Here is a 202850-nt window from a genome sequence, read left to right as displayed (position 1 = left end):
CCGGTGGGAGCCGTGAGCCGCGAGGCGTGAGCGGAGCGAACGCCTCGATGTGGGCGACCGGTGACCGGTGGGAGCCGTGAGCCGCGAGGCGTGAGCGGAGCGAACGCCTCGATGTGGGCGACCGGTGACCGGTGGGAGCCGTGAGCCGCGAGGCGTGAGCGGAGCGAACGCCTCGATGTGGGCGACCGGTGGCCGGTGGGAGCCGTGAGCCGCGGGCGCGACCGAAGGGAGAGCCGCCCGAGCGACTTCAAGACCCCCACATCCGACGCTAAAGGGTTAGGCGGGAGGTCCGCCACTACTTCGCCAAGTGAGCCATTGGCTCACGGGGGATCACCAATGACAGCGATCGACGACGACTTCGAGACCATTCGCATCGAGACGCCGGGCGAGTACGTCGGCCAGCTCGTCCTGGACCGCCCGGAGGACATGAACACCGTCAGCGCCCAGATGCTGGAGGAACTCGACGAGGCGGTCGACGTCCTCGAGGACCACGAGGAGGTGCGAACCATCTACATCACGGGCGAGGGCGAGAAGGCCTTCTCCGCGGGGGCGGACGTCTCCTCCAACGGCGCGATGTCCAACCGCGAGGGCGTCGAGCACTCCCGGTACGGCCAGCGCGTGTTCGGGAAGTTCCGCCAGAGCGACCTGCCGGTCGTGGCCGGCATCGACGGCTACGCGCTGGGCGGCGGCCTCGAACTGTCGATGTGCGCCGACCTGCGCGTCGCCAGCGAGTCCTCGGAGATGGGGCTGCCCGAGCACAACCTGGGCCTGCTGCCGGGCTGGGGCGGCACCCAGCGCCTCCAGCGCCTGATCGGCGAGAGCGCGGCCAAGTACGTCGTCTTCACCGCCGAGCGCATCTCGGCCGAGCGGATGCACGAACTCGGCTTCGTCCACGAGGTCTACGAGGACGACGAGTTCGAGGAGAAGGCCCTCGAGTTCGCGCAGAACGTCGCCGGCGGCCCGCCGATCGCCCAGAAGTACACCAAACGCGCCATGCGCGAGGGCTGGGACAGCATGGAGGCCGGCCTCGAACTCGAAGCGTCCGGGTTCGGCCACCTGCTCGACACCGAGGACCTCAGCGAGGGGATCACCGCCTTCGTCACCGACCAGGAGCCCGAGTTCGAGGGCAAGTAGCGAGCGATCCCTACGCCGACTCGTCTTCGAAGACCAGTTCTGCGATCACGTGGCGCTGTTTCTCGTCGTCGTCACCGTCGTACTTGTACAGTACGTCGTCGTCCTCGTCGGCCGTGGCCTGGTGTGAGCCGTCGCAGAAGGGGTACTCGCCGGACAGGCCGCACATGCAGATGGCGATGTCGCCCTTCTCGCCGATGTCGTTCTCGTCGACGATCTCCGGCCCGGTCGCCTCGTGCGTGATTTCGCGTGCCATGCGATAGCAATGGTCCCGGGCGGGAAAAGGCCTCCGCGGGGCGAATGGTCAGAAATGGTAAGTCGGGGGTGGCCCTTGAACCCGATAGCGATGGATACGTGGCAACGCCGGACGGGGTACTACGTGCTCGCGCTCGGCGGGATCATGCTGGGGTACGCGCTGCTGTATCACTGGGCGATGGCCACCTTCGAGGGGATCGATCGGGGCTTCCTCCGCTCGGTCCAGATCGTCGTCGAGACCTTCACCACGACCGGGTTCGGTTCGGACTCCTCGTCGTGGGACTCCTGGCAGTCTCTCTTGCTCGTCATCGTCATGGACCTCACTGGTGTCGTCCTCATCTTTCTCGCCCTGCCGGTCCTGCTGTTTCCCCTGTTCGAGGAGACGATCTCGACGACGCCCCCGACAGAGGTCGAGGAGGTCGAAGACCACGTCCTCATCTGTTCGTACTCGGCGCGGATCCGGATGCTCATCGACGAACTCGACGTGCTCGACGTGCCGTACGTGGTCGTCGAACCGGACCGGGACCGCGCGGTGGAACTGATCGAGTCGAACGTCGAAGTCGTCCACGGCGATCCCGAGTCGACGGCGACGCTCGAAGGGGCACACCTCGAGTCCGCCCGGGCGCTGGTCGCCGACGTCGACGACTCCACGAACGCGAGCATCGTCCTCACCGCCAAGGCTACCGATCCCTCTGTCCCCTGTCTCACCTTCGTCGAGGACCCGGACATCGCGTCCTACCACCGCTACGCGGGGGCGGACCACGTCTTCTCGCCGCGGCATCTCATCGGCGAGAGCCTCGCGAACAAGGTGACGACCGGCATCAGCACGGAGGTCGGCGACGCCGTCGAGATCGGCGAGGACTTCGAGATCGTCGAACTCCCGGTGCTCGCGGGCAGCGAACTGGTCGGCGAGACGATCGCGGAGAGCGGCATCCGCGAGCGGACCGGCGCCAACGTGATCGGCGCCTGGTTCCGCGGCGAGTTCGTCAGCCCGCCGTCACCGGACGCCCGGATCGACGAGCAGACCATCCTGCTGGTCGCCGGTCACGAGCGCCAGCTCGGCATCCTGAAGGAGATGACGCTCTCGGAGAAACGCCGCCGCAAACGGGGCGAGGTCATCGTCTGCGGCCACGGCGAAGTCGGGTCGACGGTCAGAGAGCGGATGGTCGAGGACGGCGTCCCCTGCACGACGGTCGACGTCGACGAGGGCGAGCACGTCGACATCGTTGGCGACGTGACCGAGAAGTCGGTCCTGCGGGACGCGGGTATCGACGACGCCAGCACGATCATCCTCGCGCTGGCCTCGGACACGATGACCATCTTCGCGACGCTCGTGGTCCGGGACCTCAACCCGGAGATCGAGATCATCGCCCGCGCGGACGAGACCGAAAGCGTGCGAAAGCTCTACCAGGCCGGTGCCGACTACGTGCTCGCGCTGGCGACCGTCAGCGGCCGGATGCTGGCATCGACGATCTTCGAAGAGGACGTCATCTCCTACGACAAACAGGTGGAGGTCGTCAGGTTCGAGGCGAGATCGCTCGCCGGTCGAACCCTCACCGGCGCGGACATCAGAGCCGAGACGGGCTGTACGGTAATCGCGGTGGAGCGCGAGGGGGAGGTCATCACGGACCTCGATCCCGACTTCCGGATCGAGCCGGGCGACGACGTGATCGTCGCCGGTCCCGACGAGAACATCACCGCCTTCGCCGCCCGCTACGACTAGACGTTCCCCGTCCAGTCGGGTCGCTCGACGCTCGTCTCACCGACGTCCGTAAAGGAGACGTGGACGCCGAAGCCGGAGGAGAACCCGCCGTTACCGCCCGACGTGGCCCTGTAGTGGGCCTCGTGGATCAGCCCGTCCGAGTCGACCAGTAGCGTGCCCTCGACGTCGCTCGAGACGTCGGTGTCACCGGCGAACGCGCCGCCGGAGTCGGTATCGTTGCCGACGTTCAGGACCGCGCCCGGGGTCGTCGAGGCGTTCACCAGTTCGTACCGGACGAGTTCGGTGCCGTCGCGCGTGACGACGCCGGTCGCGTTGTACGTCGCCGGACCGATGATCGAGGCCAGGATCGTGCGACCGGTGAAGCTCTCGGGCGTCCCCTCGGTGAAGCCGGCGTCGACCGACGTCTCGGAGGTGCCGTACTCGACGCCGGCGTCGCCCTCGACCCGGTAGGCCTGCACGTCAGGCGAGAGGTACGACTCGAAGGAGTCACCCGACTCGCCCGTGACGGTGGTCAACGTCTCGTTACTCGCCGCCTCGTGGGCGATGGTGAACGTCGGCCCGACGCGCTCGGACATGAAGCTGATACTGACGTTGCCCTCGAGGGTAACGTTCGACCCCGACAGCGTCGCCTCGTGTTCGTCGAGCAACGTCGAGACGTTCTCGATGCCCGACGGACTCGCGCCGGCGGGATAGGCGAAGGAACTGACCGTCGCCGTCTCCGACTCGACCGCCTGGTCGTCGGAATCGGCCGCCGTCTCCGTCCCCGGCCCGCCGAAGGGGCCGGCCGAACACCCCGCCAGGGCGACGAGCGCCGCCACCGCCACCGCCGTGAGAACTCGCGTTCGCATGTTCCCCTATCGACAATCAGGTTTTGTAAACGTATCGCTCACGTTATCTTTGACGATACCCACCGTTGGTGTATTCCTCGTCGGCGGAAAAGGAAGGGAGGACGGCACCGCGGACGAGCCGGTTCCTGGCCGACGCCGGTCACTGACGGAGTCGCGGGCGAGCGCGAACGAAAATCGCCGTGCCGACGAGCCAGGCCGCGAGGGCTGCGGCGCCGACGATCTCGGGCAGGGCAATTCCCGGGCGCACGAACTCGCCGGTGAGGCCCCAGACGGTCCAGACCGCTGCGTTCAGGCCGCCGAGGCCGATCGTCGCGCCCCCGCGAGTCCGGTCGCCGGCGAGCAGGTTGCCCGCACCGTAGGTCCACATCGCGAGCGAGAGCGCGACGAAGAAGGCGACGGCGACGACGAAGTGCACGGGTCGCGGCGTCGGGAACACGCCGATCAGGACCATCGAAGCCGCCGTGAGGCCGAACAGGCCGATTCCGGTCAGTTCGACGCGGTTCCGGGCCGCCCGCAACAGCGCGTACCCGAAGCCGAGCGAGACGAGGCCGCCGCCGATCAGCCCGCCGTTGAACGTCAGCCGGGTCAGCTCCGTCGCGACGGGGCCGCTCGCCGCACCCAGTTCCGACAGCGCGTGTTCGGTCCAGGCGAACCGCGGCGAGGCGACCGTCGCGAAGAGGACACCGCACATCGACAGCACCGGCGCCACGAGGCCCGCCCAGACGCTCAGCCGGTCGACCGTGTCGGTCATGGATCGGTGGTTCCGGCGGCCCCCACTCAACGGGTTCGGTTTCGTTCGGGCCGTGAGCTGTCGGGACCCGGCGCCATGACGCGCCTTTTTTCTACGCGCAGGTCCGAGCGTCGGGTATGCGCGGGTACGACCGTCGGGCGTTCCTCGCCGCGGGCGCAGCGGCGGTGACGGCCCTGAGCGGTTGCACGCAGGTCCCGGGGACGGGCGGTGGGCCAGAGTCCGGAACCGGGACGGGCGGGAGCGAGGATGCACCGACGGAACTGGAGACGCTCGACGTGGGCGGCTCCAGCGGCGAGACGGTCCCGGTCGTCTCCGAGGGGACGGTGACGCTGCTCGATTTCTTCGCGACCTACTGCGCCCCCTGCAAGCCACAGATGGACGAACTCCGCACCGTCCGGTCGTCGCTGCCGGACGTCCACATGCTGTCGATCACCTGGGAAACCGAGCCCGAGACGGTGCGATCGTTCTGGCGGGAGTACGACGGGACGTGGCCCGTCGCGATGGAACCGGACATGGAGACGGGGCCGGCCTTCGGGGTCGACGGCCTCCCGACGATGCTCGTGCTGGACGCCGAGGGGGTCGAGACCTGGCGACACCGAGCGCGTCCCGGCTCCGAGATCGCGAAGGCCGACCGGATCGAAGCGGAACTGGAGGCGGCCCGGCAGTGACGGAGCTGGGGGCGCTCCGACTCGGCTACGCGTTCACCCTCGGCGTCGGTACCTTCTTCGCACCCTGTGCGTTCCCCCTGTTACCGGGATACGTCGCCTACTACCTCGGCACGTCCGGCGACGAGAGTGCATCGGGATCGCTCCCGTCCCGGCTCGGCCGCGCGGCCGTCGTCGGACTGCTCGCGAGCCTCGGGTTCGCGCTGGTGTACGGGACGCTCGGACTGCTGCTGGCGACGGTCGGGCCCGCGGCGCTCGCGAACGTCGCGACCCTCGAACTGGTCGTCGGAGTGGCGCTGGTGGTCGTCGGCGGCGCGATGGCGCTGGGCCGGCTCCGCGCCTCGACGCTGCACGTCCCGCTCCCCGAGCGCCGGCGCTCGGCGTTCGGCTACCTGCTGTTCGGCGTCGTCTACGCCGCGGCCGCGGCCGGTTGTACCGCGCCGCTGTTCCTGGGCGTGGCCGGCGCAGCGGTGACGGCGGGCCCCGTCGCGACGGTCGCGACGCTCGGCGCGTACGCCGCGGGCATGAGCGTCCTGATGATCGGCGTCACGACGGCGACGGCCCTCGGACGGGACACCTTGCTCCGACGGCTCGCCGCGGAGACCGATCGGATCACGCGCCTCGCGGGCGTCGTCGTCATGCTGGCCGGGCTGTATCAGCTCTATTACTTCCTGTTCGTCTTCGACGGGCTGGCGACGCTCGGACTTGCGTAGAAACGGAACTCTCGGGACGTTCAGTGCTGGTCGGTTTCCGAGTCGAACAGCCCCCTGATCGGCACCTCGTTATCGGTCGCGAAGGTCAGCGGGGCGGCGTCCGTCTCCCGGGTCCGCTCGGTCGGTGGTTCGAGGCGTGTCGTCTCCGGCTGCGTGGATGTACTCATTGGTTGGATTTCCGCGGCGCGTTCTGCGAACGATACCGTGACGCGTCAGTCGAGAAGCGAACAGCGTACGCGTACGAGCGGTATCATCGTGACAGCTACACGTAGTCGCCGGTATGTAATGAATGTTCCTGTTGAACTCGGCGAGTGAGAACCGATTGCTCAGTCCGGTCGGTCGGTCGCCGCCAGCGCGGCCTCGAAGTGGCCCGGGCCGATCTCGACCTCGTCGGCGCGCTCGGTGGCCTCGGCGGGGCCGTGTTCGCCGGCGAACGCCCGGATGGCGCGCATCGACGCGTCCCGGACCAGCGCGTCCAGTTCCGCCCCGGAGAAGCCCTCGGTCTCGGCGGCCAGATCGTCGAGGGCCACGTCGTCGGTCAGCGGCTTGCCGCGGGTGTGGACCGCCAGGATCTCCCGCCGCGCGGCCTCGTCGGGAGTCGGAACCGCAACGTGCTCCTCGAGTCGGCCGGGCCGCAAGAGGGCGGGATCGAGCGCCTCCCGGCGGTTGGTCGCCGCGAGGACGACCAGGTTGGGGTTCTCGGCCAGTCCGTCGAGTTCGGTCAGCAGTTGCGAGACGACACGCTCGGTCGCCTCGTTCGTCTCGCCGCGCCGCCCCGCGATGGCGTCGATCTCGTCGAAGAAGACGATCGAGGGGGCGGCCTGTCGGGCCCTGTCGAACACCTCCCGCACCGCCTTCTCGCTCTCGCCGACGTACTTGTCGAGCAGTTCCGGCCCCGCGACGTGGACGAAGTTCACGTCGCTCTCGCCGGCCAGCGCTCGCGCGAGCAGTGTCTTCCCGGTCCCCGGCGGCCCGTACAGCAACACGCCCGACGGGGGATCCGTCTCGGTCGCCTCGAACAGTTCGGTGTAGGAGAGCGGCCACTCGACGGCCTCGATCAGCCGGTCTTTCACCTCGTCGAGTCCGCCCACGTCCTCGAAGGAGACGCCCGGCGATTCGGCGACGTACTCCCGCATGGCCGAGGGATCGACGGCGGCCAGCGCCGCCTCGAAGTCCTCACGGGTGACCTCGGGTTCCTCGCGAGTGCGTCGCAACGCCGACATCGCGGCCTCGGTCACCAGCGATCCGAGGTCCGCGCCGACGAAACCGTGGGTGCGGGCCGCCATCCGGTCGAGGTCCACGTCCTCGGAGAGTGGCATCCCCCGCGTGTGGACGTCGAGGATCTCGCGTCGGCCCGTCTCGTCGGGGACGCCGATCTCGATCTCGCGGTCGAAGCGCCCGCCCCGCCGTAGCGCGGGGTCGAGGGTGTCGACGCGGTTGGTCGCGCCGATGACGACGACGCGGCCGCGGTCCTCCAGCCCGTCGAGCAGGGTCAGGAGCTGGGCGACCACGCGATTTTCCATGTCGGCGTCGTCGTCGCGCTGGCCGGCGATGGAGTCGATCTCGTCGACGAAGAGGATCGCCGGCGCGTTCGCTTCGGCCTCCTCGAAGGCCTCCCGGAGCCGCTCCTCGCTCTCGCCCTTGTACTTCGAGACGACTTCCGGGCCGGAGATGGTCTGGAAGTGCGCGTCGACCTCGTTCGCTACGGCGCGGGCGATGAGCGTCTTGCCCGTGCCCGGCGGCCCGTAAAGCAGGACGCCCCGGGGCGGGTCGACGCCGAGCCGGCGGAACAGGTCCGGCTCCGACAGCGGGAGTTCGATCATCTCCCGGACGACGTCCAGTTCCTCGTCGAGCCCGCCGATGTCCTCGTAGGTCGTTCCGAGGTCCCCGCCGGCGGTCTCGCCCGCCTCGCTTGCCGGCTCGACCGACCGGTCGCGCCCGCCCTCTGCGCCCGCCCGTCCGTCGTCGAGGTCGAGGTCGATCCCGTGCAGGACGGTGACGTCGGTGGCTTCGACGACCCGGACGGGGCCCTCGGGGTCGGTCAGCGAGACGACCACGACGCCGACGCCGTCGACGTGGACCCGTTCGCCCTCGCGGATCGGGCGGTCCAGCAGTCCGTCGGCGACGAGCGTCTCCGCGTCCGCGTCGTCGGGCAGCGACTTCGTCGGGCGGACGGAGACGAGGTTCGCGTCGGTGAGCGACGTCGTCGCCACGGTGACGGTCTCGCCGACGTTGACGCCGGCGTTCGCGCGGGTGTCGGCGTCGATGCGGACCACGTCGCCGTCCTCGTCGGTGGGCCAGACCTTCGCGACCGTCTCGCGCTCGCCGCGGACCACGACGGGGTCGCCGCTGAGCACGCCCAGCCGTCGCCGCGCCGGTTCGGGGAGCCGCGCCACCCCGCGGCCGGCGTCGCGCTTGTCGGCGCCGGCGACCGTGAGCTCGACGCCGTGCTCGCCACTCATGGGCGGCCGTAGTCGCCCCACCGCCTTCAGGGTTCCCCGGAGAAACGCATATGTCGCCGGACGTTCGATTCGACACATGGTCGTGCAAACGCAGCGCGACGAGGTCACCTGGTACAAGTGCGAGGAGTGCGGGCTCATGTTCGACGACGAGTCGGACGCCCGCCAGCACGAGGCCGACTGCGACGGGGAGGGGCCCTCCTACATCCAGTGAGCGGCCATGGGGCACGCTTTCTCGCGCGCCACCGGGACGTAAGCCGTTTGTCCGTCCGTCGTCTACACCTGTTCAGTGACCGACAGCGACGATAACGAGGGGGCAGAGTCCGGCGAGGGGGACACGACGCCGACTGACGAGGACGCGGCGACCGACGTGGAGGACACCGCGGTCGAGGACGGACCGCTCGACGCCGAGGCGTTCGCCGACGTGGTCCAGGACGTGGGCCGGCCGGTCGTCACCGCCAGCCGCGTCGCCCAGGCGCTCGACTGGACACAGGACGAAGCCAGCGCCGCGCTGGATCGACTCGCCGAGGAGCGCGCCGTCGACCGCCTGGACGTCTCGGCCGACCCGGTCGTCTGGTACCCGACCGACTGGTCGCGGCTCGTCGAGCGCGAGCGGGTGATCCTCTTCCCCGCGCGCCGACAGATCGTCGTCGACCACCCGACGCAGTTCACCCGGGCGCAGCTCTCGCAGTTCGCCCACCTCGTCGACACGACCCACCGCGGCGGCTACCTCTACGAGATCCGCCGCGAGGACGTCTGGGGCGCCCCCTACGAGGAGTTCGAGGCACTGCTGGGGACCGTCAGAGACGTGCTGCCCGAGCGCTCGCCGGAACTGGAGGAGTGGATCGAGGACCAGTGGAAGCGCGCCCACCGCTTCACCCTCCGGACCCACGAGGAGGGCTACGTGGTCCTCGAAGCGGCCTCCGACTCGCTGATGGGCAACGTCGCCCGGGAGAAACTCGACGACGGGCAGTTGCGGGCGGCCATCTCCGACACCGAGAGCTGGGTCGCCGAGGAGCGCGTGGCCGAGGTCAAGCGAATTCTCTACGAGGCGGGCTACCCCGTCCAGGACGAACGCGACCTCGACACCGGGGAGGCCCTCGATCTGGAGCTGAATCTCGACCTCAGAGACTACCAGCACGAGTGGGTGAGCCAGTTCATGGAGACCAAGTCCGGCGTGCTGGTGGGGCCACCGGGAGCCGGGAAGACCGTCGCGGCGCTGGGCATCCTCGAACGCGTCGGCGGCGAGACGCTGATCCTCGTCCCCAGCCGGGAACTCGCCGGCCAGTGGCGCGAGGAGATCCTCGCGCGGACGACCCTCACCGAGGACCAGGTCGGCGAGTACCACGGCGGCGAGAAGACCGTCGCGCCTGTGACCATCGCCACCTACCAGACCGCCGGCATGGACCGCCACCGGCAGCTATTCGACAGCCGCGAGTGGGGGCTGGTGATCTACGACGAGGTCCACCACATCCCCGCTGCGGTCCACCGCCGGAGCGCCGACCTGCAGACCAAACACCGCCTCGGGCTCTCCTCGACGCCCGTCCGCGAGGACGACAAGGAAGAGGAGATCTACACACTGATCGGCCCGCCCATCGGGACCGACTGGGACGCCCTGTTCGAGGCCGGCTTCGTCGCCGAACCGGAGGTCGAGATCCGGTACGTCCCCTGGGTCGACGACGACGCCCGGAACCAGTACGTCGGCTCGGAGGGCCACGAACGCCGGCAACTGGCGGCCTCGAACCCGGCCAAACGCGAGGAGGTCCGCCACATCCTCTCGCGTCACCCCGACAAGAAGGCCCTCGTCTTCGCCGACTACCTCGATCAGGGTCGGGAGCTCTCGGCCGACCTCGACGTCCCCTTCGTCAACGGCGAGATGCCCCACAGCCGCCGCGAGCGACTCCTCTCGGAGTTCCGCCGCGGCGACCGCGACACGCTGATCGTCTCCCGGGTCGGCGACGAGGGGATCGACCTCCCCGACGCGGAACTCGCCGTCGTCGCGTCGGGCCTCGGGGGGTCGCGCCGCCAGGGTGCCCAGCGCGCCGGTCGGACCATGCGGCCCGAAGGCCGGTCGCTGGTCTACGTTCTGGCGACGCGGGGCAGCAGAGAGGAAGACTTCGCCCAGCGGCGGATGCGCCACCTCTCTTCGAAGGGCGTCCGCGTCTCCGAGGCCGAAGCCGAGGCCGTCACCGACGAGTGACGGCGCCGGCGCTGACGAGGCGTCGCGTTTCGCGTGAGAGAACGATCGCTCACCCCGTCGGTCGGGTCGGCGGGTTGACGAACAGCGCGTCCAGAAGCGCCAGTCCGCCGACGCTCGACGCGCCGAGCAGGGCCGTCCGCATCGGGATCCCCAGGAAATGAGCCAGCACCACGCTCAGCAGGAACACCGCCGGAATGAGCGCGAGCACGAGGTCGTACCGTGTCAGCGTCCGCGGTGTCCGTGGTTGCTGGCCGGCACGAGCGGTCGTGATTTCGTCACTCCGGGTCATCGGTGTCACCTCCGTCACGCGTAACTACGCCGGAATTCCACTAAAATGTTACTCCGGTCCCATTCGCCAAACGAATTACAAACGGTATCGGCGGTTCAAACGATCCACTGTGAATAATACGAGAATGTGATCGAGCCGGCCCGCCGCTCACAGTCGTCGTGATTCGCAAGACACAGGAACCGTGACCGTCCACACCCGCCGATGGACGAAACCGACGGGCGACCCGCGGAGGGACAGCGGGTACAGACGCGCCTCGACGGGCAGACAGTCGCGGGAACGGTCGAGTCGGTCACGTACACGCCCAGGAAGGGACACCTGATCGCGAGAGTCTCGCTGGACGACCGCGCGCCGAGCGGCCAGTCGGCGGTCGCCGTCGCCGTCGAGGACCTCGAAACGGTCGACTAGTCGCTGGTCCACTCGGCGTCGGCCAGTGTCCGCTGGACGGCCTCCTGCCCGACAGCGGCGGCGAGCGTCTCGAACCCGGCGCGCTCGGCCCGGTCGTCGGCGTTGGCGACCAGTCGCGAGACGATGAACTCCGGCGTCGACTTCCCGACCGTGCCGAAGCGAGGCTGGTAGTCGACGGAGAGATCCAGGTCGGGGTCCAGCCCCTCCGCGAAGATGCCGTCGGTCCGGGCGGTGTCGGGGAGCGGTTCCAGGTCGTCGGCGAGGTGGGTGACGAACACGCCGAGCGCCCCCTCGTCGACGGTGAGCGTGACCAGGCCGTGGAGCAGGTCGGCGGCGCTGCCGGGTTCCGTGATCGCCTCGAACTCGTCGACGAGCATCAGCGTCCGGCCGCCGTCGGTCAGCGGCGGGACGACGGTCTGCAGCGTCGACTCGAGGACGCCGGCGTTGAAGCTGGCGTGGCGGCGGTGGAAGACGACCACGTCGACGACGTCGACCTCGGCGGCTTCAGCCGGGACGGGCAACCCCATCTGCGCGAGCAACTGGACCTGACAGAGCGTCTCCAGCAGCGTGGTCTTCCCCCCGCTGTTGGCCCCCGTGAGGACGGTCACGCGATCGCCGGTCGGCGGCGAGTCAGCAGTCGAAAAGTCGAGGTCGTGGTCGCCCACGGCGTAATCGACGGGCTGGACCGATCGGCTCGTGGCGGCGAGTTTCAGGTTCCGCGCCCCGGCGACGGCGATGGTCTCGCGGTCCTCGACGAAGACGGGCCGCGTGAGGTCGTAGGCGTCGGCGAAGCGAGCCAGCGAGACGTAGAAGGCGACGTCGTCCACGGCATCGACGGCGGCGTCGATCTCCTCGCGAGCGTCCTCCACGGCGCCCTCCAGGTCTGCGGTGATCTCGGCTTCCCGCTCCTCCATCGCCGTCCGGCGGTCGTCGGCCAGCGTCCGCAGCGTCTCGCCGACAAAGCCCGCCGCGTCGGTGGCCTCGTCGGGCAGCGACTCGCGGACCGCGGCCGTCGAGACGCCGGTCTCGTCGGTGACGTGCCGGCGGAAGGCCGCGCGGAACTCGTCGGCCCCGCGGGCGTTCCCCTGGACAGTTTCGACGACCTGACTCTGGTTGGCGGCGAGTTCGTCGACGGCGGCGTACTGGTCGCGCAGCTCGTCCAGTCGGTCGTCCGCGCCGCGGTCGACGCCGCCGTCGCCCAGCGCCGCGAGCGCGTCGGCCGCCTCGGCGAGCGCGTCCCGGTCGAGGTCGGCCACCCGGTCGAAGACGCCGCCGGTGACCCCCAGATCGAGGAGTTCGACGGCCGTCCGGACCGCGGATCGCTGCCCGCCCTCCACGCTGTCGTGCGCCTCGAAGGCGTCGACCACGGCCGCTCGATCGGACTCGGAGAGGCCCGTCCAGGCGTCGACGGCCGACAGGACGGTGTCCATGCGGTCGTCGATCGATTCGCGGTCGCGCAGCGGGGTCAGCACCCGGATGCGGTCCTCGGCGTGGCGGGTGACGGCGAACTCGCTCGCCAGGTCGAGGATGGTCTTGTACACCTCGCGCGTGTCGCGGGTGGCGAGGACGGCCATGCCCTCGCCGCCGCTTGCCCGTCGGAGGATGCGGGTCGCCCGACCACGGCTCAATCCGGCCGCCATCAGCGCCCGGCTGTCGGCGTTCTCGATGGCCTCGATGGCCGCCGCCTCGCCGATGCCCTCGACGAGCAGGTCCCGCGTCTTGGGCCCGACTCCCCAGTAGTCCTCGAGTCGCATACCGTCGGGCAGGCCCGGCCCGCTCTTAGTGGTTCGGAACTACGCTTGAGTGACCAGACGGGACGTCAGATAGTCACTCTGGGGCCGACCGACTTGCGTACAGATACATCGGGACACCGGCGACGATACTACCCAGGAACAAGAACCCGAAATAGTAGACAGCGAACATGGAACCCCACGGGACCCCGCGCAAGATCCACCTCCCGGCGGCGATACCGAACGGAAGCATGAGTGCGATCGCGACCAGCCGCCTCTCGTTCTGGTTCGTCGCGATACCGAGCGGTGAGAGGAAGGCGATAGTGAACGGAACGAGGACCAACGGCCGCCAGAGGACGAACGTGAGATCGATAATCGGCTCGTTCGGCCGAGCGGTTTTCACGTCGATCAGTCTGAGACAGACCGTGAGGAGGACAGACGCGATGGCGACGGCGATCGAGAACGCGAAGGGGATCGATCGCTCGTCTGTGAGCTCCCGATACAGGCCGAAGGCGGCCGCCGCCGTCGCGTAAACGGCCCCGATCCCGATCCACAGCGTGGCATGTTGCGGTGGGTTCGGGTGGACGACTCCGACGAGACCCACAGCGATCCCGAACGCGAAAACCGCGACCGTAACCGGTCTGTCGGACATGATATCGAGTTCACAATTCCGATAAAAGTGCTTTGTGGAGGGTCCCTGACGAAGCTTCTCCCCTCCTTGCGCCGCCGTGTGGAGCGTAGTATGAAACGGCGCCGAACGCCCCCCAACTTACTCCAGCAGTTCCCGCGTCTTCCGGTGGCGGAAGCGGAACATCGGCTCCAGGCCGACGACCGCCAGCGGCGACACGGCGCGGCCGATACCGCCCGGGGGAAGGGCGTACTCCACGTTGTCGCGGACCACCGTCCCGTCGCCGTCGGCGAAAAACGAGTGCGTGTGTTCCCACTCGGCGAAGGGCCCGTCTTCCATCGTGTCGCGGAACATCGCCGTTCCGTCCCCCTCCTCCCGGTCGACGATGACCGACGTCCAGCGCTGGCGCGGGCCGACCTCGAAGGGGCGGACCGACGACTCGATGCGGGCGCCCGCTTCCAGGATGTCCGGATCTGGGTCGCCGTCCGGCCCGGTGACGGACTCGACCTCGAGGTGCATCCAGTTCGGCGTGAGCGCTTCCAGCCCGGAGATCCGGGAGTGAAACTCCCAGACCTCGTCCAGTGGCGCGTCGACGCGGACGGATCGCTTGTACTGAGACACGGCGGTTCTAGGGCGGTGTGCAGTAAAACTCCGGCGCTCGCGGACAGCGTCGTCCCGGGGAAAACCCGAGAGCTATGGGAAGACGCCGGCCTCGTCGGCGGCGCGGGCGACCCGACGGATCGCGGTGACGTACGCCGCGGTCCGGTAGTTCGGCGCGTCCGTGGTCTCGTAGGTCTCGGTGAGCGTGTCGAAGGCGTTCGTGATCACGCGTTCGAGTTCCTCGTTGACACGCTGTTCCGTCCAGGCGAACCGCTGACGGTTCTGCACCCACTCGAAGTAGGAGACGGTGACGCCGCCGGCGTTCGCGAGGATGTCCGGAAACACGGCGACGTCCCGGTCGGTCAGCACGTCGTCGGCCCGGGGAGTCAGCGGTCCGTTCGCGGCCTCGACGACGATGTCCGCGCTGATCCGCTCGGCCAGTTCCCCGTCGATGGCGTTCTCGAGCGCCGCCGGGACGAGCAGGTCGACGTCCATCGTCAGCAGGTCCTCGTTGCCGAACTCCTCGACCGCGCCGGAAAAGCCCGACAGCGTGCCCGTGTCGACCTTGTGCTCCTTGGCGGCCGCCACGTCCAGGCCGTCGGGGTTGTGGATCGCGCCCCCCGAGTCCGAGAGCGCGACCACGTTCGCGCCGAGTTCCTCGTCGATCAGCCGGGCCGCGACAGAGCCGGCGTTCCCGAATCCCTGGACGGCCACCGTCGCGTCCGCGATGTCCTTCCCGAGGTATTCGAAGGCTTCCCGGGCGGTGAGCATCACGGAGCGGCCGGTGGCCTCGACGCGGCCCGCGCTTCCGCCGCTCGATGGCGCCTTGCCCGTGACCGTCCCCGGTGCGGTGGTGTTCTCGAGGGTCTCGTAGGTGTCCTTGATCCAGTTCATCTCCCGCTGGCCGGTGTTGACGTCCGGGGCGGGAATGTCCCGGTCCGGGCCGATCAGGGGGCGAAGCTCCGTGGCGTACGCACGGGTGAGTCGCTCGAGTTCGGCCGCCGAGTACTCGCGCGGGTCGACGACGATGCCGCCCTTGCCGCCGCCGTAGGGAATGTCGACGGTGGCGCACTTGTACACCATCCACCCGGAGAGGGCCTTCACCTCGTCGCGACTGACGTTCGGGTGATACCTGATTCCCCCTTTGTAGGGGCCGCGGTCGCCGTTGAACTGCGACCGGTAGGCGGTGAACAGTTCGATCGAACCGTCGTCCATCTCGACCGAGAGCGTGGTCTCGAGGACGCGTTCGGGCCGTTTCAGCCGTTCGAGCACGTCGGCGCCGACGTCGACGTATCCGGCGGCGTCGTCGATCTGCGCCTGGAGGCTCTCGAAGGGATTTACTTCCCCAGTCATGACCGTTCGGTCGGTCGTTCCGGTCTTAAGGCTAGTGGTGCAAGTGCAACCGGGCCGTTCTCCCGTCCGGAATCACCTCGTCCATCACCGCTTTCCCGCCGCCCGGGCGCGGTCGAGGACCTGTTCGGCCTGGGCGATCAGCGGGGCGTCGATCATCTCGTCGTCGACCCGGAACACGCCGCGGTCGTCGGCGTCGGCCGCCGCGGCGGCCTCGACGACGCGCTCGGCCCACGCGATCCGGTCGTCGCTCGGCGTGAACGCGTCGTTGATGATCGGGACCTGTGCTGGGTGGATCGCCATCTTCCCGTCGAAGCCGAGCTGGACGGTGAAGTCGGCCGCCGATTCGAGGCCCTCGGGGTCGTCGATGTCGACGTAAATCGTGTCGAGCGCGTCGACCCCGGCGGCCGCCGCCGCGAGCACAACGTGTTCGCGTGCGTGGAGCACCTCGATCCCCTCCTCGGTCCGGGTCGCGCCCACGTCGGCCGCCAGGTCTTCCGCGCCGATGGCGACGGCGTCCACCGGATCGGCCGCGGCGATCTCCTCGGCGTTGAGGACGCCCGCCGCCGACTCGATCAGCGCGATCACGGGCACGTCCAGCCCTCTCTCGGCAAGCAGGTCGGCGACCCGCCTGACACCCGCAGCGTCGCCGACTTTGGGGGCCATCACCGCGTCGATCGGCGGATCGTCCGCCAGGGCCGTCGCCACGTCGTCGGCCTCGACGGTCCCCGGCGGATTGACGCGCACCCACAGTTCGCAGTCTGGCTCCAGGTCGGAATCGGCGAGTGCCGCCGCGACGGTCTCGCGGGCGGCGGGTTTGCTGTCGGGGGCCACGGCGTCTTCGAGGTCGAAGACGACGGCGTCGGCCCCCGAGTTCGGTGCCTTCCGCAGCAGGTCGGGCTGATCGCCCGGGGAGAACAGGACGCTTCTGCGAGCCATATCCCCGGGTGTTCGCCCAGCGGTAAGTCCGTTCGGGGTCCGGCGGGGACACCGTTAATGGCCGGGCCCGCGACGTGGCGGGCATGTCCGGACTGTACTACGAGGAGTTCGAGGTCGGCGAGACCATCCGCCACGACAAGCGGCGGACCATCTCCGAGAGCGACAACCAGCGCTTCTGCGACATGACGATGAACCAGCAGCCCCTCCACCTCGACGGTGCGTTCGCGGCCGAGACCGACTTCGGCGAGCGCATCGTCAACGGCCTCTACACGATGAGCCTCGGCGTCGGACTCACGATCCCCGACACCACCGACGGCACCATCGTCGCGAACCTCTCCTACGACGACGTCGAACACCCCGCGCCGGTCTACCACGGCGACACGATCCGAGCCGAGTCGACGGTGACCGACAAGCGCGAGACGAGCGACGGCGAGCGCGGCGTCGTCACCATGGCCGTCGACGTCTACGTCGTGGGCGAGGACGAACGGCTCGTCTGCTCGTTCGAACGGACCGTCCTCTCGCTGAAGCGGCCCGAGTAACCGTCTCGATCGGGCCCCTGGGCGCCGTAACCAGCCGTTTCGGCCCACTCTCCCCGGGTCGAAACGGTCCGTTACGCGACGGTGGGTTCCACCCAAAGTTGATTTACTAGGTCGGTTATTAAACAGATAAGATGGTAAACAAAGCGGCGCTGTCGGTGCTCGGCGTCATCGTACTCGTCTCCATGGGCGTAGGCGTGCTCATCGGGATGCAGATAGGCGGCGGCGGCGCCGACATGGCTGGCGCGACGAGTCCGACCGCGGACGGCGGGGAGCAGGGCCAGAACGGCGGCGGCTCAGCCGACGATCCGACGACGGTTCCCGGCGGTGAAGTCGAGACGGTGCGGCCGCCGTCAGAGCGAACGACGATCGCCCCACGGCGGTTCTCGGCCGGTGAGATCCGCAACGAGATCAAGTCGCTGATCAACGAGCGGCGCGAGTCCCGGGGACTGTCCGCGTTGCGAGTCGACGGAAACGTCGTCGACCGGCTCGACGCGATGGCACACGGCCACAGCAACGAGATGGCCGACGAGGGGCGCGTCACCCACAACGTCGGCGGGAACACGAGCCGCCTCCGCTACGAGAACGCGGACCTGTTCGACACCTGCCAGTTCGAGTCCGACCCCGGTACGTACGTGGTCGACGCGCGGTACAACCGACTCGAACTGATCGGTCACGTCGTCGCGGGCCGGACCCACGACGGGAAGTTCCTCGACGACGAGTCCGACGTCGCGGCCGCCATCGTCTCGGACTGGCTTTCGGGGACCAGTCGCGATCGGCTCTTTTACGAGAACGCAGGCCGGATCGGCGCCGGCATCGAAGTGACGAGCAGCGGGGACGTCTACGCCACCGTGAACCTCTGCTGAGGCCCGCCGGTTCCCCGCCGCGTCACCGACCTTTTCTCTCCGTCGCCGACCGCGTCTCGTCCAGTCGATACCGCTTCTTCGCCGCGCCGTCACTGTAATCGGGGAGGGGATGACCGCCCGGCCGGCAAGACTTGCGACAGTGTTATGTGTGACCAATACACATACAGTAGCGACGAACGATGTCCGGACCCGACTGGCTGCGATCGGCCGACGAACGGATCCTCCACCAGCTCAGCGACCGGCGGCCGGACTACCTCGCGCTGGTCGCGAACCGGCTCGGGATGCACCTGGGCTACGTCGAGCGGCGCTGCGCCGTCCTCGTCGAACACGGGTTGATCGAGCCGGTCAGCGGCGAAGTCGTCTACCGGACGACCGAACGGGGTGAGCGAGTCCTCGCAGAGGGCACGGAGGGCGCGGACGCCGCGACTGGCGACTAGTCGCTCCTCCTGCGGGCTCGTCGGTCTCGTCACTGGTGACCTGCAACGAACCGAAAAGAGCCGTCTGCGTTACTCCTGTGCGCTGAACCACTGCGACGCCAGCCAGTCGTCGTACTCCGAATCCTCGACGACGTCCACGCTCCCGAGCATGCCGGAGTGACCGGTCCCGCAGTACTCCGCGCAGTAGAGCTGGTACTCGCCCGTCTCGGTGGCTTTCGTCGTGATGTAGTTGGACTGACCGGGCAGCGCGTCCGTCTTGAGGCCCAGTCCAGGGACGTGGAACGCGTGCAGCCAGTCGCGAGCCGTGACGTTCATGCGGACGTTCTGTTCCGCCGGCATGACCATCGTGGTCGTGGTATCGACGGTCGCGTCGTCGATGCTCGCGCCCTCGACGGCGGCGCCGGTCACGGTCACGTCCTGGAAGGTGACGTCGTTGCCCGTCTGGTTCTCGGCGCCGGTCACGGTCCCGTTGACGAGGGTCGCACTGTCCAGTGCGCCCCCGGAGGCACTGGTGACGGTGCCGCCGGTCACCTCGATTCCCTCTCCGGTGGTATTCTGGACGCTCGTCCCCGTGATGGTGACGTTCGAGAGCGTCACGTCGGTCGCGCTGGCGTCGTCGACGCTGACGTTCCGGTAGACGAACTGCCAGTTGTACTTCTGCCCGTACACTTCGATCTCTTCGGGTGCGCCCCCGTCGAGTTCGGCCTGCGAGGAGGCGCTGACGTAGGGGTTGCCGAGCACCTGGTAGGAGGCGACGCCGACGAACAGCAGGATGATCGCCGTCGCGACGGTCCAGGTGATCTCGAGTCGGCGGTTCTCCTGGGTCGGCTGGGCCTCGTCCGATTTCCGGAACTTCCAGACGGTGTAGATCAGGATCCCCTCGACGAGGACCGTGATCGGAACCGCCACGTAGATCAGGTTGTTGTTCAGCCCCCAGATCGCTGCCTCGGTCGTCGACGAGTCCGTCGACTGGGCGGCCGCGGGCTCGACCGCCATCAGCACCAGCGCGGCACCGAAAAGCGCCAACGCCCCGACGCGCTTGCGGTTTATCATTACGCGGGGGTTAGAATCTGGGCCATAAATAGCTGCTGTCTTCGCTCGGGAACGGCCCGCGTGTGCTGGTTTCCGACCCCTTAGGTCGGGAGCCGAATTCGTTCGGTCCGACCCAAAGCGGGGGGCATAAGTGCGGTCACGCCAAGGTTTCCGCTAGTGAGAGGAACAGCCGCGTTCCAGCGCCGTTCTCGCCCCCGTTTCGCCACGCTGTTGGCCGGATCGGCCGTCGGCGTCTACCTGCTGGTGGTCGTCGGCGCGACGGCGGCCATCGCCGACGCCGCCAGCGCCTGTTCGGCGTGGCCGGTGTGTCACCGTCCACCGACGCTATCCGAGCCCGCGCTCCTCGTGGCCTGGGGCCATCGACTCGCCGCGCTCCTCGTCGGGCTGCTCGTCGTCGCGACCACCGTGATCGGACTGCAGAGCGCGAGCGTCTCCCGCCGCGTCAAGGCGACGCTCGCGCTGGCGCTCGTACTCTTTCCCGTCCAGATCGCTCTGGGTGCGCAGGTGGCCGCGACCGGCGCCGCCGCGCCGTTCCCGACGACGCACCTGCTGGCCGGCATGGGCATCTTCGGGGCGCTGACGCTCGGTCTCGCCTGGCACCTCGAACCCCGAGACGCCGAGGAACCGGCCGCAGGGTCGGTCGATCCGACCCCGGCACCGGAGCCCGATCCGGAGGTCACCGAGCAGCCACCGATGCCATCGTCCCCGCTCGCGCGTGCGAGACACGTCGCGGGGGCCTACTTCCGGTTGATGAAACCCCGGCTGATGTGGTTGCTCTGTCTCGTCGCCTCGGCGGGGATGGCCCTCGCGGCCGGTCCCGCCCTGACCGTGCGCACGGTCGTATTGACGCTGAGCGGGGGCGTCCTCGCCATCGGCGCGAGCGGCACCTTCAACCACGTCATCGAGCGCGACAAGGACAAGAGAATGGATCGGACGAGCGACCGACCGGTCGCGACCCACCAGTTGCCCGTCCGGAACGCCGTCGCGTTCGGCCTGCTGCTCGCGGCCGCCTCCGTGGCCGTGTTCCTGCAGATCAACCCGCTCGCCGCCGCGCTCGGCCTCGCGGCCATCCTGTTCTACAGCGTGATCTACACGGTCGTGCTCAAGCCCAACACGGTCCAGAACACCGTGATCGGCGGCGCGGCCGGTGCGCTCCCGGCCCTGATCGGCTGGACCGCAGTGACGGGGCGGATCGGACTGCCAGCGCTCGCACTGGCCGGCCTCATCTTCGTCTGGACGCCCGCGCACTTCTACAACCTCGCGCTCGCGTACAAGGACGACTACGCCCGCGGCGGGTTCCCGATGATGCCCGTCGTCCGCGGTGAGGCGACCACGCGCAAACACATCATGCTGTGGCTGGGGACGACGCTGCTGGCCGCGGCCGGCCTCGCTGCCCTGACGGACCTGGGCTGGCTCTACGCCGCCACGACGACGGCGCTCGGCGCGGTCTTCCTCTGGGCCGTCGTCCGGCTCCACCGCGAGCGCGACGAGTCCGCGGCCTTCCGGGCGTTCCACGCGTCGAACGCCTACCTCGGGGCCGTCCTCCTGGCCATCGTGGTCGACGCGATCGTCGTATGAGTACCGACACACGGCGGTCGAGATGGGGCGATCGCCTCCGACCGGACACCGAGACGGTCCTGATCGCCGCCATGGTCGTCAACGCGGAACTGCTCCTGCTCGGCCTCTACTGGCTGGTCGGCGACACCACGCTGACGAGCATCTGGTCGCTCCAGTACTGGCTCTACCCGATGGTGTGGATCAACGTCGGGCTCCTGGCGATCGTCAAAACGACTCCCAGAGCCGCCGACGCTCGCGACCGCTGGCTCGCGACCGGACTCGCCGTCGGCTACTTCGGCATCCTCGCGTACGCTGGCGGGCTGGTCGGCCCGGCGGCCGGGATCGGGGAGTCGAGCCTGCGGCTGTCGATCCTCGGCCTGCCGCCGGGGTGGGGCCCCGCGCTGCTCTACAGCGGCGAGCGGATCGCGTTCGCGCTCATGCCGTTCAAACTGGTCGGGTACGCCGCGCTCACCTACCTCGTGTACGCGACGGTACTCGACGCGGCTGGCTCGGCGGTGACCGGTGTCCTGGGCCTGCTCTCCTGTGTCAGCTGTTCGTGGCCAGTGCTGGCCTCGCTCGCGACCGGCGTCCTCGGGAGCGGGAGCGCCGTCGCCACCGCGGTCTACAGCCAGTCATACGCGCTCTCGACGGTCGTATTCGTCGTCACGGTCGGCCTGCTGTACTGGCGGCCGTTCGGGCGGTGACGAACGCTTTTTCGGGCCGGGCCCGTACCGGCGCGCATGACCGAAGTCGAGATCGAGTACTGCGTCCCCTGCGGCTTCCTGGATCGCGCCGAAGACGTCCAGCACGTCCTGTTGACGACCTTCGGTGAGCAACTCGACGCCGTGACGCTCCGGACGGGTTCGAACGGCGTCTTCAGGGTCACCGTCGACGGCGAGCAGGTGTACGAAAAACAGGCGGACGCCTTCGACGTGGACGAGATCGTGCGCCGAGTGCGCGAGCACGTCTGAGCGTCGCGGATCGAATCCCTTAGGGCCGTACCGGTCCCCGGTCCGACAATGACAGCAGCCGTCGTCGCCGAGGACGTCCGCCGGAGCTACGGCGACACCACCGCCGTGGACGGCGTCTCGCTCGCCGTCGACGAGGGCGAGGTGTTCGCCCTCGTCGGCCCGAACGGCGCCGGAAAGACGACGCTCGTTCGCGCCCTGCTCGGCACGACCGACGCCGAGGGCGAGGTTCGCGTGTTCGGCGAATCGCCCCGCCAGGTCGAGCGCTCCCGGATCGGGTCGCTCCCCCAGTCGTTCGACCCGCCCGCACGGCTCACCGCCCGCGAGTTGCTCGACTACTTCGGCGGCCTCTACGACGCGGGCCGATCGGTCGAATCGGTCCTCGAGGACGTGGGGCTCGCCGGGGCCGCCGACACCTGGTACGAGAACCTCTCGGGCGGCCAAAAGCGCCGGGTCTGCGTCGGGACCGCGCTGGTCAACGACCCCGACCTGCTCGTCCTCGACGAGCCGACGACCGGCATCGACCCCGCAGGCCGGCGCGCCATCTGGCGACTGCTCGAAGATCTCGCCGCCGGCGGCACGACCGTCCTCCTCACCACCCACTACATGGCCGAGGCCGAGCGGCTGGCCGACCGCGTCGGGCTGCTCGCCGACGGCGAACTCATCGCCTGCGATTCGCCCGCCGCGCTGATCGACGCCCACGGCGGCGACAGTCGACTGGTGATCGACACCGACGCCGACCCGGCCGTGACGAACGACCTCGGCTACCCGGCCGAACTCGCAGAGGGACAGCTGACGGTCTACGACGTCCCGCCCGAGGAGATCGGAGGCGTCGTCGCCGTCCTCGACGCGGCGGGTGCGACCTACGACGCGATCACCTGGACCGAACCCGACCTCGAAGACGTCTACCTCGACCTGACCGGAGAGGCGGTGACCGCGAGCGGCGACACCGTGGCGGCCGGGGAGACGCCGCTCGCGGACGGCGGGCGGGTGCCGGACGATTTCGGAGACAGGATGGGTGATTCGCGATGACGGCGCCGGGTCGGATCCGTGCGGCGTTCGTCGCCGCCTGGCTCTCCTTCCTCCGGCGGCGGACGGCCGTCTTCTTCACCTTCTTCTTCCCGGTGATCATCGTCCTGATCTTCGGGGCGCTGGTCCAGACCCAGCCGACGGGCGGCGGGCTTTTCACCGAGCCGGCGGCCTACTACGTCCCGGGCTATCTGGCCGTCGTCGTGCTGTTCACACCACTTTCACGGGTCGGGAGCGAGGTCGCGCGCCACCGCGAGGGCGGCCAGTTCGAGAAACTGGCGACGACGCCGCTTTCCCGCTGGGAGTGGCTGCTGGCCCAGACGCTCGTCAACGTCGCCATCATCGGCCTGGCCGGGTTGCTCCTGCTCGGCCTCGTCGTCCTCGTGACCGGGGCCGAGATCGCGTTCTCCCCGCTGCTGATCCCCTTCGTCGCGCTCGGTGTGGCGCTGTTCTGCGGGGTCGGTGCACTCATCGGCAGCCTCGCGAGCTCCCAGGACGGCGTCATCGCGGCGAGCAACGGGATCGCCCTGCCCCTGCTCTTCCTCTCGGAGACGTTCGTTCCCCCGTCGCTGCTGCCCGAGTGGTTCCGGCCCGCCATCCTGCTGTCGCCACTGACGTACTTCTCGCGGGGCGTCCGCGCGGCGACCTACGGCCCGGGGATCGAACCGCTCGCCGGGCTACCGACCGCACCGCTGCCGTACCTCGGGATTCTGGCGGCGCTGACCGTGGTGTTCTTCGCTATCGGTGCAGCGGCGCTCCCGCGGACGGACTGAGGATCGACGCGGGACGATCAGTCCTCGTTCTCGTCCGCGTCCGTCCCCGACCGCAGCGCTGGCACCGCCAGCAGAAGCAGAACGCCGGCCTCCTCACGCGGGACGCCGTCGTAGAGCAAGTTCAACATGACGTAGGTCACGACGCCGAGGAAGAGCGAGAGCGACCAGGACGCGGCGGCGATGCGGCCGACGCGGGCGTGAACCGTGCTCCGGAGTTCCCGCGGACTGTGGGTCAGGCCGAGCACGACGGCGTGGATCACGACCGGCACCGCGAGCACGGAAAGCAGGATGTGGATCGCGAGCATGACGAGGTAGACCGGTTTCACGATCCCGGCGTAGGCGCCCAGGAAGTGCGACTCGCGGATGATCAGCGTGCGTTCGTACCCGCCACCGACCTTCGTCAGGTAGAGGACGAGGAAGACGAGGATCAGGGAGAAGGCGGTCAGCATCGCCGCGCGGTGTTTGCGCACCTCGTCGCGCCGGATGAACCGCCAACCGGCGAGCAAGGTGAGCAGTGCCGTGGTGTTGACGACGGCGATGGCGTGGGCCAGCAGCAGGACGGTGTCCCGTCCCAGGTCCGGATAGATCGGGACGAGGCCGGCGAACGTGCCGAGCACGAGCGCGTAGCCGACGATCGATAGCACCGCCGTCACCGTTCGCGGCCGGTCCTTCGCGCGCCGCCTGAGGTCCCCAGCGACTGCCATACCGGAGAATCCGGCCTGCCGCCCCATGAGTGCGTCGCAATCGAACGGGTGCAGGAGGACGGCCGCCAGCCCGCGTGCCGTAACGACAAGAGTGAAAGTCACCAACGTGTTACGAGGTGGCATGAGCGAAGCACCGGAACAGCGGACGATCAGGTGTCTGGTCGGCAAGGTCGGGCTGGACGGCCACGATCGCGGCGCACACGTCATCACGCGGGCCTTCCGCGACGCCGGGTTCGAGGTCATCTACTCCGGACTGCACAAGGCGCCAGACGAGATCGTGCAGGCGACGGTCCAGGAAGACGTCGACGTGCTTGGCATCTCGATCCTCTCCGGCGCGCACAGCACCCTGGTTCCCAAAATCGTCGCGGGACTCGAAGAGTACGGCGCCCTCGAGGACACCATGATCCTCGTGGGCGGGATCATTCCCGAGGAGGACCGCGACGAACTGCTCGAACTCGGGGTCGCGAAGATCTTCGGCCCCGGCGCGTCCATGGACGAGATCGTCGACTTCGTCCGCGAGAACGCGCCCGATCGACGATGAAATCGCTCGTCGACGACCTGCTCGACGGCGACCACCGCGCGCTGGCGCGGACGATCAGTCTCATCGAGGACCGCACGCCCGGCTACCGCGACCTCGTCTCCCAGTTGCACGAACACACGGGCCACGCGGACGTGATCGGGATCACCGGCAGCCCCGGCGCGGGCAAGTCCACCCTCGTGGACAAGATGGCCGAGGCCTACCGCGACCGCGGGCTGACGGTCGGCGTCATCGCCATCGACCCGTCCTCGCCGTTCACCGGCGGCGCGGTCCTCGGGGATCGCATCCGGATGGCCTCGAACACGGGCGACATGGACGTGTTCTTCCGGTCGATGTCGGCCCGCGGGACCCTCGGCGGCCTCTCGACGGCCACGACGGACGCCGTGAAAGCGCTGGACGCCTTCGGGAAGGACAAGATCATCATCGAGACGGTCGGCGCGGGGCAAAACGAGGTGGACATCGTCCGGACGGCCGACACGGTGACCGTCCTGGTCCCGCCGGCCAGCGGCGACGACGTGCAGATGCTCAAGGCCGGCATCCTCGAGATCGCCGATCTGTTCGTCGTCAACAAGGCCGACCTGGACGGGGCAAACAGGACGGTGCAGGAACTCCGCGAGATGATCGAGATGCGCCGGGACGAACTCGCCGTCGCCACCGGCCACCACGGCGCGGTCGAGAAGACGGGCGACGACGCCGCGGCCGAACTGGAGGCCGGGGAGGCCGACGATGCGGACGACCCCTCGTGGACGCCGCCGATCGTCGAGACGGTCGCCAAGCGCGGCGACGGGCTGGAAGAACTCCTCTCGGTCCTCGAGGACCACCGGGAGTACCTCGTCGAGTCGGGGCAACTGGAGGCGAAGGCCCGCGAGCGCTACGCCGCGGAGATCAGGACGCTGCTGCGCGAGGACGCTGCCGACCTGCTGTCCGAGGAGATCGACGCTCGCGGCGGGATCGAGGCGTTCGTCGACCAGGTGGTCGACCGCGAGACCGACCCCTACGAGGTCGTAGACGACCTCCTCGCACCGATCGAGGAGTGCGTGCGCGAGCAGCGATAACGCGTTCCCAGAGTCCGGGAGATGCCCGCGTCCTTATGGCGGATTCGGCCGTAAATTTCGACCACGAGCCAGACGGTGAGTCGCCGTGCTCGCACGCGACCCGTCGGAGAGATTACGACAGATGTGTGATAATCATGTACAGTCGGCGGCGGGGTCGGACGAAACCGATGGGTACCTGCGGCGGACGGTCCTCGGGGGAATGGGTGCCGTCGGCGTGGCGGCACTGGCGGGCTGTTCGGGGATTCGGGAGGGAGACGGCGACGGAACGGCGGACGTGCCGGCGGCGGTGACGCTGACCGCGGACGACGGTTGCGAGGTCTGCGGGATGGTGATTCCGAACCATCCCGGGCCGTCGGCGGAGATATTCTACCCGGACGAACGACCCGAGGGACACGACAACCCGGCGCGCTTCGACAGCACCTGGGAGGCGTTCCAGTACGACTTCGAGAAGCAGGAGGAGGGCTGGGAGCGGTCGGTCGTGTACGTCACGGACTACTCGTCGGTCGACTATCAGGTGTCGACGGGGGACGGGCAACCGGTGATATCGACCCATCCCGAGGCCTCGGCGTTCGCGCGGGCCGCGACGGTGACGTTCGTCGCCGACTCGGAAGTCGAGGGAGCGATGGGCAGGGACCTGATCGCGTTCGGCGACGAGGCCGACGCCTCGTCGTTTCGCGACGAGTACGGTGGCCAGCTCGTCACCGTCGAGGAGGTAACGTCGCGGCTGATCCAGCAGCTCGGGCGATGATCGACGTCAGATACGTCCTCGCCGCACTGGCGTTCGTCGTGCTCCTGACCGCGACCGGATTCGCGGTCGACCCCGACGCCGGTCGGGACGTCGAACCGGTGTCGTTCGACGAGACGCTCACGATGGGCATGACCGGCGTCGACGTGCAGGAGGCGCGGGCCCGGAACCTCTCGATTCCGCAGGGAGAGGTGTTTTTCTCCCGGTACGAGTACGTCGTCGGCTACTACGGCATCGACAGCGTGGTGGCACACCTCCAGGACTCGCGGACGACCCAGCAGTTCGGCGAACCGGCGGGCGTCCTCGTCTCGGACTACGTGGGGAACGACCCGGCGCTGAACGAACAGGACTTCCTGATCGAGCGAAACAGCATCGCGGGCGGCTGGGTGTCTGCCCGGGAGGCGTGGTTCGTCGTCGACAGCCGTGCCCGGACGCCCGGCGGGCCGGCCGTCGTCCCGTTCAGCGAGCGGGCGGCGGCCCAGTCGTTCGCCGACCGGTACGACGGGCGCGTGCTGGACTGGGAGGCGGTCCGGGACCGGCGGGTCGACCGGCCGTCGCCGACGACGCGGATGGACCGGATCACGGAAAACCGGAGCGAGTGGGCCGACCGGCAGGTCTCGACGACCGAGTCGCTCCGTGAGCGCCCCGTCTCCGTCGTCGTGGGCGAGGACGCTCCCACGCTCGCGGCGGCCGTCGAGCGCGCTCCCGCGAACACCACCGTCCGCCTGCCGCCGGGCACCTACGACGGCAACGTCACCGTCGACAAACCGCTGACGCTGGCAGGGGCCGGGCCGGAGACCCACGTCCGCGGTCGCTTCTCGGGGACCGTCATCACGGCCACGGCCCCGCGCGTGGCCGTCACCGACCTCCGGATCAGCGGCACCGGGTCGACAGGGGCCAGGTCCCTCGCGAACGTCTCCGGCGGCGAGTGGGACCAGTTCATCCGCGTGGCCTACGGCCGTGGTGACGCGGCGATCCAGTTCGAGAACGGCACGGGGTCGCTCGTGGCGGGCGTCGAGATCCGGACGCGCGCGAACGGCGTCCTCGTCCGCGGGGGTCGCGGACTCGTCGTTCGGGACTCGCGGATCGTCGGCCCCGGGGAATGGGAGGACGGGTTCATGGGCGTGCTGGCGATGTTCGACCCCGTCGTCGTCCAGAACGTGACCTTCGAGGGGGGCCGCGACGCGGTGTACACCCACCGGGCCCACGGCGTCGTCGTCAGGGACTCGCGGATGACCGACCTCCGGTACGGCGTCCACGAGATGTACACGTCTCGCGCGCTGGTCCGGAACAATTCGATCCGGGGCACGCGGACCGGCGTGATCGTGATGACGCGCCCCCACCTGAACGTGCTCCGCGGAAACGACGTCCGCGAGAGCGACGCGGGCCTGATCGTCGCCGGCAGCGCGTCCTTCGTCACCGACAACGTGCTCACCGACAACGGCGTCGGGATCGGGATCGGCGCGCCCCGGTCGTACCTCTCCCGCAACGTCGTCGCCGACAACGGGATCGGGATCAGGGACGACCTCCTCCTCCCGTCGTTGACGGTCACCGAAAACGACGTGGTCGGGAACGGCCGGCAGGTCGACGCCGACATGGGCCCGTTCCGCGTCTACACCGCGGCCGGCCGCGGGAACTACTGGGGGCGGCTGCCGGGGGTCGCGGAGGACGGGACCATCGACGCCGCGTACCGCCCGACCGGTGCCGTCGACGCGACAGTCCTCTCCGCCGAAGGCGGTCTGACCCTCCGGGAGTCACCGGCGGTGGCCCTGCTGCGGTCCGTGCAGGACCGACTGCCGGGGCTCCGGACCAGCGGCGTCCTCGACACCGCACCGCTCGCCGAACCAGTTCGGCCGAACACGCTCGAACGCGTCAACGGGAGCGAGCCATGACGGAGCCGGCGCTCGCCGTCGAGGACCTGACGGTCGCCTTCGGCGACGTGACCGCCGTGGACTCGGTCTCGTTCACCGCCGCGCCCGAGACCGTCACGTGTCTCGTCGGGCCAAACGGGTCGGGGAAGACGACCCTGATCAGGGCCGTCGCGGACCTGGTCGCGTCCGACGGCGGCACCGTCGAGCACGCCGAGAGCACGTCGCGCTCGGTCGGGTACCTCCCACAGGCCCCGGCGTTCAGGCCCCAGTTCACGGTCGCGGAGACGCTGCAGTTCTACGCCGACCTGACCGGCGGCGAGGTCGACGTCGAGGCGACCGTCGACCGGGTCGGCCTCGGCGGCGTCCCGGACCGCCGGATCGACGCGCTCTCGGGCGGCATGACGCGGCTCCTGGGTATCGCACAGGCGACCGTCGGCGATCCCCCGCTGGTGTTACTCGACGAGCCATCGAGCGGTCTGGACCCGATGATGACGCGCCACGTCGGGGACGTGATCACGGACCTCGCCGTGGACGGGTCGGCGGTCCTGGTGACGAGCCACGACCTGACCACCGTCGACCGGATCGCGGATCAGGTCCTCGTGCTGGACCGCGGCCGCGTGGTCGCCGCGGACAGTCCGGCGGCCCTGCGGCAGGAGACCGGGACGGACAGCCTGGAATCGGCGCTGACGGAACTCGTCGCGGTCGAGTCGGGGACCGTCCTGACGCGGACCGGCACGGAGGGCGACACATGAGCGGAGCGCGCGACGCGCTGGTCGTCGCCCAGCGGGAGTTCGCGACGCTGCTCCGGACGCCGACCGTGCTCGTCCTGGCGCTTGGGTTCCTGACGGTCGTGGTCGGCTTCACCGTCGCGTCGGGGGCCGGCGGGTACCTCCCCCTGATTCTCGACCTGATCGCGCCGGTCGAGCTGCTCGTCCCCCTGCTGGCCTTCGCGTTCGGATATCGCGCGATCAGGTCCGACGCCGACCGCGGCGAACTGGAGACCATCCAGACCTACCCGGTGAGCCGCGTCGCCTTCGTCGGCGGCGTCTTCCTCGGCCGGCTGGCCGGGCTCCTCCCGGTCGTCCTCGTGACCCTCGGGATCGCCGGCGGCGTGGTCGCGTTCAGCCCCGGCGAACAGGTCTCGGTCATCGTCAGCCACGGGACCATCGACGGCCCCGCGCTGTTCCTGCGGTTCGTGACGCTGACGGCGGTCTTCACCGCGGTCGCGCTGGCCGTCGCCGTCGCGGTCTCCGCGGTCGCCCGGTCGGCCCGCGAGGCCCTGGCCGTCGCCGTCGCGCTCGTCATCGCCCTCGTGCTGGGCTTCGACGCCACGCTCGTCGCGGGGCTGTCCGGCGGGCTGATCGACCCGGGGTCGCTCGACACGCTGACGGCGCTGAGTCCCAACAGCGCCTACCGCGGCCTCGTCTACACGCTGGCGGTGGGCGACGTCTACACGCGGAGTGCGCCGACCCCGTCGCTGGTGGCCGGCGCGACCGGCCTGACGCTGTGGCTGGTCGGCGCGCTGGGCATCGCGGTGGCACGCGTCTGGGAGAACTGACACCCGGCGGTGGGGCAGTTATAAACGCCTGTCGACCGTCGATACGGGTATGAAATTGCGCACCGTCGCGGCTGCGGTCGCGGGCGGCATCGGGCTGACGGCTGCCGTGAATCGGTCCCTCTCGCGCAGCGCGGGCGCGCTCGAGCCGCCCCTCGACCTCGAACCCAGAACCTACCGCTGGCGCGGCTTCGAGATCGGCTACACCGAGGCCGGGGACCCCGAGGACCCCGACCTCCTGCTCCTCCACGGGATCAACGCCTCCGGATCCAGCCACGAGTTCCGCGCCATCGTCGACGACCTCGCCGAAGACCACCACGTCGTCGCACCCGACCTGCCCGGGTTCGGGCTGTCCGATCGACCGCCGCTGCTCTACTCGGGATCGCTGTACACCACCTTCGTCGAGGACGCCGCGGCGGACCTGACCGACGACCCCATCGTCGTCGCGTCGTCGCTCGCGGGCGCCTACGCCGCCGTGGCTGCCGAGTCGACCCCCGTCTCGGAGCTGATCCTGGTCTGTCCCACCGCGACGACCTTCCAGGGACGCCGCCCGCTGGTCAGGTCGGTCGTCCGGAGCCCGCTGGTCGGCACCGCGATCTACAACCTGGCGACGAGCAAGCGCGCGATCCGACACTTCACCACGGATCACGGCTACTACGACGCCGACAACGTCACGGACGATCTGGTCGACTACCTGTGGCGGACCGCCCATCAGCCCGGCGCGCGGTTCGCGCCGGCTTCCTTCTTCGGCGGCTTCCTCGACATCGACGTCGACCTCGGGGACGTCCTTCGCGACCTCGACGTGCCCGTGACGCTGATCTGGGGTCGCCAGGCCAGCGTGACGCCGCTCGAAGGGGGCGAGGCGCTGGCGAAGCACGCGAACGTGCGTTTACTCGTGTTCGATCAGTCCGACGTCCAGCCCCACGTCGAGCACCCCAAGCAGTTCGCCCACCGGGTGGTCAGGGGCGAGGAACCGGGCGAGGCGACGAGTATCGAGATCGAAGTGCCGGACGAAGCGGAGGAGTAGTCTCGCCTAGCGCCGCTCGAAGACGAGCAGGCGATCGCCGCTCGTCACGGTCTCGTCGACGTCGATGCCGACGACCTGGCCGGTCTCGACGTCCTCTGGGTCGACGCCCCGGACCTGGCCGGTGACGGAGACGGGGCCGAAGTCGACGACCGCGGTGACGTAGGGCGCGTCGTCGGCGAACTGCGGCGTCGGGACGGCGACGATCGTGTAGGTCACGATCTCGCCGGATTCGGGCAGGGGTTCCTCGGAGAGTTCCTGCGAGCCACACTGCGGGCAGGCGAGTCGGGGCGGGAGCGATCCGTGGCCTTCGTCGCACTCGACGTAGAAGCCCTCGCCGTCGGCGACGGCGTCCAGCAGGTCGTCGAAGCCGTCGTCGCGGACCTCGTCGCTCATCGGCCCACCTCCTCTAAGACGTGGACGGTAGCACTCGCGACGGTGCCACCCGCGTTGTGGGCGACGGCCGTGCTCGCGTCCGAGACGGCGTCGGAGCGGGGATGGCGCCCCTCCAGCAGTTTCGTGATCGAGATGAGCTGGGCGACGCCAGTCGCGCCGACGGGGTGGCCCTTGGCCTTCAGCCCGCCCGAGAGGTTGACCGGGAGGTCGCCGTGCCGCGTCGTCTCGCCGCGGCCGGCGGCCCCGATGGCGTCGCCGGGCTCGTAGCAGCCGAGGCCTTCGAGGGCGAGGACCTCCGCGATGGTGAAGCAGTCGTGGACCTCGAGGAACTCCACGTCGGCGGCCTCGATGCCGGCGTCGGCGTAGGCCTCCGTCGCCGCGTCCTCGGTGGCGGGCGTCCGCGAGAGGTACTGACGGTCGTGCAGGGCCATCTTGTCGCCGCCCTGCCCGGTGCCGGTGATCGCCACCTGAGCGTCCAGACCGTGTTCTTCGGCGTACTCCTCGCTGGTGACGACGGCTGCGGTGGCGCCGTCGGTGATCGGACAGGAGTCGTACAGCCCCAGGGGGTCGGCGATGGTCGGGGCGTCGAGGGCGTCCTCGGTGGTGATCTCCTGTTGCATCTGTGCGTACTCGTTGGGGAGGGCGTGTTCGTGGTTCTTGACCGCGATCTCGGCGAGGTCTTCGCGGGACCCGCCGAACTCCTCGAAGTAGGCGCGGGCCATCAGCGCGTACGCGCCGGGGAAGGTAATGCCGGCGCGGATCTCGTAGAGGTCGTCGGCGGCGATGGAGAGCGCGTCGGTGGCGGCGGCCGTCCCGATATTGGTCATCCGTTCGGAGCCGCCGACGAGGACGACGTCGGCTTCGCCGTTACGGACTCGCAGGACGGCGTCGCGGAGGGCCGCCCCGCTGGACGCGCAAGCGGATTCGTAGCGCGTCGCCGGGACGTCGAGACCGACGGCCTCGGCCATCAGCGGGGCCTGGTGGCCCTGGTGTTCGGCCAGTTCGCCCATGAAATTCCCGTAGAAGAGTGCCTCGACGTCGTCGGGGTCGATCCCGGCGTCGTCGAGCGCGGCCAGTCCCGCGTCGGCGAACATCTCGCGCCCGGTTCGCTCCGGGCGCTTGCCGAAGTGGGTAAGGCCGACGCCGGCTACGCGTGGGTCAGACATTACAACCGCTTACGGCATGTTCGACATTTAGGCTTGCCGGTGTGTGCACTACCTGCACGGTCTCGCCCGAGAAATCAACGTCGAGACGTCGAGAAATATTCCGGTGCGGTTCAGAGACCCGACAGGATCGACTCCGGAACCGGTCGCGTCTCCATCACCATCGGGTCCGCGTCGACCGCGATCTCGGCGACCTCCTCGGCGCGCTCGTAGTTGATCACCGAGACGGTGTCCTCGCCCTTGACCGCGACGAAGGCGTGTTCGCCGTCCGGGGCGTTCTGCACCCAGTAGGGGTTCGAGCCGACCCGGATCGTGTTCAGCAGTTGCAGATCCGACAGCCGGACCACGAACACGGCGTGAGAAGTGGTGCCCGCGATGCAGAGGTACTCCCCGTCCGGGCGCATGTCGATCCCGTGGTGGGCCGACTGGAGCGGGTAGTCGTCCTCGTCCTCGGGAACGGCGTCGGTCTGTGGGAGATGCTTGGTCCGGGTGATCCGGTCCTCGACGACGTCGTACTCGTGGAACCCGTGGAGATAGGAGATCTGGACGTAGATCTTGCGGGCGTCGGGGCCGAAGACGAAGGGTCGGACGCCCTCCTCGAAGTCGACGATCCGGCGGACCGAGAGGTCCGACGCGTCCATGAACGTCAGTCGGTGATCGCCGTCGAACCAGTCCGGCGCGAGCATGTTCCCGAGGCTGCCGTTGACCAGCGTCGTCCCCGCCATCCCGGGGACGTCGTGGAGGTGGTTGCCGTGCGGGAAGTCGGTCACCTCGGCCTTCTCGACCTTCTCGCCGGTCTCGGTGTCGATCTTCCAGACCTTGTCGGCCAGCGTGTCCGCGGTGAACACGTACCGGCCGTCGTCGGAGATCGTCTGGTGGTCGGCCCGGAAGCCGGCCATCTCGGCGCGCCAGCCCAGTTCGCCGGTCTCCAGGTCGAGTTCGACCACGTCGGCCATGTGGCCCCGGGCGACGTAGACGGTTCGGCCGTCCGGTGAGACGTCGAGGTCCTGCACGTAGTTGGTCCCCCCGCCGAACTCGTTGACGAACGGGTACGCGATGGCCTTGATCGGATCCGTGATCGACGGGCTGTCGCCGTCCGGAATCACGTTCACGGTGCCGACCTGCTCGTAGGTCTCGGCGTCGTGCACCGTGAGCGTGCCGTCGACGCGACAGCCAGTGAACACCACGTCCCGCTCGCCTGACTCGTCCGCTCCGGCGACCGACGGGACGAGACTCGCGCCGAGTGCGAGTCCCGTCGCCCGCAGGACGCTCCTGCGGGACGATCCCGTGTCACACGCGGTCTCCTCGTCACCCCCGGTCGGTCGCCGTTCGGTTCGGTCGCCTGTCCCTCTCGGTTCGCTCGCCGCTGTCGTGTCGTGCATTCTGATCTCCCCCTCCCGCGGACGCCGACTCCCCCGTCAGGCGCGCGGGCCGTGGCTGGTTCCCAGCCACCTACGTGTAGATGCCAAGAGGGGAATGAACGTTTGCGCGAATATGCGCAGGTGTTTTTAAGCGCGGTCGACAGTCACGGCGCTTCCCCCGTGGCGGCTCCCGCGACGCGCTCGAGGACCGAGAAGTAGTCGTCGGCGATCGACGCCCAGCTGTACTCCCGCGCGATCTCGCGGAGCGATTCGGTCTCGCGTCCGTGAGCGCGTTCGATCGCGGCCGCGACCGATCCGGGATCGGCCTCGCAGTACTCGACGGCGTCGCCGAGCCGCGACTCGGCTCGGCCGGCGAGCTGAACGGTCGGGAGCCCCGCCGCGCCGTACTCCAGCACTTTCAGCGTGTTCGGGTCGTCGACCAGACTGACGCCCACGTCCGCCGCGTGGAGGTACCCCGAGACGTCCTCGTGGGGCACGGTGCCGGGGAAGGCGACGTCGCCGGACGCCGCAGCGCGCTCGACGTAGTCGGCCTCGGAGCCCGAGCCGAGGACGAGCAGCGACCAGTCGTCCAGCCGGCCCACGGCGTCGACGAGTTCGCGGACGTGGTAGATCGGTTCCAGCCCGCCGACGTAGACGGCCAGGTTCTCGCGCAGGTCGTACTCCGCGAGCCGTTCGCGTGCGCGGTCAAGTATCTGCTCGTCAGTGGCGGCGAAGCGCTCGAACTCGACGCCGAGGTCGGTCCGGGTCGCGGCCGGCGCGAACCGCTCTACGCGGTCCGCTTCCTCGGGGTAGACGTAGAGCGTGTGCGCTGACCGACGGAAGGCCAGGTGTTCGAGCTGTTTCACGGCCGCCGCGAGGGGCCAGGAATTTGTCTCCGCGAACTGCCGGATGGGGTCGACGTGGTCGACCACCAGTGGAATGCCGCGGGCGACCGACGCCGCGGCGCCGACGATGGCGCCAGCGCGGGTGGTGCCGACGACGGCGTCGTAGTCGGCGTCGCCGGTGACCAGTTCCCACAGCGTGGCCGGCGAGCCCGCTCGCAACGTCACGTCCACGTCACGCTCGCGCAGGTGGGCGGCGATGCGCGCCCGTCCCACGCTGATGTTCTCGGGTTTGTCGGGGGTGAGCCAGAGCACTCGCATCATCGGTCGCTCACCACTTGGTCGCGCCGTAGCAGTAGCCACAGCCGACGGCGGCGGTGAAGACGAACAGCATCAAAAACTGAACCGCCTTCTCGACCGACGGCCCAGTGACCAGATCCCGGGCGCGCTGGGGAACGAACTCGCCCAGCAACTGGCCGAGGAAGTCGTACTCCTCGCCGGTCGAGGCGGGCACGAGCACCTCCATGCCGCGCTTCGAGTAGCCCTGCCAGAACGCCCGGTCGAGCAGCCAGCGGGGGTCGGTCCGGTACTCGAAGACCTTGTGCGCGACGCGCGCGTCGGGGTTGTAGTAGACGCCGGCGTCGTAGGACTCCCGGAGCCGCGCGCAGAGTTCCGTCTCGCCGCCCTGGAGGTTCTCGTCGCCCTTCCGGCCGCCGATCTCCGAGTCGAACCCGCCCAGTTCGAGAAAGACGTCGCGGCGAAAGGAGATGTTCGACCCGAAGGTGTTGCGGACCTCGCCGGGGCCGTCGGCGAACCCGCGCTGGGTGACGCCGACGAGGAAGTAGAACTCCTCGGGGAGGAAGGTCGGGCGACCGGCGACCCACTCGGGCACCATCTTCCCACCGGCGGCGAGGGCGTCCCGGTGGTCGTAGGCCTCGACGAGTTCGGCGACCCAGTCCGGATCGGCGACGGCGTCGTCGTCGATGAAGGCGACCACGTCGCCGGTCGCGACCTCGGCCCCGTTGTTGCGGCTCTCCAGCAGGCCGACGTTCTCGTCGTTGCAGTGGGTGACGACGTCGTCGCGACCGCCGAAGTCGTCCTCGAAGCGCTCGAAGACGGCCGTCGAGCCGTCGCTGACCAGCACCAGTTCCGTGTCGTCGTGGCTCTGTGCGAGGACGCTCTCGGCGGCCTCGGTGAACGCGTCGTAGCGTTCGAGCGTATGGGTACAGAGCACGACCGAGACGCGCATACAGTCGGCTGTGCGCCCCCGGGGCAAATGGGTTTCTCTTCACCCGCCGTCTTCGGCCTCGGCGGTCGGCCAGCTGTCCAGCTCTCTGGTCTCGTTGCCGCCCGTCCAGAGGACCCGGACCTCGGTGTTCGTGGTCACCCGTCTGCCGAACGGACCGTCGGCGCCGAGCTGGATCGTCGAGCCGCGGCTGACCTCGGCCGTCTCGCTCGTGTTCGCCACAGTCGCCCAGGTTACGTTCGCGCCGCTACTCGTCAGCAGTAGCTCGCCCGCCGGTATCGGGTCGCCCTCGGAGAAGGTGACGATCAGTACCGAATCATCCGAGAAGTGCTGGAAGGTGAAGTTCGCCCGCGTCTCGTTGTCCGCGCTCTCGGACGGAGCGTACAACACGCCGAGGCCCAGTCCGGCCGCGAGGACGATGGCGAGGACGACCAGCGCCCCGGCCGCGACGCTATCCGTGATCGAGAAGGCGCGTGCGTCCCCTTCGAGGGACCGTCCCTGGTCGTCGTCGGTCATAGTGAGTGGCGCCGGGCCGACGTGAATACGCGCCGGCAGTTCCAGGACCTTCCCAGCGGACCCCTGTGAGTGTTGCGCCAGTGTCGAGCTTCGAATCGAAGCCACCGAAGGGCAAAACCGCCGGACTGCGGTGCCGTCGGAGATCGATTCGACCGTTCGGGGACGGGCCGGGATGGAGACGATTTGACAAAGCTTATCCCCCAGTTCCTTTTTACCCCGCTCAATGAGTCAACGCCGGGGGTACTTCGAGGATTACGATTTCGACTCGGTTCTCGGGGACGTCCAGCAGTGGTATCACATCCCGATACTCGTCGTGATGCTCGGGTTCATGCTCTGGGTCCGGGTCCAGAACTGGAGCAACTTCGTCCGCGACGGGTCGGTCATCTTCTCGGGGAACGACGCCTGGTACCACTACCGCCAGGTCTCCTACGTGGTAGACAACTTCCCGGGGACGATGCCGTTCGACCCGTTCACCTACTTCCCGTACGGGACGGCGTCGGGCCAGTTCGGGACGCTGTTCGATCAGTTGATCGCGACGGCGGCCCTGATCGTCGGCCTCGGGAACCCGAGCGAACAGACGGTCGCGATGACGCTGTTGATCGCGCCCGCCGTCGTCGGCACGCTCGTGGCCATCCCGGTCTACTTCGCCGGGAAGCGCCTCGGTGGCCGCTTCGGCGGCCTCGTCAGCGTGTTGATCCTCGCGCTCTCCACGGGGAGTTTCCTCAGCCGGAGTCTGGTCGGCTTCTCCGACCACCACGTCGCGGAAGTGCTGTTCCAGATGCTCGCCGTCCTCGGCGTCATGGTCGCGCTGTCGGTCGCCGAGGAAGAGATGCCCGTCTGGGAACTCGTGGTCAACCGCGAGTGGGAGGCGCTCCGGCGCCCGTTCGGCTGGGCGGCACTGGCCGGCGTGGCCATGGCCCTGTACGTCTGGGTCTGGCCGCCCGGCGTCCTCTTCGTCGGTATCTTCGGCATCTTCCTGCTCGTCCAGCTCAACGTCGACTACCTCAGCGGTCGGAGCCCCGAACACGTCGCCTTCGTCGGCGTCGTGGCGCTCGTCGTCGCCGGCCTCCTCTCGTTCGTTCCCTTTAGCACCCTCGAGATCACCGCCGTCGACTTCACGCTCGTCCAGCCGTTGCTGGCGTTCACCGTGGCCGCAAGCGCCGTGTTCATGGCCTGGCTCGCACGCAAGGTCGACGACTCCGACCTCGACCCCCGCGCGTACCCGCTGATCGTGTTCGGGACGCTCGGCGCGGTCGGCCTCCTCTCCGCACTCCTGACCCCGGAGCTGTTCGGCTACGTGGTCGACAACACCCAGCGGTTCATCGGCCTCGGCGGCGGTGCGCAGGCCCAGACCGTCGGCGAAGCCCAGTCGATGAGCCTCGGACAGCTACTTCCGATGTTGCTCGGCAACTACGGGCTGGCCTGGTTCGGTGCGTTCGCTGCCATTCTCGTGATCCTGGCGCGGCAGATCCGCGGAACCGAGCGACGGGCCGAGACGCTCTTCGTCGTCGTCTGGACGGTCATCCTGCTGCTGGCGACGCTGACGCAGGTCCGCTTTGGCTACTACCTCACGCTGCCCGTCGTCGTCCTGAACGCGTATCTGATCGCGCTGGTCGCGAAGTACGTCTCCTCGGGGGCCAGCCTGCAGGAGATCGAGACGTTCCAGGTCCTGACGGTCCTCGCGGTGCTCCTCCTGATCGTCGCGCCGATGGCCGTCCCCATCACGCAGGGGTCGAGCACCGCGATGGCGACCGGAAACCAGACGGCACCGGGATCCGGCACGGTCGGCTGGGCCGACAGCCTCGAGTGGATGGAGTCCAACACGCCCGCGCCGGGCACCTACGGCGGCGCGGACAACGAGATGCAGCTCAACGGCACCTTCCCGCGCCAGGACGACTACGACTACCCCGAGGGCGCCTACGGCGTCATGTCCTGGTGGGACTACGGTCACTGGATCACCCAGCGGTCCGGTCGCATCCCGAACGCGAACCCGTTCCAGCAGGGCGCCACCGACGCGGCGGACTTCCTGCTCGCGCCGAACGAGGAGCGGGCCGAGGAAGTGATCGGGAACGTCAGCGAGGACGACGCGGAGACGCGCTACGTCGTCGTGGACTGGAAGATGGTCAACACCTACTCGCGGCTCTCCCGCGGGAAGTTCTTCGCGCCGACGGTGTTCAACGACACGACCAGCCAGTCCGACTACTACGAGCCCGTCGGGCGACAGACCCAGCGCGGGCTCACGCTCGGGTACAACCTGAAGAGCCAGCGCTACTACGAGAGCATGGTCAACCGGCTGTGGCACTACCACGGGAGCGCGAAAGAGCCCAGCCCGGTCGCGATCAACTACGACGAGCGCCCGCGCGGTGACGGCACGTCACTGAAGGTCGTCCCCGCCGGGGATCAGGAGCCCTACCGCTGGTTCAACTCCGTCGACCAGGCCCGCGAGTACGTCGAAGAGGACGGCACCGCGCAGGTCGGTGGCGTCGGCCCGCACCCGCCGGAAGCGGTCTCCGCACTGGAACACTATCGGCTGGTCCAGCGCTCCAACACGTCGGCGCTCCAGCTCGGCAGTCCGTACGTCCGCGGGTTCCAGCAGGAACGCAACGTCCTCGCGGGCGGAACGAGGGATCTCAGGAACTCCACGGGGCAGGACATCCTGAACCTCCAGCGGCTCCTGTTCGGACAGAACGCCGCCACGCCGCCGTGGACGAAGGTGTTCGAGCGGGTCCCCGGTGCGACGATCGAGGGGACCGGCCCCGCGAACCAGACGGTGTACGCCAGCGTCTCGATGCAGATGGGATCCGGGAACGCGACGTTCCAGTACACCCAGCAGGCCCAGACCGGCGCGGACGGTGAGTTCACCATGACCGTCCCCTACTCGACGACCGGATACGACCAGTACGGGCCCGAGAACGGGTACACCGACACGGCCGTCGAGGCCGAGGGCGCCTACAGCATCAGTACCGGCCAGCAGTTCGACGGCAGCGAGGTCTACACCCACAACACGACCGCAGAGGTCACGGAGGGGCAGGTCGTCGGCGAGGACGACTCGCCGGTGACGGTCGAACTGGAGCGCACGACCCTCAGGGAGGTCCAGCAGCCGGACGGCAACGAGACGAGCGGGAACGAAACCAGCGGGAACGAGACGAGCGGTGACGGTACCAGCGGTGACGGGAGCACCGACGGCAATCAGACAGACGGCTCGACGAACACGACCGACGGCCAGTCCGCCCTCGCGGAACCGGCGAGCGACACCGGCGTCCTCGCTCCCTGAGGGTCGCGAGTCGATTCGGGACGCAGACTGTAGTAGAACTCTTCCTGCAGGCGCTCGCCGATTACCGAGTACCGGCTCGGCCGTGGCGATTCACTCCCAGTGTTCGCGGTCGGCGGCGGGGTCCCCGCCGAGGCCCGTGTCGATCCAGGCCGCGGCGACCAGCGCCACGAGCGCGACGATACCGACGTGCTGAAGTGGCATTCCCCCGACGACGCCCGACAGCTGGGCGAACATCGGCCCGAACTCGAGCGCCGGGAACGCGAGGATGGGGGCGGCCCCGGCCACCGCGAGCCCGGAGACGAAGACCGCGATATCCCGTCCGGTCGCTGGCATGTCACCTACTCGTCGAACCGCCGGCATAAATTTACCGCGTCCGTTTCGAAAATTGAAAATCGAGGAGCGACCGGGGACCATGGAGTCCGCATCGTCAGATACATTTGCGGTTCTAGCGACATGTCCGAACGGTAGAGTCATGGAACGAGTACGACGCTGGCTCGACCGGCTCAGCTTTCTGGGTGTGTCAAGCGGTGTCTTCGCCTGGGGGTTCCTCCAGGGGAACGCCGTCCTGGGCACCGTCCGGTTCGAGTTCGCATTCGTCGTCCTGGTCGTGGTCCTCCTCCAGGCCGTGATCTCCAGCCTCATGTTCGCCGGGTTCGTCGGGGTGTCGGGGATCGCGTTCCTCCACGCGCTCCTCCGGCGGTCCGGTCCCCAGCCCGTATACTCGGGCGACTCCGTGACGGCCATCGTCCCCGTCTACGGGGACGCCACCGTGCTCGACCGGAGCGTCGAGAGCCTGCTCGCGAGCGAGTACGAGGACCTCGAAGTACTGATCGTCTGCGAGGAAGACGATCGGCCGAGCATCGACCGCGCGAAAGCCCTCTCGACGCGTGACCGCGTCAGCTACCTGGTCAACACCCGTGACCCCGGGTCCAAGGCGGGCGCGATCAACGACGCGGTCGCGGCAACCGACAGCGAGCACGTCGCCGTCTTCGACGCCGACGAGGAAGTCGATCCGGCGTTCGTTCCGAAGGCGGTCGCGCGCCTGGACGAGTGCGACGTGGTCCAGGGCCGAACGGTCCCCCAGCCCGAGGGGTTCGTCGAGGAACTGGCGTACTACGAGTCGGTCCTCCTCAGTTACGTCTCCCGGCGGCTGCTGTACGTCTTCACCGACTTCCGGATGGCCGCCAGCCGCGCGGTCGTGATGCGCCGGTCGGCCATCGAGACCACCGGCGGCTACGACGCGGACATGCTGACCGAAGACTTCGACTTCGCCTACCGCTGTTACAAGGACCGCCTCGACGTCGAAGAGCAACTGGGCCACCCATCGAAGATCGAGGCCGCGCACTCGCTGCGGGACTGGTGGGGCCAGCGCAAGCGCTGGATGACCGGCTACGCGCAGGTGCTCCACAAGTTAGTGGCGACCGTTCGGCCGATCCGCGACGTCCGAAACCTGACCTCGGCGGCCATCTGTACGGGGACGGTCGTCGGGAGCCTCCTCCTGTTGACCGTCCTCTCGAAGTTCGTGGTCCTCTTCCTGGTCGGGATGGAGGCGATGTTCGTCTTTCCCCTCCTCGTGGTGATCGGGGTGACGGCTGCCGTCCGGGTCCACGACTGGCGGTCCGGGGCCGTCGACCGACTCGGCTGGGCCTGGCTGGTCGTCCCGGTGATCGTCCCGCTCTATAGCCTGACGGCCATCAAGGCGGTCGTCGAGTACTGTTACGGCTGGGACGGCGACTGGTACAGCGTCGAGAAAGGGGCCTGAGGCGAGCAGTTTTTGTCGCTGCCGGGTTCACCACCCGACGATGATCAGAGCATTCGACGGGGTCGAGCCGACCATCGCCGACTCCGCGTACGTGGACCCGGCGGCGACGGTGATCGGCGACGTGACCCTCGAAGCGGAGGCCAGCGTCTGGCCCGGGACGGTCCTCCGGGGCGACCACGGTGCGATCGTCCTCCGTGAGGGTGCGAACGTCCAGGACAACGCGACGCTCCACGAAGGCGTCGAGATCGGGCCGTACGCGACTGTGGGGCACAACGCCATCGTCCACGCCGCCACCGTCGGCGAGCGCGCGATGGTCGGGATGGGTGCGATCGTCCTCGACCGGGCGACCATCGGCGCGGAGAGCCTCGTCGGCGCGAACAGCCTCGTCACCGAGGACACCGAGGTTCCCGAGTCGGTCCTCGTGGCGGGCCAGCCCGCCGAGGTCGTCAAGGAGATCGAGGACTCCGTCTGGAAGTACGCGGGCGATCAGTACGTCCAGATGGCGCGGGAACACGCCGAGACCGACGAACCGATCGCCGAGGCCCATCTCCCGGACGAGGACTGAGGACGCGGGCGAGGGCCGACCCGCCGATCACTCGACCGGTCCGACGGACTCGTCGAGCCAGTTCGCGAACTCTGGAGACACCGCCGAGTCGTCGAAGCGCTCGATGGCGGGCACGTCGTGGGGGTGTAACTCGGCGATCCGGTCCCGGGCGTCCCCGTAGCCGGATTCGGTGGTCTTCACCAGCAGGATCTCCTCGTCGTCGTCGTGGACCTCGCCCTCCCACCGGTAGATCGACTTGCAGGGAAACCGGTTCACGCAGGCCGCGAGGCGTTCGTCGACGAGCGTGGCCGCGATGTCGGCGGCGGCGTCCGTCGGCGCCGTCACGTACACTGTCGGCATGCGTCGTCCGACGGCCGGGAGGGAAAAATTCCTTCCGCCCGGTGCTCAGAGTTCGACGGCCCCGACCCAGCGGTCCTCGCCGTCGCGCGGACACCACTCGCGGTGGTTCCGGCTACAGTTGTGGTCGAGCCACCACCCGCAGGTGCAGCGGTCGTCGTAGCTGGTGTCGGGGAGCTGTCGCCGGCAGAGTTTGCAGCGAGTGGCCATGCTAGCACGTACCACTCCAACGGGCGAAAGCGTGCCGGTCGGCGAGAGAAAACCGCAGGAAAGACGCACGCTCCGGTGGCGGCCCAGGCCTCACTCCTCGAATGGGTTGTAGTTGCCGTTGATGTCCCACTCGTGGAGACAGTGGGGGTTCCCGACGGCTTTCTCGCCGTCCTCGGAGACGATCTGCCAGGTGTCTGCCTCCTCGTCCCAGACGTCGTGGCGCCCGCAGCGCTCACAGACCCGTTCGCTCGGCGGGATGACTGCTGCCATGTGTGATAGGATAGCAGTCACCCGTTATGAAGCTCTCGACTGCCGCCGAAGGGGCCGAGGACCGGCGGGAGACGTTCGTCCTCGCCTCCAGGGCCTGACCCGCTCAGAAGTCGGGCAGGTCCTCGGGCGGTTCGTAGTCGGTTTCCCAGTCGACGTACTCCTCTTTCAGGACGTCGCAGACGATCTGGCCGAGTTCCGTGAGGGCAGCGTTGATTCCGGAGACCGTCCCCCAGGAGTCGAGGTCGGGGTGGAGGTCCCGAGTCTTCCAGTCCTCCGGGAGCCCGGGCGCGTGGTAGCCCACGCGGTCGGCGTGGCCGTCCCAGAAGAAATCGAAGCGCTCGATGAGGTCGAGGTCGGTCGCGATGGCGTACTCGGACTCGTCAAGGTCGGTGTGGGCCGCCCACTCATCGAAGGCCTGTTCCCAGGCACCGTCCCGGAGGAAGCCCTCGATCTCGTCCCGGCGGAAGTCGGCGTCGCCGATCACCTCCGCGTCCTCGTACTCGTTTGGATCCATCTCCTGCAGTTCGGGCGGCTCCGGGGTATCGACGTCCAGTCCCATACCTGGGGAAAGGGCGGCGCTCCGGAAAAGCACACCCCTCGGCGCTACGGGGTCCGGAACACCCGCACCGTGTCGCGGTCGGTCGGCTCACAGAGCAACTGGGCGAGGCCCAGGTCCGTGAACACCTCCTTCCACGCCCGGAAGTAGAGCGGGAAGTCGTCGTCGACCTTCGCGACGGACTGATCTTCGCGGCCGCGTCGCGGACTGTTGCCTTCGTTTTCCGCCGTGACGAGCAGATCGCTCGTGATCCGCGTCAGATCCTCGAACACCCACTCGTTCTCGGGCGGAATGTGTTGCAGCGTCTCGACGGAGTAGACCACGTCGAATTCGTCGGCCGCGAACTCGGGAACGAGGTCCTCGATCGCACCGGTGTGGAAGGTGCCGGTCTCGGCGAGCGTCGGGTAGTGCTCGCGCATGACCGCGAAGGAGTCGTCGTTGATGTCGATCCCGGTGAGATTCTCGAATCCCTCGCGGCGCAGGTGCGCGAGGTGTCGGCCGGAGCTACAGCCGATCTCGAGGATCTCGGCCCCCTCCTCGGCGTAGTAGGAGAGGACGCTCGCGAGCGTCTCACTCACCTCGTTGGGGCCGATCTCGGCGTAGTAGGCCGGTGAGTACTGACCGGAGCGTTCGGCCCAGCTCCGATGGGTTTCGTCCGGGTCCATACCCACACTGACGTGTCGAGGACCGTAAGGCCATCCGATCCGTCCTCAGCGGTCGTCGTTCTCGTCGCTCTCGACGGCGGCCTGCTGGAGTTCGCGCCCGCGGTCGCTCGATACTGTGAGGTCGGGGACGCTACGGGGTTCGAAGTCCTCGTCGATGGCGACGTAGACGAGGTGGGACTCGGTGGTCAGCTCGGTCTCCGGACCCCGGAGGTCCTCGCGGAAGGCCCGGACGCGGACGCGCATGCTCGTGTCGCCGACGTCGTAGACGTAGCTCTCGATCAGGGCGTTCTCGCCGACCGGGATGGGGCCCCGGAAGTTGGTCTGTTCCATCCGGGCGGTGAGGACGTCGCTGCCGGCGAAGCGGATGGCCGACATCGCGCCCACCTCGTCCATCCACTTGAGCACGTTCCCGCCGTGGGTGGTGTTCAGGTTGTTGGCGTGGTTGGGCTGGATCATCTTGCGGTTCTCCATGTAGGTGTCCATCAGGTCCGGCATTGCCCCGGCCTTTCCGGGCGGTCGAAAAGAGTCTGCCGGACCGCCGGGTCGCTGGCGTCCCGACAATCGTAAGACGGGTGACCCTCTATGACGCCGCAATGACCGAACGGTCGGCACCGACGCCGTCGGATCCGTCGGCCCCGTCGGGGGAGGGGCGCGTGACGGTGCTGGGGACCGCGCACGTCTCGGAGGACAGCGTCCGCGAGGTCGAAGAGACCATCGCCGAGGAACGACCGGACGTCGTCGCCGTGGAACTCGACGACGGCCGCTACCGCCAGTTGAAGGGCGAGACGCCCGACGACCTCGACCCGAGCGACCTGCTCGGAGGCAACACCGTCTTCCAGTTCCTGGCCTACTGGATGCTCTCGTACGTCCAGGCGCGACTGGGCGACCAGTTCGACGTCGACCCCGGCGCGGACATGATGGCCGCCGTCGAGACGGCCGAGGAACACGGCCTCGGCATCGCCTTAGTGGACCGGGACATCCAGACGACGATCCAGCGGTTCTGGGCGCGGCTCACCGGCCTCGAGAAACTCCAGTTGCTGGGCGGACTCCTGGCCGGCGTCGCCGATCCGGTCGTGGCCGGCCTCACCGTCGGGTTCTCGCTGGGCTTCTTCCTGGCCATCCCGATCGAACTGCTCGTCGGCCCGCTGCTGCTCGGCGGCGTCGGGTTCGTCCCCGGGGCCGTGGTCGGCATCCTCGACGGCCTCGCACTCGCGTTCGCGCTCGGCCTCGGTATCGGGCTGCCGCTCTCGTTGCTGCTATCGACCTCCGGCGGCGAGACCGATCCCGAGGACCTCGACATGTCTGAGCTGACCGACACCGACGTGGTGTCGGCGATGATGGAGGAGTTCCGCCGGTTCTCGCCCGGCGGGGCCGAGGCGCTGATCGACGAACGCGACGCCTACATCGCCCACAACCTCGTGCAGTTGCGCGAGGCCGGCTACTCCGTGGTCGCCGTCGTCGGCGCCGGCCACCGGGAAGGCATCGAGGAGTACCTCCGACGTCCCGAGACCCTCCCGCCGATGGAGTCGCTCGTCGGCGTCGAGTCAGGGCGGCGCTTCTCCGTCTTCAAACTCTTCGGCTACCTGTTCACGCTGGGCTTTCTGGCCATCTTCGTCCTGCTCGTGATGGCAGTCGTCACGGGCGTCGAAGGGGCGTCGAGCGGGCTGTTGGTCCGCGTGTTCGGGGCGTGGTTCCTCGTCAACGGGATCGCCGCCTTCGCGCTGGCGAAACTCGCCGGCGCCCACTGGCAGAGCGCGGGCGTCGGCGGGTTGGTGGCCTGGCTGACGAGCCTCAATCCGCTGCTGGCCCCCGGCTGGTTCGCGGGCTACGTCGAACTCCGTCACACGTCGGTCAACGTCGGCGACATCAACAAGCTGAACGAGATTCTCGACGACGAGCAGGCGCCCATCAGGGACCTGTTCGCGCGGATGCACGCCGTCCCGCTGTTCCGGCTCATCCTCATCGTCGCGATGACCAACATCGGGAGCATGATCGCGAGCGCCTTCTTCGGCGTCGTGCTCCTGCCGATCTTCTTCGCCGAGATCGGGGGGACCGAGGACGTCGTCCGCCTGATGAGCCAGAGCGCCGAGAACAGCGCGCGCCTGCTGTGGGGGCTCGTGACGTGAATCTCCGCTTTTCCACCCGGGAGCTGTTCGACCTCGGCGCGGCCTGGGTCGCGCTGAGCGTCGCCTTCACCATCCTCCTCGTGCGCCCCATCTGGGCCTTCGAGGTGCCGGTCGTCGTCCAGCAGTTCGGACTGAGCCTCCTGACCGTCGGCGTGGCCTTCCTCTTGCACGAACTCGCCCACAAGGTCGCAGCGATCCGATTCGGCAAGGTCGCGGAGTTCAGGGCCGACTACGGGATGCTCTTCGTGGCGATCATGGGCGCGATGATCGGGTTCCTGTTCGCCGCGCCCGGCGCGGTGTACCACCAGGGTCGATCGACCGTCCGCGAGAACGGCCTGATCGCGCTCGCTGGCCCGGTGACGAATCTCGTCCTCGCCGCCGTGTTCGCGCCGCTGGCCGTCCTCGGAAGCGGGTTCCCCGGCGCCGTGGGCCAACTCGGCGTGACGATCAACCTCTTCCTCGCCGCGTTCAACATGATCCCGTGGGGCCCGCTGGACGGCAAGACGGTGATTGGCTGGAGCAAACCTGTGTTCGTCGCGGTGTTCGTCCCCTCGGCGGCGCTGGCGGTGTGGGCCTTCCTGAACCTCGGGCTGTTCTGACCGCGGACCCCGACCGACGGCCTTTTGCGCGCCCCGCGCGCGTTCTCGCGTATGACCGAGGACGACGACGGGATGACCTACGCCGAGGCGGGGGTGGACATCGACGCCAGCGAGGCGGCGACGGCCGCCCTGATCGGCGCGACCGAGGGGTTCGAGGGCGACTTCGCCGGCCTGCTCGACATCGGCGACCGCTATCTGGCGCTGGCGGCCGACGGCGTCGGCACGAAACTCCTCGTCGCCGAAGCCATCGACGACTACTCGACCATCGGCATCGACTGCATCGCGATGAACGTCAACGACCTCGTCGCCGCGGGCGTGCGCCCCGTCGCCTTCGTCGACTACCTCGCCGTCGCGGAACCCGACGACGAGACCAGCGAGCAGATCGGCGACGGCCTGGCCGAGGGCGCCGACCGCGCGAACGTCGAACTCGTCGGCGGTGAGACGGCCGTCATGCCCGAAGTCGTCAAGGGCCTCGACATCGCCGGTACCTGCGCCGGCCTCGCCGAGAAGGGCGCGTTGTTCCCCGGCGAAGCCGAAGCCGGCGACGCGCTCGTCGGCTTCCCGTCCAGCGGGATCCACTCGAACGGCCTGACGCTGGCCCGGAAGGCGGCCACCCGCGACCACGAGTACACCGACCCCTTCCCGCCGAACCCCGATCGCTCCATCGCCGAGGAACTGCTGGAGCCGACCCGGATCTACACGGACCTGCTCGACCCGCTCCGGGAACACGACACCCACGCCGCGGCCCACGTCACGGGCGGCGGCTGGACGAACCTCGCGCGGATGGGCGCCTTCCGCTACGAGATCACGGATCCGTTCGAGGCCCAGCCCGTCTTCGCGTTCGTCCAAGAGGAAGGGAACGTCGACGACGAGGAGATGCATCGGACGTTCAACATGGGCACTGGTTTCGTGGCGGCGCTCGACTCCGAGGACGCCGAGGCGCTGGTCGCGGAGACGGACGGGCGGATCATCGGCGAGGTGCAGGAGGGCGAGGAAGCGGTCGCGATCCGCGGGCTGGAGTTTTAGGGCCGCACTCGGACGGTAAGGACGGCTTTTCTGTATTGGGTCGAAGTAGGCCGGTTCGACCGTCGGAGTAAGTGCACCGTGGGGCGATTCGAAGCGCCTATACCTTCGCTTCACCGTGTCCCGACAGAGTACCGAGGCTCCTCGATCATGACTGAAGATCTCTCAGACGACGGTGCAGCCTTCCTCGCGATGGCTCGCGAGTTCCCGCTTCGCACGTGTCTCTTTACGTTTGGCTTACCGGCGTTCGCACTCCTGCAACTGCTCAACGGGCTCTACTACGACGGCGTCCTGCCCTACGTCGCGCTGCTGGCCGCGATGGCCGTGGCACTGTCCGTCGTCCTGACTCGCTATCAGCTCGCGACCTATCGGCGAAAGCAACTCGTGGACGCGATTTCGCGGGACGCCTGAGGCTGGCGCCCCTCCAGCACGGGTCCGTCCGCTCCCTCAAGAGATGTGCGCAGCCACGTCTGCGTCGGTGATGATCCCGACCATCTCAGCGTCTTCGATGACGATGACGGCCTCGTGGTGGTCGAGGTGGGTGTCGACCTCGTCGACCGTGGCGTCTTTCGTGACGGTGGTGATCGACTCGCGCATCACCTCGGCCACCGGGAGTTCCCCGGGGTCGTCCTCGTCGGAGTGGCGGATGTCGCTGTGGGAGACGATGCCAACGGGGTAGTCGTCCCGGATCACGGGCAGTTGCGAGTACCCTTCCTGGTTCATCACTTCGATGGCGGTCATCACGCTGTCGTCGGGCTCGACCCCGTAGACCGGGCTGTGCATCAGGTCCCCCGCCCGGAGGATGCTCCCCTCGGCCTCCTCCAGGGCCTCGACGATCCGGCGCAGCGTCGAGAGCCGCGGGTCGACGTCGCCGCCCTCGATCCGGGCGATCAGTGGCTGGGAGACGTCCGCCCGCTCTGCCAGCTCGCTCTGGGTCAGCTCCAGCTCGTTCCGACGCTCCCGGAGATCCTCAGGGGTCGGTAGCTCCATACGATCCGATTACCGTAGGTAATACAAAAAGGTTCCCCAGTCGTCAGGCGCCGGCGGAGGCGTCGGCCTCCTCCTCGTCTTCGAACTCGATGGTCTCGACGACCGAGAGGGGGACGTCGCGGAGGGCGCCGCCGACTTCGCTCTTGGCGATGCGCTGGGCGTGTTCGGTGCTCTCGGCGTTGAACACCTTCATCTCGAGGACGAGGCCGACGAGCGCGGTCTCGGCGGCGATAAAGGCGGAGTCGAACGGCTCGCCACAGGCGGGACAGCCCGTCGCGCCGACGTCGACCTCGACGTAGTCCATGTCTTGATCGTTGAGTCGCTTGCCCGCTTCGCTGACGGCCACGCCGATCGCGTCGTCGATGCCTTCGACGTCCCGGACCAACCAGGCGGCTTCCATCACTACGAGGTAGTTCATACCGAGTGGTCTGGTTTCCACCCTCTCGTCTCTTTTGATTCGCCCGCGTCGACTGCGCACGTCACTCCAATAATGGCCATAAGTTATGACACCGTCCGGCGTCGATTATCTCCCCGTTACCGTTCGGACCCGGTCGACCCACCATCGAGTCGTCGCTATTCCAACCGAATTCGAACCGGCAGACGGCGGCCGCATTATCCCCGAATATAGACCATTATGTAAAATGCAATTCAATTATCTTTATATACAGCGGTCGATGGAGACTGTTCGAAGACAATGGAAACCCGCTTGCACAGTGGTCTGCTGTTCGCGCTGTACCAGCTGAGTTTGATGGTCGGCATCGCGCTCATGCCGGTCGCGCTCGTGGTCCGTCGCTTTGGCTTCACGCTGCCGATCGACCGCCCGATCGACCGACTCCGCGCGGCCTACGAGCGAACCCGATCGGAGGAGTAACCCACACCGCGATCGCCGCCCGATCGCGCGACCGACCGACTGCATCGATTTTTCCAATTCCGAACCGACGAGCGGCGGTGCGCTCCGGACGATTTAACTCAGCGACGCGGTAACCGGGAGTCGATGGAGTTCGCCGCCTTCGCCGAGCGCGCCGCCGAGATCGAGGCGACCGCGGCCGACCTGGAGATCGTCTCCCTCGTCCGTGACCTGTTCGCGGACGCCGACGACGACCTCGACACCGTCGCCCGGTTCGTCCAGGGACGGGTGTTCCCCGCTCACGAGTCGACGACGCTCGACGTCGGCCCGAACCTCTGTTACGAGGCCATCGCCCGCGCGGCGGGGCACAACGTCGCCGCCGACGACGTCGAGGACCGCGTCGCGGGCGTGGGCGACGTCGGCGACGTGGCCGCGGACTACGACTTCGGCGGCCAGCAGGGCCTCGGCGCGTTCGCCGGCGACGGCCCGGACGGCCTCACGGTCGGCGAGGTCGAATCGGAACTACGGGCCCTCGCCGCGGCGGCGGGGTCGGGCAGTCGGGACCGGAAGCTCGACCTCCTCTTCGGCCTGTTCAATCGCTGTAGTCCACCGGAAGCCAGATACCTAGCGCGGATCGTGCTCTCGGAGATGCGCATCGGCGTCGGCGAGGGCACCGTCCGCGACGCCGTCGCCGAGGCCTTCGACGTGCCGGTCGCGGCCGTCGAGCGCGCCCTCCAGGTGACCAACGACTACGGCCTCGTCGCGACCGTCGCCCGGGACGAGGGGGAGGCGGGCCTCGGCGACCTGAACCTCGAAGTCGGGCGGCCCGTCCAGGCGATGCTCGCCCAGGCCGGTACGGTCGCGGACGCGATCGAGGCCTGGGAGACCGTCGCCGTCGAGACCAAGTACGACGGCGCCCGCGTCCAGGTCCACTACGACGGCGACGAGGTGGCCCTGTTCTCCCGGAACATGGAGGACGTGACCGACCCGCTACCGGAGGTGGTCGACTTCGTCGACGAGCACCTCTCGGTCCCGGCGATCCTCGACGGCGAGGTCGTGGCCGTCGACGACGACGGCGAGCCGCTCCCCTTCCAGGAGGTGTTGCGCCGGTTCCGCCGCAAGCACGACGTCGCGAAGGCACGCGAAGACGTCGAAGTCCGGCTGTGGGCGTTCGACTGCCTGCACGCAGACGGCGAGGACCTGCTGGACGCACCGCTGCGCGATCGCCACGACCGCCTGTCTTCGATCCTGGACGCGCGCGTGGCGACCGTGGCCACTGCCGCTGACCCCGACGGGATCGCCGATATCGAGACCCGGGCCCTGGAGGCGGGCCACGAGGGCATCATGCTGAAAGATCCCGACTCGACGTATTCGCCGGGCCGGCGCGGGAAGGAGTGGCTCAAGCGCAAACCCGACGTGGAGACCCTGGATCTGGTCGTGACCGGCGCCGAGTGGGGCGAGGGCCGACGGGCGGAGTTCCTCGGCACCTTCGAGCTCTCCGTCCGGGCCGGCCCCGACGACTTCGAGACCATCGGGAAGGTCGCGACGGGGATCACGGACGAGGAACTGGCCGAGTTGACGGAGCTGCTGGAACCGCGCATCCGGGTCGAGGACGGGAAAGCGGTCGATCTGGAACCGGGCGTCGTCTTCGAGGTCGGCTACGAGGAGATCCAGACCTCGCCGACCTACTCCTCGGGCTACGCGCTGCGATTCCCCCGCTACCTCGGCGTCCGCGAGGACAAGGACGTGGCGGACGCCGACACGCTGGAGCGTGTCGAGCGGTTGGCCGACGGCAGTTGAGGGGGCTCGACCCGCGACACGCAGCCGTCAGGGAGTCGTCGTGTCACGGGGAATATGTTCTTAACCCGGGCCCGAGAACAGCCAGTCGATGCGTCGAGCGTTCGCGTCGTTGTTCACGCTGGGGCTGTTGGGAACCTTCCTGCTGACGGTCGTGCTGGGGATGATGCTCGCGTTCGGGACCATCGACCTCGGCGTGGCCGTCGCGGTCGTGATCCTGATCAACCTGGCGACGCTGTTTTTCGGCCCCTGGGTCAACGACTTCATCTACGGGTGGCTGTACGATCTCGAGTGGATCGACCCGTCGGCCCTGCGCGACCGGAGTCCTGAGTCGGCTCGGGTGATCGACGAGGTCACCGACGAGTACGGCTACGAACCGCCGCGCGTCGGGATCATCCCCGATCGCAACCCGACGGCGTTCACCTACGGCTCGACCAGATCGCGGAGCCGGATCGTCCTCACGGAGGGCTCGTTCGAGTTCCTCGACGACGACGAACTGTCAAGCGTCGTGGCCCACGAACTCGGCCACGTCACCAGCCGGGACTTCATCATCATGACGGTGGCCAACACCATCGTCCAGTTGCTCTACCTGATCGCGATCCACGCCCAGCGCATCGCGGCCAGCGGTCGGGCCAGCAGCAACAAGAAGGGCAACGTCGCCGGCGTCCTCTGGGCGGTCGCGGTCCTCTCCTACGTCCTCTGGTTCGTCGGCGAGTACGCCGTGCTGTTCCTGTCCCGGGTCCGGGAGTACGCCGCAGACGAGTTCGGGGCCGAGTGGACCGACCCGGACGACCTGGCGATGGGGCTGGTCAAGATCGCCTACGGGATCGTCGTCAGCGAAGACGACCCCGACCTCGAGCAGGCCACGCGCAACATCGGGATCATGAACGTTTCCGAGAGCAAGGACAAAGGCGTCCTCTACTACAACACCCGCGACAGCGAGGACTTCGATCCCCTGATGAAGGCCTTCCTCTTCGACCTGCACAACCCCTGGCCGAAACTGCTCGAACTCAACTCGACGCACCCGCTGACCGGCAAGCGCGTGCGCCGGCTCTCGGCCATGGAGGGAGCGACCCGGTTCGACTTCGACGAACTGGAACGGCGCGTGACCGTCGACAAACGGCGGCTCTACGTCGAGTTCCTCCGTGACGTGGCCGTCCTCGCGCTTCCGGTCGTGTTCGCGGTGGGCTTCCCGCTCGCCTATCTGACGGCCGTCGTCCTCGGCTCGCTGGCGTTCGACCTCGCCGTCCTCGGTGGCGGATGGCTCGTCGCCATCGGCCTCGGGATGGTCGCCAAGACGCTGTACAAGTTCCCGCGGGGCGACCCCGAGGAGACGACCGTGATGGAGTTGCTCTCGGACGTGTACGCCTCGCCGGTCAACGGTCGGCTGGCGCGACTCGACGGCGAACTGATCGGTCGCGGCCAGGCCGGCTACCGCTTCTCCGAGGACCTGATGTTCAAAGACGAGACGGGCATGATGTACCTGAAGTACGAGAGCTGGTTGCCGTTCCTGGGCAACTTCCTGTTCTCGCTCCGTCGGGTCCCCGAGTTGATCGGCGAGCGCGTGACCGTCCAGGGGTGGTTCCTCCGCGGGACGAGCCCGTGGATGGGACTGAAGCGGCTGGAGACCGACGACGAGACCATCAGGGGGTTCATCCATCTCGGGAGCGTCGTCGCCGGCGGCGTGCTGGCACTCGTCGGCGTCGCGGTGCTCGTCCTGTTCGGCCCGTTCTGAGACCGACACCTGTTTTCCCCGACCGGCCGAACCCTGGCACATGACCGTCGAACTCGGCGACTGCCGCGTCGACTGGCTGGGCTACGCCACCGTCCGGATCGAAGGCCCCGACGGGACCGTCGTCTACCTCGATCCCGGCCGGTACGGGGTGCTGGACGACTACGAGGCGGGGGACGCACAGCTCGTCTGCGTCAGCCACGTCCACCACTACGACACCGACGGCATCGAGCGCGTGGCCAGCGACGACGTCACCGTCCTCGTCCACGAAGCCGTCCACCACAGCGAGACCGACCGCGACGTGACGCCGGTCCGTGACCTGCCCTACGAGACTCGCCGGGTCGACGACGAACTCGACGACCTGCTCGGCGAGGTCATCGTCCGGACCACGGCGGCGTACAACCACCCCGACGGCCCGCACACGTACGAAGACGGCACGCCGATCCACCCCGAAGGCACCGGCTGCGGGTTCCACCTCCAGCTGGGAGACACCCGGATCTTCTGGACGGGCGACACCGACGTGCTCGACGGGATGGCCGAACTACCCGTCGACCTGCTGCTGGCCCCGATCGGCGGGACCTACACGATGGACCGGGAGGCTGCGGCCGACCTCGCCGAGGCGATGGATCCCGAACTCGTCCTTCCGATCCACTACGACACGTTCGCGGCAATCGAGACCGACGCCGAGGCGTTCGCTGCCGATCTGGAGGGTCGGGGCGTCCCGGTCGCCCTCGACGAGTGAGTGGCGGCCTCAGACGCCGAGCCACTCGTCGTTCCGGATCTCGTAGCCGTTCTCGCGACAGAACTTCGCCGCCTCGCGGCGGACCCCCCGGGAACCCGGGAGCTTCTCCTTCTCGCGAATCCGCTCGAGGATCCAGTCGCCGATTACCCGGACGCCCTCGTCGTCGTCGTCCGCGTCGATGGCGGCGAGTTCCCGCAGCGTCTTCTGGTAGGCGTCCCACTGGGAGCCGCCGAGTTTCTCGCGCGGGAGCGACTCGCTCGCCTCGACGATCCGCTTCATCGTCGCGGCCACGTTCGGCCGCTCGACCCGCTCGCGCACCGCTGTGGGGGACTCGAACGTCTCCACGTCGCTCTCCGGGAACAGTTCCGCGATCGCGTAGGTCCCGTCGGCCGCATCGAGTTCGCGGTCGCCGAGCGTCGCGACCAGTTCGTCGCCGGTCGCCGGGAACTCGACCGCTTCCAGTTCCGTCTCGAAGTACGCGAGCTCCGACGGATCGACGGGCGGTTCCGGTTCGTCCCGTCGTTCCAGTTCCTCTTTGATAGCGCGGACACGCTGGCGTCGGTTGGCGTCGTCGGCCTGGTCGTCCCGGCCCTGTTTGTCGTCTGCCATGGCACAGACTAGCCCGTCGGTGCGGAAAACGCTGTGCCTGTTCGGCAACCGATCGACAGATAAGAGGTCTGAAACGGCCGTTTCCCTCAGATGACGTCCATCTCGGTCAGCCGCTCCGGGAGGTAGGTGTCGGTCACGAAGTCGAGGCCTCGCGCGGCCAGACTCTGCTGTTCTGCCTTCTTCTCGATGTCGAGTTGCAGTTCGATCTGTTCTTTCCAGTAGTCGGTCTGGAACCGCGGGTCCTCCAGTTCGGATTCGAGGGCGTTCACGTCCGAATCCGAGAGCGGGTCCGTCGGGAGGTCGAACTCCACGATGTCGGCGGGCTGGATGCCGATGTACTGGGCCTCCGGCGTCGCCAGGTACTCCGAGAGGTGGGCGGACTTGATCGACCCGTAGGCGACGGAGCCGTAGATGCGGTACGACCAGGGGTCGCCGTCAGTGAAGACCGTGACCGGGAGGCCGAGTTCGTCGTGGAGGCGCTTGGTCAGCCGCCGGGTCGCCCGCGCCGGCTGGCCCTTCAGGTGGACGACGATGCAGTTGTACTCCTCGTCGAACCCGTTCTCGACGAGTCGATCGCGCATGCCACCGGTCTCCACGCAGAGGACGAAGTCCGCGTCGTTCTCCAAAAAGTCGATGGTGTCGGGGTTGTTCGGGATCTGGTAGCCCCCTTCGCCGACGTCCTCCTGACAGTGGATCTCGCGCTCGCCGCGGCGGGTCTGCTCGCGGATCAGGAGCGGTCCCATCACGGTGGCCCCGGACTCCTCCGGGCGCATGTGGAACTCCTCGCGGCGCACGTCGGAGACGATCTCGAGGTCCTCGATCAGCTGGTTGGACTCGTCCTGGTCGTTGAACTGGGCCTCCTCGTGGTCGAAGGACTCGCTGAGGTAGTACAGTTCACGCAGGGTGGACGAGCGGTCCTGTTCGAGCTGCTGTGAGAGGAAGTCGATGACGTAGGTGGCCTTCAGCAGCTTCTGGGCGCCGCTGACGGTCTTGGCCGTCCGCGTGCTCTCTCTGTCGCCGTACACCCAGACGTCCTTGTCCTCGTCGTACTCGATGTTGGACTTCGTCCGGGTCGGGATCGACATGGTCGGCACCTGCCCGTCGGCGAACTGGTCGTAGAAGTCCGCCGCCAGGTCGATCAGCTGTTCGCGCGCGTCGCCCTCCGTCGCCGTCTCGGTGTCTGTGTCGGTGCTCATGATTTCACCCGTTGATCGTCAGTTTCTCGTCCTCGACGCCCTCGACCTGCAGGTCGAAGCTGGCGTCGCCGTTGACGCTGTACTCGATGCTCGCCTCGTCGCCGGCCGTGACCTCCGGGGCCCACTTGACGAAGTACTCGCCGTCCATCTCGACGACGTTCGCCCCCTCGACCTCGCCGGGGTCCTCGGAGACGATGTCGGTGATCTCGAGGCTCGCGTTGGTCCCGTCGTTGTTCTCGACGACCAGCTGGACCGTGTCGCCCTCGTACCGCCGATCGACGAGGACGTTGTTCATGATCCGGGCCAGCGAGTCGTCGATGTTCAGCTCGCCCTCCTCGGTGACCTCCTCGAGCTTCTCGGCCATCGCGGGGAGGATCGTCGCCAGCTTGTCCTGCTTGCGCCGGCGCTTCTCCATCGACCGGCGCTTCTTGAGGTAGGACTTCAGGTCGCGGGCGGCCTCGCGGATGGCCCGCTCGACCTCGTCTTCGATCTCGGGGACGTTCGCCACCGCGTCCTTCGACTCGCTCGTGAAGGGGACGTTGGTCGAGGCGACGTGGACCATGAGGACCGCCGGCCCGTTCGGGATGCCGCTCCCGCCGGGCTGATCCAGTTTGTAGTTGCGCCAGTTGATCGTCTTCACCACGTCCGTGATCGAACAGGCACCGCGCTGGTAGACCAGCGGGACGCGATTGGCGAAGCGCATCACCTGGGCGCTCGATCCCTCGTCGAGGTCGCCCCCGTAGGCGATGCCTGCCTCGACGATGAACGGGTCGCCGCCGTGGACGGAGGCGTCCCGGGTCGAGGCCGCGTAGAAGTCCGCGTCGAACTCCTTCTTGAGCCCCTCCAGGACCAGGTCGTCGCTGATCGGCGAGAGACAGTCCGTCGGCGGCGCGATGATGTCCGTCTCGCGCATCGCCTCGTGGAGTTCGCTCGCCGTGTCCCGGTCCTCGTCGATGGCCGCGACCTTGGGCGGGTCGTCGGGGACGGTCAGCATCCGACCCCAGAGCGCCTCGACGACGTTCTCTCGCGCCGTGTCGCCGAAGGTCGCCTCGTCGTACTCCTCGGTCGCGTCGGCCGACCGGGCGACGAACTCCTCGATCCGGTCGCGAGTCAACCGATCCCGCGGGTTCTCCTCGTCTTCGAACTTCGCGGCGAGGCGTTCGGCCAGCCCCTGGACGTGGGCGTCGTCCTTCCGGTCGGTCGTCGCGTTCTCGACGAGGGCGTAGATGTCGGCGGTGCGCTCGTCGGTGACGGCGTCCCAGGCGGCGGCGACGGCCTTCTCCCTGACCGTGTCGCCGAAGGTGACGTCGTGGTCGTCCTCGGCGTTGTCAGCGAAGCTGTCGACGACGTCGATCAGGACGTGGTGGGCCACGCGTTCCCGTTCTTCGAGCGCGGCCTCGACCGACTCGGCGAACTCCGCGGTCGCTTCCTTGCCCTTGTTCGCGACGGCCTCGGTGACGGCCGCGGCCACGTCCGCGTCCTCGTGGTCCTTCGGCGGGCTCCAGGTCATCTCGCGGCCGAAGTGCCGGTCGCGGAAGTTGTCGATCACCTTGTCGGCGGTCTTCCCGCCGACGCGGGTGAACTCCCCCTGCAGGAAGCCGGAGACTGAGTAGGAGTCGGTCGCAGAGAGCATCTTCTGGAGGGTCCCCAGTTCGACGCCGTGCGGGTGGGGCCGGATCTCCTCGGTCTCGGCGGGGAGCTGGTCGGTCGCGCGCTCGAACTTGAAGTGCTCCTGGGGCTCGCGGAGTTCGAGGCGGGCGTGGGGGTTGACGACCGCCGTGTGCTTGACGTAGTCGTGGAGCTGGTTGCGGGCGCGCATGTTCGCCTCCATCTCCAGTTCGATCCGCGTCCCGTGGGGGCGGTCCCAGGAGGTGGTGTCCTCGGCCTCGATCTCCGGTTCGTTCGAGTCGGTGTCGATGGTCAGCTCGAAGTACTTCGCGTCGGCGCTGCCCTTGGGCCGGCTCGTGATCTTCGCCGGCTTGCCGCTCGTGAGCTGTGAGTAGAGGACGGCCGCGGAGATCCCGATCCCCTGCTGGCCGCGGTTCTGCTCGCGGGCGTGGAACCGGGAGCCGTAGAGGAGTTTCCCGAAGATCTTGGGGATCTGCTCCTTCGTGATGCCCGGCCCGTTGTCCTCGATGATGAGACGGTAGTAGTCGTCGTTCTCCTGGATCTCGACGTAGACGTCGGGGAGGATGCCGGCCTCCTCGGTCGCGTCGAGCGCGTTGTCGACGGCCTCCTTGACGGCCGTCACCAGCGCCCGGGCGCCCGAGTCGAACCCGAGCATCTGTCGGTTCTTCTCGAAGAACTCGGCGATGGAGATGGATCGCTGGGCCTCCGCCAGCTCCTCTGCGATCCCCTCCCCCTCGGCGATTGTCGACTGGTACGAGGTCATTCTCTGCAACCATCTACCCCCGGAGGGGTTAAATGTTGCACGCCAGCCCGGTGAAAGTGAAATCGGGGCTGGGAACGGTTGTCACGGTCGGGTAGGACGGGCCTGCTCGACCGGTCGGTCAGAGGTGTCCGTGAGCTGTGAGAACCGCAAGACGGCACTGGTGCCGTTTCGAGGAGAGTTCGCACGCGAGCGCACGCGTGCGGGAGTTTTATCAGTGCCGGATTCCTACGTCACGATAGATTTCATGTCTAACGAGTCTGAGTACGGAGCCAGGCAAATTCAGGTTCTCGAAGGGTTGGAGGCCGTGCGAAAGCGGCCGGCGATGTACATCGGGTCGACGGACTCACGTGGACTGCACCACCTCGTCTACGAGGTGGTCGACAACGCGATCGATGAGGCCCTGGCGGGTCACTGCGACACCATCGGCGTCACGATTCACGACGACGGCTCCGTCAGCGTCAGCGACGACGGGCGCGGGATCCCCGTCGACACCCACGACGAACACGATCGGCCGGCCCTGGAGGTCATCATGACCGTCCTCCACGCCGGCGGGAAGTTCGACAACAAGTCCTACCAGGTCTCCGGCGGCCTCCACGGCGTAGGGGTCTCCGTCGTCAACGCGCTCTCGAAGCGCCTCGAAGCCGAGGTCAGACGCGACGGCGCGGTCTGGAAGCAAGAGTTCGACCAGGGCGAACCGGTTGGCGAACTCGAGAAAGTGCGAGAACTGGAGGAAGGAGAGGACACCGGGACCACGATTCGCTTCTGGCCGGACGGCGAGATCTTCGAGACCGACGAGTTCGAATTCTCCACGCTCGAAGCGCGCCTCCGGGAACTGGCCTTTCTCAACTCCGGCGTCGAGATCACGCTCGAGGACGAACGCGACGGCGAGTCGACGACGTTTCGCTACGAGGGCGGCATCCGCGAGTTCGTCGAGTACCTCAACGAGACCAAGGCGCCCCTCCACGAGGACGTCATCTACTTCGACACCGAGGGGGACATCGACGAGGGCGCCGTCCAGGTCGAGGTCGCGATGCAGGCGACCGACGAGCTACAGGGCTCGATCCACGCCTTCGCCAACAACATCAATACACGCGAGGGCGGGACGCACCTGACGGGGTTCAAGACCTCGCTCACACGGGTCGTCAACGACTACGCCAACGACCACGGCCTCCTCGGGGATCTGGACGAGAACCTGAAAGGCGAGGACATCCGCGAGGGGCTGACGGCGGTCATCTCCGTCAAACACCCCGATCCGCAGTTCGAGGGCCAGACGAAGACGAAACTCGGCAACAGCGAGGTCCGCGGGATCGTCGAGAGCGCGGTCCACGAGCAGTTGACGACCGTCTTCGAGGAGCACCCGGACACCGCACAGGCGATCATCCGGAAGGCCGTCGAGGCCGCGAAGGCTCGGAAGGCCGCGAAGAAGGCCGAAGAGCTGACCCGCCGGAAGAACGCGCTGGACTCGACGGCGCTGCCCGGCAAACTGGCCGACTGCCAGACCAAAGACCCCAGCGAGTCGGAGCTGTTCATCGTGGAGGGCGACTCCGCGGGCGGGTCGGCCAAACAGGGACGCAACCCGGAGTTCCAGGCCATCCTCCCGCTGGGTGGGAAGATCCTGAACGTCGAGAAACACCGGCTGGACCGGATCCTCGAGAACGACGAGATCCGGAACATGATCACGGCCATCGGGACGGGCATCGGCGACGAGTTCGACCTCGACGACGCCCGCTACGAGCGGATCATCTTCATGTGCGACGCGGACGTCGACGGCGCGCACATCCGGACGCTCCTGTTGACGCTGTTCTACCGCCACATGCGCCCGCTGGTCGAGGCGGGCTACGTCTACGCGGCGCAACCGCCGCTCTACCGGATCCGGTACCGGGGCGAGACCTACGACGCGATGACCGAGGCCGAACGCGACCGGATCGTGACCGAGAAGTGCGACGGCAATCCGACGCAGGTCCAGCGGTTCAAGGGGCTCGGTGAGATGAACCCCAAACAGCTGTGGGCGACGACCATGGACCCGGAACACCGCCACCTCAAGCAGATCACCATCGAGGACGCCGCCGCGGCGGACAAGATGTTCAACGTCCTGATGGGGGACGCGGTGGAACCGCGCAAGCAGTTCATCAAGGAGCACGCGCCCGAGGCCGAGTGGGTGGACATCTGACATGAGTTCCGAACTGCCAGACGCCCCGGACGACGCGACGGCGGCCCCCGCGGCCAACGTCGAGCGCGTCCGGGTCGAAGACGAGATGGAGCAGAGCTACATCGACTACGCGATGAGCGTCATCGCCGGCCGGGCCCTGCCGGACGTCCGTGACGGGCTCAAGCCCGTCCACCGGCGCATCCTCTACGCGATGCACGAGATGGGCGTCACCAGCGGGTCCAGTCACCGCAAGTCCTCCTCGGTGGTCGGGGAGACGATGGGTGACTACCACCCGCACGGCGACCAAGCCATCTACGACACGCTCGTGAAGATGGCCCAGACGTTCTCCATGCGCGAACCGCTGATCGACGGCCAGGGGAACTTCGGGTCGATGGACGGCGACCCCGCCGCGGCCATGCGGTACACCGAGGCGCGGATGAGCCCCATCGCCGAGGAGTTGCTGGAGGACATCGAGAAGGACACGGTCGACTTCCAGTCCAACTACGACGACCGTCTGAACGAACCGACGGTCATGCCCGCCGCCTTCCCGAACCTGCTGGTCAACGGTTCGACGGGCATCGCGGTCGGGATGAGTACGAAGATCCCGCCGCACAACCTCGAAGAGGTGATCGACGCGACGATCCACCTGATCGACAACCCCGAATGCGACGTCGAAGACCTGATCCACCTGGAAGAGAGCCCGGGGCCGATCAAGGGGCCGGACTTCCCGACGGGCGCGAACATCGTCGGCCGCAACGACATCCATAAGGCGTACAAGACGGGGCGGGGCCGCCTCACCGTCCGCGCCGAATACGAGGTCGACCACGAGGAGGGTCGCATCGTCATCAGCGAACTGCCCTTCCAGGAGAACAAGGCCCGCGTCGTCGAGCGCATCGCGGAGAACGTCAACGAGGGGAAGATCGAGGGGATCAGCGACCTGCGCGACGAGTCCGACCGCGACGGCGTCCGGGTCGTGGTCGACCTCAAGCGCGGCGCGAACGCAGACGTGGTCGAGAACCAGTTGCTCGAACACCACCTCGAATCGACCTTCGGCGTCATCAACCTCGCCCTCGTCGACGGCGAACCGCGCGTCCTGACGCTCAAGCAGACCCTCGCCGAGTACGTCGACCACCGGAAGGAGGTCGTCAGGCGGCGCAGTCAGTTCGAACTCGACGAGGCCGAGGACCGCGCGCACATCCTCGAAGGCCGGCTGACGGCCGTCGAGAACGCCGACGACGTGATCGACCTCGTCCGGGACGCCGACAACCGCGAGGACGCCAAGGAGGCCCTCAGAGACGAGTACGACTTCTCCGAGGCCCAGGCCGACCACATCGTCCGGATCCAGATCGGGAGCCTCACCTCCGAGGAGGTCGACGAGATAGAGACCGAGTACGAGGAGGTCCAGGCACGCATCGAGCGCCTCGAGGAGATCCTGGGCGACCAGCAGGAACTGCTCGACGTCATCAAGGACGAACTCCAGGAGATCAAAGCGGAGTACGGCGACGAGCGCCGGACCCGGATCGTCCAGGACGACGGCGAGGTGACCCACGAGGACCTCATCCCCGAGCAGGACTGCGTGGTCGTCATCACCGACGACGACTACATCAAGCGCATGCCCGTCGAGAAGTTCGAGACACAGGGCCGCGGCGGGAAGGGCATCATCGGCGCGGACCCCAAGGAGGGCGACCGCGTCAACGAGGTCTTCCGGGCCAACAGCCACGACTACCTGCTCTGTTTCACCAACCAGGGCCGGGTCTACCGTCTCAAGACCTACCAGGTCCCGGAGATGAGCCGGACGGCCCGGGGCAACCACATCCGGAACGTCATCGGCGGGCTCTCAGACGGCGAGGAGATCACGGCGGTCGTCGACACGGACGCGTTCAGTGACGACCAGTGTCTGACGATGGCCACCCGGGACGGCTACGTCAAGCGGACCTGCACGACGGAGTTCGAGAACATCCGGTCGACGGGGATCATCGCCGCCTCGCTCGAGGACGGCGACGAACTCGTCGACGTGGAGGTGACCGACGGCGAGCAGGACCTGGTCATCGCGACCGAACGGGGCATGACGATCCGCTTCCAGGAGAGCGACGTCCGACAGATGGGCCGCAACGCCCGCGGCGTCGGCGCGATCAAGCTCCAGGACGGCGACCGCGTGGTCGGCCTGGTCGCGACGGACGACGACGACGAGCGCGCCCTGCTGACCGTGACCGAACACGGCTACGGGAAGCGGACGCCGCTCACCGAGTACCGGTGTCAGTCACGCTACGGCAAGGGCCTCATCGACATCAAGACCGACGGCCGTAACGGGCCGGTGACCGACGTGAAGGCCGTCAGCGAGGCCGACCACCTCATCATCATGAGCGAACTCGGCCAGATCATGCGCATCCGGGCCGCCGACATCTCCACCGTCGGCCGGAACACGAAGGGCGTCACGATCATGGAACTGGAAGGCGACGACAGCGTCGCCAGCGTGACGGTCGTGCCGGACCTGGAGTAACGGAAGCGATCCCCGAACGGCATTTTCCTCGCCGCCGGCATCGAACCGTCGGGAGGCGGGTGCTACCGCAGTCGAGAACGGGCAGTCGAGGACTGCTCAGTCGTCGGCGGGCGCGGCCGCGGCCAGTTCGTCCGGCGACAGTCGCGCGTGCCGGACGATCTCCTCGAAGTAGTCGTCCGGGAGTTTCTCGCCGTCGGTGATCCCGCGGGCCTCGTCCTGGCCGAACCGGGTCCCGACGAACCACTCTGCGACCAGGGCGCGCCGGCCGTCGTCGGCCTCGTCGATGGCGGTCTGGGCGCGTTCGATCAACAGTCCGGCCGTCACCACGTCGAAGACGTAGTCGGCCAGTCGCTTGGCCTCGTGCTGGGCGTAGTCCTCGCCTTCGCCCGCCAGCGAGACCATCGCCTCCTGCATGGCGGTGAACTCCTCCTGAACGGTCCCGGCCAGGTCTTCGAGGTGGGGGTGCTCGGCGGCGTCGAGGTGGTCGGAGATCAGCGGGAACAGGGTCTCGTGGGCGGCCTCGCGGTTCAGCACGCGCAACACGTCCAGCGAGAGGATGTTGGAGGTCCCCTCCCAGATGGGGAGGACCTGCGAGTCCCGGAGCAGTCGCTCGGTGGTGAACCCGTTGACGTAGCCGTTGCCGCCCAGGATCTCGCAGGCGTAGGAGGCCGTGTCGACGGCCATCCGGCCGGTCTTGTACTTCGCGATGGGGACGAGCAGGCGCATCAGTTTGAACGCGCGCTCCTCTTCGGGCGTGCGCTCGTCGGCGTCGAGTCCCGTCCCGTCCGCGCGCTGTTCGGCGTCCATGTAGTCCGCGTAGTGGCGGGTCGCCTCGAAGGTGAAGGCGAGCGCGGCCTCGTAGTCGGTCTGCATGTCCACGAGGTCCCGGCGCATCAGGGGGTACTCCTGGATGGTCTCGCCGAACGCGTCGCGCGTCGCGGCCTGAACCTTCGACTCCAGCAGGGACCGCCCCATCCCACCGACCGAGCCGGTGGCGTTGGTCAGCCGCTCGAAGTTCATCATCTCGGCCATCAGCTTGAACCCGTTCTCGGGTTCGCCGACGAGGTACGCCTCCGCCCCACGGAACTCGACCTCGCCGGTCGGGACCGAGATGGTCCCGAGTTTGTCCTTCAGCCGGCGGTAGAGCTGATCGTTGAGTTCACCGGAAGACAGTTCGTCTTCCGAGGTCCCGCTCGCGTCGCTCGCGGGACCCCCATTTCGCTTCGTGTGCGGGACGAGAAACAGCGAGAGCCCGGCCGTCCCATCGGGAGCGTCGGGTCTGCGGGCGAGGGCGAGGGTCCCCTCGGCGTCGATGTTCGAGCAGAACCACTTCTCGCCGTGCAGTTCGTAGATCCCCTCCTCCTCGGTGGGTTCGGCGGTCGTCTCGTTGGCCCCGACGTCGGAGCCGCCCTGCTTCTCGGTGAGGAACATCGCGCCCTCGATGTGGTCGTCGTAGTCGCGGCTCGTCAGTTTCCGAAAGTAGTCCTCGAGAAGGTCGGCATTGGGGTGGTCGTCGTCGACGTACTTCTCGAGGACTATTGCCGCGCCGGTGGTCATCGACACGGGACAGACGAACCCGCCGTCGGCGAACGAGAGGATGGTCTGCTGGGTGAGGACGTGCTGGAACCCGAGCGGTTCGTCCCGGCCCGGCGGCGGGTGGAAAATGTCGTGGGTGACGCCGCGGTCGTAGACGAGTTCGTCGTTCTCGTGCTGGAGCGGGTGGTACTCGACGTGATTTTGCACCTCGCCGTCCCGGTCGTAGGTCCGGAGGTCGTGGCCCTCGCGGTCGATGATCTCGGCGTTGTCCGTGATCTCGTGGCCGGTCAACTCGCCCAGGTCGGAGAGCTTCGGTTCCGCCCACTCGAACTCCGCGTCGGGGTAGGCCCGTTCGACCTCGGCCCTGAGCGCGGGATCGATGGCCCAGTAGTTCACGTGTCGCCCCGCGTCCAGGCGACCGTAGTCGATCGGTGTGTCCACCATGGCACGGTATTTGTGCACGTCCCACATAAAGGCACAGCCCACGCGTTGTGGGTTTATCCGTCCAGACTGGTGGGGAGACGGGATCGAGCGTCGACAACTCCTTTCGGGTTGTTGCGCGTCCGAAATACTATTGCGGGGGCGTGCGCCACGTTACGAGACCGCATGGCAGATCAGACGGAACTCTCGACCGACGCCCTCGACGTCGCGGTCAGCGACGACGGCCTGGTGGTCCGGGCGACCATCGATCGCCCCGAGCAGCGCAATTCCCTCAACGAACCGGTGATACGCGGCCTCTCGAACGCCATCGAGTACGCAGACGAGAGCGAGGCGCGCGTGCTCGTCCTCCGCGGAGCGGGCGGTACCTTCTGCTCGGGCGGCGACCTCTCGGAGATGGCCGGCGTCCTCGGCGAGGGCTCGGAGGCCTACCGCGAGCAGTTCGCCTCGCTCTCGGCGATCGTCGAGTCCATGGTTGGGGCGAGCGCGCTGACCGTCGCCGCGGTCGAGGGGTACTGTCTGGCCGGGGGCCTGGGACTGGCCGCAGCCTGCGAGTTCGTGGTCGCGAGCGAGTCCGCCGAGTTCGGCACCCCCGAGGTCGACGTCGGCCTGTTTCCCGCGCAGGCGATGGCGCCGATCATGCGCGCCGCCGACCAGAAGGCGGGCCTGAAGCTGCTGTTCACCGGCGAGCACGTCGACGCCGACGACGCTGCGGAGATGGGACTCGTGACCGACGTGGTCCCCGACGGTGAGTTCGACGACCGACTCGACGACCTCGTGGACACGCTCGCCAACAACAGCCCGATGCTCATCGACGTGGGCAAAGAGGCCTACTACAGCCAGCGCGACATGGGCTTCGAGGAGTCGCTGTCCTACCTCAAGGAGGTCATCACCGTCATCGCCATGAGCGACGCGACGGAGGAGGGGATCAACTCCTTCCTGATGGACGAACGCCCCGACTGGGAGGTGCGCGAATGACCGACACGAACCGGGAGAGCGTCAAGGGCAACGACCCGGAGAAGGTAATCATCTCCGCGGCGCTGACCGGCGCGCTGACGACGCGCGACCAGTGCGAGGCGATCCCCTACACGGCCGAGGAGATCGCCGCGGAGGCCGCCGCCGCGCGGGAGGCGGGCGCGGCCGTCGCGCACATCCACGCGCGAACGGACAACGGTTCACCGACCTACTCGACGGAACGCTACCAGGAGATCAAGGACGCGGTCCAGGAGCGCACTGATATCGTCGTGAACTTCTCGACGGGGGCGATCCACGAACCGGTCGAGAGCCGCACCGAGTACGTCCGCGAGACCGAGCCCGAGATGGCCGCCCTGAACATGGGCTCTATGAACTACGCGAAGTACTCCGAATCGCGCGGCGACTTCGTCTTCGACATGGTGTTCGAGAACTCCTTCGCGGAGATCCGCGAGTTCCTGACGACGATGCAGGACGCCGGCGTCAAGCCCGAACTGGAGTGTTTCGACACGGGCCACATCGGCAACACCCGGCCCCTGCTCACCGAGGGCGACCTCGAACCGCCGCTGCACTTCAGCCTCATCATGGGCGTGCTCGGCGGGATTCCGGCGACCGCAGAGAACCTGGCCCACCAGGTCCGCCAGCTCCCCGACGACGCCACCTGGCAGGTCATCGGCATCGGCGAAGACCAGTGGCGCCTCGTCGGCGCGGCGCTCTCGATGGGCGGCAACGTCCGCGTCGGGCTGGAGGACAACTTCTACGTCAGCGAGGGCGAGATGGCCGAGAGCAACGCCGACCTCGTCGCCAAGGCCGCGCGGATGGCCCGCGACGTCGGCCGCGAGCCCGCGACGCCCGACGAGGCCCGCGAGATCATGGCGATCGAGTGACGACGGCGGCTCGCCCGAGTCCCTGCAGCGCGGTCACCGGTCTCGCCCGCGGTCGGGGGTCTCCGAATCGGACTCTGGCCCCTTCCGGATCTGGCGCACCAGGTTCAGGTGCATGAGATGCAGATGCATCCCGATCCCGAACAGCAGGAGTCCCATCCCGACGAAGATCGCGGGCATGAGGATCGCCTCGACGGCGGTCCCGGCGGAGTCGAGGTTCGCCGGCAACAGCACGGCCGCGGCCACGAGGAAGGTCCCGACGATGACGCCCAGTCCGGCCTTCAGGAAGCGAGTGTAGCGACCCACCTGTTGCAACCGGTCCTCGATCTCACGCGTCTCGGCCGATTCGTCGTCTGAAGACATCGATCTTTGAACCTGGATCCGCAGGCGAAGTGCCCTCGTAGGCGAGGCGCTCGATCGTGGAAAACCGTGTGCCTGCTCTCGCAAGTCACAGCCGACTCCCTGCCACCGTCCCCGATCGGTCCCTCGTGGATCCGTCGACGACGGTCTCGTTCGGCAGGCTGAACAGGGGCCGGGGAGAATTCCCGTCGATGACCGACGCTGGCGACGGGCCGAGAGGTGGGGAGGCGACGACGGCGGCCGGCCCGCCCCGCCTCGGCCCCCGGCTCGTCCTCGCCGTCGGATTCCTGTTCGGACTCGTCTACCTGGCCTTCGTCCTCGCCGTCGGGCCCTGGCAGGTGGGCATCGACTTCGAGGTGTACTACGTGGCCGCGAAAGCGGCGCTGGCGGGGGAGAACTTCTACGCCGTCGCGCCCGAGCGCGTCCCGTCGTTCACCTACGTCTACCCGCCGCTCTCGATCCTCCTGTTCTTCCCCTACGCCGTCTTCGGCTCGTGGGTTCCGGGATTCGCGATCCACACCCTCGGAACGGTGCTGGCCGGACTCGCGACCGCCTGGCTCCTGGTGCGGTACGTCGAGCGCGCCGGTGACGACCGACTCCAGTGGCTCGATCGGGCGCTCGTCGCGGGGTTCGTCGTCGCCTCGATCCACGCGATGCCGTCGCTGGTGTTCGGGCAGGTCAACCACCACGTCGCGCTGGCGCTGACGGCCGGCTTCGTGGCGCTGGATCGTAACCGCGAGTCCGTCGCTGGCGGCGCGTTCGCCGCGGCGGCATTCTTCAAGGTGTTCCCCGCTGCCGTCGGCGTCTGGCTGCTCCGACGGCGTGCCTGGCGCGCGATCGCCGCGGCGATCACCACCGGACTCGGCCTCCTGGCGCTGGGCCTCGTCGCGTTCGGACCGGAACTGACCGCGGAGTACCTGCACGTGGCGCTCCTCGATCGACTCGACCACGGGCAGTTCCTCGGCGGACTCGACCCTACCGCGACCTACCTGACGCTCCGGCGGCCGCTCTCCGTGCTCTTCCCGCAGGGACCGTCGCTGCTGTGGGCCGCTGGCGCACTCGCGGTCCTCGCGCCGCCGGTCGCGTACTGCTATCGAGCGATCGACGGACGGCTGGACCGCCTCGTCGCGATCCAGGCGACGCTGCTCGCCATCTTGCTCTTCTTCCCGTCCTACCCGATCTACGTCGTGATCCTCCTCTTCCCGCTGGTCCCGCTGCTCTACCTGCTCCCCGCGGGCGGCCCCCGTCGGCTGGTCGTCGGTGGGGCACTGCTGGCGAACGCGTCGGTTCGGCTAGACGACGTCGCGCAGATTCTGGGCGCCCTGCCCCTGGATCCGGATCTCGGCGCGAGCGTGGTCTCGGCGGTCGAACCCCTCTTCACCGTCGCGACGCCACCGCTGGTGGGCCTCCTGCTGGTGCTCGCGGGATGTGTCTGGTATCGGTACGAGACGGACGTGGCGTCGGGGGGCGACTAACCGGACCAGCCGCCGCGGATGTCGCTGTTCACGTTCCCACGCCACTGGTCGAAGCCGGACTCACAGGCCGGATTCGACTTCAGGTGGTCCATGAAGCCCGCGCCCGGAGAGGCCAGTTGCATCTCACAGAACGGACAGACGTTCGGGTCGTTCCACGTCGTCGGCACTGGCGTGCCAGTCTGATCCCCCATACGTTCGTCGAGGATAGACCATTATTTAATGGTTGCTGTTATATATTTATATCTGATTAAGGACCATAATAGTCACGAGCGGAGCGAGCGCGCCGAGTTCGTGACGACCAGCAGGCTGGACGCGGTCATGGCGACGGCGGCCAGTAGGGGGTTCAGCAGGCCGGCGACGGCGATGGGGATCGCGACTGCGTTGTAGAGGAACGCCCAGCCGAGGTTCTGGCGGATCCGCCCGTGCGTCCCGTTCGCGATCTCGAACAGCGCGGTCACGTTCCGGAGGTCGTCGTCCAGCAGGACGGCGTCGGCGGCGTCGGCGGCGAGGTCCGTGCCGCTCCCGAGCGCGATACCGAGGTCCGCCGCCGCCAGCGCCGGGCCGTCGTTGCTCCCGTCGCCGACCATCGCGACGGTGCCGCGCCCGCGCAGTCGCTCGACGGTCTCGGCTTTGGCCTCCGGCGGGACGCCGGCGAACACCTCGTCGGCGTCGATGCGGTCCTCGATGCGCTCGACCGCGCCGCCATCGTCGCCGGTCAGCACGACGACCTCGTGGTCCGCCGAGAGGGCCGCGACGACCTCGGCGGCCTCCGGACGCTCGCGCTCGCCCAGCAGGAGCAGGCCCCGCGCCTGTCCGTCCCAGCCGACGAACACCGGGCGCGTGCCGTCTTCGACTGCCTCCTGGGCCCGGCCGTCGAGATCGTCCGGGATCGCGAGCTCTCGCTCTCGCAGGAGATCCGCCCGGCCGACCACGACGCGATCGCCGTCGACGCTGGCGCTGACGCCGGTCGCGTGGCGCTCGAAGTCGGTCGCGTCCGGGGGATCCGCGACCGCCTCGGTGATCGCGTCGGCGACGGGATGGTTCGCCCGGGACTCCGCGGCCGCGGCGCGGCGACGGACCGCCGCGGGATCGTCACCGACCGTCTCGACGACGGACATCGACCCGGTCGTGAGCGTCCCGGTCTTGTCGAAGACGACCACGTCGACCGCGGGGACGGCCTCGAAGACGGCCTCCGAGACGACGACGATGCCCGCGTCGGCGGCCTCGCGGACCCCGGCGGCGACCGCGAGCGGCGTCGCCAGCCCCAGCGCACACGGGCAGGAGACGATCAGAACTGTGAGCCCGATCAGCAGGGCCGAGACGCCGCTCCCGCCGGTCAGGAGAACCGCCGCGGCTGCCAGCGTTCCGAGCGCGATCACCGTCGGGACGAACACCGTCGCCAGTCGGTCGGCGAGTCGCTGCATCCCCGGCCGGGCGCTCTGGATCGACCAGAGCAACTCGACGATGCGGTCGAGGGTACTCTCGGCGTCGGCCGCGACCGCGACGGTCAGCGGCGCGTCGGTGACGACGCTCCCCCCGATCACCTCGTCACCCGTCCGCTTGTCCACCGGCATCGGTTCGCCGCTGAGCAGGGACTCGTCGACGGCGGCCGATCCCTCGACGACCTCACCGTCGGTGGGAACCCGCTCGCCAGCCTTTACCAGCAGGCGATCTCCGGCCGACAGTTCCTCGACGGGGACGGTTTCGACTCCCTCGGCGGTCAGCCGGCGCGCCTCGGTCACTCTGGATTCTGTCAGCTCGGAGAGCAGCCCGACCGCGCGGTCCTTGACCCGACCCTCGTAGTAGTTGCCGAGCGAGACCACGAGGACGATGGCCACGGAGACGTCGAAGTAGAGGTGGGTCCGGCCGACCAGCATCGCGACGGTGCTGTAACTGTAGGCGGCCGTGGCCGCGAGCGCGACCAGCAAGTCCATGTTCGGGTGGCCGGCCCGGAGACTGACGTACGCGCCCCGCAGGATCGGCCACCCCGTGTAGAAGAGGACGATCGACGTCATGAGCCAGACGTTCCCGAACAGGTAGAGACCGACGAGACTGGTCAGGTCGATAAAGGGCGCGTCGTATCCGAAGTAAGTCGGGTAGAGAAACAGGGCGTACCAGCCCATCACCATCATGCCGAAGAAGCCGCCGATCGCCAGCGCCCAGGCGGACTCGTCGACCGCGCTCTCGGCTTCGACCTCGCGGTCGCGTGCGGTGTACCCGTAACCGGAGACGGCGTCGGCGAGATCGTCCGGCCGGGTCTCGTCGGGATCGTACACCAGCCGCATCGTGTCCGTGGCGTAGCTGGCGGCGGCGTCGTGGACGCCCGGCTGCTCGACGGCGCGTGACTCGACGAACGCCTCGCAGGTGCCACAGTGCATCCCGTCGACGGCGAGGTAGTCGGTCTCGGCGTCGTCGGGGACCGAGACGTCGTCGGTCGCGCGTCGCTCGTCGAGTTCGTCCTCTGTCGTCTCCACGTCCTCGAGCGCGCTGGCGACCGAGAGACAGCCCCGACAGCAGTACGCGCCGCCGTCGCCGTCGGTGATCGGGGGATCCGGCGTCGGTCGGTCACAGAGGGTACAGTCGGTCATGCGAGGGGCTGGTAGAACGGCACCGGCAACATCGGGACCCGGACCCCGAGCAACACGAGGCCGTGCGAGAGGGGGATGTACCCGAGCAGGACAAAGGCTCCGCCCAGCAGCCGGTGGAGCGTCCGCCGGTGGCCGTCACCGAGCGTGCCGAGCACCGTCCCGTAGGCGAAGAGGGTCGGGACGGTCCCCAGCCCGAGGACGCCGAGGCTGAGCGCGGCCCGGAGGGGATCACCCAGCGCGAACGCGTACACGTACGCGGGATAGAGGATCGGACAGGGGAGGATCCCGTGAACGGCGCCGAGGCCGACGATTTTCGGCCCGCCGACCAGCCGATCGACCCGCGCGGTGAGCCACCCGCTGATCCGCTGGAACCCCCGTGCGACGACGGCGGGCGTGAACCGGTCGAGGTGGCCGGTGCCGCCGAGCAGGTATCTGATCCCCGTCGCGACGATGACCGCGCCGACGGTCAGCCCGGCGGCGATCCGGACGGAATTCGCGATCGACGGGAGCCCGTCGACCGAAGCGAACACCAGTCCGCCGGCTGCGGCCGCGAGCGCGCCGACGACGGCGTAGCTGACGGTGCGCCCGAGGTTGAACAGCAGGTGTTGCCGGACGGCGACTGGGGTGAGGCGATGGGTCCGGTCGGTCCCAGTCCGTGCGTCCACGCGGTCGGCGTACAGCGTCACCAGCGGCCCGCACATCCCGAGACAGTGCGCGCCCCCCAGGAGGCCGATGACGGCGAACACCAGCAGGTCGACGTTCGACCCGACCGCCTCGACGCCGGTCAACTGGAGGAGCGCCGCCGTCATCGTCGATCAGCCCGGTCCATCACCCGTGTGCGGCCCCTGCCCCGTCGTCGTCCGGGGCGATGGGGGAGAAAAGCAGGTAGAGACTCGTCGTGATCAGGGCGACGTTCGTCACCGTGACTGCCGCGGCCACGTAGTACGTGCGCGTGAAGCCGAAGGTCAGGACCGGCACGAGGGCGAGCAGTCCGATGGCCACCAGCCGCCGGGGCGAGAGCGCGTCGATTACCTGTTTCATACCGGGCGTTCGGGGTGTCGTGATAAATCAGCCCGGCTCGATTTTCACCCGCTGGGAATGCCCGGTGTTGTATAAAACGAACATGTGCGAATGTTCGTTCATGCCGACGGTAGAATCAGCGACGGACGACGAGACGGGCGTCGGCGAAGACGCGTACGCCGACGGAACGCTCGTTCGCGACGCCGAAGTGCAGCGACCGCTCTCCCAGGGGGAGTTCGATCCGAAGGGGACGCTCTCGCTGCTCTTCGTGTACTTCCTCATCCTCGTCTTCATGTGGACGTACATGTACTTCGTCGAGTTCCTCGCCAACGGGCCGACGGTGGTGGGGTGATCGCGGATGCACGTCCACGACTACGAGAAACTGTGGCTGGGGGCGTCCCTGCTCCTGATCGTCGGGTTCATCTCGACCATCGTCTACGGCGCGGTGGGCGCCGGCGTCGTCATGGTCAACGACGAGGGCGGGCAGGTGAACCCGAGCGAGCTCGGGAACACGACCGGGTTCGACGACCCCGGGGTCACGAAGGTCGGCCCCGGCGAGTACGAGGTCCACATCGTCGCCATGCAGTTCGCGTTCCGGCCCGGAACGGTCGAGTTGCCCGCCAATAGCACGGTCACCTTCTACGTGACGTCGCGGGACGTGGTCCACGGGTTCCAGGTCGTGGGCACGAACGCCAACACGATGGTCATCCCCGGCGAAGTGTCGAAGCTCACCGTCGAATTCGACGACCCGGGTGAGTACGGCATCGTCTGTCACGAGTACTGTGGCTCCGGCCACCACGGCATGGCGTCCGAGTTGCTCGTCAAAGAACCGTCGAACTTCACGATGCAGGACGACACGCAAACACAGACCGGTGGAAACGGGACGACCAACGCGACCGCGACCGCGACGGGAGGTGAGTCCGCGTGAGCACGCCCGGTGGGACCGTCGGCGAGACCGCCGATTCGTCCGGGGAGATGCTCCCGGACAACTCCTTTCTGATCCAGTACCCCCACGTCTCGCGGGTCGTCAGATCCCTGTTTTTGACGGCCTTCGTGGCGTTCGGTGTGGGAGCGTTGATGGGACTGTTCCAGGCGCTCCACCGGACGAACGTCCTCAGACTCTTCGACTCGACGGACTACTACACCCTGTTGACCCTCCACGGCGTCTTGTTGGCCATCGTGTTCACCATCTTCTTCCTCGCCGGCGTGTTCGCGTGGGCGAACACGCGGAGTCTGGATCGACCACCGGTGAGCAAGCCGTTCACCTGGTTCTGGGTCGCCGCGATGTCTCTCGGGACCACGATGGCGGGCGTCTCGATCCTCGGCGGACTGATCCCGGCCTCCGACATCAGCGCGGACGTCCTGTTTACCTTCTACGCACCACTGCAGGCACACCCCCTGTTCTACATCGGGCTCGCGCTCTTTATCGTCGGGACGTGGCTCGCCGGCATCGACTGGTTCCGCCAGTTCCTGGCCTGGCGTAGCGAGAACCCCGGCGAGCGGATCCCCCTGCAGTCCTTCATGGTCCTGACGACGATGCTCATGTGGTTCATCGCCACAATGGGCGTCGCCGTCGAAGTCGTCGTCTTCCTGATCCCGTGGTCGCTCGGGCTCATGCCCGCACCGAACCCGCTACTCACGCGGACGCTGTTCTGGTTCTTCGGCCACCCCGTCGTCTACTTCTGGCTGATGCCGGCGTACTTGCTGTGGTACACGGTCCTCCCGAAGATCTCCGGCGGGCGGCTGTTCAGCGACCCGCTCGCACGCGTCGTCTTCGTGCTCTTCCTGTTGCTCTCGACGCCGGTCGGGATCCACCACCAGTACGTCGATCCCGGCATCGCGGAAGGGTTCAAGTTCATCGCGATGACGAACACGATGTTCCTGCTGTTGCCGAGCCTGCTGACGGCCTTCACGGTCGTCGCGAGCATCGAACACGGCGCACGCCAGCGCGGCGGCACGGGCTACTTCGGCTGGCTCAAGGCCCTGCCGTGGCGCGATCCGGCGTTCACCGGGATGGCACTCGCGGGCCTGATGTTCGCCGCCGGCGGATTCAGCGGGATGGTCAACGCCGGGATGAACATCAACTACCTCGTCCACAACACCATCTGGGTGCCCGGCCACTTCCACCTCACCGTCGGGACGGCCGTCGCGCTGACGTTCATGGCGGGCTCCTACTGGCTCGTCCCCCGGATCACGGGTCGGGAACTGTACAGCCGCCCGATCGGGCTGTTCCAGGTCGTCCTCTGGTTCATCGGCATGGTGTTCATGTCCGCTGCGATGCACCGGGGCGGACTCGCGGGCATCCCCCGCCGGACCGCCGAACCCCAGTACTCGCAGATCGCCTTCGAGACCGTCGCCGGGTCGGTCGGCAATCTCCGCCTGCAGATGGCCTTCGGCGGCGTCCTGCTGTTCGTCTCGGCGCTGTTGTTCCTCGTGAACGTCGGCCTCACCGCGATGAACAACAAGCCCGCACGCGGCCTCGACGCGGCGCTGCCGCCGGCCCTGTCCGGCCCCGAACAGTCGCCGACGATCCTCGACAACCTCAAACTCTGGGCGCTGATCGCCGTCGTGCTGGTGATCCTGGCGTACTCGCTGCCGCTGTACAGCATCGTCCAGGGCGCCGGTCTCTACCCAGCAGGCCACGAAGCGTCGCCGGCAGTCATCGCGCCCTTGCTGGAGGTGATCGCATGAGCCGCCTCTCACCCGCGGCCCTGCTGATCGTCGGCGCGTTCTTCGTGCCGCTGTTCGTCGAACTCCCGGTCGTGCTGGCGTTCGTCGGCGTCGACCTGCCGATGGGCGTCTCCCTCGGGATGGGCGTGGTCGCCTTCGCGCTCGTCCTGGCGTGGTCCGAGTTGAGCGAGAGCCCCGACGCGTCGACCGACGCGTAACCGGATCGAGGGCCGTCGTCGGTTCGGAGGGCGGCGTGACTGGTGGACGCGGCCAGTTCAGAACAGTACCGTGCCGTGGTGACGATCGGGGTCGTCGCGCCGCTTGTTCCGGAAGGCGGAGAGCCGGGCCAGGAGTTGCTCGCGGAGGTCGCCCGCCGGGAGGAGTTCGTCGACCTGCATCTTCGCGGCCTGGGCCCGGAGGTCGACGAACTCGTCGAACTGCGCTTTGGCGCTGTCGATGAACGCCTCGCGCGTCTCGCCCTCCATGTCCTCCAGTTGGCCGCCGAAGAGCGCGTGGACGGCCGCGTCGGGACCCATCACCGAGATCTCGGCGCTCGGGAGCGCGAGCGTCGCGTCGGGCCCGAACGATGGCCCGCACATCGCGTAGATCCCCGCGCCGTAGGCCTTGCGCGTGATCACGCAGAATTTTGGCACCTGCGCGTTCGACGTGGCGTAGATGAACTTCCGGCCGCGCTGGAGGATCCCCTCGCGCTCGACCTTCGAGCCGACCATGAAGCCGGGGGTGTCACAGAGGTAGACCAGCGGGATCTCGTAGGCGTCGCAGATCCAGACGAACTCCGCGGCCTTCTCCGCCGAGTCGGGGAAGATCGCGCCGCTGACGTGGTTGGGCTGGTTGGCGACGATCCCCACTGGCCGGCCGCCCATCCGGGCGAAGCCGGTCACGATCTCGGGGGCGAAGCGGGGTTTGGTCTCGAACCAGGAGTCGCGGTCGACGATCCGGTCGATCACCTCGTGGACGTCGTAGGCCGCGTTGGGTTCCTCGGGGATCACCGCGTCCAGCCCCTTCGGGTTCTTGACGGGGGGCTTCGGCTCGCGGGTCGGATTGGGCGCGTCGTAGCGTTGCGGGAGGTAGGAGAGCAGGGCTTTGACCGCGGCGACGGCGCTCTCCTCGTCCGGGACGACGAGGTCTGCGCTCCCGGACTGGGTGGCGTGGACGTCCGGGCCGCCCAGTTCCGCCATGTCGACGGCCTCGCCGGTCATCGCCTCGACGATCCGCGGGGAGGCGATGGCCATCCCGGAGATGTCCTCGACCATGATCAGGAAGTCACAGAAGACGGGGGTGTAGGCCGAGCCGGCGATGTCCGGGCCGTAGAGGACGCCGATCTGTGGGATCTGCCCCGAGTGGAGACACTGATTGTAGAACATCTTCCCCCCGCGGTAGCGGTCCATGTGCGTGTCGCCTTTCTCCCGTTCCTCGGCGTTCAGCCGCGCCCCGGTCGAGTCGATCAGGCGGACGATGGGTGCGCCGGCCTCGGCGGCGCGCTCCGAGAGGCGGATCTCCTTCTCGACGCCCATCTGGCCGAGCGACCCGGCCTTCACGGAATAATCGTTGGCGGTGAAGAACACCTCGCGGCCGTCGATGGTCCCCACGCCGGTCAGGAGCCCGTCCGCGGGCAGTTCGTCGTCGTCGGTGAACCGGGCGAATGTGCCGTCCTCGTACGTGATCTCGTCGAACAGCAGGTCGAGCCTGTCGCGAACGAAGGCCTTGCCGAGGTCGTCGAGTTTCTCGTGGCCTCGCTCGGGCCCGCCGGAGAGGATCGCCTCGATCTGGTCGCGCAGGCGCTGTTCGCGCTCGGTGACGATGTCGCCGCCACCGTTCCACTCGGACTCGTCGGTGGCGACCGAATCGCCGTCCGGCGCCACGACCTCGACGGGACGACCCAGGTGTTCGGCCACCGCCGTGGCGATCACCCGCGCTGTGTCCTCGTCGGTCTCGCCGTCGACCGTGATCTCCATCCGGATCACACCCCGTCGGCCGCCGTGGTTCCCGAGAAACTCACTCCCTGTTTAGAATTGACACACATGTGTACCGGGTACTCTCCGCCGACGGTCAAATATGTATGGGTTTCTCACTCACGGTCGGTGTTCAAGGAAGTCGCAACAACCGACATCACGGTCGTCGTGAAAGCACAGCGCCCATGCACGGACCGCCCCGGAGAGGGTCACGATGATCGGCGGCTGGGGAACCACCGCGCTCACTGCTGTCGTCATTCTGGTCGCGTCCCTCGTCCACGGAATCGCCGGGTTCGGGTTCGCACAGGTGTCGATGGGGATTTTGCCCCTGTTCCGGAGTCCCTCGAGCGCCTCCATCGTCTTCACCGTCACCGCCGTCGTGAGCAACGGCCGCGTGTGGTGGAGCGTCCGCGAGGCCTTCGACTGGCGGCGCTGGCTCGTCCCCGTCAGCGGACTCGTCGTCGGGATGCCGCTGGGGATCTACGTGTTCAGCCGGTTCGACGAGACGCAACTGCGCCTCACCATCGGCCTCGTGCTGGTCCTGGCCGTCATCGTGGTGGGTTCGACCCAGCAGCTCGACGCGGTCACCGACTGGATCGAAGCCAGAGACTACCGGCCGGGGAAGGTCGTCGGCGCGTCCGCGGGACTGTTCGCCGGTATCTTCGGCGGAGCCGTGGCGGTCCCGGGACCGCCCATGATCGTCTACGGCGCCTTCATGTCGGCGAGCGGGTTCTGGAGCGGCGAGGAGATGAAGGCCGTCTTCACCGCCTTCTTCGGAACGCTCATGCTGTACCGTCTGGGAGCGCTCTCGTACACGGGAGCGGTGACGACCCCGCTCCTCGTGGAGGCCCTCGTCGCGATTCCGATGGTGTTTCTCGGCGCCTGGATCGGGGTCTACATCTTCGACCACATCCCCGAGGACATCTTCCAGTGGCTCGTCCTCCTGCTGTTGACCGTGAACGCTATCGTCCTCCTGTTCACGGCGGCCCCCGAACTGTAGCGTGGGGTCAGGCGGCGCAGTTGTTCGGCCCGAGTTCGAGTTCGGTGGCCTCCTGCTCCGTTCCGACGTCCTCCGTCCCGGTGTTGATCGCGATGACGTCCTCGTAGTTCGGGGGTTTCTCCGGGGCGTCGTCTCTCAACCGGTCGACGAACGCCTCGCGGTCGAGCTGGAGCAACGCCAGTTCCTCGCCGAGATCGCCCAGGCGAGCCGATATCGACTGTCCCGGCGACCCGTTCTCGTACCGCCCGTCGCTGGTCACGGCGACGTGCCCCGGAAGGACCGTCAGGTCCGCCGGCAGTTCCAGGATCGTCTCGTGCAGGGTCTCGTACAGGAGTTCCGCACCGTGTGCTGCGTCCGCCTCGCCGAACTGGAGTTCGGTTCGCCCGACCGAGTCGACGAACAGCGTGTCACCGGTCACAAGCAGTTCGTCACCGACGCGGTAGTTGAGCATCTCGGAGGTGTGCCCCGGCGCGTGGAGCGCCTCGACGGTCACGTCCCCGACCTCGATCACCTCGCCGTCCGACAGTGGCGTGAACTCGTACTCGACGCCACGGTCTTCGGCGTGGTCGCCGAGGTAGTACTCGACACCGACCGCGTCGGCGAGTTTGCTCCCACCCGAGATGTGATCGGCGTGGACGTGCGTGTCGAGGACGCCGTCGATCACCAGCCCGGCGTCCTGTGCGGCGACTTTGAACTGGTCGGTCTGCCGGGTGGCATCGACCACGACGGCCGTGCCAGACGACCGCGACCCGACGACGTACCCGAGACATCCCTTCGCCCGACGCTGAACCTGTCGCACGACGAGATCCTCGTCGTCCGTCGGGATCGGGACGACCTCGTAGACTTTGCTCCAGGCTTCCATGCCCCCGGAGACGACCGAGACGTCCTCGAAGCCGTTCTCGGCGAGTTCGAGTCCGAAGGGCGTCGACGTCAGCCCCTTCCCGCAGATGGCGACGATCGATCGCCCGTCGGCCAGTTTCGACACGTCGTCCAGTTGCTGCTGGTCGAGCCCCTCGCTGGGATCGTACGGGACGTTCTCGGCGCCACGGACGTGCCAGGCGTCGTAGCTGTCGGTCGGTCTCGTGTCGACGAGCGTGAACTGTTCGTCCGCGTCGATTCGATCCGCGAGTCGTTCGACGGTGATAGATTCGACCATGGGTTGACCGGTATCTGTCGGGGGTCGTCCGAGGCGGTCGTGGCGCGAGTGACGTCCTACGATAGCGCCGGGATCAAAGGTTGTGGCGTGTTACTCTCGCGCCCGCACGAATCGCGTGCCGGGTCCACGAGCGGAGAGCCATTCGAGACGTGTTGTTCCGTACACACGAATGTTTTTACACTTGCTTCGAAAACCGTTCGAGTGACTCATGGCAGATACAGACGAACTGCGTCAGCAGATGATCGACGCGTTCGGGGGGGCCGAATATCCGATCTCGAGTCCGATGGACCTCGTTCCCGCCCTGCCCGACGGTCCGTCGACGACGTTCGAGTCCGGGAACTTCTCGATGACGGCCATGGAACTGAACACGAAGCTCTCGGGTGGTGACTTCCCGTACGACAGCGCCGAGGGGTTCGTCGACGACATCGTGGACGAACTCGAAGCGCAGGACCTGGTCTGAGCGGCGCTGGGGGATTCAGACCCGTCCCGTTCGATCAGCCAGCCACGAGCATGATCGCCCCCACGGTGGCGAAGACGCCGGCGGCCAGCAGCCCGTAGTTCGCCAGCGGATTCCGCGCCCGGACGACGCGGAGGGAGATGGTCCGCCGCGAGAGCGGCCAGAACGGCGTGATCCCCATCGGCGTGAGCACGTCGCCGAGCAGGTGCGCGACGATACCGAGCGTCCCGAACCCGAAGCCGGCGACGGCGAGTTCCGCGTCGGTCGGCGTCGCCGGCCGCCCGCCGAGCACCCAGCCGACTGCGCCCAGCGCGACGCCGACGAGGAGGGCGAACCAGACGGTGTGGATCACCCCTCGGTGGGAGATCAGCGGCAACTCGTGGTCCACGTCGGGCAGCGAGGCGAGCGCGAGCATCACGGCTTCGCCGAGGAGGGCCAGTTCCGGTCGCCCGGCGAGGACGAGCCCGACCCCCACGGGAAGGAAGACCAGCAGGGAGACGCCGACGTGGCCTGCCTTGTACACGGGCCGGGATTGTGCGCCACCGGATATGAACGTTCGCCCGACGACGGAAGTGTCGAGGCCCCGCCCGATCCCGGATCGACGCCGCATCGGCCGCGCCGAAGACTGAAGCCGGTGGCCCGCCAGTGACGGAGGGATGGCAGAAGACATCGAGGCGATGACGCGATTCGAGGTCCCGGCCGTCGAGGACCTGCCCGAGGACCTCCGCGAGCGTATCGAGGAAGAGACCGAGCGCGCCGGCTTCACGCCGAACGTCTTCCTGGCGCTCGGGTACCGGCCCCAGCAGGCGAAGGCGTTCGTCGACTACCACGACGCCCTGCTCGAGGAGACGGCCCTGGAGCGCGAGGAGATCGAGATGCTGATCGTCACCGTCTCCGGCGTCAACGACTGTCTGTACTGCATCGTCGCCCACGGCGCGCTCTGTCGGATCTACGCCGACGCACCGATGCTGGCCGAACAGCTGGCGTCGAACCACCGCACCGCGGACGTCAACGACGCCCACCGCGCGATGCTCGACTTCGCCGTCAAACTCACCGACGAGCCCGCGAAAATCGAAGACGAGGACCTGGAGCGACTCCGCGACCACGGGTTCAGTCAGGAGGCGATCTGGGACATCGGGAACGTCGTCTCCTTCTACAACCTCTCGAACCGGATGGCCCACCTGGCCGACATGCGACCCAACGAGGAGTTCTACACGCTCGGGCGCTGACTCGGGCCAGCGAAACCGACTTCCACCGCCCGTCCGGAGGAGGGGTATGCGCGGACTCGACGACACCGACCGGGAGATCCTCGATCTCCTGCTCGACGACGGCCGACGGCCGTACAGCGACATCGCCGACGCGGTCGACCTCTCGCCGCCGGCGGTCTCCGATCGGATCGAGCGACTCGAAGAGATCGGCGTCGTCCGGCGGTTCACCGTCGACGTGGACCGCTCGGTCCTCCGCGAGGGCGTGCCGGTCCTCGTCGACGTACGGGCCACGCCCGGCCGCGGGAGCGACGTGGCCGACGCGCTGGCGGACGCGGACCCAGTCGAGAACGTCTACGCGACCGCGGACGAACGCGTCGTCGCCACCGCCACGGTCCCTGACGGTGACGTGAGCGGCCTGCTCGCCGACACCGTCGCGGCTGGAGCCGTCGACGGGTACGATGTAGATCTGCTCGAGAGCACGGCCCGCACGCCGTCACTGACCGACGCAGAGTTCGCCCCCGAGTGCGCCGAGTGTGGCAACACGGTCGACAGCGAAGGCGAGAGCGAAGTCCTCGACGGCACCCGCTATCACTTCTGCTGTGGCTCCTGCGAGTCGCGGTTCGTCGAGCACTACGAGCAACTGCGGGAGGGCGCGACCGACTGAACGCGGACGGCGGGCGGCACCGGTATCGAATCTGAGTATCTGTCGAGTTCTGCTTTCGAATCCGAAGTTCTGCGGCCTGCGGAGTTCGGTGAAACAAGGGCAAACCGCTTGAACGTGTGGGCCCTATACTACTCTACTATGACCGAGCGTCGCACGCGGCTGGAGCTGACGGGGATGAGCTGCGCCAACTGCGCGGGGACGATCGAGGACTCGCTGGCGGCCCTCGACGGCGTCCGGGAGATCGACGCGAACTTCGCCACCGACGAGGGGTCGGTGACCTACGATCCCGAGACGACCTCGCTCGCCGAGATCTACGGGGCCGTCGAAGACGCCGGCTACGGGGTGGTCCGCGAGTCGATCACCATCCCGATCACGGACATGTCGTGTGCGAACTGCGCGGAGACCAACGAGACGGCGCTGGAGAGCCGTCCGGGAGTGATCGAGGCCGACGTCAACTACGCGACCGACGAGGCGAGCGTGACGTACAACCCCGCCGACACCGATCGCGCGACGCTGTACGACGCCATCGAGGAGGCGGGCTACACGCCGGTCCGGCCCGACGAGGGCGGCGAGGAGGGTGGAGACAGTGCAGGCCAGTCCGACCGGGACCGGCAGGACCTCGCCCGGGAGGCCGAAATCGACCGGCAGAAGCGGCTCGTCCTGTTCGGCGCGGCGCTGTCGCTGCCGCTGATCGCGATGATGGCCGTCGAGTTGCTGGCCCCCGAATCGATGCCGGAGTCGGTGCTGGGGATCGGCACGGGCTGGATCGCCTTCCTGCTCGCGACGCCGGTGCAGGTCGTCCTCGGGCGAGAGTTCTACGAGAACAGCTACACGGCGCTGGTGAAGAACCGGTCGGCCAACATGGACGTGCTGATCGCGCTCGGGTCGTCGACGGCGTACGTCTACTCGCTCACGGTCCTGCTCAGTCTGGTCGCCTCCGAAGGGCTGTACTTCGACACCGCGGCGCTGATCCTGACCTTCATCACCCTGGGTAACTACCTGGAGGCCCGCTCGAAGGGGCAGGCCGGCGAGGCCATCCGCCAGTTGCTCGAACTCCAGGCCGACACCGCGACGCTGGTCGACGAGGCGGGCAACGAGCGCGAGGTGCCCGTCGAGGAGATCGAGGTCGGCGACCGGATGAAGGTCCGACCGGGCGAGAAGATCCCGACTGACGGGGCGGTCGTCGACGGCTCCAGCGCGGTCGACGAGTCGATGGTGACCGGCGAATCCGTGCCCGTCGAGAAAAGCGAGGGCGACGACGTGGTCGGGTCGACGGTCAACCAGAACGGCGTGCTCGTGGTCGAGGCCACGAAGGTCGGCTCGGAGACGGCGATCCAGCAGATCGTCTCGATGGTGAAAGACGCCCAGAGCCGCCAGCCCGACATCCAGAACGTCGCCGACCGCATCAGCGCGTACTTCGTCCCCGCGGTCATCCTGAACGCGCTGTTCTGGGCGGGCGTCTGGTACGCGTTCCCCGAGGTGCTGGCAGGGATCGTCGATGCCCTCCCGCTGTGGGGGCTGGTCGCCGGCGGGCCCGTGGCGGCCGGCGGTGCGATCTCGGTCTTCGAGTTCGCGGTGATCGTCTTCGCCAGCGCCGTCCTGATCGCCTGCCCCTGCGCACTGGGGCTGGCCACGCCCGCGGCGACGATGGTCGGGACCTCCATCGGCGCGCGCAACGGCGTCCTCTTCAAGGGCGGCGACGTGCTGGAGCGCGTCCGCGACGTCGAGACCGTCGTCTTCGACAAGACCGGGACGCTCACCGAAGGCGAGATGCAGTTGACCGACGTCGAAGTCGTCGGATCGGCGGCACCCGACGGCGGCACGGCGGCGGATGGTGGCGAACTCCGGCCCGAGGTCGACGAGTCGTTCGTCCTCTCCGCCGCAGCGAGCGCCGAGCGCGCGAGCGAACACCCGCTGGCCGAAGCCATCGTCGACGGCGCCCGCGAGCGCGACCTCGACCCCGCCGACCCCGAGGAGTTCGAGAACGTCCCCGGACAGGGCGTCCGGGCGGGGACGGAGTACGGCGAGGTGCTCGTGGGGAACCGCCGCCTGCTGGAGAACGAGGGCGTCGACCCCTCGGCGGCGACCGACGCCATGGAACGGCTCGAGACGGAGGGCAAGACGGCGATGCTGGTTGCCGTCGACGGCGAGCTCGTCGGCGTCGTCGCGACGGCCGACACCGTCAAGGAATCGGCGAAGGCAGCCGTCTCGGCCCTGCGAGAGCGCGGGCTGACCGTCCACATGATCACCGGCGACAACCAGCGGACCGCCGAGGCCGTGGCCGAGACGGTCGGCATCGACCCGGCCAACGTCCGCGCGGGCGTCCTGCCCGAGGACAAGGCCGACGCAATCGATGCGATCCAGGCCGACGGCGACCGGGCGATGATGGTCGGCGACGGCGTCAACGACGCGCCGGCCCTGGCCGCGGCGTTCGTCGGTTGCGCCATCGGGAGCGGCACTGACGTGGCCATCGAGGCCGCCGACGTGACCCTGATGCGCTCCGATCCGGCGGACGTGCTCAAGGCCATCCGCGTCTCCGAGGGCACGCTGTCGAAGATCAAACAGAACCTGTTCTGGGCGCTGGGGTACAACACGGCGATGATCCCGCTGGCCTCACTGGGCCTGCTCCAGCCCGTCCTCGCTGCCGGGGCGATGGCGTTCTCGAGCGTCTCCGTACTGGCCAACAGCCTCGCGTTCCGCGAGTACACGCCCGACGAGGACTACCGGCTGTTCGGTCGGTTCCGGTAGAACGAGTCGACCCGTCCGGTTTCACCGCTCGATTTCTCCCCGATCCGAATGCAGCTCAGATCCCGAAGATCGGGACGAACCGGAAAGTGAGATAGGCGCCCAGCGTCGCGATGGCCGGCACGACGTTCTGCATCAGGACGACTCGCGCGGTCGTCGCGGGGTTGAACAGGTCCGAGGCCTGCGGGATCTTGTCCGGGTCCTCCTCGCCGATCGGGGGCAGTTCCTCGCCGGGTTCGTCCGCGGCCAGCGCGTCGATCGTGACGGGCGGGGCCTTCTCTTTGCGAACCGCCTCTGGGACGGTCACGGGACGTGTCGCACGCCCCCAGCCGAGCCCGACGATCGACATGGTCGCGATGATGACGAAGCTCGCGGGGATCCCGAGCATCGAGAGGAAGACGACGAGCGCGGAACTGACCGATGCGACGACGATCGCCGCCGTCAGCGGCAGTTCCGTGATGTCGCTGCCCATCGTGTCCAGGGTCCGGCGCGCGATCGTGAACGCCCCGATCGTGACGGCGATCCCGCCGAGGATGATCGCCGGGTCCATCGCCAGTTCGCCGCTGCCGACAAGCGGCGCGACGGCGTTCGCGATATTCGAGGTCCCGGAGCTGAACGCCATCAGACAGCCGATCGCGACGACGGTGATCGTCCCGACGAGTTCCCGGCGGTTGGTCGTCTCGTGGACGCGCGGGATCGGGATCGGGCCCGAGCGGTCGACGTCCAGTAGCGGGCCCGTGCTGCGTTCCATCGCCACCATCCGGTTGAATCGCGCGTAGAAGTACCGGCCGATGATCAGCGACACCCAGAAGCCGACGATCGGCGAGACGACCCACCAGATGACGATCTCGCCCATGACGGCCAGATCGAGCACGTTGCCCGCGAGTCCGAGCCCGGCGATCGCGCCCACGGCTGTCATCGACGTCGACGCCGGGACGCCGAAGATGTTGCCCACCAGCAGCGCGATGCCGATGAAAAAGAGCACCGCGATGGACGATTCGAGGGTGAACACCCCGGGATCGACGACCAGTTCGGTGCCGAGTTTCGTCACGACGTTGCGGCCGATGGTCCAGGCGCCGACGAAGAAAAAGAGACCCATCAGCCCCGCGGCGACCGGTTTCGAGATGGCTTTCGCGCCCACGGCCGGCCCGAACGCCGGCCCGGTCGTCGAGCCGCCGATGTTGTACGCCACGAACATCGCTACCACGACGCCGACGACGAGGAGTACCTCGGCCATCACTCGTCCCCCTTCGAATCGTCCCCGGTGCGTTCGGCCTCCTCCGCGTCCGCATCGTCGTCGCCGTTCGCTTCTCCGTCCGGTTCCACGTCCTGGTCCTCGAGCTGTTCCTCCAGCGTCTCTTCGACGGTCTCCTCCACCGTCTCTTCGACCGTCTCCTCGACGGTTTCGCCGACTTTCTCTTCGACCGTCTCGTCGACCGCCTCCTCCACCGATTCCTCGACCGTTTCGCCCACCTTTTCCTCGACCGTCTCGCCCACCTTCTCCTCGACCGTTTCACCGACCGTCTCTTCGACGGTCTCCTCGACCGTTTCCTCGACGGTTTCGCCGACGGTCTCTTCGACCGTCTCCTCGACCGTCTCACCGACTTTCTCCTCCACGGACTCGCCGACGGCCTCCTCCATCGTCTCTTCGACCGTCTCGCTGACCTTCTCGTCGACGGTCTTCTCGACCGTCTCCCCGACCGTCTTCTCGACCGTTTCGCCGACCTTCGCCTCGACGGTCTCGTCGACGGTCTTCTCGACGGTTTCACCGACCGTCTTCTCGACCGTTTCGCCGACCTTCGCCTCGACGGTTTCGTCCACGGTCTTCTCGACGGTTTCACCGACCGTCTTCTCGACCGTCTCGTCGACGGTTTCCTCGACGGTCTCCTTGACGGCCGTGGTCATCCAGTCGGGGTCGAACCGAGCCATCTTCCAGCCGACGTGGATGATGTAGGAGATCAGGACGCCGAACCCGAACGCCAGCCCGACGTTGTTCCCGGCGACCACGATCAGGCCCACCGAGATGGCGATCAACAGACCGTACGTGAGGTCGACGATCGAGTCGACGCGATTCGGGTTCACTGGTCCACCTCGATGGAGTCGGTGCGTTCGTTCGCGCGAGTGCTTCGCTGTGCGTCAGATGGGAGAGAAACCACGTATACGGTAGTAGAATGGCGCTCGGCTCAAGTACCTTGGTAAATTCGTGCGAGCGTCTGCCGCTGAAGTGACTGGTAACTACCTGTGTACAAGACCAGTCAGGCAGGGCCCTCAATCAGTTTCGCCCCGTACGCTGAACCGTGTCAGATCCGAAGAACACCCACGCTGTCGATGCCATCGCCGCTGTGAACAAGGGCCACTCGGTGGAGCGGGAGGTCACCGACGTGTTCTCGGCGCTCGATTCGCCTCGTCGGGTTCGCCTGCTCTCCGTCCTGTGGGAGGCAGACGGGCAGCTCTCGCTGCCGACGGCCGTAGAGCGGACCGTCGCCCGGGAGCGCGCAGGCGAGCGGACGAACGGATCGGACCGGTCGAACGAACGGGTCCGCGTCTCGTTCAGACACGTCCACCTCCAGAAGCTCTCGGCCGCGGGATTGATCGCCGTCGACGACGCCGAGGAGCGAATCCGGTTGACCGTCGAGTCCGAACACCTCCGGGCAGTCCTGGACAGCGCGGCCCGGTTGACCCAGTCCGTCTGAGCCGCGGCCGCTCGATCGCCCGCCAGGGCCCGTGTTCGCGCTGAAAAAATCGCCTCGAGACGTCAGGGAGCGGCCAGTGTCGAGCCCGAACAGAAGGTCAATCGATTTATACGAGCGGGCGTACAGGTATTCAGCATGACACGGCGATCGAAGCGGCGAGCGTTTCTCCGGACGGCGGTCGCGGCGACGGCGGTCGGCGTCGCGGGCTGTTCCGACGACGGAGCGGGGAACGGGGACGGCGATCCGGACGAGGACGACGAACCCCAGCAGACCGAGACGGCGACGGACGAGGGGACGAACGAGACGACCGAACCGCAACAGACGGTCGAGGAGCCCGACGCGCCGGAGGAAGTGCAGAACCCGCAGGAAGCCGTCGACGACTGGCTCTCGAACACCAAGAACTACGACGGCACGATCCAGGATGCGACGGGGACGCCGGACATCACGGTGGACGTCGGCGCCGACGACACCAGCGGCGGGAACTTCGCGTTCGCCCCGGCGGCGATCCGGGTCACCGAAGGGACGGCCGTCCAGTGGCAGTGGGTCGACGGCAGCAGCGCCCACAACGTGCGCGAGCGCGACCAGCTATTCGACAGCGGCTCGCCGGTCGCGTCCTCGGGCAAGACCTACCAGGTGACCTTCGAGGAACCGGGCGTCTACCTCTACCGGTGTACGAACCACGGCGGCGCGCTGGGAATGCGCGGGGCGGTCATCGTAGAGGAACAGCAGACGCTGAGCGGCTACACGTCGGTCGACGACTGGCTCGACGGCTACGAGGAGTACAGCGGCCGACTGGACGACATGCGGGGGCAGGGGTCGGTCGACGTCACCGTCGGCGCGCCGAGCCCCAACGGCACGAACCACTCGTTCGACCCCGTGGCGATCCTCGTCGATCGCGGGACGCAGGTCGTGTTCGACTGGACCGGTCGCGGCGGCGCACACGACGTGTCCTGGGAGGACGGCAACTTCGAGGACAGCGTGTCGGTCCGGGACGCCAGCCACACCTACATCGTCACGCTGGACGAACCCGGCGTCTACCGCTACTACTGCCGGACCGACCGCCCCAACAACGGGCGCGGCGCCATCGTCGTCCGCTAATCAGGTCCGCTCGACGAACGCGACGATCTCCTCCGCGATCGCCTCGCCCCTGTCTTCCTGCAGGAAGTGCGCCCCGCCCTCGATCCAGATGTCCGGTTGCTCGTCCGCCGTCGGGAACAGGTCTCGGAGGTAATCACGCGATCCGTGCGTGATCGGGTCCGAGTCCGAGAAGAGCACGAACACGGGTTTCTCCCAGTCGCTGAACGTCTCCTTGGCCTCGGCCATGATCTGGCCGCCGTCCATATCCGGCTCGGTGGGGACCCGGCTCGGGAGGATCCGCGCGCCGGCCATGTGGTCCTCGTCCGGGAACGGTGCACGATAGGCCTCGACCACCTCGTCGGAGACGTCGGAGAGACAGCCGCCATCCACCAGCTGGCCGATGTCGAAGTTCGGGTCGTTCGCTGCCATGTCCTTGAAATCGTGCCACACCTCCGGCATCGACTGCGTTCCGTCCATCAGTCCGGTGTTCATCGGCACCAGCCGCGCGAACCGGTCCGGGTTGTTCGCCGCCACCGGCAACCCGAGCAGGCCGCCCCAGTCCTGGCAGACGAGGGTCACGTCCCGCAGGTCGAGTTCCTCGACGAACCGCTCGACGGTGTCGTACATCGCCCCGTAGGTGTACGCATCCTGGTCGGTCCACTTGTCCGAGCGACCGAACCCGATCAGGTCGGGGACGACGACGCGCCCGACCGACGAGAGCTCGGGGATCATCTTCCGGTAGAGGTACGACCAGGTGGGTTCCCCGTGGAGACAGAGGATCGTCTCGTCGCCGTCGCCCTCGACGTCGACGTAGGCCATCTCCGGGCCACCCACGTCACCAGAACGGTTCGCGTTCTGGTTGCCCGGTGAGGTTTCCTCACCGACGTCGACGTAGTTTGTCTCGTAATCGTAGCCGGGCAAGTCCTCGAACCGTTCCTCGGGAGCGCGTACCAGACCCATGTTCTTTTCCACTCCCCCACGATTCATAGTTATTTTCCTTCCAGTGGTAACGACTCGTGGCGAAATCGGCACCGACGTTCACCCGTCGCCGGCCTTAACCTCCTGACGTGCGGACGGACTGTCATGGACGTCGAATTCGTCTGTTACGCCACGATCAGGGATAGCGTGGGCGAGAAGCGACTCCGGCGGGAGTACGACGAGGGGACGACGGTCGGCGAGGCGCTCTCGGCGCTGGCCGACGAGTACGACAGCCTCGGTCCCTTACTGTTCGACGGGGACGGGGATCTGCGACCGCACATCAACGTCCTCGTCGACGAGGAAAACGTCAGGAACGGCGACGGTGCGGCGACGCGGCTCTCGGACGGTGCGACGGTGAGTCTCACTCCCGGCGTCTCTGGCGGCCGGCGTTGACCGACGGTCGCAAAAAATTGGTTCGCTCCACTGTGGTTCGTCCCTCGCGGGACGCCCTGTTCCCGGGTTACACCAGCCCGCGGAGTCCGCCCGGTGTCGGCATCTCGGACCCGCGGTCGCTGTCGTCTCCGTCCCGGTCTTCCTGCCCGGAGCCGGACCGTTCCGTTCGTGCCATACTGCGTTCGAAGGTCGCCCGTGATCCACCAAAAAGTTTGTTCCCGATTTTCATCCGATGGAATATACTCCACAACTGATTGTTCCTTCGTAGGAACCTATTCGAGGGCGTGCCGGGAGCCCCGCGAGCGAACGAAGTGAGCGAGTGGGACGTCGGCACGCCCGCGACCGGAGGGAGCGGGCGTGCCGGGATTCGAACCGGAGCCAGACGGTCGGCCTCACTACGTTCGGCCGCTGCGACTGGCAGGGCTCGAATCCCGGTTCCGGTTCACTCGGCGCTACGCGCCTCGTTGCACGGGCGTGCCGGGATTCGAACCCGGGATCGAGAGGTTAGGAACCTCTCGCCCTGTCCGCTAGGCCACACGCCCTGCACGCACTTGCGCAGGTCGCGGAAAAATCGTTTCTCTTCGCTCCCAACGGTTATGTCGGTTCGAGCGCAGGAGAGTCTATGGAGAAAGTCGCAGTAGATGACGTCGAGATTCAGAACAACCCGCTGGGAGTCCACTCGGTCCGCAAACCCGTCTCGGACGCGCTCGGGACGACCGACTTCGCCTTCAACTACTTCGAACTTCAGCCCGGCGAATCCTTCTCCGGCGGGATGCACCGTCACCACGATCAGGAAGAGGTGTTCTACGTCCTCGAGGGGACGGCGACGTTCGAGACGCTCGAGGAGACGGTCGACGTCCCCGCCGACGGCGCCATCCGGTTCGAGAAGGGCGAGTACCAGACCGGCGGGAACGAGACCGACGAACTGGTCCGCGGCCTCGCCATCGGCGCGCCCGACTCCAAACACGACTGGGACGAACTCGATGCCCTGGTCTACTGCAGCGAGTGCGGCGAGGAGACCGACCACGGGATGGGCTTTACCGACGACGGCCGGTTCTCGTTCACCTGCCGCGAGTGCGGGGCCGATCCGCAGGCCTGAGTCTCCCGACCGTTCCGCAGTGCCACCGCTACACGGGTGAATCGATCGTCGGCAGTGAGCCGGAAGAAGTGTCCTGTCGGCCTAGTTGCTCGAGGATTCGCTGCTCTTCTCGGTCGTGGAGTCGACTTCCGAGTCGACCTCGGAGCCGACCGAAGCGTCGGTGTCCGTCGTCGCGTCGGCGTCGGTCGACGTGGTGTCGGTGCCGCCCTCTTTCATCTCTTCAAGTTCTTCTTCGATCTCTTCGCGGCCCTTCTGGAACTCGCCGATCGCCTGTCCCGACGAGCGGGCGAGTTCGGGGATCTTGTTCGCGCCGAACAGCAGGATCGCGATGAGCAGGATCACGAGCAGCTCCGGCCCACCGGGAACCCCGGGAACGATTAACGGGAATAGTCCGGTCATCTGTATCTGAGCATAACCCGAGGCCTATTATAGGCTTTTTGCTCAAAACCAGTCCCCGACAACGGCGACACGGGCGTTCTCGCGCCGGGTCGATGGCACAACAGTAATCCCGCGCCCGCCCGAACGACTCATCGTCATGGTAGACGTAGGCGACGACGCCCCCGACTTCACCGCACCGCTCGCGAACGGCGACATCGAGTCCTTCACCCTCTCGGAGAACCTCGGCGACGCCCCGCTGGTCCTGGCCTTCTTCCCCGGCGCGTTCACGAGCGTCTGCTCCCACGAGATGACCGAGTTCCGCGACCGCATGGCCGACTTCGAGGAGATCGACGCGACGGTCTACGGGATCAGCGTCGACTCCCCGTTCGCGCTCAACGAGTTCCGCGACAAGCTCGACCTGAACTTCGGCCTCATCAGCGACGCCGACAAGAAGCTCATCGAGCAGTACGACATCGGCATGGACTTCGCCGAACTCGGCGTCCACGACGTCGCCAAGCGCGCGGTCTTCGTCGTGAACGGCGACGGCGAGGTCACCTACGCGTGGGTCAGCGACGACCCCGGCGTCGAACCGGACTACGACGCCGTCGAGTCCGCGGCCGCAGAGGCCTGAGACCGCGCCGCGACCCGACCACCACCGAGTCCTTTTTTACGTCGAGCGCGACCGGGTGACCATGAGCGACGCAACCGGCGAGAGCGACCCGGGTCAGGGCGGCGACGGGCGGGTGTACGATCCCGACGCGGAGCACGCCTTCCCCGACGAGCGATTGAACGAGGCACTCGCGTACGTCGACGACGACGAGGAGGTACAGGCCTACCTGGAGGCACAGAACGTCAACCCCGTCGCACGCAAGCGGTACAACGACCACGGAAAGAAACACGTCGAGATCGTCCGCAACCGGGCGCTCTGTCTCTACGACCTCCTCAAGGGGGAGGGCGTCGAGTTCAACGGCGCGCGGGATCAGGGCCTCGACGAGGCCGACGAGCCGGTCATCGTCTGCCTGGCCGCGACCCTGCACGACATCGGGCACGTCGTCCACCGCGACGAGCACCCCTACTACTCCATCCCGCTCGCAGCGGACCTGCTGGACCGGATCCTCGCCGATCTCGGGTACGACGTGGCCGACGCGGTCCGCATGAAGGGCGAAACCCTGCACGCGATCCTCTGTCACCACGTCGAGGAGGACCCGCTGACCCTGGAGGCCGGGGTCGTCCGCGTCGCCGACGCGCTGGACATGGAGCAGGGCCGCTCGCGCATCCCCTACGAACGGGGCGGTCGCGGCATCAACACCGTCTCCAGCCAAGCGATCAAGGAGGTCACGCTCCACCCCGGCGAGGACAACGCCGTCCTCATCGAGATCGAGATGACCAACGCCGCCGGCGTCTACCAGGTCGACAACCTCCTGAAGGCGAAGGTCAGGGGATCGGGGCTGGAAGACCGGCTCCGCATCGTCGCGATCAACGAACGCGAGGACGAAGACCGGATCGTCGAACGGATCGAGCTGTAGCCCCGTCTACCCGTCAGTCCTCGTCGAGCAACGCCGCGTCACCGTGGCGTTCGCGAAGCCGGCGGAACGCCTCGCGCTGCTCGCGGATCCGCGGCGTGTCCGTCTCGTAGGCGTTCGCGAACAGTTGCTCTGGGTCGGGTTCGTACGACGAGACAGCGTCGATGCAGTCTGCGACCGTGTCCTGGACGGACGCCTCGATGGCCTCAACGCCTTCGTCGTCCAGGAGCCCGCGCTCGCGGAGGAAGGTCTCCAGTCGCGGGATCGGGTCGCGCTCCTTCCAGGCCGCGACCTCCTCGTCGTCGCGATAGACCGAGGGGTCGTCGGCCGTCGTGTGCGCGCCGAAGCGATACATCACCGCCTCGACGAGCGTCGGTCGACACTGCTCGCCCTCGGGCTCCTTGGCCTTCCGGACCGCCTGCCGGGTCACCTCGTAGACGGCCAGGGGGTCCATCCCGTCGACCTGGATGCCGTCGATGCCGTAGGCGTCGGCTTTCCCCGCGATCGTTGGGCTCGCCGTCTGGCGCTGTCGTGGGTGCGAGATCGCGTACTGGTTGTTGTTACAGAAGAAGATCGCGGGCACGTCGAACACGCCGGCGAAGTTCAGCGCCTCGTGGAAGTCGCCCTCGCTCGTCGCGCCGTCGCCGAAGTGACACATCACGGCGTGATCGTCGCCTTTCAGTTTCGCGGCCCAGGCCATCCCGGTCGCGTGGGGCAGGTGGCTCGCGATGGAGATGTTCAGCGGGAAGACGTTCTTCTCGGCCAGCCACTCGTTGCCCCGCTCGTGGCCCATCCAGTAGAGCAGGTACTCCGGTGCCAGTCCCCGGGCGATCACGGCCCCGTGCTCGCGGTACTGGTAGCTGATCCAGTCGTCGTCGGCCAGCGCGTGGGTCGACCCGATCTGCGCCGCCTCCTGGCCCGCGAGCGAGGGATAGGTGCCGATCTGCCCCTGGCGCTGGAGACTGATCGCCCGCTCGTCGAAGTGGCGGGCGAGCCGGAGCTGGCGGTACATCTCGACCAGCCGCTCGTCGCTGATGTCGGGCACCGACGCGTCCTCGCGGACGTGACCGTCCTCGTCGAGCACCTGTACCCGGTCGGCGGGGACGTCGCCGGGTTTCCCCTGATCCGTCACAGTGTCGCCAGGGACGGACAGCCGAGACATAATGGTATCGCCTGGCGAGGTGAATACCACCCCGACACAACCGTTTAGTACTGCGGCGCGTATCTGTGGGTATGGGTAACACGCCCACCCAGCAGCCCTACGAAGGCGACTCCCCGAGCGGGGAGGATTCGCCCGCAGGCGCGTCGCTGCGGGAGACGGTGGTCGGGTACGTTCGCGGCGCTCTCGCCGGCCTGCGCCGCCGCGTTTCGGTGTTCCCGTCGCTCGAACTCGGGTCGGCCTTTTCAGTCTCGGAAGCGGACGTCGCCGAGTCGCGCCGCCTCCGGACACCCGACGCCGACGAGTCCGACGGCCAGGGCCAGTCGCTCGCCTCGATCCCAGACCGCGACCTGCCGCTGGTCGAGCCCGCGCGCGACACCGGGCAGGAGAACGCCCCAGACCTCGAAGCCACAGAGGACGAAGACGGCCGACTCGCTATCTACTACCCCGACAGCGCCGATGCGCGGATCACCTCGGACACCTGGGAAACCGTCGAACCCTGATCGCCGACCGTTCTCCGTGTCCCTCACGACGAGTCAGTCGGTGGGGTTCAAGTCGTGGGCGCTCGCTGGGGCAAACGGTGACTGTCCGTGTCCGACCTGCCGGATGATTTCGACTGCACGATCACGAACTGGGAGTACATCTACGGCCTCTGCCGCGACGTCAGCGATCAGGTCAAAGCCGCCGAGTTCGAGCCCGACGTGGTCGTCGCGCTGGCCCGCGGCGGCTGGTTCGCCGGCCGCTGCCTGTGTGATTTCCTGGGCCTCGACGACCTGACGAGCCTCAAAATGGAACACTACGTCGGCGCGGCCGAGAAGACCGACGAACCGCAGGTCCGCTACCCCATGCCAGAGGGCTCCGTCGCGGGCAAAGACGTCCTCATCGTCGACGATATCGCCGACACCGGCGGCTCCATCAGCCGCGCCCACGAGTACGTGACCGAGCGCGACTGCGACGAGGTCCGTACCGCCACCCTCCAGTTGCTCGGCACCAGCTCTTTCGAACCCGACTTCGTCGGCGAGCGCCTGGCCGAGTGGACCTGGGTCGTCTACCCATGGAACTTCGTCGAGGACATGATCGACCTCGTGAGCGACGTCATGGCCCAGGCCGACGGCGACGTCCACACCGAGACCGAGATCCGTCGGCTGCTCCGGTCGGTCCACGGCATCGAACGCATCGAGATGGAGATCGCTCAGCCAGACCGCTTCGAGGAAGTGATGGCCGAGATGGAACGCCGCGAGGTGGTCGCGGCCGCGGACGACGGCTGGCGACTGACAGAGTGACCGCTACTCGATCTTTTCCGTCACCCGGATGTCGATCCCGTCGTCGCTCCAGATGCTCACCGTGACGTTCGTGAGGTTGATCTGGACCGAGACGTCGAGGTCGGTCGTGTCCTCGAACAGCATGTCGATCGCGTCCGGGTTGATCGTATCGTAGAGCGTCAGTTCGTCCATACTCAGCGAGGAGTGCTCGTGGTCCTGCACCGCCTCTCGCACCGCCTCGCTCAGCGGCACGTTCTCCTCGACCGGGTAGTACCGGCGACGCTCTGGGTGGTCGTCCATTGTCGTCTCGTCCGTACGATATTGTCACTCAAGTGTCTTCGTGAACGGCGTCCTGAAGGTCTCAGAGCCCTATCAATCGGTTTTTCGTGTAGGATTACGAGGCCCACTCGATATTGCCCCGAAGCGCTCACAATCGTTCGCGAAACGAGGCGTTCACAGTCGTTCGTGCCTCGGATTGCGGCGACCGGGAGTGCGCGACTACCGTCGCGCACGCCGACCGACTTCGTCGGTCGGAATTTGAACCGGAGGAAGACATTCCTGCTCGCCTCGCAAGGCTCGGCTGTGCGGGCTGTGACTTCCAGGGTTCAAATCGCCTCCTGGCGCATTCGTCGCTCGCGGTTTGCGAGCGCCCGCTCACGGCTCGTAAACTCGCCGTTCGCGAACCGAGGCGCTCACAGTCGTTCGCGCCTCGCAATGCGGCGACCGGGATTTGAACCCGGGCCATGAGCTTGGAAGGCTCAGGTCCTACCACTAGACCATCGCCGCAGGTCGTTCACTTCGTTCACTCGTGCGCCTGGCCTCACCTCGCTTCGCTCGGTGAGACATCGCCGCACGTGTTCCGAATGCCGCCCCGACCGGGGTCACCAGTGATCCAGGCTGGGTCGCCACGGCGCGAGGTAGCAGGTTGGCGTACCGTGCGCCGATTTATGTCCCTTTCCCTTCGCCGTCGGCCACCACGGCGTAACAGTTCCCGCTGGAGACGAACACCTCGACCGGCGCCAGCCCGCTCGCGTCCAGATCCGCGCGGAACTCCGCTGGGCTGTAGATGTGATAGAAGCGGGGGACGCGCTCACCGCCCGGGAGCGTCCAGTCGACGGTCGTATCGAACCCCTCCTCGGCGTCGAACCGATCGTGGGCCGTGCTCCAGGCGCTGACCAGCGCGCGACCGTCCGGGTCGAGCACGCGGGCGAGTTCGTCCAGACTCGCGACCCGGAGGTCCCGCTCGGGGAGGTGGTGCAGCGTGGCGACGTAGACGGCCACGTCCACGGCGTCGGCGCGGATCGGCAGGGACGCGGCGTCGGCCTGAACGAGCCGGACGGCTCCCTCGGCGTCGGTGCCGGCCACCCGGTCCCGGGCTTCCTCGAGCAGGCCCCGGCTCACGTCGACTGCCAGCACGCGGTCGGCGAGGCCGGCGAGCGGTTCGGCGTGGCGACCGTTCCCACAGCCCAGGTCGAGGCCGACGGCGCAGTGCTCGCCGTCGGCGAGGAAGGACTCGACCTCCGGCCAGGCGTACTCGCGGGTGGCGGAGAAGTGGGCGGCGATCCGGTCGTAGGTGTCCCGGACGGTCGCGCGGCCGGGCTCGTCGTCCATGCCGGCGGTTCCGGCCCGGCGGGCAAGTCTGTTGCGCTAGTCGAAGGTGAACTCGACCTGGGTGGCTTCGACGCCGGGCGGATAGACGGCGTCGACCTCGCCACCGTCGTACTCGAAGGTCCGGTCCTCGTCCGTGTCCTGGTGTGGTATCAGTACGACGGTCTCCTCGCCCTCGACTTCCTGGTCCAGTTCGATCGTCACGTCCTTCGAGGTCCCGGCGGGGAGGTAGCCGCTGACGCCGATGATGTCGCCCTCCGGGGAGTTCTCGCGGACGACGATGAAGCCGCCCTCGGAGAGCGACGCGGACTCGACGGTGACCTCGTCGGTGCCACCGAACTGGCCCTGCATGTTCATCGACGCGACCGGCGAGGACAACAGGAGGAAGATGAGGTAGGCCACGGTCATCAGGATCGCTGCGTGTTTGACGCCGTCGCGGACCGATCCCTCGCCGAGCTGGCCGCCGATGAGCCCCGAGAAGAAGGCCTGCATCAGGCCGATGTGGAAGAAGATGAGGGTGTATGCGGCCTTGTCGACGCTACCGAAGCGGGCGAACTGACTCGCGTCGACGCCGAGCCGGTTGTCCGAGGGCGGCGTCGGCACGCTGTTGGGCAGGCTCGGCACCAGCACCTCCTCGACGGCGATGATGATCACCAGGAAGACCAGGAAGGCCACGTAGATGACGACCAGGTAGGTCAGCATCTGCCGGCGGCGCTGGCGTTTCATCCGCAGGTCCGCCCGCGCCTGCGTCCCCGCGATGCGCAACACGGCACCGATCGACCCGCTCGCCCGCATCGCGTTCGTCAGGAGCGTCACGGCCCGGGTGACCGGGATGGTCCGGACGCGCTGCCCGAAGCGGACCAGCGCCGCCTCGACGTTCGCCCCGAGGTTGATGTCCGCCCAGATGCGCTCGATCTCGTCGGTCAGCGCACCCAGGTCGCTCCCGCGGACGCGGTTGAAGCTCTCGACCACCGACATCCCGGCCTCGTTGAGGCTGGCCAGGCGTTCGAGCAGTTCCGGCGAGGCCGCCTCGATCCGGGTGAGTCTGCGCTTGTAGACGAACCGGACGATCGCGTAGCTCCCGAGGACGAAGAGGAGCGCCTGGACGAGCAGGTCGTCGAGGACGCGCACGTTGACCCCGACGCCGGTGAGCGCCGCGGGCAGTCTGAACAGCGTGACGACGAGCGCCAGCGGGATCGTCACGTACAAGAGCGTCGTCGGGTCGCGGAGGACCGTCTGGAAGGGCGAACTGGCGACGCGCCGGTAGCGCTGGAGCCGGTCGTAGACGGCCAGTCGCTCGAAGTTGTCGCCGATGGCCCGGGCCTGTCCGCCGTCCGCCGCGGTCACGTTCGCGTCGGTCGCCCCGCCGCTGACGAGCGAGGACGCGTCGGGGACCGAGGTCCCGTCGCTGCCGATCCCCAGGAGTTCCAGGCGCTGGTTCAGGAACACCATGAACCCGAGGTTCGCCAGCGGGATGGCCAGGTAGCCGAGCAACTGGAGGATCCAGAGCGTGTCGGTCGTCGTCAGCCCGAACACGAGCAGGATGGTGATCAGGAAGAGGGTCCCGGCGACCAGTACGGTCACGTAGGCCTCGGCGATTGTCGCCAGCAGTTCGAGTAGTTCCTCCTGGCGCTCTTCTGCCTCCTCCTGGTAGCGCTCGTACTGGTCGCGGAGGAACTGCGGGAGGCTCTGCCCGCTCTGGAGGACGCTCGAGAGGTTCTCGCTGAAGGTCTTGAACTCCTCGCTGGGCGTCCGCTGGGAGGTCCGGCGGATGGCGTTTATCATGTCGGTGCCGAACAGGTCCATCTGCCGGACGGCGACGGACATCTCGCGGGCGCTCTCGCCGTAGATCCCCTTGTTGTCCGCGAGGGTTCGCATGACGACCGGGAACGGCATCCCGCCCCGGGAGAGCGCGTAGAGGAAGGCGACGGTCCGGGCCAGGCTCTCGTTGATCCGTCGGCGGCGGGCCTCGGCCCGGCTGGCGAGCTGTTGCCACCGCATGACGTACGCGAGGACGCCCGAAATGAGTCCCGCGACGAGGCCGCCGGTCACGGCGACGGCCAGGAACACGTCCGGCGGCAGTTCAAGCGACCAGGTCGACGGCTGACCCAGGACGGCCGTCATCGTGTTCGGCAGGCCGGCCACGAGCCCCCCGATGGCCGGGATCGCGACGACGAACCCGGCGACGCCGTAGCCCCCGACGATGCCGCCCAGGACCGCGAACAGGACCGCGTAGAGGTACGACTTCGCCGCGTACGCCCGGTAGGTCTCGGGCACGTACGCGGCCTGGAGCAGTTCCTCGCGGTCGAGTCGGTCCTCGTCGACGAACCGGCCGAACGTGCCGCGTGCGATCCGGGTCAGGCGTCGGTTCACGCGGGTGCTCGACCCCGCCGCGAGCAGGAGGCTTCCGAGTGCCAGGGCGAAAAGCGCCGGGAGAAGGGCCAGTACGGAGACCATGTCAGGTCTCCACTTCGACGCCGGCGTCCTCGATCCGGTCGAGGACCTCGTCGGCGTCCGCGTAGTACTTGTTCACCATGGCCGTGAACCGCCGGTAGTCGTGGACGCCCTCCTCGCGGAGGTACCGGAGGAACTTCTTGCGGTTGCGGAGTTCGCGGAGCAACTCCGACTGGCTCCAGCCGCGCTCGTCGCGGATCTCCTCGAGCAGGTCGCTCCCGCTGTTGGTGAAGGTGTCCTCGGTCGCTTTCCAGTTGTAGGTGTTCGAGTAGTCGAGTTCGCCGGTCCGCTGGTCGATCCCCTCGATCTCGGCGAGGGTACGCATCCGCCGGACGCGCTCGCCGCCGGTCCGGGTCAGCACCTGCACGCAGAGCACGTCCAGCGACTGGACCATCGGACGCGGGACGTTGATCGGCTCGTTCTCGAGCCGGTTGATCACCGTCTGGACGCTGTCGGCGTGCATCGTCGAGAACGTCGTGTGCCCGGTGTTCATCGCCTGGAACAGGGTGATCGCTTCCTCGCCCCGGACCTCGCCGACGATGATGTATTCCGGCCTGTGGCGGAGCGCCGACCGCAGCAGGTCGTACATCGTGATGTCGTCGTCGTCCAGGCGCTCGCGGGTCACCGACGAGAGCCAGTTGTCGTGATACAGCGACAGTTCGCGCGTGTCCTCGATCGTCAGCACCTTCGAGCGCGGCGGGACGAACATCGAGACGGCGTTCATCGAGGTGGTCTTCCCGGCGGCGGTCCCGCCCGCGAACAACAGCGACCGGTTGTTCTCGATGGCCAGCCAGAGGAAGGCGAGCATGTCGAGGTTCGCCGTCCCGTACTCCAGCAGGTCGATGGGCGTGAACGGCTCGTCGGCGTACTTCCGGATGGTGAAGGCCGACCCCCGCGGCGTCACCTCCTCGCCGAGCGCGAGTTCGATCCGGGAGCCGTCTGGCAGCGTCGCGGAGACGACGGGGTCGGAGACGCTGACGTGGCGGCCCGAACGCTGGGCCAGCTGGATGACGAAGTTCGAGAGCTCCTCGCGCTCGAAGGTGACGTTCGATTCGACGTCGGTGTAGTCGTCGTGGTAGACGAAGATGGGGAGTTCGGGGCCGTCGCAGGAGATGTCCTCGACGTGGGGGTCGTGCATGATCGGGTCGATCCGCCCGTAGCCGTGAAAGCGGCGGTGCAGGTAGTAGAACAGCCGGTAATAGGTCTCGAGACCGACGTCGACGCCGTACCCCTCGAGGCGATTCTTCAGCTCCTCGCGCAGCGCCAGTTCGGGGTCGTCGGCCACCTCGTCCCGGTAGAGCAGCGGTTCGCGGATGTCCTCGGCCAGCCGGTCGAGCAGGTCCGCCTCCAGTTCGTCGAGGCGGGGTTCGACGACGTGGTAGCGGTGTTTGTCGTCGTCGTGGTCGTAGTTGATCGAGACGAACGAGAAGGGGACGTTGAGCCAGTAGCGGTCGAGTTCCTCGTAGTCGGCGAGGCCGTCGAAGGAGATGAGCCGGTCGTGTTTGTCCGGATCGTAGTTCTGGACCGGCAGCGTGGTTCCCCGGAGCAGGTCGGCGGTGTAGGAGAGCCAGCGGCGGACCTCTTCGACCCGACTGTCTCCGACGTCGTCGCCCGCGCTCGCGTGCTGTCCTGCCATAGATCGTCCCCGTCGCGTCCGTCGGTCGCGTTACTTGCGGTAACGGACCCACTTACTTAAATGCGCCACCCGTTTCCGCACGTTTAGTCACGACCGCTGATAGGTGGCGTCCGCCTGGACGTCGCTCACTCGCCGCTCGCTGGCGAGTCGTCTCCAACCGCGTCCGCCCCGTCCGCAGCGGTCGGGGTCGTCGGGTCACCTGTTTCCGCGGGCGGGGCGCCACTCGCTCCCTCGGGTGGGTCGTCGACGCGGTCCACCCGGAGCAGGGTGTACGCGAAGGCGAACTGGAAGACGACGCCGACGGGTACCAGGAGGCCCGGGAAACTGTCGGTCGCCACGCCCTCGATGGGCAGCCCACCGAACTGCAGCAGGGCGCTCGCGGCGGTGTGGAAGAGGGCGGCGACCAGCAGGAGACCGCCCATGACCCGGACCGGGTCGAGCCGCGACGTCTCGAATCGGTCCTCGAACGCGTACATTCCCAGACTCAACAGGACGGCGAGGCCGATCACGGCCGCACCGACCGTCCAGGCGGCGAAGGGGAGGGGACCCGGGGCCTCGCTGTAGAAGCCGATGGCCTCCCACGGGAACATGACGAGCGGGTTCGGGCCCGGCACTTCGATCCCGAACAGCACGCGGATCAGCAGGAAGGGGAAGTGAAATTCGATCAGCGATCCGCCCTGGATCTCCCCGAGCGAGACGGAGATCGACCAGGGGAGGAGCGCGCTCAGCCACGCGGCGAGGACGGCGAGTTCCTCTGCGTACGCCGACTTGACCCAGACCATACCAGTCCCCCGGGGCGAACTGTCAAAAATCCCCACGCCGGAACCGCCCCGTCGGTCGTAACAGGCGTTACGTTCATTGGTGCCGACGCCGTAGACGCAACTACCGAATGAGGCGCGATTACTTCACGCTCGAACTGCGCGAGGCCGGGGACGATCCAGCCGAGCAGCCGACGGTCCGAATCGAGTACGACGGCCCGTCGGACGAGCTCGAGACGCGCCTTACACCCGGAACGGACCTCGATCTCGCCTTCCGCTTCCAGACCGACGTCGAGGCGCCAGACGCCGACGGCGTACTCGCGGTCACCGAGCGCCTGACCGGCGAGTTCGTCCTCGAAGTCAACGCCGATGCCGACGCCGTCCTCGGGCTGGTCGACGCCGCGCGAGCCTACGACACGGCCGAGAGCGAGTCGCGCGGCTGCTACGCCCTCGAGATCGATATCGCGGGCGGCGACACCTACACGACCGAGGAACGGACGCTGCTCGTCTACGACGGCGACGGGAGCCTCCTCCGGAACCGCTCTCTGATTCCCTCCGGCGTCGAGCTCTGAGCCGGGCGGACCGCCGCCCTCTAAGTGGCTGTCGCTTCTTCGTCGGTGTATGACACTGTTCGGAACCGCGGGGATCCGCGGCCCCGTCGCCGACGCCGTGACGCCGGAGCTGGCGCTCGCGGTGGGTCGCGCCGCGGCGGCCGACGGCACCGAGTTCGTCCTCGGACGAGACGGCAGGGAGACGAGCGACGGCATCGCCACGGCCGTCCAGGCGGGCCTCGAGAGCGGCGGCGCGACCGTCCGCGACGTCGGCGCCGTCCCGACGCCCGCACTCGCCTACGCCTCGCAGGACCGACGCGGCGTGATGGTCACCGCCAGCCACAACCCGCCCGCCGACAACGGCCTCAAACTGTTCGTCGACGGGCAGGAGTACGACGGTGACGCCGAGCGACGGATCGACGAGCGCGTCGAGTCCGGCACGGCACCGGCGCCGTGGGACGAGTGGGGCGGCGCGTCGACGCTCGACGTCCTGGACCGGTACCGTGACGCCGTGGTGGACTACGCCGAGGGATTCGGCGCGTCGCCGGCGGACCTGACCGTCGCCGTGGACTGCGGTAACGGGATGGCGAGCGTCGCGACGCCGCAGGTGCTCCGGGCGCTCGGCGCGGACGTCCGCGCGCTGAACGCCACCGTCGACGGCCACTTCCCCGGCCGGGAGAGCAAGCCGACGCCGGAGAGCCTGGCCGACCTGCGCGCGTTCGTCGCGGACGGCGACGCCGACGTCGGCATCGGACACGACGGCGACGCAGACCGGATCGTCGTCGTCGACGCCGACGGCGACGTGGTCCACGAGGACACCGTACTCGCCGTCCTCGCCGAACGGTACGTTCGCGAGAGCGAGGCGAGCGACCCGGTCGTCGTCACGACGCCGAACGCCTCCGCGCGCATCGACGAGCGCGTCACAGCGGTCGGTGGCCGCGTCGAGCGAACGGCTCTCGGACAGCTCCACGAGGGACTCGCCGCGGTCCGCGAGGCCGGCGACGAGGAGACCGAGGCGGCCTTCGCGGCCGAGCCGTGGAAACACCTCCACACGGGCTTCGGCGACTGGATCGACGGCGTGGTCAGCGCCGCTGTCCTGACCCGATTGCTCGCGGCGTCGGGACTCGCCGGCCTCGTCGAACCCATCACCGAACGCCCCTACCGGAAGGACGACGTGGCCTGTCCCGACGAGCGAAAGCCCGCCGTCATGGTGACCCTGGAAGAGCGTCTCCCCGAAAAGTTCCCGGAGGCGACCGTCGAGACGGAGTACGGCGTCCGGCTGTCTTTCCCGGACGCGTCCTGGCTGCTCGTTCGGCCCAGCGGGACGGAGCCGTACATACGGCTCTACGCCGAGAGCGACGACGTCGACGAGTTGATGGCCGACGCTATCGCGACGGTCGAGGAGACGGTCTAGACGCCGGCGCGTTCGAGGGCGTCCCGCACTGCCTCGCGGTCGGGACCGCCACCGAGATCGAACCGGTAGCCGTCCCGCAACAGCCCGTCCGGCCGAACGACGAGCCGATCCGCGTCGAGGTCGTACGACGCCACCTCGTCCCACTCGATGAAGGTGCCGTCGACGGCAACGCCCGCGTCCGTCAGAACGACACGTTGCCGGTCGGTCCGGAGCGCGGCGAAGGAGAGCGCGCCCAGCATGACCGACCCGAGCACGGCGGCGATCGAGCCCCGATCCAGCACCACCAGCACGGCCAGCAGGCCCGCCACTGCCCCCAGGCCGACCGCCAGGGCGCCGTACGTCAACCGTCGCTCGCGCTGACTGGGTCGCGCCTCGAACCGCAACAGCACGGTCGAGCGCTCGATGCGGGCGATGGTCGTCCGATGCGTCCCCATCTCGACCAGCGCCATCGCCGGGCCGACGGCCAGGACCCCGAGCGTCGCCGGCCGCACGAACAGCGTCTGGAGGCCGATCCCGGGATTGTGGGCGAGAAGTGCGATCAACCAGACCAGCGAGGCGAGCGGCGGGAGGATCAGCGACACGGACAGCGGGGTGCTCGTCGCGATGCGTTCCGGGTCGATGCGCCCGCTCAGCGCGTACCCCAGGGCGCCGGCGACGACGCCGGTCAGCGCGAACGGGGGCCACGGGTCGGCGACCCCCGCGAAACCGGTCAGCGCGGCGACCAGGGTGCCGCCGCTGAGGGCGAGATAGGTCCCCGCGATCGACCGGGAGACGTCGGGCGAACCACGCATGTCCCCGAGTCGTCACTAGACCGTGATAAATCATCGGACCGTTCCGGCGCGGGGAAGCGTATTTGACGGGGCGCTCCGTGGCTTCCCCGCATGGAGGAGTTACTCGAGCGCGCACGCACCGCCCTGGAGCAGGCGCACGTCCCCTACTCGGAGTACCGGGTGGGGGCGGCGCTCCGGACCGCGGACGGCACGGTCTTCACCGGCTGCAATATCGAGAACGCCAACTACAGCAACAGTCTCCACGCCGAGGAGGTCGCGGTCGGGGAAGCCGTCAAGCGCGGCCACCGCGAGTTCGACAGACTCGCGGTCTCCTCGGGCGAGCGCGACGGCGTGACCCCCTGCGGAATGTGTCGCCAGACCCTCACCGAGTTCTGCGACGACGACCTGGTCGTCGTCTGCGACGAGGGCGACGCCGCACCCGAATACCGGCTGGGCGACCTGCTCCCGAACGCAATCAGCGCCGAGACCCTGGGGAAATGAGCGACGACGACGGCGGGTCGACCGACCGCGCGGCCAGCGAGGACCCGAACGACGGCGAGCAGTACCACCTCGAGGTTACCGCCGAGGACGTGGCCGACACCGTGCTCCTCCCGGGCAACCCCGAACGCGTCCCCAAGGTCACCGACGCGTGGGACGACGCCGCGGTCGTCGCCGAGCACCGCGAGTACCGGACTGCGACCGGTTCCTACGAGGGAACTCCGATTTCGGTGACCTCGACCGGCATCGGCAGTCCGTCGGCGGCCATCGCCGTCGAGGAACTCGCCCGGGTCGGCGCGGAGACGCTGATCCGGGTCGGGTCCTGCGGCGCCATCCGCGAGGAGGCGGCCGTAGGGGACCTCGTCATCACACGCGGCGCGGTCCGTCAGGAGGGGACCAGCGACGAGTACGTCCGCGAGGATTACCCGGCGGTCGCCGACCACGCGGTCGTCGCCGCGCTCGTGGCCGCCGCGGAGCGACTGGACTACGACTACCACGTCGGCCTGAGCTGCTCGACCGACTCCTTCTACGCCGGCCAGGGCCGCCCCGGCTTCGAGGACTTTTCGGCCCGCGGGAGCGACGAGCTGGTCGAGGAGTTGCGGGCGGCGAACGTCCTGAACTTCGAGATGGAGGCCAGCGCCATCCTGACGCTGGCGAACCTCTACGGCCTGCGGGCCGGCGCGGTCTGTACGGTCTACGCCAACCGCGTTACCGGCGAGTTCCGGACCGAAGGGGAGCGAAAAGCGGCGAAGACGGCCAGTCTCGCGACGCACCTGCTGGCGAAGATGGACGAGCGGGTCGCCGAGTCGGGCGCCGAGGAGTGGCACGCGGGGCTGGGGCTGGAGTAGCCAAAACGAGCATCCGCCGAGCGGCGAAGCCGCGAGGCGGTTCACCGAACGCGAGCCAGTGGCTCGCGTTCGGGAAGTTTTTGTACTAAATTTTTGCGAGTAGTGCGGGACCGGAGGTCCCGCATACCGTGCGAACGGGCGGCTTCGGCGCCCGTGAGCAAAGGGGGTCGCCGGAGGCGAATCCCCTCGAAGTAAAAATTTAGTCTTACATGTCGGGCCACGCCTTCGCGGCGCGGCCGGGGCCGGTGATGGAGGCGATCCAGCGGGCGGCGATGGCCTTCTTCAGGTTCCGGGCGAGGAACCCGCCGAAGGTCTCCATCGGGACGAACTGCACGTCGTGGGCGACGGCGTCCTCCCCGACGGAGATGGCGGTGCCCTTGCTCTTGAACGTCCAGTCCTCGAGGGGCTGGCCGCGCATCGCGCGGGCGATGTTCTCGCCGACGTGGTCGGCCGCCTCCCAGGCCGCTTCCGCGGTCGGCGGCGCGGGGTTCTCGCCGGGCTGGTCGATGAGGGCGCAGTCGCCGATGGCGAAGACGCGGTCGTCCTCCGTCTGGAAGTTCATCTCCGTGTTGATCCGGTGGTTGCGCTCGTCCTTCTCGATGTCCACGTCGCGGACGGCGTCGCGGCCGGTGATCCCGCCCGTCCACAGCAGGACGTCGTAGTCGAGTTCCGCCTCGTCGCCGATGTAGACCGTCTCCTCGTCGACCTCGCCGATGAACTCGCCGGTCATGATGTTCACGTCGAGCGCTTCCAGGCGCTTGCGCAGGGCGCCCTGCACCTCGGGATCGTTGCCCGGGAAGATCTCGTCGAGGCCCTCCACGAGGTGGATGTCGATGGGGGCGCGGTGATCGTCGCGGAACTCGGCGATCTCGCCGGCGCTCTGGATGCCCGAGAGACCCGCGCCGCCGACGACGACCTGTGCGGGGTCGGACTGGGAGGCCTCGCGGGCGGCCTCCTTGAGGTCGTCGTGGATGCCGAGCGCGTCGTCGAGGCTCTTCAGCGTGTGGGCGTGTTCCTGGAGGCCGTCGATGCCGAAGAAGGCGGTTCGGGAGCCGATCCCGACGAGGAGGTAGTCGTAGTCGACCTCGGAGCCGTCGTCGAGTTCGACGGTCCGGTCGTCGGTGTCGACGTCCGCGACTTCGTGCTGGAGGAAGCGCGTGCTCGGGGACTTGATGTCTTCGACGGGGATCGTGATCTTCTCCTGAATACTGGGGTCGCGGATACAGCGGTGGGACTCGTGGAGAACGAGGTGGTAGTCGACGTCCGAGATCCAGGTGATGTCCGCGTCCGATCCGACTTCCGATTCGAGACTCTTGATCGCGCCTGCCCCGGCGTAACCGGAGCCGAGCACGACGACGTCGTCGGTCATACCCGGACCTGCGGAGTCACCCGATACAAAGGCTTTGAAATCCCCATCCCGCTGTCGTCAGGTTTATCCGATCGCCTCCCTCCCTGGAGAGGGTATCCGCGGAGCAGCGGCTTCGAGACCGGTGGTTTCGAACGGGCGTCGAAAAGTACGTCCGCGGGACGAACGGTTCGTCGGAACCGAACGAGCGGCCGATCGCGGGGGTTACTTCTCGACTTCGCCGACGGGCGCCTTCATGTCGTCGATGGTGAGGATGAGGACGTTGCTCGTGTCGTCTTTCCCCTCGATGGTGCCGATGATGCGGAGCTTCGAGAGCGGCGTCGGGCCGACGGTCATCGTGTCCCCCTCGTGGAACGCCGAGATGGAGCCCTGGAGCTTGATCTCGGCGCGGCACTCCTCGGGGTGGTGGACGCTCGTCAGGTCGATCTCTTCGACGTTCGCGCTGGGCACGGCCTCCCCGTTGTGTTCGAGGGGGACGTCGGCGGCCTCGTCCATGTTCTGGACCTGGAGGGCCTCGTAGGCGTTCGAGGTCGGCTTGTAGCCACCTTTGGGGCCGGGTACGCCCTCGACCAGCTGGAGAGCCTTCAGGCTCTGCATCTGGTTGCGGATGGTGCCGGGGTTCCGGTCGACCTGTTCGGCGATGTCCTCACCCTTGACGGCGGACTCGGACTGGCGGTGGAGGTTCACCAGCTCCTGGAGGATGTTCTGCTGACTCGGTGTGAGTTCGATTGATGACATTACTGGTCGTTCGTCGTAGCTTTCCATAAAGCCGGCGGGTGTCGGTCCCCATAGAGACACGTTCGCGTCCCGAATCGCGCGATCGACGCAATATTCGCGTAACGTCCACGCAGATACTCCTCGAAACGATACGCATTTGACGAGCGACTGAGACGTCCAGGTATGGAGACGCAACGCGTACTGGTGACGGGGGGCGCCGGGTTCATCGGGTCGAACCTGGCCAACCACCTCGCCGCCGACAACGAGGTTATCGCCCTCGACGACTGTTACCTCGGGACGCCCGAAAACCTCGACGAAGGGGTCGAGTTCGTCGACGCGAGCGTCCTCGAGGACGACCTGCCGGTGGACGTGGACGTCGTCTTCCACCTGGCCGCCCTCTCCTCGCTGAACATGCACGAGGAAGACCCCCAGAAGGGCGCCCGCGTCAACGTCGAGGGGTTCGTCAACACCGTCGAGCAGGCCCGGGAGGCCGGCTGCGAGACGGTCGTCTACGCGACGACCTCGTCGATCTACGGCAGCCGGACCGAGCCCTCGCCCGAGGACATGCCCGTGGCCGTCAACACCGGCTACGAGGCCTCGAAGCTCGCCCGCGAGCGCTACGGCGAGTACTTCGCCAACTACCACGACATGAACGTCGCCGGCCTGCGCTTCTTCTCGGTCTATCAGGGCTACGGCGGCGCGGAAGAGCACAAGGGCGAGTACGCCAACGTCATCGCCCAGTTCGCCGACGACATCGCCAGCGGCGAGGCGCCCGTCCTCTACGGCGACGGTGAGCAGACCCGCGACTTCACGCACGTCGATGACATCGTCCGCGGCATCGAGGCGACCGCCGATAACGAGTTGACCGGTGTCTACAACCTCGGCACGGGCGACGCCTACAGCTTCAACACCGTCGTCGAGATGCTCAACGACGAACTCGGGACCGACGTCGACCCCGAGTACGTCGAGAACCCCATTCCCGAGGACGTCTACGTCCACGACACCTGCGCGGACATCTCGAAGATGCGGGCCGCGACCGGCTGGGAGCCCGAGATCGACTTCGAGGAGGGCATCGAGCGGGTCTGCGCCCAGTACCAGTAGTAAAGTAGGTTCGCGAGAGTTTCCTGTGGCATGGAGCGAGACGTGCGGATCATCGGCGTGCCGATGGACCTCGGGGCCGACCGGCGCGGCGTCGACATGGGTCCCTCGGCCATCCGTTACGCCGGGCTGGCAGACGCCGTCGAAGCCCTGGGCACGAACTGCACCGACGCCGGCGACGTACAGGTGCCCCGGCCAGAAGAGATGGACCCCGATGCGGGCGCCCCTGCTGACGGCGACGCGAAGTTCCTCGCCGAGACCGAGGCCGTCTGCACGAAACTCGCCCACGAGATCGGCGAGACCGTCGCCGCCGGCGAATTCCCCCTGATTCTGGGCGGTGACCACTCCATCGCCATCGGCACCGCAAACGGGATCTCCCACTCGCGGGAGACCGGCATCGTCTGGTTCGACGCCCACGGCGACTTCAACACCCCGGCGACCACGCCCAGCGGGAACGTCCACGGGATGAGCCTCGCCGCCCTCCTCGGGAAGGGCGAGTTCGCCGATTCGGGCTGGGCGCTCGCCCCGAACGTCCCCGAGGAGAACGTCGCGCTCGTCGGCCTCCGAAGCGTCGACGAGGGCGAGCGAGAGAACATCCGCGAGAGCGACGTGACCGCCTACACGATGACCGACATCGACGACCGCGGCGTGACCGACGTCGTCGAGGAGGCCCTCCAGATCGCCTCGGACGGCACCGACGGCGTCCACGTCAGCCTCGATCTGGACTGGCTCGATCCCACGGAGGCCCCCGGCGTCGGGACCCCCGAACGCGGCGGGGTCTCCTACCGGGAGGCCCACGCGTCGATGGAACTCGTGGCCGAGTGCCTCGCCGACAGCGACCGGCTGACGAGTCTCGAACTCGTCGAGGTCAACCCGATCCTCGACCAGCACAACCAGACCGCGGAGCTGGCCGTCGAACTCGCCGCGAGCGCGCTCGGGAAGGTCATCCTCTAAATTTTACGTCGTCGGGTTGCGCGCAGGGCGCGCAACCACTCCTCGCAAAATTTAGTTCAAAACGTCCTTCTCGCTCCCTCCGGTCGCGAGAAGTGAACCGCGCGCCACAGGCGCGCGGATGCAAGTTTCCCAAACCCGGGACAACCCCTTCCGCTGGGTAAAGTTCCTTGTCGTGAAGTATCGAAGCGTTCTGCATGGACTTCGCGGACAGGCGGCTCATCGACCTCAGCGTCGGCCTCGAACCGGGCGTCGCCAGCGAACCGTTCCCGCCGAGCATCGACTACATGAACCACGAGGAAGGCGGTGCGCAACTCGCCGCCAATCTCCAGGCGATGGGCCACGACGTCGACGTCGAGGAGTTCCCGGACGGCCAGGGCCTCGCCTTGGAGGAGGTTTCGGCCATCACCCACGCCGGGACGCACCTCGACGCGCCGTGGCACTACGGCCCGGACTGTGGCGGCGAGTCGTCGAAGACGATCGACGAGATCCCCCTGGAGTGGTGCTGCGGGAACGCCGTGATCCTCGACGTCACCGACCTCGACGCCGGCGAGGAGATCACCCCGGAGGTGATCGAGGATCGCCTCGACGATTTGGGCCACGACCTCTCGGCCGGCGAACTGGTCTTCCTGGAAACAGGCGCGGACGACCTGTGGGGCGATCCAGACTACCTGACCGAGTTTCCGGGCATGGGCGCCGCGGCGACGAAACACCTCGTCGAGCGCGGAGTGAAAGTGATCGGCACCGACGCTTACGGGTTCGACAAACCGTTCGACGAGATGGGCCGGCGTCCTGCCGAACCGTGTGAGGCAGGGCTCGGGTGACGACCGGAGGGAGTCAGCCGGCGCTACGTCGAGAGCCGGGACGAGGCGGAACTCTGGCCCGCTCACTTCGCCGGCCGCGAGGTCGAGTACTGCCAGATCGAGAAGATGGCGAACCCCGACGACCTCCCCCGCCGGACGGACGTCCCCGTCGTCACCTTCCCGGTGAAGATCGAAAACGCGAGCGCCGGGTGGGTCCGGCCCGTGGCGATGATCGAGGAGTAGGGCAGCGACGGGTCAGACGCGGTCGGCGTCGGCTTCCGCGTCCGACGGGCCCGACGGATCGGTCCAGTGGGCCAGCACGGTCATCGTCGCGATCTGGGGGACGACGACGAGCACCGTCGCGAGTCCGCCGCCGAAGAAGGCGAACTGCCGCGAGAGACCGAACACACCGAGCAGAACGAGAAACAGCGCGAGCGAGATACCGTAGCCCCGCATGCGCTGCCAGCTATTCCGGATCGCGACCGGGAGCGACGCACCCCGCACGAGCAGTGGAAACGCGACGAACAGGCGCACCGCGACGAAGAGAGTCAGGACGAAGACCGGCAAGAGGAGGACGGGAGCCGTCCGGACGAGCGCGTAGAGCAGGAGCAGGGCCAGGCCGAATCCGGCCACGTAGCCGACCGCGCGTACCGCCGCACCCGCATCGAGCGAGCGAAGACCCGGCCGGAGCCCGCCCTCGTACATCCCGGCGACGGCGACCGCGCCCGCCAGTGCGGTCGTGCCCGTCGTCACGGCGGCGAACACTGTCCGCTCGGCGAGCCAGTGGAGTTTGAGTCCCCACAGAGCGGACAGCGGCGTCGTCACGCGTCGCTGTTCGACCGGCACGATCGGAAAGGCCAGGTCGACGCCGCTGCCCGTCACCGACCGGGTCTTCGTCACCGGAACCGGATCGGCGAGCATGGCCTGCTCTACCCCCACGATCACGAAACCAGCGGCGAGGAAGGGAATGAGCAGGGTGGGGCGACTGAGAAAGACGCTGGTTCCGTAGCTCAGTGCCTGCGTAACGCCACCTCCACCTGTCTCGTCACGTGCCGACATACCGGGAACGCGGTACGGCACGTCAGGTACCTCCGTAAGCGGTGATAGAGCGCCCGTCAGTGAGGTAGAACCGACCGTCACCGACAGCCGGCTGGGAGACCTGCGCGTCCCGTTGGATCTGCCAGAGCGGGTCCCCCGTCGCGGCGTCGAACGCGCGGAGACTGTGGTTGTCGGGTTGCAAGACGACGTCGCCAGCGACGGCCGGCCCGTCTTCGTCCTCGCTGATGCCCGAGAGCGAGGCGTCCCACAGACGGTCGCCGGTAGCAGCATCGAGCGCGATGAGCCCGTCAGTTTCGTCGTCGAGCAGTCCGGACCCCACGGCGTAGACGGCATCGGACGTCACAGACGGTGGTGTCACGTATCGGCCGTACTCGCCCACCGGCTGGCCCCTCGTCCAGCGTTCGTCACCGCCGTCAGGATCGAAGGCCGTCACCCCCGTCTCATGAGCGAGATACACCGACCCGTTCGCGACGGTCGGCTGTCGTTCCTGCCGGACCGCGGGCGTCGGCGCGGTCCACCGCTGGGTTCCATCGGCGACCGCGTATTCCGAGAGACTCCCGTCGTAGGCGACGGTAAACAGACGACCATCGACGACAGCGGGGCGAGCGGCGAGTGCGTCGAACGTCGTCCGCCACTGTATCGATCCGGAACTGGCCTCGACGGCAACGATGCCGTCGTCGACCGTGAACACGCGTTCAGCCGCCGCGACGGGCGGTGACTGCCAGCCGCCGCCGAAACCCATCGACGTGAGGATCGACTCGTCCGGCTGTTGCCCCGTCGACCAGCGTTGTGACAGCGCGCCACCATCGACCACCGGCAAGTCTGGACCCCCATCGATTCCGACTGCCCGGAGCCCGTCCTCCGATGCGGCGACGAGACTCGGCGTCACGTACGCCCGGGCGGAGGCGACTGCCGGGGTGGACAGGAATTCGGTGGCGTTGTTTTCAGACCCGATTCGAAACACGCGGTCGCCGGACTCGACGTCGAACGCGGTGAGCGACTGCCGGGCCACGAACACCCGACCGTCGTGCAGGATCGGCGCGGGCGTCGTGAAGCCCAGACTCTCGAACTCGTGCGTCCACAGCTCGGTTGGTTGCTCCCGCGGCACGCTCGCGTCGGGGGCGTGGGCGGTCCCCGCGGCGTCGTGGCGGTACATCGGCCAGTCGGAACCATCGAAATCGTCGTCACCGGCGGCGACGAGCGCCCCGGCACCGATCCCGAGGGCACCGAGTCCCGACAGCAGGGCGCGTCTGGAGAGTGGAGGGCGGTGTGGCACGCGGAGCGATTTCGCCGCCACCGTAGACAACCTTACGGTTCAGTGAAGGGTTCGCTCGTCCTAATCGTCCGCCGCCACGGCCGGTTCGCCGTGTTCGATTTCGGTGCCCAGCAGGTCGAGGAACTCGGCGAGCCACTCGACGTGGTCGCTCCAGTCCTGCGCCGTGACGAGGTTCCGGTCCCGGGTCACCTCGTCGACCCACGAACAGCCCGCTGCCTCGGCCTCGGCGCGCACGGCCGGATAGGTCGTCATCTCGTAGCCGTCGAGCACGTCGGCGGCCGCGAGGATCTGCGGGCCGTGACAGAGCGACGCCACGGGCTTGTCTTCCTCGAAGAAGTGTTGAACCGTCTCGATCACCGCGTCGTAGGTGCGCAGGTACTCCGGCGCCCGTCCGCCGGGGACCACCAGCGCGTCGTAGTCGGCCGGGTCGATCTCGGCCATCGTCTCGGTCACCTGGAAGTCGTGGCCTCGCTCCTCCAGGTAGGTCTGGTCGCCCCGGAAGTCGTGAATCGCCGTCTTGCAGGCGTCACCCGCCGCCTTCTCCGGGCAGACCGCTTCCACCTCGTGGCCCACGGCCTGGAGGGCCTGGAAGGGCACCATCGTCTCGTAGTCCTCCCCGAAGTCGCCGACGATCATGAGAATCTGCTTGCCAGTCATGGTGTCTCTGTGTTCGTTCAGAACACGTTCTATGATACCGTTACCCACGAGTATAAAGGTAGTCGCGCGAGGGCGAGGGGTTCGTCGACTGCCCCGCCAGCGAAGCTTAAATACCGGCCGCGCCTATGGGGGTCGAGACCGCGGGGCGTGACACGGCCCCGCAGTCGGCGACTCACCAGCCCATGACGACAAAAACCGACGACAGCGCGAGTTCCGCCACGGACGACTTCGAATCCGCACTCCAGACGCTCGTCCTGGAGTCATTCGCGGCCGGGGAGACGGTCGCCGGGACGTGGACCGTCACCTCGTCCTCCTCGGTCGTCCCGAGCTGGCGGGTGACCATCGAGAAGACCGACGAGGCGACGCTCTCGCGGGACTCGACCGTGTTCCTCGACGAGTAGCGTCGGGCGAGCAACTGGTACGGATCGGGTCCGAAGCGGTTCGCGAACCGCCGCGACAGCGACTCTCGGATACGCAAGTGGTGCCATCGGGTACCGACGTTTAAGCCGCCGACCGTCAATGGCCGACCAGTGCTCGGATCCAGGGGGTCGACGGGACTCCCGAGTGACCCGGGCGCGGAGTATCCGATGCCGACAACAGAACCCAACAGCAACCCGGGCCGCGAGGGCGCGCTCTCGACGACGACCGTCTGCGGCCTGCTCTCGAACGAGCGGCGGTTGCGGACCTTGCAGCACCTCTCGCGCGCCGTCGGCGCCGTCGCGATCCCCGACCTCGCCGATCACCTCGCCCTCGCGGAGGGCGAGCACACGAGAGAACACGTCGAACGGGTCTGTACCAGCCTCGTTCACGTTCACGTCCCGAAACTGACCGACGCCGGCGTCGTCGAGTACGACTCGGACGAGGAGACGCTTCAGTTACTGCCGGCCGCCGACGTCGTCGCCCCGTATCTGGACCTGGCGGCCCGCGAAACGAGGTCGCCGCGGAGCGACGGCTCGAAATCGAAGAGCCGATCGTAAACGTCGTTTCGGCGGTTTCTTTTGCGATTTCGCGGTCTACGGGCCGGGTCCGTCACAGTGAGGGGAGTAGTCGCGTCGCGGATCACCGTGAAATGTACACCCGGAACACTACCGGGCGAGTTTCTACTAGTAGGCTCAGTGAATGTGACATTCTACCAAAAGGACTCTATCCTATGCCGTGAAATCGGTGGCGCACACGGGTCTATGCATTCAACGAATTTGTCGTGTAATGATTGCAGAAACACCTATGCATATCAATTTGTATTCGATTAGCAGATGGCAAAGATTTTTCAAAATGTTGATATTGGGATCGTCATTTCCACTCCGAAGTGGATCAGTGATCATCCGATCTCAGAATTATTGCTGTGATCCAGCTCCCGGCTGTTGCGGCGAAAAGGATCACTGTGACCGTAAGTAATCCGTCCAGCTTCGGCCGTGTTTTCGGTACGCCAGGATACAAGCCAAAGAAGTATAAAGATGTTATCACGAGAGAGAATAGAAATACAGCTGTGACCATAGTCGCATAGGGATGCTTGTAGAAGACGGTTCGTGGATCCATTATTCGTTAGCAGTCCTCATCAGTGTCAAGTTGAGGAAACGGCATTAATGGTTCCCCTCAGAGTGACTCGTCAGTCAATCGTGGGTCCGAATCGATATGTTTCAATAGAACTTCGTTAGTCGGTAACCACCTACCGGTTCGGCTCTGTGCGTTGCGATATCCCTGCTAGTTCTCCACTCCTCCTGATTATACCCCCCAAAAGAATGCGATACCGACTGTCGTGACGACAGTCAGTATCAATTGTAATGGCGCTCCGACGCGTGCGAAATCCGTGAATTTGTATCCGCCTGGGCCGTAGACCATGAGGTTGGTCTGGTAGCCGACGGGGGTCAGGAGCGGGGTGCTGGCGGCGAAGGTCACGGCCATTACGAACGCGAAGGGATTGGCGCCGAGTTGGCTGGCGACCTCGACCCCGATTGGCAACAGCAATACGACGCTGGCGGAGTTGCTGACCATCTCCGTGATGACCGCGGTCCCAAGGTAGAACAGCCCCAGAACCGCGATCACGGGAAGGAGCTCACTGACGGAAACGACGAGGTCGGCGATGAGGTCCGCCGTGCCCGAGGCCTCGACTGCGATACCAAGCGGGATGACACCCGCCACCATGAAGATCACTTCCCAGTCGATGGCTTCGTATGCGTCCTCGGGCGTGAGGATGCCCGTGAAGAACATCGCCGCGACGCCCGTCAGCGCACTCGTCATCAGCCCGAGGACGTCGAGTGCTGCGAGTCCGAGGGCGCCGGCGAGGATTCCCAGCGCGATGGGGATCTTCGAACGGTCGAAATCCTCCCATCTGTCCTCACCCCCGATAGCGACGTTCGTGTCCCGCGCGATGCGATCGAGTACCTGGTCGGGCGCCTGGACGAGGATGACGTCGCCGGCCTGCAACCGGACCTCTCGGAGGCGCTGGCGGATCACCTCGTCGCCGCGCCGGATCGCCAGCACTGTCACGTCGTAGTCGCGCTCGAAGTCTGCAACTCCGCTGCGCCGACTCGACCAGGGGCCGGGCAATAGCACGACTTCGGTGAGTTCGATCGCCTCGTCGGAGGCCTCCTCGGCCGTCTCGTCGCCGTCCTCCGCCGTGTCTTCGCTCGAGGCCTCGTCCTCGGCGAGAGAGTCGCTGCGTTCCGCGTCGAGCGACTCCCAGCCGTGACGCCGTGGCGAGAAGCCAGGCGGGAGGGACGCATCGTCCTCCGTGGCCGCTTCCATGACCTCCGGTAACAGCTGCACGTGGTCTTGCTCGATGACCTCCTGGAGGGTTTCCTGGTCGGCCCTGACAGAGAGGACGTCGCCAGCCTGGATCCGTTCCGATCCGAGTCCCCGGGCGATCGTCCGGTTGCCACGAACGATCTGGAACACGTCGAGGTCCAGATCTTCCTCGCTCAATTCACCGACCCGGGAACCGACGAGCGGCGAGTCCTCCATGACGACGACGTCGGTGAGGTAGTCGGTCATGCCGAACGCGTCGGTGGGCGACTCAGTCGGCTCGATCCGTGCTGGAGTGAGGTATCGACCGACGGTGAGCAGGTACACGATCCCCACGAGCAAGACGATGGCGCCCAGGTGTGTGAACTCGAGCAGCGCGAAGGGCTGTGCGTCGGGACCGCCTACCTGGACCCACACCTCGCTCGCCAGGAGGTTCGTTATCGTCCCGACGACGGTGAGCATGCCGCCGAGCATCGAGGCGAACGACAGTGGTATCAGTAGCTTCGAGGGGGACGTCTTCGTTTGCCGAGCGAGATTCATTATCGCCGGTATCAACACGGCGACGACCGAGACGTTGCTGACGACTCCGCCCGGCGGCCCGGAGAGAGTGACCGTAGCGAGCAACTGTTTGAACTCGTTGTCCCCGGCGAAGGCGATCAGTTTCCGCGTGAGTATCTGGATGACGCCGGTCCGTCGGACGCCCTCGCTCAGAACGAACATCGCCAGCACCGTGAGCGTCGCCGGATTCGAGAACCCCGAGACGCCCTCCGCTGGTGACACGCCGGTCCACTCGCCGAGGAGGACGAGTGCGACCACGAGACCGACCGCGGTGGCGTCGATCGGTACCGGCTGGGTGACGAAGAGGACGAAGACGATGGCGATGATCGCCAGTACGACGGCCACGTCGGGCGAGACTGGCAGCTGCACGGGGAGTTGCTGTAGAGGGAGACTATTGTTCCATAACAAAAGAAAAAAGAGAGGACTCATCTATTTTCTCTCCTCCGGGAGTTGTTCGACTGATCACATAGAATTTGTGCTATATGCAGCACGGATACCCAAACCTGATAGATGTGAGTCCTTCCGCCGGACCTCGTCTCTGGAGCGTCGTCGTCAATGATTTCAGAATTCCGATGAAAAAGAGGGGCCAATACGGAAGAACTTGCCTCAACGATAGACGGTGCTTGAAGTGACTTATATCATTTATACGTGTTACCAGTAGCACACTCAAAATGTACACCCGGAACACTAACGACCGGCCTCATCCGGGGCGGTGTGCCCTGTCGGCCGGGAAACCCTCGTGCCGGGTGGGGGACGCGATAGCGTCCCCAAATACGCGAGGCGGCTTGCGGCCGCCACTCGTGTGTCGCGTGCCCGGGTTCTCCGCGTGGTCATCGCGCCCAGATGGGTGTGCTCGGGCGGGGACTAAAGGCACGCACTCGGCGGTAGGCGACCCACCGGCAAAGGGCTGTCGCGCTAGAACAGGTAGTCGTCCTGGCGCAACTGGACGTACCGGCCGGAGCCGAGGCTCAGTTTCCGGAGCTTGTACTCGCCGACGAGTTTGATCCCGTTGAGGCCGGCGGTCAGCGCCTGCGAGGGCGAGTACGACCCGCGGTCCATCATGCCGTCCACGAGCCTGAACGTATTGTCCCAGTCGGCCGGCTCCCAGCCCCGCACCATGTCCGCCAGGGCGACGTTGCGGCGGACCTCCTCGCCGATGGCGCGCTTCCACTGGCGGTTGTACTTGTCCAGTCGGCCCTGCCCGGCGAGTCGGCCGGCGATCTTCCCGGTCCGGACGGCGACGTGGTCGCCACCTTCGTGGAACGCAGAGGTCGCGCCCATCGCGCCGCCGACGACGGCGACGCCCGCCTCAGTCGGGGACTCGATCGGACGGGTCGAGGAGATGGGGTAGGCCTCGGTGCCGCCGCGCTTGCCGCGGTCCTCGACCAGCGGGAAGTCCTCGTCGACGTCGTACTCGGGGTACTCCCGTTCGAGCAGGCGGCGGACGTACACCCGGCCCGGCGGGATCTGCTCGTCGTCGTCTTCGAGCAGCGCGTAGTCCCCGCGGTTCTCGACGTCCGCGAGGTCCATCCCGATGGGCATGGTGAGCCCGATCCGTGCGACGTTGTTGTCGTTCGGGAAGATCCAGGGATACGCGGTGTGGCCGGGCATCACGCCCCACCAGAACTTCAGGAGGCCCTCTTCGAACAGTTCCTCCGGAATCCTGCGATGTTCCTGGTAGGCGATGTGGTTCGCGGTGTTCGGGTTCAGGTACTCCTCGACGCTGTGGTCGTGGGGGAGGAACTGGTCCACGGCGTCGGTCGTGACCGTCCGCTGGGGACCGTCCGCGAGGATCAGGTACCGCGCCTCGACGGTCTCGCCGTCGGCGAGTTCGAGCCGGTGGGAGTGGCCGCCGGTCATGTCGCTCTCGACGTCGGTGACAGAGCTGCCGATCCGGAAGGTCGCGCCGACGTCTTCGGCGCGTTCGCGGAGCCAGTCGTCGAAGCGCGCGCGGTGGAAGGCGAAACCGAAGTCCGGATAGGAGGCGTCGATGCCCGTGTCCCGGATGGTGACGGACTCGGTCGGGCCGATGAACGACGCGCCGTCGAGTTCGCTGAGGATCACCTCGTCGGGGATCTCCTCCGGTCGGAAGTCCATGATGTCGACCCAGTAGTCGAGCATCCCCGCGGCGTCGGTCGAGTCCGGACCGACGCCCTCGCGATCCGCTCGCGGCACCCCCTTCTCGAAGACGACCGCATCGGCGCCCCGCGCCGCGGCCTCGTAGGCCGCCGACGAACCGGCGGGGCCGCCGCCGACGATAGCCACGTCCACCTGTTGCATACCCGGTAGCCTGCGCCGAGGGGAGTTAAATGCCGTTCATTCGACACCGCGGCGGGCCGCGATCGGCACCGGAAACTAGTCGGTCGGTGAGACGGACCGTCCGACGGCGAGCTCAGGAAGGAGACTGCGGAGGCTCGTCGGACCGCTCCTCGCCACCGGTCCCGTCCGCGAGCGCGAATTCGAGCCGTCCCTCGAGGACGTGAGTCTCCTCGCGCGGACCCGTCTCGGCGAGTTCCGCGGTACTCTCGACGACGAGTGTCCGCGCCGATTCGGGCCACCGGGTAACGATTAGGTTGATGGTAACTGTCTCGTCGGCCAACTCGCCGAATTCGTGGACTTCCAGTACCGCTGCGGTCCCGTCCTGGGTTCGAGACAACGAGACCGACGGATGCGGCTCGCGGTCGCCCATGAACGGCCCTTCGAGCGCGAGCGTCGGCCACGGTCTGCTCCCCTCCGTGCCGGGCGTCGCGAACCGCTGTGTGAGCGATCGCAACTCCGTTCCGTCCCGGTGCCAGATCGACGTGGCGAATTCGCTCGGGACGTCGAGTGACGGGGGCGTGACACCCACGTCGGCGAGGTCCGACCCGTCAGCCCGGAAGGCGAGGTACTGGATGTCGTCACGAGGATTCTCGTCGGTTTTCTCCGTCGGATTCGAGTGCTCGGTACGCGGGTGGATCACCCCACACCCCGGAGTCAGGGCCGTTCCGGCGGTCAGTGCGGACGCGAGGAACGCGCGGCGGCGCATACGTGCTGTTGTGGCGATGACAGTAAAAGCGTTCAGAATCGGAGATCACAGACCCCGTCTGCCCGACGACGCACCACACGCTTTTGCCGACAGGCCACGGCCCAGTCGATATGGACAGTCGACACCGCACGGGTGATCGGCCGTGAGTTCGGAACTGCTGGTGCTCGGCGAGAAGTTCAACGGGCTCGATCCGGCCGACCTCGCCGCGATCCTCCGCGAGCGACTGCCCGACTGGCGGATCACGGAAGGGACCACCGCTGCCCGGGCGGAGGACCTCGCGGCGAGCGCGACCGTGATGGTCGGGCCGGACGTCGACCCCGCCCTGATCGAGGCGGCCGACGAACTGGAACTGTTCGCCTGCGCCTACGCCGGGTACGATCACCTGCCACTCTCCGTGCTCGCAGAGAACGACGTGGCGGTGACGAGCGCCTCCGGCGTGCACGTCCCGAACGTCTCCGAACAGGTCATCGGGTTCGTCCTCACGTTCGCCCGCGGTCTCCACGACGCGTGGCGGCGCCAGCAGCGTCGCGAGTGGCGCGTGGCCGACCCCGGCGAACTGGCCGGGAGCACGGTCGCGGTAGTCGGCCTCGGCGAGATCGGTACCGGCATCGTTGACCGGCTGGACCCCTTCGGCGTCGAGACCGTCGGCGTCCGCCACTCGCCCGCCAAGGGCGGCCCCTGCGACGAGGTGCTTGGCTACGACGACCTCCAGGAAGCGCTCGCCCGGGCGGAGTACGTGATCCTGGCCTGCCCGCTGACCGACGAGACCAGGGGGCTCATCGGCGACGCGGAACTGAACGCGCTCCCGGCCGACGCCGTCGTCGTCAACGTCGCCCGCGGCGAGGTGATCGACACCGACGCGCTCGTCCGATCGGTACGGACCGGCGGCATCCGGGGCGCGGCGCTGGACGTGACCGACCCCGAGCCCCTCCCGGAGGACCATCCGCTCTGGAACTTCGGCAACGTCCTGATCACGCCCCACAGCGCGGGGCGCACGCCGGCCTATCACGACCGCCTGGCCGACGTCGTCACCGAGAACGCCGAAACGGTCGCCGCAGGCGACCTCGAGAAGCTGCGGAACCGCGTCGATCTATCCTGATACTCAGAGCGGTTCGATGAGTTCGACGACGTGGCCGTCGGGGTCCTCGACGAAGGCGGTGCGCGCGCCGGCGGCGGGCTGGTCGGACGGTTCCTGGACGACGCCGTGATGGTCGATCTCGTCGAAGGCCGCGTCGACGTCTTCGACTTTCACCGCGAGGTGGTCCCAGCCGCTGCCGAACTCGAACTCGTCCTCGCCGTCGGTGTCCGAGAGCTGGATCTCGACGCCCTGACCGTCGGCGACGTAGACGTTGCGCGTCTCGCCGTCCTCGCTCGTGAACTCCCAGGAGCGCTCGAAGTCGAGCTCGTCGACGTACCAGTCGGCCAGTTCGTCGGCGTCCGAGACGTTCATGCAGGTGTGTAGGATGTCCATTGCGACCCAGACTACCCACGAGAGCGGCTTAAGTGGGGTGGCTCGGCCCCGGCGATCGAGGCGGCCTACTCCTCGGCCGGTTCGATGGTGATCGTACCGTGGGAGCCGGTTCCGTTGGCCGTGAGGCCGTGGACGTACGTCCCGGGCTCGACGTCGTCCGTGTCGACCGTGAGCTCCACCTCTCGTTCCTCGGTGCCCTCCATCGCCAGTTGTTTCGCCGCGAGCACGTCGCCGTCGAGGCGGTACTCGTATCGCTGCTCGTCGTCGAACTCGTCGTAGTTTTTCACCTCCGCGGTGATCGTGAACGTCTCGCCGACCTCGACCGAGTCCGGCGCGTCGATCTCGTCGATGTCGTACCCCCTGGTCAGCGAAAGGGGCGCCATCTCGCCGCGGTCACCGACCAGCACGCCCGTGTAGTACTGCCCGGACTCGAGCCCGATCCCCATCGTGTTCTGCTCGAAGGTGACGGTCCGCCGCTCGCCGGGGTCGAGCGTCACCGACCGCCGCTCGTACCGCGTCCCCGCCATGATGAACTGGACCGTGCGGGTGAGACGGTCCGGTCCCTCGTTCTCGAGGACCGCCTCGACGCGGACGTCCGTCCCGATCCGCGAGCGGTCGGGAGCGGTGACGTCGACGACGTCGACGGAGCCAGCCGACTCCGTCGTCTGTCCGCCGGCGTCCACGTCGGCCGTCGCCGTCTGCGGCCCGAGTGATTCGGTGACCCCGGGCTGGACGGCCACGGTGAGAGCGACCAGTACCACTAGCAACGACAATCGATAGTACTTCGACATCGGTGGAGAGGGTCCACAGCCACGCCGATAAATCGCCGCGACCATTTACGATCGAAGCACCGCAGTACCGCGATCCCAGTCGGATCTTATCCGTCGGCGCCGGCTACCGCGTCGGTCACTGCGGCCGCGTCCGTGCCACCCGCTCGCCGCCCAGTCCAGCCCTGCAAGACCCATAAGCACCATCTATCGGTTTCGGTATCAGGAGATTATTCGCCGACCGCGGGCGACGCGGCGCCGATCGTCTCGGCAGCACAACTCGATGGCACACTCGCCGACGCCGGAAGCGAACCGGTCGCGCTGCGCGTTCGATCGGCACCGAATCCAGTCAACTGACCGAGAGGAATCCGGCGTCTCCGACCGTAACGTCTTCGTTCACGAATGCGAACTATTATCACCCACGATTTCCCCTGATAGAACATGAGGTACGGGACGTTCGTGCTGACGCCGAACCAGGGGTGGTTTCATCCGATCGAGGTCGCGTTTCGCGAACGCGGGGTGACGACGGTCGCGATACGGAACGTGACGCTGCTGTCCGACGGGACGGTGGTACTGCTTCACGAGTTGAACGGGCCGACGGAGGGGATCCTCGAGGCGGTCGCCGAGACCGACGAAGACCTCATCGACTACCAGCTCAGCGACGCCGACGACGGCACGCTGTTGCGCTGTCACTACCATCCCAGCGACCTGGTGACGGGCCTGCTGGAGATGCTCGAGGACTTCGCCGTGCTCCCGGAGTACCCCCTCGAGTACGTCGATCCGGCCCACTCGAGTCTGAAGGTAACGCTCATCGCCGAGGACAGTTCCCTCAGAGGGATGCTCGACGACGTGCCCGACGGCATCTCCGTGGACCTCCTCCGCATCGGGAGCTACGATCCGGACAGCCGAACCCTGTTCTCGGGGCTCACCGAGCGCAAGCGCGAGGTGATCCGCAAGGCCGTCGAGAAGGGCTACTACGAGATTCCGCGCGAGGTGACCTGCGAGGAGATCGCCGCCGACCTGGACTGCTCGGCCGGCACGGTCGCCGAACACCTCCAGACGATCGAGAGCCGGTTCGTCCAGGAGATCGTCCCCGCGGAGTACGACGACGGCGTCGCCCGCGAGTCCGTGCGGCCCGTTGGCCGGTCCTGACGGACGGTCGGGACCCGAACCGACGCTAGATGTAGCCTTCTTCCAGCAGCAGTTCGCCGTTCAGCACGGAGGCGCCGGCCGCGCCGCGGATCGTGTTGTGGGCGAGGCAGTTGAACTGCAGACCGTCGGCGGTCTCCTGCAGACCGCCGACCGCGATGCCCATGCCGTCGGCCTGATTGCGGTCGAGGCGGGGCTGCGGGCGGTCGGGTTCCTCGAACACCTTGATGAGCTGGTCGGGCGAGGATGGCAGGTCGATGCTGGGGTACTCGCGCAGGGCCTCGGCAGCGGCTTCGACGGTCACGTCCGCGGCGGTGTCGGCCCAGACGTTCTCCAGGTGGCCGTCGAGGGTGGGAATGCGGTTACAGGAGGCGGCGACCTCGGCGTCGTCCCACTGGACTTCCGCGCCGTCGAACTCGCCGAGCAGTTTCCGGCTCTCGGTCTCCATCTTCTCCTCCTCGCCACCGATGTGCGGGATCGCGTTGTCGATGATCTCCATCGAGGTCACGCCGGAGTAGCCCGCGCCGGAGACGGCCTGCAGCGTCGAGACGCGCACGTCGGTCAGGTCGAAGGCGTCGTTCAGCGCGGCCAGCGGCGGGACCATCGTGATCGTCGAGCAGTTGGGGTTCTTGACGAGGGCGCCGTCCCAGCCGCGCTCGTCGCGCTGGACCTCGATCAGGCCGAGGTGGTCGGCGTTGACCTCCGGGATCGTCAGCGGCACGTCGGGGTCCGTCCGGAAGTTCGAGGAGTTCGACGAGACGACGTACCCCTCCTCGAGGAAGGCCGGCTCGACGGCCTCGCCGACGCTGGAGGGCAGCGAGGAGAACAGGAGGTCGACGTCGTCCCGGACCGCGTCGGGGTCGGTCTCGACGACGGTCGTGTCGGCGACGTCCTCGGGGATCGGGCTGTCGACGCGCCACTTCGCGGCCTCGCGGTAGGACTTGCCCGCGCTGTCCGCAGAGGCCGTCAGGGCGGCCAGCTCGAACTCCGGGTGGGGGTCGAGCTGCTGGATGAGTCGCTGTCCGACGGCACCGGTCGCACCGAGAACGCCTACGCGTACTGTCATTGGTACCCACAGCTACGGCCGGGCCACCTCAAAACGGTTTGGATAGTCGCCGGAGGCGGGTCGAGAATTCGAAGCAGATGCGCGAGCCCGCGGCGTCACTGGTCGAGAGAGAACGCGGCCGAGAATTCGCCGCTCAGGCGGGGACCTTCGCGCCCTCTTTCCGGGTGATGTAGCCCGCGATCCGGTTGCGGACGCCCTTGGACTCGATGTTGGTGAGTTCCGTGACCAGTTCCTTGTTGTGCTCGAAGTCGTGGCCGAAGGCCTCGGGGTAGCGCTCCATCAGGATCGTCCCCGTCTTCTTGACGTAGGCCGGTTTGATCGCCATGTTGTGCGTACGTGCTGGCCGAACTCTGAAAAAGGGTTCGAAAGCCGACCCGGCTGCGGACCCCCAACCGAGGCCATCACCCATCCCACGAGGAGTGCTCGCGCACGACGGCCATCGCCGCCCGGTCGCACTCGCCTCCGCATCGGTCGACCACGTCGGCGAAGTACTCCAGTCGCCGCTCCAGGTCCGCCCGATCGTAGCCAGAAACGCCCAGCCGCGACGCCGCGACCGTCGCCTCGACGACGGCGCCGGTGGCCCGATCGAGCGTCGGCACGGTCTCGCGCTCGATTCCCGTCTCGACCGGTTCCAGGGCCCACTCGACCCACTGGGTCCCCCCGTCCTCGCCGTCTTCGATCCGTTCGACCGTCGCGCGCGCCCAGGCGTCGGCACTCGACAGGACCGGCTCCGCCTCTTCCCGGACCGTGAGGGCGGCCTCGGCGAAGTCCAGCGGATCGGTCGTGAACTGGACGTACCCCTCCCCGCGTTCGCCGAAGTTTCGCCAGGTCCGAGTGCGGCCCCACGTCCGGGCAGTCGCAAGACCGTCGCCGTCGGGCGCGTGGAGTCCCAGCGCGGCGACGTTCCAGCGGTCGTTCGGGCCAAGCGTCGTCACGACGGTCTCGGTGATCCCTTCCAGAGGGACCGGCCACGCCTCAGCCATCGAGACCCACCTCCGGATCCCGGTCGAATCGGTGGCGAAGCGCCCCGCCGGCCGCCCCGAACAGCGTCGCGGGCAGCGCGTAGGCCACGGCGATGCCCATCAGGCCGAGCAGGAGGAACGTGGCCGGCGCGTCGACGCGCAGGAAGAGCGCGCCCTGCGCGATGGTCGTCCCGACGAACACGGCGCGAAAGCCCGTGTCGGCACAGCGACGGAGGGACCCGCCGTCGATCCAGCCCGCGACGACGGCCCCGGGATAGAGCCCCAGCGCGCCCGGCCGGAGGACGGTCGATAGCGACGCCGACCTGTCGAGTCCGGTGGCCAGGGCGACCGCGGCGTATCCAAGGATCGCGACGGTCACGCCCGCACCGATCGCGAGCGGTCCGGATTCGGCGGAAAGCGGGAGCCGACCGGCGTCAGGCATCGCCCGTCACCCCGCGACGGTCGCGACTGCTCACACGTCGAGCCCCCGTTCGAGCGCGACGAACAGCGCCCCGGCGGTGAGATCGGCCGTCGTCCCGGGGTTGATCTCCTCGGCGACGAACTCGTTGGCCAGCGCCCACGGGTCGCCGTCTTCCAGTGCCGCGGCCGCCCGGCGGGTCGCCTCCGCGGCGACGTCGGCGTCGTGCTGGGTCGCGACGAAGGTATCCGGTTCCTCTGCGAGCAGTTCCAGGAAGACCGTGGCCGCCCGGTTTGGCACCGGCCCGTCGAGTTCCAGAAGCCGCTCGGCGGCGTCGACGGTCCGCTCGAACTCGCCGGTCCACTCGCGGGCGATGCCGTCGACCTCGGTCGAGCGGTCCATCACGTCGTACAGCGTCAGCCCGCGCTCTTCGAGGGTCGGCACCGCGGCCGCCCCGCGCCGCACGTCGAGGGCGTCCATCCCCTCGGGCGGGTCGTCGACGGCCACGTCGACGTGCTCGAAGGCCCGGTAGAAGTCGGCCGCGTCGGCGACGGTCGTCTCGGCAGCCAACTCCCCGGCCCGCGTTCCCGAGAGGTCGCCGTCGGCGGCCGCACGGACCAGGGGGGTCAAGAGGAGCAGCGCCCCGAACTGCGTGTTCCCGGCCCGCTGTCGGCTCATCCCTGCGACCGCGCGCTCGAACGCCCGGCCGAGGCGCTCGCCGTCGGCGGCCATTTCCAGGCCCCGCTGGGCCCCAACGGCGCCCGCCATGAAGTGCTCGAACCGCAGGTCGTCGTAGTCGTGGGCCCGGTCCACGTTGCCGGGTTTCGGCGTCCCCGTCACCTCGAGCAAGAGGGCGAGTTGGGCGTTCTGGACGACGGTTCGTTCCGGGGCCGGTTCGACGCCGGAGCCGTCGGTCTCCGCACTCTGACCGTCGCTCACGGCTCCACCTCCCCGGCGAACCACGCCTCGGTGGCGTCCCGGACGCGGTCGAGGACGGCCGGTTCGTCGCTCGGCCGGCCGACGCTGACCGCGTCGGCGCCGTACTCGAGGTACTCCCGGACGCTCCGTTCGTCCCGTACCTCGTTGTTGGCGATCACGAACAGGTCCGCCGCGGCGGCAACGTCGCCGACCACGGGTTCTGAGTCCATCGCGTCGACGTGGATCGCGTCCCCACCCGCGCTCTCGATCCGTCGGGCAACGGCCGGGAGATCGACGCCGGGCACTTCGGCGCGGACCTTGACGCTCACCGTCGCCCCGGTCTCGGCGGCGGCGGCGACCAGCTCTGAGAGGCGGTCGGCGTCCCGGAGCAGGACTTCGCCCGCGCCAGCGGCACACATCTCGTCCTGCCGGCAGTGGGCGTTGATCTCAAGGATCGCGCCGCGGTCGCGACAGACCGCTCCGACCTCGTGGAGCGGTTCGAGTTCGGTCGTCCGGACGTTGAATCCCGCCTGTACGGGGGAATCGGCCAGCGCGGCCAGTTGCTCGTCGACGAACCCGACTGGATCGGCCGGCAGGAACTCGGTCCGGTCGCGATCGACCAACTCGCGGGCGGCCTCGCGGGTCGGCTCGTCCAGGGCGATGCCGCCGAGGAAGGCCGCGCCGGCGTACTCGCTCCCGGCCCGGGCCCAGTCGGCGTCGGCCTCGCCGCTGAGACTCGCGAGGGCGACTCGTGGGCGGAAGTCGAGCGGATCGGGGGGCGCTTCGGGGCTCACGATACCGCCTCCATGGCGTCGTCGACCGCCTCGGCCACCCGTCGGGCGTCGGACTCGGTTCCGAGTTCGGTGTCGGTCCGCACGACCGGGCGGTCGAGGTCGGTCCCGTCCTCGGTATCCAGGACGAACGCGTCGGCGAAGTCGTAGGCGTCGGCAACGCCCGCCGTCGAGGGGTCGTAGCCCACGGCCTCCATCAGTTTCGCCGCCGGCCCGGAGAACACCTCGTCCTCGACGAACGGCGAGACGGCGACGACCGGCGTCTCGCGGAGCGCGTCCTCGATTCCCTCCACGGCGAGCATCGGGCCGATGCTCGTGACGGGGTTCGACGGCCCGACGACGACCGGTTCGGAGAGCGCCGTCAGCACCGGGTCGGTCGCGTCGGGTTCTCCCCGAAACTCCACGTCCTCGACGGTCGGTTCGCCCTCGTGGCCCACCCAGAACTCCTGGAAGTGCATCGGCCCCTCGGGGGTGTGGACGATGCTGGCGACGGGGTCGTCGCTCATCGGCAGAATCTCCCACGACACGTCGAAGGCGTCGGCGAGGGTCCGCGTGACCGCGGTGAGCGATTCGCCCTCGTCCAGCAGTCCGGTGCGGGTGAGGTGAACGGCGCGGTCGCGGTCGCCGATCAGCATGAACTCCGCGACGCCGGAGAAGCGCCGCCAGCGGGCGATCCGGCGCCCAGTAGTCTGCTGCTCGTCGGGGAGATATCGCGGCCCACCGTCGAGGCCGGCGGCGTCGGCTAGCGCGTGGAGTTCGTCGTCGGTGACCGTCGAGTCGTCGGCGATTCCCCACCAGGTATCGAGATCGAGTTCGTCGCCGCCGAGGAAAAGGACGGTGTCGACGTCCGGGCAGACGAGGTGGCCCGCCAGTTCCACGTCGTCGCCTGTGTTACAGACGACGGTCGTCTCGGCGGGCGGGAAGACGCCGTCGGCGCCCCGGAGGAGTTTCGGCGTGCCCGTCCCCCCGGAGAGAAACGTGACCATACCCGGTCGTCGGGAACCGGCGCGGTAAATCCTTTCGCCAGGGGCAATAGGGTCGAGAACTCCGAGCTAGTCGGACGTGACCGCGTTGGCCTGCCCGAGCCAGATCGGGCTCCTGACGGTCGTGTCACCGACGTTCCGATACTCGACGTCGACGATGTACCGGAACTCGATTCCCTCCGAGTTCGTTCCGGTGGTGTCGTAGCGGAACGAGCGGATCCGCCCGTCCTCGGTCACGCTCAGTTCGGCCCTCTCCGCAGCGGCGTAGACGTGGACGGTCTCGTTGTCGACGCTCTCGGTCCCCTCGTAACTGTACTCGAAGCCGTCGATGTGCTGGCGGATCCGGGGCGTGAGGTAGGACTCGGAGCCGTTCCCGGTCCTGTTCTGGCGGTCGTAGGCGGTCTGGTTCTCGATTCGCTGGCGCAGGTACGCCGTCCCGGCGGAGCCCGCGTAAATCTCGGTGAGCGGCGAACCCGTCACGTTGTGCGTGGCGCGGTAGGTCCCGTTGCCCTCGTCGACGGTCGCCGTCACGTTTCGGTACTGGACGATGCGCGACGGTTCGACCGTCCGCGTGGTCGAGGTCCGCCTGAACTGGAAGGTCCCCGCGTCGATCAGCGCCGCGCGGTGGCGCTCTAAGACCTCGGTCCCGTTCAGCGGGAGGTCGTAGGGCCCGTCCGTCTCGACCGTCTGGGGGGTTTCGGGCGTCCCGTCGGTCGCGTTGGCAGGTGACTGGTCGGTCTGCGGTCCCGAATCGCCGACGAGGCCGCCGCAGCCGGCGAGGGCGACCGCGGCGACGACGGCGAGCAGGGCGACTGTAGTGCGGTTCACGGCCGGGTCCACGTCGGCCCCCGTCTTGAATCACGCGTCTCGAACCGAGCGGCTGGCGCAGGAAGTAAAGCCCCCGCGGTCCGAATCGCGAGTAGATGGATATCAAGGACAGCGTCCACGACCACATCGAGGTTCGGGGGGTGGCGAAGGATCTGCTGGACACGCCGCCGATCCAGCGGCTCCGGCACGTCCGTCAGCTCGGGACCGTCACGCTGGTCTATCCCTCCGCGAACCACACCCGCTTCGAGCACAGCCTCGGCGTCTACCACCTCGCCGACGAGGCGCTCTCGCACCTGGCCGTCGAGGGCCAGCAGGCCGAGCGGGTCCGCGCGGCGGCGCTCCTCCACGACGTCGGTCACGCCCCCTTCAGTCACAACGTCGAGTCGGTCGTCCACCGCCACACCGGCAAGTGGCACGACGACGTCCACGAGATCCTCGAGTCCGGACGGGTCGCCCGCGTGCTCTCCGACCACGGCCTCAACCCCGACGCCGTCGCCGATCTGGTGGCCGGCGACGGCAAACTGGGGCAACTCGTCTCCGGCGAACTCGACGTCGACCGGATGGATTACCTCGTCCGCGACGCTCACCACACCGGCGTCCCCTACGGCACGATCGATCACGAGCGGCTCGTCCGGGAACTGTCCTTCGTCGACGGCGAACTCGTCCTCGCGGAGAACAACGTCCAGACCGCCGAGAGCCTGCTCGTCGCCCGCGCGCTGATGACGCCGACGGTCTACAGCCACCACACCGCACGGATCGCGAAGTCCATGCTCCGGCGCGGGGCCGAGCGCCTGCTCGCCCAGACCGACACCACCGCCGAGGAGTTGCGCCGGATGGACGACCACGACCTGCTCGTCGGACTGCGCCAGTGCGACGCGACCGCCGAGACGGCGCGCCGGCTCTCCGAGCGCGACCTGTTCAAGCGGGCCGTCTGGGCCGAGATGGGCGACGTGCCGCCGGACCTGCTGGAGCGGAGCCACGACGGCATAATCGCGGACGAGCAGGCCATCGCCGACGAGGCGGAGGTCGATCCCACGGACGTGATCCTCGACGTGCCCGGGCGACCGGAGATAACGGAGTCGACGAGCCGGGTCGTCGTCAACGGAGAGATTAGACCCCTCGGAGACCAGTCGACACTCGTGAGCGCGCTCCGGGCCGTCCAGCGCGATCAGTGGCGGCTCGGAGTGTACGCCCCCGACGACGTCGCAGAACGCGTCGGCCACGCCGCGAGCCGCGTCCTGGGGCTCGAAATCGACGGGTCGCTGGTCAGCGACGGTCGCCCGGGCGTCCACACGACGCTCGACGACTTCCAGGGGGGTGAGCCGTGAGCGACCGCAGCGTGCTCGAGGGGACGATCCTTCGAGGGAAAGCATTCGAGGCCATCGAAGGCCGGGTGATCCTGTCGGACGGGCAGATCGTCGGCGTCGAGGAGGAACCGGTCGAGAGCGACGATGTCGTCGTGCCGGCGTTCGTCAACGCCCACACGCACATCGGCGACTCCATCGCCAAGGAGGCCGGCGAGGGGCTGGACCTGGACGAACTCGTCGCGCCACCGGACGGCCTCAAACACCGGCTGCTCCGGGAGGCTTCCCACGAGGAGACCGTCGCCGCGATGGAGCGCAGCCTCGGCTATATGCGACAGGGCGGGACCGCCGCCTGCATCGAGTTCCGCGAGGGCGGCGTCGACGGCGTCCGCGCGATGGCCGAGGCCGCCGAGGGACTTGACGTGGACGTGGTCACCCTCGGTCGCGAGGAGATCGCGGCCATGGAGGCCGGCGACGGGTTCGGCGCGAGCGGGGCCCGCGACGGGGAGTTCGGCCGCGAACGGACCGCCACCAGGAAGGCGGGAAAGCTGTTCGGGATCCACGCCGGCGAGCGCGACCCCGACGACATCAACGGCGCGCTGGATCTGGATCCGGACTTCCTGGTCCACATGGTCCACCCCGAACCCATCCACCTCGATCGCGTGGAGGACCGGAACGTCCCGATCGTCGTCTGCCCGCGCTCGAACCTGGTGACCGGCGTCGGCACGCCCGACATCGCCGAACTCGCCTCACGGACGACCGTCGCGCTCGGGACGGACAACGTGATGCTCAACAGCCCCTCGATGTTCCGGGAGATGGAGTTCGCGGCCAAGCTCTCGGACGTCCCGGCCCGCGAGATCCTCGCGATGGCGACCCACCACGGCGCCGAGATCGCGGACCTGAACTGCGGCGTGATCGAAGAGGACCGCGACGCCCGGCTGTTCGTCCTCGACGGCGATTCCGACAACCTCACCGGCTACCAGAACGCCGTCCGTGCCGTCGTCCGCCGCGCCGGCGTCGCCGACGTGCGCGAGGTCGTCCTCCAGACAGCCGAGTGAGAGTTTCTCTCCGGCTTTTCGACCCCAGCAGGAACAGTTATGCCGCTCGGGAATCGACATTGGTAATAGATAACAATGTACAATCGCATCCTCCTGCCGACCGACGGCTCGACGGAGATGGAGCCCGTCGTCGAACACGCAGCGGCGGTGGCCGACCGCGATGACGCCCTGCTCCACGGGCTGTACGTCGTCGACTCGACGAGCGTGGCCAGTCTGCCGATGGAGACCGGCTGGGACGGCATCTCCGGCCTCCTCTACGACGCCGGGGTGGAGGCGCTGAACGACGTCGAGCGGATCGTCGACGACCGCGCCGAGGTCGAGCGGATCGTCACCGAGGGCCGACCCAGCGCCGAGATCGTCGAACACGCCCGCGAGGACGACTGCGACCTGATCGTCATGGGGACCCACGGCCGCGGCGGCATCGACCGCCTCCTGCTGGGCAGCGTGGCCGAGCGCGTCGTCCGCCGTTCGCCTGTCCCCGTGATGACCGTCCGCGTCGGCGAACCGGGCCGCGAGGATCCAAAGCGCGACCCCGAGCAGAAGATGAGAGCCTAGACGGGCCGGAGGTGCTCGCAGTCGCCCGTCGTCACCCGCACCGGACCCTCGTCGGTCTCGACGACGAGCGTCCCGGGGAACTCGACGTCGACGGCCTCCCCCACAACCTCGCCGCCGGGCGTCTCGACCCGGACCCGGCGACCGAGCGTGTCCGCGTGCTCGCGCCAGGCCGGGACGACGCGCTCGAGATCCGTCCGCAGGTCGTGAAACTCCTCCAGCAAGCGCTGCGTGAACGCGCGCCGGTCCACGTCGCCCGTTTCGGCTCGCAGGCTGGTCGCGCCCTCGACGAGGTCCGCCACGTCGACGTTCGCGTTGACCCCGATCCCGACGATCAGCCATGAGACCCGATCGGCCTCGCCTTCCATCTCCGTGAGGATGCCCGCGAGTTTGCGGGTGTCGCCCTCTTCGTCGGGGACCAGCACGTCGTCAGACTCCGTCTGACTGGCTCCCGTCCCTGTCGGGACGAGAACGTCGTTCGGCCACTTGATGACCGCGTCGACGCCCGCCTCCCTGGCCGCGCGGGTCGTCGCGACGGCGGCGGCGAGGGTGAAAGCCGGCGCGTCCGCCGGCGGCACCGTCGGCCGGCAGAGGATCGACAGCCAGATTCCACCGGACGGTGAGGACCACGCGCGATTCAGCCGGCCGCGCCCGCCGGGCTGTTCGTCCGCGAGGACGACCACGTCCTCTCGGCCCTCGGCCGCCAGCTCCCGCGCCCGGTCGTTCGTGCTCGGGACGGCGTCGTGGTACTCGACCTCGAAGGGAGCCTCGAGCCCGAACTCGACGGCCTCGCCGCCGAAGTCGGGCACCGCGGCGAGTTCGTAGCCCGCGTCGGTGCTCGCGATCTCGAAGCCGGCGTCCCGCAGCGCTTCGACGTGTTTCCAGACCGCCGCCCGGGAGACGTCCAACCGGTCGGCGATGTCCGGGCCGGAAACCGGTCCGTCCGCGAGGGCGTCGAGCACCGCGTGGCGCGTGTCCTGCATGCCAGTTCCTGGCTCGCCGAGGGAGAAAAAGCGACCGATCGCGCGCCGCGTTTTTGACGGCGCCGTCCTAACGGGGCCTATGCGCTACTTCGAGGACGTCGACGTCGGCGAGACCGGAACCTTCGGCGCGGAGACCCTGACGAAGGCAGACATCGTGGCCTTCGCCGAGCAGTGGGACCCCCAGCGGTTCCACGCGGACGAGGAAGCCGCGGCGAAATCGGTCCACGGCGGCCTGATCGCCAGCGGCCTGCACACCATCGGCGTCGCGATGTACCACTGGGTCGAGGGGTGGCTCGACGACGTGGCCAACCTCGGCGCGCGGTACATCCGCGAGATCCGGTTCGAGGAACCCGTCCGACCCGGCGATACCCTCGGAATCCGGGGCGAAGTGCTCGAGAAGACCGTCCCGGACCACACGGACGGCCACGGCTATCTCGACTACGAACTCGCAGCCTACGTCGACGGGGAGCCGGTGATGACGATGGTCACCGATCTCGTCGTCGAGCGGCACGGGGAGTGAAGACGGATCGGCGGCGATCCGGCGGTGGAGGCGTGCCGGTGTCGCTCAGTCGATGACGATCAGCAGGTCGCCCATGTCGACGCTCTCGCCCTCCGCGATGGCGACCTGGGAGACGGTCCCGCCGGCGGGCGCGACCACGTCGTTTTCCATCTTCATCGCTTCGAGCACGCAGATCACGTCGCCGTCGGCCACCTCGTCACCCTCCTCGACGTTGACCTCCAGGATCGTGCCCTGCATCTCGGCGGTGACCTGCTGGCCTTCGGCCGCCGCGGCCTGGCCACCGCCGGAGTCGTTCCCCCCGCCCCGGCCGCCGGCCGGTCGCTGGGGTTGCCCGCCGCCACCGCCGCCGTCGCCGACGTTGGTCGGGATGGGCGGCGCGCCGCGCTCCTCGAGGTTGACCTGGAAGCGCTTGCCGTTGACCTCGACGGTGAACTCCCGCTCGACGACCTCTTCGTCCCCGTCGTCGCCCTCGCCCTCGGCGCTCCCCCACTTCTCCTGGGCTTCGTCGATGCGTTGGGGGTCGAGTTCCTCGTCGAGGTACTTCGTGTGATGCGTGCCGTTCACGAACGGATCGTCGGTGAGCATCAGCCGGTGGAACGGGATGATGGTCGGAATGCCCTCGATGTCGTACTCCGCCAGCGCGCGCTTCGAGCGGTCGATGCACTCCTCGCGAGTCGCCCCGTGGACGATCAGCTTCGCGATCATCGAGTCGTAGTCGGTCACCAGGTCGTCGCCCTGCCGGAGCGCGTCGTCCATCCGGACGCCGATCCCGCCCGGCGGGTCGTAGGTCTCCAGGGTGCCGCCGGTCGCGGGTGCGAAGTCGTTCGCGGCGTTCTCGGCGTTGATGCGGAACTCCATCGCGTGCCCGTCGGTCTCGACGTCGTCCTGCGCGAAGTCGAGTTCGTCACCGGCGGCGACCCGGAGCTGGTACTTCACGATGTCGATGCCCGTGATCTCCTCCGTCACCGTGTGCTCGACCTGGATCCGCGTGTTCACTTCGAGGAAGTAGAAGTCCGTCTCCGCCCCGAGCACCTCGTCGGGGTCCCGGTCGGGGTCCTCCTCGACGAGGAACTCGACGGTCCCGGCGTTGTAGTAGTCGGCGGCGTCGACGCCGCGGCGGGCGGCCTCGCCGATCTGCTCCCGGAGTTCGTCGTCGAGGGCGGGACTGGGCCCCTCCTCGATGACCTTCTGGTGGCGGCGCTGCAGCGAGCAGTCACGCTCGCCGAGGTGGCGGACGTTGCCGTGGTGGTCGGCGATGATCTGCACCTCGATGTGGCGCGGGTTCTCGATGTAGCGCTCCAGGAAGACCGAATCGTTGTCGAAGTACGCCTCGCCCTCGCGCTTTGCGCTCTCCAGTTGCTCCTCGATCTCGCCTTCCTCGTAGACGATCTTCATCCCGCGGCCCCCGCCACCGCCCTCGGCCTTGATGGCGATGGGGTAGCCGTGTTCCTCGGCGAACTCCCGGACTGCCTCGGGCTCCTCGATGGGGTCCGTCCCGGGGACGATGGGGACGTCGGCGTCGCTCATGACGTTGCGGGCCTTGGTCTTCTCGCCCAGTCGCTCCATCGCGTCGCCCGACGGGCCGACCCAGGTGACGCCCTCGGTGGCCTCGACCTTGCGGGCGAACTCGGCGTTCTCCGCGAGGAAGCCGTAGCCGGGGTGGATCGCGTCGGCGTCGGCCTTCTGGGCGGCCTCGATGATCGCCTCGTGGTCGAGATAGGAGTCGGCGGCGCGGGCGGGCCCCACGTTGTAGGCTTCGTCGGCGTACCGGACGTGACCCGAATGTTTGTCCGCCTCACTGTAGACAGCAACCGTGTCCACCCCGAGTTCCTCGCAGGCGCGCATCACCCGGACAGCGATCTCTCCGCGATTCGCGACGAGAACCGTATCGAACATGTCGGTGAGTACCGCGAGTTGCCCCTTAAAGGTATGCGACCGCGGCATGGCGGCGGCCGTCCTCGGCGCGCGATACCCCGTCGAGTTTGCATATCTTTATCACGCCGACTACTGAGCCATTCGGTACGATGGAACACGTCACAGTCTCGGAACTGGACACCTTCCCGCACCCGGCGGGCGCGACGGAGGGCGGCCGTGCGCTGGCCGCCGCCCTCGGCACGACCGACGTGGCGATGAACCACTACACGCTCGCGCCCGGCGAGGCCCCCGACGGGGGCTACCACACCCACCTCGACCAGGAGGAGGTCTTCTACGTCCTCGAGGGCACCGTCACCTTCGACACAGACGACGGATCGCGAGAGGTGAACGAGGGCGAGGCCATCCGGTTCGCCCCCGGGGACTACCACCACGGCGAGAACAAAACGGACGAGGAGGCGGTGGTGCTGGCCATCGGCGCCCCCGACAGCCGCCACGACTGGGAGCAGATCCGCGTCCCGGTCCCCTGTCCGAACTGCGACGACGTGGACGCGCTGGGCGTCGACTTCGGCGCCGGCGATCAGGGCGGTCTGAAGTGTCCGGAGTGCGGCGAGACGATGAGCGTCTAGGGTACAGTCGCCGTTTGACCTATCCCCTCACTTTTCGAGGGGCGCGGCTGAACGAGTCGTCGTGTCCGAAACACCACCCATCCCGTCGCCGCGGTCGGTCGCAGAGTACGTCGAAGACGGCGCGTACGTCGCCGCCATATTGCTGGTCTGGGGCGCCATCGCCGCGTTCTTCGCCTTCGGCCTGACGGAGATCGGCGTCTTCGCCGGCCTGTTCTGGCATCTCGGCGGCGCGTTCGCGATGGCTGGCGTGCTCAACGCGGTCCTGTTCCTCTGTTACCGCACCGTCGACTACTGGCACGCACGGGCCTGAAAACTGCTCGCGGCGCGTGGGGTCGCCTACATCCGGTCGGCACGACCGGCCGCAGTCCACGGATCCTTCGGCGCGTCCGTCCGCACCCGGGTCCAGCGGCGGCGTTTGCGCGCGAGTTTGCTCCCGAACGCCCACTTCCCCTCGGCCCAGTTCGGGCCCTCGTCCGTCTCGGCGGCCGCCGCCGCGGCGGCGAGTTCCTGATCGCAGACGTGGGCGCCGATGGCGGCCGCGACGGCGGCCGCCTCGTCGTCGTCGGCCCCCTCGAGCGCGGCTTCGATCGCGGCGAGCAGTTCCGCGCGTCCGGCCTCTGCCGGAGACTGATCTTCGGCCATCTCAGAGCGGGATGTTGCCATGTTTGCGGTCGGGCGTGTTCTTGCGCTTCCCGCGGATCATCTCGAGATCGGTGATCAGTCGGGAACGGGTGTCCTTCGGTTCCAGCACGTCGTCGACGAAGCCGCGTTCGGCGGCCGTGTACGGGTTGGCGAAGGCGTCGCGGTACTCGTCGATCAGCTCCTGGCGCTTTGCCTCCACGTCGTCGGCGTCTGCGAGTTCGTCGTCGTAGAGGACGTTCACCGCGCCCTTGGGGCCCATGACCGCGATCTCGGCGGTCGGCCACGCGTAGTTCATGTCCGCCTCGACGTGTTTCGAGGCCATGACGTCGTAGGCGCCGCCGTAGGCCTTCCGGGTGATGACGGTCAACAGCGGCACCGTCGCCTCGGAGTAGGCGTACAGTAGCTTCGCGCCGTGTTTGATGATCCCGTCGTGTTCCTGGTCGGTGCCGGGCATGAAGCCTGGCACGTCGACGAACGTCAGGATGGGGATGTTGAACGCGTCGCAGAAGCGGACGAACCGCGCGCCCTTGACCGAGGAGTCGATGTCGAGCGTCCCCGCGTTGACGTGCGGGTTGTTGCCGACGACGCCGACAGAGTGCCCGTCCAGCCGGGCGAAGCCGATGGTTAGGTTGCGCGCGAACGCCTCGGCCACCTCGAAGAAGGAGCCCTCGTCGACGATCCGGTCGACCACGTCGCGCATGTCGTAGGGCTTCTGTGGCTGGTCCGGGACGACGTCCATCAGGTCGTCGGGTTCGCGCTCGGGGTCGTCCCACGGCTCGACCCGCGGCGGGTCCTCGACGTTGTTCTGCGGGAGGAAGGAGAGCAGATAGGCGATGTCGTCGAGTGCCGCCTCCTCGGCCTGGGCCGTGAAGTGAGAGACGCCGGACTCGCTGGCGTGGGTCTGGGCCCCGCCGAGTTCCTCGAACCCGACCTCCTCGCCGGTGACCGTCTCGATCACGTCCGGGCCGGTGATGAACATGTGGCTGGTGTCCTGAACCATCATGATGAAGTCCGTGATGGCCGGGGAGTAGACCGCGCCGCCGGCACAGGGGCCCATGATCGCCGAGATCTGCGGGACGACCCCCGAGGCGAGCTGGTTGCGGTGGAAGATGTCGGCGTAGCCGGCCAGCGAGTCGATCCCCTCCTGGATGCGCGCGCCGGCCGAATCGTTGAGACCGATGATCGGACAGCCCGTCTCGATGGCCTTGTCCATGACCTTACAGACCTTCTGGGCGAACGCTTCGCCCAGCGAGCCGCCCATGACGGTGAAGTCGTGGGCGAAGACGAACACCTTCCGCCCGTCGACCTCGCCGTAGCCGGTGACCACGCCGTCGCCGGGCATCTCCCGCTCGGCCATGTCGAAGTTGGTCGCGCGGTGCTCGCGGAGGGTGTCCACCTCGTTGAACGTCCCGTCGTCGAGGAAGTAGTCGATCCGCTCGCGAGCGGTCATCTTCCCGCGGTCGTGCTGGGCCTCGATGCGGTCCTCGCCGCCCCCTAGCTCCGCCTGGCGCTTGCGCTCACGCAGCTCTTCGACCCGGTCCTCGATCGTCATCGCAGATCACGCCCTCGTCGGAATCCGTCCATCTTGGGTCTGAACACGAAGCGGTGTGAAAAATGTTTTCCGACCTCGGTACGGCGGTGGCAAACCGCCAGGGCTTAGTCGGGTGGGCGCCCTCGTCGTCGGCATGACCGCACAGCCGCCCGCGACGCGCTTTCGCGCACTGCTCGACGGTGACGGTCTCGTGGCGCTCCCGGGCGTCCACGACGCGCTCTCTGCCAGGCTCGCCGAACGGGCCGGCTTCGAGGCCCTGTTCACCTCCGGGTTCGGCATCGCCGCCTCGACGCTCGGCCTCCCCGACCTCGGCCTCATGTCGATGGCCGAGAACGTCGACCGGATCGACCGAATCGCCGGCAGCGTCGACGTCCCCCTCGTCGCCGACGCCGACACCGGCTACGGGTCCGCGCTGAACGTCCGACGCACCGTCGGCGAGTGTCTCGACGCCGGCGTGGCGGGCGTCATCCTCGAAGATCAGGCGTGGCCCAAGCGCTGTGGCCACATGGACGAGAAGCGTGTGGTATCGGAGCAAGAAGGCGTCCGGCGGATCCGCGCCGCCGCGGACGTACGCGAGGAGCGCGATAGCGACCTCGTGATCATCGGCCGGACCGACGCCCGGGCGACCGACGGGCTGGACGAAGCGATCGAGCGCGGGCGGTCGTTCGCCGACGCCGGCGCGGACGTGGTCTTCGTGGAAGCCCCCGAGTCCCGCGGCGAACTCGAACGGATCGCGAGCGAGGTGGAGGCGCCGACCTTCGCGAACATGGTCGAGGGCGGGAAGACCCCCGTACTCTCCGCGGCGGAACTGGACGAGATCGGGTTCGACGTGGCGGTCTACCCCCTCTCCGCGCTGTTCGCCGCCACGAAAGCGATGGCGGACGCCTACGAGACGCTGGCCGACGAGGGGACGACCGAGTCGGTCGACGGCGTCACTTTCGACGAGTTCGAGGCCGTGGTCGACGCCGACGGCTACAGAGAACTCGAACGGCGGTACGCCGACGACGGGGAGTGAGTCGACGCCGACTGGCCTCCGCTGACGATGGCCGAACACGTTCCCAAAATTCGATAACAGTGCTCTTGGATTAAGGCCGGTCGAGTGGAATCGTATCCTGTATGTACGAGACGGTACTCCTGCCGACGGACGGAAGCGAGGTCGCCGCAGGTGCGGTCGATCACGCGATCGACGCCGCCCGACGCCACGACGCGACGATCCACCTGCTGTACGTCGTCGACGAGAGCGTCGCCCAGGCCGCGCCTGGGCTGGCGATGGGGGAGATCAACGAGCAACTGCGCGCGGAGGGCGAGCGAGCGATAGCGGAACTCGAGGAGGCCATCGCGGACGCGGGGATCGCCACGGAGACGGCGATCCGCGTCGGCGCGCCGGCCGAGGAGATCTGCAGACAGGTCGACGAGACGGGCGCGGATCTGGTGGTGGTGGGATCGACGGGCAAACGGATCGTCGAGCGCGAACGCGTCGGGAGCGTCACCGACAGCGTCCTCAGAAAGGCGAACGTCCCGGTGCTGTCGGTGCCCCGGGCGTAACGACGACGCCGCTGCTTTCGACGGCGACTACGACTCTTCTCGGGCCAGCGACAGCGACCCGACGAAGCCGAAGTAGGCGATCACGCCCGCGAACATACAGAGGTAGTAGGCCCACTGCGGGCCCTGCAACACCTCGAACAGCACGGACACGACCGTCACCCAGACGACGGCGAACACCAGATCGAACACCATGCCGTCGCGGTGTTCGCGAACGTGCTCGCGAACGGCATCGACGACGCTCATCGGCCGCCCCTCCGTCCGTCGTTCGGCTGCGGTCGCGTCACGGGATCAGTCTCCGCCGGCCTCCTGGTAGTCGACGACCAGCACAGGGCGATGGGTCGAGCGCAGGACGCGCTCGGTGACGCTCCCGAGTAGCGCCCGCGTGACGCCCGCGCGGCCGTGGCTGCCCATGACGATCAGGTCGATGTCGTGGTCCTCGGCGTAGTCGCCGATCAGCGAGTGCGGGCGACCCGGGAGCACCTCTTCGACCACGTCGAGGCCGTGTTCGGCGGCCCGCTCGGCCACGTAGCCCGTGGCCTCGTTCGCGCGGGCCTCGAGTTCCTCCATCTCGCCGAAGCGGCCCTGTCGGATGCGGTCGACCTGTTCGGTGCCGAGGCCGAGGTTCACGGCGTCCATGTCCACGACGTACAGTGCGTGGAGCGTCGCGTCGTACTTCGAGGCGAGGTCGATCGCGGTGTCGACCGCCGCCTCGGCCACGTCGCTGCCGTCCGTCGGAACGAGGATCGTGTCGTACATCTCAGTCGTCCTCCGTGGGTTCGCCGCCGTCGGTGACGACGTCTTCCGCGGTCTGTTGCTGTCCCATCGGTTCGGGACTGTGGCACTGCCGCACCATCCGCTTGGTGTGGGTCGGCGGATCCGCAGTGACGAGCGAGACGACGATCGTGACGACGAAGACGATCGGCGTCACGACGAGCGCGGACCCGATGGCGGGCATCCACGTCGCGAGCGCGGGCAGGACGGTCTCGCCGCCGAAGAAGCCGTACGCGGGCACGACTTCGTTGACCATCGGCACCATCCAGAGGATGAGGCCGGTCGACATGCCGGCCAGCGCGCCCTGTCGGTTGGTGTTCTCCCACCACATGCCGAGGAAGAACATCGGGAACAGGACCGCGCCAGCGAGCGAGAACGCGTAGGAGACCAGCGCGGCGATCGGTGCCGCGGGGTCGAGCGCCGCGAGCGTCGTGAGGACGCCGAGCGCGACGATACTGAGGCGGCCGACCAGGATCTGCTGGCGCTGGGTGGCGTCCTCGTTGATGATGTTCGCGTAGAGGTCGTGTGAGATGGCCGACGAGCCGGCGATGAAGAGGCCGGCGACCGTCGCGATGGCGGCCGCGATGCCGCCCGCGGCGACCAGTCCGACCAGCCACGAGGGGAGACCGGAGAGCTGCGCCGCCAGCACGACGATCACGTCGGCGGCCGCGCTGGTCATCCCGGGATCGCCGAACACGTCGCCCACCTGCTGGGAGTACAGGTCCGTCCCGAACGCCGCCATGGCGGGCGCGCTCCAGTACAGCAGGCAGATGAAAAAGAGGCCCCAGACCGTCGACCAGCGGGCGGTCCGCTCGCTCTCGACCGTGTAGAACCGGACGAGGACGTGGGGCAGGCCGCAGGTGCCGACGATCAGCGAGAAACACGTCGCGATCCAGAGGTAGTAGCTATCGAAGCTCTGGAACGGCTCCGAGAACTCGGCGCTCAGTTCGCTTATCAACATCCCGTACTCCAGTTGCGGGATGACGGTCGAGTAGCCGTTGACCCACCCGACGACGGTCACGCCGACCAGGAAGGCCGCGATGATGATGACGTACTGGACGGCCTGGTTCTTCGTCGCGCCGAGCATCCCCGACAGCGTCAGGTAGCCGACGGTGACGGCCATCATCAGTATCACCATCACCTGGTAGCCGCTGAAGCCGGCGACCCCGAGGTCGCCGAAGATGTACAGCCCGACGAGGCCCATCCCGCGGGCCTGGCCGATGGCGTACACGAACCCGATGAGGAACGTCGTCACGGCCGCGATGGCGCGCGCGCTGTCGGAGTTGAACCGGTCCCCGACGAAGTCGGGCGCGGTGTACTTCCCGAACCGGCGCAGTTGCGCGGCCAGGAAGATGAGGAGGATGAAGTAGCCGGTCGTCCAGCCGACGACGAACGCGAGGCCGTAGACGCCCGCGGTCGCGATCAGCGCCGCCATCCCCAGATAGGAGGCGGCCGACATCCAGTTCGAGCCGATCGCCATCCCGTTCTCGACGTTCCCGATGGATCGCCCGGCGACCCACATGCCCTCGGTGTCGGCCACCTTGAACACGTAGCCGATCGCCAGGAACAGGAGCAACATGGCGACGACCATGATCGCCGGCAGGAGCTTGAACGAGACGTTCAGCCCCTCCGGGAGCAGCCCCGACTGCAACAGGACGGCCGCGAGGCCGCTCATCTATCGACACCTCCGTCGGCGGCGGCGACGTCCTCGCTGCCAGTCGTCTCCGGTTCGTCGGCGTGGTGGATGCCGTACTTGCGGTCCAGCGCGTCGCGCTTGCGCGAGTACCAGAACGCCAGGAGCAGCGCCCCGGTGGGACCGCCGATGGCGATCAGGAAGTAGTGCAGCGGAAAGCCCAGCACGGGCATCCCGACCGACAGCGTATCGGGCGCCAGGAAGGTGGCCGTCGGGGGTCCGAAGACGATGAGGAACCAGGCGAGAAAGCCCGTCCAGACCACTTTGAGGTGCTCCCGCATGAACGGCGTGCTGGGTTTGAGTATGTTGACCTCCCTGTCGAGGTAGTTCGTGTCTCTGTGGTCCTGTGCGGCCTGCGTCACGGTTCCACCGTCCGTCTCGGTGACCGGCGGCCCGTCGCCGCTCCCGGCCGCAGTGCCGTTCGTCGAATCGTGCGTGTTTTTGTCTGCCATATTACGGTCGTGTGTGGATCGGTATGTGATCGGTGTCTGTCACGGAATCGAGTGCTGGTGTGAGAGGTCGCCGCCGGCCGGGTTCAGTCGCCCCGGACCTTGTTCTCGATGTCGCGGACGACCTCGGGGTTGCGCAGCGTGCTCGTGTTGCCGAGTTCCTCGCCGTTGGCGATGTCCTCGAGCAACCGGCGCATGATCTTGCCAGACCGGGTCTTCGGGAGTTCCGGCGTGAAGATGACTTCCTCGGGGCGCGCGATTGGGCCGATGGCGTCCTCGACGCCCTCGACGATCCGGTCGCGGAGGCCCTCGTCGCCCTCGTAGCCGTCCTCGGTGATCACGTAGGCGTAGACCGCCTCGCCCTTGATGTCGTGCTTCCCGCCGACGACGGCGGCCTCGGCGACGCCCTCGACGCCGACGATGGCGCTCTCGAGTTCCATCGTTCCGAGCCGGTGGCCCGAGACGTTGAGCACGTCGTCGACGCGCCCCAGCACCGTGATGTAGCCGTCCTCGTCGATCTTCGCGCCGTCTTCGGGGAAGTAGACCCACTCGTCGGCGTCCTCGTCCGAGTACTCCGTCCAGTACTCGTCGATGAACCGCTCGTCGTTCTTGTACAGCGTCCGCAGCATGCCGGGCCACGGTCGGTCGACGGTGAGGTACCCGGCCTCGCCTGGCTGGACCTCGTCGCCGCTCATGTCGACGACGTTCGCGCTGATCCCCGGCAGGGGCGGCCCGGCCGATCCGGGCTTCATCTCGCCGACGCCCGGGAGCGTGGTGACCATCATGCCGCCCGTCTCGGTCTGCCACCAGGTGTCGATGACCGGGCACTCCTCGTCTCCGATGTGTTTGTAGTACCACTTCCAGGCGCGCGGGTTGATCGGTTCGCCGACCGTCCCCAGCAGTCGCAGGCTGGAGAGGTCGTGTTGCTCGGGGTACTGCTCGCCCCACTTCATGAACGCCCGGATGGCCGTGGGGGCGGTGTAGAGCTGGGTCACGTCGTAGTCGTCGACGATCTCCCAGAGTCGGTCCTTCTCGGGGTAGTCCGGCGTCCCCTCGTACATCACCGTCGTGGTCCCGAGCGCGAGCGGGCCGTAGACGATGTAGCTGTGGCCGGTGATCCAGCCGATGTCGGCCGAACACCAGTAGGTGTCGTCGGGCTTGACGTCCAGTACCGCCTGTGAGGTCCAGGCTACGTAGGACAGGTAGCCGCCGGTCGTGTGCTTCACGCCCTTGGGCTGGCCCGTGGTCCCCGACGTGTACATCAGGAACAGCATGTCCTCTGCGTCACGCGTGACCGGTTCGACCTCGGCCCCCGCGTTGGACGCGACGAGGTCGTCGTAGTCGTGTTCGGCGTCGCGCAGGTCGTGGTCGAGGTCCTCGCCGAGTCGGTCGACGACGACCGTCTCCACCTCGTGATCGACGCCTTCCAGGCCCTCCTCCGCTTTCTCCTTGTGGTTCAGCGGGTCGCCCCGGCGGAAGTAGCCGTCGCAGGTGACCAGGTACTCCGAATCGGCGCTGTTCATCCGCGTCGCCAGCGCGTCGGCGGAGAAGCCGGCGAACACCACCGAGTGTGGCGCGCCGATCCGGGCACACGCCAGCATCGCCACGGGTAGCTCCGGGATCATGGGCATGTACATCGTCACGACGTCGTCCTCCTCGACGCCCATGTCCCGCAGCGCGGCCGCGAATTCGTTCACTTCCCGGTACAGGCCCTCGTAGGTGTACGTCTGGGTCTCGTCGGTCGGTTCTCCGACCCACTCGATCGCGGCTTCGTCGCCGCGGCCCGCCTCGATGTGGCGGTCGAGGCAGTTGTACGACGCGTTCAGTTTCCCGTCCACGAACCACTCGTAGAACGGGGCGTCGTCGTCGTCGAGCACCTGGTCGTAGGGCTCCTCCCAGTCGATCAGGTCGGCGGCCCGCTCCCAGCAGTCCGGCCAGTTCTCCTCGAACTCCTCGTAGATGGCTTCGTCGGAGACGTTCGCCTGTTCGACGAACGACTGGGGCGGCTCGAAACTCTCTCCCTCCGGTAGTCGGGCTTCGAGTTCACCCTCGGATTCCTCGGACATGGTCCATCATCATCATTCACGACAGCCCCCTAAAGGAAGGGTTCTAATTATGCTAACCCGTGACGGACCGGCGTCGCCGACCTGTCGGGCGAGAACCAGAACCAACGGACGTCGCGTTGATCGCTCCGCGTGAATATCAACCGCGGACCACAGATCCCGGCCCGGGAGTGCGCTCCCGGTATCGGCCGAGCACTAAACAGTTAGCGACGGGGCGGCTGCCACAGTGACGTGGTCAGCCGTCGGCCCACGGCGACGCCGCGTCTTCGGACCGCTGCTCGTCGGTGAAGAAGGCCGTCAGGAGCTTCTGCTGGGCGCGCCGGAGGTGATTGTGGAGCGTCGGGGAGGTGATGCCGATGGCGTCCGCGAGTTCCTCGGCTGTGCTGCCGCGGGGCCACTCGAAGTAGCCGGCGTGGTAGGCGGCCTGGAGGACGGCCGACTGCTTGTCGGTGAGCGAGTCACGCAGCGAGGCGCGGAAGGCGGTCGGCGTCTCCGCCGGTCGGTCGCGCTCGCGCTTGGTGACCAGCTCGGTATCAGGAAAGGCGCCGGTCACGTCGCCGACGAGCCGTCGGACGTCGGTTTCGGCCGACACCTGGGCGACTACCCGCTGGGTGCCGCCCGACGCCTCCATCTCGGCGACGGTCGCGCCGCGGTCGACGAGCGTCGGCGCCAGGTCGGCCCCGTCGAGGACGAGTTCGAGCAACGCCTCGTCCCCGTAGTCGCGCACCAGCCGTGCGTCCGCGACGGCCGTCCGGTCTGTCGCCCACGAGAGGACCGCTTCGGTCCCCGCATCGGCCAGCGTCACGAAGTAGACGAGCGTCCCCGCCTCCCCGGGGACGACGCCGTCCAGCGTGACGGTGCAGTCGTGTTCGCCCGACAGCGCGACGAAGAAGGAGTCGGTGTCCGTGCTCTCGACGGTGAGTTCGACGACGGTGTCTGCCAGCAGGAGCTTTCGCTGTTCGACGACGGTGATCGCCCGCCCGACGCGGAGCCCGAGGTCCGACAGGAGCGCCCGCTCGCGCTCGCCGACGGGGGCCGCCGTGCCGACGCCGAGGACGCCGTCGGTGGTCTCGCCGTCGCCGATGGGGACGACGGCCGCCGCGCGGTACCCGGTCGCGTCGGCGTGATCGCGCCAGGCGGCGAAGGCCGGGTCCGTCTGGACGTCCTCGGTCGTCCGGACCGTCCCGGATTCGAGCGCCTCGCCGACGGCCCCCTCTGTTGTGTTCAGCCCGTCCAGTTCCACCGCGCCAGGGCCGCCCTGTGCGGCGACGGTGACCGTCTCCCCGCGCCGTTCGCCGACCCACGCCGCCTCGTAGGGCTCGCCGTCGATCAGCCGTTCGCAGAGCCGCCGTTCGACGCCGCCGCGGGTCGAGGCCGTCGACAGCGCGTCTGCAGCGTCCCGGAGTCGCTCGAAGGCGGCCTCGAACCGGCCCGCGACCACCGTCGCCGCCTCGGACGGCTCGTCCCCGCCGGCCACGAGCGACGTCCGCTCGAAGGCCCCCGCCACGTCCGTCGGATCGAGGTCGGGCAGGAACCGCTCCAGCGCCGACAGCCGCTCCCAGCCGCCGACGGTCGCGACGACGTGGGGATCGACGCCCTCCTCGGCGAGCAGGCGACGCGCGAAGAAGCGACGGAGCGTCCGCGACGAGATTGACCGGAACCGCTCGTCGCCGGTCCGGTCGGCCGCGCGCTCGCCCGTCTCCGAGACGAGCATCTGGACCCGCCGCGGCGTGACCGGGACGAGTCGGTCGCCGTCGTCGAGGTCGTTCGCGCGGGCGTACTGCCGCGCGTCGTGCTCCAGATCCGGCGAGAGGTACGCTCGCCGCGTCGGCTCGTCCGCGTCGTCCGCACCAGGGATCGCCAGGAAGTAGTGCTCCGTCCCGTCACGGTCGAAGGCCGTCACGTCGCCCGGCCGCACCCGGGCGATCTCGGCGGGCCGGAGCCCAGCCTCGGCGGCGAGGCGAACCACGAGTTCCGCCCGCAGCGTCTCCGTCGCGCGCCGGAGCCGCCGGTAGGCGGCCGGCGTCAGTTCCGCGACGGTCCCGTCGTCGGTCTCGACGACGCGCATGTTTCGCGAGTATTTGGAAAGGCGAAGCTTGAACCTTGCGTCCGTGGAGTCCAGCGTCGGCATCTCCCTCGTGGGGCCGACCCTCGTCGGGAGGTCGTTTCGGAAATCTCGATCGGAGCGAAACGTCAGTCGTCGTCGAGCGTCGATTCGAGTTCGCCGACGACCTCGGGGTTGCGCAGCGCGCTGGTGTCGCCCAGGTCCTCGCCCCGGGCGACCGACTCGAGCAGGCGGCGCATCACCTTGCCCGAGCGCGTCTTGGGGAGGTCCGGCGTGAACACGACCACGTCCGGGACGGCGATGGGGCCGATGGCCGCCTCGACGGCCTCGTCCACGAGCGTCCGGATCTCGGCCCGGTCCGCGCCGTCGGCGAGGCTGACGTAGGCGTACACCGCCTCGCCTTTCAGGTCGTGGGGGCCGGCGACGACGGCGGCCTCGGCGACGCCGTCGACGTCCGCGATGGCGCTCTCGATCTCGGTCGTCCCGAACCGGTGCCCCGAGACGTTGAGCACGTCGTCGACGCGGCCCAGGAGGGTCACGTAGCCGTCATCGTCGACGGTCGCGCCGTCCTCGGTGAAGTAGGCCCAGTCGAACCGGTCGAGCGACGGGCGGGTCGAGCCGCGGGCGGCGAACCAGTCCTCGTCCTGAACCATCGACAGCGGCATCCCCGGCCAGGGATCGGTGAGCACCAGATACCCCGACTCCCCCGGGTCGACCGGTTCGCCGTCGCCGTCGACGACTTCGGCGCCGATGCCGGGGAGCGGTCGTCCCGCCGCGCCGGGTTTCATCCGGTCGACGCCCGGGAGCGTGGTGACCATCATGCCGCCCGTCTCGGTCTGCCACCAGGTGTCGACGACCGGGCACTCGCCGTTCCCGATGTGTTCGTGGTACCACTTCCAGGCGCGTGGGTTGATCGGTTCGCCGACCGTCCCGAGCAGGCGGAGACTGGAGAGGTCGTGTCTGTCCGGGTGTTTCTCGCCCCACTTCATGAACGCACGAATCGCGGTCGGGGCGGTGTAGAACACGTCGACGGCGTTGCGCTCGATCAGTTCCCAGACGCGGTCCTTCTCGGGGTAATCCGGCGTCCCCTCGTAGAGCATCGTCGTCGTGCCGAGCGCGAGCGGGGCGTAGACGGTGTAGCTGTGCCCGGTGATCCAGCCGATGTCGGCCGAACACCAGTAGGTGTCCGCGGGCTTGACGTCGAGGACGCTCCGGGCGGTCCAGGCGACGTGGGCGAGGTAGCCCCCGGTCGTGTGGCGGACGCCGGTCGGCTCTCCCGTGGTACCCGAGGTGTAGATCAGGAACAGCTGATCGGTGGCCGCCCGGGAGACGGGCTCGACCGTCGCGCCGCGATGGGTCCCCACCAACTGGTCGTAGTCGTGTTCCCCGTCGGTCAGCGGCGTCCCGTCGCCCAGTCGGTCGACCACGACCGTCGTCACGTCGTGGTCGAGGCCGATGGCTGCGTTGTCGGCCTTGCTCTTCTGGTGGACCGGCGCGCCCCGGCGGTAGTAGCCGTCGCAGGTGACCAGGTACTCCGAATCGGCGTCGTCCATCCGCGTCGCCAGCGCGTCGGCGGAGAAGCCCGCGAACACCACCGAGTGCGGCGCGCCGATCCGCGCACAGGCCAGCATCGCGATCGGTAGCTCGGGGATCATCGGCAGGTAGAGCGTGACCACGTCGTCCTCCTCGACGCCGAGGTCGCGCAACGCGGCCGCGAACTCGTTGACCTCGCGGTAGAGTTCGAGGTAGGAGTAGGTCCGCGACTCGCCGAGGCGGCCCTCCCAGGTCAGCGCGACCTGGTTCTTCCGCCCGCTCTCGACGTGGCGGTCGAGACAGTTGTACGACGCGTTGAGTTCGCCGCCGTCGAACCAGCGGAAAGGCGGGCCCTCGCCGCCCAGCACGGCGTCGTACTCCCGGTCCCAGTCGAGCAGGTCCCCGGCGCGGGCCCAGCAGTCGGGCCAGTCGGCCGCGAACTCGTCGTAGACCGATTCGTCGGCGACGTTCGCCTGCTCGACGAAGGCGGGCGGCGGGTCGACCGTCTCGTCGACGGACGGGCTCGCCGACCGGTCCACCGGGTCGTCGGAGGGCATCTGGGTCGAATCTACGGGCTGGCGCGAATAAACGTTGGCACTTTCGCAACGCGACCGACCGCCGGCGCGTGAATCGACCGCCCGGACGGGTCGCTTTTGGTGCCCGGGTCCCACCGACCGCCGTGGAGAACGTCACGGACCGGCCGTCGAACCCCTTCGGGATGACCTACCCTTGCGAGCGGGTCGTCCCCGGCTACGGCGACGCCAACGCCCACTTCCACGTCCTCGGCGACCACCCCGGCGTCCACGGAGGACGCGAGTCCGGCGTCCCCTTCACCGACAGTGCGGCTGGGGAGGCCCTTCAGCGCGCGCTCGCGGCCGGCGGGCTGCTCGCCGCGACCGGGACGCCGCCCGAGGTGAACCGGACGTTCCTCTCCTACCTGTACCCCTGCGTGCCCGACGGTGATCCCAGCGCGGCCGACTACGCGGCGGTCGAGCCGCTCGTCGACGCCGAACTCCGGGCGATCACCGCCCACGTCCTCCTGCCGGTCGGCGAGCGAGCGATCGAACACGTCCTCGCGACCCACACGACCGAGCCGACGCCCGAGGACCCGGGCGTCCTGCACGCACGCGAACTGACCGGCAGCGGCTTCCTCGTCGTTCCCGTCGTCGACCCCGCCGACTGGACGGTGGAGGACGAAGAACGGCTGGTCGAGCGCCTGCGAGAGCTCCAGCGGACGGACTACCGCCGGGAGGTCGACCTCGGGCGCTTCCTCCCGGGCGGGGAGTCCTACTTCGTTCGGTGAGAGAGGGGGCCCGGACGGGTTCCGCGGCCCGGGGAGATCAGAACGCGGACGTCGGCCGGCGCAGCACGGCGATCGCGCCGACGACGAAGCCGACGGCGGCGACGAGGAGCCACGTCCCGGGGACCGCCACGCCGACGATTGACGACAGACTCGACAGCAGTGTGAAGGTCAGGAAGACCGGCAGGACGACGGCGATGGCGTACAGCCACGGCCGACCGAGCGCGCGGGCCGCTCGTCCGGCCCCCGAACCGTACTCCTCGAGGGCGTTCTTGCCGAGCACCCAGCCGGCGAACAGGAGGAAGCCGAGCAGGCCGGTCGTCAGCGCCACGTTCGCCACGTCGTCGGCGAGCAGCGTGAACAGGTCCGGCGACATCGCGGCGGCGCTCCCGGTGGCCAGGAACAGGACGCCGACGCCGGCGGTCGCCTGCGGCCGCGAGAACTCGCGCTCGTCCACGAGGTAGGCGACGGGCACCTCGAACAGCGAGATGGCCGAGGACAGGGCCGCCAGGGCGACGACGCCGAAGAACGTCACGCCGATCACGCGGCTGTAGGGCAGGTCCCCGAACGCGCCGGCGAGGCTGACGAACAGCGCGCCGGGGCCGCCCTGACCCGGCGGGACGCCGAGCGAGAAGAGGACGGGGAAGATGACCAGCCCCGCGAGCAGGCCGACGATGGTGTTGAGGACGGCGATGATCGTCCCGTCGGCCGCCAGCGAGCGGTCCTCCCCGAGGTAGGAGGCGTAGGTCAGCATGACGCCCGCGCCGACCGAGAGGGTGAACAGGGCCTGCCCGGCGGCGGCAGCGGCTACATCGACGAAGTTCGCCTGGAGGTAGCCCCAGTCCAGCGAGAGGTAGAACTCGTAGCCGCCGGCCACGTCCGGCAGGGTGCTGGCCCAGGCGGCCAGGCCGACCAGGAGGACGACGATGCCGGGGACCATCACCGTCGTCGCGAGTTCGATCCCGCGGTCGACGCCGGCGTAGACGACCGCCGCCGTCAACAGGAGGAAGATGACGTGGAAGGCGACGGCGCCGAGGCCGTAGTCGATGGCGGCGAAGAAGGCCTGGGGCGCGTCGAAGTACGCGCCGGTCGCGCTGCCCAGCAGGTAGCGCAGGATCCAGCCGCCGACCACGGAGTAAAAGGAGAGGACGACGACGGAAGCCAGCAGCGCGATGCCGCCCATCGGCCGCCAGTTCCGGCCGCCGAGTTTCGCGAACGCGCCGACGGGGTCGCTGTCACCGCGACGACCGATCACGAACTCGCCGAGCAGGCCGGGGACGCCGACCAGGAGGACGAAGAGGAGATAGAGGAGCAGGAAGGCGGCCCCGCCGTTCTCGGCGGTGAGCCAGGGGAACCGCCAGACGTTGCCGATTCCGACGGCGCTGCCGACGGCCGCGAGGATGAAGCCGATCCGGGTGCGCCAGGACGCTCTTGTCATCGTCAGGGGTTGCGAGGGCGAGCGAAAAAACGTGTCGAGACGGCCGGGACGTTCAGGAGCCGCTGAACGGGGCGAAAAAGGTCGGTTCGGGCGCCAGGAACAGTTCGTACACGCCCAGTCCCAGGGTCACCAGCACGAGCAGCGGGACGACGAGGCGCAGCCCCCACAGCCAGATCGGGCCGAACGTCTCGACGCCGTCTGTGCCCTCCCGGAGTTCCGCGACCGCGTCGCCCGCCAGGACCCAGCCGACGAACAGGACCATGAGGAGGACCGACAGGGGCAACAACAGGCTGTAGGCGATGTTGTCGAACCAGGTGAGATACGACACGTTCCACGCCGAGGGCAGGCCGAGGACGAAGAGAGCGACGCCGATGCCGACCGCCAGCACCGGTCGCGACACGTCGTAGTTGTCGTTGGCCCAGGCGACGGTGACCTCCATCAGGCTGATCGCCGAGGACAGCGCCGCCAGGGCGACGACGCCGAAGAAGATCACGCCGATGACCTCACCGAGTGGGAGGCCGCCGAACCCGGAGGCGACGGCGACGAACAGCGCGGACGCGCCGCCCTCCAGCGCGGGATCGATGCCGTTCGCGAAGAGGATGGGGAAGACGACGAGGCCGGCCAGGATGCCGATGAGCGTGTTGACGACGACGATGACCCCGCCGTCGACCAGCAGGTTGTCGTCCTCGCCGATGTACGAGGAGTAGGTGATCATGATCGCCATCCCCAAAGAGAGAGTGAAGAAGGCCTGTCCGACCGCGAAGGGGATGGCCGTGCCGGCGTTCGCCACCATCGCGTCGAGGCTCGGCGTCAGGAAGTAGGCGTACCCCTCGCCGGACCCCGCCAGCGTCACCGCCCAGACCGCCAGCGCGCCCATCAGGAGCACGATGCTCGGGACCATCACCTTCGTCGCCTTCTCGATGCCGTCCTCGATGCCGAGCGCGACGATGCCGACGACGATGCCGAGGAAGACCAGTTGCGCGAGGATGGCCTCCGGCCCGGCGGAGACGGCGCCGAAGTACTCGGCCGGCGCGTCGAAGTAGGCCCCCTGGGCGCTGCCGACGATGTACCGCAGCACCCAGCCGCCGACCACGTTGTAGTACGAGAGGATCCAGAAGCCGGTCACGACCGCGAACGCGCCGAGGACGCGCCACTGGCGGTGGCCCAGTTCGGTGAACGCGTCGACGGCGTTGCGATGGGTGCGCCGCCCCAGCACGAACTCCGCGAGCATCGCCGGGAACCCGATCAGCAGGACGGCGATCAGGTAGAAGGCGACGAACGCCGCGCCGCCGTTGCCCGCCGTCTTGAACGGGAACTGCCAGAGGTTGCCCAGTCCGACTGCGCTCCCGATCGCCGCGACCAGGAATCCGACCCGCGTCGCCCAGGTTTCTCGTTTCGCCATTGTTACTCTCCTGGTACCTATTCGCTCGGCTATGAAATGTTTACTGTCGAACCGCGGGGCGTTTGCAGCGATGCGCAGGGTGGCGACGGAGGTTCGATCTGTCTGAGCGGAGTCATCTCTGGACAGGACACTTCGAAACCGTCGCTGGTATCAGCGACCCCGGCGACCGTCGGCGCTACGCCTCGCCGTACACCGGTACCGCAGCGCCGCTGGTGACGCTCGTCGCGTCCGAGCAGAGCGCGAGAACTGTTTGCGCGATGTCGGCGGGGTCGACCCACGCGTCGTGGTCGGCGTCGGGCATCATCTCCCGGTTCGTCGGTGTGTCGATGACGCTGGGCATGATCGCGTTGGCGCGGACGGTCCCCCGGTTCTCCGCGGCGACGCTCTCGGTCAGCAGGCGCACGCCGGCCTTGCTGGCCCGGTAGAGGCCGTCGCCCTCGCCGCCCTCCAGCGAGGACCGCGAGGCGACGGAGACGACCGCCCCCTCGCTGTCCTGGAGGTGCGGGAGGGCGTGTTTCGACGCCAGGAACGCGGTCTTCAGGTTCACGTCGAACAGGAGGTCGAAGTCGTCGACGCTGGTCTCCTCGATTGGGTCCCCGCCGCGCCAGGTGCCCGCGACGTTACAGAGGTAGTCCAGGCCGTCGTTCTCGTCGACGACGGTCTCGACGGTGTCGGCGACGGCGGCCTCGTCGGTGAAGTCGGCCTGGTGGTGACAGACCGGGTCGGGGTCCGCGAGGAAGTCCTCGCTGTCGGGGCCGACGACGTCCGCCCCGCAGACGTCCGCGCCGGCCTCGTGGAAGGCCTCGATCACCGCGCTCCCCAGTGCACCCCCGGCACCCGTCACCAGGGCGGTCTCCCCGTCGAAATCGAACTCGACTGGCATGCCGTGGAGTACCGTTCGGAGCGGCAAAAAACTACGAGGGAAAACCCTTTCTCGGTGCCGGTCCCACCCCGGGCCGTGCGCTGTATCGCCCACAGGGGATTCGCCGAGACCTACGCGGAGAACACGGCCGCCGCGGTCCGGTCGGCGGCCGACCACACCGACGCCGTCGAGGTCGACGTGCGCCAGTGTGGCTCCGGCGAGCCGGTGGTGATCCACGACGAGACCGTCGACCGGGTCACGGACGAGACGGGCCGGGTCGACGAGTTCACCGCCGCCGAACTGGCCGCTCTCGACGTCCTCGGCTCCGGCGAGGGCGTCCCGACGCTCTCGACCGTCCTCGACGCGGTCCCCGACGGCGTGGAACTCGTCCTCGATTGCAAGGAGTCCGGCGTGGCGGCTGCGGCGGTCGACGCCGCGACAGACGCCGGGGTCCCGGTGGTAGTCTCCTCGTTCTCGGTCGAGATCCTCCGCGAGGCCAGCGAGGCCGGCGCCGAGCGGCTCGCGTACCTCTCGGTGGAGAACGGCGAGAAGGGCCCGATCAACGTCGCGCGCGACCTCGACTGCGTCGCGATCCACCCCCACTGGCAGCTCTGCGTCGACGAGTTCGTCGAACGCGCCCACGACGCCGGCCTCACGGTCAACGCCTGGACGGTCCCCTCGAAACACGACGCCGAGGCGCTCGACCACGTCGGCGTCGACGGCGTCATCGTGGACCGGCCGGCGGTCTGCCCGAGCGAGTGAGGCCGGCCGGCCGCCGCGTTCGGGCCGCCGTCGACAGCGGGCGCTCCCGAATCGAAAACGCGGGAAGGTGGGGAGTTGGTGGGGGTGGCACAGCGCTCTGTGCCAGTAAATTTCGCTCGGGACGCGACGGTCATAAATCCACCGGCCGTTTCCGTCGCGCCTACAGGCCGGCGACGTTCTGCCGGAGTTTGATGGTCGCGGTCATGAGCGTCGTCGCGGTCATGATGACGAACACGACCTGCACGTGCCTGACGACCGCGACCGGGAGGCCGAGCAGGAGGGTGAGGTCGACGATCGACACCAGCAGCGCGAAGGCGACGACGGGGAGGAGGTGGCGCAACAGCGAGTCGAGCAGCGTACCCCGGACCGCCGAGCGGGCGAGGTGGCGACGGCCGTAGACGAGGCCGTAGCTCGCGACGGCCAGCGCGGTGGCGCCCTCGAGCGCGGTCAGCGCGTCGGGGCTTCCGACGGCCAGCGAGCCGACGAGCGAGACCGCGATCAGGAGGGCGAAGGCGGCCTCCACCGCCCGGCGACCGCCAGAATCGGTGGCCGCTCGCCCGGCGTTCGCGAGCGCGTCGTTGGTGTCGATCTCGCGCATCGTCAGCGCGAGCGTCAGGAGGAAGGCGAGCAGGACGCCGTCCCGGTAGGGCGTCGGGACGACCGTGGTTCCCGGAGTGACGGCCGTCGCGGCTTCGACCACGCCCAGCGCGCCGTAGACGGCGGCCGTCAGCCCCACCCACTGCAGGTATCGCCAGAGGGGCGCCTGCGCCTCGATCTCAGTCCGGCTACCGTTCAGGTAGGCGTAGAGACCGAACCGGACGCCCAGGACGGCCATCAGGGAGAAGGCGATGAAGAAGACGAAGGCGAGGCCGGCGTCGCGGGTGAACACCGACGTCTGGAGCGCGAGGCTCACGCCCCGCCACCCCGTTCGAGTTCGCGAGCCACCAGGGTCGCCGTCTCGTAGCGCGTGAGCTTCTGTTTGGCCATGGCCGTCCGGACGACCTCGTCGATCCACGTCGGGATCTCGGGGTTGATCGATGAGGGCGGGGGCGGCGTCGACTCCAGCACCGCCGTCCGGACCTCGGCGTAGGTCCCCTGAAACGGCGGCCGTCCGGTCACCAGGTAGTAGACGACGGCGCCAAGCTGATAGACGTCGGTCGCGTGGCCGACGTCGCCAAAGCCGCGGTCGTAGTACTCGGGCGCGGCGAAGCGGGGATCCAGCAGCGACGCGGGATCGACGTACGAGCGCATCGCCGACAGCAGGCCGACGTTGGTCACGAGCGGTCGGTCGCGGTCGGCCACGGTGGAGCCGCTGTAGACGACGCTGTAGGGGTCGAGCCCGGCGTGGACCACGCCGCGCTGGTGGATCGCGGCCACCGCCTCGGCCACGCGAACGCCGTTCCAGATCCCCTCGTCGATGGAGAGGTCGATCCGGTCGTACAGGGAGTCGGCGGTGAAGGCCGTCAACATCCACAGCGACGGCTCGGTCCCCCAGTCGTACAGGGTGACCACGCCCTCGTGATCGCTCACCGACGCCCAGTCGCGGAGGCTCGCGGTCACGTCTGCCTCGAACCCGTCGGAATCGTCGGGCGCCTCGAAGAGCCGGAGCGCCACGCCGTCTTCGGACCCGTCGAGTGTCGCGCGCGTCCGGTAGACGGTGGTGAACCGGCCCTGGACGCCCGTCGAGACGACCTGTAAGTCGTCGAATCGGCTGGCTGCGGCGATCGCGTCGAGGTCGACCGCCGCCGCGACCGATGCCAGTTCGGCCTCCTGTCTGCGTCGCTGCGCGGCCGGCGACGCCGGTTCCTCGTCGGCGTTCGATCCCGCGGACGCCTCGCCAGCGGCTTCGGCGGTTCCGTCCTCGTTCCCGTCGACGGTCCCGTCACCGGATTCGTCCGTCGTCTCGTCGTCGCCATCGGCAGCGTCCTCGTCGCCCGCTCCGTCCAGTCGGTCGCGGGCGTCGTCGCCGCGCGTCTCCTCCGGGGGCCCGTCGATCGGGTCGCCGGATTCGGCGTAGACGTTCCGGGGGTCCCCGCTGCCGGCGCTGCCGGGCGTCTTCGTGCGACCCACGTCGCGGTTGCGATCCGAGCCGGTCACGTAGTCGCTACGCGCGAAGCCGTGCGAGAGGTTCAGATAGCGGCGACGCCGGGCGCGTTCGTCGGCCTCCGCCGCCTGCTCGGCCAGGACGGCGTCGACGCGGTCCGGGTAGCGCTCGCGGAGGTACTCGATCGCGTGTCTGGTCTCGGGCCGGTCGGCGTCGACGACCAGCCGATCCGCGAGCCGCCGCGAGATGGCCTCGACCGTGTCCGGATCGGCCGTCGCCACGAGCGTCAGCGCCCAGGCCGCCGAGAGCCGCGTCTCCCGGTCCTCGGCGTCGAGCGCGCCGAGCAAGGACGGAACGTGGGACCGGCCGTCCGCCGGGTCCGAGAGCACCGCTCTGAAGACGGCCTGGCCCGCCGACGCCCCGTCCTCGTCCGGCGATGACATGGAACCCTCTCGACCTGTCGTAACTTTGGTAGCATGCGATATGACTGTTGTGCCGATTACCGGCGGTGATGGTCGGGTCGGCGAACCGGGTGCTGCGGGTGACTCATCGGGCAGAAGGTTATCAGGTCTGAAAACTGCGGAGGAACCCTTACGGTGGTTTTCCCGATGACTAGAACGATGACAGCAGACAGGGATTCGCTCCTTCCCTCTTTCGTCAGCGATCGATACACGAGACGACTCGGGTTCGCGCTGGGGCTCGCGATTCTCGTGGTCGTCGTGTCGGGCGTCGCGATCAACGCCCAGGCCCAGGCGACGCTCGGAGACGACGTGCGGAATCAACTCGTGAACGACGCGGAGACGCGCGCCCAGCAACTCGACACCTGGACGCGCGCGGTCGAGAACGACGCACGGACGACCGCAGAACTGTCCGTCTACGCGTCGGGAAACGAGAGCGCGATCCGGGCGGACCTTCGCGACCGCGTCTCGGCTGACCACGTCCCCGAAGACGTGGTCGCGGTCCACTACCTGAACACGTCCAGCATGGTCTTCGAGGCGAGTTCGAGCGAGGCGTTCGAGGGCGTGAGTCCCGCCGAACAGGGCGCCCCCTTCGCGACCGATCCGCCCGCCTTCGAGGGACCGGACGACGTCTACATCTCGGAACCGTTCCGCGTCCCCGTCGCCGACCACCCGGTCCTCGCGGTCGTCACGCCCGTGCCGGACGCCGAGAACAGGGCACTGGTCTACATGATCGACCTGTCGAGTCGCACGGCGTCGCTGACAGGGAGCGACGGCTTGACGACCGTCGTCGTGAACAGCGACGGGCAGTACGTCGCCCACCCGAACGCCTCGATGATCCTCGAATCGCACCAGGGCGGCGAGGGCGAGGGTCAGTTCATGGAGACGGAGATGCACGGGGAAGAGATCGTCATGGGGATGGCCGGGATGTCGAGCCGTGACTGGACCGCGATGGTCCACAGTCCGACCGCACAGGCCTACGCGCTCGGTGACCAGATCAGCTCCGACCTGATCGGGCTGATCCTGCTCGCGGTGATCAACCTCGGACTGGTCGGCGTGACGATCGGCAGCGGGACGGCGATCTCCCTGCGCCGACTCGCAGGCCGCGCCGAGGCGATGGCCGCCGGCGACCTCGACGTGGACCTCGCGTCCACCCGGGACGACGAGATCGGCAGCCTCTACGACTCCATCGATCGGATGCGCCAGTCCCTCCGGACGAAGATCAGCGAGACCGAGCAGGCCCGCGAGGAGGCCGAGTCGGCAAAACGTGACGCGGAGTCGGCCCGGGAGACCGCAGAGCGCGAACGCGAAGAGGCCACCGCGCTGAACGAGAAACTCGAGCGGAAGGCCGAGGAGTACGGCGACGTGCTGGAGGCCGTCGCCGCCGGGGACCTCACCGCGCGGGCCGACGCCGACGTCGACAACGAGGCGATGGCCGACATCGGACGGGCCATCAACGAGGCGATCGCGGACCTGGAAGCCACGGTGGCCAACACGCAGGACTTCGCCGAGAACGTCCTCCGATCGAGCGAGGAGGTCGACGCGAGTGCGGCCGACGTCGAGGAGGCGAGTCAGCGGGTCCGGAACTCGATCCGGGAGATCTACGACGGCGCGAGCGAGCAGCACGACTCCCTGCAGGACGCCGCCGGGGAGATGGAGAACCTCTCCGCGACCGCCGAAGAGGTCGCCTCCTCGGCCCAGGAGGTCGCCGAGACCTCCCGGAAAGCGGCCGACGTGGGCGAAACCGGGCGCGAGGCCGCACAGGACGCCATCGCGGGGATGAACGAGATCGAGGAGGAGACCGACCGCACCGTCGAGGAGATCGACGCACTGGACGCCGAACTCGCGGAGATCGGCGAGATCGTCGGCGTCATCTCGAACATCGTCGAGCAGACGAACATGCTCGCGCTGAACGCCTCGATCGAGGCCGCCCGCGCGGGCGAGGCCGGCGAGGGCTTCGCGGTCGTCGCCGACGAGGTCAAACAGCTCGCCGAGGAGACGAAAGAGGCGGCCCAGGACATCGAAGGGCGGATCGAACGCGTCCAGGCCCAGGCGGGCGACACCGTCGAGACGATGGAACGGACCCAGGAGCGGATCTCCGACGGCGTCGAGACGGTCGGAGACGCGGTCGACGCGCTCGAGACCATCGTCGAGCACACGGAGGAACTCGACCGGGGGATCCAGGAGATCGACGACGCCACGGCCGAACAGGCCCGTGGCGCCCAGGAGGTGATGGAGACCATCGACCACCTGACGGCGATCAGCCAGCAGACCGCCACCGAGGCAGACACGGTCGCGGGGGCGGCCGACGAACAGACCGACTCGATCGACGCGGTCGCGGGCAACGCCGAGGCGCTGCAGTCCCGGGCCCGCGAACTGTCGAACCTCCTCGACCGATTCGAGACGGACGCGATCGACGCGGCCGCGGGGCCGTCTGAGTCCCCCGCGACGACTGACGACTGACCATGCAGAACATCACACTCTGGTTCCAGCTCGGAACCCTCGGCATGATCGGCGGAACGCTCGCGATGGGGTACGCGCTGTGGCGCGTCCCCGGCGAAACGGCCCGCGAGGACTGGCTCCTCGTGGGCGTCGGCGGTATCGCCACCGTCGCCTACGCGCTGTTGACGGTCGGCTTCGGGACGGTCTCCGGGAGCAACGGCCACACGGTGTACGTCGTCCGGTACGTGGACTGGCTGCTGACCACCCCGATGCACGTGGCCTTCCTGGCGATTATCGCCGGGGCGAGCGGCCGACGGCTCTGGGAACTGGTCGGCTTCCAGGCTGCGACCATCCTCTTCGGCCTGGCCGGTGCGATCGTCTCCGGGCCCGCGAAGTGGACGCTGTTCGCCGTCGGCGGGCTGACCTTCGGCCGCGTGCTCTGGCTGCTCTACGGCCCGGTTACCGACGCGGTCCGCGAGCGCGACGAGGGGACCGCCGGGATCCACCGGACGCTGCTGAACTTCGTCGCCGTCCTGTGGCTCGTCTATCCCGTCATCTGGATCCTCGCGCCGAGCGGGATCGGGGCGATGGACCTGGAGACGCAGGCGCTGGTCGTGACCTACATCGACGTGGTCGCGAAGGTCGGGTTCGGCCTGATCGCGCTCAACTGGCGCGCGGTCGACGCCGTCGTCGGCGGTGAGGCGACCGAGGCCGACGCGGAACCCGCGGCGGAGGACGTTTCGACGGCCGACTGAGAATCGGCGGCGTCAGCGGACGCCGATGGCTTCGATCTGTTCCTGGTAGCGATTCCGGATGGTGACCTCGGTGACCTGGGCGACGTCTGCGACCTCGCGCTGGGTCTTCTTCTCGTTGCAGAGCAACGAGGCGGCGTAGATGGCCGCGGCGGCGTAGCCCGTCGGAGACTTCCCCGAGAGCAGGCCCTTCTCCGCGGTCTCGTCGATGATCTCGTTGGCCTTGGACTGGACCTCCTCCGAGAGGTTCAGGTCCGAGGCGAAGCGCGGGACGTACTGCTTGGGGTCGACCGGCTCCATCTTCAGGCTGAGTTCCTGGGCGACGTAGCGGTAAGTCCGGCCGATCTCCTTCTGGTCGACGCGGGAGACGTCCGAGACTTCCTCGAGGGAGCGCGGGATGCCCTCCTGGCGGCAGGCGGCGTACAGACACGAGGTCGCGACGCCCTCGATCGAGCGGCCGCGGATGAGGTCCTCGTTGAGCGCGCGCCGATAGATCACCGAGGCGACCTCCCGGACCGAGCGCGGCACACCGAGGGCCGACGCCATCCGGTCGATCTCGGAGAGGGCGAACTGCAGGTTGCGTTCGCCGGCGTCTTTCGTCCGGATGCGCTCCTGCCACTTCCGGAGCCGGTGCATCTGGCTCCGCTTCTCCGAGGACAGGGACTGGCCGTAGGCGTCCTTGTCCTTCCAGTCGATCTGGGTCGTCAGCCCCTTGTCGTGCATCGTCTGTGTCGTCGGCGCGCCCACGCGGGACTTGCTCTGTCGCTCGCTGTGGTTGAACGCGCGCCACTCCGGCCCCCGGTCGATGTTCTCCTCCTCGATCACCAGGCCGCAGTCCTCGCAGACGATCTCACCCCCGTCTGCGCTGGACACCAGGTTTGCCGACTCACACTCCGGACAGCTCTGCATCTCCTCGTCCTCCCCGGTCTCCTTTTCAGTCGCTTGATCCTGCTCACGCTCCCGCTGGCGACTCGGACGAACCATCGTTCTTATATAGAACAAGCAGGAGCATATTTAACTCCTTCGCCTCGGTTGTGACAGTGTCGCACGACCCCCGTCAACGGCCGTCTGAGGGGTTCACGAAACACTTACGTCGGCGGACTTGAATTTGTGGGAACGAGAATGGACGACCGTCGGGTGCTCGGGCTGGGTCTCCTCGTCGTCGCAGCACTGTTGCTCGCGAACCCGTTGCTCGTCTTCCAGAACCCGGACGAGGTCAACGAGGTCCGGGTGCTCGAAGACTACGACGGGACACCCGCGGCGAACTACACGTACGCCGAGCTGTCGCCGCGGGCGCAGGAACTGCTCGACGAGGCTCGCGCCGCCGACTCGGGGCGGACGGTCTTCCACGGGAACGAGAACCGCCCAGAGGAGTTCGCGTTCGTCGACGAGGAACAGGCGGTCGGCATCGCGGGCAACGTCTACCGCATCGAGGACGGGAGCGAGCGCTACCACGTCCGGGCCTTCGAGCGGCCGAGCGTCGGGACGGAGACGAATCGCTCGCAGGGGCTGCTTGGGCTCGGGCTCGTCCTCGCGCTCATGGGGGTCGTCTACATCCGGTGGCCCCAGCCGATGACCGTCGGCGCGGTCAACGGCGCAGTCGGCGCCGTGGCGTTCGCGTTCAACGGCCTCTTTCGCTACACCGACCTGCTCGGGCCCCTGGGCTTCGTCGGTGGCTGGGTCACCCTCCTGCTCGCGGTCATCGCGGCCATCGTCAGTCTCGGGTACCTCCTCTACAGGGTGATGCGCGAAAAACAGATGGCGGGAGAGCTGTGACCGCGCTCACGACGGCGGCGTAGGCAGCCATTAACTAACCGTCTGGAGTCCATGTAGTCCGATGGGGATCAGACGTGCCAGCAACACGACCATCGAAAGCGACGGGTGGGACCGAGTCTGACGACCGCGTGTCGTATTTCACGTGCAGGTACTGCGGCGCGAGCGAACGCTCGACGGACGTCTCGTACGGGCCACTGGGCTATCCGCGCTGTCCGGATTGTTACACTCGCGACGGTCACTGAAAGCCTCGCCCGGCCTTGGAGTCGGCGGGCGAGAAGACGGGTGGGAAACGGGGTGGGGATGGTGGGTGTGGCACTGTTACGTGCCAACAGGTGTAGCGTCCGGTTAGTTCGTATTGAATCTTCGGTTCAAATTATCGCATTCGAAAGTGGACATTACGTCGAATAATACGGTTGAAACCGGACGGACGCGCTGCGTAGACCTGTCGATTCGACTGCAAACCGGGCACGGACCGGGTGGATTTAAGCGCGTCGCGGGCGCCCATTCGGATTGGTAATGAAGCTCCACGAGTACCAGGCGAAACGGGTCTTCGCGGACGCGGGCATCCCCACCCCGGACGCGAAGCTCGCCGAGACCGTCGACGAGGCGGTCGCGGCGGCCGACGACATCGGCTACCCGGTCGCGATCAAGGCGCAGGTACAGGTCGGCGGGCGCGGCAAAGCCGGCGGGATCGAACTGGTCGACGACGCCGCGGAGGCCCGCGAGGCGGCCGAGAACATCCTCGGCATGGACCTCAAGGGCTACCACGTCGACCGCGTGCTGGTCGAGGAGGCCGTCGACTTCACGAACGAACTGTACGTCGGCGTGACGATGGACCGCGGGGAGGGCGAGCCCGTCGCCATGGTCTCGACCCGGGGCGGCGTCAACATCGAAGAGGTCGCCGCCGAGGACCCCGACGCCATCGCGCGGGAACACGTCGATCCCGCGTTCGGCATGCACCCCTACCAGGCCCGGAAGGCCGTCTACGACGCCGGCGTCGACCGCGAGGTCGCCAACGACGTGGCCGGCGTGCTCTCGACGCTTTACGACCTCTGGGAGGACAAGGACGGCGCCGACGCCGAGATCAACCCCCTCATGGTCACGGCCGACGACGAGGTCATCGCCGCCGACGCGGTCATGAACATCGACGGCGACGCCCTCTTCCGCCAGCCCGAACTCGCCGAGATGCAGGAGGACGCCGCCGAGGACGACCTCGAGGCCAAGGCCAACGACTACGGCTTCGACTACGTCCGCCTCGACGGGAACGTCGGCATCATCGGCAACGGCGCCGGACTGGTGATGACGACGCTGGACCTGGTCGACCACTACGGCGGCGAACCCGCCAACTTCCTCGACATCGGCGGCGGCGCGAAGGCCGAGCGCGTCACGAACGCCCTGGACATGGTCTTCTCAGACGAGAACGTCGACGCCGTCGTCTTCAACATCTTCGGCGGGATCACCCGCGGCGACGAGGTCGCCCAGGGGATCAACGAGGCCCTGGAGGCCTTCGACGAGATTCCCAAGCGGGTCGTCGTCCGACTCGCCGGGACCAACGCCGAGGAGGGCATGGAGATTCTGAACACGGATCTGGTGACCGTCGAGAAGACGCTGGAGGACGCCGTCCAGCGCGCGGTCCAGTACGCGGAGGAGGATTCAGCATGAGCGTTCTAGTAGACGAAGACACCCGCGTCGTGGTGCAGGGCATCACGGGCGGAGAAGGGAAGTTCCACACCGAACAGATGCTCGACTACGGGACGAACGTCGTCGCCGGCGCGGTCCCCGGCAAGGGCGGCCAGGAGGTCGCCGGCGTCCCCGTCTACGACACGGTCGACAAGGCGGCCCGCGAGGAGGACGCCAACGCGGCCGTCGTCTTCGTCCCGCCCGCGTTCGCGGGCGACGCCTGCTTCGAGGCGCTCGACGCCCCGGTCGATCTCGTGGTGACGATCACCGAGGGCATCCCGACACAGGACATGAGCAAGGTCTACCGCAAACTGCAGGAGACCGACACGCACCTCGTCGGCCCGAACTGCCCCGGCGTCATCACCCCCGGCGTCGCCAAACTCGGCATCCTGCCGGGCAACATCTTCTCGGAGGGCAACGTCGGGTTCGTCTCCCGGTCGGGGACGCTCACCTACCAGGTCGTCGACAGCCTGACCGAACGAGGGATCGGCCAGACCACCGCCATCGGCATCGGCGGCGACCCGATCATCGGGACGGACTTCATCGACGCCCTCGAACTGTTCGAGAACGATCCCGACACCCACGCCGTCGTCATGTGCGGCGAGATCGGCGGCGAGGACGAGGAGGAGGCGGCCCAGTACATCGCCGCCAACATGGACACGCCCGTCGTCGGCTTCATCGCCGGCCGGACGGCCCCGCCGGGCAAGCGGATGGGCCACGCCGGTGCCATCGTCTCCGGGAGCGGGACCGGGACCGCGCAATCGAAGATCGACGCGCTGGAGAACGCCGGCACCCCCGTCGGCGACACCCCCGAGGAAGTCGCCGACCACGTCGAAGACATCCTCTGAGGCCAGCCGGCCCAATCTCGTCCGCGATTTTGCTGCGATTTCGACGGTCGATTCGTCGGCGCGACCGCCGCTCGATTCTGGCCGGAAGGTTTCGATAGTTTTACGTTAAAGATTAAAGTATTCGTGTAGCAATCCGAACGCCATGAACGCCGCCTCTGAGGGGTCGCGTTCGGTCCTCGGCGTCGGGACCGATCCGCGGCTGCTGGACCGATCGACGGCGCAGTGCTCCCGGCACGGAGCGGTGTCCGTGGAGACCGTCACCAGCGCCGCGGAGGCCGTGTCGCGGCTGCCGGACGTGGACTGTCTGGTCACGGCCTACGAGCTCCCGGAGTCCGACGGCGTCACGCTGATCCAGCGGATCCGGGACGAGTATCCGGAGTTCCCGGTCATCATGGTGACCGACCAGTCCGACGACCGGGTGGCGAGCGCGGCCATCGGGGCGGGCGTGACCGACTACGTCAGGCGGGACGCGGACGAGGCCGTCGAGAACCTCGGCGCGGCGATCGAGGCCGGCATCGACGCCTGGGACACCGAGCAGGAACTTCGGGAGCGCGAGGCGCGCTACCGGATCCTGGTCGAGCGCAGCCACGACGGCATCTACATCTACCAGGACTCGCGGTTCCTGTTCGTCAACGACCGGATCACCGAGATCACGGGGTACGAAGCCGACGAACTGTACGAGATGGAGATCTGGGAGCTCGTCCACCCCGACGACCGCGAACGGGTGAAGGCCTTCGGGGCGCGCCGCCGCCGCGGCGAGAACGCGCCGAACACCTACGAGGCCAAGATCGTCACGGCCGACGGCGAGACCAGACACCTGGAGTTCAGCGTCCAGTCGACGACCTACGACGGCGAGTGGGCGGTCCTCGGCTCGGTCAGGGACGTGACCGAACGCCGCCGCCAGGAACGGGAACTCGCCGAGACCAAGGAGTTCATCGAGACGATCCTCGACACGCTGGAGGACGTCATCTTCGTGTTCTCGCTCGAGGGCGAGTTGCTCCGGTGGAACGATCAGCTCTGTGCGGTGACGGGGTATACCGACGCCGAACTCGCGGAGATGGAGGTCCGGGACCTGATCCCGACGGAGTACTACGACGACGCCGTGGGCCAGGTCCGAACCGCCGTCGAGACGGGCAGCAGCGTGATCGAGTCCGAGGTCATCACCGAGGACGGCGACCGGCTCCCCTTCGAGTTCCGGGGCGCGCCACTGACCGGCGAAGACGGCGACACCGTCGCCATCGCCGGCGTCGCCCGCGACATCAGCGACCGGCTGGCCCGCGAGGAGGAACTCGTCCAGTACCAGACGATCGTCGAGGCGGTCGGCGACGCCGTCTACACGCTCGACGAGGAGGGACGGATCACGTTCGTCAACGACGCCCTGCTGTCGGTGACGGGCTACGACGAGTCGGAGTTGCTCGGCGAGCACGTCAGCAAGGTGATGCGCGAGCAGGACGTCGAGACCGCCACCGCGCTCATCGCGGAGTTGCTGGAGAGCGGAGACCGGACGCGGGCCACCTTCGAGATGGAGGCGCTGACCGAAGACGGCGAGCACATCCCCTGCGAGGACAACATGGCGCTCCTGTGTTCAGACGGTGAGTTCCGCGGCACCGCGGGCGTGGTGCGGGACATCTCCCAGCGGAAGGCCCGCGAACAGCAGTTGCGCCGGCAGAACGAGCGCCTCGATCGGTTCGCGGGCGTCGTCTCCCACGACCTTCGCAATCCCCTGAACGTCATCCTCGGTCGAGTCGAGGTCGCCCGCGAGCGCGACGACGAGGCCGATCTCGACGCCATCGAGCGATCGGCGCTCAGGATGGAGCGGCTGATCGACGACCTGCTGACGCTGGCCCGGGACGGACAGACCGCCGGCGAGCAGGAGCCTCTCGACCTGGCGGCGGCGGTCCGGCGCGCCTGGAAGAACGTGGAGACCTACGACGCGACCCTGCAGGTCGAAGCGGGCCTCGGGTCGCTGCTGGCCGACCGTGATCGGCTGGCCTCGCTCCTCGAGAACCTCGTCCGCAACGCCGTCGACCACGGTGGCCGCGAGGTCACCCTGACCGTCGGCCCGATCGACGGAGCGGAGGACGGCGATGGCTCCGGGTTCTACGTCGAGGACGACGGCGACGGCATCCCGCCGGAGGACCGCGATCGGGTGTTCGATTCGGGGTACTCGACCGCCAGCGACGGGACCGGCCTCGGACTGGTCATCGTCCGGGACATCGCCGACGCCCACGGCTGGTCGCTCCGGGCCACCGAGGGCTCGCTCGGCGGCGCCCGGTTCGAGGTCCGGGACGTCGACCGGCCCGGGCAGTGAGCGCCGACTCGACTCGCCGTCGACCGCACCTGTCAGCGGGTGAATGTGAAACGGCCACAACCCCCGTGGGAAAGCACTGCATAATTGCTCGTAGTGAGTGGTTGCGGGGTCCTGAAGTCGGCCGAACGGGGCGGGCTCTCCGGACTGGCACCGGCGTCCCTGCGCCCGCTGTGGGGTTTATGCTGTCGATAGCGTCAAACCCGGGGGCGTGAACGTTCCGGTGCAGATATAAGGTTCGATTTGAATTGTGTCTAGTATGGCTCACACCTGCAGGAACTGCAAGCGGACCTTCGCCACGGAACTCGAACTCGACCTCCACCTCGACACGTGTTCCGAGGGCCAGTTGTTCTGTGACAACTGCGGCGAGCGCTTCACGGAGCGCTCGGCCACGACGGACGGGTGGCACTATCGCTGCCCGACCGACGACTGCGACGGCGAAGGCATCGGCGAGGACATTCATCAGGTAGCGAGCGCACGCGTCGCGAAACAGTAACGGCCCGTTCTCCGGATCTGCGTTCGTCGCATCATTCCTGCAGTCCGTTTTCCCGCGTCTGATAATCGGGACCCAACGTATACGGTGTGGGCTTCGTTACACGAACGCGAATGATCGAGGTCCGGGACCTCCGGAAGGAGTACGGCGGGTTTACCGCCGTCGAAGGGAGCACGTTCGACGTGGACGCCGGCGAGGTGTTCGGCATCATCGGCCCAAACGGGGCGGGCAAGACCACGACGCTGAAGATGCTCGCCGGCCTGCTCGAACCGACCGCCGGCGACGTCTCCGTCGCCGGCCTGGACGCCGGCACCACGGAAATGCGTCGCCGACTGGGCTTTCTCCCCGAGGAATCGCCGCTGTACGAGGAGATGACGCCCCTCTCCTACCTGCACTTCTTCGCCGACCTCTACGACGTCCCGAAGGGCGTGGCCGACCGGCGCATCCACGACACGCTGGACGAACTCGACCTGGAACACAGGGATAGGCAGCTCGGCGACATGTCCAAGGGCATGAAGCGGAAGGTCGCCATCGCTCGCTCGCTGATCAACGACCCCGACGTGCTGGTCTACGACGAACCCGCGAGCGGACTGGATCCCCTCACCACGAACTACGTCATCGACTTCACCAGCGACCTGGCCGCCGAGGGCAAGACCATCGTCTTCAGCGCCCACAACCTCTACCACGTCGAGAGCATCTGCGACCGGGTCGCCATCATGAACGAGGGGCGGGTCGTCGCCCAGGGGCCCCTCGAGGAGCTACAGGCCGAACACGGCGAGACCGAGTACCACGTCTTCACGACCGTCGAAGTCCCCGGTAGCGTCCGGGAGAACGGCCGCCACCGGACGATCGTCGAGTCGATGGACGCCGTCGAGCGCACGCGGACGGCCGCGCAGGACGCCGACGGGAGCGTGGTCGACATCCGGACCGAGGAGTCCAGCCTCGAAGAGGTGTTCCTGGACCTGGCCGAGTCGGAGGCCGAGACGTGAATCCGCGGAAACTGCTGCGGATCGCTCGCTGGGAAGTGACCAAGAACGCCGGGGGCGTCGACCGGCGGACCGTCATCGTCGGCGCGCTCGCGCTGCTGGCGATGGGACTGGCCGCGCCCTACGCCGCGACCTCGGGCGTCGCCGTCGACAGCGGCATCTACCGGGTCGGCGTCACGGAAGACAGTCCCTACCGCGCCGTCGTCGCTGACGATCCGACCTTCGCGGTCCGCGACCCAGAGGCCGAACTGGGCGAGGAGATCGATCTCCGGATCGACGGGCTCGTGATCCAGCGCGCGGCGACGGCCAAGGGCGGTGCCGCCCAGACGGAACTGCGTTCGACCGTCCGGGAGTACAACAACCGACTGATGGCGAACGAGGAGAACCAGACCGCCGCGTTCCCCGTCCTCGTCTCGCTGGGCTACGCCGAGCGCACGCAGGTCCGGGAAATCGTCGGCGAGGCGCAGGGCCCCGACGCCGGGGACGACGGGACCGACGGGCAGACCACAGACAGCGGCAGCGACGACGGCGGCACCAGCGACGGGAACGGGACGGCCGGGAGCGGCGACGGCTCGGCCGGGACCGGCGGCGACCTGGACGGCGCGGCCGGCGGTACCGGCGGTGTCGGTGGTATCACCGGGCAGTTCACCGGCGGCAACGCCTCGGGCACGCCATCGGACATCTCGCCGCCGTTCCCGTTCGAGTCGCTCGTGCTCGCCTTCCTGTTCGTCCTGCCGCTGAACTTCATCATCCAGGCCTACGGGAGCACGATCCTCTCGGAGCGACTCAACCGCCGGGGCGAGTTGCTCCTCGTCGCGCCCGTCTCCCGGTTCGACATCATCGGCGGGAAGACCCTCCCGTACCTCGGGGCGGCGGTCGGCATCGCAGCGGTGATCGCCGCCGCGCTGGAGCTGCCCGCCGTCGATCCGGTCTCGGTCGGCGTCTCCGTGCTCGCCGTCCTGCCCATCGCCGTCTTGTTCCTCTCGGCGACCTTCCTCGGCGCGATGTTCGCTCGCTCGTTCAAGGAGCTCACCTTCGTGACGGTGACGGTGACGGTGTCGCTGACGACCTACGCGTTCGTCCCGGCCATCTTCACCGACGTGGGGGCCATCGCGCTGATCTCGCCGCTCACGATCGTCGTCCGCAACCTGCAGGGCCAGGCCATCGGCCTGAGCGAGGTCGCGTTCTCGACGCTCCCGCCCCTGTTGACCGCTGTCGTCTTCTTCGCCCTCGGCGCTGGCATCTACCGCGAGGAGGATATGTTCACCCAGCGGTCGATCCCGCTGAAGGCACTCGACGCGCTGGCGGCGAGAGTACATGGAAAGTGGTCGGTCGCGGTGACGACGGCCGTGTTGATCCCGTTCGTCCTGGTGGCCGAACTCCTGGGCGTCGCGGTGTTGTACATGCTGACCCAGGTCTTCCCGATCGAGATCTCGATCTCGATGGTGCTCGCCGTCGTCGTCGTGATCGAGGAGATCGCGAAGAGCCTGCACGTCTACGCGGGCTACGCCCACCGGCGCTTCGGAGAGGGGCTATGGCCCGCGGTCGTGATCGGGGCCTTCAGCGGCCTCGGCTTCTTCGTCGCCGAGAAGTTCATGCTGATCGTCCAGCTCGTCGGGTTGCCCGAGCAGGTCCCCGCCAGTCAGGCGGTGTTCGCGACGGGGACGGGCGTCCCGTCGGTGCCGATCGTGCTCGGCCTGCTGCTGGCACCGCTCGCGCTCCACGCGGTCACGGGCGCCATCTCGGCGATCGGCGCGAGCCGGACGAAGCGCGCCTATATCGCCGCCCTCGCGGTGGCGATGACGGTTCACTTCGCCTACAACTACACGGTGGTGAGTATCAGTGGCCTCGTCTGATCCGCGCGTCGCCATCGCGCGACGGGATCTGGCGTCGCTCTCCCGCGAGAAAACAATCGTCCTCGCCCTGCTGATCCAGCTGTTCGTCGCCGCGTTCTCCTCCTTCCTGGTCGTCGGCCTCACCTCGCTGTACGACCCGGGCGCGACCGCGTCGGGCGACGTCGACGTCGGCGTCACGGGCGAGGCCAACGAGAGCCTGCTCAGAGCCGTCCACGAGAGCGAGGGCGCGGAGGCGACGCTCTACGCCACCAACGCGACCGCGTTCGAGGCGTTCCAGCGAGGCCAGGTAGACGCAGTGATGGTAGCGACGAGAGGGGCGGACAGTCGCATCGCCGTCAGCGCGACGGCCCCCGACGGCTCGATCCAGACGACGCTGATCGTCGTCCAGATCCGGGAGACGCTCCGGACGCTCGAACGCCAGCAGCGGAACCTCCGGGTCCAGTTCCTCTCCAACCCGCCGGTCCCCCTGCCAGAGGACGCCTCGGCCAGCCCCTACTTCGGGTTCACCTACACGATCCTGTTACCCCTGCTGCTCTTCCTGCCGCCGTTCATCAGCGGCTCGGTCGCGGTGGACGCGATCACGGAGGAGATAGAGCGCGGCACGCTCGACCTGTTGCGGGTCGCGCCGGTCGACCTCGTGGACATCGTGGACGGGAAGGCCGCGGCGATGGCCGCGCTCGCGCCCGTGCAGGCGCTCCTGTGGATCGTGCTGCTGTCCTTCAACGGGATCTCGGTCGCGAACGTCCCGTGGCTCCTCGTCACCGTCGGCGCGATGGCGGCCATCGTCGTCGTGATCGGCGTGACGCTCGGCCTCGTGATGGGCGAGCGCAAGAGCGCGCAGTTGCTCTACTCCATCGGCGTGCTCGCCCTGTTCGCCTCTGCGGTGTTCCTGCCCGAACACCCCGCGACGACGGTGGCGAAACTCGCCGTCGACAGCGCGACCACGACCACCTACGCGCTGGTCGGCGTCTACGCCGCGATGGCCGTCGGGCTGTACTGGCTGGCGCGGTGGTACACCCGGCGGCTGGACGTGGAGAGTCTCTGACCGAGGGCGCCGCATCGAGGTAACTTTTTGGAGCGGCCACCCCACCCACCGCCATGGAGTACACGACCCTCGGATCCACTGGCATGGAGGTCAGCCGCCTCTGTCTCGGCTGTATGAGTTTCGGCGACCCCGACTGGCGCGACTGGGTGCTCGAAGGAGACGAGGCCCACGAGATCATCGACCGGGCGATCGACCTCGGAATCAACTTCTTCGACACGGCCAACATGTACTCGACGGGCGAGTCAGAGCGCGTCCTCGGGGACGCCCTCGACGGCCGCCGCGAGGAATCGGTCGTCGCCACGAAGGTCTTCTTCCAGATGGACGAGGACGACCCCAACTCGGGCGGGCTCTCCCGGAAGACGATCGAGCAGGAACTCGACGCCAGCCTCGACAGGTTAGGGATGGACACCGTCGACCTCTACCAGATTCACCGGTGGGATTACGACACGCCGATCGAGCAGACCATGCGGGCGCTCGACGACGCGGTCCGGCGGGGGAAGACCCGGTACGTCGGCGGGAGTTCGATGTGGACCCACCAGTTCGCCGACGCGCTGCACACCAGCGACGAACTGGGTCTGGACCGGTTCGCCACGATGCAGAACCACTACAACCTCGTCTATCGCGAGGAAGAGCGCGAGATGCTCCCCTTCTGCCAGAACGAGGGGATCGGCGTCATCCCGTGGAGTCCGATGGCGCGGGGCTACCTGACCCGACCCCACGAGGACGTCGACGCCACGACCCGGGGCGAGAGCGAGGAGTATCTCTACGACCACCCCTACATGGAGGGCGGCGGGCCGGAGATCAACCGCCGCGTGCAGGAACTGGCCGACGAGTACGACCTGACGATGGCGCAGGTCGCGCTCGCCTGGGTACTCGACAAGGAGTGGGTCGACGCCCCCATCGTCGGCACGACGAGCCTCGAACACCTCGAACAGGCCGTCGAGGCCCTCGACGTGGACCTCGACGAGAGCGACGTCGAGTGGCTGGAGGAGCCCTACGAGCCGGTACCCGTCTCGGGCCACCAGTAGCGCGACGGCCGGTCAGAGCGCGCCTTCGAACCGGTGCTCGATCGATCCCTGCGCCCGGAACCGCCCGACGCCGAATCCCGTGAACGTCGCGAGCGCGTCGACGACGACATCGAGTTCCGACACGTCCGCGGCGGTGTCGACGACGAAGGAGAGCGTGACCGTCCCCGCGCCCTGCCGACCCAGATCCGGGACCTCGACGAGCGTCCGGGAGGGGGCCTCCGCCTGCCGGAAGGTGATCGGCGGCCACGAGTCGCCGCTGGGACGCTGCAGGAAGACATCGGCCGGCGTGCCGGACGCCCCGGTCGACGTCCGGATCCTGTAGCGGAGCCTGTCCGCCCGCAATCCCTGCGCGTGGGCGATGGAGAGCCGGAACCGACCCTCCCCTGCCTCGGGGTCGTAGCCCCGCGGAAGGAAGCTAATCGTCGCGGCGCGGTCGCCGTCGCGGGAGAACAGCAGGTGCGTCTCCGCCTCGTCGACCTCGCGCTCCGGCCCGTCGAGGGCGGCCGTCCCCGCCACGGGTTCGCCCCCGACGACACACCCTGCGAGCGGGAGTGCGAGCGCGCCCCCGACGGTCGCCAGCGCCGTTCGTCTGTTCATGCCCCAGTGTTACCCGTGCGACGACATGACGTTGACGGGCGATTCGGAGTGACTCACCGGATCTCGTCCGCGACGGCCCGAAACGTCTCGAAGTCCTCGTCACTGTAGGCGATCACCCGGACGTCAGAGAGCGACGACGGCTCGAAGGCATCGATCTCCTCGCAGATGATCGCGGCGCCGTCCCGGAGGGGAAACCCCGCGACGCCCGTGCCGAGCGCCGGGATCACGAGTGAGTCGCAGTCCAGCGCGTCGGCCTCGTGGAGCGTATTCCGGGTCGCGTCGCGGATCGAATCGCCCGTGGCCTGTCCCCCCGCTGGCATCGCGGCGGCGTGGATCACCCACTCGGCGTCGAGGTCGTAGGCGTCGGTCGTCGCCACCGCGCCCAGGTCGACCGGTCCCTTCGCGACGGCCTCGTCGTTCAACTCGTCGCCGGCCGCTCGCCGGAGCGCACCCGCGACGCCCGAACCCATTCGCAATCCCGTGTTGGCCGCGTTGACGAGCGCGTCGGCCTCCTGGGCCGCGACGTCGCCCTGGATCACCTCGAAGTCCATGCGCGGCAGTGTCGGCCTACCAGAACTTGAGGTTTCGCTTGACCGCTTCGCGTTTCATGTCCTGGATCTCCTGGGTCAGCGGGATGTCTTTCGGGCACACCTCGGTACAGGAGAACTGGGTCTGACAGCGCCAGACGCCGTCTTCCTCGTCGATGCGTTGGATCCGCTCCGCGGTCACTTCCGCCGGCTCGCGCTCGTCCACCGCGAACCGGTAGGCGACGTTGATCGCCGCGGGCCCGACGTACTCCTCGCCCTGCCCGTAGATGCTACAGGAGGACATACAGGAGGCACACCAGATACAGCGCGTCGACATCTTGATGTCCTCGCGGTTCTGCCTGCTTTGCCGTCGCTCCGCGAGCTCGCCCGGTGGATCGTCGTCGGGCTGGAGATACGGGTCCATCGATCGCATCTCCTCGTAGAAGTCGTCCAGGTCGACGACGAGGTCTTTCAGCACGTCGTAGTACGGCAGCGGCTCGATCCGGATCGGCTCGTCGAGGTCGCTGATCTGCGTCTGGCAGCCCAGTAATTGCCGGCCGTTGACGAAGAAAGCGTCGGAGCCGCAGATCGCCTGCTGACAGGAGTGACGGAAGGTGAGACTGGAGTCGAAGTGATCGCGCGCGTAGATGAGCGCGTCCAGCACCGTCATCCCGCGCTCGAAGGGGACGCGGAAGGTGTCGAACCGCGGCTCCTGCTTGCCCGCGACCTCCGGATCGTAGCGGAACACCTTCAGCGATACCGTCTCGTCGGCCTCCTCGACCTCCAGACGGGCCTCCTCGGTGAGGTCCCGCTGGCGCGCCTGCTCGCGCTTTCGCTCCAAGCGTCGCTCCTGATGTGGCTGCCGTTGCGTTTCCCCGGCGGATTCGGCGTCGGCGTCAGCGTCGGCCGTCTCGGGTTCCTCCGTCCGTGTTTCGGAACTCATCGGTCAGAGTCGTGGGCCGCCGCCGGGTTCCGCACCGACCGAACCCGGCGGGTCGTGGTCGTGCGATACGCAGTCCTGCCGGTCGCCGGTTCCACGTCGATTCGTGTAAGTACTTCCCCGGCATGCGCTCCGGTGAGAGCGATCGCCGCCGCCCGAACGATCAGTCCCAGAACGACTGCGTCCGGGCGTACTGGCGCTCCTGGGCGAGGATGTCGCGGTAGAACTCGTTTTCGTCCTCGCGGAGCTTGGCGATGATCCGGGCGGCGTTGTGCGGGCCGACGCCGCGGGCGGCCAGTGCGATCACGGCCTGTTTGCCGTGGCTCTGGACGAGGTTCGCGGCCTGATAGGCGCGACGGGTCTGTTTCTCCTGTTCCTCGTCCTTCTCCCCCGACTTCACGGCCGTCACGACCTCGTCGGCCCAGGGGTTGAGCGCGGCGACGCGAGTCGAGCCGCACTTCGGGCACTCCGGCTGGTCGGAGACGCGCGAGACCTGGCGTTTGGTCTCCCAGTCCTGACAGTGGAGACAGAAGAGGAGGACGCGGTCGCCCTCGATCCGCTCGCGGACGGTCTCGATGACGCTCGCGTCGGCGTTCTCCGGGGAGAGCAGTTCCTGTCCGGAGGAGCGGCCGCCCAGGCCGACCGGCGTGCGCTCGGCCGTGGTGACGATCTCGATCTCGCCGGCGTGGATCGCGGCGAGGACGTCGCTGGCGGCCTCGACGGCCAGTTCCTCGTGGAGGAGTTCGCGCAGCGCCTCGTCGTAGACCGGCGTATCCTCGAGGGCCTCAAGCAGGCGGCGCTTGCCGAACCCGCCGCTGGACCCGCGCTGGTAGCTCTTGAGCGCGCCGAACTTCGCGGCGACCTGCGCGAGTTTGAACTTCAGCGCGTCGGCGTTCTTCAGCGAGAGTTCGACGATGCCCGCGACGTGTTCGGGTTCGGTCTCCTCGATCGTCGCGAGCACGTCGTTGACCGTGATCCCGCTGGGCACCTCCAGTTCGATCCGGTAGGGGTCGATCTCCATCCCGACCGACGATCCGGTGCGCTGGCCCAGCAGGGCCGAGAGCACCCGGCCCAGCGTCTCGTTGATCGTGTGCCCGAAGTGGGCGTTGAGGACGACTTCGCGGCCGTGGAACTCGACGAGGATGCGGTCACCGGAGGGGACCGGCCCGTCCTGTCTGTCGAGTTGATCGAGCGCCTCGCCGATCGTGTACTCGTCGGCCGGATACCGGCGAGCGAGGTCGCGGGCCACGGCGTCGGTGTCGGCGCCGCCGTCGAGTTGGTTCGCGCCCACGTCGCGGATCTCGCCGACCTCCTGGGCGACGTCGTACGGGACCGGGATCTCCTGGCCGACCCAGGAGGGGACCTCGCCGGCAGGGTCCTCGACCGGTGAGACGAGGACTTCCTCCTCCTCTTCGTCGACCTCCGTGATGCGCCACATCTCGCCGCCCTGGATGAAGATCTCGCCGGGTTGGGCGAAGTTGACGACGAACTTCTCGTCGAGGGTCCCGACCTGCCGCCCGCTGGCGACGTCGCTGACCTCGTAGGTCGCCTCGTCGGGGATCATCGAGAGGTTGTGATAGAAGTACTGCCAGGTGCCGCGGCGCTTCTCGATGCGGTCCTCGCGCTCTTCGAGCCAGACCACGCGGTTCTCGGCCATCTCGCGCACCACCTGCTTGAACTCCTCGGCCCCCAGATCGCGGAACGGGTACGCGCGAGTGACGATCTCGTAGGCCTCCATCGCCCCGATCTCGCCGAAGTCCATGATCAGGCCGGCGAGCTGGTTGGCGACGGTGTCGAGGCTGCCGTGGTGGATGTTCGCCGGCTCGACCTCGCCGACCTCGGCCTGGCGGGCTATCGCGAGCGCCTCGAACGTGTCGTCGGGACGGGTGGTGATCACCGTGCCCGAAGAGATCTCGTCGCGGCTGTGCCCGGCCCGTCCCACTCGCTGCAGGAGCCGCGACACCTGCCGCGGGCTCTGGTACTGGACGACGTGGTCGATGCTCCCCACGTCGATCCCCAGTTCCATCGAGGAGGTACAGAGCAGCCCGGAGAGGTCGCCGGCCTTGAACCGGTCTTCGACCTCGATCCGGGCCTCCTTCGAGAGCGACCCGTGGTGGACCTCGATGTCGGTCCCGAGTTCCTTGAACCGCGAGCCTAGCCCCTCCGCCGTTTGCCGGGTGTTGACGAACACGAGCGTCGACTCGTGCGTGGAGACGATCTCGTCGATCACCCGGACCTGGCTGGCCACCGTCACGTCGGTCATCAGCTCCTCGGCCAGCCGCGCGTCCTCGTCGGTCACCGTCGGCTCCCGGACCGCGATGTCTAACTCGCTGCCGACGTCGACCTCGACGATCTCGCAGCCCCGGTCCCCGGTGAGGAACTTGCCCACTTCGGCCGGATCACCCACGGTCGCCGACAGTCCGATCCGCTGGAAGGGGCCCGACACCTCCCGCAACCGCTCCAGCCCGATCGTCATCTGCGCCCCGCGCTTGGACGCGGCCAGTTCGTGGACCTCGTCGACCACGACGTGCTCGATGCCTTCGAGGGCAACTCTGAGTTTCGACCCCGTCAGCATCGCCTGCAGCGTCTCGGGCGTCGTCACCAGAATGTCCGGGGGATTCTCGGCCTGCTTCTGGCGCTGGTAGTCCGTGGTGTCGCCGTGACGCACGTCGACTTCGAGATCGAGCGTCTCGCCCCACCACTCCAGTCGGTCGCGCATGTCCCGGTTGAGCGCGCGAAGGGGCGTCACGTACAGCGCTCCGATACCGAACCGGTCGGTGCCTTCGAGGGCATCGAACACCGGGAGCATGGCGGTCTCGGTCTTTCCCGTTCCCGTGGGGGCCACGATGAGTCCGTGGTCGCCGTCGACGAGGGGCGGGATCGCCCGGCGCTGTGGCTCCGTGGGCGTGGAGAAACCCCGTTCGGAGAGCGCCGCACGCACGGCCGACCCGAGTTCGGCGAAGGCCGCCGCAGACCCCGTCTCTGCCATCGGAACCCCTAGTGGATCGATCCGATTAAGGTCACCGGTCAGCGGTCAGACCCGTCGATAGTCACCGAGTCGCGTGCCGTCGAGGAGGTAGGCTTCGCCGCCCTCCAGCCCGTCCGGCAGGAACGGGGCGAGAAACTCCTGGCCGGCGACGTTGACCCACGTCCCGCCCGTGAGGTCGTTGAACGCCGGGAAGACGACGAGTTCGCCGTCGACGTCGAGGTCCGTGCCGTGAAAGTCCTCGAACGGGTCGGGGTCGAGGCGTCCGCGTAACCAGGCGCGTTCCGCGCGGGCCCCACCCACCTCGTCTTCCAGCCGGACCATCGGATGTTCGTGACCCGTACAGACGACGTCCGCAGCGAGCACGTCGGGGGCGGGCCAGGTGTGGCCGTGGACGAAGCCCACCTCGCCGAGGCGGACCCCGTGCCCCGGCGTGAGGGTGACGTGCTCCCGTTCGTCCAGCAGGTCCTCGATGTCACCGTCGTGGTTGCCCTTGACGACGGTGACGGGCAGGTCGAGGCCGTCCAGTAAGGTCTCGATCTCCTCGCGTTCTGTCCCGCTGGGCCCGCCGATGGCGTGGCACAGGTCCCCCAGGACCACCAGCCGGTCTGCGTCCGTCCGGTCGAGCAACTCCCGAACCTTTTCGCGGCGTTCGGGCGCCTGACTCCGGAGTTCGACGCCCTCGTAGCGCAGGGCGGCTTCGAGGCCGGCGTGGAAGTCGGCGAGCACCAGCGCCCGACCGTCGGGCAGGTCGGCGACCGCCGCCGCCTCACCGGGCACCGGTTCCACCGCCATCAGATCGGCTTGAGCGTCGCCTCGTCGGGCTCGTAACAGCGCCCGCCCATCAGTGCGTCCTGCACGGCCGCCTCGACGTCCGCGGGGTCGCTCCCCGTCTCGTCAGCGACCCGGTCGAGCAGCGCCTCCCGGTCCGCGCCGTCGCCGTCGTCGAGGTCACGCATCGCGTCCATCACGGCGTCTTCGAGGTCGACGTCCTCTGCGGGCTCGTCGGCCCCGGCTTCGTCGTCGGGCTCGGCGTCGGCCGCCGATTCCTCGGCCACAGTCTCCGCCGCTGGTTCGGGATCCGCCGTCTCGGCCTCGGAGGATTCGGTTTCGACGGGCTCCGCTGCACCGTCGTCGGAGTCGGTCGCTTCCGGTTCCGGATCGGGCGTCTCGATGTCGGCCTCGCCGGGTTCACCCACTTCCGTGCCGGTCGAGAAGTCCGTGCCGAACTCCTCCTCGATCTCCTCGCGTTCCTCGTCGTCCAGGTCGAACTCGCCCGGATCGAAGTCGCCGACGTCGTCGTCGGCGTCGCCGGACTCCTCGGCAGCGCCGCCGCTCGGCTCGAAGTCACCGATGTCGTCCGCCTCGTCGACCGGTTCCGGTTCGGCGTCCGTCTCCTCGGACTCCGTCGTCGTGTCCCCGGGTTCGGGAGAGTCCGACGGTTCGGTCCCGGCGTCCGTCGTCGCCGGTTCCTCGTCGGTTTCCACGCCCGGAGTCTCGGTCCCCGCATCGCCGGTGACCGGCTCGGGTTCCGACTCCGTGTCGTCGACACTGGCGGCCGTTGCGTCGGTCGCAGTTGCATCGGCGTCGCCCACGGCCGAGTCGGTGTCTGTCGCGGAGGATTCGTCGTCCGTCGATTCCGCTTCTCCAGTCCCCACGTTTGCGCTCGGCGCGCTCGCTTCGGGGTCGGCGGTCTCGGAGGACTGGGTCGCCGTCTCGGCGGCCGACACGTCCAGACCGTCGAGGTCCGCGACGGTGACGCTCCCCTCGGTGTCGGGATCGGTGACCAGCGAATCGACCTCGTCGATCTCGCCGGCGACGACGCGGGCCGCGTCCAGCGCGGTCTCGCGGAGCGCGTCGAGGTACGTCGGCGTCGTCCCGTAGTGGTCCAGGGCCAGTGCGGTCCCGGCGGCCAGTCCCTCGTCGACGCCCGAGGCCACGAGCGCGTCGCGGAGGTCGTCACCGCGCTCCTCGCGGCCGAGTGCGCCGGCCATCGTGGCGACGCGGTCGAGGGTCTGCTCCGCCGTGGCGACCGTCCACCGGTCGCGGGTCTCCGCGTCGACCTCGTTGATGCTCTCGGGGCGGACCGAGGTGTAGACGGTATCGGCGTCGTCCGGCTGGAAAGTCCGGGCTTTCCCCGTGAGTGCGACGAACGTCGGCGGCTCAGTTCTATCGAGGAAGGCCATCTCGTCGGGCTGGTACTGCCCGGCGTAGGCCACGAACGCGCCGGTCGGGTCGACGATCCGGGCCCGGAGCACGTCGTCGTTGACCTGCTCGACCTCCGTGAGCACGCCGACGACGAACAGGCGGTTGACCCGCGCGCCGCTCGGCGTGACCACGTAGTTCGGCGCCCGCTCCTCGTCGCTCTCCGAGTACGAGAAGTCCGCGTCGTCGTACTCGGCGGCGAAGATGCGGTAGGCGACCTCGCGGCGGCCCGCGCCGCCCTGGTCGGAGTCGTCGCCGTTGGTACTCATCCGTCCACCTCCGCGAGCAGGTCACGCGCTCGATCCGCCGGTTCGTCAGCGCTCCGGGCGAACGAGGTGGCGTCCAGGTTCGCGCCGTACTCGTCGACCGACAGCGAGCCCCGGACCGCGTACTCGTACCCCACCACTTTCTCGGCGATGGCCTCGGCGACCACCGACTGGTCCATCTCGTCGCGGGCGTGGTCTTTGGCCTCCTCGAGCCCGCCACCGTAGACCTGGGCCGTCAACTCGGCGTCCAGGACGGCGGTGACGGTCCCGGTTCCGTCGTCGAGGATGGCCTTCGTCCGGAGGTCGTCCTCGCCCTCGACGGCGCCGTGGCTGCGGCACTGTCCCTTCTGGATGACGCGGCCGCAGTCGGGACAGCGTTCGATGAGTCCCGAGCCGTCCCGGATCGAGATGACGTTGCCGACGAGTTCGACGTCGTAGGCCCCGCCGCGCTCGACGGCCTCGCGGATCGGCAATCGCTCGGGTTCGTCCCGGGCCTGGACCGCGGTCTCTAGCGTGCTGGCCCGCGAGAACTCCGAGAGGTTCACCGACGGGACGCCCCGGAACTCCCGGACGTAGACGTTCTCGACGCGGACCGACGCGCCGTCTTCCAGTTCGGCCCGTGGCTCCCAGTCGGTGAAGGGCAGGCGGGCGGTCTCGTCTGCCAGCGTCCCGCTGAGGATCTCGGTCTCGCCGTCGCGGCCGTCGATGGTCTTGCGCTCGCACTCGATCACCCGGACCTCGACGTCCACGCCGCGGTCGCCGGGTGAGAGGTCGGCCAAACCCCTGTCGCCGCCGACCGGGTAGTCGACGTCGAGAGCCTCGTCGACGCGGGAGACGGAGGTGCTCTCACCGAGATTGAGTTCGGGGTTACCCTCCCACTCGCGGACGCCGGCGTTGCCGAGTTCGACGGTCTCGCCGGGTTCGAGGGCGAAGTCCTCCCAGGCGGTGTAGGAGATCTTGCCGGTCTCGTCGGCGAGTTCACCCTCGAAGATGACGTGGTCCTCGCCGCGGTAGTGGATCGGGCGCTTCCCGACGGTCAGCACGCGCGCGGTGACGGTGACGTTCGAGTCGCCGGTGGACACGTCGGCGATCGAGACGGCGCTCGGCGCGCCGGTCGACCCGCTCGACCCGTCGCCGTATTTGCGCCGGAGGCTCTGTTTGGCCTCGTCGATCGGCACGCTGTAGCTCACCAGGTTCTCCAGGTCGGATTTGACCTCCTCTTTGTCGACGCCGAGGTCGGAGGCGAGATCCTCGGCATGATCCTCTAACTCCATAGCCGCCCTTCGGGAGGGTGGGATAAAAATCGTGTCGTGGGCGCCCGTGCGGGGATCGGGCATCCGTAAGACGGTTGGTTCTCAGCCCGAAACGCCGGGTATGCGCGTGGTCGTCAACGCGGCGATGAGTGCCGACGGGAAGCTCTCCTCCCGGGAGCGGACCCAGATCGAGATCAGCGGCCCGGACGACTTCGACCGGGTCGACCGGTTGCGGGCCGACAGCGACGCCGTCATGGTCGGCGTCGGCACGGTGCTGGCCGACGACCCGTCGCTGACCGTCAAGAGCGGGCAGCGCCGCCGGGAACGCGAAGAGCGTGGCGAGTCGGCGAACCCGGCCCGGGTCGTCGCCGACTCCCGGGTCCGAACACCGCCGGACGCGTCGGTTCTGGACGCCGCCGCTCACACCTACCTGCTGGTCAGCCGCGCCGCGCCGAACGACTTCGTCGAGCAGATGGAGGCGGCGGGCGCGACCGTGATCGCCACGGGGGACGACCAGGTGAATCTGACGACGGCGCTCGGGAAACTCGAAGGCGAGGGCGTCGAGCAGCTCATGGTCGAGGGCGGCGGCGAACTCATCTTCTCGCTCTTCCGGGACGGGCTGGTCGACGAACTCTCAGCGTTCGTCGGCCCGAGAGTGATCGGCGGCCGGGACGCCCCGACGCTCGCCGACGGCGACGGCTTCACCGACGAGTTCCCCGAACTGGAACTCGAGACGGTGGAGCGACTGGACGAGGGCGCGCTGCTGCAGTGGACGGTCGAGTGAAAAGCGCGGCCGGTCGGCCCGGCGACTCGGTAGTCCGGGCCGCTCAGTGGTCGTGGCCGGTCATGTCCGCGAAGCTCTGACCGAAGCGCTCCTCGAACAGGTCCATCGTCACGTCCTCGGCGGCCTCGATCTCCGGCCCCGGTTCGCCCTGGGCGTGGTGGATCGCGCCGTGGATGCGCTGTGCCAGGCCGATCATGGCGATGTCCCCGACGATCTGGGGGTCGCTCTCGTCGCTCTCGCGGAGCATGTCGAGCAGGCCTGTCGGAACCTCGAGTTCGTCCACGCTGCCGTCGTCGGATTCGATCGTGAGCGTCGCGGTGTCCTGATTTGCCATGCCCGTCCTTCGCCGACCCGCCTAATGCATCTGTTGGGTGCGCGACGGGGCCGGCGACCGTCCGGAGCCGTCCGGTCGGCTCTGATCGCTACGGACGGCTCAATATCGCTCATAGCGAGGCTTTTGCGGTGACCCGGTGACTCTGAACCGTGATCGGAACCCTGCTCCTCACGGGACTGACGCTCGCTGTCACCGTGGCGTGGCTCTACGTCGAACTGACCCAGCCACTGCCGGACCGCCAGCAGAGTGGGCCGGGCGGAACCGACGATCGCGACCCGGGGATCTGACGACACCGGTGGGACAATCTACTTGCCGGCGGGGTTCGTGTCGACGCACGAACTCGTGTCCCCCGCCACCCGGGCGCTCGCCTGCTCCCTCCTGCTGGCCCTGGCCCTCCTCGCAGTGGTCCCCGCCACGGCCGCCCCGCCACCGGAGTCGGTCTGTCGGCCCTGTCAGGAGGGGCTGGAGTGGAGCGCCCACCGCCACGGCGTCGCCCTCGACGTGACCGACAGCACCGCCGACGTTCGGGTCCACTCCAACGGGAGCGCGACGTGGACCGTTACGAGTCGATTCGAGGACCGCGTCCCGGAACGGTACGGCGGCGAGGCCGCCGAAACCGACCGAAACGAGTCGTTCCGTGACCCCTCGGCACTCGCCACGGACCGGCGTCTGCGTCGGACCATCGCTCGGGAGATGGCTGACGCCGCAGACGACAACAGCGACGAGGAGATACGACTCCGATCCCTTTCCGCCAACAAGTCCGTGATCACGGTCGTGTTCCGCGAACCGACGGTGGGGCGGGAGACCCCCGCCGGCGTCCTCCTCGTCGACGAGTTCCACACCGACGGCCGCGGGAACGGGTGGTACGTCGACGTCGATCGACTCCGGATCGTGGGCCCCCCGAATACGACGCTGGCCAACGACGTGGAGAGCGCCGTCGGCTCCGCCGGGACCGTCGAGGGCAGGACCCTGACACTGACGGGGAACGCGACCGATCCGCCGTCGCTCCCCGAGGAGGACTTCTACCTCGCGTTCGCACCGTCGGGTGGGTGGGCTGGACCGCTCGCGACGCTCGCCATCGCGTCGGTGACCGTCCCGCGGTTCCTCGGGCGCTTCCTCGCGACGCAGGCCCCCGGCGCGGTCGTCCTCGCGCTGTCACTCGGCGCGGTGGTCTGGCTCCGGCGGAACCGTGGCGAACGACTGGACCGACGGTCGCTCCTGCTGTGGCTCGGTGCGGCGACTGCGCTGTACCTGCTCGTGACCCTCTCTCTCCTGCCGCCGGTGGATCGGTTCCAGGGACTGAGCTTCGGTCCGATACTCACCGGCATCCGGCTCGGGATCGCGCTGGCCGCCGGCGTCGGGGCCTGGTTCGGATACGCGCTGCTCTCCGAGCGAGAGCGAGTGTAAAACGGTCCAGGCTCGCGCGGCCGTCGATCCTCAGTCGTCGGCTTCCGCGCCGACGCCCTCACTCTCGGCGGCCTCTGCGGTCACCGCGTCTTCGAGGTACTCGTCGGCGTCCAGCGCGGCCTTTACCCCCATTCCGCCCGCGGTGGCGGCCTGCTGGTAGTGGTGGTCGACCACGTCGCCGGCCCCGAAGATGCCTTCGACGGCAGTTTTCGTCTGGCCGCCGTCGCGGCCGCCCTGCGTGCGGAGGTAGCCGGTGTCGTCCAGTTCGACGCCCGTGTCTTCGAGGTAGTCGGTGTTGGGCGTGTGACCGATGGCGAGGAAGACCGCACCCACGTCGAGTTGCATCTGCTCGGTCTCGGGGTCGTCGAGTTTGTCGGTGGGGTGGCCCTCGGGGTGGCGGACCAGATCGACGTAGTCGACGCCGTCTTCCTCGGAGCCGTGGATCTCCATTGCCTCGGTGTTCTTCAGGAGTTTCACGTCACCGGCCGCGACTTTCTCCTCGATGCGGTCGATCCAGTAGTCCTCGGCGCGGAACTCCTCGCGGCGGTGGGCGATGTACACCGTGTCGGCGAACTTGGTGAGGAAATTGGCCTCCTCCATGGCCGCGTCGCCGCCGCCGATGACGAGCATGTCCTCGTCGCGGAAGAACGCGCCGTCGCAGGTGGCACAGGTCGAGACCCCGTAGCCCATGAGTTCGTCCTCGCCGGGGATGCCGAGCGTCCGGGCGCTGGCACCCGAAGCAGCGATGAAGGCGTCGCAGGTGTAGACCGTCCCGTCCCGGAGTTCGACGCGGAAGGGGCGCTCGGAGTCGTCCAGTTCGGTGACGATCCCGTGTTCGATGTCAGCGCCGAACTGCTTGGCCTGCTCTTTCATGTTGTTGACCAGATCGGGGCCGCTGATGCCGTCCGGGAAGCCGGGGTAGTTCGCCACGTCAGTGGTGAGGGTGAGCTGGCCGCCCGGTTCGTCGCCCTCGAGGACGAGCGGGTCGTTGTTCGATCGGCCCGCGTAGATGGCAGCCGACAGGCCAGCGATGCCCGTGCCAGCGATGATGAGTCTTCGATGTTCGGCGGCGTCGTCAGTCATGTGAGAGGATAGTCGCGGACGGCGTATTAACCCTGCGCTGTCCCGAACCGTCGAGAGGGACCCCGCAGCCGCCGGACCGCGTCGACACGCTTAGGGCCGACCGGGCGAACGGGTGGGACATGGCCGCCGACCTGGACGAGAAGACCGACCGCTACGAGGACCTGCTGGCCGAGGCGCTCGAGGCCGCCGAAGTGACGGCGCCGCCCGAATCGCCGCTGGGCGAGGCCGCCGCCGAGTGCGAGGAGATGGCCCGCTCGTACCTGGAGGACGGCCGCCACTTCCGGGCCGACGACGACCCCGTCAACGCGCTGGCGGCCTTCTCCTACGGTCACGCCTGGCTGGACGCGGGGGCGCGGATCGGCCTGTTCGACGTCCCCGAGGAGGGCCACCTCTTCACCGTCTGAGTCGGGGTTAGCGATCTCCGTCGTCGGTCGCCGACGCCGCCCGGAACTCGCTGTAGACCGCGTACAGTTCGTAGGCGAAGACCAGTCCCACCAGCGCCAGCGCGCCCCAGACCACGACGGCGAACGCCGTCGGCCCGAGCGCGGTCATCGGTCGCTCACCTCCGGCTCCGTGTCGTCGCGGCCACCGTCGGTCGCCGCGGGCGCGTCACCGAGTCGCGTCACGTCGCGCTCCAGGCGGTCGAACTCGTAGGACCGGCCCCTGGCCGCACCGATCCCGGCGGCGAGCGCCGTCAGTCCGGCGGAGCAGGCGACCGCGCCGACGAAGGCGTAGAGCAGGCTCGGCGCGGGGAGACGGGCGGCACCCAGGAGGCCGGCGAGCGCCGCGTTCGTGTCCGGGAAGAAGGCGGCGCCGACCGCCAGCCCGACGACAGCGGCGGCGAGGACGCCGAGTTCGGTGACGCGACGGGAGTAGAGGCCGGCCAGCAGCGGGACGAAGGTCGCGGCTGCGAGCAGGTCGGCGAGCAGGAACAGGGCGAGGACGCTCCGGGCGGCGAGCGCGACGTAGACGGAGCCGAGGGCGACGGCGACCGTCAGGAGACGCGCGCCGAGCGTCAGCGTCCGCCGGTCGGGGTCGTCGAGCAACCGGGGGAGGTCGGCGGTCACGAGGCTCGACAGCGCGTTGAACAGCGTGTCGGTCGTGCTCATGACCAGGAGGGTGGCGAGGACGACGACGGAGAGCGTGATCCACTCGGGGAAGGCGGCGTCGACGACGAGGAAGAAGGCGACGCTGGCCTGGCCCTCGCCGACGAGTCCCAGGCCCGTGGCGACGAGGCCGAACAGGCCGGCGGCGACGACCATCGGGACGACCGCGACGGCGGTGACGGCGAAAGAGCGCCGGAGGGTCGCGCCGTCGCTGGCGGCGAAGATGCGCTGCCACCACGCCTGGTTGAGCATCTCCGCGCCGAGGATGGCCAGGACGAAGGTGAAGCCCGCCGCCAGTCCGGTGCCGAAGCCGGGGTCCAGCAGCGCGGGGTTCGCGGCGAGGACCTGTTCGTGGATCTGCCCCGTCCCACCGAGTGCGAGTACGGCGCCGGCGAACCCGACGACCAGCAACGGGAGGATGAGCAGCGTCTGCACGGTGTCGGTGACGATGCTCGCCCGGAGGCCGCCGTAGGCGGTGTAGACGAGGACGAACGCGCCCACGAGGCCGGCGGTCGCCCAGCGGGGCACGTCGGCGACGAGGCCGAGTGCCGTGGTGATCCCGGTCAGTTCGGCGGCCAGGAAGATGAACATGTAGCTCGCGCTGACGAGCAGGACGTAGCCGTGCATGAACGGCCCGTAGCGGGCGTGTGCGTACTCCGTGAGCGAGTGGCCGGCGGGCATCAGCGTCCGGATCCGCGGGCCGAGGACGGCGTAGAGGGCCATCGGAACCGCGCTGCCGATCCCGTACCCGACGACCGCGGTCAGTCCGAGCGATGTCCCGACCTCGGCGGGGCTAAGCAGGATCCACGCCCCCATGCTCGAGGCGATCAGCGTCGCGGTGAGGGTGCCCCCGCCCGCGGAGTCGCGGGCGCTGACGAAGTCCTCGACCGATCGCACGTGCCCTCGGCTGAACCAGACGCCGAGGGCAGTGAACGCGGCGAGGGTGAGCACGGTCACGCCGAGAGCGAGTCCAGTGTCGACCATGTGCGGTTCTCTGTGCTCCGTGGCATATATCTTGATGGTATTAATCGGTTATAGCCAGTAAGCTGTGAAAACCGAAGGACTGTGGCGTGGTAGCGGCTGTCTTCGTGCCGTCGTTTCAGCCCTGATTAGCGAAAGCCTTTTATGCCTTACGCACTTACAAAGAGTTAGCTGAAGCCGGTAATTTCTTATGGCTTTCGCCACCGGCAACACGGAAATCCACCCCCCATGAGCGACATTACAACCCGGACGATATCGAACGAACGCACAGAACAGGAGATCGACGGCGAGGCGGAGACCGAGACGGAGACCGAATCGACGACGACCTGCCCGGAGTGCAGCGGCTCGCTGGTGACCGACTCGGAACACGGTGAGACGGTGTGCCAGGCCTGCGGCCTGGTCGTCGAGGAAAACGAGATCGATCGCGGGCCCGAGTGGCGCGCGTTCGACGCGAGCGAACGCGACGAGAAGTCCCGCGTGGGCGCGCCCACGACGAACATGATGCACGACAAGGGCCTCTCGACGAACATCGGCTGGCAGAACAAGGACGCCTACGGCCGGTCGCTGAACTCCAGCCAGCGCGAGAAGATGCAGCGACTGCGGACCTGGAACGAGCGGTTCCGGACGCGAGACTCCAAGGAGCGCAACCTCAAGCAGGCCCTCGGTGAGATCGACCGCATGGCCTCCGCGCTCGGCCTCCCGAAGAACGTCCGCGAGACGGCCAGCGTCATCTACCGCCGCGCGCTCGACGAGGACCTCCTCCCCGGCCGCTCCATCGAGGGCGTCGGGACGGCCTCGCTGTACGCCGCGGCGCGACAGGCCAACACGCCGCGCAGCATCGACGAGATGATCGCCGTCTCCCGCGTCGGCGAGATGGAGATGACCCGGACCTACCGGTACATCGTCCGCGAGCTGAACCTGGAGATCCAGCCCGCAGACCCCGAGAGCTACGTTCCCCGCTTCGCCTCGGACCTCGACCTCTCCGACGAGACCGAGCGCCGGGCCCGGGAACTGCTCGAGAGCGCCCGTGACACCGGGCTGCTGTCCGGCAAGTCGCCGGTCGGCCTCGCCGCGGCAGCGGTCTACGCCGCCTCGCTGCTCACCAACGAGAAGGTGACCCAGTCGGCGGTCTCGGAGGTCGCGAACATCTCCGAGGTCACCATCCGGAACCGGTACAAGGAACTCCTCGAGGCCGAACACGACGCCTCGGCCGCCTGATCGGGCGCTCGGAACGGATCTCCGAACTGGCGGGAACCTTTTTGTCCCTGCCGCGTGTCAACAGTGCTCACATGACCGAGACCTACGTCCGGTTGCTCTGCCCGGAGTGTCGGAAAGACTGGGAGTCGGCCCCTGGGGATCTGCCCTCGCACAAGCGGACCTTTCACTGCCCGAACTGTCACGCGAGCCGGCGGCTCGCGGAGTTCACGCGAACGGAACACGATCTGGAGACGCTGAAGACGTTGAGCTAGCCGCTCGTCGACGAGATCGCGCCGCAGGCCTCGCACCTGAGCACCAGCGCCCCCCGCTCGCGTTCGAGCCGCGTGTCGGGGAGGCCACACTCCGAACAGCGGACGTACTCCTCGACGTAGTCGTCGAGTGCCTCCTGGATGCGGCGCTCGCTGAACTCGCCGGTCAGCCGGGCGCGCCCGCTCTCGTCGATGTGGCCGCTCGTCCCGAGTTCCCCCTGCAGCGACTTCACGACGTGGTCGTCCTCGCGCCCGAGCCGCGACGTCGTGTCCTGGAAGTTCTCGTAGACCGTCACGTTCCCCTCCTGGCGGACCTCCGGGTCCGGCACGTCGAAGCGGTCGCTGCTCCCCTCGATGTCCGGCGTCTGTTCCATCGCCCGGTCGAGCTGGTCCTCGTAGTCCATACCGGTACAAGCCAATCCCGAGCCAAAAACCTTTCAGCCGAGCGCGCGCGAGACCGACCACCCCGAAATTTCGCGCCTGTCGGGAATGAAACAACTCCCGGCCAGTTCCTCGGCGACTGCCCAACACTTGAAAACCCGTGTATGGACGGCGCTACGGCAGAGCCGTGTGTTAACGGGACTCAGAGTAGTACTATAACCCTTCAGACTTTACGAACGGGTGACTATGAAAAAGCAGGAGCTCATCCATCTTCACGGCCTGCTTGCACAGGTGCAGAACCACTACGAAGAGACGACAGGTAACGAGGTCGAACACGACGAGTACGAGCGTGTCAACGTTCGACCGACCTCGATCCACATGTCGAAGGACGACCACAAGGACGCCGTCTTCGCGCTGGCCGGCGGCATCACGTCCTCGTTCGGCGAGGAAGAGACGACCGAGCACGTTCCCGCGGCCGCAGACTGAGTTCTCTCCCCGTCTCACTACTCGCACTCCGACAGAGCGACTGCTCTATCTCCGCTTTCCGTCGGGCCCAAAATCGCCTCACTCGTCGATGAGCTCCTCGAACTCCGGCAGCACTTCCCCCTCCTCGTCGGTCTCCCGTCCCGCGTCCGCCTCGGACGTGATCTCCTCGGCCGTCGTCTCCGACTCGGCGCTGTCCTCGACCGTGTCGTCTTCGGCTTCCTCCTCACCCTCCTCGTCGATGGCCTCGATCTCCAGGACGTCGAGCGGGATGTTCTCGAGGCGCTGCCCGATCTCTTTGCGGGCGATCCGGGCGGCGTGTTCCTCGCGCTCGACGTTGAAGACGGTCATCTCCAGTTCGAGGGCGACCAGGCTCTCGTCGGCGGCGATGAAGGCGGGCTCCTGATCCTCCCCACAGTGCGGGCAGCTGCGCTGGCCCATGTTGATCTCGACGTAGTTGAGATCGGGATTGAGCATCTCCCCCGTCTTCGAGATGGCGATCCGGACCGCCTCGTCCGGTGTTTCGACGTCGTAGACCGGAACAGCGGCCTCTACGACAACTCTGCAATTCATAGATTGATGTTAGCTGTCCTACCGTAAGAAGATTGGTGTCCGTTCACGCGGTATGCGGAGCCTTCTCCGGGTACGGCGGGCCTGTGCCCCGCCGACGGGGGCCGATCTCGTAACCCCCAAGACGTTCGGGAGCATGCGGTCCGACGATGCAACGGGGTCGGATCGACGCGACGACACTCGCCGGCGGCGTCGACCTCCAGTCGACCGTCGAGAGCGGCCAGTCGTACCTCTGGTCGCGCGAGGACGAGACGACCTACGAACGCGACCGCGCCCACGGAGGCGACGCCTGGTACTGGACCACCCTGCGCCCGACCGACCGCGACGACCCGGCCGTCTGCAGAGTGCGACAGCGCGAGGGCGCGCTCGAATGGGAGTCCCACGTCGACGCCGACCCCCACCTCCGGCGACTGCTCCGCCTCGACGACGACCTGGCGGCGATCGCCGCCGACGCGCCCGACGACGAACTGCTCCGTGCGGCCTTCGACGCCTATCGGGGGATGCGGATCGTCCGCGACCCGCCCTTTGGCTCCCTGATCTCCTTCATCTGCTCGGCGCAGATGCGCGTCGCCCGCATCCACGCCATGCAGACGGCGCTGCGCCGGGCGTACGGCGAGCCTATCACGTTCGACGGAGAGACGTACCACGCGTACCCGACGCCCGCGGCCCTGGCCGGGGCCAGCGAGGCAGAGCTCCGCGATCTAGGCCTGGGTTACCGCGCGCCGTACGTGCTGCGGACCGCGGAGATGGTCGAAAGCGGGGAGGCCGGCCCCGAGGAGGCTGGCGACCTCTCCTACGAGGCGGCCCGCGAGTCCCTCACGCGATTCGTCGGCGTCGGCGAGAAGGTGGCCGACTGCGTCCTCCTGTTCTCGCTCGACTTCCTCGAAGCCGTGCCGCTCGACACCTGGATCCGGACGACCATCGAGGAGTACTACCCCGACTGCGACCGGGGCTCCTACGCCGAGACCTCACGGGCGATCCGCGACGCCTTCGGGGGCGAGTACGCCGGTTACGTCCAGACCTACGTCTTCCACTACCTCCGCAACGGCGGAACCGTGGCCTGAGTCTCAGTCCGTCACCTCGACACTCGTCGTCGCACTCGACTCCTGGCCCGAGAGTTCGTCCCGGACCGTGACTTCCGCCCGGTACTCTCCAGGGTCCAGGTCTGACGTGCTGACTGCCGTCGCCCCCTCCCAGGTCCCGTAGCCGGACCGGAAGGCGGTTCGCTCGACCTCGCTGGTCTCGTTCGCGACACGCTCGTCGCCGTCGTACAGGGCGACGTCGATCGTGAGGTCCAGCCGTTTCTTCCGGGCGAAGGCGCGATACCGGTAGCCGATCTCGGCGTCGCTCCCGGACTCGACCGACGACGTGGCGTTCCGCCTGACGTCGCCGGCGTTCGCCCACTCCTCGACCAGCGTGACCGTCCGAACGTCCGGCGCCGGGTCAGTCAGGTCCTGGCGCATGGTCGCGGTCTCCCCCGCCCCGGCGTCGGAGTCTGTGTTCGATCCGTCTTGGGTGTCCGTCGACTCCGTCGATTCGGCCCCGGAACAGCCGGCCACTCCGAGCGCGACCGCTACCGTGGTCAGGTAGGCTCGTCGTTGCATGGCGACCGCTCCGAACGGGGAGGGCATTATTATGGAGCGGCAAAACGACGGACGTCAGACGTTTACCCAGTGCATTGTTCCCGCGTCGGAACCGGTGCCGGCAGTGGATCGCGTCGCGACCGGACGGCGAGAGATCAGTATTTTCCCAGGGGACGAGCAATGGGAACGTATGAGCGACGAGGTCCGCGCACACGTCTTCGTCACGGGGAAAGTCCAGGGCGTCTACTACCGCGCGAACACGCGCGACACGGCCCAGGAGCGGGGCGTCGACGGCTGGGTCCGCAACCTCGGCGACGGACGCGTCGAGGCCGTATTCGAGGGGCCCTCCGAGGACGTCGAGTCGATGGTCGAGTGGTGCCACGAGGGGAGTCCACGCGCCCGCGTCGACGACGTTTCGGTGGAGTACGAGGACCCCGAGGATCTGGAGGGGTTCGACGTCAAGTGGTGAGGTTGTGAGAGTCGGTCCCGCAGGCTTATCGGCGGCCCCGCCGAAGCCCGGGTCATGATGCGGGTACAGGACCAGGCCGTGCTGGACGCGAACGCCGCGGCCCTTGGGGTCCCACGGAAACAGCTGATGGAGTCGAGCGGCAACGCGGTGGCGCGAGTGGTCCGGGAGGTGGCCGAGCCGGGCGACGCGGTCGAGATCGTCGCCGGCCGCGGGAACAACGGCGGCGACGCCTTCGTCACTGCTCGCTTCCTGACGGAGTTCGAGGTCACCGTCCACCTGCTCGGTCGCGCCGAGACGATCACCACCGACATCGCCCGGGAGAACTGGGCGGCCCTGCAGCGCGCCGAGGTCGACGCCCGGGAGGTCCGCGACTCGACCGGGCTCGAACTCGACGACCCGGACGTGATCGTCGACGCGATGCTCGGTACGGGTGTCACGGGAGCCCTCCGCGAACCCGAGGGCACGGCGGCCGAGGCGATGAACGAGGCGGACGCGACGGTCGTCGCCGTCGACGTTCCCTCGGGTGTCGACGCCGACACGGGCGAAGCAGCGGGAGCGGCCGTCGACGCGGATCGCGTCGTCACGTTCCACGACGACAAGCCGGGACTCGCGGACCTGGCGGCCGACGTGACGGTCGCGGACATCGGCATCCCCGAGGCGGCGGAACTGTTCGTCGAGCGCGGCGACCTGCTGCGCCTGTCGCGAGCTCCCCAGAGTCACAAGGGCGACCACGGCGAGGTACTCGTGATCGGCGGCGGGCCCTACACGGGCGCGCCGGCCCTGTCCGCCCAGGCCGCCTTCCGTGCCGGCGCCGACCTGGTCCGGGTGGCCTGCCCCTCCTCGATCGCCCGTGAAGTCCAGAGCTATTCCGAGGGGATCATCGTCCGGCCGTTCACCGGCGATCTGCTCGAACCCGGCCACGTCGACCAGTTGCTCGACCGCGCCGTCGAACACGACGTGGTGATCCTCGGGCCGGGACTGGGGAACGCGAAAGGGAGTCTCGAGGCCGTCGAGGAGTTCCTGGGCGAGTTCGACGGCCGGGCGGTCGTGGACGCCGACGCCCTCCAGGTCGTCCCGGACGTCGACACCGACGCGACGCTCCTCTGTACCCCCCACCAGGGAGAATTGCGGAAGATGGGCGGCGAGACCGACGACGACTGGCGTGAACGGGCGGCCCTCGTCTCCGACTTCGCTGCGGACCTCGACGCGACGCTGCTGGTCAAGGGCGCCTACGACGTGGTCAGCGACGGCGAGACCACGCGCGTCAACCGGACCGGGAACCCCGGGATGACCGTCGGTGGAACGGGCGACGTGCTCGCGGGGGCCGCCGGCGCGCTCGCCGCTACGCAGGCCCCGGTCGACGCGGCCGCGATCGCCGCCTACGCCAACGGACGGGCCGGCGATATCGTGGTCGAAGACCGCGGGCACGGGCTGGTCGCGACGGACCTCGTCGACGCGCTCCCGACGGCCCTGTGGGGTGAGGGCGATGCCTGAGGATTCGGCGGACGGATCGGACGCCAGCGACGACGCCGATCCCCTGGACGAGGTCGGTGCGACGGCCGCCGAGGGGAGCGACGAGTTGACCCACACGGACGACGAGGGATCGGTCCAGATGGTGGACGTCGGGGACAAGCAAGACTCGGCCAGGCGGGCGGTGGCGCGTGGCGAGATCCGCCTCCAGCCCGCCACGATCGAGGCCATCCGCGCGGATCGCGTCGAAAAGGGCGACGTGCTGGCCACGGCCCGGATCGGCGCGATCCAGGCGGTCAAACATACCTGGGAGACGATCCCGATGTGCCACCAGATCCCGATCACGAACGTGGACTGCGAGTTCGACGTCCGCGAGGACCGCGTGGTCGCGACCGTCGCCGTCGAGACCACCGGCAAGACCGGCTGCGAGATGGAGGCGCTGGAGGGCGTGACGACCGGCCTCAACGTCGTCTGGGACATGGTCAAGGCCGCCGAGAAAGACGACGAGGGGCAGTACCCGGACACCGCCATCGCGGACGTCCGGGTCGTTCAGAAAAAGAAGGACGAACGCTGAGTCGGCCGTCGGGATCGAGACGACCGCACGGCCGCGTTGTTGTGAACTTTGTGGCTCGCACCTAACCACGAAACATAAGTTCGAGAACGACGAACTATCGGGATAGCTATGCGCAACGTTGGACTCAAAGTACGGATGGCGGTCGTGGGAACGATCCTCTTTGCCTTCTACACCGCCGGCATCACGTTCTTCTACGTGGCCTTCGGGGCACCGATCCCGCTTCTGATCGGTGCGAGCATCGTGTTCATCGGCGTCCAGTACAAGATCAGCAAGTGGTTCACCCTCCGGTCGCTCAAGGGACAGGAACTGCCCGAGGACCAGTACCCCGAGATCCACCGCTTCGTCGAGCAGACGAGCCGCGACATGGGGATTGACAAGCCCGAACTCTACCTCGTGGAGATGGGCGTCCCGAACGCCTTCGCGCTGGGTCGCCGGGGGAACGGCACCGTCGCCGTCTCCCGCGAACTGATCCAGATCCTCGAGCGGGACGAACTCGAAGGCGTCATCGCCCACGAACTGGCCCACCTCCAGAACCGTGACTCGATCGTCATGCAACTGGGCCAGGGGATCGCCTCGATCATCGGCTTCGCCGCCTACTTCGCGGTGCTCATGTCGGGGGACAACGACCTCGTCGACATCTTCCTCGGGATGATCGTGAGCAACATCGCCCAGATGCTGGTGATGGTCTTCGTCTTCGCCATCTCCCGGCACCGCGAGTTCGTCGCCGACCGCGACGCCGCCACCGCCATCGGCCGCGGCGACCCGCTCGCCCGCGCCCTCGAAAAGATCTCCCAGGGCGCCCAGCGGCGCGAACCCACCGCCGAGGCCAAGGACGTCAGCGCCCTCTGTATCTTCGGCAGCGACACGAGCCTGCTGTCGACCCACCCCTCGACCGAGGAACGCATCAAGCGCCTCCGTAGCTACTGATGGTCGAGCGCGAGTTGCTCGCGGCCGTCCTCGGCGTCGCTCTCGGTCTGGGCTTCCTCGCGTTCCCGGGTGCCGTCGTCCGGATGTACACCGCCGGTCGCGCACCGGATCGACACGGCGAGTACGGCGACGACGAACCGCCCGAGACGTGGCAGTGGATCGCCCGCGCCGTCGGCGTCTTGCTGATCGCCGGCGGCGCCTGGTTCGGGTACACGCTCGTCGCCTGAGGCACCCGCCGTTCCTGTCGCCGAAACGAACGGTATAGTCTTTATCATTCGATCAATCAGTCAGTTCATGCGACATCCGGGCCTGAAAGTACGCATGGCCGTCTCCGGCGTCGTCCTGTTCGCGTTCTACGCCGGACTGGTGACCGTCCTCGAACCGCTCGCCGACCTGCCGATTCTGGTCGGACTCACCCTGCTGTTCGTCGCCGGACAGTACAAGTTCGGGAAGTGGATGGCCGTCCGGAGCGTCGGCGGCGAGGAGTTTCCGCGCGAGGAGTACCCGGAGATCGCGGCCGAGTTCGACCGTCTCTGCGCCGAGATGGGCGTCGAGGACACGAAACTGCTGATCGGGCAGATGGGCGTGCCCAACGCCTTCGCCGTCGGCCGGAAGGGAGCCGGCGTCGTGGTCGTCTCCGACACGCTGCTCGAGTTGCTGGAGACCGACGAACTCGCGGGCGTGCTCGCCCACGAACTCGCCCACGTCAAGAACCGTGACTCCATCGTGATGTTGCTCGGGCAGTCCGTGGCGACGCTCGTCTCGATGTTCGTGTTCTTCGTGATCGCGCTGGCCGACGACAGCATCGTCGGATCGTTGATCGGCTGGGTCCTCAGTATCATCGTCAACGCCGTCGTGATGATCTTCGTGCTCGCGATCTCCCGCTACCGGGAGTACGTCGCCGACGACGACGCCGCGGCCTACACCGACGACCCGGAAGCGCTGGCTCGCGCGCTGGTCAAGATCAACGAGGTCGGTCACCACGAACAGGCGCCGGACGTGGACGACCGCGTCGGCGCGCTCTGTATCTTCGGCGGGAAGCGCGGCCTGCTGTCGATCCTGTTCGCCACGCACCCGCCGATGGAGAAACGCGTCGCGAAACTCGCACCCCAGCTGCTAGGCTGACTCGGCCGCGACGAGGTCGCCCGCCTTCGCTCTGGACTGTTCGACGATCCGCGGCCGCGCCTCGAACTCGATGACGACCTGGTCGCCGTAGTCGACGTCGTCGACGCGAGCGTGGTCGTGGATCCAGGAGACGACGCTCATCGTCTCGTCGGTCATCGGCAGCACCAGACGCTCGCGCTCGAAGGGGGGCAGTTCCCGGTCGATGCGGTCACGAAGCGCCGCGACGTTCTCGCCGTCCCGGGCGCTGACGGCCACGGGATCGGGCGCCAGCGCGGAGAGCGCCTCTCGTTTGCGCTCGAGTTCCTCGTCGTCGACCCGGTCGATCTTGTTCAGCACCGTCACGATGGGGGCCTGATTGCGCTCCGAGAGCGTGTCGTGGGAGGTGACGAGTTTCTCGCGGATCTGTTCGGTCGGTTCGCTCACGTCGACAACCAGCAAGACGAGATCCGCGCGGTAGACGGCGTCGAGCGTCGACTTGAACGACTCGACGAGCCAGTGGGGCAGGTCCGTGATGAACCCGACCGTGTCGGTGACGAGCACGTCCCGGCGGTCCATGTCGGCCCGCCGCGTCGTCGTCCCGAGCGTCGTGAACAGTCGGTCCTCGCTCTCGGCGGTCGTGTCGAGGTCCGGATGCAACTCCTCGTTCTCGTCGATATCGAGGTCCTCCGCCAGCCGGCGCAAGAGGGTCGACTTGCCGGCGTTGGTGTACCCGGCCATGGCGACGAGGTCGAACCCCGACTCACGGCGCTGTTCGCGCCGGTGTTGCTCGGTCTGTTCGATGTCCTCGAGTTCGTCCCGGATGCGGGAGATGCGGGCCTTGATGTCCCGTTCCCGGCTCTCGTCGTACTCGCCCAGCCCCATGAAGCCGGGCCGTTCCTCGCGTTTCGCCAGACTGGCCTTGGCCTCGGCGCGGGGGAGTTCGTATCGCAGCTCCGCGAGTTCGACCTGTAGCTGGGCCTTCCGGGTCTGTGCGCGCTGGCCGAAGATCTCGAGGATGAGCCGGAACCGGTCGATCACTCGCACGTCGTCGGGCAGCTCGTTCCCGAGGTTGTAGGTCTGGTAGGGACCGAGCTTGTTGTCGAAGATGACGACCGTCGCGTCCTCGCGGGCGGCCGTCCGCGCGAGCGTCGCGGCCTTCCCCTCCCCGAAGTGCATCGCGGGATCCTCGGTCCGGGTCTGGGTCACTTCGCCGACGACCTCGTAGCCGGCCGCTCGTGCGAGTTCGCGTATCTCCCCGGTGTCGGCCGTCCCCGAGTCCACGCGCTTTGCGATGACCGCTCGCTCCGTCTCGGTTTGTGTCGCCGTCACTTACCAGTGTGTACGGCTCGGTGGTATTTAAACACAGGGACGAACGCCGTCCCGCGGTTTCGGTTCGGTCCGTCGGTCCTTGCCTCCGGGATTACGTCTGGAGCGGCCGCGCTCTTCCGGATCGTATCGACCGCCAGATATCCCCGACGGGGACGGCGTCAGACGCTGGGTCAGCGGGCGATACGCGCACAAAAGCCTTATATCGGCGTATTCAGATATTCGACGTGACATGGTAGACCCAACGTTGCTGCAGATCGCCGGGCTGGACCCCCAGCAGATCGGCATCGAGGTCGGGGGTGGTGCGGTCATCGGGGGTATCATCGGGTTCGCCGCCAAGAAGATCGCGAAGATCATCGCCGTGATCGTCGGGCTCGAACTGGCGCTGTTCAAGTTCCTCGAGACGAAGGGCGTCCTGACGGTCGACTGGAGCGCGATCTCGGGGGCGGCGAGCGATGGCGCGAGCGAAGCCGCAGAGGCGCCCGGCTGGATCATGAGCCTGCTCTCTGCGCTGCCGGTGACCGCTGGCTTCTCCGGCGGCTTCCTCGTCGGCTTCAAAAAAGGATAATCGCGGGTTCTACGGGGCGGCGGGGGTCACGGTCGTCCCCGGTGGCGTCCGTCCCGGCGGCATCGGGATCGTCTCGTTGGTCGGCGGCTGCTCGACCGCCGGCGGGCGCGGCGGTTGCGGACCGGGGCCGACGCCCGGGCCCTGCGGGCCTGCCGGGTCCGGTTTCGGCTGCTTGTCGCCGGAGACCAGGAACGAGGCCAGGTTTCCGATCAGCACTTCGTTGTCCGCGGCCCGATAGTTCGACGGCGTGAGGAAGGACGTGTCACCGATCAGTGCCACGTCCCCGCTGGTCGCGGCCACCGGGAACTCCCCCTGTCGTCGCGTCGTCGACAGCGCGCTCCGGTCGCCGGCCGAGAGCGCCACCGATGCGTCGCCGCCGACGCTGAGGGCGGTTGCTCGGTCGAACAGCACCCGATCGACGCCCTCGGTGAGCGGGCCCTCGCCGGCCGCCGTGGCGTAGACGTTCTGGAAGTTGTTCCCGTTCTCGTACATGTTGTAGAGATAGCCGGTGCCCAGTCCCATGCCGAACCGGGAGGACAGCGACGCCATCTGGCTCGTCGCCGACTGGTCCATCGGGGGCCCGAACAGGCTGCTGACGGTCGGAGCAGACGACGTGGGTTCGCCGAGCATGACGAGGCGACCGCCGCGGTCGGCGAAGTCGGCTACGCCGCGGCGTTCGGGGTCCGCGAAGGGCCGGTCGGGCGAGATCACGACGAACGCGTCGGCCTCGCGCAGCGACCGGTTGAGCGGGCTCTCGCTCCCGGGACCGGCAGACCCGGCGCCGCCCGGACCGCCGCCGTGGAACCGCACTTCGTGGCCGTTCCGGACGAGCGCTTCCACGAGCGGCTGGATCTCCTCGCGGTCGAAGTCGTTGCCGTGGGCGCGGTCGATCAGCACGACCTGCCCCTCGGCGTCCGCGTCGACTTTGACCGACCCGCTGCTGTTCACGTCCTCGGGGACGATCCGATCGGGCTGGAACGCGTCCGGGTTCTGGGGCTGCGGGTTCGCCTCTCCCCCGGGCGAGGCCAGCAGCGGGGCGGCCGCGGCCACGACCAGCACCAGCGCCAGGACGGCGACGAAGACGCCGACGAGGCGGGAGAGGTCAGTCATCGGCGCTCACCTCCCCGGTCTCCGCGGTCTCCGGTGTGCCGTACAGCGCCAGGTACTGGGGCGTCTGGACGCCCTCGTAGTCGAAAGGACTGTCCTCGACGACGACCGTCCGGTCGCCGGTGCCGTTCTGGCTGCCCAGGATGAGCCCCAGCCCGGGCTGTTCGGGCGGCTCCATCCGGACGACGCCGTAGTCCTCCAGGCCGGCCTCGTCGGCCGCCTGCTGGATCGCCGCGTCGGTGCCCCCGATCTCGTCGGCCACGCCGTTGCGGGTGGCCTCCGCGCCGGCGTAGACCTTCGCGTAGGAGACCTGCTCGCGCGTCAGGTCGAGCCGGTCGCCGCGGTGGTCGTAGACCATCCCGACGAACTCCTGGCGGAGCAGCTCCACGCGGTCGCGGAACTCCGCCTGCGTGCCGCCGGCGCCCTTGTCCGGTCCGGAGATGATCTGGCTGCCGCCGCCGGCGCTCGACGGCTGCGTGCCGATCACGCCGACGCTCCCGACCATCGAGCCGGGGGTGACGTAGATGTCGCTGGCGGGCAGCATCGCCATGTAGCCGCCGGAGGCGCCGGTGCCGGTGACGCTCGCGACGACCGGGATACCGGCCGCCGTGGTTCGGTTCACCGCGAGGTAGAGCGACTCGCTCGCGGGGACGGTGCCCCCGGGGCTGTCGACCCGGAGGACGACCGCCTGTATCGACTCGTTCTGGCGGGCCTCGCGCAGGTCCGCGCTCAGCTGGTCCGCCGTCGAACTGGTGATCGGGCCGTCGACGGAGATCACCGCGACCGAGTCGGGCGCGCCCCCGCCGATCCCCTGCGTGAGCTGCATCGCGTGGGGGGCGAGGACGGCGCCGATCAGGACGGCGGCGACCGCGACGCCCGCGTACAGCCACGCGGACGTGCCAGCCGCCTTATCATCAGTTGACATGATGCAGTCGGCGAATCGGGATACTCGCGTAGAAGGTTTATGAAACTAACAACTCGTTCCCGACCGTTCACGGAGACGGCGGCCGTTCGTCGCGAGTGATATCTCAGGGCAGTTGTCGTGTCGCTAGCGCGTCTGGATGTCGTCCTCGTCGGAGATGATGCGGGTCTCGGCCTCGCCGCTCGTGTGCTCGTTGACCACGTCGTAGAACTCGTTTTGCATCCCGGCGGGGAACTGGATCACGCCGACCCAGGAGCCGTCGGACTGCCACTCCTCGCGTTCGAGGTCGCCGAACTGGCGGATCTGCGCCTGCGCCGATCCGGCGTAGTCCGGGGGGACCTGAACCGCGACGGTCATCTCGTCGAACCGGATGGGGATCACCGGGCGCAGCAGGTCCAGCGCCTCGTCGACCTGGTTCTCGACGGGCTCCATCGGATCGATCTTGAACCCGGCCTCCTCGAGGGCGCTCTCGATGCGGTCGGGCGGGTGGGGCGCGTCGTCCATCTGCGGGTTGACCGCGTTGCGGGTGATGTGCTGGACGAGCTGTTTGTGCTTCTGTTCCTGCATCTCGCGGCGCTGCTCGGCCGTGATCTGGATCTCCCCGTCGCGGATGACGTCGGGGATGATCTCCAGGGGGTCGGTCGTTCCGAACACTTCCTCGAGTGCGTCCTCCGGCGGGCGATCCCCGCGGTCGGCGTTCTCGAAGACGTCCTCCGCGGCGATGACGTCCTCGAGATCGCCGTCGAACTCCCCCCGTTTGATCGCCAGCGCCGCGTCCGGGTCGACCAACACCTCGAATCGCTGCCCGTGAGATTCGAGCCGGGCCGTCACCGCCTCGTCGAGCGATATCATACCCGCAGGTTGTGCGGCCCGGGTCAAAGGTGTTTCCCGGCGTCCCGCCGGGATTTCTTCGGGCCTGACCAGATTCGGGCGGCCGCTCCCGTGCCGGGCTACTCCTCGTCGGCGTCGCCCGCCGCGTCGTCTGCCGCCGTCTCGTCGTCCTCGTCCGCGTCACTGTCGTCGTCCGTCGCGAGCATCTCCAGATCGAGGAGGTAGTCCTCGACCTCGTCGTCGGTCAGCCGGCGGTAGGTCCGGTCCTCGACGCCGACGGTCGCCAGCCCGACGGCCTCGGGCCGGAGTTCGCCGTCGTTGACCGAGCCAAGCGCCTCCAGCGCGAGCCCGACGGCCTCGTCTAGGTCGATCCCTTCGTCGTAGTGCTCCTCCAGGTAGTCCCGCACTTCACTTCGGTCGGCCCCGACGGCGAGGGCCTTCCACTCGTAGGGCGTCCCGGAGGGGTCGGTCTCGTAGAGGCGGGGTTCGCCGTGCTGGTTGATCCCGCCGACGATCAGCGCGACGCCGAACGGGCGGGCGCCGCCGATCTGGGTGTACTGCTGGATGTGATCGGTGACCTCCTTGGTCAGCGTCTCGACGCCGATTGGCTCGCCGTAGCGCAGCTGGTTGATCTGCGCGTTGCGGCGCGCGAAGTCGATCAACTGGCGCGCGTCGGCCACGTGGCCGGCGCTGGCGATGCCGATGTGATCGTCGGCCTTGTGGAGTTTCTCGACGCTCGACCGCTCCATCAGCGGCGACCGGATGCGCTTGTCCACCGCGAGGACGACGCCGTCGGCGGCGCGGATGCCGATGGACGCGGTCCCCCGCTTGACGGCCTCCCGCGCGTACTCGACCTGGTAGAGCCGGCCGTCGGGGGAGAAGATGGTGATACCGCGGTCGTACGCCTGCTGTTGTGATTGTCCCTGCATGGTTACAAATCGCGTTTCGTCGCGCCCGCGAACGCCGAATCGACCGGCACGTCCACCCGCCCGTCCCGCACCGTTGCGGTCCGCTCGGCGTCCGCGAAGTCGACCGTTCTCTCCTTCGTCGATTCCGGAGCGTTTCGTATATACTTTTCCTCACAGGCACGGACCGTCCCGCTCACGCCCGCCACTCGCACCCCAACTGGATGGCCGTCCACCGCGTCGACGCTCGCCACCGCGGCCCGGGCCCTGTCGACCTCGTCGCGGCGCGTCCGGACCGCCGCCCAGCCGTCGCCCTCGCCGAACTCGAACCGGACCACCGTCAGGTCCACGTCCGCGCTGGCCGCGTCGCCCAGCAGGTTCTGGGCGGCGTACCAGAGGTGGCGCTGGAAGTCCCCGCGCTCGAACTCCGCGTCGGGCCACCCCTCGATGGCCACCGCCAGGTACCGCCACCGCGGCCGGAGGTGTTTGGGAAGGTGCTTCACGACTCCTCCGTTGCGTCGACGGGCTCGGCCGCCTCCGCTGGGACCCGCTCGGCCACCAGCACGCCCACCTGGTCGTGGACGCGCTCGACGGCCGTCAGGGAGAAGCCCGCGTCCGTCAGGGCGTCCGCCAGCACGCCGACGGTCGCCGGGTCGTCCACCTCGGGGCTGTAGAACGGCTCTTCGGGGTCGGGTTCCCCGAAGAACATCACGTCGCCCAGCACGAACCGGTCGGGTTCGAGGCCGGCGATCACGTCGATGGCCTCGCGCTTCTCGGCGTCGCTCAGGTGATGCATCGCGAAGTTCGAGGTCACCACGTCCACCGGTTCGTCGACGTTCGGTTCGCGGAACCGACCCGTCCCGAAGGACGCGTTCTCGATCCCGCGCTCCGCGGCTTTCTCGCGGGCCTGCGCCAGCATCCCGTCGCTGATGTCCCGGCCGAGCACCCGGCCGGCGTCGGGGGCGATCCGGAGCGCGATCGCGCCGGTCCCGGTGCCCAGATCGAGGACCACGTCGTCGGCCGTCGCCGCGGCGTGCTCGACGACCAGGCCGGCGCAGGCGCGGTACTCCTCGCTCTCCTCGTCGTCGTACGCGTCGGCCTTCTCGTCGAAGCGGGCGGCGTGTTCTTCGAGGCTCTTCTTCATGCCCCACAGTGGGGTCGCCGGCCAAATGAACCCCTCGGAGCGCGAGTCGACGGCGAGAACGACCCATAGAGACAACTATCAGGAGGGTGATCGGATCCTATGCAACGTCGGCTCCAGGGGTCGGCGATCGCCGCGGTCGGGCTGCTGCTCGCGGGCGTCCAGGTCGGCCACGCCGCCGTCCGCACGTCCACGACGGTCGGCTTCGCCGTCGACCTGCTGCCCTTCTTCGCGATGGCTGCAGCGATCACCTACGCCGGCGTCTGGGTCACGCGGACCGAGGAGTACGGCGACTACGGCACCGTCGTCGGCGCGTGGGTCGTCGGCGGCGCCGTCGCCTTCGCGGCCATCACCGCCCTGATCCTCTTCTCGCTGAACGTCGCCACCGAGAGCTTCGACGTGTTCGGCGCCGCCCCCTACGTCGCCGTCGACAACGTCACCGCGGGGACGCTGGCGGGCGTTCTCGTCGGCATCTACGACGCGCGCAGCCGGATCGAGGAGGACGAACTCCAGCGCCAGCGCGACCGGATGGAGACCTTCGCCAACCGCGCCGCCGACACCAACCACTACGGCCGCGCGCTCAACGAGTCGGCCACGGTCGAGGAAGTGAGTTCCCTCTGCGTCGAGGCGGTCGCGACCCTCGTCGGACTCCACGAGGTCGCGTTCGTCGAGCGCCGCGGAGGGTTCGCCACGCTCGTCGAGAGCACCATCGCCGGCGTGGACGAGGAGACC

At 68.1% G+C, this 202850-nt stretch carries 209 protein-coding genes, 2 tRNA genes and 1 pseudogene (1 of these 212 only partly in view); 103 read left to right on the top strand and 109 right to left on the bottom strand.

The annotated features are described in order from the left end of the window. Positions 1-336 precede the first annotated feature (336 nt). Positions 337-1134 (top strand): enoyl-CoA hydratase/isomerase family protein, encoded by a 798-nt coding sequence (locus U5918_RS17975; protein WP_336003258.1) that lies wholly within the window; start codon positions 337-339, stop codon positions 1132-1134. A gap of 10 nt (positions 1135-1144) precedes the next feature. Here U5918_RS17975 and U5918_RS17970 read toward each other — a convergent pair whose 3' ends face one another. Next, positions 1145-1387: a CDGSH iron-sulfur domain-containing protein gene (locus U5918_RS17970; RefSeq protein ID WP_336003257.1), complete on the bottom strand. Its 243-nt coding sequence runs from the start codon at positions 1385-1387 to the stop codon at positions 1145-1147. A gap of 90 nt (positions 1388-1477) precedes the next feature. On the opposite strand from U5918_RS17970, the gene U5918_RS17965 reads away from it, so the two are divergent. Then, on the top strand, positions 1478-3109 hold the full coding sequence (locus U5918_RS17965) for a potassium channel family protein (protein ID WP_336003256.1): 1632 nt from the start codon (positions 1478-1480) through the stop codon (positions 3107-3109). Here the strand turns inward: U5918_RS17965 and U5918_RS17960 are convergent. Both U5918_RS17960 and U5918_RS17955 read right to left on the bottom strand, forming a co-directional pair. Next, positions 3106-3957, bottom strand: a complete 852-nt coding sequence (locus U5918_RS17960; RefSeq protein ID WP_336003255.1) for a DUF7537 family lipoprotein — start codon at positions 3955-3957, stop codon at positions 3106-3108. The genes U5918_RS17965 and U5918_RS17960 overlap by 4 nt on opposite strands. A 139-nt stretch (positions 3958-4096) precedes the next feature. Continuing rightward, positions 4097-4708, bottom strand: coding sequence for a DUF998 domain-containing protein (locus U5918_RS17955; protein ID WP_336003254.1), 612 nt, complete (start codon positions 4706-4708; stop codon positions 4097-4099). A gap of 116 nt (positions 4709-4824) precedes the next feature. Here U5918_RS17955 and U5918_RS17950 point away from each other — a divergent pair, with 116 nt between their 5' ends. Both U5918_RS17950 and U5918_RS17945 read left to right on the top strand, forming a co-directional pair. Next, positions 4825-5376, top strand: coding sequence for a TlpA family protein disulfide reductase (locus U5918_RS17950; protein WP_336003253.1), 552 nt, complete (start codon positions 4825-4827; stop codon positions 5374-5376). Further along, a complete protein-coding gene (locus U5918_RS17945) occupies positions 5373-6086 on the top strand; it encodes a cytochrome c biogenesis CcdA family protein (protein WP_336003251.1) in 714 nt (237 codons plus the stop codon). Before U5918_RS17950 ends, U5918_RS17945 begins: the two co-directional genes overlap by 4 nt. 20 nt (positions 6087-6106) lie before the next feature. On the opposite strand, the gene U5918_RS17940 is transcribed toward U5918_RS17945, so the two are convergent. Together U5918_RS17940 and U5918_RS17935 are read right to left on the bottom strand one after the other, a co-directional pair. Continuing rightward, positions 6107-6253, bottom strand: coding sequence for a hypothetical protein (locus tag U5918_RS17940; RefSeq protein WP_336003250.1), 147 nt, complete (start codon positions 6251-6253; stop codon positions 6107-6109). 159 nt (positions 6254-6412) lie between these two features. Further along, complete coding sequence (locus U5918_RS17935) at positions 6413-8548, bottom strand: AAA family ATPase (RefSeq protein WP_336003248.1); 2136 nt, start codon at positions 8546-8548, stop codon at positions 6413-6415. A 76-nt stretch (positions 8549-8624) separates the two neighbouring features. Here U5918_RS17935 and U5918_RS17930 point away from each other — a divergent pair, with 76 nt between their 5' ends. Together U5918_RS17930 and U5918_RS17925 are read left to right on the top strand one after the other, a co-directional pair. Next, positions 8625-8759, top strand: coding sequence for a DUF7128 family protein (locus tag U5918_RS17930; protein WP_336003247.1), 135 nt, complete (start codon positions 8625-8627; stop codon positions 8757-8759). Positions 8760-8834: 75 nt separating this feature from the next. After that, a complete protein-coding gene (locus tag U5918_RS17925) occupies positions 8835-10745 on the top strand; it encodes a DEAD/DEAH box helicase (protein ID WP_418771354.1) in 1911 nt (636 codons plus the stop codon). A gap of 49 nt (positions 10746-10794) precedes the next feature. Here the strand turns inward: U5918_RS17925 and U5918_RS17920 are convergent, their stop codons facing one another. Further along, a complete protein-coding gene (locus U5918_RS17920) occupies positions 10795-11034 on the bottom strand; it encodes a DUF8015 family protein (RefSeq protein WP_336003245.1) in 240 nt (79 codons plus the stop codon). Between the two features lie 201 nt (positions 11035-11235). Here U5918_RS17920 and U5918_RS17915 point away from each other — a divergent pair, with 201 nt between their 5' ends. Beyond that, positions 11236-11439, top strand: a complete 204-nt coding sequence (locus U5918_RS17915; protein ID WP_336003243.1) for a hypothetical protein — start codon at positions 11236-11238, stop codon at positions 11437-11439. On the opposite strand, the gene U5918_RS17910 is transcribed toward U5918_RS17915, so the two are convergent. From U5918_RS17910 to U5918_RS17890, 5 genes are all read right to left on the bottom strand, one after another. Then, the gene (locus U5918_RS17910; RefSeq protein WP_336003241.1) at positions 11436-13193 is read right to left on the bottom strand and encodes a MutS-related protein; all 1758 of its coding nucleotides are present in this window, start codon (positions 13191-13193) and stop codon (positions 11436-11438) included. The two genes, U5918_RS17915 and U5918_RS17910, sit on opposite strands and share 4 nt — an antisense overlap. Positions 13194-13266: 73 nt before the next feature. Beyond that, positions 13267-13821 (bottom strand): hypothetical protein, encoded by a 555-nt coding sequence (locus U5918_RS17905; protein ID WP_336003239.1) that lies wholly within the window; start codon positions 13819-13821, stop codon positions 13267-13269. A gap of 117 nt (positions 13822-13938) precedes the next feature. Next, positions 13939-14418 (bottom strand): SRPBCC family protein, encoded by a 480-nt coding sequence (locus U5918_RS17900; RefSeq protein ID WP_336003237.1) that lies wholly within the window; start codon positions 14416-14418, stop codon positions 13939-13941. A gap of 72 nt (positions 14419-14490) precedes the next feature. After that, complete coding sequence (locus tag U5918_RS17895; RefSeq protein WP_336003235.1) at positions 14491-15750, bottom strand: Glu/Leu/Phe/Val family dehydrogenase; 1260 nt, start codon at positions 15748-15750, stop codon at positions 14491-14493. Between the two features lie 84 nt (positions 15751-15834). Continuing rightward, entirely contained in the window at positions 15835-16686 is an 852-nt protein-coding gene (locus U5918_RS17890; protein ID WP_336003233.1) for an HpcH/HpaI aldolase/citrate lyase family protein, read from the bottom strand. Between the two features lie 83 nt (positions 16687-16769). Between U5918_RS17890 and U5918_RS17885 the strand changes: the two genes are divergently transcribed. From U5918_RS17885 to U5918_RS17875, 3 genes are all read left to right on the top strand, one after another. Continuing rightward, positions 16770-17225, top strand: coding sequence for a MaoC family dehydratase (locus U5918_RS17885; RefSeq protein ID WP_336003231.1), 456 nt, complete (start codon positions 16770-16772; stop codon positions 17223-17225). Positions 17226-17356: 131 nt separating this feature from the next. Further along, the gene (locus U5918_RS17880; RefSeq protein ID WP_336003229.1) at positions 17357-18088 is read left to right on the top strand and encodes a CAP domain-containing protein; all 732 of its coding nucleotides are present in this window, start codon (positions 17357-17359) and stop codon (positions 18086-18088) included. A gap of 179 nt (positions 18089-18267) precedes the next feature. Next, entirely contained in the window at positions 18268-18525 is a 258-nt protein-coding gene (locus tag U5918_RS17875) for a helix-turn-helix domain-containing protein (protein WP_336003228.1), read from the top strand. 69 nt (positions 18526-18594) lie between these two features. Here the strand turns inward: U5918_RS17875 and coxB are convergent, their stop codons facing one another. Further along, entirely contained in the window at positions 18595-19521 is a 927-nt protein-coding gene (gene coxB, locus U5918_RS17870; protein WP_418771373.1) for a cytochrome c oxidase subunit II, read from the bottom strand. A 213-nt stretch (positions 19522-19734) separates the two neighbouring features. On the opposite strand from coxB, the gene cyoE reads away from it, so the two are divergent. From cyoE to U5918_RS17845, 5 genes are read left to right on the top strand one after another with little or no spacing between them, the layout of a single operon-like run. Next, complete coding sequence (gene cyoE / locus U5918_RS17865; RefSeq protein WP_336003227.1) at positions 19735-21156, top strand: heme o synthase; 1422 nt, start codon at positions 19735-19737, stop codon at positions 21154-21156. Beyond that, positions 21153-21839 carry a DUF7546 family protein gene (locus U5918_RS17860; RefSeq protein ID WP_336003226.1) on the top strand — a complete coding sequence of 229 codons (687 nt, stop codon included), beginning with the start codon at positions 21153-21155 and terminating at the stop codon, positions 21837-21839. Before cyoE ends, U5918_RS17860 begins: the two co-directional genes overlap by 4 nt. Before the next feature lie 36 nt (positions 21840-21875). Further along, positions 21876-22106 (top strand): Rdx family protein, encoded by a 231-nt coding sequence (locus tag U5918_RS17855; protein ID WP_336003224.1) that lies wholly within the window; start codon positions 21876-21878, stop codon positions 22104-22106. Positions 22107-22154: 48 nt separating this feature from the next. Beyond that, a complete protein-coding gene (locus tag U5918_RS17850) occupies positions 22155-23135 on the top strand; it encodes an ABC transporter ATP-binding protein (RefSeq protein ID WP_336003222.1) in 981 nt (326 codons plus the stop codon). Then, the gene (locus U5918_RS17845) at positions 23132-23905 is read left to right on the top strand and encodes an ABC transporter permease (protein ID WP_336003220.1); all 774 of its coding nucleotides are present in this window, start codon (positions 23132-23134) and stop codon (positions 23903-23905) included. Before U5918_RS17850 ends, U5918_RS17845 begins: the two co-directional genes overlap by 4 nt. 17 nt (positions 23906-23922) lie before the next feature. On the opposite strand, the gene U5918_RS17840 is transcribed toward U5918_RS17845, so the two are convergent. Further along, on the bottom strand, positions 23923-24609 hold the full coding sequence (locus U5918_RS17840; RefSeq protein WP_336003218.1) for a DUF420 domain-containing protein: 687 nt from the start codon (positions 24607-24609) through the stop codon (positions 23923-23925). Positions 24610-24730: 121 nt separating this feature from the next. Between U5918_RS17840 and U5918_RS17835 the strand changes: the two genes are divergently transcribed. The 7 genes from U5918_RS17835 to U5918_RS17805 all read left to right on the top strand — a co-directional run bounded on the left by U5918_RS17835 (position 24731) and on the right by U5918_RS17805 (position 31400). Further along, positions 24731-25150 carry a cobalamin B12-binding domain-containing protein gene (locus U5918_RS17835; RefSeq protein WP_336003216.1) on the top strand — a complete coding sequence of 140 codons (420 nt, stop codon included), beginning with the start codon at positions 24731-24733 and terminating at the stop codon, positions 25148-25150. Next, positions 25147-26202, top strand: a complete 1056-nt coding sequence (gene meaB / locus U5918_RS17830; RefSeq protein WP_336003215.1) for a methylmalonyl Co-A mutase-associated GTPase MeaB — start codon at positions 25147-25149, stop codon at positions 26200-26202. The genes U5918_RS17835 and meaB overlap by 4 nt, the downstream gene beginning before the upstream one ends. Positions 26203-26323: 121 nt before the next feature. Then, positions 26324-26950 (top strand): nitrous oxide reductase accessory protein NosL, encoded by a 627-nt coding sequence (locus U5918_RS17825; protein ID WP_336003214.1) that lies wholly within the window; start codon positions 26324-26326, stop codon positions 26948-26950. Continuing rightward, positions 26947-28839 (top strand): NosD domain-containing protein, encoded by a 1893-nt coding sequence (locus U5918_RS17820; protein ID WP_336003212.1) that lies wholly within the window; start codon positions 26947-26949, stop codon positions 28837-28839. Before U5918_RS17825 ends, U5918_RS17820 begins: the two co-directional genes overlap by 4 nt. Then, on the top strand, positions 28836-29570 hold the full coding sequence (locus tag U5918_RS17815) for an ABC transporter ATP-binding protein (protein WP_336003210.1): 735 nt from the start codon (positions 28836-28838) through the stop codon (positions 29568-29570). Before U5918_RS17820 ends, U5918_RS17815 begins: the two co-directional genes overlap by 4 nt. Next, positions 29567-30376: an ABC transporter permease subunit gene (locus U5918_RS17810; protein WP_336003208.1), complete on the top strand. Its 810-nt coding sequence runs from the start codon at positions 29567-29569 to the stop codon at positions 30374-30376. Before U5918_RS17815 ends, U5918_RS17810 begins: the two co-directional genes overlap by 4 nt. A 49-nt stretch (positions 30377-30425) precedes the next feature. Next, positions 30426-31400, top strand: a complete 975-nt coding sequence (locus tag U5918_RS17805; RefSeq protein WP_336003206.1) for an alpha/beta fold hydrolase — start codon at positions 30426-30428, stop codon at positions 31398-31400. Positions 31401-31406: 6 nt separating this feature from the next. Here the strand turns inward: U5918_RS17805 and U5918_RS17800 are convergent, their stop codons facing one another. The 6 genes from U5918_RS17800 to U5918_RS17775 form a co-directional block, all read right to left on the bottom strand. Continuing rightward, positions 31407-31793, bottom strand: coding sequence for a Zn-ribbon domain-containing OB-fold protein (locus U5918_RS17800; RefSeq protein WP_336003204.1), 387 nt, complete (start codon positions 31791-31793; stop codon positions 31407-31409). Further along, positions 31790-32959 (bottom strand): thiolase C-terminal domain-containing protein, encoded by a 1170-nt coding sequence (locus U5918_RS17795; RefSeq protein ID WP_336003202.1) that lies wholly within the window; start codon positions 32957-32959, stop codon positions 31790-31792. The genes U5918_RS17800 and U5918_RS17795 overlap by 4 nt, the downstream gene beginning before the upstream one ends. A 110-nt stretch (positions 32960-33069) precedes the next feature. Next, on the bottom strand, positions 33070-34338 hold the full coding sequence (locus U5918_RS17790; RefSeq protein ID WP_336003200.1) for a YncE family protein: 1269 nt from the start codon (positions 34336-34338) through the stop codon (positions 33070-33072). A gap of 143 nt (positions 34339-34481) precedes the next feature. Then, positions 34482-35483: a glycosyltransferase gene (locus U5918_RS17785; protein ID WP_336003199.1), complete on the bottom strand. Its 1002-nt coding sequence runs from the start codon at positions 35481-35483 to the stop codon at positions 34482-34484. A gap of 7 nt (positions 35484-35490) precedes the next feature. Further along, entirely contained in the window at positions 35491-36408 is a 918-nt protein-coding gene (aglG, locus tag U5918_RS17780; protein WP_336003198.1) for a glucosyl-dolichyl phosphate glucuronosyltransferase, read from the bottom strand. A 39-nt stretch (positions 36409-36447) separates the two neighbouring features. After that, positions 36448-36921: a hypothetical protein gene (locus U5918_RS17775; RefSeq protein WP_336003196.1), complete on the bottom strand. Its 474-nt coding sequence runs from the start codon at positions 36919-36921 to the stop codon at positions 36448-36450. 223 nt (positions 36922-37144) lie between these two features. Here U5918_RS17775 and U5918_RS17770 point away from each other — a divergent pair, with 223 nt between their 5' ends. Further along, positions 37145-40195 carry an oligosaccharyl transferase, archaeosortase A system-associated gene (locus U5918_RS17770; protein WP_336003194.1) on the top strand — a complete coding sequence of 1017 codons (3051 nt, stop codon included), beginning with the start codon at positions 37145-37147 and terminating at the stop codon, positions 40193-40195. 90 nt (positions 40196-40285) lie between these two features. On the opposite strand, the gene U5918_RS17765 is transcribed toward U5918_RS17770, so the two are convergent. Further along, on the bottom strand, positions 40286-40528 hold the full coding sequence (locus tag U5918_RS17765) for a hypothetical protein (protein WP_336003192.1): 243 nt from the start codon (positions 40526-40528) through the stop codon (positions 40286-40288). 139 nt (positions 40529-40667) lie between these two features. Between U5918_RS17765 and U5918_RS17760 the strand changes: the two genes are divergently transcribed. Together U5918_RS17760 and U5918_RS17755 are read left to right on the top strand one after the other, a co-directional pair. After that, entirely contained in the window at positions 40668-41957 is a 1290-nt protein-coding gene (locus tag U5918_RS17760) for a glycosyltransferase family 2 protein (protein WP_336003190.1), read from the top strand. 40 nt (positions 41958-41997) lie between these two features. Further along, on the top strand, positions 41998-42522 hold the full coding sequence (locus tag U5918_RS17755) for a gamma carbonic anhydrase family protein (RefSeq protein WP_336003189.1): 525 nt from the start codon (positions 41998-42000) through the stop codon (positions 42520-42522). A gap of 27 nt (positions 42523-42549) precedes the next feature. On the opposite strand, the gene cutA is transcribed toward U5918_RS17755, so the two are convergent. From cutA to U5918_RS17725, 6 genes are all read right to left on the bottom strand, one after another. Beyond that, complete coding sequence (cutA, locus tag U5918_RS17750; protein WP_336003188.1) at positions 42550-42861, bottom strand: divalent-cation tolerance protein CutA; 312 nt, start codon at positions 42859-42861, stop codon at positions 42550-42552. 45 nt (positions 42862-42906) lie between these two features. After that, the gene (locus U5918_RS17745; RefSeq protein ID WP_336003187.1) at positions 42907-43068 is read right to left on the bottom strand and encodes a hypothetical protein; all 162 of its coding nucleotides are present in this window, start codon (positions 43066-43068) and stop codon (positions 42907-42909) included. 90 nt (positions 43069-43158) lie between these two features. Beyond that, positions 43159-43338, bottom strand: coding sequence for an HEWD family protein (locus tag U5918_RS17740; protein ID WP_336003185.1), 180 nt, complete (start codon positions 43336-43338; stop codon positions 43159-43161). A 103-nt stretch (positions 43339-43441) separates the two neighbouring features. Beyond that, positions 43442-43897: a DUF7992 family protein gene (locus U5918_RS17735; RefSeq protein ID WP_336003184.1), complete on the bottom strand. Its 456-nt coding sequence runs from the start codon at positions 43895-43897 to the stop codon at positions 43442-43444. Positions 43898-43941: 44 nt separating this feature from the next. Then, positions 43942-44559: a class I SAM-dependent methyltransferase gene (locus tag U5918_RS17730; RefSeq protein ID WP_336003183.1), complete on the bottom strand. Its 618-nt coding sequence runs from the start codon at positions 44557-44559 to the stop codon at positions 43942-43944. Positions 44560-44604: 45 nt separating this feature from the next. Next, on the bottom strand, positions 44605-45054 hold the full coding sequence (locus U5918_RS17725) for an acyl-CoA thioesterase (RefSeq protein WP_336003182.1): 450 nt from the start codon (positions 45052-45054) through the stop codon (positions 44605-44607). A gap of 98 nt (positions 45055-45152) precedes the next feature. Here U5918_RS17725 and U5918_RS17720 point away from each other — a divergent pair, with 98 nt between their 5' ends. The 4 genes from U5918_RS17720 to U5918_RS17705 all read left to right on the top strand — a co-directional run bounded on the left by U5918_RS17720 (position 45153) and on the right by U5918_RS17705 (position 48718). Beyond that, a complete protein-coding gene (locus U5918_RS17720; RefSeq protein ID WP_336003181.1) occupies positions 45153-46685 on the top strand; it encodes a TraB/GumN family protein in 1533 nt (510 codons plus the stop codon). After that, the gene (locus tag U5918_RS17715; RefSeq protein WP_336003180.1) at positions 46682-47284 is read left to right on the top strand and encodes a zinc metalloprotease; all 603 of its coding nucleotides are present in this window, start codon (positions 46682-46684) and stop codon (positions 47282-47284) included. Before U5918_RS17720 ends, U5918_RS17715 begins: the two co-directional genes overlap by 4 nt. Before the next feature lie 51 nt (positions 47285-47335). Next, entirely contained in the window at positions 47336-48310 is a 975-nt protein-coding gene (purM, locus tag U5918_RS17710; RefSeq protein ID WP_336003178.1) for a phosphoribosylformylglycinamidine cyclo-ligase, read from the top strand. A gap of 147 nt (positions 48311-48457) precedes the next feature. Continuing rightward, positions 48458-48718, top strand: a complete 261-nt coding sequence (locus U5918_RS17705) for a hypothetical protein (RefSeq protein WP_336003176.1) — start codon at positions 48458-48460, stop codon at positions 48716-48718. 36 nt (positions 48719-48754) lie between these two features. On the opposite strand, the gene U5918_RS17700 is transcribed toward U5918_RS17705, so the two are convergent. Together U5918_RS17700 and U5918_RS17695 are read right to left on the bottom strand one after the other, a co-directional pair. Further along, complete coding sequence (locus U5918_RS17700) at positions 48755-49297, bottom strand: CBS domain-containing protein (RefSeq protein ID WP_336003175.1); 543 nt, start codon at positions 49295-49297, stop codon at positions 48755-48757. A 43-nt stretch (positions 49298-49340) separates the two neighbouring features. Then, positions 49341-49715 carry a DUF555 domain-containing protein gene (locus tag U5918_RS17695; RefSeq protein ID WP_336003174.1) on the bottom strand — a complete coding sequence of 125 codons (375 nt, stop codon included), beginning with the start codon at positions 49713-49715 and terminating at the stop codon, positions 49341-49343. A 276-nt stretch (positions 49716-49991) separates the two neighbouring features. On the opposite strand from U5918_RS17695, the gene U5918_RS17690 reads away from it, so the two are divergent. The 4 genes from U5918_RS17690 to U5918_RS17675 all read left to right on the top strand — a co-directional run bounded on the left by U5918_RS17690 (position 49992) and on the right by U5918_RS17675 (position 54415). Further along, positions 49992-50168: a hypothetical protein gene (locus U5918_RS17690; protein ID WP_336003172.1), complete on the top strand. Its 177-nt coding sequence runs from the start codon at positions 49992-49994 to the stop codon at positions 50166-50168. A gap of 123 nt (positions 50169-50291) precedes the next feature. Further along, positions 50292-51944, top strand: coding sequence for an ATP-dependent DNA ligase LigA (gene ligA, locus U5918_RS17685; protein ID WP_336003170.1), 1653 nt, complete (start codon positions 50292-50294; stop codon positions 51942-51944). A gap of 88 nt (positions 51945-52032) precedes the next feature. Beyond that, positions 52033-53676 carry a M48 family metalloprotease gene (locus tag U5918_RS17680; RefSeq protein ID WP_336003168.1) on the top strand — a complete coding sequence of 548 codons (1644 nt, stop codon included), beginning with the start codon at positions 52033-52035 and terminating at the stop codon, positions 53674-53676. A 40-nt stretch (positions 53677-53716) separates the two neighbouring features. After that, positions 53717-54415, top strand: coding sequence for an MBL fold metallo-hydrolase (locus U5918_RS17675; protein WP_336003166.1), 699 nt, complete (start codon positions 53717-53719; stop codon positions 54413-54415). A 9-nt stretch (positions 54416-54424) separates the two neighbouring features. Here the strand turns inward: U5918_RS17675 and U5918_RS17670 are convergent, their stop codons facing one another. The 3 genes from U5918_RS17670 to U5918_RS17660 all read right to left on the bottom strand — a co-directional run bounded on the left by U5918_RS17670 (position 54425) and on the right by U5918_RS17660 (position 58612). Continuing rightward, positions 54425-55024, bottom strand: coding sequence for a DUF5789 family protein (locus U5918_RS17670; RefSeq protein ID WP_336003164.1), 600 nt, complete (start codon positions 55022-55024; stop codon positions 54425-54427). Between the two features lie 86 nt (positions 55025-55110). Continuing rightward, on the bottom strand, positions 55111-56220 hold the full coding sequence (locus tag U5918_RS17665) for a DNA topoisomerase IV subunit A (RefSeq protein ID WP_336003162.1): 1110 nt from the start codon (positions 56218-56220) through the stop codon (positions 55111-55113). A gap of 4 nt (positions 56221-56224) precedes the next feature. Further along, a complete protein-coding gene (locus tag U5918_RS17660; protein WP_336003160.1) occupies positions 56225-58612 on the bottom strand; it encodes a DNA topoisomerase VI subunit B in 2388 nt (795 codons plus the stop codon). A gap of 244 nt (positions 58613-58856) precedes the next feature. Here U5918_RS17660 and gyrB point away from each other — a divergent pair, with 244 nt between their 5' ends. Further along, complete coding sequence (gene gyrB / locus U5918_RS17655; RefSeq protein WP_336003158.1) at positions 58857-60782, top strand: DNA topoisomerase (ATP-hydrolyzing) subunit B; 1926 nt, start codon at positions 58857-58859, stop codon at positions 60780-60782. Between the two features lies 1 nt (position 60783). After that, a complete protein-coding gene (gene gyrA / locus U5918_RS17650; protein WP_336003156.1) occupies positions 60784-63261 on the top strand; it encodes a DNA gyrase subunit A in 2478 nt (825 codons plus the stop codon). A gap of 96 nt (positions 63262-63357) precedes the next feature. Here the strand turns inward: gyrA and U5918_RS17645 are convergent, their stop codons facing one another. Then, positions 63358-65241, bottom strand: coding sequence for an acyl-CoA dehydrogenase family protein (locus tag U5918_RS17645; protein WP_336003155.1), 1884 nt, complete (start codon positions 65239-65241; stop codon positions 63358-63360). Between the two features lie 162 nt (positions 65242-65403). On the opposite strand from U5918_RS17645, the gene U5918_RS17640 reads away from it, so the two are divergent. After that, positions 65404-66213, top strand: coding sequence for an enoyl-CoA hydratase/isomerase family protein (locus U5918_RS17640; RefSeq protein WP_336003154.1), 810 nt, complete (start codon positions 65404-65406; stop codon positions 66211-66213). After that, entirely contained in the window at positions 66210-67094 is an 885-nt protein-coding gene (locus U5918_RS17635; RefSeq protein ID WP_336003153.1) for a beta-keto acid cleavage family enzyme, read from the top strand. Before U5918_RS17640 ends, U5918_RS17635 begins: the two co-directional genes overlap by 4 nt. Before the next feature lie 33 nt (positions 67095-67127). On the opposite strand, the gene U5918_RS17630 is transcribed toward U5918_RS17635, so the two are convergent. Beyond that, positions 67128-67454 (bottom strand): hypothetical protein, encoded by a 327-nt coding sequence (locus U5918_RS17630; protein WP_336003152.1) that lies wholly within the window; start codon positions 67452-67454, stop codon positions 67128-67130. Between the two features lie 188 nt (positions 67455-67642). On the opposite strand from U5918_RS17630, the gene U5918_RS17625 reads away from it, so the two are divergent. Further along, on the top strand, positions 67643-68926 hold the full coding sequence (locus U5918_RS17625) for a glycosyltransferase 87 family protein (protein ID WP_336003150.1): 1284 nt from the start codon (positions 67643-67645) through the stop codon (positions 68924-68926). On the opposite strand, the gene U5918_RS17620 is transcribed toward U5918_RS17625, so the two are convergent. The 4 genes from U5918_RS17620 to U5918_RS17605 all read right to left on the bottom strand — a co-directional run bounded on the left by U5918_RS17620 (position 68923) and on the right by U5918_RS17605 (position 72555). Continuing rightward, a complete protein-coding gene (locus U5918_RS17620) occupies positions 68923-69117 on the bottom strand; it encodes a DUF7501 family protein (protein ID WP_336003148.1) in 195 nt (64 codons plus the stop codon). The two genes, U5918_RS17625 and U5918_RS17620, sit on opposite strands and share 4 nt — an antisense overlap. A gap of 72 nt (positions 69118-69189) precedes the next feature. Beyond that, a complete protein-coding gene (locus U5918_RS17615; protein ID WP_336003146.1) occupies positions 69190-71514 on the bottom strand; it encodes a heavy metal translocating P-type ATPase in 2325 nt (774 codons plus the stop codon). Then, entirely contained in the window at positions 71511-72323 is an 813-nt protein-coding gene (locus tag U5918_RS17610) for a sulfite exporter TauE/SafE family protein (RefSeq protein WP_336003145.1), read from the bottom strand. Before U5918_RS17610 ends, U5918_RS17615 begins: the two co-directional genes overlap by 4 nt. A 19-nt stretch (positions 72324-72342) precedes the next feature. Continuing rightward, positions 72343-72555, bottom strand: a complete 213-nt coding sequence (locus tag U5918_RS17605) for a DUF8131 family protein (protein ID WP_336003144.1) — start codon at positions 72553-72555, stop codon at positions 72343-72345. Positions 72556-72655: 100 nt separating this feature from the next. Between U5918_RS17605 and U5918_RS17600 the strand changes: the two genes are divergently transcribed. From U5918_RS17600 to U5918_RS17585, 4 genes are read left to right on the top strand one after another with little or no spacing between them, the layout of a single operon-like run. Then, on the top strand, positions 72656-72886 hold the full coding sequence (locus U5918_RS17600) for a hypothetical protein (RefSeq protein ID WP_336003142.1): 231 nt from the start codon (positions 72656-72658) through the stop codon (positions 72884-72886). Positions 72887-72892: 6 nt separating this feature from the next. After that, entirely contained in the window at positions 72893-73462 is a 570-nt protein-coding gene (locus U5918_RS17595; RefSeq protein WP_336003141.1) for a cytochrome c oxidase subunit II, read from the top strand. 47 nt (positions 73463-73509) lie between these two features. Next, positions 73510-75225 carry a b(o/a)3-type cytochrome-c oxidase subunit 1 gene (locus U5918_RS17590; protein WP_336003347.1) on the top strand — a complete coding sequence of 572 codons (1716 nt, stop codon included), beginning with the start codon at positions 73510-73512 and terminating at the stop codon, positions 75223-75225. Further along, positions 75222-75422, top strand: coding sequence for a hypothetical protein (locus U5918_RS17585; RefSeq protein WP_336003139.1), 201 nt, complete (start codon positions 75222-75224; stop codon positions 75420-75422). Before U5918_RS17590 ends, U5918_RS17585 begins: the two co-directional genes overlap by 4 nt. Before the next feature lie 57 nt (positions 75423-75479). Here U5918_RS17585 and U5918_RS17580 read toward each other — a convergent pair whose 3' ends face one another. Next, positions 75480-77180 carry an acyl-CoA carboxylase subunit beta gene (locus U5918_RS17580; protein ID WP_336003137.1) on the bottom strand — a complete coding sequence of 567 codons (1701 nt, stop codon included), beginning with the start codon at positions 77178-77180 and terminating at the stop codon, positions 75480-75482. A 211-nt stretch (positions 77181-77391) separates the two neighbouring features. On the opposite strand from U5918_RS17580, the gene U5918_RS17575 reads away from it, so the two are divergent. Further along, on the top strand, positions 77392-78177 hold the full coding sequence (locus U5918_RS17575) for a sulfite exporter TauE/SafE family protein (protein ID WP_336003136.1): 786 nt from the start codon (positions 77392-77394) through the stop codon (positions 78175-78177). Between the two features lie 7 nt (positions 78178-78184). Here U5918_RS17575 and U5918_RS17570 read toward each other — a convergent pair whose 3' ends face one another. Beyond that, the gene (locus U5918_RS17570; RefSeq protein ID WP_336003134.1) at positions 78185-79333 is read right to left on the bottom strand and encodes an MBL fold metallo-hydrolase; all 1149 of its coding nucleotides are present in this window, start codon (positions 79331-79333) and stop codon (positions 78185-78187) included. 208 nt (positions 79334-79541) lie between these two features. Between U5918_RS17570 and U5918_RS17565 the strand changes: the two genes are divergently transcribed. Further along, positions 79542-79793, top strand: a complete 252-nt coding sequence (locus U5918_RS17565) for an MTH865 family protein (protein WP_336003133.1) — start codon at positions 79542-79544, stop codon at positions 79791-79793. A 34-nt stretch (positions 79794-79827) separates the two neighbouring features. On the opposite strand, the gene U5918_RS17560 is transcribed toward U5918_RS17565, so the two are convergent. Then, positions 79828-80313 carry a metal-dependent hydrolase gene (locus U5918_RS17560; protein WP_336003132.1) on the bottom strand — a complete coding sequence of 162 codons (486 nt, stop codon included), beginning with the start codon at positions 80311-80313 and terminating at the stop codon, positions 79828-79830. Positions 80314-80446: 133 nt separating this feature from the next. On the opposite strand from U5918_RS17560, the gene U5918_RS17555 reads away from it, so the two are divergent. The 3 genes from U5918_RS17555 (at position 80447) to U5918_RS17545 (ending at position 84410) form a co-directional block, all read left to right on the top strand. Then, positions 80447-81019 carry a peroxidase-related enzyme gene (locus tag U5918_RS17555; protein ID WP_336003131.1) on the top strand — a complete coding sequence of 191 codons (573 nt, stop codon included), beginning with the start codon at positions 80447-80449 and terminating at the stop codon, positions 81017-81019. A 46-nt stretch (positions 81020-81065) separates the two neighbouring features. After that, positions 81066-81662 carry a winged helix-turn-helix transcriptional regulator gene (locus U5918_RS17550; protein WP_336003130.1) on the top strand — a complete coding sequence of 199 codons (597 nt, stop codon included), beginning with the start codon at positions 81066-81068 and terminating at the stop codon, positions 81660-81662. Positions 81663-81800: 138 nt separating this feature from the next. Further along, positions 81801-84410: a heavy metal translocating P-type ATPase gene (locus U5918_RS17545; protein ID WP_336003129.1), complete on the top strand. Its 2610-nt coding sequence runs from the start codon at positions 81801-81803 to the stop codon at positions 84408-84410. 55 nt (positions 84411-84465) lie between these two features. Here the strand turns inward: U5918_RS17545 and U5918_RS17540 are convergent, their stop codons facing one another. After that, positions 84466-85644 (bottom strand): inorganic phosphate transporter, encoded by a 1179-nt coding sequence (locus U5918_RS17540; RefSeq protein WP_336003127.1) that lies wholly within the window; start codon positions 85642-85644, stop codon positions 84466-84468. Further along, positions 85644-86489: a DUF485 domain-containing protein gene (locus U5918_RS17535; RefSeq protein WP_336003126.1), complete on the bottom strand. Its 846-nt coding sequence runs from the start codon at positions 86487-86489 to the stop codon at positions 85644-85646. Before U5918_RS17535 ends, U5918_RS17540 begins: the two co-directional genes overlap by 1 nt. A 215-nt stretch (positions 86490-86704) precedes the next feature. On the opposite strand from U5918_RS17535, the gene U5918_RS17530 reads away from it, so the two are divergent. Together U5918_RS17530 and U5918_RS17525 are read left to right on the top strand one after the other, a co-directional pair. After that, positions 86705-87100, top strand: coding sequence for a DUF7344 domain-containing protein (locus tag U5918_RS17530; protein ID WP_336003125.1), 396 nt, complete (start codon positions 86705-86707; stop codon positions 87098-87100). Positions 87101-87235: 135 nt separating this feature from the next. Further along, entirely contained in the window at positions 87236-88198 is a 963-nt protein-coding gene (locus U5918_RS17525) for a halocyanin domain-containing protein (protein WP_336003124.1), read from the top strand. Here the strand turns inward: U5918_RS17525 and U5918_RS17520 are convergent, their stop codons facing one another. After that, positions 88199-89137, bottom strand: a complete 939-nt coding sequence (locus U5918_RS17520; protein WP_336003123.1) for a haloalkane dehalogenase — start codon at positions 89135-89137, stop codon at positions 88199-88201. Between the two features lie 123 nt (positions 89138-89260). Between U5918_RS17520 and U5918_RS17515 the strand changes: the two genes are divergently transcribed. Next, positions 89261-89548, top strand: a complete 288-nt coding sequence (locus U5918_RS17515; protein WP_336003122.1) for a ubiquitin-like small modifier protein 1 — start codon at positions 89261-89263, stop codon at positions 89546-89548. A 469-nt stretch (positions 89549-90017) separates the two neighbouring features. On the opposite strand, the gene U5918_RS17510 is transcribed toward U5918_RS17515, so the two are convergent. Next, a tRNA-Arg gene (locus U5918_RS17510) sits at positions 90018-90090 on the bottom strand. Positions 90091-90170: 80 nt separating this feature from the next. Between U5918_RS17510 and U5918_RS17505 the strand changes: the two genes are divergently transcribed. Next, positions 90171-90647: a cupin domain-containing protein gene (locus tag U5918_RS17505; protein ID WP_336003120.1), complete on the top strand. Its 477-nt coding sequence runs from the start codon at positions 90171-90173 to the stop codon at positions 90645-90647. An 81-nt stretch (positions 90648-90728) separates the two neighbouring features. Here the strand turns inward: U5918_RS17505 and tatA are convergent, their stop codons facing one another. After that, entirely contained in the window at positions 90729-91046 is a 318-nt protein-coding gene (gene tatA, locus U5918_RS17500) for a twin-arginine translocase TatA/TatE family subunit (protein ID WP_336003119.1), read from the bottom strand. A 136-nt stretch (positions 91047-91182) separates the two neighbouring features. Here tatA and U5918_RS17495 point away from each other — a divergent pair, with 136 nt between their 5' ends. Together U5918_RS17495 and U5918_RS17490 are read left to right on the top strand one after the other, a co-directional pair. After that, positions 91183-91656: a peroxiredoxin gene (locus U5918_RS17495; protein ID WP_336003118.1), complete on the top strand. Its 474-nt coding sequence runs from the start codon at positions 91183-91185 to the stop codon at positions 91654-91656. A gap of 61 nt (positions 91657-91717) precedes the next feature. After that, positions 91718-92551 (top strand): HD domain-containing protein, encoded by an 834-nt coding sequence (locus U5918_RS17490; RefSeq protein WP_336003116.1) that lies wholly within the window; start codon positions 91718-91720, stop codon positions 92549-92551. A gap of 13 nt (positions 92552-92564) precedes the next feature. Here the strand turns inward: U5918_RS17490 and pdhA are convergent, their stop codons facing one another. Continuing rightward, a complete protein-coding gene (gene pdhA / locus U5918_RS17485) occupies positions 92565-93680 on the bottom strand; it encodes a pyruvate dehydrogenase (acetyl-transferring) E1 component subunit alpha (protein WP_336003114.1) in 1116 nt (371 codons plus the stop codon). A gap of 101 nt (positions 93681-93781) precedes the next feature. Between pdhA and U5918_RS17480 the strand changes: the two genes are divergently transcribed. Together U5918_RS17480 and U5918_RS17475 are read left to right on the top strand one after the other, a co-directional pair. Next, positions 93782-94210, top strand: a complete 429-nt coding sequence (locus U5918_RS17480; protein WP_336003113.1) for a hypothetical protein — start codon at positions 93782-93784, stop codon at positions 94208-94210. A gap of 87 nt (positions 94211-94297) precedes the next feature. Next, a complete protein-coding gene (locus U5918_RS17475; RefSeq protein ID WP_336003111.1) occupies positions 94298-94990 on the top strand; it encodes a phosphoribosyltransferase in 693 nt (230 codons plus the stop codon). Between the two features lie 3 nt (positions 94991-94993). Here U5918_RS17475 and U5918_RS17470 read toward each other — a convergent pair whose 3' ends face one another. From U5918_RS17470 to U5918_RS17445, 6 genes are all read right to left on the bottom strand, one after another. After that, complete coding sequence (locus U5918_RS17470; protein ID WP_336003109.1) at positions 94994-95269, bottom strand: HalOD1 output domain-containing protein; 276 nt, start codon at positions 95267-95269, stop codon at positions 94994-94996. Between the two features lie 415 nt (positions 95270-95684). Next, positions 95685-95755, bottom strand: a tRNA-Gly gene (locus U5918_RS17465). 159 nt (positions 95756-95914) lie between these two features. Next, positions 95915-96580 (bottom strand): class I SAM-dependent methyltransferase, encoded by a 666-nt coding sequence (locus U5918_RS17460; RefSeq protein WP_336003107.1) that lies wholly within the window; start codon positions 96578-96580, stop codon positions 95915-95917. Between the two features lie 36 nt (positions 96581-96616). After that, a complete protein-coding gene (locus U5918_RS17455; protein ID WP_336003105.1) occupies positions 96617-99034 on the bottom strand; it encodes a type II secretion system F family protein in 2418 nt (805 codons plus the stop codon). A 1-nt stretch (position 99035) separates the two neighbouring features. Beyond that, positions 99036-100667, bottom strand: a complete 1632-nt coding sequence (locus U5918_RS17450; protein WP_336003103.1) for a type II/IV secretion system ATPase subunit — start codon at positions 100665-100667, stop codon at positions 99036-99038. A gap of 125 nt (positions 100668-100792) precedes the next feature. Continuing rightward, a complete protein-coding gene (locus tag U5918_RS17445) occupies positions 100793-101449 on the bottom strand; it encodes a DUF7549 family protein (protein WP_336003101.1) in 657 nt (218 codons plus the stop codon). 107 nt (positions 101450-101556) lie between these two features. Between U5918_RS17445 and U5918_RS17440 the strand changes: the two genes are divergently transcribed. Further along, entirely contained in the window at positions 101557-101997 is a 441-nt protein-coding gene (locus U5918_RS17440; RefSeq protein ID WP_336003099.1) for a DUF5793 family protein, read from the top strand. A gap of 49 nt (positions 101998-102046) precedes the next feature. Next, positions 102047-103390, top strand: coding sequence for a phosphohexomutase domain-containing protein (locus tag U5918_RS17435; protein WP_336003098.1), 1344 nt, complete (start codon positions 102047-102049; stop codon positions 103388-103390). On the opposite strand, the gene U5918_RS17430 is transcribed toward U5918_RS17435, so the two are convergent. Further along, positions 103387-104181 (bottom strand): hypothetical protein, encoded by a 795-nt coding sequence (locus U5918_RS17430; RefSeq protein WP_336003096.1) that lies wholly within the window; start codon positions 104179-104181, stop codon positions 103387-103389. The two genes, U5918_RS17435 and U5918_RS17430, sit on opposite strands and share 4 nt — an antisense overlap. Positions 104182-104271: 90 nt before the next feature. On the opposite strand from U5918_RS17430, the gene cdd reads away from it, so the two are divergent. Together cdd and U5918_RS17420 are read left to right on the top strand one after the other, a co-directional pair. After that, positions 104272-104661 carry a cytidine deaminase gene (gene cdd / locus U5918_RS17425; RefSeq protein WP_336003094.1) on the top strand — a complete coding sequence of 130 codons (390 nt, stop codon included), beginning with the start codon at positions 104272-104274 and terminating at the stop codon, positions 104659-104661. Beyond that, positions 104658-105506, top strand: a complete 849-nt coding sequence (locus U5918_RS17420) for a nucleoside phosphorylase (protein ID WP_336003093.1) — start codon at positions 104658-104660, stop codon at positions 105504-105506. Before cdd ends, U5918_RS17420 begins: the two co-directional genes overlap by 4 nt. 205 nt (positions 105507-105711) lie before the next feature. Here U5918_RS17420 and U5918_RS17415 read toward each other — a convergent pair whose 3' ends face one another. Next, positions 105712-106875, bottom strand: a complete 1164-nt coding sequence (locus U5918_RS17415; protein ID WP_336003092.1) for an NAD(P)/FAD-dependent oxidoreductase — start codon at positions 106873-106875, stop codon at positions 105712-105714. A gap of 201 nt (positions 106876-107076) precedes the next feature. Continuing rightward, complete coding sequence (locus U5918_RS17410; protein WP_336003091.1) at positions 107077-107610, bottom strand: Rrf2 family transcriptional regulator; 534 nt, start codon at positions 107608-107610, stop codon at positions 107077-107079. Positions 107611-107772: 162 nt separating this feature from the next. On the opposite strand from U5918_RS17410, the gene U5918_RS17405 reads away from it, so the two are divergent. The 3 genes and pseudogenes from U5918_RS17405 (at position 107773) to U5918_RS17395 (ending at position 110684) form a co-directional block, all read left to right on the top strand. Further along, positions 107773-108690 (top strand): NAD-dependent epimerase/dehydratase family protein, encoded by a 918-nt coding sequence (locus U5918_RS17405; RefSeq protein ID WP_336003089.1) that lies wholly within the window; start codon positions 107773-107775, stop codon positions 108688-108690. 30 nt (positions 108691-108720) lie between these two features. Beyond that, positions 108721-109641: an arginase gene (gene rocF, locus U5918_RS17400; protein WP_336003087.1), complete on the top strand. Its 921-nt coding sequence runs from the start codon at positions 108721-108723 to the stop codon at positions 109639-109641. A gap of 194 nt (positions 109642-109835) precedes the next feature. Continuing rightward, positions 109836-110684: pseudogene (locus U5918_RS17395) on the top strand (cyclase family protein). Positions 110685-110696: 12 nt separating this feature from the next. On the opposite strand, the gene U5918_RS17390 reads toward U5918_RS17395, so the two are convergent. Genes U5918_RS17390 through U5918_RS17380 form a run of 3 tightly spaced genes read right to left on the bottom strand, consistent with a single transcriptional unit; the run spans position 110697 to position 113433 of the window. Further along, on the bottom strand, positions 110697-111500 hold the full coding sequence (locus U5918_RS17390) for a hypothetical protein (RefSeq protein WP_336003085.1): 804 nt from the start codon (positions 111498-111500) through the stop codon (positions 110697-110699). 22 nt (positions 111501-111522) lie between these two features. Further along, on the bottom strand, positions 111523-112776 hold the full coding sequence (locus U5918_RS17385) for a PQQ-binding-like beta-propeller repeat protein (RefSeq protein ID WP_336003084.1): 1254 nt from the start codon (positions 112774-112776) through the stop codon (positions 111523-111525). A 60-nt stretch (positions 112777-112836) separates the two neighbouring features. Next, entirely contained in the window at positions 112837-113433 is a 597-nt protein-coding gene (locus tag U5918_RS17380; protein WP_336003083.1) for a DJ-1/PfpI family protein, read from the bottom strand. A gap of 182 nt (positions 113434-113615) precedes the next feature. Between U5918_RS17380 and U5918_RS17375 the strand changes: the two genes are divergently transcribed. Then, positions 113616-113834, top strand: a complete 219-nt coding sequence (locus U5918_RS17375) for a hypothetical protein (RefSeq protein WP_336003082.1) — start codon at positions 113616-113618, stop codon at positions 113832-113834. A gap of 186 nt (positions 113835-114020) precedes the next feature. Then, positions 114021-114410: a DUF7344 domain-containing protein gene (locus tag U5918_RS17370; RefSeq protein WP_336003081.1), complete on the top strand. Its 390-nt coding sequence runs from the start codon at positions 114021-114023 to the stop codon at positions 114408-114410. Between the two features lie 745 nt (positions 114411-115155). On the opposite strand, the gene U5918_RS17365 is transcribed toward U5918_RS17370, so the two are convergent. The 3 genes from U5918_RS17365 to U5918_RS17355 form a co-directional block, all read right to left on the bottom strand. Continuing rightward, a complete protein-coding gene (locus U5918_RS17365; RefSeq protein ID WP_336003080.1) occupies positions 115156-117102 on the bottom strand; it encodes an SLC13 family permease in 1947 nt (648 codons plus the stop codon). Positions 117103-117648: 546 nt separating this feature from the next. After that, entirely contained in the window at positions 117649-119013 is a 1365-nt protein-coding gene (locus tag U5918_RS17360) for an NAD(P)/FAD-dependent oxidoreductase (RefSeq protein WP_336003078.1), read from the bottom strand. Positions 119014-119125: 112 nt separating this feature from the next. Then, positions 119126-119758: a DUF8121 family protein gene (locus U5918_RS17355; RefSeq protein ID WP_336003077.1), complete on the bottom strand. Its 633-nt coding sequence runs from the start codon at positions 119756-119758 to the stop codon at positions 119126-119128. Positions 119759-119900: 142 nt separating this feature from the next. Between U5918_RS17355 and U5918_RS17350 the strand changes: the two genes are divergently transcribed. Then, positions 119901-120857: a D-2-hydroxyacid dehydrogenase gene (locus U5918_RS17350; RefSeq protein ID WP_336003076.1), complete on the top strand. Its 957-nt coding sequence runs from the start codon at positions 119901-119903 to the stop codon at positions 120855-120857. 3 nt (positions 120858-120860) lie between these two features. Here U5918_RS17350 and U5918_RS17345 read toward each other — a convergent pair whose 3' ends face one another. Further along, positions 120861-121229, bottom strand: coding sequence for a VOC family protein (locus U5918_RS17345; protein ID WP_336003074.1), 369 nt, complete (start codon positions 121227-121229; stop codon positions 120861-120863). A 65-nt stretch (positions 121230-121294) separates the two neighbouring features. Then, positions 121295-121990 carry a hypothetical protein gene (locus tag U5918_RS17340; protein WP_336003073.1) on the bottom strand — a complete coding sequence of 232 codons (696 nt, stop codon included), beginning with the start codon at positions 121988-121990 and terminating at the stop codon, positions 121295-121297. A 447-nt stretch (positions 121991-122437) separates the two neighbouring features. On the opposite strand from U5918_RS17340, the gene U5918_RS17335 reads away from it, so the two are divergent. Then, complete coding sequence (locus U5918_RS17335; protein WP_336003072.1) at positions 122438-123148, top strand: helix-turn-helix domain-containing protein; 711 nt, start codon at positions 122438-122440, stop codon at positions 123146-123148. 25 nt (positions 123149-123173) lie between these two features. Here the strand turns inward: U5918_RS17335 and asd are convergent, their stop codons facing one another. The 8 genes from asd to U5918_RS17295 all read right to left on the bottom strand — a co-directional run bounded on the left by asd (position 123174) and on the right by U5918_RS17295 (position 129111). After that, positions 123174-124211, bottom strand: coding sequence for an aspartate-semialdehyde dehydrogenase (asd, locus tag U5918_RS17330; RefSeq protein ID WP_336003070.1), 1038 nt, complete (start codon positions 124209-124211; stop codon positions 123174-123176). Between the two features lie 133 nt (positions 124212-124344). Beyond that, positions 124345-124536 (bottom strand): 30S ribosomal protein S17e, encoded by a 192-nt coding sequence (locus U5918_RS17325; RefSeq protein WP_336003068.1) that lies wholly within the window; start codon positions 124534-124536, stop codon positions 124345-124347. A 76-nt stretch (positions 124537-124612) separates the two neighbouring features. Continuing rightward, on the bottom strand, positions 124613-125194 hold the full coding sequence (locus tag U5918_RS17320; RefSeq protein ID WP_336003066.1) for a DUF447 domain-containing protein: 582 nt from the start codon (positions 125192-125194) through the stop codon (positions 124613-124615). Then, on the bottom strand, positions 125187-125615 hold the full coding sequence (locus tag U5918_RS17315; protein WP_336003065.1) for a hypothetical protein: 429 nt from the start codon (positions 125613-125615) through the stop codon (positions 125187-125189). Before U5918_RS17315 ends, U5918_RS17320 begins: the two co-directional genes overlap by 8 nt. 30 nt (positions 125616-125645) lie before the next feature. Continuing rightward, complete coding sequence (locus U5918_RS17310; protein WP_336003063.1) at positions 125646-126530, bottom strand: triphosphoribosyl-dephospho-CoA synthase; 885 nt, start codon at positions 126528-126530, stop codon at positions 125646-125648. Beyond that, entirely contained in the window at positions 126527-127303 is a 777-nt protein-coding gene (locus tag U5918_RS17305) for a tRNA-dihydrouridine synthase (RefSeq protein WP_336003061.1), read from the bottom strand. Before U5918_RS17305 ends, U5918_RS17310 begins: the two co-directional genes overlap by 4 nt. After that, positions 127300-128286 carry a 2-phospho-L-lactate transferase gene (gene cofD / locus U5918_RS17300; RefSeq protein WP_336003059.1) on the bottom strand — a complete coding sequence of 329 codons (987 nt, stop codon included), beginning with the start codon at positions 128284-128286 and terminating at the stop codon, positions 127300-127302. Before cofD ends, U5918_RS17305 begins: the two co-directional genes overlap by 4 nt. Before the next feature lie 66 nt (positions 128287-128352). Then, positions 128353-129111 (bottom strand): DUF7537 family lipoprotein, encoded by a 759-nt coding sequence (locus U5918_RS17295; protein WP_336003058.1) that lies wholly within the window; start codon positions 129109-129111, stop codon positions 128353-128355. Positions 129112-129206: 95 nt separating this feature from the next. Between U5918_RS17295 and U5918_RS17290 the strand changes: the two genes are divergently transcribed. The 3 genes from U5918_RS17290 to U5918_RS17280 all read left to right on the top strand — a co-directional run bounded on the left by U5918_RS17290 (position 129207) and on the right by U5918_RS17280 (position 132028). Then, the gene (locus tag U5918_RS17290) at positions 129207-130439 is read left to right on the top strand and encodes an HD domain-containing protein (protein WP_336003055.1); all 1233 of its coding nucleotides are present in this window, start codon (positions 129207-129209) and stop codon (positions 130437-130439) included. Continuing rightward, positions 130436-131473: an amidohydrolase family protein gene (locus U5918_RS17285; RefSeq protein ID WP_336003054.1), complete on the top strand. Its 1038-nt coding sequence runs from the start codon at positions 130436-130438 to the stop codon at positions 131471-131473. The genes U5918_RS17290 and U5918_RS17285 overlap by 4 nt, the downstream gene beginning before the upstream one ends. Before the next feature lie 75 nt (positions 131474-131548). Next, positions 131549-132028, top strand: coding sequence for a universal stress protein (locus U5918_RS17280; protein WP_336003052.1), 480 nt, complete (start codon positions 131549-131551; stop codon positions 132026-132028). On the opposite strand, the gene U5918_RS17275 is transcribed toward U5918_RS17280, so the two are convergent. Further along, the gene (locus U5918_RS17275) at positions 132025-133008 is read right to left on the bottom strand and encodes a biotin--[acetyl-CoA-carboxylase] ligase (RefSeq protein ID WP_336003051.1); all 984 of its coding nucleotides are present in this window, start codon (positions 133006-133008) and stop codon (positions 132025-132027) included. The genes U5918_RS17280 and U5918_RS17275 overlap by 4 nt on opposite strands. A 79-nt stretch (positions 133009-133087) precedes the next feature. On the opposite strand from U5918_RS17275, the gene U5918_RS17270 reads away from it, so the two are divergent. Continuing rightward, positions 133088-133528 carry a MaoC/PaaZ C-terminal domain-containing protein gene (locus tag U5918_RS17270; RefSeq protein ID WP_336003050.1) on the top strand — a complete coding sequence of 147 codons (441 nt, stop codon included), beginning with the start codon at positions 133088-133090 and terminating at the stop codon, positions 133526-133528. Between the two features lie 45 nt (positions 133529-133573). Here the strand turns inward: U5918_RS17270 and U5918_RS17265 are convergent, their stop codons facing one another. Further along, complete coding sequence (locus U5918_RS17265; protein ID WP_336003048.1) at positions 133574-135424, bottom strand: acetyl/propionyl/methylcrotonyl-CoA carboxylase subunit alpha; 1851 nt, start codon at positions 135422-135424, stop codon at positions 133574-133576. A 128-nt stretch (positions 135425-135552) separates the two neighbouring features. Between U5918_RS17265 and U5918_RS17260 the strand changes: the two genes are divergently transcribed. Continuing rightward, a complete protein-coding gene (locus U5918_RS17260) occupies positions 135553-136029 on the top strand; it encodes a cupin domain-containing protein (protein ID WP_336003046.1) in 477 nt (158 codons plus the stop codon). 61 nt (positions 136030-136090) lie between these two features. Further along, on the top strand, positions 136091-136339 hold the full coding sequence (locus U5918_RS17255; protein WP_336003044.1) for a hypothetical protein: 249 nt from the start codon (positions 136091-136093) through the stop codon (positions 136337-136339). A gap of 26 nt (positions 136340-136365) precedes the next feature. Here the strand turns inward: U5918_RS17255 and U5918_RS17250 are convergent, their stop codons facing one another. Continuing rightward, on the bottom strand, positions 136366-136692 hold the full coding sequence (locus U5918_RS17250) for a DUF8022 family protein (RefSeq protein ID WP_336003042.1): 327 nt from the start codon (positions 136690-136692) through the stop codon (positions 136366-136368). After that, positions 136673-138223: an acyl-CoA carboxylase subunit beta gene (locus U5918_RS17245; RefSeq protein WP_336003040.1), complete on the bottom strand. Its 1551-nt coding sequence runs from the start codon at positions 138221-138223 to the stop codon at positions 136673-136675. Before U5918_RS17245 ends, U5918_RS17250 begins: the two co-directional genes overlap by 20 nt. A 133-nt stretch (positions 138224-138356) precedes the next feature. Here U5918_RS17245 and U5918_RS17240 point away from each other — a divergent pair, with 133 nt between their 5' ends. Both U5918_RS17240 and U5918_RS17235 read left to right on the top strand, forming a co-directional pair. After that, complete coding sequence (locus U5918_RS17240; protein WP_336003038.1) at positions 138357-139238, top strand: isocitrate lyase/PEP mutase family protein; 882 nt, start codon at positions 138357-138359, stop codon at positions 139236-139238. Positions 139239-139339: 101 nt separating this feature from the next. Next, the gene (locus tag U5918_RS17235) at positions 139340-139768 is read left to right on the top strand and encodes a universal stress protein (protein ID WP_336003037.1); all 429 of its coding nucleotides are present in this window, start codon (positions 139340-139342) and stop codon (positions 139766-139768) included. 27 nt (positions 139769-139795) lie between these two features. Here U5918_RS17235 and U5918_RS17230 read toward each other — a convergent pair whose 3' ends face one another. The 7 genes from U5918_RS17230 to acs (U5918_RS17200) form a co-directional block, all read right to left on the bottom strand. Further along, complete coding sequence (locus tag U5918_RS17230) at positions 139796-140011, bottom strand: DUF8119 family protein (RefSeq protein ID WP_336003035.1); 216 nt, start codon at positions 140009-140011, stop codon at positions 139796-139798. A 45-nt stretch (positions 140012-140056) separates the two neighbouring features. Continuing rightward, the gene (locus U5918_RS17225; protein ID WP_336003033.1) at positions 140057-140524 is read right to left on the bottom strand and encodes a universal stress protein; all 468 of its coding nucleotides are present in this window, start codon (positions 140522-140524) and stop codon (positions 140057-140059) included. Between the two features lies 1 nt (position 140525). Further along, on the bottom strand, positions 140526-142214 hold the full coding sequence (locus U5918_RS17220) for a VC_2705 family sodium/solute symporter (RefSeq protein WP_336003031.1): 1689 nt from the start codon (positions 142212-142214) through the stop codon (positions 140526-140528). After that, entirely contained in the window at positions 142211-142684 is a 474-nt protein-coding gene (locus U5918_RS17215; protein WP_336003028.1) for a DUF4212 domain-containing protein, read from the bottom strand. Before U5918_RS17215 ends, U5918_RS17220 begins: the two co-directional genes overlap by 4 nt. 83 nt (positions 142685-142767) lie before the next feature. Further along, positions 142768-144747 (bottom strand): acetate--CoA ligase, encoded by a 1980-nt coding sequence (gene acs, locus U5918_RS17210; protein ID WP_336003026.1) that lies wholly within the window; start codon positions 144745-144747, stop codon positions 142768-142770. A 232-nt stretch (positions 144748-144979) separates the two neighbouring features. Then, the gene (locus U5918_RS17205; protein WP_336003025.1) at positions 144980-146812 is read right to left on the bottom strand and encodes a bacterio-opsin activator domain-containing protein; all 1833 of its coding nucleotides are present in this window, start codon (positions 146810-146812) and stop codon (positions 144980-144982) included. Positions 146813-146937: 125 nt separating this feature from the next. Next, a complete protein-coding gene (gene acs, locus U5918_RS17200; RefSeq protein ID WP_336003023.1) occupies positions 146938-148899 on the bottom strand; it encodes an acetate--CoA ligase in 1962 nt (653 codons plus the stop codon). A 122-nt stretch (positions 148900-149021) separates the two neighbouring features. Here acs (U5918_RS17200) and U5918_RS17195 point away from each other — a divergent pair, with 122 nt between their 5' ends. Further along, a complete protein-coding gene (locus tag U5918_RS17195) occupies positions 149022-149645 on the top strand; it encodes a uracil-DNA glycosylase family protein (RefSeq protein ID WP_336003022.1) in 624 nt (207 codons plus the stop codon). Positions 149646-149682: 37 nt separating this feature from the next. Here U5918_RS17195 and U5918_RS17190 read toward each other — a convergent pair whose 3' ends face one another. From U5918_RS17190 to U5918_RS17180, 3 genes are all read right to left on the bottom strand, one after another. Continuing rightward, positions 149683-151080 carry a sodium-dependent transporter gene (locus tag U5918_RS17190; RefSeq protein WP_336003020.1) on the bottom strand — a complete coding sequence of 466 codons (1398 nt, stop codon included), beginning with the start codon at positions 151078-151080 and terminating at the stop codon, positions 149683-149685. A 52-nt stretch (positions 151081-151132) separates the two neighbouring features. Beyond that, entirely contained in the window at positions 151133-152482 is a 1350-nt protein-coding gene (locus U5918_RS17185) for a sodium-dependent transporter (RefSeq protein WP_336003019.1), read from the bottom strand. Positions 152483-152657: 175 nt separating this feature from the next. Further along, a complete protein-coding gene (locus tag U5918_RS17180; RefSeq protein ID WP_336003018.1) occupies positions 152658-153365 on the bottom strand; it encodes an SDR family oxidoreductase in 708 nt (235 codons plus the stop codon). Between the two features lie 75 nt (positions 153366-153440). On the opposite strand from U5918_RS17180, the gene U5918_RS17175 reads away from it, so the two are divergent. Continuing rightward, a complete protein-coding gene (locus U5918_RS17175) occupies positions 153441-154106 on the top strand; it encodes a glycerophosphodiester phosphodiesterase (RefSeq protein ID WP_336003017.1) in 666 nt (221 codons plus the stop codon). A gap of 160 nt (positions 154107-154266) precedes the next feature. Here U5918_RS17175 and U5918_RS17170 read toward each other — a convergent pair whose 3' ends face one another. Both U5918_RS17170 and U5918_RS17165 read right to left on the bottom strand, forming a co-directional pair. Beyond that, the gene (locus U5918_RS17170) at positions 154267-155019 is read right to left on the bottom strand and encodes a hypothetical protein (protein WP_336003015.1); all 753 of its coding nucleotides are present in this window, start codon (positions 155017-155019) and stop codon (positions 154267-154269) included. Continuing rightward, on the bottom strand, positions 155016-156593 hold the full coding sequence (locus tag U5918_RS17165) for a protein kinase domain-containing protein (RefSeq protein ID WP_336003013.1): 1578 nt from the start codon (positions 156591-156593) through the stop codon (positions 155016-155018). The genes U5918_RS17170 and U5918_RS17165 overlap by 4 nt, the downstream gene beginning before the upstream one ends. Before the next feature lie 177 nt (positions 156594-156770). Between U5918_RS17165 and U5918_RS17160 the strand changes: the two genes are divergently transcribed. Further along, entirely contained in the window at positions 156771-159071 is a 2301-nt protein-coding gene (locus tag U5918_RS17160) for a methyl-accepting chemotaxis protein (RefSeq protein ID WP_336003011.1), read from the top strand. A gap of 2 nt (positions 159072-159073) precedes the next feature. Further along, positions 159074-159805 carry a bacteriorhodopsin gene (locus U5918_RS17155; RefSeq protein ID WP_336003008.1) on the top strand — a complete coding sequence of 244 codons (732 nt, stop codon included), beginning with the start codon at positions 159074-159076 and terminating at the stop codon, positions 159803-159805. Between the two features lie 12 nt (positions 159806-159817). Here the strand turns inward: U5918_RS17155 and U5918_RS17150 are convergent, their stop codons facing one another. After that, positions 159818-160786, bottom strand: a complete 969-nt coding sequence (locus U5918_RS17150) for a transcription initiation factor IIB (protein ID WP_336003007.1) — start codon at positions 160784-160786, stop codon at positions 159818-159820. A gap of 138 nt (positions 160787-160924) precedes the next feature. Here U5918_RS17150 and U5918_RS17145 point away from each other — a divergent pair, with 138 nt between their 5' ends. From U5918_RS17145 to U5918_RS17105, 9 genes are all read left to right on the top strand, one after another. Next, positions 160925-161578, top strand: coding sequence for a hypothetical protein (locus U5918_RS17145; RefSeq protein ID WP_336003006.1), 654 nt, complete (start codon positions 160925-160927; stop codon positions 161576-161578). 516 nt (positions 161579-162094) lie between these two features. Further along, on the top strand, positions 162095-163240 hold the full coding sequence (gene sucC / locus U5918_RS17140) for an ADP-forming succinate--CoA ligase subunit beta (RefSeq protein ID WP_336003005.1): 1146 nt from the start codon (positions 162095-162097) through the stop codon (positions 163238-163240). After that, entirely contained in the window at positions 163237-164106 is an 870-nt protein-coding gene (gene sucD / locus U5918_RS17135) for a succinate--CoA ligase subunit alpha (RefSeq protein WP_336003004.1), read from the top strand. The genes sucC and sucD overlap by 4 nt, the downstream gene beginning before the upstream one ends. A 142-nt stretch (positions 164107-164248) precedes the next feature. Continuing rightward, positions 164249-166417, top strand: a complete 2169-nt coding sequence (locus U5918_RS17130; protein WP_336003002.1) for a PAS domain S-box protein — start codon at positions 164249-164251, stop codon at positions 166415-166417. 256 nt (positions 166418-166673) lie between these two features. Beyond that, positions 166674-166910: an HVO_2901 family zinc finger protein gene (locus U5918_RS17125; protein WP_336003000.1), complete on the top strand. Its 237-nt coding sequence runs from the start codon at positions 166674-166676 to the stop codon at positions 166908-166910. Between the two features lie 110 nt (positions 166911-167020). Further along, positions 167021-167896: an ABC transporter ATP-binding protein gene (locus U5918_RS17120; protein ID WP_336002998.1), complete on the top strand. Its 876-nt coding sequence runs from the start codon at positions 167021-167023 to the stop codon at positions 167894-167896. After that, positions 167893-169749, top strand: coding sequence for a PrsW family intramembrane metalloprotease (locus U5918_RS17115; RefSeq protein WP_336002996.1), 1857 nt, complete (start codon positions 167893-167895; stop codon positions 169747-169749). The genes U5918_RS17120 and U5918_RS17115 overlap by 4 nt, the downstream gene beginning before the upstream one ends. Continuing rightward, positions 169736-170794, top strand: coding sequence for an ABC transporter permease (locus tag U5918_RS17110; protein ID WP_336002994.1), 1059 nt, complete (start codon positions 169736-169738; stop codon positions 170792-170794). Before U5918_RS17115 ends, U5918_RS17110 begins: the two co-directional genes overlap by 14 nt. Before the next feature lie 53 nt (positions 170795-170847). Continuing rightward, on the top strand, positions 170848-171822 hold the full coding sequence (locus U5918_RS17105; RefSeq protein WP_336002992.1) for an aldo/keto reductase: 975 nt from the start codon (positions 170848-170850) through the stop codon (positions 171820-171822). 12 nt (positions 171823-171834) lie between these two features. Here the strand turns inward: U5918_RS17105 and U5918_RS17100 are convergent, their stop codons facing one another. The 7 genes from U5918_RS17100 to U5918_RS17070 form a co-directional block, all read right to left on the bottom strand. After that, a complete protein-coding gene (locus tag U5918_RS17100) occupies positions 171835-172419 on the bottom strand; it encodes a DUF8121 family protein (RefSeq protein ID WP_336002990.1) in 585 nt (194 codons plus the stop codon). Between the two features lie 53 nt (positions 172420-172472). Beyond that, entirely contained in the window at positions 172473-172970 is a 498-nt protein-coding gene (locus tag U5918_RS17095) for a macro domain-containing protein (protein ID WP_336002988.1), read from the bottom strand. Positions 172971-172986: 16 nt separating this feature from the next. Continuing rightward, positions 172987-173889, bottom strand: coding sequence for a succinate dehydrogenase/fumarate reductase iron-sulfur subunit (locus U5918_RS17090; protein ID WP_336002987.1), 903 nt, complete (start codon positions 173887-173889; stop codon positions 172987-172989). 160 nt (positions 173890-174049) lie between these two features. After that, positions 174050-176875 (bottom strand): DEAD/DEAH box helicase, encoded by a 2826-nt coding sequence (locus U5918_RS17085; RefSeq protein ID WP_336002985.1) that lies wholly within the window; start codon positions 176873-176875, stop codon positions 174050-174052. A 45-nt stretch (positions 176876-176920) separates the two neighbouring features. Beyond that, the gene (locus U5918_RS17080) at positions 176921-177667 is read right to left on the bottom strand and encodes a metallophosphoesterase (RefSeq protein WP_336002984.1); all 747 of its coding nucleotides are present in this window, start codon (positions 177665-177667) and stop codon (positions 176921-176923) included. Next, positions 177667-179346, bottom strand: coding sequence for a hypothetical protein (locus U5918_RS17075; RefSeq protein WP_336002983.1), 1680 nt, complete (start codon positions 179344-179346; stop codon positions 177667-177669). The genes U5918_RS17080 and U5918_RS17075 overlap by 1 nt, the downstream gene beginning before the upstream one ends. Further along, complete coding sequence (locus U5918_RS17070) at positions 179343-180617, bottom strand: Single-stranded DNA binding protein (RefSeq protein ID WP_336002981.1); 1275 nt, start codon at positions 180615-180617, stop codon at positions 179343-179345. Before U5918_RS17070 ends, U5918_RS17075 begins: the two co-directional genes overlap by 4 nt. A gap of 100 nt (positions 180618-180717) precedes the next feature. On the opposite strand from U5918_RS17070, the gene U5918_RS17065 reads away from it, so the two are divergent. Continuing rightward, the gene (locus tag U5918_RS17065) at positions 180718-181380 is read left to right on the top strand and encodes a 2,5-diamino-6-(ribosylamino)-4(3H)-pyrimidinone 5'-phosphate reductase (protein ID WP_336002980.1); all 663 of its coding nucleotides are present in this window, start codon (positions 180718-180720) and stop codon (positions 181378-181380) included. A gap of 43 nt (positions 181381-181423) precedes the next feature. Here U5918_RS17065 and U5918_RS17060 read toward each other — a convergent pair whose 3' ends face one another. Beyond that, on the bottom strand, positions 181424-181714 hold the full coding sequence (locus U5918_RS17060) for a DUF7545 family protein (protein WP_336002978.1): 291 nt from the start codon (positions 181712-181714) through the stop codon (positions 181424-181426). 149 nt (positions 181715-181863) lie between these two features. Between U5918_RS17060 and U5918_RS17055 the strand changes: the two genes are divergently transcribed. Continuing rightward, positions 181864-182001: a hypothetical protein gene (locus U5918_RS17055; RefSeq protein ID WP_336002976.1), complete on the top strand. Its 138-nt coding sequence runs from the start codon at positions 181864-181866 to the stop codon at positions 181999-182001. Between the two features lie 37 nt (positions 182002-182038). Next, entirely contained in the window at positions 182039-183121 is a 1083-nt protein-coding gene (locus tag U5918_RS17050; RefSeq protein WP_336002974.1) for a hypothetical protein, read from the top strand. Positions 183122-183151: 30 nt separating this feature from the next. Here U5918_RS17050 and U5918_RS17045 read toward each other — a convergent pair whose 3' ends face one another. Next, a complete protein-coding gene (locus tag U5918_RS17045) occupies positions 183152-184204 on the bottom strand; it encodes an NAD(P)/FAD-dependent oxidoreductase (RefSeq protein ID WP_336002973.1) in 1053 nt (350 codons plus the stop codon). Positions 184205-184323: 119 nt separating this feature from the next. On the opposite strand from U5918_RS17045, the gene U5918_RS17040 reads away from it, so the two are divergent. Then, entirely contained in the window at positions 184324-184608 is a 285-nt protein-coding gene (locus U5918_RS17040; protein WP_336002971.1) for a DUF357 domain-containing protein, read from the top strand. A gap of 7 nt (positions 184609-184615) precedes the next feature. Here U5918_RS17040 and U5918_RS17035 read toward each other — a convergent pair whose 3' ends face one another. Next, positions 184616-184756 (bottom strand): hypothetical protein, encoded by a 141-nt coding sequence (locus U5918_RS17035; protein WP_336002969.1) that lies wholly within the window; start codon positions 184754-184756, stop codon positions 184616-184618. Next, positions 184753-186294 (bottom strand): sodium:solute symporter family transporter, encoded by a 1542-nt coding sequence (locus U5918_RS17030; protein ID WP_336002967.1) that lies wholly within the window; start codon positions 186292-186294, stop codon positions 184753-184755. Before U5918_RS17030 ends, U5918_RS17035 begins: the two co-directional genes overlap by 4 nt. A 225-nt stretch (positions 186295-186519) precedes the next feature. Here U5918_RS17030 and U5918_RS17025 point away from each other — a divergent pair, with 225 nt between their 5' ends. Both U5918_RS17025 and U5918_RS17020 read left to right on the top strand, forming a co-directional pair. Next, the gene (locus U5918_RS17025; protein ID WP_336002966.1) at positions 186520-187509 is read left to right on the top strand and encodes a transcription initiation factor IIB; all 990 of its coding nucleotides are present in this window, start codon (positions 186520-186522) and stop codon (positions 187507-187509) included. A 71-nt stretch (positions 187510-187580) separates the two neighbouring features. Further along, positions 187581-187760, top strand: a complete 180-nt coding sequence (locus tag U5918_RS17020) for a DUF7836 family putative zinc-binding protein (protein ID WP_336002965.1) — start codon at positions 187581-187583, stop codon at positions 187758-187760. On the opposite strand, the gene U5918_RS17015 is transcribed toward U5918_RS17020, so the two are convergent. Beyond that, positions 187757-188161 (bottom strand): translation initiation factor IF-2 subunit beta, encoded by a 405-nt coding sequence (locus tag U5918_RS17015; RefSeq protein WP_336002963.1) that lies wholly within the window; start codon positions 188159-188161, stop codon positions 187757-187759. The genes U5918_RS17020 and U5918_RS17015 overlap by 4 nt on opposite strands. 223 nt (positions 188162-188384) lie before the next feature. Here U5918_RS17015 and U5918_RS17010 point away from each other — a divergent pair, with 223 nt between their 5' ends. Continuing rightward, the gene (locus U5918_RS17010; RefSeq protein ID WP_336002961.1) at positions 188385-188624 is read left to right on the top strand and encodes a UPF0058 family protein; all 240 of its coding nucleotides are present in this window, start codon (positions 188385-188387) and stop codon (positions 188622-188624) included. A 78-nt stretch (positions 188625-188702) separates the two neighbouring features. On the opposite strand, the gene U5918_RS17005 is transcribed toward U5918_RS17010, so the two are convergent. Beyond that, positions 188703-189194 (bottom strand): DUF555 domain-containing protein, encoded by a 492-nt coding sequence (locus U5918_RS17005; protein ID WP_336002959.1) that lies wholly within the window; start codon positions 189192-189194, stop codon positions 188703-188705. Between the two features lie 146 nt (positions 189195-189340). Between U5918_RS17005 and U5918_RS17000 the strand changes: the two genes are divergently transcribed. Next, positions 189341-190255, top strand: coding sequence for a DNA-3-methyladenine glycosylase family protein (locus U5918_RS17000; protein WP_336002958.1), 915 nt, complete (start codon positions 189341-189343; stop codon positions 190253-190255). Between the two features lie 3 nt (positions 190256-190258). Here the strand turns inward: U5918_RS17000 and U5918_RS16995 are convergent, their stop codons facing one another. Further along, on the bottom strand, positions 190259-190795 hold the full coding sequence (locus U5918_RS16995) for a hypothetical protein (RefSeq protein WP_336002955.1): 537 nt from the start codon (positions 190793-190795) through the stop codon (positions 190259-190261). A gap of 169 nt (positions 190796-190964) precedes the next feature. Between U5918_RS16995 and U5918_RS16990 the strand changes: the two genes are divergently transcribed. The 6 genes from U5918_RS16990 (at position 190965) to U5918_RS16965 (ending at position 195339) form a co-directional block, all read left to right on the top strand. Then, the gene (locus U5918_RS16990) at positions 190965-191243 is read left to right on the top strand and encodes an acylphosphatase (RefSeq protein WP_336002953.1); all 279 of its coding nucleotides are present in this window, start codon (positions 190965-190967) and stop codon (positions 191241-191243) included. A gap of 54 nt (positions 191244-191297) precedes the next feature. Continuing rightward, positions 191298-192737, top strand: a complete 1440-nt coding sequence (locus tag U5918_RS16985; RefSeq protein ID WP_336002951.1) for an NAD(P)H-hydrate dehydratase — start codon at positions 191298-191300, stop codon at positions 192735-192737. Next, a complete protein-coding gene (gene moaC, locus U5918_RS16980; RefSeq protein ID WP_336002949.1) occupies positions 192730-193287 on the top strand; it encodes a cyclic pyranopterin monophosphate synthase MoaC in 558 nt (185 codons plus the stop codon). Before U5918_RS16985 ends, moaC begins: the two co-directional genes overlap by 8 nt. A gap of 108 nt (positions 193288-193395) precedes the next feature. Then, a complete protein-coding gene (locus U5918_RS16975; protein WP_336002947.1) occupies positions 193396-194214 on the top strand; it encodes a M48 family metallopeptidase in 819 nt (272 codons plus the stop codon). Then, a complete protein-coding gene (locus U5918_RS16970; RefSeq protein WP_336002945.1) occupies positions 194214-194441 on the top strand; it encodes a DUF6199 family natural product biosynthesis protein in 228 nt (75 codons plus the stop codon). The genes U5918_RS16975 and U5918_RS16970 overlap by 1 nt, the downstream gene beginning before the upstream one ends. 67 nt (positions 194442-194508) lie before the next feature. Further along, the gene (locus U5918_RS16965; protein WP_336002943.1) at positions 194509-195339 is read left to right on the top strand and encodes a M48 family metalloprotease; all 831 of its coding nucleotides are present in this window, start codon (positions 194509-194511) and stop codon (positions 195337-195339) included. Here U5918_RS16965 and hflX read toward each other — a convergent pair. Beyond that, positions 195331-196647 (bottom strand): GTPase HflX, encoded by a 1317-nt coding sequence (gene hflX / locus U5918_RS16960; protein ID WP_336002941.1) that lies wholly within the window; start codon positions 196645-196647, stop codon positions 195331-195333. The genes U5918_RS16965 and hflX overlap by 9 nt on opposite strands. Positions 196648-196876: 229 nt before the next feature. Between hflX and U5918_RS16955 the strand changes: the two genes are divergently transcribed. Then, complete coding sequence (locus U5918_RS16955) at positions 196877-197212, top strand: FUN14 domain-containing protein (RefSeq protein ID WP_336002939.1); 336 nt, start codon at positions 196877-196879, stop codon at positions 197210-197212. 9 nt (positions 197213-197221) lie between these two features. Here U5918_RS16955 and U5918_RS16950 read toward each other — a convergent pair whose 3' ends face one another. The 6 genes from U5918_RS16950 to U5918_RS16925 all read right to left on the bottom strand — a co-directional run bounded on the left by U5918_RS16950 (position 197222) and on the right by U5918_RS16925 (position 202121). After that, positions 197222-198322 carry a DUF4350 domain-containing protein gene (locus U5918_RS16950; protein WP_336002937.1) on the bottom strand — a complete coding sequence of 367 codons (1101 nt, stop codon included), beginning with the start codon at positions 198320-198322 and terminating at the stop codon, positions 197222-197224. Continuing rightward, entirely contained in the window at positions 198315-199244 is a 930-nt protein-coding gene (locus tag U5918_RS16945) for a S49 family peptidase (RefSeq protein ID WP_336002935.1), read from the bottom strand. Before U5918_RS16945 ends, U5918_RS16950 begins: the two co-directional genes overlap by 8 nt. A 123-nt stretch (positions 199245-199367) precedes the next feature. Then, positions 199368-200093 carry a ribosome assembly factor SBDS gene (locus tag U5918_RS16940; protein WP_336002934.1) on the bottom strand — a complete coding sequence of 242 codons (726 nt, stop codon included), beginning with the start codon at positions 200091-200093 and terminating at the stop codon, positions 199368-199370. Between the two features lie 98 nt (positions 200094-200191). Then, positions 200192-201001: an archaeal proteasome endopeptidase complex subunit alpha gene (gene psmA / locus U5918_RS16935; RefSeq protein ID WP_336002933.1), complete on the bottom strand. Its 810-nt coding sequence runs from the start codon at positions 200999-201001 to the stop codon at positions 200192-200194. A 2-nt stretch (positions 201002-201003) separates the two neighbouring features. Next, a complete protein-coding gene (locus U5918_RS16930; RefSeq protein ID WP_336002931.1) occupies positions 201004-201480 on the bottom strand; it encodes an Rpp14/Pop5 family protein in 477 nt (158 codons plus the stop codon). Further along, the gene (locus U5918_RS16925) at positions 201477-202121 is read right to left on the bottom strand and encodes a class I SAM-dependent methyltransferase (RefSeq protein WP_336002929.1); all 645 of its coding nucleotides are present in this window, start codon (positions 202119-202121) and stop codon (positions 201477-201479) included. The genes U5918_RS16930 and U5918_RS16925 overlap by 4 nt, the downstream gene beginning before the upstream one ends. A 99-nt stretch (positions 202122-202220) precedes the next feature. Between U5918_RS16925 and U5918_RS16920 the strand changes: the two genes are divergently transcribed. After that, a protein-coding gene (locus U5918_RS16920) for a hypothetical protein (protein WP_336002927.1) crosses the window boundary here: on the top strand, positions 202221-202850 show its 5' portion. The gene runs 318 nt beyond the window's last position; 630 of the gene's 948 nt are visible here — the first part of the coding sequence; its start codon is at positions 202221-202223; the stop codon falls past the right edge of the window.

The sequence above is a fragment of the Halorientalis sp. LT38 genome, assembly GCF_037031225.1.
In the GTDB taxonomy this organism is placed as follows: Archaea; Halobacteriota; Halobacteria; order Halobacteriales; family Haloarculaceae; genus Halorientalis; species Halorientalis halophila.
Note: the sequence above shows the minus strand (reverse complement) of the source record. Positions and strands in the feature narration are given on the sequence as shown.

Excerpts from the sequence above, each read along its gene's own strand:
- U5918_RS17975 (WP_336003258.1), top strand. The coding sequence starts at position 337 with ATGACAGCGATCGACGACGACTTCGAGACCATTCGCATCGAGACGCCG.
- U5918_RS17970 (WP_336003257.1), bottom strand. The coding sequence starts at position 1,387 with ATGGCACGCGAAATCACGCACGAGGCGACCGGGCCGGAGATCGTCGAC.
- U5918_RS17965 (WP_336003256.1), top strand. The coding sequence starts at position 1,478 with ATGGATACGTGGCAACGCCGGACGGGGTACTACGTGCTCGCGCTCGGC.
- U5918_RS17960 (WP_336003255.1), bottom strand. The coding sequence starts at position 3,957 with ATGCGAACGCGAGTTCTCACGGCGGTGGCGGTGGCGGCGCTCGTCGCC.
- U5918_RS17955 (WP_336003254.1), bottom strand. The coding sequence starts at position 4,708 with ATGACCGACACGGTCGACCGGCTGAGCGTCTGGGCGGGCCTCGTGGCG.
- U5918_RS17950 (WP_336003253.1), top strand. The coding sequence starts at position 4,825 with ATGCGCGGGTACGACCGTCGGGCGTTCCTCGCCGCGGGCGCAGCGGCG.
- U5918_RS17940 (WP_336003250.1), bottom strand. The coding sequence starts at position 6,253 with ATGAGTACATCCACGCAGCCGGAGACGACACGCCTCGAACCACCGACC.
- U5918_RS17935 (WP_336003248.1), bottom strand. The coding sequence starts at position 8,548 with ATGAGTGGCGAGCACGGCGTCGAGCTCACGGTCGCCGGCGCCGACAAG.
- U5918_RS17930 (WP_336003247.1), top strand. The coding sequence starts at position 8,625 with ATGGTCGTGCAAACGCAGCGCGACGAGGTCACCTGGTACAAGTGCGAG.
- U5918_RS17920 (WP_336003245.1), bottom strand. The coding sequence starts at position 11,034 with ATGACCCGGAGTGACGAAATCACGACCGCTCGTGCCGGCCAGCAACCA.
- U5918_RS17915 (WP_336003243.1), top strand. The coding sequence starts at position 11,236 with ATGGACGAAACCGACGGGCGACCCGCGGAGGGACAGCGGGTACAGACG.
- U5918_RS17910 (WP_336003241.1), bottom strand. The coding sequence starts at position 13,193 with ATGCGACTCGAGGACTACTGGGGAGTCGGGCCCAAGACGCGGGACCTG.
- U5918_RS17905 (WP_336003239.1), bottom strand. The coding sequence starts at position 13,821 with ATGTCCGACAGACCGGTTACGGTCGCGGTTTTCGCGTTCGGGATCGCT.
- U5918_RS17895 (WP_336003235.1), bottom strand. The coding sequence starts at position 15,750 with ATGACTGGGGAAGTAAATCCCTTCGAGAGCCTCCAGGCGCAGATCGAC.
- U5918_RS17890 (WP_336003233.1), bottom strand. The coding sequence starts at position 16,686 with ATGGCTCGCAGAAGCGTCCTGTTCTCCCCGGGCGATCAGCCCGACCTG.
- U5918_RS17885 (WP_336003231.1), top strand. The coding sequence starts at position 16,770 with ATGTCCGGACTGTACTACGAGGAGTTCGAGGTCGGCGAGACCATCCGC.
- U5918_RS17880 (WP_336003229.1), top strand. The coding sequence starts at position 17,357 with ATGGTAAACAAAGCGGCGCTGTCGGTGCTCGGCGTCATCGTACTCGTC.
- U5918_RS17875 (WP_336003228.1), top strand. The coding sequence starts at position 18,268 with ATGTCCGGACCCGACTGGCTGCGATCGGCCGACGAACGGATCCTCCAC.
- coxB (WP_418771373.1), bottom strand. The coding sequence starts at position 19,521 with ATGGCGGTCGAGCCCGCGGCCGCCCAGTCGACGGACTCGTCGACGACC.
- U5918_RS17860 (WP_336003226.1), top strand. The coding sequence starts at position 21,153 with ATGAGTACCGACACACGGCGGTCGAGATGGGGCGATCGCCTCCGACCG.
- U5918_RS17855 (WP_336003224.1), top strand. The coding sequence starts at position 21,876 with ATGACCGAAGTCGAGATCGAGTACTGCGTCCCCTGCGGCTTCCTGGAT.
- U5918_RS17850 (WP_336003222.1), top strand. The coding sequence starts at position 22,155 with ATGACAGCAGCCGTCGTCGCCGAGGACGTCCGCCGGAGCTACGGCGAC.
- U5918_RS17845 (WP_336003220.1), top strand. The coding sequence starts at position 23,132 with ATGACGGCGCCGGGTCGGATCCGTGCGGCGTTCGTCGCCGCCTGGCTC.
- U5918_RS17840 (WP_336003218.1), bottom strand. The coding sequence starts at position 24,609 with ATGGCAGTCGCTGGGGACCTCAGGCGGCGCGCGAAGGACCGGCCGCGA.
- U5918_RS17835 (WP_336003216.1), top strand. The coding sequence starts at position 24,731 with ATGAGCGAAGCACCGGAACAGCGGACGATCAGGTGTCTGGTCGGCAAG.
- meaB (WP_336003215.1), top strand. The coding sequence starts at position 25,147 with ATGAAATCGCTCGTCGACGACCTGCTCGACGGCGACCACCGCGCGCTG.
- U5918_RS17825 (WP_336003214.1), top strand. The coding sequence starts at position 26,324 with ATGTGTGATAATCATGTACAGTCGGCGGCGGGGTCGGACGAAACCGAT.
- U5918_RS17820 (WP_336003212.1), top strand. The coding sequence starts at position 26,947 with ATGATCGACGTCAGATACGTCCTCGCCGCACTGGCGTTCGTCGTGCTC.
- U5918_RS17815 (WP_336003210.1), top strand. The coding sequence starts at position 28,836 with ATGACGGAGCCGGCGCTCGCCGTCGAGGACCTGACGGTCGCCTTCGGC.
- U5918_RS17810 (WP_336003208.1), top strand. The coding sequence starts at position 29,567 with ATGAGCGGAGCGCGCGACGCGCTGGTCGTCGCCCAGCGGGAGTTCGCG.
- U5918_RS17805 (WP_336003206.1), top strand. The coding sequence starts at position 30,426 with ATGAAATTGCGCACCGTCGCGGCTGCGGTCGCGGGCGGCATCGGGCTG.
- U5918_RS17800 (WP_336003204.1), bottom strand. The coding sequence starts at position 31,793 with ATGAGCGACGAGGTCCGCGACGACGGCTTCGACGACCTGCTGGACGCC.
- U5918_RS17795 (WP_336003202.1), bottom strand. The coding sequence starts at position 32,959 with ATGTCTGACCCACGCGTAGCCGGCGTCGGCCTTACCCACTTCGGCAAG.
- U5918_RS17790 (WP_336003200.1), bottom strand. The coding sequence starts at position 34,338 with ATGCACGACACGACAGCGGCGAGCGAACCGAGAGGGACAGGCGACCGA.
- U5918_RS17785 (WP_336003199.1), bottom strand. The coding sequence starts at position 35,483 with ATGATGCGAGTGCTCTGGCTCACCCCCGACAAACCCGAGAACATCAGC.
- aglG (WP_336003198.1), bottom strand. The coding sequence starts at position 36,408 with ATGCGCGTCTCGGTCGTGCTCTGTACCCATACGCTCGAACGCTACGAC.
- U5918_RS17775 (WP_336003196.1), bottom strand. The coding sequence starts at position 36,921 with ATGACCGACGACGACCAGGGACGGTCCCTCGAAGGGGACGCACGCGCC.
- U5918_RS17770 (WP_336003194.1), top strand. The coding sequence starts at position 37,145 with ATGAGTCAACGCCGGGGGTACTTCGAGGATTACGATTTCGACTCGGTT.
- U5918_RS17765 (WP_336003192.1), bottom strand. The coding sequence starts at position 40,528 with ATGCCAGCGACCGGACGGGATATCGCGGTCTTCGTCTCCGGGCTCGCG.
- U5918_RS17760 (WP_336003190.1), top strand. The coding sequence starts at position 40,668 with ATGGAACGAGTACGACGCTGGCTCGACCGGCTCAGCTTTCTGGGTGTG.
- U5918_RS17755 (WP_336003189.1), top strand. The coding sequence starts at position 41,998 with ATGATCAGAGCATTCGACGGGGTCGAGCCGACCATCGCCGACTCCGCG.
- cutA (WP_336003188.1), bottom strand. The coding sequence starts at position 42,861 with ATGCCGACAGTGTACGTGACGGCGCCGACGGACGCCGCCGCCGACATC.
- U5918_RS17745 (WP_336003187.1), bottom strand. The coding sequence starts at position 43,068 with ATGGCCACTCGCTGCAAACTCTGCCGGCGACAGCTCCCCGACACCAGC.
- U5918_RS17740 (WP_336003185.1), bottom strand. The coding sequence starts at position 43,338 with ATGGCAGCAGTCATCCCGCCGAGCGAACGGGTCTGTGAGCGCTGCGGG.
- U5918_RS17735 (WP_336003184.1), bottom strand. The coding sequence starts at position 43,897 with ATGGGACTGGACGTCGATACCCCGGAGCCGCCCGAACTGCAGGAGATG.
- U5918_RS17730 (WP_336003183.1), bottom strand. The coding sequence starts at position 44,559 with ATGGACCCGGACGAAACCCATCGGAGCTGGGCCGAACGCTCCGGTCAG.
- U5918_RS17725 (WP_336003182.1), bottom strand. The coding sequence starts at position 45,054 with ATGCCGGACCTGATGGACACCTACATGGAGAACCGCAAGATGATCCAG.
- U5918_RS17720 (WP_336003181.1), top strand. The coding sequence starts at position 45,153 with ATGACCGAACGGTCGGCACCGACGCCGTCGGATCCGTCGGCCCCGTCG.
- purM (WP_336003178.1), top strand. The coding sequence starts at position 47,336 with ATGACCGAGGACGACGACGGGATGACCTACGCCGAGGCGGGGGTGGAC.
- U5918_RS17705 (WP_336003176.1), top strand. The coding sequence starts at position 48,458 with ATGACTGAAGATCTCTCAGACGACGGTGCAGCCTTCCTCGCGATGGCT.
- U5918_RS17700 (WP_336003175.1), bottom strand. The coding sequence starts at position 49,297 with ATGGAGCTACCGACCCCTGAGGATCTCCGGGAGCGTCGGAACGAGCTG.
- U5918_RS17695 (WP_336003174.1), bottom strand. The coding sequence starts at position 49,715 with ATGAACTACCTCGTAGTGATGGAAGCCGCCTGGTTGGTCCGGGACGTC.
- U5918_RS17690 (WP_336003172.1), top strand. The coding sequence starts at position 49,992 with ATGGAAACCCGCTTGCACAGTGGTCTGCTGTTCGCGCTGTACCAGCTG.
- ligA (WP_336003170.1), top strand. The coding sequence starts at position 50,292 with ATGGAGTTCGCCGCCTTCGCCGAGCGCGCCGCCGAGATCGAGGCGACC.
- U5918_RS17680 (WP_336003168.1), top strand. The coding sequence starts at position 52,033 with ATGCGTCGAGCGTTCGCGTCGTTGTTCACGCTGGGGCTGTTGGGAACC.
- U5918_RS17675 (WP_336003166.1), top strand. The coding sequence starts at position 53,717 with ATGACCGTCGAACTCGGCGACTGCCGCGTCGACTGGCTGGGCTACGCC.
- U5918_RS17670 (WP_336003164.1), bottom strand. The coding sequence starts at position 55,024 with ATGGCAGACGACAAACAGGGCCGGGACGACCAGGCCGACGACGCCAAC.
- U5918_RS17665 (WP_336003162.1), bottom strand. The coding sequence starts at position 56,220 with ATGAGCACCGACACAGACACCGAGACGGCGACGGAGGGCGACGCGCGC.
- U5918_RS17660 (WP_336003160.1), bottom strand. The coding sequence starts at position 58,612 with ATGACCTCGTACCAGTCGACAATCGCCGAGGGGGAGGGGATCGCAGAG.
- gyrB (WP_336003158.1), top strand. The coding sequence starts at position 58,857 with ATGTCTAACGAGTCTGAGTACGGAGCCAGGCAAATTCAGGTTCTCGAA.
- gyrA (WP_336003156.1), top strand. The coding sequence starts at position 60,784 with ATGAGTTCCGAACTGCCAGACGCCCCGGACGACGCGACGGCGGCCCCC.
- U5918_RS17645 (WP_336003155.1), bottom strand. The coding sequence starts at position 65,241 with ATGGTGGACACACCGATCGACTACGGTCGCCTGGACGCGGGGCGACAC.
- U5918_RS17640 (WP_336003154.1), top strand. The coding sequence starts at position 65,404 with ATGGCAGATCAGACGGAACTCTCGACCGACGCCCTCGACGTCGCGGTC.
- U5918_RS17635 (WP_336003153.1), top strand. The coding sequence starts at position 66,210 with ATGACCGACACGAACCGGGAGAGCGTCAAGGGCAACGACCCGGAGAAG.
- U5918_RS17630 (WP_336003152.1), bottom strand. The coding sequence starts at position 67,454 with ATGTCTTCAGACGACGAATCGGCCGAGACGCGTGAGATCGAGGACCGG.
- U5918_RS17625 (WP_336003150.1), top strand. The coding sequence starts at position 67,643 with ATGACCGACGCTGGCGACGGGCCGAGAGGTGGGGAGGCGACGACGGCG.
- U5918_RS17620 (WP_336003148.1), bottom strand. The coding sequence starts at position 69,117 with ATGGGGGATCAGACTGGCACGCCAGTGCCGACGACGTGGAACGACCCG.
- U5918_RS17615 (WP_336003146.1), bottom strand. The coding sequence starts at position 71,514 with ATGACCGACTGTACCCTCTGTGACCGACCGACGCCGGATCCCCCGATC.
- U5918_RS17610 (WP_336003145.1), bottom strand. The coding sequence starts at position 72,323 with ATGACGGCGGCGCTCCTCCAGTTGACCGGCGTCGAGGCGGTCGGGTCG.
- U5918_RS17605 (WP_336003144.1), bottom strand. The coding sequence starts at position 72,555 with ATGAAACAGGTAATCGACGCGCTCTCGCCCCGGCGGCTGGTGGCCATC.
- U5918_RS17600 (WP_336003142.1), top strand. The coding sequence starts at position 72,656 with ATGCCGACGGTAGAATCAGCGACGGACGACGAGACGGGCGTCGGCGAA.
- U5918_RS17595 (WP_336003141.1), top strand. The coding sequence starts at position 72,893 with ATGCACGTCCACGACTACGAGAAACTGTGGCTGGGGGCGTCCCTGCTC.
- U5918_RS17590 (WP_336003347.1), top strand. The coding sequence starts at position 73,510 with ATGCTCCCGGACAACTCCTTTCTGATCCAGTACCCCCACGTCTCGCGG.
- U5918_RS17585 (WP_336003139.1), top strand. The coding sequence starts at position 75,222 with ATGAGCCGCCTCTCACCCGCGGCCCTGCTGATCGTCGGCGCGTTCTTC.
- U5918_RS17580 (WP_336003137.1), bottom strand. The coding sequence starts at position 77,180 with ATGGAGATCACGGTCGACGGCGAGACCGACGAGGACACAGCGCGGGTG.
- U5918_RS17575 (WP_336003136.1), top strand. The coding sequence starts at position 77,392 with ATGATCGGCGGCTGGGGAACCACCGCGCTCACTGCTGTCGTCATTCTG.
- U5918_RS17570 (WP_336003134.1), bottom strand. The coding sequence starts at position 79,333 with ATGGTCGAATCTATCACCGTCGAACGACTCGCGGATCGAATCGACGCG.
- U5918_RS17565 (WP_336003133.1), top strand. The coding sequence starts at position 79,542 with ATGGCAGATACAGACGAACTGCGTCAGCAGATGATCGACGCGTTCGGG.
- U5918_RS17555 (WP_336003131.1), top strand. The coding sequence starts at position 80,447 with ATGGCAGAAGACATCGAGGCGATGACGCGATTCGAGGTCCCGGCCGTC.
- U5918_RS17550 (WP_336003130.1), top strand. The coding sequence starts at position 81,066 with ATGCGCGGACTCGACGACACCGACCGGGAGATCCTCGATCTCCTGCTC.
- U5918_RS17545 (WP_336003129.1), top strand. The coding sequence starts at position 81,801 with ATGACCGAGCGTCGCACGCGGCTGGAGCTGACGGGGATGAGCTGCGCC.
- U5918_RS17540 (WP_336003127.1), bottom strand. The coding sequence starts at position 85,644 with ATGGCCGAGGTACTCCTCGTCGTCGGCGTCGTGGTAGCGATGTTCGTG.
- U5918_RS17525 (WP_336003124.1), top strand. The coding sequence starts at position 87,236 with ATGACACGGCGATCGAAGCGGCGAGCGTTTCTCCGGACGGCGGTCGCG.
- U5918_RS17520 (WP_336003123.1), bottom strand. The coding sequence starts at position 89,137 with ATGGGTCTGGTACGCGCTCCCGAGGAACGGTTCGAGGACTTGCCCGGC.
- U5918_RS17515 (WP_336003122.1), top strand. The coding sequence starts at position 89,261 with ATGGACGTCGAATTCGTCTGTTACGCCACGATCAGGGATAGCGTGGGC.
- U5918_RS17505 (WP_336003120.1), top strand. The coding sequence starts at position 90,171 with ATGGAGAAAGTCGCAGTAGATGACGTCGAGATTCAGAACAACCCGCTG.
- tatA (WP_336003119.1), bottom strand. The coding sequence starts at position 91,046 with ATGACCGGACTATTCCCGTTAATCGTTCCCGGGGTTCCCGGTGGGCCG.
- U5918_RS17495 (WP_336003118.1), top strand. The coding sequence starts at position 91,183 with ATGGTAGACGTAGGCGACGACGCCCCCGACTTCACCGCACCGCTCGCG.
- U5918_RS17490 (WP_336003116.1), top strand. The coding sequence starts at position 91,718 with ATGAGCGACGCAACCGGCGAGAGCGACCCGGGTCAGGGCGGCGACGGG.
- U5918_RS17480 (WP_336003113.1), top strand. The coding sequence starts at position 93,782 with ATGGGTAACACGCCCACCCAGCAGCCCTACGAAGGCGACTCCCCGAGC.
- U5918_RS17470 (WP_336003109.1), bottom strand. The coding sequence starts at position 95,269 with ATGGACGACCACCCAGAGCGTCGCCGGTACTACCCGGTCGAGGAGAAC.
- U5918_RS17460 (WP_336003107.1), bottom strand. The coding sequence starts at position 96,580 with ATGGACGACGAGCCCGGCCGCGCGACCGTCCGGGACACCTACGACCGG.
- U5918_RS17455 (WP_336003105.1), bottom strand. The coding sequence starts at position 99,034 with ATGGTCTCCGTACTGGCCCTTCTCCCGGCGCTTTTCGCCCTGGCACTC.
- U5918_RS17450 (WP_336003103.1), bottom strand. The coding sequence starts at position 100,667 with ATGGCAGGACAGCACGCGAGCGCGGGCGACGACGTCGGAGACAGTCGG.
- U5918_RS17445 (WP_336003101.1), bottom strand. The coding sequence starts at position 101,449 with ATGGTCTGGGTCAAGTCGGCGTACGCAGAGGAACTCGCCGTCCTCGCC.
- U5918_RS17440 (WP_336003099.1), top strand. The coding sequence starts at position 101,557 with ATGAGGCGCGATTACTTCACGCTCGAACTGCGCGAGGCCGGGGACGAT.
- U5918_RS17435 (WP_336003098.1), top strand. The coding sequence starts at position 102,047 with ATGACACTGTTCGGAACCGCGGGGATCCGCGGCCCCGTCGCCGACGCC.
- U5918_RS17430 (WP_336003096.1), bottom strand. The coding sequence starts at position 104,181 with ATGCGTGGTTCGCCCGACGTCTCCCGGTCGATCGCGGGGACCTATCTC.
- cdd (WP_336003094.1), top strand. The coding sequence starts at position 104,272 with ATGGAGGAGTTACTCGAGCGCGCACGCACCGCCCTGGAGCAGGCGCAC.
- U5918_RS17420 (WP_336003093.1), top strand. The coding sequence starts at position 104,658 with ATGAGCGACGACGACGGCGGGTCGACCGACCGCGCGGCCAGCGAGGAC.
- U5918_RS17415 (WP_336003092.1), bottom strand. The coding sequence starts at position 106,875 with ATGACCGACGACGTCGTCGTGCTCGGCTCCGGTTACGCCGGGGCAGGC.
- U5918_RS17410 (WP_336003091.1), bottom strand. The coding sequence starts at position 107,610 with ATGTCATCAATCGAACTCACACCGAGTCAGCAGAACATCCTCCAGGAG.
- U5918_RS17405 (WP_336003089.1), top strand. The coding sequence starts at position 107,773 with ATGGAGACGCAACGCGTACTGGTGACGGGGGGCGCCGGGTTCATCGGG.
- rocF (WP_336003087.1), top strand. The coding sequence starts at position 108,721 with ATGGAGCGAGACGTGCGGATCATCGGCGTGCCGATGGACCTCGGGGCC.
- U5918_RS17390 (WP_336003085.1), bottom strand. The coding sequence starts at position 111,500 with ATGTCGGCACGTGACGAGACAGGTGGAGGTGGCGTTACGCAGGCACTG.
- U5918_RS17380 (WP_336003083.1), bottom strand. The coding sequence starts at position 113,433 with ATGACTGGCAAGCAGATTCTCATGATCGTCGGCGACTTCGGGGAGGAC.
- U5918_RS17375 (WP_336003082.1), top strand. The coding sequence starts at position 113,616 with ATGACGACAAAAACCGACGACAGCGCGAGTTCCGCCACGGACGACTTC.
- U5918_RS17370 (WP_336003081.1), top strand. The coding sequence starts at position 114,021 with ATGCCGACAACAGAACCCAACAGCAACCCGGGCCGCGAGGGCGCGCTC.
- U5918_RS17360 (WP_336003078.1), bottom strand. The coding sequence starts at position 119,013 with ATGCAACAGGTGGACGTGGCTATCGTCGGCGGCGGCCCCGCCGGTTCG.
- U5918_RS17355 (WP_336003077.1), bottom strand. The coding sequence starts at position 119,758 with ATGCGCCGCCGCGCGTTCCTCGCGTCCGCACTGACCGCCGGAACGGCC.
- U5918_RS17345 (WP_336003074.1), bottom strand. The coding sequence starts at position 121,229 with ATGGACATCCTACACACCTGCATGAACGTCTCGGACGCCGACGAACTG.
- U5918_RS17335 (WP_336003072.1), top strand. The coding sequence starts at position 122,438 with ATGAGGTACGGGACGTTCGTGCTGACGCCGAACCAGGGGTGGTTTCAT.
- asd (WP_336003070.1), bottom strand. The coding sequence starts at position 124,211 with ATGACAGTACGCGTAGGCGTTCTCGGTGCGACCGGTGCCGTCGGACAG.
- U5918_RS17325 (WP_336003068.1), bottom strand. The coding sequence starts at position 124,536 with ATGGCGATCAAACCGGCCTACGTCAAGAAGACGGGGACGATCCTGATG.
- U5918_RS17320 (WP_336003066.1), bottom strand. The coding sequence starts at position 125,194 with ATGGCTGAGGCGTGGCCGGTCCCTCTGGAAGGGATCACCGAGACCGTC.
- U5918_RS17315 (WP_336003065.1), bottom strand. The coding sequence starts at position 125,615 with ATGCCTGACGCCGGTCGGCTCCCGCTTTCCGCCGAATCCGGACCGCTC.
- cofD (WP_336003059.1), bottom strand. The coding sequence starts at position 128,286 with ATGGTCACGTTTCTCTCCGGGGGGACGGGCACGCCGAAACTCCTCCGG.
- U5918_RS17290 (WP_336003055.1), top strand. The coding sequence starts at position 129,207 with ATGGATATCAAGGACAGCGTCCACGACCACATCGAGGTTCGGGGGGTG.
- U5918_RS17280 (WP_336003052.1), top strand. The coding sequence starts at position 131,549 with ATGTACAATCGCATCCTCCTGCCGACCGACGGCTCGACGGAGATGGAG.
- U5918_RS17275 (WP_336003051.1), bottom strand. The coding sequence starts at position 133,008 with ATGCAGGACACGCGCCACGCGGTGCTCGACGCCCTCGCGGACGGACCG.
- U5918_RS17270 (WP_336003050.1), top strand. The coding sequence starts at position 133,088 with ATGCGCTACTTCGAGGACGTCGACGTCGGCGAGACCGGAACCTTCGGC.
- U5918_RS17265 (WP_336003048.1), bottom strand. The coding sequence starts at position 135,424 with ATGTTCGATACGGTTCTCGTCGCGAATCGCGGAGAGATCGCTGTCCGG.
- U5918_RS17260 (WP_336003046.1), top strand. The coding sequence starts at position 135,553 with ATGGAACACGTCACAGTCTCGGAACTGGACACCTTCCCGCACCCGGCG.
- U5918_RS17250 (WP_336003042.1), bottom strand. The coding sequence starts at position 136,692 with ATGGCAACATCCCGCTCTGAGATGGCCGAAGATCAGTCTCCGGCAGAG.
- U5918_RS17245 (WP_336003040.1), bottom strand. The coding sequence starts at position 138,223 with ATGACGATCGAGGACCGGGTCGAAGAGCTGCGTGAGCGCAAGCGCCAG.
- U5918_RS17240 (WP_336003038.1), top strand. The coding sequence starts at position 138,357 with ATGACCGCACAGCCGCCCGCGACGCGCTTTCGCGCACTGCTCGACGGT.
- U5918_RS17235 (WP_336003037.1), top strand. The coding sequence starts at position 139,340 with ATGTACGAGACGGTACTCCTGCCGACGGACGGAAGCGAGGTCGCCGCA.
- U5918_RS17230 (WP_336003035.1), bottom strand. The coding sequence starts at position 140,011 with ATGAGCGTCGTCGATGCCGTTCGCGAGCACGTTCGCGAACACCGCGAC.
- U5918_RS17225 (WP_336003033.1), bottom strand. The coding sequence starts at position 140,524 with ATGTACGACACGATCCTCGTTCCGACGGACGGCAGCGACGTGGCCGAG.
- U5918_RS17220 (WP_336003031.1), bottom strand. The coding sequence starts at position 142,214 with ATGAGCGGCCTCGCGGCCGTCCTGTTGCAGTCGGGGCTGCTCCCGGAG.
- U5918_RS17215 (WP_336003028.1), bottom strand. The coding sequence starts at position 142,684 with ATGGCAGACAAAAACACGCACGATTCGACGAACGGCACTGCGGCCGGG.
- acs (WP_336003026.1), bottom strand. The coding sequence starts at position 144,747 with ATGTCCGAGGAATCCGAGGGTGAACTCGAAGCCCGACTACCGGAGGGA.
- U5918_RS17205 (WP_336003025.1), bottom strand. The coding sequence starts at position 146,812 with ATGCGCGTCGTCGAGACCGACGACGGGACCGTCGCGGAACTGACGCCG.
- acs (WP_336003023.1), bottom strand. The coding sequence starts at position 148,899 with ATGCCCTCCGACGACCCGGTGGACCGGTCGGCGAGCCCGTCCGTCGAC.
- U5918_RS17190 (WP_336003020.1), bottom strand. The coding sequence starts at position 151,080 with ATGACAAGAGCGTCCTGGCGCACCCGGATCGGCTTCATCCTCGCGGCC.
- U5918_RS17185 (WP_336003019.1), bottom strand. The coding sequence starts at position 152,482 with ATGGCGAAACGAGAAACCTGGGCGACGCGGGTCGGATTCCTGGTCGCG.
- U5918_RS17180 (WP_336003018.1), bottom strand. The coding sequence starts at position 153,365 with ATGCCAGTCGAGTTCGATTTCGACGGGGAGACCGCCCTGGTGACGGGT.
- U5918_RS17165 (WP_336003013.1), bottom strand. The coding sequence starts at position 156,593 with ATGTCATCGCCGGACGAGGACGGGGCGTCGGCGGGCCAGGCCGTCTTC.
- U5918_RS17160 (WP_336003011.1), top strand. The coding sequence starts at position 156,771 with ATGACAGCAGACAGGGATTCGCTCCTTCCCTCTTTCGTCAGCGATCGA.
- U5918_RS17155 (WP_336003008.1), top strand. The coding sequence starts at position 159,074 with ATGCAGAACATCACACTCTGGTTCCAGCTCGGAACCCTCGGCATGATC.
- U5918_RS17150 (WP_336003007.1), bottom strand. The coding sequence starts at position 160,786 with ATGGTTCGTCCGAGTCGCCAGCGGGAGCGTGAGCAGGATCAAGCGACT.
- U5918_RS17145 (WP_336003006.1), top strand. The coding sequence starts at position 160,925 with ATGGACGACCGTCGGGTGCTCGGGCTGGGTCTCCTCGTCGTCGCAGCA.
- sucC (WP_336003005.1), top strand. The coding sequence starts at position 162,095 with ATGAAGCTCCACGAGTACCAGGCGAAACGGGTCTTCGCGGACGCGGGC.
- sucD (WP_336003004.1), top strand. The coding sequence starts at position 163,237 with ATGAGCGTTCTAGTAGACGAAGACACCCGCGTCGTGGTGCAGGGCATC.
- U5918_RS17130 (WP_336003002.1), top strand. The coding sequence starts at position 164,249 with ATGAACGCCGCCTCTGAGGGGTCGCGTTCGGTCCTCGGCGTCGGGACC.
- U5918_RS17125 (WP_336003000.1), top strand. The coding sequence starts at position 166,674 with ATGGCTCACACCTGCAGGAACTGCAAGCGGACCTTCGCCACGGAACTC.
- U5918_RS17120 (WP_336002998.1), top strand. The coding sequence starts at position 167,021 with ATGATCGAGGTCCGGGACCTCCGGAAGGAGTACGGCGGGTTTACCGCC.
- U5918_RS17105 (WP_336002992.1), top strand. The coding sequence starts at position 170,848 with ATGGAGTACACGACCCTCGGATCCACTGGCATGGAGGTCAGCCGCCTC.
- U5918_RS17100 (WP_336002990.1), bottom strand. The coding sequence starts at position 172,419 with ATGAACAGACGAACGGCGCTGGCGACCGTCGGGGGCGCGCTCGCACTC.
- U5918_RS17095 (WP_336002988.1), bottom strand. The coding sequence starts at position 172,970 with ATGGACTTCGAGGTGATCCAGGGCGACGTCGCGGCCCAGGAGGCCGAC.
- U5918_RS17090 (WP_336002987.1), bottom strand. The coding sequence starts at position 173,889 with ATGAGTTCCGAAACACGGACGGAGGAACCCGAGACGGCCGACGCTGAC.
- U5918_RS17085 (WP_336002985.1), bottom strand. The coding sequence starts at position 176,875 with ATGGCAGAGACGGGGTCTGCGGCGGCCTTCGCCGAACTCGGGTCGGCC.
- U5918_RS17080 (WP_336002984.1), bottom strand. The coding sequence starts at position 177,667 with ATGGCGGTGGAACCGGTGCCCGGTGAGGCGGCGGCGGTCGCCGACCTG.
- U5918_RS17075 (WP_336002983.1), bottom strand. The coding sequence starts at position 179,346 with ATGAGTACCAACGGCGACGACTCCGACCAGGGCGGCGCGGGCCGCCGC.
- U5918_RS17070 (WP_336002981.1), bottom strand. The coding sequence starts at position 180,617 with ATGGAGTTAGAGGATCATGCCGAGGATCTCGCCTCCGACCTCGGCGTC.
- U5918_RS17065 (WP_336002980.1), top strand. The coding sequence starts at position 180,718 with ATGCGCGTGGTCGTCAACGCGGCGATGAGTGCCGACGGGAAGCTCTCC.
- U5918_RS17060 (WP_336002978.1), bottom strand. The coding sequence starts at position 181,714 with ATGGCAAATCAGGACACCGCGACGCTCACGATCGAATCCGACGACGGC.
- U5918_RS17045 (WP_336002973.1), bottom strand. The coding sequence starts at position 184,204 with ATGACTGACGACGCCGCCGAACATCGAAGACTCATCATCGCTGGCACG.
- U5918_RS17040 (WP_336002971.1), top strand. The coding sequence starts at position 184,324 with ATGGCCGCCGACCTGGACGAGAAGACCGACCGCTACGAGGACCTGCTG.
- U5918_RS17035 (WP_336002969.1), bottom strand. The coding sequence starts at position 184,756 with ATGACCGCGCTCGGGCCGACGGCGTTCGCCGTCGTGGTCTGGGGCGCG.
- U5918_RS17030 (WP_336002967.1), bottom strand. The coding sequence starts at position 186,294 with ATGGTCGACACTGGACTCGCTCTCGGCGTGACCGTGCTCACCCTCGCC.
- U5918_RS17025 (WP_336002966.1), top strand. The coding sequence starts at position 186,520 with ATGAGCGACATTACAACCCGGACGATATCGAACGAACGCACAGAACAG.
- U5918_RS17020 (WP_336002965.1), top strand. The coding sequence starts at position 187,581 with ATGACCGAGACCTACGTCCGGTTGCTCTGCCCGGAGTGTCGGAAAGAC.
- U5918_RS17015 (WP_336002963.1), bottom strand. The coding sequence starts at position 188,161 with ATGGACTACGAGGACCAGCTCGACCGGGCGATGGAACAGACGCCGGAC.
- U5918_RS17010 (WP_336002961.1), top strand. The coding sequence starts at position 188,385 with ATGAAAAAGCAGGAGCTCATCCATCTTCACGGCCTGCTTGCACAGGTG.
- U5918_RS17005 (WP_336002959.1), bottom strand. The coding sequence starts at position 189,194 with ATGAATTGCAGAGTTGTCGTAGAGGCCGCTGTTCCGGTCTACGACGTC.
- U5918_RS17000 (WP_336002958.1), top strand. The coding sequence starts at position 189,341 with ATGCAACGGGGTCGGATCGACGCGACGACACTCGCCGGCGGCGTCGAC.
- U5918_RS16995 (WP_336002955.1), bottom strand. The coding sequence starts at position 190,795 with ATGCAACGACGAGCCTACCTGACCACGGTAGCGGTCGCGCTCGGAGTG.
- U5918_RS16990 (WP_336002953.1), top strand. The coding sequence starts at position 190,965 with ATGAGCGACGAGGTCCGCGCACACGTCTTCGTCACGGGGAAAGTCCAG.
- U5918_RS16985 (WP_336002951.1), top strand. The coding sequence starts at position 191,298 with ATGATGCGGGTACAGGACCAGGCCGTGCTGGACGCGAACGCCGCGGCC.
- moaC (WP_336002949.1), top strand. The coding sequence starts at position 192,730 with ATGCCTGAGGATTCGGCGGACGGATCGGACGCCAGCGACGACGCCGAT.
- U5918_RS16975 (WP_336002947.1), top strand. The coding sequence starts at position 193,396 with ATGCGCAACGTTGGACTCAAAGTACGGATGGCGGTCGTGGGAACGATC.
- U5918_RS16970 (WP_336002945.1), top strand. The coding sequence starts at position 194,214 with ATGGTCGAGCGCGAGTTGCTCGCGGCCGTCCTCGGCGTCGCTCTCGGT.
- U5918_RS16965 (WP_336002943.1), top strand. The coding sequence starts at position 194,509 with ATGCGACATCCGGGCCTGAAAGTACGCATGGCCGTCTCCGGCGTCGTC.
- U5918_RS16955 (WP_336002939.1), top strand. The coding sequence starts at position 196,877 with ATGGTAGACCCAACGTTGCTGCAGATCGCCGGGCTGGACCCCCAGCAG.
- U5918_RS16950 (WP_336002937.1), bottom strand. The coding sequence starts at position 198,322 with ATGACTGACCTCTCCCGCCTCGTCGGCGTCTTCGTCGCCGTCCTGGCG.
- U5918_RS16945 (WP_336002935.1), bottom strand. The coding sequence starts at position 199,244 with ATGTCAACTGATGATAAGGCGGCTGGCACGTCCGCGTGGCTGTACGCG.
- U5918_RS16940 (WP_336002934.1), bottom strand. The coding sequence starts at position 200,093 with ATGATATCGCTCGACGAGGCGGTGACGGCCCGGCTCGAATCTCACGGG.
- psmA (WP_336002933.1), bottom strand. The coding sequence starts at position 201,001 with ATGCAGGGACAATCACAACAGCAGGCGTACGACCGCGGTATCACCATC.
- U5918_RS16925 (WP_336002929.1), bottom strand. The coding sequence starts at position 202,121 with ATGAAGAAGAGCCTCGAAGAACACGCCGCCCGCTTCGACGAGAAGGCC.